The organism is Bacillus sp. D48C (genome assembly GCF_053345735.1).
In genome coordinates, this window is sequence record NZ_JBKFAQ010000005.1 from 115,343 (window position 1) to 346,028 (window position 230,686).

253 protein-coding genes, 2 pseudogenes, 6 riboswitches and 3 other annotated features (2 of these 264 cut by a window edge) are annotated in these 230,686 nt (G+C 35.4%); of the genes and pseudogenes, 194 read left to right on the forward strand and 61 right to left on the reverse strand.

The annotated features are described in order from the left end of the window. From ACLBXA_RS14710 to ACLBXA_RS14725, 4 genes are all read left to right on the forward strand, one after another. A protein-coding gene (locus tag ACLBXA_RS14710; protein ID WP_000856414.1) for an MMPL family transporter crosses the window boundary here: on the forward strand, positions 1–1,385 show its 3' portion. The gene continues 808 nt to the left of window position 1, outside the view; only the last 1,385 of its 2,193 coding nucleotides appear in the window; its start codon lies off the left edge, out of view; it ends in the stop codon at positions 1,383–1,385. Between the two features lie 102 nt (positions 1,386–1,487). Then, entirely contained in the window at positions 1,488–1,904 is a 417-nt protein-coding gene (locus ACLBXA_RS14715) for a hypothetical protein (RefSeq protein ID WP_000490302.1), read from the forward strand. 100 nt (positions 1,905–2,004) lie between these two features. Next, the gene (locus ACLBXA_RS14720) at positions 2,005–2,928 is read left to right on the forward strand and encodes an RluA family pseudouridine synthase (RefSeq protein WP_000448345.1); all 924 of its coding nucleotides are present in this window, start codon (positions 2,005–2,007) and stop codon (positions 2,926–2,928) included. 91 nt (positions 2,929–3,019) lie between these two features. Next, positions 3,020–3,625, forward strand: coding sequence for a DUF1648 domain-containing protein (locus ACLBXA_RS14725; protein ID WP_000599008.1), 606 nt, complete (start codon positions 3,020–3,022; stop codon positions 3,623–3,625). A gap of 40 nt (positions 3,626–3,665) precedes the next feature. Here the strand turns inward: ACLBXA_RS14725 and ACLBXA_RS14730 are convergent, their stop codons facing one another. From ACLBXA_RS14730 to ACLBXA_RS14745, 4 genes are all read right to left on the reverse strand, one after another. Beyond that, on the reverse strand, positions 3,666–4,478 hold the full coding sequence (locus ACLBXA_RS14730; protein ID WP_000747571.1) for a CAP domain-containing protein: 813 nt from the start codon (positions 4,476–4,478) through the stop codon (positions 3,666–3,668). Positions 4,479–4,932: 454 nt separating this feature from the next. After that, a complete protein-coding gene (locus ACLBXA_RS14735; protein ID WP_000209615.1) occupies positions 4,933–6,261 on the reverse strand; it encodes a (Fe-S)-binding protein in 1,329 nt (442 codons plus the stop codon). After that, a complete protein-coding gene (glcD, locus tag ACLBXA_RS14740) occupies positions 6,258–7,670 on the reverse strand; it encodes a glycolate oxidase subunit GlcD (protein ID WP_000890758.1) in 1,413 nt (470 codons plus the stop codon). The genes ACLBXA_RS14735 and glcD overlap by 4 nt, the downstream gene beginning before the upstream one ends. A 117-nt stretch (positions 7,671–7,787) precedes the next feature. Beyond that, positions 7,788–8,912 (reverse strand): CdaR family transcriptional regulator, encoded by a 1,125-nt coding sequence (locus ACLBXA_RS14745; protein ID WP_447617303.1) that lies wholly within the window; start codon positions 8,910–8,912, stop codon positions 7,788–7,790. A 127-nt stretch (positions 8,913–9,039) separates the two neighbouring features. Between ACLBXA_RS14745 and ACLBXA_RS14750 the strand changes: the two genes are divergently transcribed. From ACLBXA_RS14750 to ACLBXA_RS14790, 9 genes are all read left to right on the forward strand, one after another. Then, on the forward strand, positions 9,040–10,014 hold the full coding sequence (locus tag ACLBXA_RS14750; protein ID WP_242297178.1) for a YncE family protein: 975 nt from the start codon (positions 9,040–9,042) through the stop codon (positions 10,012–10,014). Then, on the forward strand, positions 10,007–10,678 hold the full coding sequence (locus ACLBXA_RS14755) for a response regulator transcription factor (RefSeq protein WP_001046396.1): 672 nt from the start codon (positions 10,007–10,009) through the stop codon (positions 10,676–10,678). The genes ACLBXA_RS14750 and ACLBXA_RS14755 overlap by 8 nt, the downstream gene beginning before the upstream one ends. A 3-nt stretch (positions 10,679–10,681) precedes the next feature. Next, the gene (locus ACLBXA_RS14760) at positions 10,682–12,082 is read left to right on the forward strand and encodes a sensor histidine kinase (RefSeq protein WP_000494814.1); all 1,401 of its coding nucleotides are present in this window, start codon (positions 10,682–10,684) and stop codon (positions 12,080–12,082) included. A gap of 333 nt (positions 12,083–12,415) precedes the next feature. After that, the gene (locus tag ACLBXA_RS14765; RefSeq protein WP_254894088.1) at positions 12,416–13,105 is read left to right on the forward strand and encodes a FadR/GntR family transcriptional regulator; all 690 of its coding nucleotides are present in this window, start codon (positions 12,416–12,418) and stop codon (positions 13,103–13,105) included. Between the two features lie 168 nt (positions 13,106–13,273). Then, a complete protein-coding gene (locus ACLBXA_RS14770) occupies positions 13,274–13,993 on the forward strand; it encodes a (Fe-S)-binding protein (RefSeq protein ID WP_000869152.1) in 720 nt (239 codons plus the stop codon). Between the two features lie 16 nt (positions 13,994–14,009). Next, a complete protein-coding gene (locus ACLBXA_RS14775; protein ID WP_242297180.1) occupies positions 14,010–15,431 on the forward strand; it encodes a LutB/LldF family L-lactate oxidation iron-sulfur protein in 1,422 nt (473 codons plus the stop codon). After that, the gene (locus tag ACLBXA_RS14780; RefSeq protein ID WP_000147194.1) at positions 15,431–16,141 is read left to right on the forward strand and encodes a LutC/YkgG family protein; all 711 of its coding nucleotides are present in this window, start codon (positions 15,431–15,433) and stop codon (positions 16,139–16,141) included. The genes ACLBXA_RS14775 and ACLBXA_RS14780 overlap by 1 nt, the downstream gene beginning before the upstream one ends. A gap of 113 nt (positions 16,142–16,254) precedes the next feature. Further along, complete coding sequence (locus ACLBXA_RS14785) at positions 16,255–16,977, forward strand: prepilin peptidase (protein WP_000495721.1); 723 nt, start codon at positions 16,255–16,257, stop codon at positions 16,975–16,977. Positions 16,978–16,991: 14 nt separating this feature from the next. Continuing rightward, positions 16,992–17,303 (forward strand): cyclic-phosphate processing receiver domain-containing protein, encoded by a 312-nt coding sequence (locus ACLBXA_RS14790; RefSeq protein ID WP_001103767.1) that lies wholly within the window; start codon positions 16,992–16,994, stop codon positions 17,301–17,303. Positions 17,304–17,330: 27 nt separating this feature from the next. On the opposite strand, the gene ACLBXA_RS14795 is transcribed toward ACLBXA_RS14790, so the two are convergent. From ACLBXA_RS14795 to phaQ, 7 genes are all read right to left on the reverse strand, one after another. After that, the gene (locus ACLBXA_RS14795; protein ID WP_000893035.1) at positions 17,331–18,182 is read right to left on the reverse strand and encodes a formate/nitrite transporter family protein; all 852 of its coding nucleotides are present in this window, start codon (positions 18,180–18,182) and stop codon (positions 17,331–17,333) included. Positions 18,183–18,384: 202 nt separating this feature from the next. Beyond that, positions 18,385–19,179 carry a TerC family protein gene (locus tag ACLBXA_RS14800; protein WP_000383326.1) on the reverse strand — a complete coding sequence of 265 codons (795 nt, stop codon included), beginning with the start codon at positions 19,177–19,179 and terminating at the stop codon, positions 18,385–18,387. 82 nt (positions 19,180–19,261) lie between these two features. Further along, positions 19,262–19,435: riboswitch (yybP-ykoY riboswitch) on the reverse strand. Positions 19,436–19,473: 38 nt separating this feature from the next. Then, a complete protein-coding gene (locus ACLBXA_RS14805) occupies positions 19,474–20,793 on the reverse strand; it encodes a TrkH family potassium uptake protein (RefSeq protein ID WP_000822358.1) in 1,320 nt (439 codons plus the stop codon). Between the two features lie 114 nt (positions 20,794–20,907). Then, positions 20,908–21,093, reverse strand: a complete 186-nt coding sequence (locus ACLBXA_RS14810) for an alpha/beta-type small acid-soluble spore protein (protein WP_000241212.1) — start codon at positions 21,091–21,093, stop codon at positions 20,908–20,910. A gap of 147 nt (positions 21,094–21,240) precedes the next feature. Continuing rightward, complete coding sequence (locus tag ACLBXA_RS14815; protein ID WP_001067916.1) at positions 21,241–21,684, reverse strand: MaoC family dehydratase; 444 nt, start codon at positions 21,682–21,684, stop codon at positions 21,241–21,243. A 101-nt stretch (positions 21,685–21,785) separates the two neighbouring features. Continuing rightward, entirely contained in the window at positions 21,786–22,310 is a 525-nt protein-coding gene (phaP, locus tag ACLBXA_RS14820; RefSeq protein WP_000448596.1) for a polyhydroxyalkanoic acid inclusion protein PhaP, read from the reverse strand. 42 nt (positions 22,311–22,352) lie between these two features. Then, a complete protein-coding gene (gene phaQ, locus ACLBXA_RS14825; RefSeq protein WP_000939954.1) occupies positions 22,353–22,805 on the reverse strand; it encodes a poly-beta-hydroxybutyrate-responsive repressor in 453 nt (150 codons plus the stop codon). Positions 22,806–23,003: 198 nt separating this feature from the next. Here phaQ and phaR point away from each other — a divergent pair, with 198 nt between their 5' ends. The 5 genes from phaR (at position 23,004) to ACLBXA_RS14850 (ending at position 28,209) form a co-directional block, all read left to right on the forward strand. Further along, the gene (phaR, locus tag ACLBXA_RS14830; protein ID WP_000566941.1) at positions 23,004–23,486 is read left to right on the forward strand and encodes a polyhydroxyalkanoic acid synthase subunit PhaR; all 483 of its coding nucleotides are present in this window, start codon (positions 23,004–23,006) and stop codon (positions 23,484–23,486) included. A gap of 149 nt (positions 23,487–23,635) precedes the next feature. After that, positions 23,636–24,379: an acetoacetyl-CoA reductase gene (locus ACLBXA_RS14835; protein ID WP_000250407.1), complete on the forward strand. Its 744-nt coding sequence runs from the start codon at positions 23,636–23,638 to the stop codon at positions 24,377–24,379. Between the two features lie 82 nt (positions 24,380–24,461). After that, entirely contained in the window at positions 24,462–25,547 is a 1,086-nt protein-coding gene (gene phaC, locus ACLBXA_RS14840; protein ID WP_000206331.1) for a class III poly(R)-hydroxyalkanoic acid synthase subunit PhaC, read from the forward strand. 95 nt (positions 25,548–25,642) lie between these two features. Continuing rightward, positions 25,643–26,836 (forward strand): NAD(P)/FAD-dependent oxidoreductase, encoded by a 1,194-nt coding sequence (locus ACLBXA_RS14845; RefSeq protein WP_000772567.1) that lies wholly within the window; start codon positions 25,643–25,645, stop codon positions 26,834–26,836. 23 nt (positions 26,837–26,859) lie between these two features. Next, the gene (locus ACLBXA_RS14850; RefSeq protein WP_001204689.1) at positions 26,860–28,209 is read left to right on the forward strand and encodes a TrkH family potassium uptake protein; all 1,350 of its coding nucleotides are present in this window, start codon (positions 26,860–26,862) and stop codon (positions 28,207–28,209) included. Between the two features lie 38 nt (positions 28,210–28,247). Here ACLBXA_RS14850 and ACLBXA_RS14855 read toward each other — a convergent pair whose 3' ends face one another. After that, complete coding sequence (locus tag ACLBXA_RS14855) at positions 28,248–28,583, reverse strand: DUF3905 domain-containing protein (protein ID WP_000726020.1); 336 nt, start codon at positions 28,581–28,583, stop codon at positions 28,248–28,250. A gap of 148 nt (positions 28,584–28,731) precedes the next feature. On the opposite strand from ACLBXA_RS14855, the gene ACLBXA_RS14860 reads away from it, so the two are divergent. The 11 genes from ACLBXA_RS14860 to cbpA all read left to right on the forward strand — a co-directional run bounded on the left by ACLBXA_RS14860 (position 28,732) and on the right by cbpA (position 41,405). Beyond that, positions 28,732–28,884, forward strand: coding sequence for a hypothetical protein (locus ACLBXA_RS14860; protein ID WP_000240799.1), 153 nt, complete (start codon positions 28,732–28,734; stop codon positions 28,882–28,884). Between the two features lie 227 nt (positions 28,885–29,111). Beyond that, positions 29,112–30,188, forward strand: coding sequence for a putative 2-aminoethylphosphonate ABC transporter substrate-binding protein (locus ACLBXA_RS14865; RefSeq protein ID WP_000750915.1), 1,077 nt, complete (start codon positions 29,112–29,114; stop codon positions 30,186–30,188). A gap of 19 nt (positions 30,189–30,207) precedes the next feature. Then, on the forward strand, positions 30,208–31,209 hold the full coding sequence (locus ACLBXA_RS14870) for a putative 2-aminoethylphosphonate ABC transporter ATP-binding protein (protein WP_000006195.1): 1,002 nt from the start codon (positions 30,208–30,210) through the stop codon (positions 31,207–31,209). Continuing rightward, on the forward strand, positions 31,210–32,967 hold the full coding sequence (locus ACLBXA_RS14875) for a putative 2-aminoethylphosphonate ABC transporter permease subunit (RefSeq protein ID WP_000425527.1): 1,758 nt from the start codon (positions 31,210–31,212) through the stop codon (positions 32,965–32,967). A gap of 21 nt (positions 32,968–32,988) precedes the next feature. Next, positions 32,989–33,783 carry a phosphonoacetaldehyde hydrolase gene (phnX, locus tag ACLBXA_RS14880; RefSeq protein ID WP_000687386.1) on the forward strand — a complete coding sequence of 265 codons (795 nt, stop codon included), beginning with the start codon at positions 32,989–32,991 and terminating at the stop codon, positions 33,781–33,783. 15 nt (positions 33,784–33,798) lie between these two features. Further along, entirely contained in the window at positions 33,799–34,896 is a 1,098-nt protein-coding gene (phnW, locus tag ACLBXA_RS14885) for a 2-aminoethylphosphonate--pyruvate transaminase (RefSeq protein WP_001004779.1), read from the forward strand. After that, entirely contained in the window at positions 34,893–36,077 is a 1,185-nt protein-coding gene (locus ACLBXA_RS14890) for a saccharopine dehydrogenase family protein (RefSeq protein ID WP_000862157.1), read from the forward strand. The genes phnW and ACLBXA_RS14890 overlap by 4 nt, the downstream gene beginning before the upstream one ends. A 40-nt stretch (positions 36,078–36,117) precedes the next feature. Beyond that, positions 36,118–36,900, forward strand: coding sequence for a DeoR/GlpR family DNA-binding transcription regulator (locus ACLBXA_RS14895; protein WP_000117666.1), 783 nt, complete (start codon positions 36,118–36,120; stop codon positions 36,898–36,900). A gap of 438 nt (positions 36,901–37,338) precedes the next feature. Beyond that, on the forward strand, positions 37,339–39,621 hold the full coding sequence (locus ACLBXA_RS14900) for an NEAT domain-containing leucine-rich repeat protein (RefSeq protein ID WP_000742628.1): 2,283 nt from the start codon (positions 37,339–37,341) through the stop codon (positions 39,619–39,621). A gap of 404 nt (positions 39,622–40,025) precedes the next feature. Then, on the forward strand, positions 40,026–40,655 hold the full coding sequence (locus tag ACLBXA_RS14905) for a class II aldolase/adducin family protein (protein ID WP_000896006.1): 630 nt from the start codon (positions 40,026–40,028) through the stop codon (positions 40,653–40,655). Between the two features lie 126 nt (positions 40,656–40,781). Next, entirely contained in the window at positions 40,782–41,405 is a 624-nt protein-coding gene (gene cbpA, locus ACLBXA_RS14910; protein WP_001264213.1) for a cyclic di-AMP binding protein CbpA, read from the forward strand. Between the two features lie 64 nt (positions 41,406–41,469). On the opposite strand, the gene ACLBXA_RS14915 is transcribed toward cbpA, so the two are convergent. Further along, positions 41,470–42,240 carry a divergent polysaccharide deacetylase family protein gene (locus ACLBXA_RS14915; RefSeq protein WP_218226399.1) on the reverse strand — a complete coding sequence of 257 codons (771 nt, stop codon included), beginning with the start codon at positions 42,238–42,240 and terminating at the stop codon, positions 41,470–41,472. A gap of 480 nt (positions 42,241–42,720) precedes the next feature. On the opposite strand from ACLBXA_RS14915, the gene ACLBXA_RS14920 reads away from it, so the two are divergent. Continuing rightward, positions 42,721–43,002, forward strand: a complete 282-nt coding sequence (locus ACLBXA_RS14920) for an aspartyl-phosphate phosphatase Spo0E family protein (RefSeq protein WP_000495536.1) — start codon at positions 42,721–42,723, stop codon at positions 43,000–43,002. Between the two features lie 29 nt (positions 43,003–43,031). On the opposite strand, the gene ACLBXA_RS14925 is transcribed toward ACLBXA_RS14920, so the two are convergent. Next, the gene (locus tag ACLBXA_RS14925; RefSeq protein ID WP_000865060.1) at positions 43,032–44,528 is read right to left on the reverse strand and encodes a DUF3149 domain-containing protein; all 1,497 of its coding nucleotides are present in this window, start codon (positions 44,526–44,528) and stop codon (positions 43,032–43,034) included. A gap of 195 nt (positions 44,529–44,723) precedes the next feature. On the opposite strand from ACLBXA_RS14925, the gene ACLBXA_RS14930 reads away from it, so the two are divergent. From ACLBXA_RS14930 to ACLBXA_RS14945, 4 genes are all read left to right on the forward strand, one after another. Continuing rightward, a complete protein-coding gene (locus tag ACLBXA_RS14930) occupies positions 44,724–45,170 on the forward strand; it encodes a MarR family winged helix-turn-helix transcriptional regulator (protein WP_000203336.1) in 447 nt (148 codons plus the stop codon). A 159-nt stretch (positions 45,171–45,329) separates the two neighbouring features. Next, entirely contained in the window at positions 45,330–47,024 is a 1,695-nt protein-coding gene (locus ACLBXA_RS14935; protein WP_000008588.1) for a M3 family oligoendopeptidase, read from the forward strand. Between the two features lie 137 nt (positions 47,025–47,161). Further along, the gene (locus ACLBXA_RS14940; protein ID WP_000941975.1) at positions 47,162–47,695 is read left to right on the forward strand and encodes a DinB family protein; all 534 of its coding nucleotides are present in this window, start codon (positions 47,162–47,164) and stop codon (positions 47,693–47,695) included. Between the two features lie 101 nt (positions 47,696–47,796). Continuing rightward, positions 47,797–47,913 carry a DUF6254 family protein gene (locus tag ACLBXA_RS14945; RefSeq protein ID WP_000038355.1) on the forward strand — a complete coding sequence of 39 codons (117 nt, stop codon included), beginning with the start codon at positions 47,797–47,799 and terminating at the stop codon, positions 47,911–47,913. Positions 47,914–47,924: 11 nt separating this feature from the next. Here ACLBXA_RS14945 and kinB read toward each other — a convergent pair whose 3' ends face one another. Further along, complete coding sequence (gene kinB / locus ACLBXA_RS14950) at positions 47,925–49,133, reverse strand: sporulation sensor histidine kinase KinB (RefSeq protein WP_002083096.1); 1,209 nt, start codon at positions 49,131–49,133, stop codon at positions 47,925–47,927. A 206-nt stretch (positions 49,134–49,339) separates the two neighbouring features. After that, a riboswitch (PreQ1 riboswitch) is annotated at positions 49,340–49,383 on the forward strand. A 93-nt stretch (positions 49,384–49,476) separates the two neighbouring features. Here kinB and queC point away from each other — a divergent pair. The 4 genes from queC to queF are packed head-to-tail and all read left to right on the forward strand — an operon-like array spanning position 49,477 to position 51,855. After that, a complete protein-coding gene (gene queC, locus ACLBXA_RS14955) occupies positions 49,477–50,139 on the forward strand; it encodes a 7-cyano-7-deazaguanine synthase QueC (RefSeq protein WP_000711598.1) in 663 nt (220 codons plus the stop codon). Then, the gene (queD, locus tag ACLBXA_RS14960) at positions 50,139–50,630 is read left to right on the forward strand and encodes a 6-carboxytetrahydropterin synthase QueD (RefSeq protein ID WP_000368414.1); all 492 of its coding nucleotides are present in this window, start codon (positions 50,139–50,141) and stop codon (positions 50,628–50,630) included. The genes queC and queD overlap by 1 nt, the downstream gene beginning before the upstream one ends. Beyond that, a complete protein-coding gene (gene queE / locus ACLBXA_RS14965; protein ID WP_000036303.1) occupies positions 50,623–51,339 on the forward strand; it encodes a 7-carboxy-7-deazaguanine synthase QueE in 717 nt (238 codons plus the stop codon). The genes queD and queE overlap by 8 nt, the downstream gene beginning before the upstream one ends. Before the next feature lie 18 nt (positions 51,340–51,357). Then, entirely contained in the window at positions 51,358–51,855 is a 498-nt protein-coding gene (gene queF / locus ACLBXA_RS14970; RefSeq protein ID WP_001986050.1) for a preQ(1) synthase, read from the forward strand. 48 nt (positions 51,856–51,903) lie between these two features. Here queF and ACLBXA_RS14975 read toward each other — a convergent pair whose 3' ends face one another. Beyond that, on the reverse strand, positions 51,904–52,089 hold the full coding sequence (locus tag ACLBXA_RS14975; RefSeq protein ID WP_001165082.1) for a YkvS family protein: 186 nt from the start codon (positions 52,087–52,089) through the stop codon (positions 51,904–51,906). Between the two features lie 259 nt (positions 52,090–52,348). On the opposite strand from ACLBXA_RS14975, the gene ACLBXA_RS14980 reads away from it, so the two are divergent. Further along, positions 52,349–52,504, forward strand: a complete 156-nt coding sequence (locus tag ACLBXA_RS14980; protein WP_002083105.1) for a hypothetical protein — start codon at positions 52,349–52,351, stop codon at positions 52,502–52,504. 88 nt (positions 52,505–52,592) lie between these two features. Further along, entirely contained in the window at positions 52,593–53,195 is a 603-nt protein-coding gene (locus tag ACLBXA_RS14985) for a phosphoglycerate mutase (RefSeq protein WP_000703092.1), read from the forward strand. 35 nt (positions 53,196–53,230) lie between these two features. Here ACLBXA_RS14985 and ACLBXA_RS14990 read toward each other — a convergent pair whose 3' ends face one another. Further along, complete coding sequence (locus ACLBXA_RS14990; RefSeq protein ID WP_098437763.1) at positions 53,231–53,809, reverse strand: GNAT family N-acetyltransferase; 579 nt, start codon at positions 53,807–53,809, stop codon at positions 53,231–53,233. Between the two features lie 333 nt (positions 53,810–54,142). Between ACLBXA_RS14990 and ACLBXA_RS14995 the strand changes: the two genes are divergently transcribed. The 11 genes from ACLBXA_RS14995 (at position 54,143) to ACLBXA_RS15045 (ending at position 63,736) form a co-directional block, all read left to right on the forward strand. Beyond that, positions 54,143–54,337 (forward strand): hypothetical protein, encoded by a 195-nt coding sequence (locus tag ACLBXA_RS14995; RefSeq protein WP_000356686.1) that lies wholly within the window; start codon positions 54,143–54,145, stop codon positions 54,335–54,337. A 99-nt stretch (positions 54,338–54,436) separates the two neighbouring features. Beyond that, on the forward strand, positions 54,437–54,754 hold the full coding sequence (locus ACLBXA_RS15000; RefSeq protein ID WP_000502199.1) for a hypothetical protein: 318 nt from the start codon (positions 54,437–54,439) through the stop codon (positions 54,752–54,754). A gap of 477 nt (positions 54,755–55,231) precedes the next feature. Next, positions 55,232–55,591 carry a class Ib ribonucleoside-diphosphate reductase assembly flavoprotein NrdI gene (nrdI, locus tag ACLBXA_RS15005; RefSeq protein ID WP_000959447.1) on the forward strand — a complete coding sequence of 120 codons (360 nt, stop codon included), beginning with the start codon at positions 55,232–55,234 and terminating at the stop codon, positions 55,589–55,591. Beyond that, entirely contained in the window at positions 55,578–57,662 is a 2,085-nt protein-coding gene (gene nrdE / locus ACLBXA_RS15010; protein ID WP_001215843.1) for a class 1b ribonucleoside-diphosphate reductase subunit alpha, read from the forward strand. The genes nrdI and nrdE overlap by 14 nt, the downstream gene beginning before the upstream one ends. 81 nt (positions 57,663–57,743) lie before the next feature. Continuing rightward, positions 57,744–58,712 (forward strand): class 1b ribonucleoside-diphosphate reductase subunit beta, encoded by a 969-nt coding sequence (nrdF, locus tag ACLBXA_RS15015; protein WP_001203025.1) that lies wholly within the window; start codon positions 57,744–57,746, stop codon positions 58,710–58,712. A gap of 215 nt (positions 58,713–58,927) precedes the next feature. Continuing rightward, positions 58,928–59,308, forward strand: coding sequence for a GntR family transcriptional regulator (locus ACLBXA_RS15020; protein ID WP_000687507.1), 381 nt, complete (start codon positions 58,928–58,930; stop codon positions 59,306–59,308). Then, positions 59,305–60,003 (forward strand): ABC transporter ATP-binding protein, encoded by a 699-nt coding sequence (locus ACLBXA_RS15025; RefSeq protein WP_000137741.1) that lies wholly within the window; start codon positions 59,305–59,307, stop codon positions 60,001–60,003. Before ACLBXA_RS15020 ends, ACLBXA_RS15025 begins: the two co-directional genes overlap by 4 nt. Further along, positions 60,000–60,782, forward strand: a complete 783-nt coding sequence (locus ACLBXA_RS15030; protein WP_000843922.1) for a hypothetical protein — start codon at positions 60,000–60,002, stop codon at positions 60,780–60,782. Before ACLBXA_RS15025 ends, ACLBXA_RS15030 begins: the two co-directional genes overlap by 4 nt. A 14-nt stretch (positions 60,783–60,796) precedes the next feature. Beyond that, on the forward strand, positions 60,797–61,699 hold the full coding sequence (locus ACLBXA_RS15035; RefSeq protein WP_000528821.1) for an ABC transporter ATP-binding protein: 903 nt from the start codon (positions 60,797–60,799) through the stop codon (positions 61,697–61,699). Beyond that, positions 61,699–62,475 carry an ABC transporter permease gene (locus ACLBXA_RS15040; RefSeq protein ID WP_098902202.1) on the forward strand — a complete coding sequence of 259 codons (777 nt, stop codon included), beginning with the start codon at positions 61,699–61,701 and terminating at the stop codon, positions 62,473–62,475. Before ACLBXA_RS15035 ends, ACLBXA_RS15040 begins: the two co-directional genes overlap by 1 nt. Positions 62,476–62,722: 247 nt before the next feature. Further along, positions 62,723–63,736: a CPBP family intramembrane glutamic endopeptidase gene (locus ACLBXA_RS15045; protein ID WP_017762934.1), complete on the forward strand. Its 1,014-nt coding sequence runs from the start codon at positions 62,723–62,725 to the stop codon at positions 63,734–63,736. Positions 63,737–63,765: 29 nt separating this feature from the next. On the opposite strand, the gene ACLBXA_RS15050 is transcribed toward ACLBXA_RS15045, so the two are convergent. Beyond that, positions 63,766–63,948 (reverse strand): DUF3913 family protein, encoded by a 183-nt coding sequence (locus tag ACLBXA_RS15050; protein ID WP_000707106.1) that lies wholly within the window; start codon positions 63,946–63,948, stop codon positions 63,766–63,768. A 100-nt stretch (positions 63,949–64,048) separates the two neighbouring features. Continuing rightward, entirely contained in the window at positions 64,049–64,501 is a 453-nt protein-coding gene (locus ACLBXA_RS15055; protein ID WP_001175498.1) for an Lrp/AsnC family transcriptional regulator, read from the reverse strand. Between the two features lie 126 nt (positions 64,502–64,627). On the opposite strand from ACLBXA_RS15055, the gene ACLBXA_RS15060 reads away from it, so the two are divergent. The 3 genes from ACLBXA_RS15060 to ACLBXA_RS15070 all read left to right on the forward strand — a co-directional run bounded on the left by ACLBXA_RS15060 (position 64,628) and on the right by ACLBXA_RS15070 (position 66,087). Further along, on the forward strand, positions 64,628–65,038 hold the full coding sequence (locus ACLBXA_RS15060; RefSeq protein ID WP_447617304.1) for a carboxymuconolactone decarboxylase family protein: 411 nt from the start codon (positions 64,628–64,630) through the stop codon (positions 65,036–65,038). Positions 65,039–65,048: 10 nt separating this feature from the next. Beyond that, entirely contained in the window at positions 65,049–65,603 is a 555-nt protein-coding gene (locus ACLBXA_RS15065; protein WP_242297183.1) for a cysteine hydrolase family protein, read from the forward strand. An 85-nt stretch (positions 65,604–65,688) separates the two neighbouring features. Next, on the forward strand, positions 65,689–66,087 hold the full coding sequence (locus ACLBXA_RS15070; protein ID WP_000435265.1) for an SseB family protein: 399 nt from the start codon (positions 65,689–65,691) through the stop codon (positions 66,085–66,087). A gap of 27 nt (positions 66,088–66,114) precedes the next feature. Here the strand turns inward: ACLBXA_RS15070 and ACLBXA_RS15075 are convergent, their stop codons facing one another. Further along, complete coding sequence (locus ACLBXA_RS15075) at positions 66,115–67,035, reverse strand: S66 peptidase family protein (RefSeq protein WP_000640066.1); 921 nt, start codon at positions 67,033–67,035, stop codon at positions 66,115–66,117. 115 nt (positions 67,036–67,150) lie between these two features. Between ACLBXA_RS15075 and ACLBXA_RS15080 the strand changes: the two genes are divergently transcribed. Then, the gene (locus ACLBXA_RS15080) at positions 67,151–68,239 is read left to right on the forward strand and encodes an NAD(P)H-dependent flavin oxidoreductase (RefSeq protein ID WP_000495271.1); all 1,089 of its coding nucleotides are present in this window, start codon (positions 67,151–67,153) and stop codon (positions 68,237–68,239) included. A gap of 21 nt (positions 68,240–68,260) precedes the next feature. Here ACLBXA_RS15080 and dltD read toward each other — a convergent pair whose 3' ends face one another. From dltD to ACLBXA_RS15105, 5 genes are all read right to left on the reverse strand, one after another. After that, positions 68,261–69,436 carry a D-alanyl-lipoteichoic acid biosynthesis protein DltD gene (gene dltD, locus ACLBXA_RS15085; RefSeq protein ID WP_001030287.1) on the reverse strand — a complete coding sequence of 392 codons (1,176 nt, stop codon included), beginning with the start codon at positions 69,434–69,436 and terminating at the stop codon, positions 68,261–68,263. Next, positions 69,433–69,672, reverse strand: coding sequence for a D-alanine--poly(phosphoribitol) ligase subunit DltC (dltC, locus tag ACLBXA_RS15090; RefSeq protein WP_000807310.1), 240 nt, complete (start codon positions 69,670–69,672; stop codon positions 69,433–69,435). The genes dltD and dltC overlap by 4 nt, the downstream gene beginning before the upstream one ends. A 68-nt stretch (positions 69,673–69,740) precedes the next feature. Then, on the reverse strand, positions 69,741–70,916 hold the full coding sequence (gene dltB, locus ACLBXA_RS15095) for a D-alanyl-lipoteichoic acid biosynthesis protein DltB (protein WP_000127955.1): 1,176 nt from the start codon (positions 70,914–70,916) through the stop codon (positions 69,741–69,743). Next, on the reverse strand, positions 70,913–72,427 hold the full coding sequence (gene dltA, locus ACLBXA_RS15100; protein ID WP_000770497.1) for a D-alanine--poly(phosphoribitol) ligase subunit DltA: 1,515 nt from the start codon (positions 72,425–72,427) through the stop codon (positions 70,913–70,915). Before dltA ends, dltB begins: the two co-directional genes overlap by 4 nt. Positions 72,428–72,439: 12 nt before the next feature. Further along, positions 72,440–72,586: a teichoic acid D-Ala incorporation-associated protein DltX gene (locus ACLBXA_RS15105; protein ID WP_000440293.1), complete on the reverse strand. Its 147-nt coding sequence runs from the start codon at positions 72,584–72,586 to the stop codon at positions 72,440–72,442. A 337-nt stretch (positions 72,587–72,923) separates the two neighbouring features. On the opposite strand from ACLBXA_RS15105, the gene ACLBXA_RS15110 reads away from it, so the two are divergent. The 5 genes from ACLBXA_RS15110 to ACLBXA_RS15130 all read left to right on the forward strand — a co-directional run bounded on the left by ACLBXA_RS15110 (position 72,924) and on the right by ACLBXA_RS15130 (position 76,144). Continuing rightward, positions 72,924–74,093 carry an amidohydrolase gene (locus ACLBXA_RS15110; protein ID WP_001082809.1) on the forward strand — a complete coding sequence of 390 codons (1,170 nt, stop codon included), beginning with the start codon at positions 72,924–72,926 and terminating at the stop codon, positions 74,091–74,093. 224 nt (positions 74,094–74,317) lie between these two features. Next, entirely contained in the window at positions 74,318–74,494 is a 177-nt protein-coding gene (locus ACLBXA_RS15115) for a hypothetical protein (RefSeq protein WP_000929009.1), read from the forward strand. Further along, positions 74,487–74,933, forward strand: coding sequence for a flavodoxin (locus tag ACLBXA_RS15120; protein ID WP_000041154.1), 447 nt, complete (start codon positions 74,487–74,489; stop codon positions 74,931–74,933). Before ACLBXA_RS15115 ends, ACLBXA_RS15120 begins: the two co-directional genes overlap by 8 nt. A 24-nt stretch (positions 74,934–74,957) precedes the next feature. Continuing rightward, complete coding sequence (locus ACLBXA_RS15125; RefSeq protein WP_000544580.1) at positions 74,958–75,731, forward strand: hypothetical protein; 774 nt, start codon at positions 74,958–74,960, stop codon at positions 75,729–75,731. Between the two features lie 251 nt (positions 75,732–75,982). After that, positions 75,983–76,144, forward strand: coding sequence for a hypothetical protein (locus tag ACLBXA_RS15130; protein ID WP_000651086.1), 162 nt, complete (start codon positions 75,983–75,985; stop codon positions 76,142–76,144). A gap of 2 nt (positions 76,145–76,146) precedes the next feature. On the opposite strand, the gene ACLBXA_RS15135 is transcribed toward ACLBXA_RS15130, so the two are convergent. Further along, positions 76,147–77,049: an aminoglycoside phosphotransferase family protein gene (locus tag ACLBXA_RS15135; RefSeq protein WP_000378990.1), complete on the reverse strand. Its 903-nt coding sequence runs from the start codon at positions 77,047–77,049 to the stop codon at positions 76,147–76,149. 83 nt (positions 77,050–77,132) lie between these two features. Between ACLBXA_RS15135 and ACLBXA_RS15140 the strand changes: the two genes are divergently transcribed. Further along, on the forward strand, positions 77,133–77,651 hold the full coding sequence (locus ACLBXA_RS15140; RefSeq protein ID WP_002083113.1) for a hypothetical protein: 519 nt from the start codon (positions 77,133–77,135) through the stop codon (positions 77,649–77,651). Between the two features lie 81 nt (positions 77,652–77,732). Here the strand turns inward: ACLBXA_RS15140 and ACLBXA_RS15145 are convergent, their stop codons facing one another. The 3 genes from ACLBXA_RS15145 to ACLBXA_RS15155 all read right to left on the reverse strand — a co-directional run bounded on the left by ACLBXA_RS15145 (position 77,733) and on the right by ACLBXA_RS15155 (position 79,508). Next, positions 77,733–77,882, reverse strand: coding sequence for a hypothetical protein (locus ACLBXA_RS15145; protein WP_000744623.1), 150 nt, complete (start codon positions 77,880–77,882; stop codon positions 77,733–77,735). 17 nt (positions 77,883–77,899) lie between these two features. After that, positions 77,900–78,073: a hypothetical protein gene (locus tag ACLBXA_RS15150; protein WP_000341062.1), complete on the reverse strand. Its 174-nt coding sequence runs from the start codon at positions 78,071–78,073 to the stop codon at positions 77,900–77,902. 76 nt (positions 78,074–78,149) lie between these two features. Next, positions 78,150–79,508 (reverse strand): MATE family efflux transporter, encoded by a 1,359-nt coding sequence (locus tag ACLBXA_RS15155; RefSeq protein WP_000665558.1) that lies wholly within the window; start codon positions 79,506–79,508, stop codon positions 78,150–78,152. Positions 79,509–79,694: 186 nt separating this feature from the next. Here ACLBXA_RS15155 and uppP point away from each other — a divergent pair, with 186 nt between their 5' ends. Further along, positions 79,695–80,486, forward strand: a complete 792-nt coding sequence (uppP, locus tag ACLBXA_RS15160) for a bacitracin resistance undecaprenyl-diphosphatase (RefSeq protein ID WP_000796263.1) — start codon at positions 79,695–79,697, stop codon at positions 80,484–80,486. A 30-nt stretch (positions 80,487–80,516) separates the two neighbouring features. On the opposite strand, the gene ACLBXA_RS15165 is transcribed toward uppP, so the two are convergent. Both ACLBXA_RS15165 and ACLBXA_RS15170 read right to left on the reverse strand, forming a co-directional pair. Further along, complete coding sequence (locus ACLBXA_RS15165) at positions 80,517–81,104, reverse strand: thioredoxin family protein (RefSeq protein WP_003260458.1); 588 nt, start codon at positions 81,102–81,104, stop codon at positions 80,517–80,519. A gap of 33 nt (positions 81,105–81,137) precedes the next feature. Then, positions 81,138–81,568: pseudogene (locus tag ACLBXA_RS15170) on the reverse strand (regulatory YrvL family protein). 161 nt (positions 81,569–81,729) lie between these two features. Between ACLBXA_RS15170 and ACLBXA_RS15175 the strand changes: the two are divergent. Further along, the gene (locus ACLBXA_RS15175) at positions 81,730–82,149 is read left to right on the forward strand and encodes a MarR family winged helix-turn-helix transcriptional regulator (RefSeq protein WP_000081433.1); all 420 of its coding nucleotides are present in this window, start codon (positions 81,730–81,732) and stop codon (positions 82,147–82,149) included. Positions 82,150–82,304: 155 nt separating this feature from the next. Further along, on the forward strand, positions 82,305–82,460 hold the full coding sequence (locus tag ACLBXA_RS15180; RefSeq protein ID WP_000184928.1) for a hypothetical protein: 156 nt from the start codon (positions 82,305–82,307) through the stop codon (positions 82,458–82,460). A gap of 22 nt (positions 82,461–82,482) precedes the next feature. Here the strand turns inward: ACLBXA_RS15180 and ACLBXA_RS15185 are convergent, their stop codons facing one another. Next, positions 82,483–83,718: a dicarboxylate/amino acid:cation symporter gene (locus tag ACLBXA_RS15185; RefSeq protein ID WP_000814811.1), complete on the reverse strand. Its 1,236-nt coding sequence runs from the start codon at positions 83,716–83,718 to the stop codon at positions 82,483–82,485. A 1,185-nt stretch (positions 83,719–84,903) separates the two neighbouring features. On the opposite strand from ACLBXA_RS15185, the gene ACLBXA_RS15190 reads away from it, so the two are divergent. Next, positions 84,904–86,247 (forward strand): TrkH family potassium uptake protein, encoded by a 1,344-nt coding sequence (locus ACLBXA_RS15190; protein ID WP_000454114.1) that lies wholly within the window; start codon positions 84,904–84,906, stop codon positions 86,245–86,247. A 35-nt stretch (positions 86,248–86,282) separates the two neighbouring features. Here ACLBXA_RS15190 and ACLBXA_RS15195 read toward each other — a convergent pair whose 3' ends face one another. After that, entirely contained in the window at positions 86,283–86,657 is a 375-nt protein-coding gene (locus ACLBXA_RS15195; RefSeq protein WP_000136546.1) for a hypothetical protein, read from the reverse strand. 188 nt (positions 86,658–86,845) lie between these two features. Here ACLBXA_RS15195 and ytfJ point away from each other — a divergent pair, with 188 nt between their 5' ends. Continuing rightward, positions 86,846–87,313 carry a GerW family sporulation protein gene (gene ytfJ, locus ACLBXA_RS15200; RefSeq protein WP_000204240.1) on the forward strand — a complete coding sequence of 156 codons (468 nt, stop codon included), beginning with the start codon at positions 86,846–86,848 and terminating at the stop codon, positions 87,311–87,313. Between the two features lie 108 nt (positions 87,314–87,421). Continuing rightward, positions 87,422–87,511, forward strand: a complete 90-nt coding sequence (locus tag ACLBXA_RS15205; protein WP_000608225.1) for a hypothetical protein — start codon at positions 87,422–87,424, stop codon at positions 87,509–87,511. A gap of 352 nt (positions 87,512–87,863) precedes the next feature. On the opposite strand, the gene ACLBXA_RS15210 is transcribed toward ACLBXA_RS15205, so the two are convergent. Next, positions 87,864–88,103, reverse strand: coding sequence for a YkuS family protein (locus ACLBXA_RS15210; protein WP_000101016.1), 240 nt, complete (start codon positions 88,101–88,103; stop codon positions 87,864–87,866). 86 nt (positions 88,104–88,189) lie between these two features. Beyond that, a complete protein-coding gene (locus ACLBXA_RS15215; protein ID WP_000752514.1) occupies positions 88,190–88,429 on the reverse strand; it encodes a DUF3911 family protein in 240 nt (79 codons plus the stop codon). 414 nt (positions 88,430–88,843) lie between these two features. Here ACLBXA_RS15215 and ilvE point away from each other — a divergent pair, with 414 nt between their 5' ends. From ilvE to ACLBXA_RS15315, 20 genes are all read left to right on the forward strand, one after another. Further along, positions 88,844–89,740, forward strand: coding sequence for a branched-chain-amino-acid transaminase (gene ilvE / locus ACLBXA_RS15220; RefSeq protein ID WP_447617306.1), 897 nt, complete (start codon positions 88,844–88,846; stop codon positions 89,738–89,740). Between the two features lie 16 nt (positions 89,741–89,756). Further along, positions 89,757–89,984: a binding site (T-box leader), on the forward strand. A 73-nt stretch (positions 89,985–90,057) separates the two neighbouring features. After that, positions 90,058–91,758: an acetolactate synthase large subunit gene (ilvB, locus tag ACLBXA_RS15225; protein WP_218226366.1), complete on the forward strand. Its 1,701-nt coding sequence runs from the start codon at positions 90,058–90,060 to the stop codon at positions 91,756–91,758. Next, positions 91,755–92,264 carry an acetolactate synthase small subunit gene (gene ilvN, locus ACLBXA_RS15230; protein WP_000822952.1) on the forward strand — a complete coding sequence of 170 codons (510 nt, stop codon included), beginning with the start codon at positions 91,755–91,757 and terminating at the stop codon, positions 92,262–92,264. The genes ilvB and ilvN overlap by 4 nt, the downstream gene beginning before the upstream one ends. A gap of 26 nt (positions 92,265–92,290) precedes the next feature. Beyond that, a complete protein-coding gene (gene ilvC, locus ACLBXA_RS15235) occupies positions 92,291–93,301 on the forward strand; it encodes a ketol-acid reductoisomerase (protein ID WP_001151745.1) in 1,011 nt (336 codons plus the stop codon). A 1-nt stretch (position 93,302) separates the two neighbouring features. Then, positions 93,303–94,823 carry a 2-isopropylmalate synthase gene (leuA, locus tag ACLBXA_RS15240; protein ID WP_000809594.1) on the forward strand — a complete coding sequence of 507 codons (1,521 nt, stop codon included), beginning with the start codon at positions 93,303–93,305 and terminating at the stop codon, positions 94,821–94,823. Between the two features lie 77 nt (positions 94,824–94,900). Continuing rightward, complete coding sequence (gene leuB / locus ACLBXA_RS15245) at positions 94,901–95,965, forward strand: 3-isopropylmalate dehydrogenase (RefSeq protein ID WP_000415389.1); 1,065 nt, start codon at positions 94,901–94,903, stop codon at positions 95,963–95,965. Then, positions 95,965–97,359 carry a 3-isopropylmalate dehydratase large subunit gene (gene leuC / locus ACLBXA_RS15250; protein ID WP_097826496.1) on the forward strand — a complete coding sequence of 465 codons (1,395 nt, stop codon included), beginning with the start codon at positions 95,965–95,967 and terminating at the stop codon, positions 97,357–97,359. Before leuB ends, leuC begins: the two co-directional genes overlap by 1 nt. Then, positions 97,337–97,918 (forward strand): 3-isopropylmalate dehydratase small subunit, encoded by a 582-nt coding sequence (gene leuD, locus ACLBXA_RS15255; RefSeq protein ID WP_000433191.1) that lies wholly within the window; start codon positions 97,337–97,339, stop codon positions 97,916–97,918. The genes leuC and leuD overlap by 23 nt, the downstream gene beginning before the upstream one ends. Before the next feature lie 309 nt (positions 97,919–98,227). Next, on the forward strand, positions 98,228–99,490 hold the full coding sequence (locus ACLBXA_RS15260) for an ATP phosphoribosyltransferase regulatory subunit (protein WP_000170302.1): 1,263 nt from the start codon (positions 98,228–98,230) through the stop codon (positions 99,488–99,490). Further along, positions 99,466–100,101, forward strand: a complete 636-nt coding sequence (gene hisG / locus ACLBXA_RS15265; protein ID WP_001244492.1) for an ATP phosphoribosyltransferase — start codon at positions 99,466–99,468, stop codon at positions 100,099–100,101. The genes ACLBXA_RS15260 and hisG overlap by 25 nt, the downstream gene beginning before the upstream one ends. A gap of 11 nt (positions 100,102–100,112) precedes the next feature. Beyond that, positions 100,113–101,402 (forward strand): histidinol dehydrogenase, encoded by a 1,290-nt coding sequence (gene hisD, locus ACLBXA_RS15270; protein ID WP_000402916.1) that lies wholly within the window; start codon positions 100,113–100,115, stop codon positions 101,400–101,402. Next, positions 101,402–101,986 carry an imidazoleglycerol-phosphate dehydratase HisB gene (gene hisB, locus ACLBXA_RS15275; RefSeq protein WP_001249962.1) on the forward strand — a complete coding sequence of 195 codons (585 nt, stop codon included), beginning with the start codon at positions 101,402–101,404 and terminating at the stop codon, positions 101,984–101,986. The genes hisD and hisB overlap by 1 nt, the downstream gene beginning before the upstream one ends. Then, positions 101,987–102,616, forward strand: a complete 630-nt coding sequence (hisH, locus tag ACLBXA_RS15280) for an imidazole glycerol phosphate synthase subunit HisH (RefSeq protein WP_000560346.1) — start codon at positions 101,987–101,989, stop codon at positions 102,614–102,616. Further along, a complete protein-coding gene (hisA, locus tag ACLBXA_RS15285) occupies positions 102,589–103,308 on the forward strand; it encodes a 1-(5-phosphoribosyl)-5-[(5-phosphoribosylamino)methylideneamino]imidazole-4-carboxamide isomerase (protein WP_242297439.1) in 720 nt (239 codons plus the stop codon). The genes hisH and hisA overlap by 28 nt, the downstream gene beginning before the upstream one ends. Continuing rightward, a complete protein-coding gene (gene hisF / locus ACLBXA_RS15290; RefSeq protein ID WP_000880105.1) occupies positions 103,302–104,060 on the forward strand; it encodes an imidazoleglycerol phosphate synthase cyclase subunit in 759 nt (252 codons plus the stop codon). Before hisA ends, hisF begins: the two co-directional genes overlap by 7 nt. After that, complete coding sequence (gene hisI, locus ACLBXA_RS15295) at positions 104,057–104,362, forward strand: phosphoribosyl-AMP cyclohydrolase (RefSeq protein ID WP_000803959.1); 306 nt, start codon at positions 104,057–104,059, stop codon at positions 104,360–104,362. Before hisF ends, hisI begins: the two co-directional genes overlap by 4 nt. Before the next feature lie 11 nt (positions 104,363–104,373). Next, positions 104,374–104,697 (forward strand): phosphoribosyl-ATP diphosphatase, encoded by a 324-nt coding sequence (hisE, locus tag ACLBXA_RS15300; protein WP_000426355.1) that lies wholly within the window; start codon positions 104,374–104,376, stop codon positions 104,695–104,697. Positions 104,698–104,709: 12 nt separating this feature from the next. Then, positions 104,710–105,726 (forward strand): histidinol phosphate phosphatase domain-containing protein, encoded by a 1,017-nt coding sequence (locus ACLBXA_RS15305; protein WP_000861857.1) that lies wholly within the window; start codon positions 104,710–104,712, stop codon positions 105,724–105,726. A gap of 68 nt (positions 105,727–105,794) precedes the next feature. Next, complete coding sequence (locus ACLBXA_RS15310) at positions 105,795–105,962, forward strand: DUF4025 domain-containing protein (RefSeq protein WP_001118893.1); 168 nt, start codon at positions 105,795–105,797, stop codon at positions 105,960–105,962. A 144-nt stretch (positions 105,963–106,106) separates the two neighbouring features. Continuing rightward, a complete protein-coding gene (locus ACLBXA_RS15315) occupies positions 106,107–107,078 on the forward strand; it encodes an NAD(P)-dependent oxidoreductase (protein WP_001062837.1) in 972 nt (323 codons plus the stop codon). Between the two features lie 29 nt (positions 107,079–107,107). Here ACLBXA_RS15315 and pssA read toward each other — a convergent pair whose 3' ends face one another. Both pssA and ACLBXA_RS15325 read right to left on the reverse strand, forming a co-directional pair. Further along, positions 107,108–107,809 (reverse strand): CDP-diacylglycerol--serine O-phosphatidyltransferase, encoded by a 702-nt coding sequence (gene pssA, locus ACLBXA_RS15320; RefSeq protein WP_000285417.1) that lies wholly within the window; start codon positions 107,807–107,809, stop codon positions 107,108–107,110. A 188-nt stretch (positions 107,810–107,997) separates the two neighbouring features. Beyond that, positions 107,998–109,884, reverse strand: coding sequence for an LTA synthase family protein (locus ACLBXA_RS15325; protein WP_000939085.1), 1,887 nt, complete (start codon positions 109,882–109,884; stop codon positions 107,998–108,000). Positions 109,885–110,137: 253 nt separating this feature from the next. Here ACLBXA_RS15325 and ACLBXA_RS15330 point away from each other — a divergent pair, with 253 nt between their 5' ends. The 12 genes from ACLBXA_RS15330 to ACLBXA_RS15385 all read left to right on the forward strand — a co-directional run bounded on the left by ACLBXA_RS15330 (position 110,138) and on the right by ACLBXA_RS15385 (position 121,241). Continuing rightward, the gene (locus tag ACLBXA_RS15330; RefSeq protein ID WP_001228823.1) at positions 110,138–110,533 is read left to right on the forward strand and encodes a DUF3888 domain-containing protein; all 396 of its coding nucleotides are present in this window, start codon (positions 110,138–110,140) and stop codon (positions 110,531–110,533) included. Between the two features lie 89 nt (positions 110,534–110,622). After that, positions 110,623–110,804, forward strand: a riboswitch (Lysine riboswitch). A 180-nt stretch (positions 110,805–110,984) separates the two neighbouring features. Continuing rightward, positions 110,985–112,301, forward strand: a complete 1,317-nt coding sequence (gene lysA / locus ACLBXA_RS15335) for a diaminopimelate decarboxylase (protein WP_000280641.1) — start codon at positions 110,985–110,987, stop codon at positions 112,299–112,301. Positions 112,302–112,415: 114 nt separating this feature from the next. Next, positions 112,416–112,524, forward strand: a riboswitch (SAM riboswitch). A gap of 72 nt (positions 112,525–112,596) precedes the next feature. Next, on the forward strand, positions 112,597–112,740 hold the full coding sequence (locus ACLBXA_RS15340; RefSeq protein WP_000116158.1) for a YezD family protein: 144 nt from the start codon (positions 112,597–112,599) through the stop codon (positions 112,738–112,740). Between the two features lie 87 nt (positions 112,741–112,827). Then, the gene (locus ACLBXA_RS15345) at positions 112,828–113,532 is read left to right on the forward strand and encodes a phosphoadenylyl-sulfate reductase (protein ID WP_000959017.1); all 705 of its coding nucleotides are present in this window, start codon (positions 112,828–112,830) and stop codon (positions 113,530–113,532) included. 38 nt (positions 113,533–113,570) lie between these two features. Continuing rightward, complete coding sequence (gene sat / locus ACLBXA_RS15350) at positions 113,571–114,707, forward strand: sulfate adenylyltransferase (RefSeq protein WP_000108784.1); 1,137 nt, start codon at positions 113,571–113,573, stop codon at positions 114,705–114,707. A 12-nt stretch (positions 114,708–114,719) separates the two neighbouring features. Further along, positions 114,720–115,331, forward strand: coding sequence for an adenylyl-sulfate kinase (gene cysC, locus ACLBXA_RS15355; protein WP_000380490.1), 612 nt, complete (start codon positions 114,720–114,722; stop codon positions 115,329–115,331). A gap of 92 nt (positions 115,332–115,423) precedes the next feature. After that, positions 115,424–117,046, forward strand: a complete 1,623-nt coding sequence (locus ACLBXA_RS15360) for a nitrite/sulfite reductase (RefSeq protein ID WP_000119600.1) — start codon at positions 115,424–115,426, stop codon at positions 117,044–117,046. Positions 117,047–117,056: 10 nt separating this feature from the next. Next, positions 117,057–117,257, forward strand: coding sequence for a DUF3906 family protein (locus ACLBXA_RS15365; RefSeq protein ID WP_000424929.1), 201 nt, complete (start codon positions 117,057–117,059; stop codon positions 117,255–117,257). An 84-nt stretch (positions 117,258–117,341) separates the two neighbouring features. Continuing rightward, on the forward strand, positions 117,342–118,118 hold the full coding sequence (gene cobA, locus ACLBXA_RS15370) for a uroporphyrinogen-III C-methyltransferase (RefSeq protein WP_000521280.1): 777 nt from the start codon (positions 117,342–117,344) through the stop codon (positions 118,116–118,118). Position 118,119: 1 nt separating this feature from the next. Next, positions 118,120–118,872 carry a sirohydrochlorin chelatase gene (locus tag ACLBXA_RS15375; RefSeq protein WP_447617307.1) on the forward strand — a complete coding sequence of 251 codons (753 nt, stop codon included), beginning with the start codon at positions 118,120–118,122 and terminating at the stop codon, positions 118,870–118,872. Continuing rightward, on the forward strand, positions 118,847–119,461 hold the full coding sequence (locus ACLBXA_RS15380; RefSeq protein ID WP_000283361.1) for an NAD(P)-binding protein: 615 nt from the start codon (positions 118,847–118,849) through the stop codon (positions 119,459–119,461). Before ACLBXA_RS15375 ends, ACLBXA_RS15380 begins: the two co-directional genes overlap by 26 nt. A 64-nt stretch (positions 119,462–119,525) precedes the next feature. Further along, positions 119,526–119,774 (forward strand) — a binding site (T-box leader). Positions 119,775–119,885: 111 nt separating this feature from the next. Next, entirely contained in the window at positions 119,886–121,241 is a 1,356-nt protein-coding gene (locus ACLBXA_RS15385) for a sodium-dependent transporter (protein ID WP_000665434.1), read from the forward strand. Positions 121,242–121,266: 25 nt separating this feature from the next. Here ACLBXA_RS15385 and ACLBXA_RS15390 read toward each other — a convergent pair whose 3' ends face one another. After that, the gene (locus ACLBXA_RS15390; protein WP_001096007.1) at positions 121,267–121,425 is read right to left on the reverse strand and encodes a hypothetical protein; all 159 of its coding nucleotides are present in this window, start codon (positions 121,423–121,425) and stop codon (positions 121,267–121,269) included. Between the two features lie 101 nt (positions 121,426–121,526). Continuing rightward, positions 121,527–122,801 carry a murein hydrolase activator EnvC family protein gene (locus ACLBXA_RS15395; protein WP_000726091.1) on the reverse strand — a complete coding sequence of 425 codons (1,275 nt, stop codon included), beginning with the start codon at positions 122,799–122,801 and terminating at the stop codon, positions 121,527–121,529. A gap of 494 nt (positions 122,802–123,295) precedes the next feature. Between ACLBXA_RS15395 and gltP the strand changes: the two genes are divergently transcribed. The 9 genes from gltP to ACLBXA_RS15440 all read left to right on the forward strand — a co-directional run bounded on the left by gltP (position 123,296) and on the right by ACLBXA_RS15440 (position 130,970). Further along, entirely contained in the window at positions 123,296–124,570 is a 1,275-nt protein-coding gene (gene gltP / locus ACLBXA_RS15400) for a glutamate/aspartate:proton symporter GltP (protein ID WP_000821134.1), read from the forward strand. A 68-nt stretch (positions 124,571–124,638) separates the two neighbouring features. Continuing rightward, complete coding sequence (locus ACLBXA_RS15405) at positions 124,639–125,157, forward strand: DUF402 domain-containing protein (RefSeq protein ID WP_000824630.1); 519 nt, start codon at positions 124,639–124,641, stop codon at positions 125,155–125,157. A 120-nt stretch (positions 125,158–125,277) separates the two neighbouring features. Further along, positions 125,278–125,383: riboswitch (SAM riboswitch) on the forward strand. A 94-nt stretch (positions 125,384–125,477) separates the two neighbouring features. Then, entirely contained in the window at positions 125,478–126,794 is a 1,317-nt protein-coding gene (locus tag ACLBXA_RS15410; RefSeq protein WP_000665498.1) for a Na+/H+ antiporter NhaC family protein, read from the forward strand. Between the two features lie 181 nt (positions 126,795–126,975). Further along, positions 126,976–127,332 carry a lmo0954 family membrane protein gene (locus ACLBXA_RS15415; protein ID WP_000808640.1) on the forward strand — a complete coding sequence of 119 codons (357 nt, stop codon included), beginning with the start codon at positions 126,976–126,978 and terminating at the stop codon, positions 127,330–127,332. A gap of 47 nt (positions 127,333–127,379) precedes the next feature. Continuing rightward, on the forward strand, positions 127,380–128,042 hold the full coding sequence (locus tag ACLBXA_RS15420; RefSeq protein WP_000814131.1) for a PspA/IM30 family protein: 663 nt from the start codon (positions 127,380–127,382) through the stop codon (positions 128,040–128,042). A gap of 107 nt (positions 128,043–128,149) precedes the next feature. Continuing rightward, positions 128,150–128,890: a cell wall-active antibiotics response protein LiaF gene (liaF, locus tag ACLBXA_RS15425; RefSeq protein ID WP_000716094.1), complete on the forward strand. Its 741-nt coding sequence runs from the start codon at positions 128,150–128,152 to the stop codon at positions 128,888–128,890. Then, positions 128,890–129,945 carry a sensor histidine kinase gene (locus tag ACLBXA_RS15430; protein ID WP_000744327.1) on the forward strand — a complete coding sequence of 352 codons (1,056 nt, stop codon included), beginning with the start codon at positions 128,890–128,892 and terminating at the stop codon, positions 129,943–129,945. The genes liaF and ACLBXA_RS15430 overlap by 1 nt, the downstream gene beginning before the upstream one ends. Further along, positions 129,942–130,574 carry a response regulator gene (locus tag ACLBXA_RS15435; RefSeq protein ID WP_000598702.1) on the forward strand — a complete coding sequence of 211 codons (633 nt, stop codon included), beginning with the start codon at positions 129,942–129,944 and terminating at the stop codon, positions 130,572–130,574. Before ACLBXA_RS15430 ends, ACLBXA_RS15435 begins: the two co-directional genes overlap by 4 nt. A 57-nt stretch (positions 130,575–130,631) precedes the next feature. Beyond that, positions 130,632–130,970 carry a DUF3922 domain-containing protein gene (locus ACLBXA_RS15440; protein ID WP_118961699.1) on the forward strand — a complete coding sequence of 113 codons (339 nt, stop codon included), beginning with the start codon at positions 130,632–130,634 and terminating at the stop codon, positions 130,968–130,970. Positions 130,971–130,994: 24 nt separating this feature from the next. Here the strand turns inward: ACLBXA_RS15440 and brnQ3 are convergent, their stop codons facing one another. Then, positions 130,995–132,341 (reverse strand): branched-chain amino acid transport system II carrier protein BrnQ3, encoded by a 1,347-nt coding sequence (gene brnQ3 / locus ACLBXA_RS15445; protein ID WP_001099170.1) that lies wholly within the window; start codon positions 132,339–132,341, stop codon positions 130,995–130,997. Between the two features lie 56 nt (positions 132,342–132,397). Further along, positions 132,398–132,656 (reverse strand) — a binding site (T-box leader). A 272-nt stretch (positions 132,657–132,928) separates the two neighbouring features. Here brnQ3 and ACLBXA_RS15450 point away from each other — a divergent pair. After that, positions 132,929–133,138, forward strand: coding sequence for a hypothetical protein (locus ACLBXA_RS15450; protein ID WP_000880630.1), 210 nt, complete (start codon positions 132,929–132,931; stop codon positions 133,136–133,138). A gap of 40 nt (positions 133,139–133,178) precedes the next feature. On the opposite strand, the gene ACLBXA_RS15455 is transcribed toward ACLBXA_RS15450, so the two are convergent. Next, the gene (locus ACLBXA_RS15455; RefSeq protein WP_098832696.1) at positions 133,179–133,955 is read right to left on the reverse strand and encodes a class I SAM-dependent methyltransferase; all 777 of its coding nucleotides are present in this window, start codon (positions 133,953–133,955) and stop codon (positions 133,179–133,181) included. A 108-nt stretch (positions 133,956–134,063) separates the two neighbouring features. Here ACLBXA_RS15455 and ACLBXA_RS15460 point away from each other — a divergent pair, with 108 nt between their 5' ends. Beyond that, positions 134,064–134,915, forward strand: coding sequence for a hypothetical protein (locus ACLBXA_RS15460; RefSeq protein ID WP_000677055.1), 852 nt, complete (start codon positions 134,064–134,066; stop codon positions 134,913–134,915). Positions 134,916–135,113: 198 nt separating this feature from the next. Here the strand turns inward: ACLBXA_RS15460 and ACLBXA_RS15465 are convergent, their stop codons facing one another. Next, positions 135,114–135,311 carry a hypothetical protein gene (locus tag ACLBXA_RS15465; protein ID WP_001053359.1) on the reverse strand — a complete coding sequence of 66 codons (198 nt, stop codon included), beginning with the start codon at positions 135,309–135,311 and terminating at the stop codon, positions 135,114–135,116. A 148-nt stretch (positions 135,312–135,459) separates the two neighbouring features. Between ACLBXA_RS15465 and ACLBXA_RS15470 the strand changes: the two genes are divergently transcribed. From ACLBXA_RS15470 to hmpA, 3 genes are all read left to right on the forward strand, one after another. After that, positions 135,460–136,557 (forward strand): site-2 protease family protein, encoded by a 1,098-nt coding sequence (locus tag ACLBXA_RS15470; protein ID WP_447617308.1) that lies wholly within the window; start codon positions 135,460–135,462, stop codon positions 136,555–136,557. 114 nt (positions 136,558–136,671) lie between these two features. Beyond that, a complete protein-coding gene (locus ACLBXA_RS15475; protein WP_000735433.1) occupies positions 136,672–137,190 on the forward strand; it encodes a hypothetical protein in 519 nt (172 codons plus the stop codon). A gap of 159 nt (positions 137,191–137,349) precedes the next feature. After that, complete coding sequence (hmpA, locus tag ACLBXA_RS15480) at positions 137,350–138,558, forward strand: NO-inducible flavohemoprotein (RefSeq protein ID WP_000947319.1); 1,209 nt, start codon at positions 137,350–137,352, stop codon at positions 138,556–138,558. 32 nt (positions 138,559–138,590) lie between these two features. Here the strand turns inward: hmpA and ACLBXA_RS15485 are convergent, their stop codons facing one another. After that, a complete protein-coding gene (locus tag ACLBXA_RS15485) occupies positions 138,591–139,103 on the reverse strand; it encodes a Crp/Fnr family transcriptional regulator (RefSeq protein WP_000600585.1) in 513 nt (170 codons plus the stop codon). Positions 139,104–139,273: 170 nt separating this feature from the next. On the opposite strand from ACLBXA_RS15485, the gene ACLBXA_RS15490 reads away from it, so the two are divergent. Continuing rightward, positions 139,274–139,501 (forward strand): hypothetical protein, encoded by a 228-nt coding sequence (locus tag ACLBXA_RS15490; protein ID WP_000882911.1) that lies wholly within the window; start codon positions 139,274–139,276, stop codon positions 139,499–139,501. Between the two features lie 293 nt (positions 139,502–139,794). On the opposite strand, the gene ACLBXA_RS15495 is transcribed toward ACLBXA_RS15490, so the two are convergent. The 3 genes from ACLBXA_RS15495 to ACLBXA_RS15505 all read right to left on the reverse strand — a co-directional run bounded on the left by ACLBXA_RS15495 (position 139,795) and on the right by ACLBXA_RS15505 (position 142,343). Further along, positions 139,795–140,595 (reverse strand): sulfite exporter TauE/SafE family protein, encoded by an 801-nt coding sequence (locus ACLBXA_RS15495; RefSeq protein ID WP_000455760.1) that lies wholly within the window; start codon positions 140,593–140,595, stop codon positions 139,795–139,797. A 117-nt stretch (positions 140,596–140,712) separates the two neighbouring features. Beyond that, positions 140,713–141,711, reverse strand: coding sequence for an inorganic phosphate transporter (locus ACLBXA_RS15500; RefSeq protein ID WP_000380276.1), 999 nt, complete (start codon positions 141,709–141,711; stop codon positions 140,713–140,715). A gap of 11 nt (positions 141,712–141,722) precedes the next feature. Next, positions 141,723–142,343 carry a DUF47 domain-containing protein gene (locus ACLBXA_RS15505; RefSeq protein ID WP_000231445.1) on the reverse strand — a complete coding sequence of 207 codons (621 nt, stop codon included), beginning with the start codon at positions 142,341–142,343 and terminating at the stop codon, positions 141,723–141,725. Between the two features lie 311 nt (positions 142,344–142,654). On the opposite strand from ACLBXA_RS15505, the gene ACLBXA_RS15510 reads away from it, so the two are divergent. Next, entirely contained in the window at positions 142,655–144,697 is a 2,043-nt protein-coding gene (locus ACLBXA_RS15510; protein ID WP_079245290.1) for a transglycosylase domain-containing protein, read from the forward strand. Positions 144,698–144,777: 80 nt separating this feature from the next. Here ACLBXA_RS15510 and ACLBXA_RS15515 read toward each other — a convergent pair whose 3' ends face one another. The 3 genes and pseudogenes from ACLBXA_RS15515 to ACLBXA_RS15525 all read right to left on the reverse strand — a co-directional run bounded on the left by ACLBXA_RS15515 (position 144,778) and on the right by ACLBXA_RS15525 (position 147,502). Beyond that, complete coding sequence (locus ACLBXA_RS15515; RefSeq protein ID WP_001265587.1) at positions 144,778–145,206, reverse strand: hypothetical protein; 429 nt, start codon at positions 145,204–145,206, stop codon at positions 144,778–144,780. 217 nt (positions 145,207–145,423) lie between these two features. Next, positions 145,424–146,030, reverse strand: a pseudogene (locus ACLBXA_RS15520) (Gly-Xaa-Xaa repeat protein). Between the two features lie 206 nt (positions 146,031–146,236). Then, a complete protein-coding gene (locus ACLBXA_RS15525; protein ID WP_063675147.1) occupies positions 146,237–147,502 on the reverse strand; it encodes an ATP-binding protein in 1,266 nt (421 codons plus the stop codon). Positions 147,503–147,653: 151 nt separating this feature from the next. Here ACLBXA_RS15525 and ACLBXA_RS15530 point away from each other — a divergent pair, with 151 nt between their 5' ends. Beyond that, complete coding sequence (locus tag ACLBXA_RS15530; protein WP_000897362.1) at positions 147,654–148,499, forward strand: DUF72 domain-containing protein; 846 nt, start codon at positions 147,654–147,656, stop codon at positions 148,497–148,499. 214 nt (positions 148,500–148,713) lie between these two features. Here the strand turns inward: ACLBXA_RS15530 and ACLBXA_RS15535 are convergent, their stop codons facing one another. The 4 genes from ACLBXA_RS15535 to deoD all read right to left on the reverse strand — a co-directional run bounded on the left by ACLBXA_RS15535 (position 148,714) and on the right by deoD (position 152,496). Next, positions 148,714–148,908 carry a DUF3924 domain-containing protein gene (locus ACLBXA_RS15535; protein ID WP_001094856.1) on the reverse strand — a complete coding sequence of 65 codons (195 nt, stop codon included), beginning with the start codon at positions 148,906–148,908 and terminating at the stop codon, positions 148,714–148,716. A gap of 121 nt (positions 148,909–149,029) precedes the next feature. Further along, positions 149,030–149,560, reverse strand: a complete 531-nt coding sequence (locus tag ACLBXA_RS15540) for a tyrosine-type recombinase/integrase (protein ID WP_000806236.1) — start codon at positions 149,558–149,560, stop codon at positions 149,030–149,032. A gap of 107 nt (positions 149,561–149,667) precedes the next feature. Next, positions 149,668–151,482, reverse strand: coding sequence for a sensor histidine kinase (locus ACLBXA_RS15545; RefSeq protein WP_447617309.1), 1,815 nt, complete (start codon positions 151,480–151,482; stop codon positions 149,668–149,670). 306 nt (positions 151,483–151,788) lie between these two features. Beyond that, entirely contained in the window at positions 151,789–152,496 is a 708-nt protein-coding gene (gene deoD / locus ACLBXA_RS15550; RefSeq protein WP_000110707.1) for a purine-nucleoside phosphorylase, read from the reverse strand. A 176-nt stretch (positions 152,497–152,672) separates the two neighbouring features. Between deoD and ACLBXA_RS15555 the strand changes: the two genes are divergently transcribed. Then, entirely contained in the window at positions 152,673–153,461 is a 789-nt protein-coding gene (locus ACLBXA_RS15555; protein ID WP_000232602.1) for a hypothetical protein, read from the forward strand. Positions 153,462–153,465: 4 nt separating this feature from the next. Here ACLBXA_RS15555 and mprF read toward each other — a convergent pair whose 3' ends face one another. After that, positions 153,466–156,045, reverse strand: coding sequence for a bifunctional lysylphosphatidylglycerol flippase/synthetase MprF (gene mprF, locus ACLBXA_RS15560; protein ID WP_000010842.1), 2,580 nt, complete (start codon positions 156,043–156,045; stop codon positions 153,466–153,468). Positions 156,046–156,227: 182 nt separating this feature from the next. Here mprF and ACLBXA_RS15565 point away from each other — a divergent pair, with 182 nt between their 5' ends. The 14 genes from ACLBXA_RS15565 to ACLBXA_RS15630 all read left to right on the forward strand — a co-directional run bounded on the left by ACLBXA_RS15565 (position 156,228) and on the right by ACLBXA_RS15630 (position 169,280). Next, positions 156,228–156,617 carry a hypothetical protein gene (locus ACLBXA_RS15565; RefSeq protein ID WP_000584359.1) on the forward strand — a complete coding sequence of 130 codons (390 nt, stop codon included), beginning with the start codon at positions 156,228–156,230 and terminating at the stop codon, positions 156,615–156,617. Positions 156,618–156,639: 22 nt separating this feature from the next. After that, entirely contained in the window at positions 156,640–157,131 is a 492-nt protein-coding gene (locus ACLBXA_RS15570; protein WP_000067555.1) for a YpuI family protein, read from the forward strand. Positions 157,132–157,236: 105 nt separating this feature from the next. Next, a complete protein-coding gene (locus ACLBXA_RS15575; protein ID WP_001075736.1) occupies positions 157,237–158,151 on the forward strand; it encodes a superoxide dismutase in 915 nt (304 codons plus the stop codon). 112 nt (positions 158,152–158,263) lie between these two features. Then, positions 158,264–159,388: a D-alanyl-D-alanine carboxypeptidase family protein gene (locus tag ACLBXA_RS15580; protein WP_001252627.1), complete on the forward strand. Its 1,125-nt coding sequence runs from the start codon at positions 158,264–158,266 to the stop codon at positions 159,386–159,388. Continuing rightward, on the forward strand, positions 159,381–159,977 hold the full coding sequence (gene spmA / locus ACLBXA_RS15585) for a spore maturation protein SpmA (protein WP_000247810.1): 597 nt from the start codon (positions 159,381–159,383) through the stop codon (positions 159,975–159,977). Before ACLBXA_RS15580 ends, spmA begins: the two co-directional genes overlap by 8 nt. Next, complete coding sequence (gene spmB, locus ACLBXA_RS15590; RefSeq protein WP_000029514.1) at positions 159,974–160,504, forward strand: spore maturation protein SpmB; 531 nt, start codon at positions 159,974–159,976, stop codon at positions 160,502–160,504. Before spmA ends, spmB begins: the two co-directional genes overlap by 4 nt. Positions 160,505–160,793: 289 nt before the next feature. Further along, positions 160,794–161,522 carry a 23S rRNA pseudouridine(2605) synthase RluB gene (gene rluB, locus ACLBXA_RS15595; RefSeq protein ID WP_000440553.1) on the forward strand — a complete coding sequence of 243 codons (729 nt, stop codon included), beginning with the start codon at positions 160,794–160,796 and terminating at the stop codon, positions 161,520–161,522. Between the two features lie 106 nt (positions 161,523–161,628). Beyond that, positions 161,629–162,150, forward strand: coding sequence for a thiol-disulfide oxidoreductase ResA (gene resA, locus ACLBXA_RS15600; protein WP_000742193.1), 522 nt, complete (start codon positions 161,629–161,631; stop codon positions 162,148–162,150). A 121-nt stretch (positions 162,151–162,271) separates the two neighbouring features. After that, positions 162,272–163,897, forward strand: coding sequence for a cytochrome c biogenesis protein ResB (resB, locus tag ACLBXA_RS15605; RefSeq protein WP_000910521.1), 1,626 nt, complete (start codon positions 162,272–162,274; stop codon positions 163,895–163,897). Positions 163,898–163,911: 14 nt separating this feature from the next. Beyond that, complete coding sequence (gene resC / locus ACLBXA_RS15610) at positions 163,912–165,069, forward strand: cytochrome c biogenesis protein ResC (protein WP_000250089.1); 1,158 nt, start codon at positions 163,912–163,914, stop codon at positions 165,067–165,069. A 302-nt stretch (positions 165,070–165,371) separates the two neighbouring features. Further along, positions 165,372–166,088: a DNA-binding response regulator ResD gene (gene resD / locus ACLBXA_RS15615; protein WP_000426861.1), complete on the forward strand. Its 717-nt coding sequence runs from the start codon at positions 165,372–165,374 to the stop codon at positions 166,086–166,088. Further along, complete coding sequence (gene resE, locus ACLBXA_RS15620; protein ID WP_000964692.1) at positions 166,088–167,863, forward strand: sensor histidine kinase ResE; 1,776 nt, start codon at positions 166,088–166,090, stop codon at positions 167,861–167,863. Before resD ends, resE begins: the two co-directional genes overlap by 1 nt. Positions 167,864–167,999: 136 nt before the next feature. Beyond that, positions 168,000–168,581, forward strand: a complete 582-nt coding sequence (locus tag ACLBXA_RS15625) for a cob(I)yrinic acid a,c-diamide adenosyltransferase (protein WP_000781274.1) — start codon at positions 168,000–168,002, stop codon at positions 168,579–168,581. Between the two features lie 84 nt (positions 168,582–168,665). Continuing rightward, complete coding sequence (locus ACLBXA_RS15630; RefSeq protein WP_000866113.1) at positions 168,666–169,280, forward strand: peptidoglycan DD-metalloendopeptidase family protein; 615 nt, start codon at positions 168,666–168,668, stop codon at positions 169,278–169,280. A gap of 153 nt (positions 169,281–169,433) precedes the next feature. Here ACLBXA_RS15630 and ACLBXA_RS15635 read toward each other — a convergent pair whose 3' ends face one another. Beyond that, positions 169,434–170,120 carry a hypothetical protein gene (locus ACLBXA_RS15635; protein WP_000711799.1) on the reverse strand — a complete coding sequence of 229 codons (687 nt, stop codon included), beginning with the start codon at positions 170,118–170,120 and terminating at the stop codon, positions 169,434–169,436. Between the two features lie 248 nt (positions 170,121–170,368). Next, a riboswitch (FMN riboswitch) is annotated at positions 170,369–170,508 on the forward strand. Between the two features lie 162 nt (positions 170,509–170,670). Here ACLBXA_RS15635 and ACLBXA_RS15640 point away from each other — a divergent pair. Then, on the forward strand, positions 170,671–171,249 hold the full coding sequence (locus ACLBXA_RS15640) for an ECF transporter S component (RefSeq protein ID WP_000810856.1): 579 nt from the start codon (positions 170,671–170,673) through the stop codon (positions 171,247–171,249). A gap of 119 nt (positions 171,250–171,368) precedes the next feature. On the opposite strand, the gene ACLBXA_RS15645 is transcribed toward ACLBXA_RS15640, so the two are convergent. Continuing rightward, a complete protein-coding gene (locus tag ACLBXA_RS15645; protein WP_001151993.1) occupies positions 171,369–171,617 on the reverse strand; it encodes a ferredoxin in 249 nt (82 codons plus the stop codon). A 299-nt stretch (positions 171,618–171,916) separates the two neighbouring features. Between ACLBXA_RS15645 and ACLBXA_RS15650 the strand changes: the two genes are divergently transcribed. The 12 genes from ACLBXA_RS15650 to ACLBXA_RS15705 all read left to right on the forward strand — a co-directional run bounded on the left by ACLBXA_RS15650 (position 171,917) and on the right by ACLBXA_RS15705 (position 181,885). Beyond that, on the forward strand, positions 171,917–172,978 hold the full coding sequence (locus tag ACLBXA_RS15650) for a helix-turn-helix domain-containing protein (RefSeq protein ID WP_001167015.1): 1,062 nt from the start codon (positions 171,917–171,919) through the stop codon (positions 172,976–172,978). After that, a complete protein-coding gene (gene recQ, locus ACLBXA_RS15655; RefSeq protein WP_000762978.1) occupies positions 172,968–174,497 on the forward strand; it encodes an ATP-dependent DNA helicase RecQ in 1,530 nt (509 codons plus the stop codon). The genes ACLBXA_RS15650 and recQ overlap by 11 nt, the downstream gene beginning before the upstream one ends. Continuing rightward, positions 174,497–175,060, forward strand: coding sequence for a CPBP family intramembrane glutamic endopeptidase (locus tag ACLBXA_RS15660; RefSeq protein WP_001025781.1), 564 nt, complete (start codon positions 174,497–174,499; stop codon positions 175,058–175,060). Before recQ ends, ACLBXA_RS15660 begins: the two co-directional genes overlap by 1 nt. 22 nt (positions 175,061–175,082) lie before the next feature. Then, positions 175,083–175,562, forward strand: a complete 480-nt coding sequence (locus ACLBXA_RS15665; RefSeq protein WP_001231548.1) for a LysM peptidoglycan-binding domain-containing protein — start codon at positions 175,083–175,085, stop codon at positions 175,560–175,562. A gap of 67 nt (positions 175,563–175,629) precedes the next feature. After that, complete coding sequence (locus tag ACLBXA_RS15670; RefSeq protein ID WP_000637802.1) at positions 175,630–176,406, forward strand: metallophosphoesterase; 777 nt, start codon at positions 175,630–175,632, stop codon at positions 176,404–176,406. After that, positions 176,406–177,281, forward strand: a complete 876-nt coding sequence (locus ACLBXA_RS15675; protein ID WP_141403400.1) for a MerR family transcriptional regulator — start codon at positions 176,406–176,408, stop codon at positions 177,279–177,281. The genes ACLBXA_RS15670 and ACLBXA_RS15675 overlap by 1 nt, the downstream gene beginning before the upstream one ends. 77 nt (positions 177,282–177,358) lie before the next feature. After that, positions 177,359–177,967 (forward strand): genetic competence negative regulator, encoded by a 609-nt coding sequence (locus ACLBXA_RS15680; RefSeq protein WP_001235399.1) that lies wholly within the window; start codon positions 177,359–177,361, stop codon positions 177,965–177,967. Between the two features lie 311 nt (positions 177,968–178,278). After that, the gene (gene gudB / locus ACLBXA_RS15685; RefSeq protein ID WP_000225173.1) at positions 178,279–179,565 is read left to right on the forward strand and encodes an NAD-specific glutamate dehydrogenase; all 1,287 of its coding nucleotides are present in this window, start codon (positions 178,279–178,281) and stop codon (positions 179,563–179,565) included. Positions 179,566–179,645: 80 nt separating this feature from the next. After that, the gene (locus tag ACLBXA_RS15690) at positions 179,646–179,855 is read left to right on the forward strand and encodes a hypothetical protein (protein WP_000426765.1); all 210 of its coding nucleotides are present in this window, start codon (positions 179,646–179,648) and stop codon (positions 179,853–179,855) included. 94 nt (positions 179,856–179,949) lie between these two features. Further along, complete coding sequence (locus ACLBXA_RS15695; protein WP_002083150.1) at positions 179,950–180,186, forward strand: DUF3961 domain-containing protein; 237 nt, start codon at positions 179,950–179,952, stop codon at positions 180,184–180,186. A 79-nt stretch (positions 180,187–180,265) separates the two neighbouring features. Next, complete coding sequence (locus ACLBXA_RS15700; protein ID WP_001240655.1) at positions 180,266–180,796, forward strand: peptidoglycan recognition protein family protein; 531 nt, start codon at positions 180,266–180,268, stop codon at positions 180,794–180,796. Between the two features lie 108 nt (positions 180,797–180,904). Next, positions 180,905–181,885, forward strand: a complete 981-nt coding sequence (locus ACLBXA_RS15705) for a YpdA family putative bacillithiol disulfide reductase (RefSeq protein ID WP_001168517.1) — start codon at positions 180,905–180,907, stop codon at positions 181,883–181,885. Between the two features lie 35 nt (positions 181,886–181,920). On the opposite strand, the gene ansA is transcribed toward ACLBXA_RS15705, so the two are convergent. Then, a complete protein-coding gene (ansA, locus tag ACLBXA_RS15710; protein ID WP_000822011.1) occupies positions 181,921–182,895 on the reverse strand; it encodes an asparaginase in 975 nt (324 codons plus the stop codon). A 179-nt stretch (positions 182,896–183,074) separates the two neighbouring features. On the opposite strand from ansA, the gene ACLBXA_RS15715 reads away from it, so the two are divergent. From ACLBXA_RS15715 to ACLBXA_RS15730, 4 genes are all read left to right on the forward strand, one after another. After that, positions 183,075–183,248, forward strand: a complete 174-nt coding sequence (locus ACLBXA_RS15715; RefSeq protein ID WP_000413849.1) for a YpfB family protein — start codon at positions 183,075–183,077, stop codon at positions 183,246–183,248. A 129-nt stretch (positions 183,249–183,377) separates the two neighbouring features. After that, positions 183,378–184,055, forward strand: a complete 678-nt coding sequence (gene cmk, locus ACLBXA_RS15720; protein ID WP_000361254.1) for a (d)CMP kinase — start codon at positions 183,378–183,380, stop codon at positions 184,053–184,055. Between the two features lie 332 nt (positions 184,056–184,387). Continuing rightward, entirely contained in the window at positions 184,388–185,536 is a 1,149-nt protein-coding gene (gene rpsA / locus ACLBXA_RS15725; protein WP_000229557.1) for a 30S ribosomal protein S1, read from the forward strand. 12 nt (positions 185,537–185,548) lie between these two features. Continuing rightward, on the forward strand, positions 185,549–186,598 hold the full coding sequence (locus ACLBXA_RS15730; RefSeq protein ID WP_000251041.1) for a type 2 isopentenyl-diphosphate Delta-isomerase: 1,050 nt from the start codon (positions 185,549–185,551) through the stop codon (positions 186,596–186,598). 289 nt (positions 186,599–186,887) lie between these two features. On the opposite strand, the gene ACLBXA_RS15735 is transcribed toward ACLBXA_RS15730, so the two are convergent. Continuing rightward, a complete protein-coding gene (locus ACLBXA_RS15735) occupies positions 186,888–187,022 on the reverse strand; it encodes a YpzI family protein (protein WP_000513902.1) in 135 nt (44 codons plus the stop codon). A gap of 117 nt (positions 187,023–187,139) precedes the next feature. Here ACLBXA_RS15735 and ACLBXA_RS15740 point away from each other — a divergent pair, with 117 nt between their 5' ends. From ACLBXA_RS15740 to ACLBXA_RS15880, 29 genes are all read left to right on the forward strand, one after another. Then, a complete protein-coding gene (locus tag ACLBXA_RS15740) occupies positions 187,140–187,751 on the forward strand; it encodes a YphA family membrane protein (RefSeq protein ID WP_000349104.1) in 612 nt (203 codons plus the stop codon). Beyond that, a complete protein-coding gene (locus ACLBXA_RS15745; RefSeq protein WP_000141605.1) occupies positions 187,744–188,637 on the forward strand; it encodes a YIEGIA family protein in 894 nt (297 codons plus the stop codon). The genes ACLBXA_RS15740 and ACLBXA_RS15745 overlap by 8 nt, the downstream gene beginning before the upstream one ends. After that, the gene (locus ACLBXA_RS15750) at positions 188,634–188,819 is read left to right on the forward strand and encodes a capping complex subunit for YIEGIA (RefSeq protein ID WP_000979048.1); all 186 of its coding nucleotides are present in this window, start codon (positions 188,634–188,636) and stop codon (positions 188,817–188,819) included. Before ACLBXA_RS15745 ends, ACLBXA_RS15750 begins: the two co-directional genes overlap by 4 nt. 124 nt (positions 188,820–188,943) lie before the next feature. Next, positions 188,944–190,254 carry a ribosome biogenesis GTPase Der gene (gene der / locus ACLBXA_RS15755; protein WP_001125890.1) on the forward strand — a complete coding sequence of 437 codons (1,311 nt, stop codon included), beginning with the start codon at positions 188,944–188,946 and terminating at the stop codon, positions 190,252–190,254. A gap of 18 nt (positions 190,255–190,272) precedes the next feature. Continuing rightward, on the forward strand, positions 190,273–191,295 hold the full coding sequence (locus ACLBXA_RS15760; protein ID WP_000161783.1) for an NAD(P)H-dependent glycerol-3-phosphate dehydrogenase: 1,023 nt from the start codon (positions 190,273–190,275) through the stop codon (positions 191,293–191,295). Between the two features lie 115 nt (positions 191,296–191,410). Further along, the gene (locus tag ACLBXA_RS15765) at positions 191,411–191,662 is read left to right on the forward strand and encodes a stage VI sporulation protein F (RefSeq protein WP_000369753.1); all 252 of its coding nucleotides are present in this window, start codon (positions 191,411–191,413) and stop codon (positions 191,660–191,662) included. A gap of 267 nt (positions 191,663–191,929) precedes the next feature. After that, positions 191,930–192,133, forward strand: coding sequence for a DUF2768 domain-containing protein (locus tag ACLBXA_RS15770; protein ID WP_001289007.1), 204 nt, complete (start codon positions 191,930–191,932; stop codon positions 192,131–192,133). Between the two features lie 63 nt (positions 192,134–192,196). Further along, complete coding sequence (locus ACLBXA_RS15775; RefSeq protein ID WP_000755479.1) at positions 192,197–192,910, forward strand: hypothetical protein; 714 nt, start codon at positions 192,197–192,199, stop codon at positions 192,908–192,910. A 242-nt stretch (positions 192,911–193,152) separates the two neighbouring features. Beyond that, the gene (spoIVA, locus tag ACLBXA_RS15780; protein WP_000416521.1) at positions 193,153–194,631 is read left to right on the forward strand and encodes a stage IV sporulation protein A; all 1,479 of its coding nucleotides are present in this window, start codon (positions 193,153–193,155) and stop codon (positions 194,629–194,631) included. A gap of 300 nt (positions 194,632–194,931) precedes the next feature. Beyond that, positions 194,932–195,204 (forward strand): HU family DNA-binding protein, encoded by a 273-nt coding sequence (locus ACLBXA_RS15785; protein WP_001043860.1) that lies wholly within the window; start codon positions 194,932–194,934, stop codon positions 195,202–195,204. Positions 195,205–195,324: 120 nt separating this feature from the next. Next, entirely contained in the window at positions 195,325–195,894 is a 570-nt protein-coding gene (gene folE, locus ACLBXA_RS15790) for a GTP cyclohydrolase I FolE (RefSeq protein ID WP_001151482.1), read from the forward strand. A 183-nt stretch (positions 195,895–196,077) separates the two neighbouring features. Further along, positions 196,078–196,812 (forward strand): heptaprenyl diphosphate synthase component 1, encoded by a 735-nt coding sequence (locus ACLBXA_RS15795; RefSeq protein WP_000332841.1) that lies wholly within the window; start codon positions 196,078–196,080, stop codon positions 196,810–196,812. A gap of 38 nt (positions 196,813–196,850) precedes the next feature. Then, positions 196,851–197,564 (forward strand): 2-heptaprenyl-1,4-naphthoquinone methyltransferase, encoded by a 714-nt coding sequence (gene menG, locus ACLBXA_RS15800; RefSeq protein WP_001187674.1) that lies wholly within the window; start codon positions 196,851–196,853, stop codon positions 197,562–197,564. Positions 197,565–197,595: 31 nt separating this feature from the next. After that, positions 197,596–198,558, forward strand: coding sequence for a heptaprenyl diphosphate synthase component II (hepT, locus tag ACLBXA_RS15805; protein WP_000776078.1), 963 nt, complete (start codon positions 197,596–197,598; stop codon positions 198,556–198,558). 124 nt (positions 198,559–198,682) lie between these two features. Continuing rightward, positions 198,683–199,129, forward strand: coding sequence for a nucleoside-diphosphate kinase (ndk, locus tag ACLBXA_RS15810; RefSeq protein WP_000415883.1), 447 nt, complete (start codon positions 198,683–198,685; stop codon positions 199,127–199,129). Between the two features lie 264 nt (positions 199,130–199,393). Then, a complete protein-coding gene (aroC, locus tag ACLBXA_RS15815; protein ID WP_001269378.1) occupies positions 199,394–200,566 on the forward strand; it encodes a chorismate synthase in 1,173 nt (390 codons plus the stop codon). Continuing rightward, complete coding sequence (gene aroB, locus ACLBXA_RS15820) at positions 200,566–201,651, forward strand: 3-dehydroquinate synthase (RefSeq protein WP_000526805.1); 1,086 nt, start codon at positions 200,566–200,568, stop codon at positions 201,649–201,651. Before aroC ends, aroB begins: the two co-directional genes overlap by 1 nt. A gap of 132 nt (positions 201,652–201,783) precedes the next feature. After that, entirely contained in the window at positions 201,784–202,896 is a 1,113-nt protein-coding gene (gene hisC / locus ACLBXA_RS15825; protein WP_447617312.1) for a histidinol-phosphate transaminase, read from the forward strand. Positions 202,897–203,376: 480 nt separating this feature from the next. Further along, the gene (locus tag ACLBXA_RS15830) at positions 203,377–204,639 is read left to right on the forward strand and encodes a tetratricopeptide repeat protein (RefSeq protein ID WP_001168695.1); all 1,263 of its coding nucleotides are present in this window, start codon (positions 203,377–203,379) and stop codon (positions 204,637–204,639) included. Between the two features lie 73 nt (positions 204,640–204,712). Continuing rightward, positions 204,713–205,249, forward strand: a complete 537-nt coding sequence (locus ACLBXA_RS15835; protein ID WP_001095925.1) for a ReoY family proteolytic degradation factor — start codon at positions 204,713–204,715, stop codon at positions 205,247–205,249. Positions 205,250–205,383: 134 nt separating this feature from the next. Next, positions 205,384–205,863 carry a YpiF family protein gene (locus tag ACLBXA_RS15840; RefSeq protein ID WP_003258820.1) on the forward strand — a complete coding sequence of 160 codons (480 nt, stop codon included), beginning with the start codon at positions 205,384–205,386 and terminating at the stop codon, positions 205,861–205,863. A gap of 137 nt (positions 205,864–206,000) precedes the next feature. Then, a complete protein-coding gene (gene qcrA, locus ACLBXA_RS15845) occupies positions 206,001–206,513 on the forward strand; it encodes a menaquinol-cytochrome c reductase iron-sulfur subunit (RefSeq protein ID WP_001290420.1) in 513 nt (170 codons plus the stop codon). After that, the gene (gene qcrB / locus ACLBXA_RS15850) at positions 206,514–207,188 is read left to right on the forward strand and encodes a menaquinol-cytochrome c reductase cytochrome b subunit (RefSeq protein WP_000932700.1); all 675 of its coding nucleotides are present in this window, start codon (positions 206,514–206,516) and stop codon (positions 207,186–207,188) included. A 43-nt stretch (positions 207,189–207,231) separates the two neighbouring features. Continuing rightward, a complete protein-coding gene (qcrC, locus tag ACLBXA_RS15855; protein WP_000554601.1) occupies positions 207,232–207,999 on the forward strand; it encodes a menaquinol-cytochrome c reductase cytochrome b/c subunit in 768 nt (255 codons plus the stop codon). Positions 208,000–208,117: 118 nt separating this feature from the next. Continuing rightward, a complete protein-coding gene (locus tag ACLBXA_RS15860; RefSeq protein WP_000262838.1) occupies positions 208,118–208,708 on the forward strand; it encodes a DUF1405 domain-containing protein in 591 nt (196 codons plus the stop codon). Positions 208,709–208,733: 25 nt separating this feature from the next. Beyond that, complete coding sequence (lit, locus tag ACLBXA_RS15865) at positions 208,734–209,420, forward strand: lipoprotein intramolecular transacylase Lit (RefSeq protein ID WP_000414366.1); 687 nt, start codon at positions 208,734–208,736, stop codon at positions 209,418–209,420. Positions 209,421–209,526: 106 nt separating this feature from the next. After that, positions 209,527–210,315 (forward strand): sporulation protein YpjB, encoded by a 789-nt coding sequence (gene ypjB, locus ACLBXA_RS15870; protein WP_000831587.1) that lies wholly within the window; start codon positions 209,527–209,529, stop codon positions 210,313–210,315. A 101-nt stretch (positions 210,316–210,416) separates the two neighbouring features. Then, positions 210,417–211,100 (forward strand): zinc metallopeptidase, encoded by a 684-nt coding sequence (locus ACLBXA_RS15875; protein WP_003258828.1) that lies wholly within the window; start codon positions 210,417–210,419, stop codon positions 211,098–211,100. A gap of 102 nt (positions 211,101–211,202) precedes the next feature. Further along, positions 211,203–211,844, forward strand: a complete 642-nt coding sequence (locus tag ACLBXA_RS15880; RefSeq protein WP_000876853.1) for a uracil-DNA glycosylase — start codon at positions 211,203–211,205, stop codon at positions 211,842–211,844. A gap of 28 nt (positions 211,845–211,872) precedes the next feature. Here ACLBXA_RS15880 and ACLBXA_RS15885 read toward each other — a convergent pair whose 3' ends face one another. Further along, positions 211,873–212,754 carry a YitT family protein gene (locus tag ACLBXA_RS15885; protein WP_447617313.1) on the reverse strand — a complete coding sequence of 294 codons (882 nt, stop codon included), beginning with the start codon at positions 212,752–212,754 and terminating at the stop codon, positions 211,873–211,875. A gap of 362 nt (positions 212,755–213,116) precedes the next feature. On the opposite strand from ACLBXA_RS15885, the gene ACLBXA_RS15890 reads away from it, so the two are divergent. From ACLBXA_RS15890 to ACLBXA_RS15920, 7 genes are read left to right on the forward strand one after another with little or no spacing between them, the layout of a single operon-like run. Then, entirely contained in the window at positions 213,117–213,458 is a 342-nt protein-coding gene (locus tag ACLBXA_RS15890; protein ID WP_002108639.1) for a nucleotide pyrophosphohydrolase, read from the forward strand. Continuing rightward, complete coding sequence (gene dapB, locus ACLBXA_RS15895; RefSeq protein ID WP_000658810.1) at positions 213,458–214,258, forward strand: dihydrodipicolinate reductase; 801 nt, start codon at positions 213,458–213,460, stop codon at positions 214,256–214,258. Before ACLBXA_RS15890 ends, dapB begins: the two co-directional genes overlap by 1 nt. A gap of 14 nt (positions 214,259–214,272) precedes the next feature. After that, the gene (gene mgsA, locus ACLBXA_RS15900) at positions 214,273–214,668 is read left to right on the forward strand and encodes a methylglyoxal synthase (RefSeq protein WP_000684765.1); all 396 of its coding nucleotides are present in this window, start codon (positions 214,273–214,275) and stop codon (positions 214,666–214,668) included. Positions 214,669–214,679: 11 nt separating this feature from the next. Beyond that, positions 214,680–215,384: a bacillithiol biosynthesis deacetylase BshB1 gene (gene bshB1 / locus ACLBXA_RS15905; RefSeq protein WP_000015660.1), complete on the forward strand. Its 705-nt coding sequence runs from the start codon at positions 214,680–214,682 to the stop codon at positions 215,382–215,384. Next, positions 215,381–216,526 carry an N-acetyl-alpha-D-glucosaminyl L-malate synthase BshA gene (gene bshA, locus ACLBXA_RS15910; protein WP_000768317.1) on the forward strand — a complete coding sequence of 382 codons (1,146 nt, stop codon included), beginning with the start codon at positions 215,381–215,383 and terminating at the stop codon, positions 216,524–216,526. Before bshB1 ends, bshA begins: the two co-directional genes overlap by 4 nt. Further along, the gene (locus ACLBXA_RS15915; RefSeq protein ID WP_447617314.1) at positions 216,513–217,706 is read left to right on the forward strand and encodes a CCA tRNA nucleotidyltransferase; all 1,194 of its coding nucleotides are present in this window, start codon (positions 216,513–216,515) and stop codon (positions 217,704–217,706) included. The genes bshA and ACLBXA_RS15915 overlap by 14 nt, the downstream gene beginning before the upstream one ends. Further along, the gene (locus tag ACLBXA_RS15920; protein WP_001192058.1) at positions 217,691–218,671 is read left to right on the forward strand and encodes a biotin--[acetyl-CoA-carboxylase] ligase; all 981 of its coding nucleotides are present in this window, start codon (positions 217,691–217,693) and stop codon (positions 218,669–218,671) included. Before ACLBXA_RS15915 ends, ACLBXA_RS15920 begins: the two co-directional genes overlap by 16 nt. A gap of 127 nt (positions 218,672–218,798) precedes the next feature. Here ACLBXA_RS15920 and ACLBXA_RS15925 read toward each other — a convergent pair whose 3' ends face one another. Continuing rightward, positions 218,799–219,188, reverse strand: a complete 390-nt coding sequence (locus ACLBXA_RS15925) for a cupredoxin domain-containing protein (RefSeq protein ID WP_000062380.1) — start codon at positions 219,186–219,188, stop codon at positions 218,799–218,801. Between the two features lie 520 nt (positions 219,189–219,708). On the opposite strand from ACLBXA_RS15925, the gene panB reads away from it, so the two are divergent. The 10 genes from panB (at position 219,709) to ACLBXA_RS15975 (ending at position 228,873) form a co-directional block, all read left to right on the forward strand. Further along, positions 219,709–220,545, forward strand: coding sequence for a 3-methyl-2-oxobutanoate hydroxymethyltransferase (gene panB, locus ACLBXA_RS15930; RefSeq protein ID WP_000851105.1), 837 nt, complete (start codon positions 219,709–219,711; stop codon positions 220,543–220,545). Continuing rightward, a complete protein-coding gene (gene panC, locus ACLBXA_RS15935; RefSeq protein ID WP_000707008.1) occupies positions 220,545–221,393 on the forward strand; it encodes a pantoate--beta-alanine ligase in 849 nt (282 codons plus the stop codon). Before panB ends, panC begins: the two co-directional genes overlap by 1 nt. Positions 221,394–221,405: 12 nt before the next feature. Continuing rightward, the gene (gene panD / locus ACLBXA_RS15940) at positions 221,406–221,789 is read left to right on the forward strand and encodes an aspartate 1-decarboxylase (RefSeq protein WP_000490186.1); all 384 of its coding nucleotides are present in this window, start codon (positions 221,406–221,408) and stop codon (positions 221,787–221,789) included. A gap of 131 nt (positions 221,790–221,920) precedes the next feature. Beyond that, positions 221,921–224,722: an ATP-dependent DNA helicase DinG gene (gene dinG / locus ACLBXA_RS15945; RefSeq protein WP_447617315.1), complete on the forward strand. Its 2,802-nt coding sequence runs from the start codon at positions 221,921–221,923 to the stop codon at positions 224,720–224,722. Positions 224,723–224,972: 250 nt separating this feature from the next. Next, positions 224,973–225,143 carry a YpmA family protein gene (locus ACLBXA_RS15950; protein WP_000412179.1) on the forward strand — a complete coding sequence of 57 codons (171 nt, stop codon included), beginning with the start codon at positions 224,973–224,975 and terminating at the stop codon, positions 225,141–225,143. 7 nt (positions 225,144–225,150) lie between these two features. Beyond that, on the forward strand, positions 225,151–225,654 hold the full coding sequence (locus ACLBXA_RS15955; RefSeq protein ID WP_000758741.1) for a cell wall elongation regulator TseB-like domain-containing protein: 504 nt from the start codon (positions 225,151–225,153) through the stop codon (positions 225,652–225,654). Positions 225,655–225,672: 18 nt separating this feature from the next. Next, positions 225,673–226,860 (forward strand): aspartate transaminase AspB, encoded by a 1,188-nt coding sequence (aspB, locus tag ACLBXA_RS15960; RefSeq protein ID WP_000761569.1) that lies wholly within the window; start codon positions 225,673–225,675, stop codon positions 226,858–226,860. Between the two features lie 120 nt (positions 226,861–226,980). Beyond that, positions 226,981–227,688, forward strand: a complete 708-nt coding sequence (gene dnaD, locus ACLBXA_RS15965) for a DNA replication protein DnaD (protein ID WP_000728537.1) — start codon at positions 226,981–226,983, stop codon at positions 227,686–227,688. A 15-nt stretch (positions 227,689–227,703) separates the two neighbouring features. Then, the gene (nth, locus tag ACLBXA_RS15970; RefSeq protein ID WP_097853407.1) at positions 227,704–228,351 is read left to right on the forward strand and encodes an endonuclease III; all 648 of its coding nucleotides are present in this window, start codon (positions 227,704–227,706) and stop codon (positions 228,349–228,351) included. Between the two features lie 3 nt (positions 228,352–228,354). After that, positions 228,355–228,873 (forward strand): YpoC family protein, encoded by a 519-nt coding sequence (locus tag ACLBXA_RS15975; RefSeq protein WP_000442661.1) that lies wholly within the window; start codon positions 228,355–228,357, stop codon positions 228,871–228,873. A 26-nt stretch (positions 228,874–228,899) separates the two neighbouring features. Here the strand turns inward: ACLBXA_RS15975 and ACLBXA_RS15980 are convergent, their stop codons facing one another. Further along, positions 228,900–230,686: the 3' portion of a PBP1A family penicillin-binding protein gene (locus ACLBXA_RS15980; protein WP_001283103.1), read on the reverse strand. The gene runs 916 nt beyond the window's last position; only the last 1,787 of its 2,703 coding nucleotides appear in the window; the start codon falls outside the window, past its right edge — the gene reads right to left on this strand; it ends in the stop codon at positions 228,900–228,902.

Below are 230,686 nucleotides of genomic sequence, written 5' to 3' on the forward strand. Positions count from 1 at the left end.
AAGAAGCGATAGCAATTACATATCAGACGGCAGGACGTGCAATTGTATTTTCAGGATTATGCGTATTTGTTGGGTTGTCAGGTTTGTTTTTCTTTAAGATAGATTATATTCAATCTGTCGCGATTAGCGGAATGATTGTTGTGATTATGAGTATTTTATTCTCACTCACACTTCTTCCAGCGCTATTATCGTTAATAGGTAAAAGAATATTAAAAAAGAATCAAGTAGCACATACGCCGGCAAAAGCATGGCGTAAATTTGCACAATTTGTAATGAAACATCCAATCGCAATGATTATTGTTGTTACAACATTTATTGTTATTTGCTTATTGCCGTTACGTACAGCTAATTTGCAGTTCCCTGGTGTTGAAGCTTTACCTGAAAAGAGTGATACAAGGATTGCATATGAAAAGTATGAAGAAGCATTTAATGAAACTGTCAAAACACACGCTGATGTTATGTTAGTTGTAGAGACGAAAGAAGATATGAAAGAAAAAGAAAGTCTACAAAAGATAGAAGAAGTCGTTCAAAAGTTAAAAGATGATAAGAAAGTACATGAAGTAAGAAGTTTATACGACGGGTTAACTGGAATGAAAGCAGATCAAGTTGTTGGAATATTGCAGTCGCCAGAGTCAGCGAAACTAACTCCTGTATTTGAAGCATACACGAAAGGGAATAAGACGACGATAGAAGTCTTTTTGAAAACAAAACCACGTACAGAGACTGCAAAACAGTGGGTGCGTGACTTTAAAAAGAACTATAAAGAAACGGATGTTACGTATTATCTAGGCGGAATGACGACGTTTCAACAAGAATTAGAAGATGAAATTAAAGATAAAGTTGTAATTGGTATGTCTGTTATATTTGGATCGACCTTTGTTATATTATTATTTGCATTCCGATCTATACTCATTCCAATTAAGGCAATTATTATGAATATACTTAGTTTAAGTGCAACCATTGGAATTGTTGTTTGGTTATTTGAAGGTGGTCATTTCGGTTTAGAAGCGAGTCCGGTTCTGTTTGTCTTACCAATCTTCATTTTTGGCCTCGTATTTGGGCTTAGTATGGATTATGAAGTATTTCTTATTTCACGCATTCATGAGCTCTATGAAGAAACAGGAGATAACGATCAAGCAACGTTAGAAGGGCTCGTTTCAACAAGTAGAATCATTACATCAGCTGCTTTAATAATGATTGTTGTAACGGGTGCATTCGCATTTACTGATATTTTACCAGTAAAGCAGATGGGGCTTGGCGTCGCATTAGCAATATTTCTTGATGCAACAATTATTCGTCTTATGCTCGTACCAAGCTTAATGAAGTTATTTGGAGACTGGAACTGGTGGTTGCCATTTCGAAAAAAACGAGAAAAATCATCATAAAAAAATGCTCATCATATTGATGAGCATTTTTTTATGAATAGCAAGACCTACATTTTGCAAATAGTATGTGATAAGAACATTACATACAAGTAGGTGAAGGCAATGTTTCGTTATTTTAAGTTTAAGTTAAATGATACAGTACAGTTTGCAGAAAACGATGGGCATATGTATCGCATTGTCGGTTATCGGTTAGAAAAGGGATTTTATCCAAAAGATGAATGGACTCATATCATTTATGAACTACTTAGAGAATTTGACGGGTATACGATGGATGCAGAGGAGGAAGAACTTGTAAAGGTCGTTCAAGTAGAGGATGAGTATTACAAAATACAAGAAGTATCAGGTTATCGTTATCCAGTAAAAATGAAACAAAAACAACAAGTGATGAAAATAGAAAGGATGGACGATTTATTAGATGCTTACAATGATTATAAAAGGTTGGCAGATTTCTTTAAAGATTTATCGTATGAACAAAAAGCTGAAGAAGTATTGTTAGAAATGAAAAGGCTTAGAGCTTGAGGGGCAGTCTATTATAAGACTGTCCTCTATTTTTGACGGTGCATCAAAGTGTGTTTTCCGTTACAATGAGAGAATCAATAGAAATAAGGTGATAAATAGTATGGAAACAAAGAAAAAGGGCGAATGGTGTGAAATTACCGTTCCAGCTAAATGGAATGGTATAAGTATTGAATCGGTATTAAAAGTAGAATGGGAAATACCGAAAAAGCTATTACATCAGCTTCGTATGGAAAAAGGTGTTACGGTTAACGGGGAACAAAGAAGATGGAATGAGCTTTTAAAAGAGAACGATAAGTTACAAGTTCATATGTTTGCGGAGGAAGAGTACGGTGTAGATCCAGAATATGGTGAATTACATGTAGTATACGAAGATGATCACGTACTCATCGTAAATAAACTAGAGCAAATGGACACACATCCTGCTGAAAAAGGTGGAAACGGGACGCTTGCAAATCTTGTTGCTTTTCATTTTCAAATGCAAGGTTTAGAGACGAAGGTTCGTCATATTCATCGTTTAGATAAAGATACGACAGGTGGTGTCGTGTTTGCTAAGCATAGAATTGCTGGTGCAATTATGGATCGTTTATTAATGGAACGAAAAATTAAAAGAACGTACGCAGCGCTCGTTGAAGGGAAAGTAAAGAAGAAACAAGGAACGATTGATGCTGCTATCGGAAGGGATCGCCATCATGCTACAAGGCGTCGTATTTCTCCAAAAGGTGACCAAGCTATCACATATTATAAAGTAGAAAAGTATTTTAAGAAGCAAAACACGACTTTCGTAACGTTACAATTAGAAACGGGTAGAACGCATCAAATTCGTGTTCATATGAGTCATAATGGTAATCCACTAGTTGGGGATGTATTATATGGTGGGCAAACAAAATATATGTCCAGTCAAGCATTACATGCGATGAAGATAAATTTCTTGCATCCAATTACGAAAGAAGCGATTGAAGTTGATGTGCCGTTTCCTACAAAATTAAATAATAAAATAAAAGAATTTCAAAAAGAAAATGCGTAAAGTATAAGTTTTAATTTGAAAAAAGTAGATTTTTGCAGGGATTTCTCTAAAAGAAGCGAAGCCGTTAAGAGAAAAGAGAGGTGAGAATTACTTGATCAAATATAAGTATGTACTTGGAATATTTTTCGCTTGTCTTTTAGTTACTCTATGTCTTTACCCCTATTTACCAAATCGTATGGCAGTACATTGGAACGTAAATGGTGAGCCAAACGAGTTTATGAGTAAACAAGTTGTTGTAGCATTTATTCCTTGTTTTATTATTTTTTCATATGGATTTTTGTATATTATTTCACATAATATATTTAAGTTTAATCAAAGAGAGCATTGTATTATAGGTGGATTTATAAAGAAAATTACATTATTTATGTTGTTTATTCATATGCTTATTCTCTTGATTAATTTTGGAGATTTTATATTCTTTCAAACAGGATTAACGATTGGGATTAGTATGTTTCTTTTTATGCTGAGTAAAGAATTTAAGAAAATAAAAGGCAAAGAAAAAGATCCAATTAAATTACAAAAAATTCGTTTAGTAAGTAGACGGATTTTTCAAGTGATGGCATGTGGCATATTGTTTTCATTGTTTTTGAACTTAGAGTGGGGATTTTATATATTGCTTAGTGTAATAAGCTGTGGATCTATGTTGTTTATGTTCTATATTTTCTATTCATACATAATAGAAAGCTATGAAACTTGAAAAAGAGTCTTCTCATTATGAGAAGACTCTTTTAATCTATTTACTTTGTAATAAATTGTTGTGTCCAGTAGTTGCCGCTTTCTACATAACCAACACCGATGTGAGTGAAGCCGTTATTTAAGATGTTTGCACGGTGTCCAGCGCTGTTCATCCAAGCTTGTACTACTTCTTCAGGTGTACGTTGGCCTTGAGCGATGTTTTCACCTGCAGATGTATAAGAAATACCAAATTTCTTCATCATGTCAAACGGAGACCCGTATGTAGGGCTGTTATGATCAAAGTAGTTGTTTTTTTGCATGTCTTCAGACTTAATACGTGCTACTTTGCTTAATTCAGTATCGATTTTTAGTGCTGGTAAGCCTTGCTTTGTACGCTCAGCGTTTGTTAATTCAACAACACGTTGTTCGAACTCGCTTAAAGATTTTGCTTCTTCAGCAGGCTTTTGCTCAGCAGGTTTTTGCTCAGCAGGTTTTTGAGTATTGTTGTTTTCAGCAGGCTTTTGAGCTTCTGGTTTTTGAACTTCTTCAGCAGGCTTTTGCTCGGCAGGCTTTTGAGTTTCTGGCTTAGCTGTTGGTTGCTCAGTTACAACATTTTCAGTAGGTTGTTGACCAGGAATAATGCAATTTGGTTGGAAGTTTCCTTGTTGCCATTGCGCTAATGACTCAACGCCCATAGATTGTAAGAATGCTTGTAATTCTTGTTGGTTCATTTGTTTCATCATTACTTTTGAATGCTGAATATTTTGAACCTTAATGTTAGATGGTTGTACTGTTGCAGCTTGTGCATCTAGAGAAGATACTCCTAAAGTAAGAGCTGTTGCAGCAGCTACAGATAATAAAACACGCTTTTTCATGATGTGTGTCCCCCTATATAAAGTTTTAATTTGTTTTCACACGATTTGTTTTTGACAGCCTGTCTGACTGACAAATTCATCGTAGCATACAATTTGCGAGAAAAAAGATGGAAAAAAATTCATAGACTTTAAAATTACCTAATTTATCCTAAGAGAAGAAGTGAGCAAAAATAAGAGAAATATAGAGTATAAAAGGAATTTATAGTGTTTTTATACTTGATTTTAAGAGGGGTTTTTGGATAAATTTACCTAAAGAGAAAATAAAGAATCCTATTGTATCAATGGTTTGAGCGATTTTTTGAGGAATATAATGGATTGATTTTTACAAAACTGTAATGTTTCTGTTGTTCTTTTTTATAATAAAGTAACATATTTTTAATGTTGTAGCAGACAAAAAAGCGGCTATCTCTTTACATAGACGAAGGAGATAGCCGTTTTCCTATTATTACGTATGTTACGAGTTAGTTTCAATTGCTTCTAATAATAAATCTACAATGTGAATTCCTCTCATTTTATGAGAAAGCCCTTCTCGCTCAATTCCTAATTTCATTTGTAATAAACAACCTGGATTTGCAGTAACAATGGTTGCTGCGTCTGTTTCATGCACACGGTCCATTTTGTAATCTAGAAATTCCATTGATAACTCTGAATGAACAATATTGTAAATACCAGCAGAGCCACAGCAGCGGTCCGCATCTTTCATTTCACGATATGTTGCACCTTGGATAGCCTCTAGTAACATACGAGGTTCAGAAGCTGTGCGCATAACATTGCGTAAATGACAAGAGTCTTGATACGTAATAATTTGCTGCGTGAGTCGTAAATCAGTTCGCTTATGGAAGTCTAGTTCTACTAGTATAGCAGTAATATCTTTAATCTTAGAAACAAACTGCTTAGCACGTTCAGCCCACTCTGGATCATCCTTTAAAAGATAATCATAGTCTACGAGGTAAGCTCCGCAACCACCTGCATTCGTAATAATATAGTCGATGTTTAAATCTTCGAATGCCTTTATATTTCGCTTTGCTAATTCTTTTGCTCCACTCTTTTCACCAGCATGTCCATGCAATGCACCGCAGCAACTTTGTGTTTTCGGAATAACGATATCACAACCAGCTAATTGAAGAAGTTTCATCGTTGCGTTATTTGTTTCTAAAAACATAGTATCCATTAAGCAGCCTGTGAAGAATGCAACTTGTTTTTTCTTTGTACTTTCTGCAGGTAAAAATGAAGGACGATCTTTCATTGCTTTCATTTTTGGCACTTTTGGCAAAATGAGATCCATCGTTGCAAGTGTTTCAGGGAATAACTTCATAATACCTGTTTTATGTGTTAGTGTTTGTAAACCAGAACGTTGATAAAATCCAATTAGTCCTGTTAATGTTCTCATTCGATTTTGATGGGGGAACAATCCTTCAAAAACGACTTTTCGAACAGCTTTCACTGGCATTGAGAATTTTTTATTTTGATTAATAATATCACGAGCTTCTTCTAATAAATGTCCATAATTTACACCAGATGGACAAACAGGCTCACAAGCACGGCAACCAAGACAAACGTTTAATGTATTTTCAACATCTTCATCTGGTTCGATTAAACCATCAACGATAGCTTTCATTAATGCGATACGTCCGCGCGGTGAATGTGACTCTTTATATCCGGATTGAATGTAGGTAGGACAAGTAGGTAAACAAAAACCGCATCGCATACAGTTTAGTAATTCATCTTCACTTAATCGTTCTTTAAATTCTTTTTGAATATTTTCTTTATTTAATGTGGTCATCGCTCAACCACCACTCTTTTTCGAGTGTCTTTCGCGAACATTTTTCCAGGATTCATAATGTTATTTGGATCGAAAGCTTGCTTTATTCCTTGCATAGCTGCAATACCTTCTTTACCTAATTTCATTTCTAAATATGGAGCTTTCATCGCACCAACACCATGTTCACCAGTAATTGTGCCACCAAGTTCAATTGCTTTCGTAAATATTTCAGCAAAAGCTTGTTCAGCTCGGTGCATTTCTTCTGCATTACGAGCGTCTGTCATACAAGTTGGATGTAAGTTACCGTCACCAGCGTGTCCAAACGTACAAATAGGAATATTATATTTTTTTGCAATGGCATTAATAGCTTCAACCATCGGAGCGATTTGTGAACGTGGTACAGTTGCATCTTCTAATATTGTAGTAGGTTTTAATCGTGCGAGCGCTGATAGTGCACTACGGCGAGCGGTACGAAGTGCATCTGCTTCCGTTTCATCTTTTGCAATGCGAACATCAACTGCATTCATAGAGCGGCAAACGTTAGCCATGTTTTCAATATCTCGATTGACTACTTCGGGCGGGCCGTCTTGTTCGATTAATAAAATTGCTTTTACATCTGTAGGTAAACCGATTTGTGCAAACTCTTCTACTACTTCAATTGTCGGTTGGTCTAAAAATTCCAGAGTTGCTGGAATAATTTTATTTGCAATAATAGAAGAAACAGCACGTGCAGCTTCATTAATATCTTCATAGAGTGCAAGCATTGTTTTCTTTGTTTCAGGCATAGGAACAAGTTTTAATATCGCTTCTGTTACCACGCCAAGTGTTCCTTCAGAGCCGATAAATAAACGAGTTAAATCGTAACCAGCTACATCTTTTGCTAATTTGCCGCCAGTACGAATAATATCACCATTTGGTAAGACAAGTTCAAGCCCCATTACATAATCACGTGTTACGCCATATTTCAAGCCGCGTAACCCACCTGAATTTTCATTAATATTGCCGCCGATTGTAGAAATCTTCATCGAACTTGGATCTGGCGGATAAAATAAACCTTTTTCTTCTACTGCTTTAATAATATCAAGTGTAATGACACCAGCTTGTACAGTAATTGTTAAGTTTTCTTCATCAATTTCTAAAATATTGTTCATATGGCGGAAAATAAGGACGATACCGCCTTCAAGTGGACATGTTCCTGCGCAAAGATTTGTTCCAGACCCACGAACATACACAGGAATTTTGTGAGTGTTACATACCTTTAACACTTCAGCTACTTCATTTGTATTACGTGGAGCAATGACTGCATCAGGCATTGCTTGGAAGTTTGGAGTGGCATCATAACTATAAGTTAAACGCCCCATATTGGATGTATCTACATTATCTTCGCCAACAATAGATACGAATGAATGAATAATTTGCTTTTCTAACATTGGAAATCCCCCTCAAACTGTTAACGTGTTTAGTTATAATAAACAACGTGGTAACAGTGCTTTCATTATAATGATAAAAAAGTAAAGGGATTCTTTCTATGTGTAATCATCTAAAGATTAATCTGTTTTATCGTTCTTTTTTGTATGATTATCTAATAGGAGGAGTGCGAAGTATAAAACGTTTAAGTCTTTGAATTGTTTTGGATCAAGTCCTGTATGCTCTTCAATCTTTTTTAGCCTGTAATGTAATGTGTTAATGTGTATATGTAATTGTTTAGCTGTCTGTTTATAAGATTGGTTATAATCGATAAATAAGCGTAAGGTGTGCATAAGCTCAGGAGATGATAGTAAGTTTTCGATGGTACGCTCTAGAAATTGTTCACGCGTTTCGGCAGAAATATCTTGTAAACACATTTCTAAACGTAAATCTTCATTAAATACAATTTGTTTCGTTTCCAATGATACAGAAAGAGCACGTAATGCTTGTTCGTAAGATATGTTCATATTGTTTGGGGTAACTGTTTGTCCAATCCCGATATATAAAGGAATAGAAAATAAAGCTTCGCAGTCTTGTTTTAATCGTTTTAAAAATTGGTATGTTTGCTCGTTGGAGCTCATCGCTGTAAATAAAATAAAACGATCATTTCCCCACCGAACAAATAGATGCTCTTTTGTTAATATATTGCGTATATGTTGCCATATTTTACGCTGGAGCATCGTGTCATTTTTTCCAATAGAAAACAAAATAAGTTGTTTCTTCTTATATAAATCAATGCCAAGTGTTTTGGCGCGATCGAGAAAACTTGGAGACCATGCTGTATTTTGAAGCCAATCAAAGACGAAAGCTTCATAAGAACGGTGCTCAAGTTCTAGTTGCTCTAAAAAGTAGTTTTCATGAATTAATAACTCGGTCATCTTACGCAATATTTCTCCATAGCGTGAAATATTTTCAGGTTCTCCTGTAATTCCAATAACACCAATTACTTCGTCATGAAATAATAAAGGAAGATTCATTCCAGCCTTTACACCTTGCAACTGCCTTTCATCTTCTGTTGTAATGATGACAGTTTTCTTTTGGTTAGCGCAGCGGAGTGCACCTTCATGAAATTGACCAATTCTTTCTGTATCTGTACTTGCAATAATAACGCCTTGTATATTAATAATAATAATATTCTCTGTAATTAGTCTGCGTACTTCTTGTACAATTTTATTCGCTAAATCAGGAAATAGCATAATTGACACACCTCAAATTCTATTTGTTGTACATTATATATGTAAATTGAGTAAGAAAGGAAAATTTCACACTTTCCACACATTTATTTGTTATTTTACAATTATAACGAAATCATCCGAAGATGGAGGGAATCTTTTGAGAAAGTATGTTTTTCTTCTCTGTTTTTTATTTCTATTAGTAGGGTGTCAAGGAAGTTCATATACACCAATTGCTAAAGATAAAAATGTTATTATAACAACGAATATAAAAGAAGGAAGCATTAGTTTTATTGATAAAAAAAATAAAAAGTTAATCACGACATGGGAACTAAATGAGCCAATGGCCGGAATCACACTGCTTCCAAACGGTGAGGAAATCCTTGTATACGGTAAGCAATTAGAATATATGTATGTATATTCATTGGCGGAAGGAAGGCAAGTGGAAAAATATAAAACTGGAAAGGGCATTGTAAATGTGATCGTATCAGAAGATAAAAAGCAATTATTTGCTGCCGATCAAAATGTTCAAAAGGTAAGGTTCTTTACGATAAATGGGAAAGAGACAGGAAATGTTTCAACAGGAAAAGGTCCTATAACGATGGTAGAGTATCATAATCGGTTATCTGTACTAAACTTTTATGATACGAAACTAACGACAATTGATACGAAGAAAAAAGAAGTTGTTCAATCCTTTATGATTCCGCCAGCATCAACCGGAGCAACGATTAGTCCTGATGGGAAAGAAATATGGATTGGCGGACATGGTGATGGAAATCAAGTAAATGAGAAAGTGTTAGTGTATTCTTTACAGGGGGGAGAAATGGTGCGCTCTTTACACGCTCCATTTATGCCTGTGAATATAACGAAGGATAGTAAGTACGTATATGCACTAAGTCATGGTTCGAACACACTTAGAAAGTTTGATATTAGCACATATAAAGAAATAGCTTCTGTAGAAGTAGGATCGAATCCATTTGCATTTTTGGAGAGCGGAGCAGAAGGATATGTAGCAAGTTATGATAGTGATGAAGTGTGCGTTATGGATATGAAGAATTTGAAAATAAAACAAACAATTAAAGTCGGAAAAGGACCGTTTCAACTCATAGAGAGGGAAGGGAAGGATAATGAATAAATATAGAGTGCTAGTTGTAGATGATGAAAGTGATATGAGGCAGCTTGTTGGAATGTATTTGGACAACTTCGGATATGAGTGGGGAGAAGCTGAAAATGGAAAAGAGGCTCTTAAAAAACTAGAAACAGATCATTATGATTTCGTTGTATTAGATATTATGATGCCAGAAATGGATGGACTTTCAGTTTGTAAAGAAATTAGAAAAACGTCAGATGTGCCGATTATATTTTTAACCGCAAAAGGTGAAGAGTGGAATAGGGTGAACGGCTTACGTATGGGAGCGGATGATTATATTGTAAAACCGTTTAGTCCTGGTGAATTGGTTGCCCGTATGGAAGCTGTGTTAAGAAGATATACAAAGCAAGAACAGCAAGAAGAGATTCAATTTGGACCAATTCTTATCAATGAAAAAAGTAGACGAATAGAGGCGGATGGTGAGCCGATTTCTCTTACAGTAAAAGAGTTTGATTTACTATATTTTCTTTGTCAGCATACAGGACAAGTATTTAGCCGGGAACAATTACTTGAAAAGGTATGGGGATATGATTATGCGGGAAGTACAAGAACAGTAGATACGCACGTGAAAACGATGCGCTTGAAGCTTGGAGAAAGTGGAAACTACATTCAAACTGTTTGGGGTGTAGGCTATAAATTCGAGGTGTAACGTATGTTTACGATGGTACAAAAACTTTGGCTTACAGTAGTGTGTGCAGTATGTGTAACAGTGTCCTTTCTTTATTTCGTATCTTTATACTCATATGAAAAACTATACGTTGATAATTTAAAAGGTTCATTAGTAATGGAAGGGAAAAATCTTGCTGCTCAGTATGATAAGCGCGAAGGAATATCAATTTTTGAAGAGAAAGTAAGATCATTTGATCAAATATCTAGTTCAGACGTTCTTTTCGTGTCTAATCCGCGTGATTTAAGTGCATGTTTACCTTTTGATGTGCATCATCATTCTCTTATAAGTGAAGGAGATAGGCAAACGCTATTAGATGGGAAAACTGTGACAAAGATAGGATATGAAGAACATTTTGAACGTAATATTATGGGGGTTGTCATCCCTGTATTGGAAAATAAAAAATTAGTCGGAATTGTATATTCTTATATTCCTTTAAAAAGTATAAAAGACTTAATATATGATATGGGTCTTATTTTAGCACCACTAGCAATTGCGATGATTTTAATTACGATATGGGTTGGAAGAAAAATTATAATTGCAATAACGAAGCCGCTTTCGCAAATGGAGCGGGTTGCAAACCATTTGGCTACGGGAGATTTCTCGGAGCGGATTACCGTTTCTTCAGAGGATGAAATTGGACGACTAGGAAAAGCATTTAATAAAATGGCAAATTCATTGGAAACAGAAGATGTAAAGCGTAAGGAATTTTTAGCAAATGTTTCGCATGAACTTAGAACACCACTTAGTTATATAAAAGGGTATAGCGAGGCTATTTTAGATGGCGTTGCAAAGGGACCACAGCAGGAAAAAGTAACGCAGCTAATTCATAAAGAAGCAGGTCGTATGCAGCGTCTCGTTCATGACTTGTTAGACTTAGCGCAATTAGAAGGTGAGCACTTTCCGTTAAAGAAGCAACCTATCGTTTTTTCACAGCTGATTGAAGACGTATTAGATACGTATGAGATTAAGTTTATAGAAAAGGAAATTCATATTTCAACCAATTTAAATCCAGAGGTCATTGTCATGATTGATGAGGATCGTATGCAACAGGTGCTTCATAATGTGTTAGATAATGCGATACGGTATACAAATCAAAATGGAAATATCGTTATAACTTTAGAGCAAATCGATGATTACTGTGAATTAAAAATAAAAGATACAGGAATTGGCATTGATATAGAGCATTTAGAAAATCTTGGCGAGCGCTTTTACCGAGTTGATAAAGCGAGAAGTCGTCAACATGGTGGAACAGGTTTAGGCCTTGCTATTGTGAGACAAATTGTTCATATACATGGTGGACAGTGGAAAATTAAAAGTGAAAAAGATAAGGGAACAACGGTTATTATTAAACTGAATGTACAGGATGAGGTGGGCATGTTCTAATTTTTAGGACATGTTCTTTATATTGAAGGGAATATTTATCTCGCTATTTGCCGGGCAGTAAGCCCCCCACCTCAAAATTCAGCGGAAGCAAAGAATTTAGGTGGGGGGATGAAAAAAAAAACTACTGATTAAAGTTTCACTTTATACGTAAAAATATAAATTAATATGTAATAAATATCGGAAATTTGACTATTTTATGAACAAAACATTTGTACTTCTTATCAATTCGGTCTAAAATAGTTATGATGCAAAGTTCTTATAAATCGTTTCAATTGTTGTTTGGAAGATACTGAGGTGATTTAACTGGAGTACAAATCTATTAAACCGAAAAAAATTTACGAAGAAGTATCTGAAGCTATTTTAACAATGATTAAAAATGGTACGTTAAAACCTGGTGACAAACTACTCCCTGTGCATCAATTAGCTGAGCAGTTTCAAGTTGGCAGATCTGCTGTTCGTGAAGCGCTAAGTGCGCTAAGAGCGATGGGCTTAATTGAGATGAAACAAGGAGAAGGTACATATGTGAAGAACTTCGATTCTTCTTCATTAACAAAATCATTAAACAATAGATTATTAATGAAGAAAGAAGATATTTTGAATTTATTAGAAGTACGAAAGGTGCTTGAAGTGGGGGCAGTTCGAGTAGCGGCGGCAAAACGTACGGAAGATAATTTACAAAATATGAAACATTGGTTAGATGAAATGGCAAAGAGCATTGGAGATGAAAAGGCTGGCGAAAAAGCTGATTTTCAATTTCATATGGGAATTGCAGAGTCTTCGCATAATAACATTTTGCTTGAACTCATGAATCATGTTTCAGAGATGATTGCTGAAACAATTGGTGAATCAAGACGCATTATTTTATATGGTGAACAAACGACATCAGAACGACTTATAGAAGAGCATCAAGTTATATATGATGCGGTGTTAAAACAAGATGTAGAATTAGCGCAGAAAGCAATGCTAGATCATTTAACAAATGTAGAACATATTGTCACAGGTAAAAACGATATAAATTCGTAATTTAATCTTTTAAAAATTTAATTTTCTGATAAAATAGAGAAAGATTAAGTAAGCGTTTTCTTTAGGAGAGGGAGAGGATAGGCCATGGTTGAGCCTATTTCTTCTCTACTCAGTCATCTGATGACCATATGTTTGTTGGCGAAGTTGTAAAAAGGGGGAGTAATAGTTATGAAAGTTACTTTATTTGTTACTTGTTTAGTCGATATGTTTGAAACAAATGTCGGTAAAGCAACAGTTGAAGTGTTGGAGCGTTTAGGTTGTGAAATTGAATTTCCAGAAGCACAAGTTTGTTGTGGTCAGCCTGCTTATAATAGCGGCCATGTAGAAGCAGCAAAAGAAGCGATGAAACATATGATTGAAACTTTTGAAGATGCAGAATATATTGTTACACCATCTGGCTCGTGTGCGACAATGTTTCATGAGTATCCGCATGTTTTCAAAGATGATCCAAAGTGGGCTAAACGTGCACAAAAAGTTGCTGATAAAACTTATGAATTTACACAGTTTATTGTAGATGTTTTAAAAGTTACAGATGTTGGTGCAAGTTTATCAGGGATAGCTACTATTCATAAATCATGTCATATGACACGTATGCTCGGAGTAAAAGAAGCACCAGGGATTTTATTATCAAATGTAAAAGGATTAACTGTGAGAGATTTGCCAAACGTGCAAAATTGTTGTGGGTTTGGGGGAACGTTTTCAGTTAAGATGACTCCAATCTCTGAGCAAATGGTAGATGAAAAAGTAGATAGTGTAATGGAAACAGGTGCAGATTATTTAATCGGTGCAGATTGTGGGTGTTTGTTAAACATTGGCGGACGTATTGAGCGTTTAGGAAAAGAAGTAAAAGTAATGCATATTGCTGAGGTACTGAATAGTCGCTCATGAAGGGGGAACATAAGCTATGTCTATGAAAATCAGTGAGAAAAAATTTAATGATCGCGTTGGTGATGGAATTCAAGATTCGTTTATGCGCGGAGCAGTATCTTCGGCACAAACGCGCTTATATACGAATCGCTTAAAAGCCGCAGATGAATTAGGAAACTGGGAAGAGTGGCGTGAACTAGGTGAACAAATCCGTCAACATACGTTAGAAAATCTTGATTATTACTTAATGCAGTTAAGTGAAAATGTATCAAAAAGAGGCGGACACGTGTACTTTGCGAAGACGAAAGAGGAAGCAGCAAAGTATATTCAAGACGTCGCCAAAAAGAAACAAGCGAAAAAAGTAGTAAAATCAAAGTCGATGGTAACAGAAGAAATCAGTATGAACCATGCGCTTGAAGAGATTGGCTGTGAAGTGTTAGAGAGTGATTTAGGAGAGTATATCTTGCAAGTAGATAACGATCCACCTTCACATATTATTGCACCTGCACTTCATAAAAATAGAACGCAAATTCGCGATGTATTTAAAGAAAAGCTAGGCTATGAAAATTCTGATGACCCGTATGAAATGACAAAGTTTGTTCGTAAACAACTTCGTGAGAAATTTATGGATGCAGAAATTGGTGTAACTGGTTGTAACTTTGCTGTTGCAAATACGGGCTCCCTTTGTTTAGTAACGAATGAAGGTAATGCAGATCTTGTTATGTCAATTCCGAAAACACAAATTGCAGTAATGGGTATGGAACGTATGGTTCCGACAATGGAAGAATTAGATGTTTTAGTTGGTTTACTATGTCGTAGTGCAGTAGGTCAAAAATTAACAAGTTATGTAACAGTAGCAGGACCAATTCAAGAAGAGGAAGTTGATGGACCTGAAGAATTCCATTTAGTTGTTGTTGATAATGGTCGCTCTCAAATTCTTGGATCTGAATTCCGTTCAGTATTACAATGTATTCGTTGCGCTGCTTGTGTTAACGTATGTCCTGTATATCGTCACGTTGGTGGACATTCATATGGATCGATTTATTCAGGACCAATCGGCGCGGTATTAACACCGCTTCTAGGTGGATATGATGATTATAAAGAGCTTCCTTATGCATCTAGTTTATGCGGAGCATGTACAGAAGCTTGTCCAGTAAAAATTCCATTGCATGATTTATTATTAAAACATCGTCAAGTCATCGTTGAGCAAGAAGGTCGTGCACCACTTGCAGAAAAACTAGCGATGAAAATGTTTAGTATGGGTGCTTCTTCAGCTGCTTTATATAAAATGGGTTCAAAAATGGCACCAGCGGCAATGAGTCCATTTACATCTGGTAATCGTGTATCAAAAGGTATTGGGCCACTTAAAAACTGGACGGATATTCGTGAATTCCCAGCTCCAAGAAAAGAACGATTCCGTGATTGGTATAAAGATCATAAGAAAGGCGGGGATAAATAATGACAGGATTAATTCAAAACCGTGATGCCTTTCTAGATAACATTGCAAAAGAACTTGGGCGCGCGCGTAAAACAGAAGGTGTAGAGCGTCCAGTATGGAAAAGTAATGTGAATATAGAAACGTTAAAAGATTATTCACAAGAAGAATTACTAGAAGTGTTTAAAAATCAATGTACAAACATTCATACAACTGTAGTAGAAACGACAAATGAACGTTTACGTGAAGACCTTCAACAAGTAATCATGGAAAACGGCGGAGGACCTATTTTATTATCAGCGGATGAGCGTTTTGATGCATATGGTTTAACATCTTTATTTAAAGAAGAACTTCCAAAGCGAGACGTTGAAGTAAACGTATGGGATCCAGAGAGAAAAGACGGAAATATGCGTTTAGCTGAAAAAGCGAATATTGGTATTGCATTTAGTGATTATACATTAGCTGAATCTGGTACAATTGTTGTACAAAGTCATAAAGGACAAGGACGTTCTTTACATTTTTTACCAACTGTATATTTAGCTATTATTCCACGTGAAACACTTGTGCCTCGTATTACACAAGCAGTTCAGGATATGAACTCACGTGTAGAAGATGGCGAGACAGCGGCATCTTGTATTAACTTTATTACAGGACCAAGTAACTCGGCTGACATTGAGATGAATCTTGTTGTCGGAGTACATGGACCATTAAAAGCAATATATTTCATCGTATAAAAGAGGGGAAAGCAGGCCAGAAAATGGCCTGCTTTTTTAGTAGAATAATGGATAATATGAAGTAGAAGTTCTCTCCTTTTTTTGCTATGTTTTTTGGGAAAGGAGAGGAAGGGATGTTCACTTATTTATATGCACTGTTAGCAGGGATGGTGTTTGGTTCATTTTTTATGTTAGTTGCGATGAGGGTTCCATTAGGGGAGTCTATCATTACCCCGCGTTCACATTGTCATTATTGTAAATATGTGCTAAGGCCAAAAGAACTAATCCCCATCATTTCATTTTATATACAAAGAGGCTGTTGTACGAATTGTAAGAGGCAAATTCCGATTATGTATGTAGCATTTGAATGTATAACAGGAAGTATATTTCTTCTTACCGTGTATATGATTGGAATAGAACGAGAGCTTATTATCATTTTATCCCTTTTTTCGCTACTTCTTATTATTTCACTTACAGATTACTTATATATGTTAATTCCTGATTGTATTTTAATTTCATTTGCCGTTTTACTCATTCTCGAAAGTGTTTTTGTACAATTAGTTACTTGGACAGATAGTATAGTTGGTAGTGGTGTTATATTCATTTTGTTATATTGCATGCAAAAGATATATCCAGAAGGGCTTGGCGGTGGAGATATAAAACTACTTTCGTTGCTTGGGTTTATAGTAGGAGTGAAGGGAGTTTTTATCATTTTATTTTTAGCATCTTGTTTTAGTCTTTGTTTTTTCGGGATTGGGATCGTATTAAAGCGTATAGAAGTACGAAAGCCCATTCCATTTGGTCCTTTTATTAGCCTTGGGGCAATATGTTATGTATTGGTCGCATATTCAAAGTAGAGAGGGAATAGAAAATGAACGTATATATGGATGATCAAAGAAGTTGTCCGTTCGGGTATGTGCCGGCAACTACAGTAGAATGTACCTTACAAATGGTTCGGGATTATGGTGTGAATATTCTTTCCCTTGATTTTAATATGGGATGGGGAGAAAAAAGTGGACTAGATTTTGTAGAAGCCTTTTGTACAGAAGGGTTATATGTAAATGAAATTCACCTTCATACGAATGATATCATCGGTATGCATAAGATGAAACAAAGATTGGATAAGGGAAAGGAAGAAGGAGAAATTAATCCTTACCTTGTTGTTAAATATGTGGGAAGCTAAAAACTCCAAAGTAAAACTTTGGAGTTTTTAATGTTTCATATGTGCTTGTAAAGGAATAATCTCTTCTTGTTGAGCTGCTGCGATTTCAGTTTCTTCCTGTTGAACGTCAGGTGTTTTCTTAGTTAAGTAGTGGTATACCATACCGACAAATACTGATCCGCCAATAATGTTACCGATTGTAACAGGAATTAAGTTATGAATAGCACCTGAAAAAGAAATTGTCTCAGGATGCGGTGAAACTAAAGATAAAGCAAAGAGTGATAAGTTTGCAATACTATGTTCGTAACCAGATAAGAAGAATGTGAAAACAAGTAGCATCATGACCATTATTTTTGCTGTGTCACCTTTGACCTGAGAAGGTAAGAAGCAAGCAAGACATACGAGCCAGTTACATAAAATGGCTTTAAAGAATAACTGCATTGTAGGTGTGTTCATCTTTCCTTCAACGACTTTACTCATTAAGTGACCGTGATCAATTGCTTCAAAAATTCCAGTTGCGTAAAATAGTAAGGCAAAGAATAACGCGCCACCTAAGTTACCTGCGTAACAAGCAACCCAGTTACGCAGTGTATCAGAAATCGTTGTTTCCTTTCTTAAAGTTGCTACAGTAAAGTACATTGTGTTTCCAGTAAACAATTCAGCACCGCCATATATAATAAGTACGAGAGCAATCCCGAAAAACATAGAAGCAGCTAAATAAGTTGCTGGTGAATCCGCAATGTGAAAAAAATTACCTAATTTAAAACATAGTACAATAATAAAACCGATATAAATACCCGCAAGTGCAGCACGAATGAAATATTGCATTGGGTTTGTATCTAGCATTTTCTTTTTGCTTTTAGCCAGTTTGACAACATAATCTAGTCCTTGTTCTAGCATGAGTAATACGCTCCTTTAGTAAATCTTCTATAAATACTCCTTATATGAATAAAGTACATGGAATTGTTCTCACTTTCAATAAGTTTGTGCAATGTTTCACAAAAAGGACATACATATATTTAGAAAACGTTTACAAAAGATAGTATAATGGAATTTTTTCTGGATATTGAGAGGAAGAAAGCAAAAAGAAAAAGCGCTGTAATTACAGCGCTTTTTCGTCTAAATTCTTTTCTACTTTTACTTCTACTTCTTTTGAGAAGAACCAACCACCAACTGCGATTCCGACTAATACAATCCAGAATGTAAGCTTCCACGGAGTGGATTCTGGGAATGAATGTGGAATTACATTTAATGCAGGGTGTGCTAATGTATAAACTGCTAGCTTTACACCAACCCAACCTACAATTAAGAATGCTGCAGTTTCAAGTCCTGGTTTACGTTTTAAGATTTGTACGAAAGCAGTTGCTGCAAATCGCATAATGATTAATCCGATAAGTCCACCCACAAAGATAACAACGAATTGCCCAGTATCAAGACTACCAATTGTACCTAATCCTGTTTTTGGTAAAGTCATTGCTAGTGCAACAGCAGCTAAAATTGAATCAACTGCGAAGGCGATATCAGCAACCTCAACTTTAAATACAGTCCACCAAAAGTTCTCTTGTTTTTTCTTTGCTTCTTTTTCTTCAGTTTCTTCATCCGTATTCTTTTTAACATACGTTTTAAATAAGTGATTACCAGCGATAAACATAAGGTAGATGGCACCGATTGCTTGCACTTGCCATACATCGACTAAGAACGAAATCATAAATAACGATCCGAATCGGAAAACAAATGCCCCCGCTAATCCATAAAATAGTGCTTTCTTTCGTTTTTCTTCTGGTAAATGTTTTACCATAATTGCAAGAACAAGAGCGTTATCAGCCGCTAAAATTCCTTCAAGTGCAATTAGGATGAGTAATACCCAACCATACTCCAATAATAATGATACATCCATGTACATTCTCCTCTCATTTCTATAAGTTCTAAATAAGTGAAGAATTTCCCCACTATTTAGTTTCCCCATACTCCTGCCTATTAACTTTGGAAGAATCTGGAAATGAATACAAAAAAGACCTCTGCCGTTAATAGGCAAAGGTCTTGCTAGACATATGTAATGAAAATGCCAACAAAGCCGGAAGAACTAAGTTCTACGTAATGACGACTTTGTTTCCAAGAAATTTTCTTGGACGCTACTCCCCTTTGGAGATATGCTATTGTATTCTCATTATATGGATAATTTCTACGGTTGTCAACCTGTTAAAATATCTTCATTCGGATATTTTATTTTCCGGTTCTTTTTACGAGCAAATGAAAAAGCCAATGTTAAAGGACCCATTTTCCCAAAAAACATCATAAAGATAATAATAGCTTTTCCGATTATAGTTAAGTGGGGTGTTAAGTTCATACTGAGGCCAACAGTCCCAAATGCTGAAAATACTTCGAAAGCACTCATCAATAGAGGAACTCGCTCAGTAATACTCAAAATTAAAATAGCAAAAAAGATAAATGAAATGGAAATGATAGTAATAGTTAATGATTTGACAATGAGAGTATCTTTAATGGATTTTTTAAATACGACAATATCCTCTTGTTCTTGTAGAAATTTAAATACGCCAAAAAATATGATTAAAAATGTTGTTAACTTAATCCCACCACCCGTTGAAGCGCTACCAGCACCAATAAACATAAGGAGCATCATTAATAGGAGGGAAGGTTTTGACAATGTAGAAATATCAACTGTATTAAACCCGGCAGTTCGCGTCGAAATTGCTTGAAAATAAGAGGCTATTCCTTCTTCAAATGGGGTAAAACCTCTCATAGAAAGGGAGTTATGGAACTCGAATATAAAAATAAAAAGGGTAGCAATAATGTTGACGATTAGAGTAGAAGAAAGCATAAGTTTTGAATGTAGTGTAAGGTTTTTAAAGTTTTTCTTTCTTTTTATGTCTACGATTACTGTAAAACCTATTCCACCTAAAATGATGAGAGAGGAAATGACGAAATTGACAAGAATGCTATGAGAATGGGACATTAAATTATCGCTCCACACAGAAAAACCAGCATTGTTAAAGGCTGAGATTGAATGGAAAAAACTATAATAGATCCCTTTGGTAACCCCATATTTTGGTACCCACTCAAAAGAAAGAATTAAAGTAGCGATACATTCGACTGTAAAAGAGAATAAAAATAACGATTTGGCAAGACGGATGACGCCGCCGATATTCGTTTGATTTAATGCTTGTTGTAATAAAATACGGTTTTGAAGACCGATTTTTCTTCCGAGCATAATCGCAATTAAGACAGCAAAGCTCATAATGCCAAGCCCGCCAACTTGTATAAGCGCTAAAATGACACATTGTCCAAATAAAGTAAACATTTTTCCGGTATCTACAACACCAAGCCCAGTAACAGTACAAGCGGAAACGGTTGTAAATAAGGCATCGAGCCATGAAATGGACGTTGTCGTAGCAATGGGCAGTTTTAATAAGCATGTGCCGACAACTGATAATAGAAGAAAAGATAAAGTAAGAACGCGTGGAGGGCTCATGCTAATATTAATCCGTTTCATTTCACATATCGCTCCTTTCATTTTGCTTTGATTAGTATGTGAAAAAGCACTATTATGTATGTTGAAAATAGAAAGAGGCAGAGAATATCTGCCTCTAAGCCATATGTTATATTATTATCCACGTAATTGTTGTTGTGCTAAAGCAACAAGACGTTTTGTTACTTCACCGCCAACTGAACCGTTAGAACGAGATGCTGTATTAGACCCTAAGCTTACACCAAATTCTTGTGCAATCTCATATTTAAATTGTTCAAGCGCTTGCTCTGCACCTGGAACTAATAATTTGTTTGTTTTTACCATGTTGATACACATCCTTATGAGTAGTCCAGTTCAGCTAAGTTCTTATCTAAACTGGTAACGTTATTTTATGTGGAAATGACGTAGTCATACGCGGAAGTAATCGGTGCGATTAGAAGTTCTTGGATAGAAAAAAGAGTAGCAAATTTGCTACTCTTTTTTTAGTATTGTCGCCGTTCCTTCCACGACAATATCATCTGATTGATTATATATGTTTGTTTGCAACGTAATGATTTTTTTATCGTCACGCTTCTTAATAACCTCTGCCACAACACGAAGTGTATCACCGATTTTGACAGGGGCACGGAATGAAACATTTTGGGATAAATAAATCGTATTTTTGCCTGGGAGTTTCGTTCCAAGGATGGTAGAAATAAAACTCGAAACGAGCATACCGTGAGCAATACGTTCTTTAAACATTGTTGTTTTTGCAAAAGAATCTAAAATATGAATAGGATTCACATCTCCAGTCAATTTTGCAAAATTGATAACATCTTCATCCGTAATTGTTTTTGTAAGGGATGCTTGATCACCGACTTGAATCTCATCATAACGAAGCTCCGGAACAGTTTGTGCTTCTTGAAATGGATTCATTTTGTCCTCCTTCTTTTCCATATCGAAAAATGCTAGCCATCTTGATGTAGTAGGAGGAAGAAAGAGTTTTGTTTGTGCTGCAGTTAGCTCCCACATTTTTCTTACTTGATGGAAGTAAATAGATTTTTTGAATTTTCCTCGAACTTTTTTGCGAGTTCCAACTGTTTTGACTTGAACTCTTCCAAAAAACCCTCTAACTGTTTTTGAGCCTCTTCACGTTGTAATTGTTGTTGCTCAATAAATTGTTTTGTTGTTTCTTCAAATTGACCGCTTGTTTGTGTAAGGATTGACAAAGATGTTTTTGTAGGAGAAACAGTAAGTTGCTGCATATGAGCAGAAAGTTCCTTCCACTTGTCTTGCCACTCGTTAATTTGATCATTTAAGGAGTTTCCAGTTAATTGTTTCACGTAATCTGTATATTGGTTATTGAACTGAGCAGTGAGTTGTTGTAGTTCTTTTTCTAGTTCATCTACTCCTGATGTTAATTTATGCAAAGCGTCTTGTTGTTGTTTTAATGTTTCTAAAGTAAGTTGCTCTAATTGTTTCCCAGCTGAAGAGAAAAGGGAAAGTGATTGAGACCAGTTTTTCCAAAATGCATCGACTAATTCGTATGGTTTAGTTTCCATTGTTTGACCCCCAAATGTTTTTTTGCATATTGTGAACGCAGATTACTCTGCTGTACCACCAGGTGAAGATGAAGAATCCTTTTCATCCTTTTCTGGAGAAGTAGAAAATGGAAAGAATGCATTGGTGTATAACGTGAAAAACGTTCGCAACATATTTTGATAATGTTCAAAAGAAGTCGCACATGTTGTTAAATATTGCTCTCCATATTCAGTTAAAGAATAAATTCTTTTTGCCGGCCCTCCATCGCTTGTATCCCAAGTAGAAGAAATAAGGTTTTCTTTTTCTAATTTGCGTAGTGTTCTATAAACATTACCTTGGTCAACAGAAGAAAAGCCGATATCCATTAGCATTTGAATAAGTTTGTAACCATGAAGACTCCAGTCTTTTAGACAGAGAAGTAAGAAGGGAACTAAGAAGTTTTTTGGCATGGAGTTTGGTTGTTTCGCTTGGTTGTTCTCCAAACTTTCGCGTTGTTCTGGTTCATTTTGTAGCATGATTGTGCATCACCTCATGAATCAGTTAGATGGAATTTTTTGCTTATAAGTGCAATTTACACCTATCTGTTTTTAAAGTCAACACATTTGTTAGAAAATAGAAAAAAATAAAATATAGACTTGAAGTTTTATTCAGAATATTAGAAAATAGTGAATAGGTTGAATTGTTTCAAAAACGAAAAAGGGAGTGTAGGTAAAGTGATTGATCAAAAATTCGATCCACTACAAGCATGGAAAAATGCTTATGAACAAACCGAAACATTTTGGGGAAAAGCGCTCAATGAAACAATTAAAACAGAAGAATATTCTGCTTGGATGGGCAGCGTTCTAGATTTGAATTTGTTTTATCAAAAAGCATTAAATGATACGACAAAAAACTATTTAGAACAAGTAAATGTGCCGACGAAAGAGGATATCGCAAGAGTGGCTACGCTTGTTATTAACTTAGAAAATAAAGTAGATAACATTGAGGAGTTTCTAGAGGAGAAAGTAGATTCTTTAGGACAAGCTCCTACATTAAAGCGTGATGTGACGAAAGTGAAACAAGATATTCGTACGCTTGAAACAAAAGTAGATCAAATTTTAGAATTGCTAGAAAAGCAAAATGCAGTACTAGCTAAACTACAAGTACCTGTAAAAGAAGAGATAAAGCCTGCGAATAAGCCGGAAAATAAAAAATGATAAAAGCGCTTGTTTATAACAGGTAAAAGAGAGAGGGAGAATCTCTTTCACGTGTAAACGGCGAAACATAATTATATAGGGACTCTACAGTATGAGTACCAAAATGATTCATAACAATCGTTCACAAATTCATTTAAGGGGGAAAAGAAATGGTTCAATTAAATGGCAAAGTAGCAATCGTAACAGGTGGAGCAAAAGGGATTGGAAAAGCAATTACAGTAGCATTAGCACAAGAGGGAGCGAAAGTAGTTATTAACTATAATAGCAGTAAAGAAGCAGCTGAAAATTTAGTAAATGAACTAGGAAAAGATGGACATGACGTTTATGCAGTGCAAGCGGATGTTTCTAAAGTAGAAGATGCAAACCGACTTGTAGAAGAAGCTGTGAATCATTTTGGTAAAGTTGATATTCTTGTTAATAATGCTGGTATTACAAGAGATCGTACATTCAAAAAGTTAAATCGTGAAGATTGGGAGCGCGTAATTGACGTGAATTTAAGTAGCGTATTTAATACGACAAGCGCGGTTCTTCCATATATAACGGAAGCGGAAGAAGGAAGAATTATTAGCATTTCTTCTATTATTGGCCAAGCAGGTGGATTTGGCCAAACAAACTACTCAGCAGCAAAAGCGGGTATGTTAGGATTTACAAAATCATTAGCATTAGAACTTGCAAAAACAAATGTCACTGTAAATGCAATTTGCCCTGGATTTATTGATACTGAAATGGTAGCAGAAGTACCAGAAGAAGTACGTCAAAAAATCGTTGCAAAAATCCCGAAAAAACGTTTTGGTCAAGCTGATGAAATTGCAAAAGGTGTAGTATACCTATGCCGTGACGGTGCGTATATCACAGGTCAGCAATTAAACATTAACGGCGGATTATATATGTAATGAAGTAAGAAAAAAGTGCATATCCATAGCAGGAATGCACTTCTTTTTTTAGAAGGAAATCGACCAAAAAGGAGATAGGAAAATGACTACATTCGCAACAGAATGGGAAAAGCAATTAGAGCTATACCCAGAAGAGTACCGAAAAGCATACCGCCGAGTGAAAAGGGCGAGTGAAATTTTATTACGTGAACCAGAGCCGCAAGTAGGATTAACGCCGAAAGAGGTTATTTGGACGAAGAATAAGACGAAGCTTTATCGCTACATTCCAAAACAAGAAAAAACACAAAGAGTTCCAATTCTGTTAATATATGCTCTTATTAATAAACCATATATTATGGATTTAACTCCTGGAAATAGTTTAGTGGAATATCTAGTGGATCGTGGTTTTGATGTGTATATGCTTGATTGGGGCACATTTGGTTTAGAAGATAGTCATTTGAAATTTGATGATTTCGTGTTTGATTATATTGCAAAAGCAGTAAAAAAAGTAATGCGAACTGCAAAAGCGGACGAGATTTCTTTACTTGGTTATTGCATGGGTGGAACGCTAACTTCCATTTATGCAGCACTTCATCCGCACATGCCAATTCGTAATTTAATTTTCATGACAAGTCCTTTTGATTTCTCTGAAACAGGATTGTATGGTCCTTTATTAGATGAGAAATACTTCAATTTAGATAAAGCGGTTGATACATTTGGAAATATTCCGCCAGAAATGATTGATTTCGGAAACAAAATGTTAAAACCAATTACGAACTTTGTTGGTCCATATGTTGCTTTAGTAGATCGTTCAGAGAATGAGCGCTTCGTCGAAAGCTGGAGATTGGTTCAAAAGTGGGTTGGTGATGGTATTCCGTTCCCAGGTGAATCATACAGACAGTGGATTCGTGATTTTTATCAAAATAATAAACTGGTTAAGGGTGAACTTGTTATTCGCGGACAAAAGGTAGACCTTGCAAATATTAAGGCGAATGTCTTAAATATTTCCGGGAAACGTGATCATATCGCTTTGCCATGTCAAGTAGAAGCGTTACTAGACCATATTTCTAGCACAGATAAACAATATGTATGTTTACCGACAGGGCATATGTCTATTGTTTACGGTGGAACAGCTGTAAAACAAACATATCCGACGATTGGAAATTGGCTTGAAGAGCGTTCTAATTAAAAATAAAAAAATCCAACTAGCCTATGTTAGTTGGATTTTTTTATGGAAAATAACAAAACATAGAAAGGAGAAATTTATATTTTAGGAGTATGATTATGAAACTTATGACCGGTAAGTTGTTTTGGAATACAGGAGTTTCTGTACCTTGTTATCCACCGTTAGAAAGTGATATGATATGTGATGTACTTGTAGTCGGAAGTGGCGAAGCAGGTGCTCATATAGCGCATTCGTTAGCGAAAATTGGTATGAGTGTTACACTTATTGAAAAAAGAGCAATTGCGTGTGGTAGCACAGCTGCTAATACAGGTTTACTACAATTTCTTCATGATAAATCGTTAACTTCTCTTATTCATACATTTGGTAAAGAAAAAGGGGTACGAGCATATAAGCTTTGTTATGAAGCGCTAAGAACAATGGAAGAGGTTATACCGACTCTTGATATTGATCCCCATTTTATTCCGCGAAATAGTTTATATTATGCAAGTAAAAGTGAGGATGTCTCATTTTTACAAGAGGAATATAATACGTTACAGAATTATGGATTTCCAGTTGAATATTTTACAGAAGCTGATATTAAGAAACGTTATTCTTTTGCAAAACAAGCAGCGTTATATATGCAAGGTGATGCTGAGGTGAATCCGTATTTACTAGCGCATAGTTTTTTGCATAAAGCAAACCAAATGGGAGCTAATATATATGAACATACAGAGGCAATACATATAAAAAAACACCAAAATGATTTAATTTGTTACACGAAAACAGGAAATCAAATTGTAGCAAAGAATATTATTATGGCGACAGGTTATGAAGCGCTTTTTGGAAAGAAAGAAAAGAATACAACAGTAGAAACTTCTTATGCAATTGTAACAAATGAAATAAATCAGTTTGAAGGCTGGCATGAGCGATCGTTAATTTGGGAAACGGCACGGCCCTACTTATATTTTCGAACGTATCGAAACCGCATTATTGTAGGCGGATTAGATGAAGCGATACAAATTCAAACAATCGGTGATACGAAATTATTGCATAAGCGTGATATCCTTATTAATATTGTAAAAGAACTGTTCCCGCAGTATAAAAATATACAGGCAGACTACTATTGGGCAGCCGCATTTGGTGGTACTCATGATGGTCTCCCCATTTTAAAAGAAGACGAAAAGATACATAATTTGTTTTACGCATTGCCGTATGGAGGTAATGGAACTGTATATGGAATGGTCTTTGCCAAATTATTTGAGCAGTTATTTACAAATAAAGAAAGTAAAGATTTTTCTTTATTTAATCGATAGAAAAAAGGTAGCGAAGTGATGGAATGAGAGATATAAAAAAGTTTTTACAAAAATTACGTCCTGTACAACTCATCGTTTTGTTTTATTTATTAGCGGTAGTTGTATCGGTAATATTGCTTAGTTTCCCGTTTGTTACGAAGGCTGGTGTGAAATGGACATTTATAGATGCCCTCTTTACATCTGTTAGTGCGGTAAGTGTTACGGGACTGTCTGTTGTTACGATTTCAGATACATTTACTACGGCAGGAATTATTATGTTAGCCCTTATTTTACAATTAGGCGGCTTAGGGATTATGGCACTTGGTACGTTTGTTTGGATTATAACGGGGAAAAAAATCGGTTTGCAGAGAAGAAGACTCATTATGGCAGATCATAATCAAGGGAATTTATCAGGCCTTGTAGAATTGATGCGTTCTATTTTAATTGTAATTATTTCGATAGAACTTATTGGAGCAATACTATTAGGTACAAGATTTCTACTTTATTTTCCAACTTGGCAAGAAGCTTATTTCCACGGTTTCTTTGCCGCTGTTAGTGCAACTACGAACGGAGGATTTGATTTAACTGGACAATCACTAATTCCGTACAAAAAAGATTATATTGTGCAAATGATTCATATGTTGCTTATTATTTTAGGAGCGATTGGCTTCCCGGTGTTAATGGAAGTAAAACAATTCTTTAGTAAAAGGCGACAGCAACTATTCCGCTTTTCGTTATTTACAAAATTGACGACAACGACATTTTTTGCACTCGTTATCGTTGGAACAATTATGATTTTTCTACTAGAACGAAATCAGTTTTTAGCAGGAAAGTCATGGCATGAAACAGTTTTCTATACATTATTCCAATCTGTGACGACGCGAAGTGGTGGACTGGCTACAATGGATATACGTGAATTGTCACAACCGACGCTTTTATTTATGAGTATATTAATGTTTATAGGGGCATCTCCAAGTTCGGTTGGGGGCGGAATACGTACAACAACATTTGCTGTTAGTATATTGTCACTATACACCTTTGCAAGGGGCGGTAGAACAGTTAGAGTCTTCAAACGTCAGTTACATGAAGAGGATGTACTGAAAGCATCTGTCGTTATGACGATGGGGATTTTGTTATGTGCTACTGCGCTATTCGTTTTATCTATTACGGAAAATGTACCGCTTATGAGCTTAATTGTTGAGGTTTGTTCTGCTTTCGGAACGACAGGACTATCAACAGGTGTTACGCCTGATTTAACAACTATTGGGAAGCTTGTACTCATTGTGCTTATGTTTATCGGACGCGTTGGTATTTTAACATTTATTTTAGCTAGTGGTGGAAGGGAACAACCACCTCGCTATAAATACCCGAAAGAACGGATTATTATTGGATAGTATGAAACCATTCTACCTATGTTAGGTAGAATGGTTTTTTAGTCGTTAATGCCAAATTGTGGATGCATAAAAGCTTCATTTTTATTATCTGATTCGTTTTTTAGCAACTCTTGATTTTCTTCTGAAATCCACCCAATATCATTTGTAGGATGGATCCACTCATCACCAGCCATAATGGCAGGATCTACTTCATCACTCCAATTGTTAAGTGGACTGTTCTCGGAATTATATTTACTGTCTCCAATTACAACATCATATGGATTCACAAAAGGTTGTTGCATCGTTTTTCCTGTTCCTTTAAAAGATGGAAAATTCATTTGATGCGGGAGCGTTTCGTCTAAAATTGGTGATTGAATCTTTTCTTTTTTCTTCAAAATCATCGCTCCTTTTTATAATGATTTCTTCATACGTAGTATTTCCATCGAACGCCTCTTATGTACTTGTTAACACTTGCCAGTAATAATTATTTTAAATTGTTTCAAACTAGAGTAGAAAGTGATTTCTTGAGAGCAGGTGAATGTATTGGTAAAAAGAAAAGTAAAACAAAATGCGGCAATCAATAATAATAAAACTCCGAAAGAAAGCTTACCAGATGCAGAATTTGCATTAGAGTATGAAGGAGAAAATAGCGCAAAGTATGCTAATCGTAATTCAAAAAAAGGGAAACAAAAATGAGGCGTTTTTACAAACGCCTCATTTTTTTGTGGGATTATAAAGGTTTTTTTAATTATTTGTAAATTTAGTGTTTTCTATTAGCAGAAAAATGCGAAAAAACATAGAAGTAGCAACGTATTACACAAAAACAAACAACAAACAAAAGATTAATGTTGGTTTAATACTGCTTTTACACTAGTTGTTTATATTTGAGTTGTACATAAGATTTGTAAAAGGAGAGAGAAACAGTGAAAAAAACAATCTTTAAAGCTGTAGCGACTGGAATGGTATTTTCGTTATTAATGGGGTGTGGTGCAAAGAAGGAAGAAAGTGCTGGAGCGAAAGTGAAAGATGAAAAATTATCTGGATCATTAACTGTTTACACAGCAATTGAAGAAGAGCTTGTACCAATTTATCTTGATTCCTTTAAAAAGAAATATCCTGATGTGAAATTAAACATTGTACGTGATTCAACAGGAGTTATTACTGCGAAATTGCTAGCTGAAGGGAAAAATACACAAGCAGATGTTGTATGGGGAACTGCGGCATCAAGTCTATTAGCTTTAGATAAAAAAGATATGTTAAAAGGATACTCTCCAAAAGGAACAGATCGTGTTCTTCCGCAATTTAAAGATGATAAGCAACCTGAAAAATGGGTAGGAAATACTGCATTTATGACGGGGATTGCTGTAAATAAAGAAGAATTAAAGAAGAAAAATTTACCGATGCCAGAATCATATGAAGATTTAACGAAACCAGAGTATAAAGGAACACTTGTTATGCCACATCCAGCATCATCTGGAACAGGGTTTTTAACAGTTTCTGCATGGCTACAAATCATGGGTGAAGATAAAGGCTGGGATTACATGAAGAAACTTCATGATAATATGGCAAGTTATACGCATTCAGGATCAAAACCAGCAAAATTAGCAGGAGCAGGTGAATATCCAGTCGGTGTATCAATGGTTTATAGTGCTTTAAAAGAAAAACAAAAAGGTGCCCCAGTTGAAGTTGTACTGCCGAAAGAAGGATTAGGATGGGAAGTAGAAGCGAACGCACTTATTAAGAAAGATAATGCGAAAAATGATAAATTAGCGCAAGCATTTTTAGATTGGGCAATTACTGATGATGTAATGAAGTTATACTTTGAGAAAAATGGATTTGCGACAATTAAAAATGACTATAAACTTCCAGAGGGATTCCCGAAAGATGTTACTGAAAAATTATATAAAAAGAATGACTTTAAATGGGCAGCAGAAAATCGTGACAAAATTTTAGAAAAATGGGAAAAAGAGTTTGGCCAAAAAGCAGAACCGAAAAAGTAAGTGAGTGGGAGAGAGAAAAATGAGCGAATATTTATCAATTCAACACATTCAAAAACAGTTTGATGCATTTACAGCGTTAAAAGATATTTCTTTTACTGTGAACAAAAATGAGTTTGTTTGTTTATTAGGCCCAAGTGGTTGTGGGAAAACGACGTTGCTTCGCATTTTAGCGGGACTAGAGGAACCAACGACTGGCAGTATAGCTGTGAATGGAAAAGATATTACAGCATTGCCTCCTGGAAAGAGAAACTTCGGAATGGTTTTCCAATCGTATGCTTTATTTCCGAATTTAACAGCACTTGAAAATATTGAATACGGCTTAAAGACAAAAAAATATGGGAAAGCAGAAGTGAAAGAGAAAGCGCTAGATGCGTTAAAACTTGTAGATTTGCTGAATGTAAAAGATAAATATCCTGCTCAAATGTCTGGTGGACAACAGCAGCGAGTAGCACTTGCACGTGCGCTCGCTCTGTCTCCAGATATTTTGTTACTCGATGAGCCGTTATCAGCTTTAGATGCAAAAGTGCGTGAAAAATTACGTAGAGAAATGCGTGATTTGCAAGAGGAAATAGGAATAACGACGATTATGGTAACGCATGATCAAGAAGAGGCATTAACGATGGCTGATAAAATTGTTGTAATGAATCATGCGGAAATTATGCAGATTGGAACACCAGAGGAGATTTATCAAAGACCAGCCAATCCGTTTGTGGCAGATTTTATTGGTTCTATTAATTTCTTTTCGAAAAATAACGAAGAACATGCAATTCGTCCTGAACATGTAACAATTGTACAAAAGGAAGGTATTAAAACAGTTGTGGAAAGTATGGAATTTCGCGGATCCGTATATCGGACGGAAGTGCGAGTCATAGAAGAAAACACACACCTTTATAATGAGAAAATTGTAGTGGATATATTAGCATCAGAAGTAGAAGCAACCGCTATTAGAAAAGGAAAGCCGATTCAAATCTCTTTCTCAGAAAATCATATGTTGTCATATGGAAAGAAGGTCATTGTATAGATGGAGATGTTAGAAAACTATAAGGTAGAAAGTACGAAAAAAAAGATTAAGAGAAGTATTGGGAAAGAGGAATGGATCCAAAGGCTCGTAATTATCGGTATGATCCTTTCCTTCCTTATCATACTTGTATTGCCGCTATTACAAATATTTACACAAGCTTTTTATAATAAAGATGGAGTTTTCATTGGTTTAGCGAATTTCAGTAAATATTTCACAACACCAACTTTAGTTCAGTCTTTACAAAATACAGTATGGATTTCGGGCGCAACAACAATTATTTCAGTTGCAATCGCATTCGTTTACGCATATGCAATTGCCCGTACGAATGTTTTTGGAAAGCGTGTATTTCAGTATGTAGCGTTATTACCATTGTTCGCACCAACGATGATGCACGGTATAGCACTTACATATTTATTTGGTAATCAAGGGCTAGTAACGAAAGGGATGTTTGGGTTATTTGAAGGTATACAAATCCCTTTATATGGACCAGTAGGAATTGTAATAGCTGAAGTTATGTATACATTTCCGCAAGCATTTCTTATATTGCTAATTGCCTTTCAAGGATCTGATTATCGATTATATGAAGCTTCTAATATGTTAGGGGCGAGTAAAACAAAGCAATTTTTCACGGTTACTTTACCTAGTGTAAAGTACGGATTAATTAGTGCAATGTTTGTTGTGTTTACACTTAGTTTTACTGATTTTGGGGCACCAAAAATTGTTGGTGGGCAATATAATGTGCTTGCTACTGACGTATACAAACAAGTAATTGGACAGCAAAATATGCCGATGGGTGCAACTGTCGGAATGATTTTATTAATCCCAGCTATATTCGCATTTGTAGTTGATCGTATTACGCAAAGAAAGCAGGCGAATTTCTTATCTTCAAAAGCAGTACCATACAGAATAATAGCTAATAAGAAAAGAGATGTAATCTCATTCATATATTGTAGTGTAATTACACTTATGATCATTCTATTATTTGTTGCAGTTGGTATTGCTGCAAGTGTGAAAGTATGGCCATATAATATGAGTTTTACATTTGAGCATTTTAATTTTTCAAGTTTAACAGGAGATGGACTTGAAGCATTTAAAAATAGCGTAATTGTTTCAGCAGTTACAGCAGTTATTGGGGCGATTTTAACATTTGTATTCGCATATGCAATTGAGAAAATAGACCAGCTACAATTTTTTAGAAAAACAGGTTACTTTTTCTCTATAGTGCCGTTAGCGATACCAGGTTTAGTACTCGGATTAGGATATGTCTTTTTCTTTAGTCAACCAACGATTCAAATTCTGGGACTATCAGTAACGAATCCGTTTCATTCTTTATACGGAACAATCGCTGTGTTAGTACTAGTAAATATCATTCATTTTTATTCTGTAACATTTGTCACGGCAACGACTGCCTTAAAGAAATTAGACCGAGAGTTTGAGCTTGTTTCGCAGTCAATGGGTATTCCGTTTTATAAAACATTCTTTAGAGTAACAGTACCAATGTGTTTACCAGCAATTTTAGAAATGGTGATGTACTACTTCGTAAATTCGATGGTAACTGTGTCAGCAGTTGTATTCTTATATGCAGCTGATTTTAAACTAGCTGCCGTATCAATCGTAAATATGGATGATGCAGGAAATGTAGCGCCAGCAGCTGCAATGAGTGTACTTATTGTTATTACAAATATTGTAGTGAGAGTTGTATATGAATGGGGAACGAAAGCACTTCGTAACCGAACTTCGCAATGGCAAAAAAGATAAATAAGAAGGGTGATGGACAGAATGAAAATTGAAGCAGTTATTTTTGATTGGGCAGGTACGACAGTTGATTACGGATGTTTTGCACCACTAGAAGTATTCATGAAGATTTTTCATAAACGCGGCGTTGAAATTACAGTAGAAGAAGCACGTAAGCCAATGGGATTATTAAAAATAGATCATGTAAGGGCACTAACAGAAATGCCTCGTATTGCGGATGAGTGGAAGCGTGTCTTCGGTCAATTACCAACAGAAGTAGACATTCATGAGATGTATGAAGAGTTTGAAGAAATTCTCTTTTCTATTTTGCCAAGTTATGCTACGCCGATTGAGGGGGTAAAAGAAGTAATCGCTTCTTTACGTGAGAGAGGCATTAAAATCGGTTCAACAACTGGTTATACGAGAGAAATGATGGATATTGTTGCAAAGGAAGCAGCGTTACAAGGATATAAACCTGATTTTCTTGTTACGCCAGATGATGTTCCAGCAGGCCGTCCATATCCATGGATGTGCTATAAAAATGCAATGGAACTTGATGTGTATCCGATGAATCATATGATAAAAGTAGGGGACACAGTATCAGATATGAAAGAAGGTAGAAATGCTGGAATGTGGACAGTTGGCGTAATTCTTGGAAGTAGTGAGCTCGGTTTAACGGAAGAGGAAGTGGAGAGTATGGATTCGGTAGAGCTTCGTGAAAAAATAGAAGTAGTTCGTAATCGGTTTGTTGAAAATGGGGCTCATTTTACGATTGAAACGATGCAGGAGCTCGAAAATATAATAGAACATATCGAGAAACAAGAACTAATTATTTCATAAAAGGGGCACTGGATCATGAATGAAAATCACTATTTATTATTAACACCAGGACCATTAACGACAACAAAATCAGTAAAAGAAGTTATGCTATACGATTGGTGTACGTGGGATGTTGAATATAATACGATGGTGCAAGAAGTAAGAGCTAAACTTGTATCATTAGCGACGAAGGAAGAAGAGAAATATACAACAGTGTTAATGCAAGGAAGCGGTACGTTTTCAGTTGAAGCAGTAATTGGTTCTGTTATTCCGGCAAATGGGAAGCTTCTCGTTTGTACAAATGGTGCGTACGGTAAGCGCATCGTGCAAATGGCAGAGATGTTACAGATTGATGTAGTGGTCAGTCAAACAGAAGAGTGGGAACCTACTAATATTGTAGAAGTAGAAAAGTTATTGCAAGAAGATAAAGAGATTACGCATATTGCAGTTGTTCATTGTGAAACAACGACAGGTATTATAAATCCAATTGTAGATGTATGTAAATTAGGAAAGCAGTATGGAAAGGTTACAATTGTTGATGCGATGAGTAGTTTCGGCGGGATTGAAATAGACATTGCTGATTTACAAATTGATTTTTTAATTAGTAGTGCAAATAAGTGTATTCAAGGGGTTCCTGGATTCGGATTTGTAATCGCAAAACGTGATGAATTATTGAAGTGTAAAGGAAAAGGACGTTCTTTATCTCTTGATTTATATGATCAATGGGAAACGATGGAAAAACAAAATGGGAAATGGCGTTTTACTTCACCTACACATGTTGTACATGCTTTTTATCAAGCACTACTTGAACTAGAAAAAGAGGGGGGAGTGAGAGCGCGTTACAATCGATATTACAACAATCAAAAACTACTAGTGAATAGAATGGGAGAAATCGGATTTAAGCCACTAGTAGATGAGAAATATCAATCTCCTATTATTACATCTTTCATTTATCCAAAAGAGGGGTTCGAGTTTCAACAGTTATATAACGAATTAAAGCGTTATGGATTTGTTATTTACCCTGGAAAAATTTCGAAAGTAGATACGTTTCGCATTGGAAATATCGGTGATGTACATGAAGAAGATATTAATCGCTTAGTTGATAGTATTGCTAAAGGAGCTGTTATTGGATGAAAGTATTTTGCTTAGGTGGAGCAGGTAAAATTTGTCGTGAAGCTATTTTGGATTTAGTTCAATTTTCATCTTTTGAGACGATTACAGTAGCTGATTTTAACGAGGAAGAGGGCCGTAAAGTAGTAGAATGGCTCAACGATCCTCGTGTTGATTTTGTAAAAGTAGATGTAACGAATCACGAGGATACGGTTGCAAAAATGATTGGTTATGACATTGTAATGGACGGTACGACGATAAAGCTAAACGGATTGTCGACCCGCTGTATTGCAGAAGCAGGGTGTCACGGTGTGAACTTAAATGGATTTGGCGAAGAAAATGAATCGCATGCTATATTTGTTCAAAACGAAAAAACATGTTTACCTGGATTTGGCATGACGCCAGGTGTAACGCAAATGATGGCAATGCATGCAGCAAATCAACTGGATACTGTAGATACGATCCGCGTAAGTCACGGTTCGTATCGTCCGATTGCTTTTTCTGCATCAATTACAGAGACAACGACATATGAATATGATCCACATTTACCATCGCGTACAGTGTATGAAGATGGTGAATTTAAGCAAGTACTTCCGTTTGCGCGTCCAAGAGAAATAGAATTGCCAGCGCCTTATGGTAAGACAACGCAGTATATAATCCCGCATTCTGAAACAATTACGTTAGCAAAGGCACTAGAAAATAAAGGTATCAAACTGATAGAGACGAGAGGAACTTGGCCAAAGCAAAATATGCAACTTGTACATGCTTTATATGATTACGGCATATTGCGTAATGATCAGATTGAAATAAATGGGAAAGAAATTGGTATTATGGATTGTATTTCGCAGTATTTATTACAATCGAAAGAAGGACAAGAAACAGAGGTTTATGGTTATGCACTTCATGTAGAAGTAATAGGTATGAAAAATAATGAGAAGCAAAGACATGTATTATATCATACACATCCGTTATCTGATGGCTCTGTTGTAGGATGGGAAAAATTAAGAGCTTATACGAGAAACGTAGGTATTCCATTTGGGATTGCTGCAGAGTTAATTGCAAATGGAAATGTAAATAGGGTGGGTGTTGTTACGCCTGAAGAAGCTTTTGAAAATCCACAATTGATTTTTGATGAGCTAGCAAAGCGCGGTATTCATATTCATGAAAAAGTTTCTGCTTATAAAGAAAATTACAACCTTGTATAAATAAGGAAGTTTATGAGGGAGATATAAATGAGGTGAAGCTATGTCTGTAGTAGGAGAAGAAAGAAAGCGAACCATTCTTGAAAAGGTAGAATTTAAAGGGAAAGTAAAGGTTTCAGAATTAGCTAGAGAATTTGCTGTATCAACAGAAACGATTCGTCGATATTTAGAAGAATTAGATCGTGAAAAGAAGTTGAAAAAAGTGTATGGTGGAGCTGTTCAACTTCCAGGCGCTGGGGTAGAGGCACCAATGTTAGAAAGAGAAATGCTACATATAGAAGAGAAGAAAAGAATTGGTTATAAAGCAGCGACATTTGTAGAAGATGGTGATGTCATTGCAATTGATGATGGAAGTACACCGCTTCAAATGGTTCCATACCTTGTTCATCGTAAAAACTTAACGATTGTAACAAGTTCATTTCCAGTCGCAACACAATTAATTTCTTCTATTAATAAAAAGATGTTTCACGGTGAAGTTTTATTTATAGGTGGAAAAGTATCTCCAAAGCATTCGCGTGTATCAGGGTCTATTTCTCAGCAAGTAATACAGCAATTCCATTTTCATAAAGCGTTCGTTTCGATTGATGGGCTATTACCTAGTTTTGGAGTTTCCAGCTTTGAATTAGAGAAAGCGAAATTGTCAGAGGCGATGATGAAATTAGCTGAGAAAACATATATTTTATGTGATCATACGAAGGTAGGCGTGAAAGGGAATTATCGTATAGCAGCATTTTCACGTATTCAACATGTAATTTGTGATAAAAAAATGCCATATAGTTTTGAAGAAGAACTTATGAAGCATAATATTCAGTGGACAGTTTGTTAAATACAGTGAAAGTACCTAAACTCCCGCCTAATTTTTAGGAGGGAGTTTTATTGTCTGTAAATCGTAAAATAAAAGATTTGCATTTATGCAAAAAGTGGACACATTTTCTCATCTCTTTCATATAATTTACCAATACAAAAAAAGTTGGTTGAAGGAAAGAAGGGAGAACATGTCAGAACGAATATATAATAAACTTGTATTGTACGCGAATATTTTGCGAAAAATCGGTGTCATCAATGAGAAGGAAAAAAGTGAAATTCTTCATACGATAGGTAAAAAAGCCCTTTGAATAAAGGGCTTTTTATTATTTATCTTTAAAAATATAAATTTAATGTAATATTCTCATTGACAATGATAATGAGATTCATTATCATTTATTTGTGGATAATTGATAAGTATTATCAATTATAAAAATTATATATGATAGGGGATATTATTTTGAAAAAAAATTATATGAAGGCGCTAGTAGTAGCGACAACATTAGCAATTCCATTTGCTACGTACTCTACTCCAGCATTAGCAGCACTAAAAGTTGAAGCAAATCAATCGGTAGCAGCAGCGAGTGATCGCACGTATGATACTGAGATTAAAATATATAAGGATCAAAAAGACGAGCCATCTATGGTTTCTCAATATATAAAAGATCCTAAAGTAACAATTGCAGCTGGCAAAAAAATTGTCACTGTAACAATGCAAGATAGCGATTATTTTCAATATCTTAGAATAGAAGATAGAAACCAGCCTGGTGTATTTCATGATGTGAAAGTTTTGTCAGAAGATAAGAGGAAGAATGGAACGAAAGTAGTTCAATTTGAAATTGGCGAGTTTGAGAAGAAGCACAATATGCAAATGCATATACTTATTCCAGCTATTGGATATGATCACAAATATCAAGTTCAATTTGAAATTAAAGATCCAACTGTAGGTAACAAAGAAACAGAGAAACCAGATGATAACTCTAATTCAGGCAATACGGAAACGGATAATCCAGTTGATAATCAAAACATGATAACAGATAACAAATTAAGAGAACTTGTTAATAAAAAAGTATTTAATAGAAAAGATTTAAATACACCAATTACGAAAGAAGAGTTATTACAAGTAAAGGATTTGTTTTTAAATACAAACGAGATACTTGATTATAGTGCATTAAAATATATGCCAAATTTAAAATCTTTAACAGTTGCGAATGCAAAGATAAAAGATCCGTCGTTCTTTGCGAACCTAAAGCAATTAAATCATTTAGCTTTGCGTGGTAATGAGTTTTCAGATGTAACGCCACTTGTTAAGATGAATAATTTAGAGTCTCTTGATTTAAGTAATAATAAAATTACAAATGTTGCACCACTAACTGAAATGAAAAATGTAAAAACTTTATATCTATCAGGCAACCAAATAGAAGATGTAACAGCATTAGCGAAAATGGAACAACTAGATTACTTGAATTTAGCAAATAATAAAATTAAGAACGTTGCTCCATTAAGTGCTTTAAAAAATGTAACATACTTAACTTTAGCAGGTAATCAAATTGAAGATATTAAACCGTTATATTCATTACCTTTAAAAGATTTAGTATTAACGCGTAATAATGTTAAAGATTTATCGGGTATTGATCAAATGAATCAATTAAATAAATTATTTGTCGGGAAAAATCAAATTAAAGATGTGACACCACTTGCTAAAATGACTCAGCTTACAGAATTAGATTTACCCAATAATGAATTAAAAGATATTACTCCATTATCAAGTCTAGTAAACTTACAAAAGCTTGATTTAGAAGCGAATTATATTACAGACTTATCACCAGTGAGCAATTTGAAAAAATTAGTATTTCTAAGTTTTGTTGCAAATGAAATCCGTGATGTCCGACCAGTTATAGAACTAAGTAAGACGGCTTATATCAATGTCCAAAACCAAAAAGTATTTTTAGAGGAAACAGAAGTAAATAAAGAAGTAAAAGTACCTATATATGAAAAAGATGGTGAGATTTCTACGAAAATTCGTCTGAAGAGCGATAACGGTACGTATAGTAATGGTGTAGTGAAATGGAGTACACCAGGTGAGAAAGTATATGAATTTGGTGTGAAAGATCCATTTGCGGATACAGGAATCTTCTTTACAGGGTCTGTTATTCAAAATGTAGTAGAAAGTAAAGACGGTAATACATCTAAAGAAGATGAGAAAACAGAAGTGGTAGAATTTAAAGATGTACCAAAGGGACATTGGTCAGAAGAAGCAATTAATTACTTAGCGAAAGAAAAGTTATTTATAGGCTATGGAAATGGTGAATTTGGATTTGGTGATAACATTACTCGTGGACAAGTAGCTCTTCTAATACAAAGGTATTTAAAATTAGAAAATAATCTAGAACCAAAAACGGCATTTACAGATACGAAAGGAAATATGTATGAAACGGCTATTGATGCAGTGGTTCAAGCTGGTATTATGACAGGGTATGGAAATGATATATTCCGTCCAGATGGAGTATTAACTCGATATGAAATGTCAGTAGTACTACAAAGAGTATTTCAGTTAAAAGAAAATGAAAATAGTGCAGAGAATTTCAAAGATATACCAAATGGCCATTGGGCGAAAGGATATGTGAAAGCTCTAGTAGATAATAAAATATCAAAAGGTGACGGGGAAGGGAATTTTTTAGGAGATAATTTCGTAACACGTGAACAATATGCACAGTTTTTGTATAATGCAATAAAGAAATAAAGTGAAACTTTAATCAGTGGGGGTTTTGTTTATCCCCCACTGATTATTAGCCCTCACCAATCGGGCTTTTACGGGCAGAGCCCGATCCCCGCCTAACTTCTTTGCTTTCGCTGCATTTTGAGGTGGGGGTCTTACTGCCTAGCAAATAGCGGGATAAAAAGTGAGGAAAATGCACTATTCTTTAATTAAAGAATAGTGCATTTTTTTATGTACAAAATGAAATAGGCAATAGATAGGAGTATAGACATATGAATAGCCTATTTTAAAGAAGAACCGCGAAACTATATTGACAAAAAAGCATTCTCATGTGATAATTCAATTAAATTTTTAGAATAATCAAAAAATATTCCTTTTACATAGAAAGGATTCGAACCTTATATGAATATTATGCCGGGGGTGACGAAATGTTATTTTTTCTGAAGAAATGGAATGAATTAAAAGATGTGAAATCTGAATTGGCACTTCGTGATTGGTTTTATGGTACCAAAATTAGTTTGTCGCTATGTACGTCAAAAGAGCCGTTAACATTTTTAGTAAATGTTGAGGGAAGAGATAAAGGGCTATTTTCGGAAGAAGATTTTATTGTCGTAAATTGCATGTGCGAGTCAGTATTTGAAAATGAAGAAAAACCAGCTGCAGAGTCATTTATGCATGCGGATATTTATAAAAAAAGTAGTGCAGGATGTATTTTACAAGTGCAGACTGTAGATAGTCATTTAATATCAGAGTTATATGGAGAAGAAGGAGAAGTAACGTTCGATAAACGCAGTGTGGAACGTGTTTTCGGAAAAGAAGGTATAACAGAAATGACCATTCCAATTGTAGAAGATGAAAAAAAATTCGCTGATTTATTAGAAAGCAATGTTCCGAATTTCATTGAAGGTGGAGGAGTAGTTCTTGTTCATAATTACGGCATGATTGTGTGGGGAAAAACGCCAGAAGAAGCGAAAAAATGGCTAGAGGGTATAGAATATTTAATGAACTATCATGTGAAATTATTAATGATTAAGGGCGCAAGAAGCTCTGTTATATAAAAATGAATGTGATATGGCCACAAGTTAATAAATAAATGAAAGCGTTTTAAAAATAATTTCACTCATAAAATATAGGTCTCCTTATTATATATAGATTACATGTTGACATGTAAGGAGGAACATATTTTGCGAGTTAAATATCATTTTCTGCCAAAGCAGCAAGTAACATTTTGCAAAATAAATGATTCTGGTGAAGAGGCACTGCAAACGATGAACAAAACGGGATTTCGAGCCATCCCGGTATTAGCAGAAGATGAGAAGAAATTCACGGGGATTATTTATAAAGTAGATTTATTAGAAAAAAAATGCAATAGCGGATTAGAGCATGTAAGTGCAGGAGATATACTTGACAATTCCAATGCATTTATTTTTGAAAAGGATTCCTTCTTCAGAGCCTTTTATGTGATTCGTCGGCTTCCGTTTTTAGCCGTGCTAAATGATTATAATGAATTTGTCGGTATGTTAACGCATTCGAATATATTTGATGTTATTGAAGATTCATTTGGTATGCGGACAGGTGGTTATATATTAACAATTGCAACACAAGATTGTAAAGGAACGATTAAAGAGCTTGGGACATTGTTAAAAGCATATAATATCGGTGGGTTGTTTACACTCGATAACGGTGATCAATATATCCGCCGCGTTATTGTAAATATATCAGATGAGTTAGATGAAACAAGATTAAAGCAATTAATCGGAAAAATAGAGAAAAAAGGATTCAGAGTGAGTCATGTAGATTATATTTAAGTTAAAAAGAAAAGTACCTATCTGTTATATATAGATAGGTACTTTTCTTTGTGAGTAATAAACTTTATTTTGAAACAGGAGGCGGGGATAATGCTAGATCAGATAAAAAAATAAAGTCTGCATGCTCACGAATTTTAGGGATAGAAGTTTCAATAACGCGTGATGTAATTTCACCTGGGGGGCCCACATGCCCGATAGCTACCATAATAGGTTTTTCTTGAATTTTTTTGATGAGTAATTGGGCTTGTTTTGAAATATGTCCTGCTGTATACACATCATCAAAAAATAGTTGGTTTTCAATAATAGGAACTCCTAATTCTTTTCCGATTTTTGGGACGACACTATTAGGATTAGTTTTACTATCTAAGTAAAATAAACCGTGTTTTTTACAAGCAGCAAGTATAAGGCGAACAATTCTTTCATCCGCTGTTACTTTTGACCCCATATGATTGTTCATTCCAATTGCATGCGGAACTTCTTGAATCGCTTGTTCAAGTCGGTTGTTTATTTCTTCATCGCTTAAATCGGTTGTAATTGCTTTCGGTCCAAGCCATTCTTTTTTACCTTTAATAGGTTCCATTGGCATATGTATAATAACTTCATGGCCTTTTTTATGGGCGGCTACTGCATCTTCTTTTGTGGAAGGAAGAAAAGGCATAACAGCAACAGTGAGCGGAATGGGAAGTGATAACATTTGATTAGTCCCCTTCATATTATTGCCGAAATCATCAATGACAATAGCAACTTTATTCGTATGAGCATTTGCTTGAATAGGAAATAAGAAGGACGGTAAAAACAAAACAATGATGAACAATGTAATCGTATATTTTCGCATATAAATATTTCCTTTCTATTGTTATCCCGCTATTTGTGGGTAGTAAGACTCCCACCTCAACATTGGGCTGGATAGGTGGGAGATTCACTGCCTATAAACGCACGATTGGTGAATGCTAATAATCAGTGGGGCTGAACAAAAAACACTGATTAAAGTTTCACTTTATCAATCATCATTATGTTTTGCTTTTTTATATAAATTAAACAAAAAATGTCGAAGAAAAGTAGGTGGAAAATTAAGAATCCCCGGTTTACGTAGAATTTGTAAAAAAAGAAGATGAAAAAAATGTCTATTATTGCGAATGTATTTACAAAGATAGAATAATTTGTAATAATTCTCAAAGTGAGGGTAAAGATTTGTAAATTACAGGGAGAAAATGTTAAAATTTCTGATTCTTCAAATTTGTATATGATTAAGTAGTTAAAAAGGTCAATGGAGAAGTGAAGTTGAGAGCATGGAAGTATAATAAGGGGGATATGGATGTTTACTGTAAAAAGGAAGTACACATTAGAAAAGCTTTCACGTGATATTCATATGAAACGTGAAGAAATGATTCAACTAGGATTAACAAGTGGGCTAAATAGTAGGGAGACAATTCAAGTTAGTCAAGAATTGGACAAGCTTATTTTACAATATCAGTGTTATAAAGAAAAACAAACACCGAAATGGTTTTCAATTATAAAAATACCAATTTTCCAAATCGGGTATGAAGGAAAATCAAATAATTTTTGGCGAATGCTTGTCGCTGGTTTTATGAAATAAGTATAATTACCCTTATAGGATAAGGATAATTATACTATGTGTAACGGAATTTCGATATGAACTGTCGTTCCTTCGTTTTCTGTACTGTCAATAAAAATATGCCCATTATACATCTCTACAATTCGTTTACATATGACAAGTCCAAGACCTGTTCCAGTATCTTTATTAGTAAAGAACGGATGAAAGAGGTGTTTTTGAATATGTTGCGGAATCCCTTTTCCAGTATCTGTAATCTGTAATTGTGCGTGTGTTTCATTGTTTTTTACTACAATGGTTAGTGTATCACTAGAAGTCATGGCCTCAATTGCATTTTTTGTAATGTTTAAAACCACTTGTTTCATATGGTCTTTCGAACAACGGATATGAACAGGATGGTCTGGCAAATGTAAATGGAATACAATGTTATGTAAATTCGCCTCAGATTGAATAATTAATGCTACCTCATTTAGAATTGTTCTTACGTCATATGTTTGTTCGATGATGGCGGTTGGCTTGCCGAGAATAAGAAATTCACTTACAATTTCATTGATTCGCTCTATTTCTTGTTCAATTACGGAAAAGTAGAACTGATCTTGTTCATCTTTATATTTCTCTTTTAATAGAGCGACGAGTCCTTTAATTCCAGTAAGAGGATTACGGATTTCGTGTGCTGTACTTGCTGCAAAAGTTCCAACTAATTCAATTTTCTGTAGTTCATTTTGTTGTCTTTCAAGTTTTGTTTGACGTTTTAACAACATATATTGAGCAAGTAAAAATAAAATAGACATTAAAAATAAAGTAGCGATACACTCTATTGCAACCCACTGGTATAAGTTTTTTTGATGAATAGGTAATGGTGAAACAGAGACCTTCCAATTTAATCTTTGGAGTGGAGTAGTAAGCATATTAGAATGCGTATCACTTGTGTCATTATTATCATCGGTTAGAAAAACTACATCATGTTTATCAGTTACCTCAAAATGGTATTGTGGTTTAATGGCATTTAAAGAAGATGAAATGTAATCAAAGCGTAAACTAGCTAATAATAATCCTGAGAGCTCCTTCTGTTTATTGAATATGGGGGCAGCAATCATAATAGCTTTATGTCCAAGAACGCGATCAGTAATGACTGATGATACAGTGGTTTTTTTAGTTTGTAGCACGTCTTGAATATATTTACGGTCTGAAACATCTACGGGCTTTGATTCATCTTCAGATGCGATTGTAATGACCCCTTTTGGTGTAGCGTAATATAGACCAGAAAAGCGTGCATCGTTTCCATCTGTATCATGTACAATTTGTTTAATGCCATTTATATTACCAGTCTCGGTGCCTACAACTTTTGCAAGCATGTCTAAAGCAGAAATTGCTTCACCAAGATGATGATCTAAATAATCTCTATATAAAAAGAGAACTGTATGAGCGGATAATTTGTTTTCCTGTTTCATTTTATATGTATGATACGAATAAAATGTAGCACCAATCCCTATTGTCGGTAGGATAACAAGCAATATATATATAATTATGCTTTGGAATTTGACTTTCAAATGTGGTACTCCTTCTTTTTTTATTATCATTATATATAAACTATGTTAAAATTGTCATGTTTTTATTCAAGAATGATTCTTAATATATTAGGGGAGAGGAAATGGATGAGTGAATGCTCATTCGGAATTCACATGAAGTATGAAGTGGCATTTTCTTTTTATTGCTGAGAATTTAAGTGAAGGGTTGAAAGTTGTATGACATCAAATAATGAACGAGAAGATATTTCTCAATCTTTAAAAGTATTTATTGCATTATCTCGTGTACATCGTTCTGTTATGGATACTACAAATAAATCTATACAAAGTAACGGGTTAAATCCAACGGAATTTGCTGTATTAGAACTGCTATATCATAAAGGCGGTCAACCACTCCAGCAAATTGGTGAGCGCATTTTAATAGCCAGTGGCAGCATTACATATGTTGTAGATAAGCTGGAGAAAAAGGGATTAGTAAAGAGAATCCCATGCCCGAATGACAGACGTGTTATTTACGCGCAATTAACTGAGTCTGGCGAGAACTTTATTGCTTCTATTTTTCCGGGGCATGAGAAAGTTATACATCAGTCTTTTGAAATGTTAACGAAAGATGAAAAAGATGAATTACTTGATCTATTAAAAAAAATTGGGAAGTATGAAAAATAATAATATGTTCCAAAGGAGCTTTGGATAAATAAATCCAAGGCTTTTTTATTTGCAATGAACTCAGGGTAGTAACTGCCGAATTTTGTTGAAAATTAAGAGGGAATTCGGGAATACGTATTGAATTATAGTAAAGGTATGTAATGGAGAGGAGGCTCGTTCATGTCATTTAAAGACTATGAATATAAACGCCCAAATATTGAAGAGTTAAAAGAGAAATTTACTGTTGCTTTAGAGAAGTTTGATAACGCAAAAACTGTAGAAGAACAAAAACAAGTCATTAATTCAATTAATGAAATTCGCAACGATTTTGGTACAATGGGAAACCTTTGTTACATTCGCCATTCTGTTGATACGACGGATACTTTTTATAAGGAGGAGCAGGATTTCTTTGATGAATTCTCTCCAGTTGTACAAGGATATGGTACAAAATATTATAAGGCACTCATTAATTCTCCATTTCGTGAAGAATTAGAGGCGTATTATGAAAAACAATTATTTGCTCTAGCAGAATGTGATTTAAAAACATATTCAGATGAAGTCGTGAAAGATTTACAATTAGAAAATAAATTATCGTCGCAATATACACAGTTATTAGCATCTGCAAAAATTGACTTTGCTGGAGAAGAAAGAACGTTATCGCAACTGATTCCGTTTATGCAAGGAAAAGAAAGAAGCGAACGTAAAGCAGCAAGTGAAGCATACTACGGATTTTTAGCTGGAAATGAGGAAGAACTAGATCGTATTTATGATGAGCTTGTTAAAGTGAGAACGAAAATCGCAAAATCTTTAGGTTTCAAAAACTTTGTTGAACTTGGATATGCAAGAATGTACCGTACAGATTATAATGCGGAGATGGTGGCTAATTACCGTCAGCAAGTGCTGGATTATATCGTTCCCGTTACAACGGAATTAAGAAAGCGACAACAAGCACGTATTGGTGTAGAGAAGTTAGCTTATTACGACGAAAACTTTGAGTTTGCTACAGGGAACCCAACTCCAAAAGGAGATGCGGATTGGATTGTTGATCATGGAAAGACGATGTATAAAGAGTTATCGGCTGAGACAGATGAATTTTTCAATTTCATGCTAGATAATGATTTATTAGATTTAGTTGCGAAAAAAGGAAAAGCTGGTGGCGGATATTGTACATATATTGAGAATTATAAAGCGCCATTTATTTTCTCAAACTTCAATGGAACATCTGGTGACATTGATGTATTAACACATGAAGCAGGTCATGCTTTCCAAGTATATGAAAGTCGTAAATTTGAAATTCCAGAATATAATTGGCCAACATATGAAGCGTGTGAAATCCACTCTATGAGTATGGAATTTTTTACATGGCCATGGATGAAGCTATTCTTTGAAGAAGATGCAGATAAATATTACTTCTCTCACTTAAGTTCAGCACTTCTGTTTTTACCTTATGGCGTATCAGTTGATGAATATCAACATTATGTATATGAAAATCCTGAAGCATCACCTGAAGAGCGTAAGACAGCATGGCGTAACATAGAGAAGAAATACTTACCGCATCGTGATTATGAGGATAATGATTATTTAGAGCGCGGTGGTTTTTGGCAACGTCAAGGGCATATTTATAGTTCACCTTTCTATTATATTGATTACACGCTTGCTCAAATTTGTGCGCTACAATTTTGGAAACGTGCAAGAGATAATAGACAAGAGGCGTGGGAAGATTATGTGAATCTGTGCCAACAAGGTGGAAGTAAATCGTTCTTAGAATTAGTAGAAGTTGCAAATTTAACATCACCATTTGCTGAAGGCTGTGTGAAAAGTGTTATTACAGAAATTGAAGCATGGTTACATGCGATTGACGACACAAAATTGTAAAAAACATGCGCTTTTTTTCACATGTTTAACATCGACATAATGGGAAAATGATGAGATAATAAAAGAAAATTCAGAATACTAAAGAGGTGTTTCTAATAAGGAGCACCTCTTTTCACCAACAAAAGGGGGGAACAAGTATGCTTCAATCTAATATGGATGTGAGTTTAGAAAGTTTAGTAAACTCATTACAGTCTACCCGAAGCACGCTATTATCAGAAATTGAAATGTTAAATGATACAGAAGTGAATGTAAAGCCACGCCGTGATAAATGGAGTATTACTCAAATTTTACACCACTTGCATTTAGTTGAACAATCTGTCACGTCTGCCCTTGTATATGCTTTACAAAAAAACGAAAGAAACATGACTCCATTTAAAGACCTCCAACTTACGCTTGATCGCACACATAAACGAGAAGCTCCTCAGCAAATGCAACCAACAGAAACTTTAATGAAAAAACAGCAAGGAATTCAATTACTAGAACATTCACGACAAGAACTATTACACGCGCTTCATAGTGTTATAGATGAAAAAGATCTATTTGAAAATGGATTAAAGCATCCTGTTTTTAATGATCTGAATTTGTATCAATGGGTTCAATTTCTTGATTTGCATGAACAAAGACATCTTACGCAGTTAAAAGAGGCGAAACATGCAATTTTGCAACGCTAAAGTGGAAGAAGTGGGAAACCACTTCTTTTTTGATATGTGCATAGTTTTCTTTCTTATTTTGGAATACTACATGGAGAAAGAAAAGAAGGAGTTGAAAAAATATGTCTAAGAAGAAGCGAGAAGAGGAGCGCGCCTGGAAAGCGCGTAAAGAAAATCAACAACCGCACGGAAAAGTGAAAGCTTTTGCTGAATTAGTTGAAGGAACAGAAAAAACGTGATGATTATTTCATCACGTTTTTTGTATGAGTGGAAAAGTTAATAAAAAGGTTGTACCGATTCCTTTTTCACTTATAATATCAATTTTTCCGTTCATAGCTTGAACAACACTGAATACGACCATCATTCCAAGTCCAGTGCCTTTTTCTTTCGTTGAATAGAAAGGCGAACCAAGACGTTTTACTTGTTCTGAATCCATACCGATTCCTGTATCTTTTATATATAACTGAATATGCTTATGATCAGGAACTAATGTGAAATAAAGATCACCGCCTTTTGGCATAGCCTCAATGCAATTTTTTAAAATATTTAATAAACATTGATTTAGTTTTTGTTTTTCTCCAGCGATAAAAAAAGAAGTGCTTTGCTTTATATAATGAGTACGTACATTTGTTAAATTAGCAAGCGGTGTAATTAACGACAATGCATGTAGTAATTCTTCTTCTAACTGTAATGTTTGTTCTTTTTCAATGCTTGGTTTGGCAAAAGTTAAATAATCTGTAAGAACATGATTTGCTTGTTCGATGCCGTTAATGGCAATGTCGATATATAATTTTCGTTCCTGCTCAGTGCATGTATCTGATTGTAACAGTTGTAAAAACCCTTTCGTTGAAGTTAATGGATTGCGAATTTCATGAGAGATAGACGCTGCCATTTCACCAATTAAATGAAACTTTTCAGCATTTATAAGTTCGTTTTGGAGACGAACTTGAGTTTGTAATATGTGTAGTAAATATAAAATTAGGATCGTACCAAGCATTGAACATAACTCATATACAATAATATGCGGTATATAATCAGTCTTATTTGTAACCTTTGAAAGAAAGAAAGGTATCCAACTAAATCCGTATGTGAGACTGTAGATAATAGCAAGTGTTATTTTTATACGATTAGAAGTTCGATTGAAAAATTTATATGTTAATAGTAGAACAATAAATAGAAGAACAGAACCGATAAGAGATGGGAAAACACCTACCCCACCTAATAGTAAGCGATATATGTTTAATACAACTAAGATAGAACCACCAGCAATAGGCCCTCCCGTTAATGTACCGACAATTAATACAATATGGCGCATATCAAATTGAAAACCATTATTTGTTTTTGCTGCAAATGTAATACAGAGTACGGTAGCGAGGCAACACAATACAATAAATATAGCTGAATTTAATTTAGGAGAGCGTTTCCCTTTTTGATTCCAAAATAAATGATATACGAGCATTGTAATAAGGATGAATAATATATTTAAAAAGAGATAAATAATAAAGGATTTCAGTGGGATGCCTCCTCTCTTCTTATATTAAATTAATCATACTATAAAATGAAAGAAATGAAATAATAAATAGCGGAAAAATCAGAAATTTTTACGCTAGTATACAATATGTTACAATAAGCTGTGTCAATGAAAGAAGAAATTCCGTGCACCGCGCGGGAGAGGTTCGCGAACTCCCTCTATAAAAAACTATGGAAACAACAATATCCTTAGGTATTGTTTTGTTTTTTTATTGTGACAGTTCAAGAACGTTCTTTCTTCTTATTTATAGTAGAGAAGGAGAATGAGTGAAATGAAAAAAGAAAAAGCAGTTGTTGTTTTTAGTGGAGGACAAGATAGTACAACATGTTTATTTTGGGCAATAGAGCAGTTTGCAGAGGTAGAAGCTGTAACTTTTAATTACAATCAACGTCATAAGCTAGAAATTGATTGTGCAGCGAAAATTGCAAAAGAGCTAGGAATAAAGCATACGGTACTAGATATGAGTCTATTAAATCAACTTGCTCCAAATGCGTTAACGAGAACGGATATGGAGATTACACATGAAGAAGGTGAATTGCCATCGACATTTGTAGATGGACGAAATTTACTCTTCTTATCATTTGCTGCTGTATTAGCAAAACAAGTTGGAGCACGTCATATTGTAACGGGTGTATGTGAAACTGATTTCAGTGGTTATCCAGATTGCCGTGATGTGTTTGTGAAATCGTTAAACGTTACTTTAAATTTATCCATGGATTACCCGTTTGTCATTCACACGCCACTTATGTGGATTGATAAAGCTGAAACATGGAAATTATCAGATGAACTTGGAGCATTTGAGTTTGTTCGAGAAAAAACATTAACATGTTATAACGGAATCATTGGTGATGGTTGCGGTGAATGTCCAGCGTGCCAACTTCGTAAAGCAGGATTAGATACGTACCTACAAGAACGCGAAGGAGCGAACAACTAATGGATAATTTCTTTGGATTTCGCATCGTAGAAAATTTGCAAAAAATGGACAAGGATATTCAGCGTAAACAGCTCAAATACCATAATAAAAGAGTAATGGTCAGCAAGGAATTTACATTTGATGCAGCACACCATTTACACTGTTATGAAGGGAAATGTAAAAACTTACATGGTCACACATATAAAGTTGTATTTGGAATTAGTGGATATGTAAATGAAATAGGACTTGCAATTGACTTTGGTGATATAAAAGAGATTTGGAAGAATGAAATCGAAATTTATTTAGATCATCGTTATTTAAACGAAACGTTACCTGCAATGAATACGACTGCTGAAAATATGGTCGTTTGGATTTATGAAAAGATGGCAGAGGCACTAACTAAAGAGAATCGAGTGAACGAATATAAAGGAGCTCGCGTAGAATTTGTTCGTCTATTTGAGACGCCGACTAGTTATGCGGAAGTAAGACGGGAGTGGATGCTCGATGAGTAAAATCCCTGTCTTAGAAATATTTGGTCCGACTATTCAAGGTGAAGGAATGGTTGTAGGGCAAAAGACAATGTTTATCCGTACGGCTGGTTGTGATTATAGCTGCGCTTGGTGTGATTCTGCTTTTACATGGGATGGATCAGCTAAAAATCAAATTAGACAGATGACAGCAGAAGATATTTGGGATGAGCTTGTTGCAATTGGAGGAGAAAAATTTTCTCATGTTACGATTTCAGGCGGGAATCCGGCATTGCTGAAAAATATTGAGTTTCTTCTTTCTATATTAAAAGAAAATGGAATGCGGACGGCAATTGAAACTCAAGGGAGTAAATGGCAAGATTGGTTACTTCAAATTGATGAAGTAACAATTTCTCCAAAACCACCAAGTTCGACGATGAAAACAGATTTTCAGAAGTTAGATGCTATTATTCAGAAACTAGCAGGAAAAGATATTAGTTTAAAAGTAGTAGTATTCGATGATCATGATTTTGAATATGCAGTTAAGATGCACGAACGTTATCCAGATGTACCATTTTTCTTGCAAGTAGGAAACGATGATACAAAAACAGTGGATGATGCGATGCTTATTAAAAAATTATTAGATAAGTATGAGTGGCTGATTGATAAAGCTGTAAATTGTAAAGAGATGAATGATGCAAAAGTATTGCCCCAGCTTCATGCGTTAGTATGGGGAAATAAACGCGGCGTATAATGAGAAGGGATGTTTAAAATGACAGGAAGATTAGATGAAGATTTAAAAGATGTAACATTACTAGGAAATCAAAATACAAAATATTTATTTGAATATAGCCCAGAAATATTAGAGGTATTTGATAATAATCATCCAAACCGTGATTATTTTGTAAAATTCAATTGTCCTGAATTTACAAGTTTATGTCCGAAAACAGGACAACCAGATTTTGCAACAATTTATATTAGCTATATTCCAGAGCAAAAAATGGTAGAGAGTAAATCTTTAAAGTTGTATTTATTTAGTTTCCGCAATCATGGTGATTTCCACGAAGATTGCATGAACGTTATTATGAACGATTTAATTAAATTAATGGATCCACGTTACATTGAGGTATGGGGGAAATTCACACCACGTGGTGGCATTTCAATTGATCCATACTGCAACTACGGTCGCCCGGGGACGAAGTATGAACAAATGGCTGACTACCGCATGATGAACCACGATCTATATCCGGAAACAATTGATAATCGTTAATAGAAAGAAAGGGCCTGTATACTATACAGGCCCTTTCTTTCTATTATATTATGCATTTTGATTAATGACAGTATAGTTTTTATGACTTACAACTGTAAGAGGTTCCATATCTAGTTCTCTAAAATTCTTCATAATTGTTATATCAACAATAACAGAGTTTTGATTTACTTTTTGAACACGGCCTTGCATTCCACCTTTAAATTCGATGATATCTCCAGTTTCTGCGATCTGCATAAGCAACTCTCCTTGTTACAGTTTTCCCAAAAAAAGAATAAATTTGGGTTTTTTTATTTCCTCCTATTTTGAACCATATTTCCTACTTTGTAAATGTTTCCAAAGTAAAAATTCGAAAAAAATTCACTTTTTGTAAGAAAATATGTAGAAAATCCATGTTATTTGAAAAAATAGCAAAAATGCGAAAATCTTTATATCGAGGTATAATGAAAAAGTAGAATAACCTGCTGAAGTGGGAGAAATTAGAGGCGGTAAAATGATGTTTGAATTTGTGGGGAGTGTTATAGCTTTAATTTTATTTTTATTTTCTTATATGCATTTAAAAAAGATTCGTCAATATGATACGAATACATATTTTGATGGGATGGATGGTACCCATGCTTCGATAACACATGATAGTGGTGGGGAGATGTAAAGGTATATAACTTTCTTTTCTTGCGTGGTATGATATTTAGAACTAGTGCATAATAGAGTTCGTAAGTGATGAATGGAGAGTGAAAAGAATGAAGATTTCTTTTATTCGTCATGGTTGTTTAGGTCGTATAAGAGAACCGATGACAATTAATTCATTTCACGAATGGATGAAACAGTATGATTCCGAATCAATGATACAAAAAGCTAAAATGCCGATAGAAACAATAGAGGCAATTGAAGCAGCGAAATTTGTCTTAACAAGTGATCAAAGGCGTGCTGTACAATCAGCAGCTGAATTGACAGATTCTTTATCTTTTATGCAAAATTCTCTTTTTAGAGAAGCTGAAGTTCCTTCATGCTTTTTTGCTCCGAAGTGGTTGAAATGCACAATTAAGGTATGGATGTTCATTGGACGAACATTATGGATACTTGGCTACCATAAAGATGTTGAGTCTTATAAGGAAGTAAGAGAGAGGGCAAGGCAAGCGGCTTACCTGTTACATCGTTATGCTCTCGTACATGGAAGTATTGCTCTTGTAGGTCATAAGTATTTTAATTCGATGATTGGAACGGAGCTGAGGGCAATGGGATGGTCTGGTTCTCCTATTTTGCATAGAAAGCCATGGGGATGTACAACATATACGTTTCACGAGGCGATGGATGGAAATATATTAAATACGAATTTAACATAAAAGCACACGATTTATATAAATCGTGTGCTTTCTTTTTAAGGTATAGAAATTTTGACGTTTAATGTTTTTACGAGATGAGCATAAGGTTCGCCTACTAGCATAACAATTTCATCTTTTTTATAACCTAACTTTTCGTATAGTGAATAGGCGCGTGTGTTTTCTAAATTAACAAGTAAAGCGATTTTTTCATGCCCTTTTTCAGTTGCATAGATTTCGGCAGCTTCAATTAATTTAGAACCTATACCTTTTCCGCCGTGTGCACTTGAAACTGATAATGTATCAATGTAATACTCATCAAGCTCAGCTTCTTTTTCTAACGTAATTGATTCATCTTTATGTAATTCTCTTAAGTGATGTACAATTGGTGCGTCAAGCTGTGTTGCTTCACTACCGTGATAAGCGACAATAATTCCAACTGCACTCTCGTCTTGTTCATAGACAAAACAGTTTTCGTAGCTCAGACGGTTATTTTCTTTTGAGAACCATGTCTCAAGTCCTAGTAATACTTCTGCTTTAACTGTGCTACCTGTGATTTTTTCAGCAATTTCATGCAGAGCATTATACAATAAAGGAGCTATTGCCAGTGCATCTGTCTTTTTTGCTTTCCGAATCATAGTATCCCTCCTAGTTCTATTTATATATTGTAGCATAGTGGTATGGAACTTTGCATAATTGAATGCCGAAATGTTTGATATAGAGAAGTAGCTATGTTAGTATATGATATTTAGTGGACATATAGTAAAACGATATTGTTTGCGAAATAACGAAAATAAAATCATGGCATAACAACGAGATAAAATGAAACGTTAATCAGTAAGACTTTTGTTCATTCCACGACTGATTAGTAGCCAACACCAATCGGACCGCCTGCAAATAGCGGGATAATTTTACAGTTGTTGACCTATAGAATATACGATAAAATAAAATATTGCAGAGAGGTGAAATACATGGATAAAGAATTAGCAAATACAATTTTAGATCAGCTGAAAAATGGTGAAATAACGGAGTATGTTGTTACGAAAGATGTATTTTATACGTTCAGAGAAGTTGTTGTAAATAGAGAAGACTTTAAGCATTTCATTGGTAACGCACAACGAGGCGGGCAAGTGATTTATACATATTCAGAAACGCCACGTTCATAAAGGGGAATTTTAATCAGCAGGGCATCCCTCACTGATTAGTAGCCGACACCAATCGAACGTTTAATGCGGGATAAATAAAAGATAAAGGAGAGGGGAATTATGGGCGATTTTAAACAAGGCATTTTACCACATTGGGATTATATGTGGAAAGATAGAGCCGGCAATAGATTTATGGGAATGGTTATGTATCCAGAGAAACGAAAATGTTCAGCAAAAATGCTTCAGAAAATAAAAAGAGCATATGAAGAAGCGATAGAAATTAAAGTAACTGTACAAGTTCAACATACATATCAGTACGTAGAAGGAATGATTGTATACTTTGATGAAGAGGCTCCTGTATGTACAATGCTTGATAAAGATGAAAATCCACATCACATATTTGTAAAAGATATTTTGCGTATTGAGCACTCTGAATAAACTTTTCATAAATAAATTGAAGTTCCATAATAATAATCTTTTTCTATAATAGTTATCTTTTAGTATGTAACGAAAAACGAAAGTATATGTATAATATATTTAATAAGGTAAATTTGATAAATGTAATCGTTTTTTAGAGCAGATTATAGTTTCATATCTGTTCTTTTTTGCGTGATGCTGGAGAAATATATTTCTTCAGCATCTACCGTTTTATGACAAAATATATTGTTAACTTTTTTTAAAATAAGATTAAATTCGTTGACAACTTTTTTGAAAAGCACTTTATTGACATGAGTTTTAGAATGTTGTTTCATAGTCATTGTATTGAAAAAAAACGGCTATCATGTCGAAAAGTAAAAGTTAAAAAAAGAAAGAATTTATACATATATCTTGTGTCTTATTTTGAAACGTAATACAATATATAGAGAAATCAAGAACAACATATAGAGAATATAGATTTGAGAGGGAGGGTCGGAAATGTTAGTTGCATATGATTCTATGACAGGAAACGTGAAGCGTTTCATTCACAAATTAAATATGCCGGCCGTTCAAATTGATGAAGATCTAGTAATAGATGAAGACTTTATTCTTATTACGTATACAACAGGTTTTGGCAATGTACCAGAACGTGTTTTAGACTTTTTAGAGCGCAATAATGAAAAATTAAAAGGCGTATCTGCAAGCGGCAATCGTAACTGGGGAGACATGTTCGGTGCAAGTGCTGACAAGATTTCTACTAAATATGAAGTGCCTATTGTATCAAAATTTGAGTTATCTGGAACAAATAACGATGTAGAATATTTTAAGGAAAGGGTGCGGGAGATTGCGACACATTGAACTGAATAATGAAATCACGCAAATGCAGGACGGTTTTTATCAGCTTCATAAAGATAAAGAGGCATTAGAAGTCTTTATGGAAGAAGCTAGAGAGAATACCGTTCCTTTTAATAGCGTGGCAGAGCGAATGGAGTATATGAAAGAACATGATTACTATTACAACGTTCTGGACGAGTATAGCTTGGAGGAAGTAGAGGGAGTATATAACATCGCTTATGGTGAAAACTTCGAGTTCCAATCTTATATGGCAGCATCTAAGTTCTACAAAGATTATGCGTTAAAAACGAATGATCAAAAACAATACTTAGAAAGCTATGAAGATCGTGTAGCAATTGTGTCATTATACTTAGGACGCGGTGATGTTTCGAAGGCAAAACAATTCGCAAGCATGATTGTAAAACAAAACTACCAACCAGCGACACCAACCTTTTTAAATGCGGGAAGAAGCAGAAGAGGAGAAATGGTGTCTTGTTTCTTGTTAGAGATGGACGATAGCTTAAATTCAATTGGCTTTAACATTAATACTGCGATGCAATTATCGAAAATCGGCGGGGGAGTAGCCTTAAACTTATCTAAGCTACGCGCACGTGGTGAGCAAATTAAAGGTATCGACAACGCTGCAAGTGGTGTAGTGCCTGTTATGAAATTGCTTGAAGATTCGTTTTCATATGCGAATCAGCTTGGCCAACGAAAAGGTGCCGGCGCAGTATATTTAAACATTTTCCATTGGGATATTATTGAATTCCTTGATACAAAAAAAATAAATGCCGATGAGAAGAGCCGTATTCAGTCTCTATCAATCGGAATTATCGTTCCAAGTAAGTTCTTTGAGCTTGCTGAGAAAAACGAACCTTTCCATGTTTTCGCGCCTTATACGGTTTATAAAGAATATGGCAAGCATTTAGATGATATTGACATTGATGAAATGTACGATGAATTAATGAGCAATCCGAAAGTGAAGAAGAAGCCACTAGATATTAGTGCACGTGATATGCTTATTAAAATCGCTATGATTCAGCTTGAGTCTGGTTACCCATACTTAATGTTTAAATCAAATGCAAATAATCAACATCCATTGAAGGATATTGGAACTGTGAAGATGTCGAACTTATGTACAGAAATCTTCCAGCTTCAAGAAACTTCAGAAATAAATGATTACGGTACAGATGACATTATCCGTCGTGATATTAACTGTAACTTAGGATCGTTAAATATCGTAAACGTAATGGAAAATAAAGAAATTCGTGAAGCAGTTCATGCGGGAATGGAAGCTTTAACAGCTGTTTCTGATATGACGATTATTCCGAATGCACCAACTGTGAAAAAAGCAAATGACGAGCTTCATTCAGTTGGACTTGGAGCAATGAACTTACACGGATATTTAGCAAAAAATAAAATCGCTTATGAAAGTGCAGAAGCGAAAGAATTCGCTCGTACATTCTTTATGATGTTAAATTACTATTCTATTGAGAAAAGTATGGAAATCGCTACAGAAAAAGGCGAGACATTTAAAGACTTCGATAAATCTGATTATGCGAATGGCACATACTTCGAAAAGTATGAAACGACAGATTACAGCCCAGTAACTGAAAAAGTTCAGCAACTATTTGAAGGAATTCATATTCCGACAAAAGAAGATTGGACAAGTTTAAAAGAGCAAGTGCAAAAGAATGGTTTATACAACTCATATCGTCTTGCCATTGCTCCAACACAATCAATCAGTTACGTTCAAAATGCAACTTCAAGCGTAATGCCGATCGTAAGTCAAATCGAATCAAGAACATATGCGAACGCGACAACATATTATCCAATGCCGTATTTATCAAAAGATACGTTCTGGTACTATAAATCTTCTTACGATATGAATCAGTTTAAATTAATTGATTTAATCGCAGAAATTCAAGAACATATTGATCAAGGAATTAGTACAATTCTTTACGTTAATAGTGATATTTCAACACGTGAATTAGCACGTTACTACATCTATGCACATAAAAAAGGCTTAAAGAGTCTGTATTATACGAGAACACGTAAATTAAGCGTGGAAGAGTGTGTGGCTTGTACCGTTTAATATAAAAAGTGAGACATGATGAGCAGGGTTTTCTGAACCCTGCTCATGCTTAGTTATCATATTTAGAGAAGGGGCGATTTAATGCGTGCGGTAAACTGGAACAAAAAAGAAGATGATTTTAGTTTAATGTTTTGGAAGCAAAACATCGCTCAGTTTTGGACAGAAGAAGAAATTGCGGTTTCGTCTGACAAAAATACTTGGGTGCAATTATCGAAAGAAGAGCAAATTGCTTATAAGCGTGTATTAGGTGGTTTAACACTTTTAGATACGAAACAAGGTGGCGAAGGAATGCCACTTGTACTTGTTCATCTTGAAAATTTACAAGCTAAAAGTGTATTAGCTTTCATGGGAGCTATGGAAGAAGTACATGCGAAGAGTTACAGTCATATCTTTACAACGTTAGCTACTGAAGAAGAAATTGATGATATTTTTGACTGGGTAGACAATCATCCATTACTTGAGAAAAAGGCCGGTATTATTACTGGTTACTATCGTCGTTTGTTAAAGCCTGAGGTAACGAAAAAAGAGCTATATATGGCAATGGTAGCAAGTGTGTTCTTAGAAAGTTATTTATTCTATAGTGGATTCTTCTATCCGCTTTACTTAGCTGGTCAAGGAAAACTAACAGCAAGTGGTGAGATTATTAACTTGATAATTCGTGATGAGTCAATTCACGGCGTATTCGTCGGTATTTTAGCACAACAAATCTTCGCAGAACTTTCTGCAGAAGAGCAACAAGAAGTGCAAAAAGAAACACAAGAGTTATTAATGGAACTATATGAAATTGAAATGGCTTATACAGAAGAAATTTACACTTCTATCGGTCTTGTAGAAGATGTAAATCGTTTCGTTCGTTACAATGCGAATAAAGGGCTTATGAACTTAGGACTTGAGCCGAAGTTTGAAGAAGAAGAAATTAACCCAATCGTTTTAAATGGTTTACGTACAGATACGAAAAACCATGATTTCTTCTCTGTAAAAGGAAATGGTTACGTAAAAGCAACGAACGTTGAAAAGTTAGCTGACGATGACTTCGTGTTTAACTTTTAATATAGGATTATAAAGAAAAGCTGTCTTATTCATTGATAAGACAGCTTTTCTTTATAATTTTGTTTACATAACACTATTATTTCTATATAGCGATTTATGTTTGGGAAGTTCTATTCGGTTAACGGATAGAACTTTTTGTAATTAAATGGGTATTTACAAACTTTTTGTATCAGTGTATTATTTAACTAGTACACCGATACAAAAGGAGGGAAGAAATGAAAATAGAGTTTTCTCCAAATATACCAATTTACATTCAGGTAATGGAATACATAAAAAAAGAGATCGTAACAGGACAGTTATTGCCTGGTGATAAAATTCCCTCTGTCCGTGAATTAGCGAGTGAATTACAAGTGAATCCAAATACGATTCAGCGTACATTTCAAGAGCTAGAACGGGATGGAGTTGTTGTAACACGTAGAGGAATGGGACGGTATGTAACGAATGAAGGGGAGAAAATAATGGAGCTGCGAAAAGAGATGGCGAAAGAATTACTTCATTCTTTTATAGATGGAATGGAAAATTTAGGTTTTTCAGAAGAAGAAATTCTTACAATTCTTCGTTCTTCATTGCATGATAAGAGGGAGGAGAGCCAATGACAGAGCTATTAAAAATAGAAAACTTATGGAAGAGATACGGATTAAAAGCAGTGATCCGTGAATTAAACATAGAGATTACGGAAGGGAAAATCGTTGGGCTTGTTGGAGATAACGGGAGCGGGAAAACGACGTTATTGAAAATGATTGCAGGCTTGCAACACCCTTCTGAAGGCAGTATCACAATAGACGGTAAAAAGGTAGGATTACAGACGAAAGAAATCGTTTCATTTATGTCCGATAAGCCAATCTTTGATGATTGGATGACTGTAAAAGACGCTTTATTTTTCTACCGGGATTTTTATAAAGACTTCGATATTCAAAAAGCGGTAGATACGATTGCAGAATTTAAAATACCGCTAGAAGAAAAAATTACAGCATTGTCAAAAGGTATGGTTGAGAAGCTGCAGATTATTTTAACGTTTTCTCGAAAAGCGAAGCTATATGTACTAGATGAGCCATTGGGCGGGATAGATCCTCTTTCTAGAGAACATGTATTGGATCTAATTCTACAGTTCTATAGGGAAGATTGTACGATATTAATTTCCACTCACTTAATAAATGAAATTGAAAATATTTTTGATGAAGTGATCTTTTTAAAAGATGGAGAAATGGTTCTATATGAAAATGTAGAAGAAATTCGTTTTCAGAGAGGAAAAGCAGTTCATGAATTGTTTAAGGAGGTGTTTAGTAAGTGAAGTCAGTACTTTCCTATTTATGGAATGTAAATAAGAAAAGATATATTGTTACTTTTTTATTCTTTGTGCTAATTGAAGCTGTGTTATTTTCACAAATGATTGTAAGAAAAAGTGATGCGGCTATCAGTAGACAAGAGGGTATATTTGGAATCATTATGATTATATTTTTCTTTTATATTGTTTATATGTTTATACAAACAATGAAATCATATTCACGCTTACTAACTAATCCAATGTTACGACTTACAGCAATATCTGGGAAACAATATGTAATTTCTATGCTTATTTTCTCATTTATCGCAATGGCTATATGGTATGGGATATGTGGAATTCTTTTCTACGTAAGTTATGTATTAGCTTTTCCTACGACTTCTGTATATGTAGAAGCAAAAGAGATTATGCAAGTAGGCATAATTAATAATTTAATATATACGATAAGCGATTTATTTGAGTTTTTGTTTAGTGTTTTACAAATCATATTGGTAATTACTCTAGTAAAGTTACTTACGAAAAAGAAAAAGGCGCAAAATATACTAATCGTTATTATTTTCCTAGTAATAAATATAGCGATTACTTTAGCGACAACCTTGCTAGGAAAATTAGCTCCAGCTTTCCAAGTATTACGAAGAGTAGAATATCATAGTGAAAGCAAGAGTCTGTTTATTAATATGTTTCAAGAAAATGGATTTAACATTTTTAATATAAGTTTCATGGTAATGGTTAGTGCTCTAATAATATATGTAATTGCTTACATAGTCGATAAAAAACTAGAAGTCTAAAGGAGGAATCAGCATTGGGAAACGTAGTAGTAAAGTTAGAGAATGTTCGAAAAAGGATTGGTGGAACGGAAATTATTCGTGGTTTATCATTTGAGGTTCGTGAAGGAGAAGTATACGGATTCCTTGGGCCGAACGGTAGCGGTAAGACGACGACGATCCGTATGATGACAGGTCTTATTTCAATGACAGAGGGCGATATTACAATTTGTGGACATAGTATTCGCTCGGAGCGTGAAAAGGCACTAGAGCAAATTGGAGCGATTGTAGAAAATCCTGAACTATATGATTATATGACAGGAATGCAAAACTTAAAGCATTTTGCGAACATGGCCATCACTCCAATTAGTAAAGAGCGCATTGCTGAGATTGTAAAGCTTGTTGAATTAGAGCATGCGATTCATAAAAAGGTGAAAACATATTCACTTGGTATGAAACAACGTTTAGGAATTGCACAAGCATTACTTCATCAGCCGAAAATCTTAATTTTAGATGAGCCGACAAATGGATTAGATCCAGCTGGTATTCGCCAAATTCGTGATTATTTACAACGTTTAGCGAAAGAAGAGAATATTGCTGTAATCGTATCAAGTCACTTATTGAGTGAAATTGAATTAATGTGTGATCGCGTTGTTATTATTAAACAAGGTGAGTTTGTACAAGAGTACAACTTACATGAAAAAGTGAAGCATGATGAGGCAGTCGTTGTAGCGTTTGAAGTAGATGAAGTTCAGAAAGCGAATGAAATTATTAAAGGTAAAGCAAAAGGGAATGTGATTGTAGCATCTGTAACAAAAGAAAACATTCCGCAACTTGTCAAAAAACTTGTTCATGCTGATGTGCTTGTATACGGAGTTACTGTTCAAAATAAAACGTTAGAGGATGAGTTCTTAGCGATTACTGGGGGAGTGAAAGCGTAATGTTTAAATTAATTCAAAATGAATTTTTAAAATTACATGCGAAAAAAGGTATGTATATTTTAATTGGTGTCATTGCTTTATTGGAGATTTTAGGAGCTGTAGTACTGGCGAAATGGGGTGAAGCTGGTAGTTTAAGTGGATCTTACTTAGATTTTGTAAGTTCAGATATCGGCTTAATTATGATATTCACAACGATTTTTGGAATTACAACAGCTTCTCGTACAATTACAGATGAATTCCAAAAAGGAACGATTAAACAATTATTAATTCGTCCAAGAAAACGAATGACAGTTTTATTTTCTAAATATATTACAGTGTTATTAACGATGTTATTTATTGTATTTGCTAGTACGTTAATTGCCATGATTATTGGATTAATTGTAATGGACGGTAGTAAAACTGAATTAACATTAGGAATTGTTTTGAAAACAATATTATATCAGTTGCTATCGCCATTTTTCTTTGCAACACTTGCATTTTTCTTAGCAAACGTATTTAGAAAGTCTGTATTATCATTAATTATTACGATGTTCCTATTATTCTTACAAGGAGCAATTAATATGGCACTAATGATGTTTGCAAAAGGTGTAGCGAAGTTTGTAGTATTCTTCCATTTGGATTTAAGAGCTTACGACAGTAATAAATTAATTAGTGGTGGAGTAGAACCAACATTTACAGAATTTACGTTTACAACTTCATTATTACTTGTAGCTGCATACTTTGTTGTGTTACTTGTAGCATCAAGTGCATTATTCCAAAAACGTGACGTATTATAATAAAAGAAATCCCCGCTTGTAAAAACGGGGATTTTTATTACATAAATTTCACTTGGATTGCAACTTGAAGAACAGCGATATGGTATTTTAAGAGCCATGCTGTTTGAAATGATTTGAGAAAAATAGGAAGGATTTCAACTAGATTCATATTGTAATTTAGTTATCCAATTATTTATAAGGAAAGGACGCCTATAAAATATTGATTCAAGTTTTACTTTATTTTTTACTATCTTTGGGGGTGTTTCATGTGCACTATGCATTTTCACGTATAAGGCTACGTAGCTTTTTTGGATGGATGATTATAGGGGTGTTCCTTATAATGATACCATTAGGTCTAGCAAATGTTTCTGAGAATACGATGGAGGTTATTTCACAAATAACTGTATTTTTTGTATTTCCGTTACTTTGGCTATACGTAAAAACAAATAAAAATAATGTTGTATTTAACAGTTTTTTTGATAAGCCAGGACGTTTATCTTGGGGATTAATTGTATTAGCAACGATAATGGGGATGATTTTTTCAGTTGGCATATCTCAGATTCAATTTTACATATTAGCACATACGTTACCGAATTTCTTAGTTACTATGCTAGAAGACGGAAATGTTATTAATACGAGTAACGTATATATGACGATATTTACTTTCATTTCAGCATGTGTGTTAGCACCTATTATGGAAGAGGTTATTTTTAGGGGATTTTTCTTACAGCGAATGGCTCATAAATGGGGAATTAAAAAAGCTGTAATTATATCTTCAATTATTTTTGGCCTAGGACATTTTGATGTTATTGGTGCGTTCATGTTTGGTGTCGTTATGTGCCTTTTATACATAAAGACAAAAAATATATGGACGAATATAGCTGTGCACGCTCTAAATAATTTGATTGCAACAAGTATGCAATTTTTCGGTGGAGAAGAAAGTGGTACAATCTCAATTACTGAATTACAAGCGCAAAGTAATTTATGGATTGGTATCGGTCTTACAGTTGTTGGATTACTATGGTTAATTCCGTATGTTTGGAAACAATGGCGTACAGTAAAAGAAGTTGGCGTGCCACCAGTACGTTTTATAAATGAGCAAAAAGTAGTGAATTCATCACAAGAAAATGAAGTGTATAGTCAAGTGATCGTAACCGATAGATTGATGGCCATAGAGTTACCAGATGAGGTTGTAAATAAGCTTCGGTTAGAAGAAAGTGATTATGTAACAGTATCAGTAGAAGAAGATAAAATCGTTATAAAGAAAGCACATAATAGATAATTAAAAAGTAGCTCCTTAGGAGCTACTTTTTAATTTGTAATAATTTCTATACGAAAATTATTACCGTTCTTTACATATTTAATATCTGTAACAGTACGGACTGTCTTTAAAATCTCCACTTTTTCACCAATTCGCGGGATGGTCGGAACATTGTCCCAAATACCAAGCAAGTCATCTAATTGTGCCGTTTTTTCATAAAACCAGATTTTCAATGTAAAGCCCCTTTCTCGAACTTTATGTATTTTAATACATAATATATTATTTTTATTCTTATTGTAAGGGGTTTTTTTATATTTTATGAATAAAAATAAATTAATCTTCTGGGAAGATATGTTCAATATCAGGAGTAAGAGATACTTCTGATAATACGATATGAGAAACTGTCGTTGCATATGAAGAAACATCATTGATAAATTCTTCAAGTTCAACGAGTGAAGGAACAGAAATTTTTACAATGTAGCATAAGCTTCCTGTTACTCGGTAACAAAAACTTGCAGATGGATAAGACTGAATAAACTGTTGCATACGTGTTGTATCACCATTTTTTAAAGTGATTTCTAAAATACAATCTAAAACTAGTCCTGCTTTTTTATAGTCGATATCGATTGTATATTTTTGAATAACGCCTTCACTTTCAAGTTTACGAACACGTTCTGCAGTAGACGGAGCAGATAAGTTTACTCGTTTCGCCAATTCACGCATAGAAAGGCGACTATCATTATATAATTCATTTAAAATTTTTCGATCAACACGGTCTAGTTGCATTTGTAAATATACCTCCAGTAAAATAATGATTTTTGTAAAGGGAAAATATAAATTAAGATTCATATGAAATGTAAAGTGAACGTTATTTATTTTACAATAAAACAGAAGGAAATAGGAGGGGAAATGATGGAGAGAATTTCATTATCAAATGTAGGAGATACAAAGTTTCAAAAGTTATTAGGGCATAATTCGGATATATTACATTCGTGGAGTACGTTAGAGGATACACTGTACAATAAAGGAATTCTTTCAGCAGAGTTGAAGGAGCAAGTGAGAAGAACATTAGCGTATGGGAATGAATGTCCGTACTGTATGGCAAAGGGAAGACCTGATGATGTGCAAAAGGCAGAGGAGATTGGTGTAGCCGTTACTTTTGCGCATACATTTGTTCATGACCGAAAAGCGATAGATGATACTATGTTTCACGCATTAAAACAATATTGGACAAAAAAAGAAATTGTAGAGCTTTGCGCCTATGTTTGCTTTATTACTGCGTCACAACAACTTGGTTTTCTATTTCAATTACAGCCAAATTAAGGAGGAAATGATGACAAATCAAATAGCACTTATCATAATCGATGTACAAAAGGCATTTCAATTACAAGATTGGGGCGAGAGAAATAATATTTTTGCTGAAGAAAACATGAGAATTTTGTTAGCAGAATGGAGGAAAAGGAAACGACCAGTTTTTCATATTCAACATGTAAATAAAGAAGATGCTCGGTCAATGTTTTATGAGAGAGGGGAAACGGTAAACTTTAAAGAAGAAGTGCAACCACTACCTGGTGAAGTGGTTATTCAAAAATTCGTTAACAGCGCGTTCATTGGGACGAATTTAGAAGAGCAATTAAGAGAGGACAAATGTAATGCAGTAGTAGTTGTAGGATTAACGACAAATCATTGCGTGGAAACTACGATACGAATGGCAGGGAATTTAGGATTTACAACGTATTTAGTGAGTGATGCAACGGCTACTTTTAACCGTAAAGGTTTAGATGGTAAAGAGTATAGTGCAGAAGATATTCACAATATGACACTTGTAAATTTACATGAAGAGTTTGCTACGATTGTGACGACAAAAGAAGCATTAAAATTATTTTGAAAAAATAATTGCGAATTATGTAGAAAAAAATAAGAATATTTCGTATAATCTAAGTACAATCATTTTGAAATAGGGGTGGCATCATATGGAGCAAATTTCAGTAAAGAAATTAGAAGAGGTACTTGTTGTAGCAGGGGATGATAAACAGAAGCAAAAGGAATTTTATGAATTGCTCTTATCTACTGAGTTTTATGTTGCTGGTTCACTAGAAGCAGAGGACGGGGCAACAGAAGGAATACTTCGTTTGCGTCATTTCCAAGGAGAAGGTAGATGGATCGTTCCGTTCTTTACACAAATGGAATTTGTAAAAGATGTGTTGCCAGAAGGAACGCCCCTTATTACGATACGTGGGAAAGAGTTATTTGGTAGCATTGAGAAAGATGCTACAGCTGTATTAAATGTTGGCACTGATATAAGTAAAACATTTATTCCAGAAGAAATTGCAGATATCGCATCTGGACGAATTTTTAATTATTATAAGTAAAAGGAAAAGCGTAATCGCTTTTCCTTTTTAATTTGAACATGGAGTGGCTATACCAGAAGAAATAGAGACTGTTTTATTATTTGTGTTTATTGTCGCTGTAGCTCCAAGTGGAATACCGATGTTTGGACTTATATGTCCAATTGGTAAACCGAATAGGACAGGTATATGATATGGCGCGAAATATTCATATAATATTGTTTGCAATGATTGAGATGGCTTTGAAGGAGTGCAGTCGTGACAACTTGTGAAAATAACGCCCCTGCATTCATTAAACTTTCCAGATAAAAGTAGCTGATTTAACATACGGTCAATGCGGTACGGTTCTTCACCAATGTCTTCAAGTAATAAAAGTGTATTGTCCGTATTTATCTCGTAGGGCGAGCCAATTATACTTGTTAACACAGCTAAATTTCCTCCAACTAACGTACTTGTAACTGTACTGTGAGAGCTAGGTACGATACATTCTGATGCAGATAAAATGGTTGAATACGGATGGAATAGCTGATTAAAAGAGGATAAAGATAGGGAATCAATACCTTTTCCTAGTTCTTCAATCATCGGGCCATGAAATGTTATAAGCTTTGCATAACGTGAAACAGCAGTATGTAAAGCTGTAATATCGCTATATCCCCAAAAGATTTTTGGATTCTGCCTAATAACTTCATATTGAATGTGAGGAAGAAGACGAGCACTTCCATAACCACCTCGTGCACAAAAAATTGCCTTCACTTCATTATTTGTAAATGCTTCATGTATATCGTCAAGCCGAACTTGATCACTTCCGGCTAAAAATCCATATTTCTCGTAAACACTCTTCCCGATTATTACGGATAACCCCATCTCTTGTAATACATTCACACCTTTTAATACATTTTCGATTGTAGGTGGACCAGATGGTGCAATAATCATTACTGTATCACCTTGTTTTAATGCATTTGGATAAATCATTAAGCTCAGCCTCCTTATCTTTCAATATATTCGCTTCATATGAAGTTCAACCCTTGCAAAAGCAGGGGAAAGCTTATCAAATAAAGAAGATATAAGGGAAATAGGAGGGAAAATGATGTTTACAAGTCGAGTAACAGACATATTAAAAATTGAGTATCCCGTTGTTCAAGCCGGTATGGCAGGCGCGATTACGACGCCAGAACTCGTTGCAGCAGTAAGTAATAGCGGAGGATTAGGGACGCTTGGAGCGGGCTATATGAGCCCAGAACAAATTTGTGAAGCGATTTATAGAATAAGAGAACTAACAGATAAGCCTTTCGGTGTTAATTTACTTGTAACGAAAGAGATACAAATAGAAGAAGAGAAGGTAAATGAGGCGAAAGTATTACTAAGCGGAGTGAATAGAGAATTAGGTATAGAAGTAGAAGGAACGTTAAAGCTTCCAAAAAGCTATAAGGAACAATTACAAGTGCTATTAGATGAAAAAGTACCGGTCGTTAGTTTTGCATTTCAAACGTTAGAAAAAGAAGAAATAAATGATTTAAAAAGAAGTGGAATAAAAGTTATCGGAACAGCTACCCATGTGAAGGAAGCGAAAGTACTTGCCGAGCTAGGAGTAGATATTATTATCGGACAAGGTAGCGAAGCAGGAGGGCATAGAGGAACGTTTATTGGGAAAGAACGAGATGCTATGATTGGTACTTTTGCGTTAGTACCTCAGTTAGTAGAAGCTGTTCCGCATATCCCAATTGTTGCAGCAGGTGGTGTAATGAACGGACAAGGGCTTGTTGCGGCATTGGCACTAGGAGCAGAAGGTGTTCAAATGGGATCGGCCTTTTTAACAAGTGAAGAGAGTATTACGCACGATGTGTATAAAGAAGCGGTTTTACATAGTACAGATACGAGCACAACGGTAACTCGTGCGTTTTCCGGGAAATATGCACGGGGTATCCGGAATGAATTTATAGAGAGACATGAAGGAAAAGAAGAAGGGCTTCCGATGTATCCAGTGCAAAACGTATTAACTTCTAAAATACGCCAAGAGGCAGCGAAGCAAAATAAGGAAGAATATATGTCACTTTGGGCAGGACAGGCAGCATCGTTGGCACGAATCGAATCAGCTCAGCATGTAGTGGAGCGAGTTATGAAAGAAGCGGAGAATGCAATCGAGCAATTACAAAATATATACAAAAAGACCACTTGAGTAATTCAAGCGGTCTTTTCATTAGTTTGCTTTATAAAATTGTTGGATGGCTTCGTCGATGTAAACCCAGCCTTTCCAACCTAAGTGCATATGATCTTTTAAGAAGTATTTATCGTATTCATGATTTGAGAAGTCGGCAATTGGATAACCAGCTTTTTCGATTTGCTCATGAACTTTCTTATAGTATGCTTCACGGCGTTCTTTCGGGAAGCCAGCGTAGTCGTACCAAGGACCTTTGACAGGAACAGAAATGAAGAGCGGTTTTGCACCAGATTGTTTTAATAAATCAAGTACAATTTGTAAATCTTCATATTCTGGCGATTGGTCATAAGCATCATTTTTTAAGTAACCTTCACGTTGTTTTAATTTTTTCTTAATTTTGCTATTGAAATAATCATCTTCAATACCGTATTCATTAGATCCAGATTCTACTGCACCTGTTTGATCCGCATGTTTACGAGCCTCTTCCCAGTTCATTTGTTTTAATGAAGGATCAAGCTTTTCTTTGTGCGGTTTAATATTAAACATAGCTGTAAATAAATCTTTACGATCTAAAATGTTACGATAAATATAAGCGAAAGGTTTAGCAGCAAGTGCTTTTACTTTATACTTCGTATCATCATAAGCAATGCCTTCAAGCGAAATTTTTAATAAAGTTTCTTTTTTTACAATCTCAAAGTTTAATAAACGCTTTGCAATTTGTTTTTTCATTTCAGGTTTTAAATCATTGTTGAAAATGAAATGGTAACCTTGTTGCTTTGAAAAGTTAGGTGCAAAGTGCGTTTCATCAATACCTTGTGGTACAAACCATTGCGGAGAAAGAACGAATACCATTTTCTTATCTTTCAATTGATCCATTGTAGATGCGAAGTTTAACACATGTACAAGGTCTTGTGTTCCGCCGCGTCCAAGAAGGAATGGTGTGAACCCTTCAGGCTTTACTTTAAAATAATTAGATGGATGGAAAGCATCCATACGTGCGAATTCCGATGAACCGTACATCGGAAGATATTTTGGATTTGCTAACATCTTTTGCTGTAAAATCATACTTTGAATTTTTTCTTCTTTTAAAGAAGTAGCAGCTTGTTCTACTTTTTCATCACTTAAAAGTGGAAGTAGGAAGCGCGTTGGAATAAGTAAGAATACAGCAAAAAGGGCCAATGCTAAAAGCATCGGACCAAATTTTGCTTTGTTCATCGGATTTCTTCCAATTTTTTAATAACCATGTTTGGTGTAGCCCACTCGTCACGGTCAAAATCAGAAATAGAAACTTCAATATCTAAACGCTCTTGGAATTCAACTAATAAAGATACTACAGCGAAAGAATCAAGGATACCTTCTTCAAATAATTGAACATCTAAGTTTTCTTTCACAATATCGTTTTCACATACTTCTTCTAAAATATCTAATACTTGCTCTTTGAATTCTGCCATTTTTAAAATCTCCTTTATATCCGAAATATATTATATGTGCAACTTCTTAATGGAATAAGAAGGGTGCATTAAAAGTATCTGTTAAGGTGTCCAGAGAAGATTAGGAAACCGAAACATACAACGTGGAACGTAATTACAATCGCAAGGATGCGTGTAAATTTAGTGTTTGGCCAAAACTTATGCTTCTTGTTTTTTCGTTCGAAAATATCGAATAAAATAAACAGTGCGGCATGATATAGACCATAAATAATATACTGCGCAACAGCGCTTCCTTGGATATGCCAAATTCCCATAATGAAAAAGTTTAAAAATGCACCGATATATGAAATTGTGTAACGGTTCTTAATTAACTTTTTCTTCGTTGCAAAAAAGACGAAACGCATGTAAATAAAATCACGGAACCAGAATGATAAACTCATGTGCCAGCGGTTCCAGAAGTCTTTAATATTACGACTAAGGAATGGCTTATTAAAGTTTTCTGGCGTTTTAATTCCCATCATATAACTTACACCAATTACAAAAGAGCTATAACCAGCAAAATCAAAGAATAGATATAAGCTATAGCTATACATGTAAATCATATTTGAAAAGATTGTATCGTGTTGAGCGAATGCTGGATCCATACAATATTGCTTTATTAAGTAAGCAATAATAAATTTATACAAGAAACCTTGGAAAATACGATTTAGTCCTGTATATAGTAAATTTTGATATTCTTCAGCGCTAGGTGGCTTTTGAATATCTTTTTGGAATCTTCTGTAACGATCGATAGGTCCTGTTGAAATTGCAGGGAAGAATAAAACGAATTCCCAGAAGTTAAAGAAAGAAAGCTCTTTAATTAAACCATCACGAACTTCAAATACCATTTGAACTGCTCTGAATGTTACGTAAGATATACCTAGAAAAACAACAAGTTTTAACTCAGGTAATAACGATGCAAATGGTGCGATTTTTGCCAAAATAAGAGGCAAAATCGATAAAATAACAGCTATGCAAAATGTGAATGTACTATTATTTTGTTTTCTTAAAATTAAATAGCCTTTAATAAGGGCATATTGCCAAATAATAAATGCAGCTAACATCATTGCTTGCTTTGGTTTATCTGAGAAGATAATAGCAAGCATGACTAATGTTAAAACGGCATTATATTTACGCAACATTTTACCTTTTAATCCAGCTATGATAGTAGGTATTAATAAAATGCCCACTATAGCGAAAAAATAAAATGATCCATATGCGGTCATGCTGTAACCTCACTCAATAATTTTTTGCGATCTACCTTTCCATTTGGTGTCATTGGAATAGAAGATTGATACATGAATTTACGTGGAATCATGTAGTTTGGTAATCGCTCATTGAGTTCTTTTTTGATTGCAGATGTTAATTTGAATTCTTTTTCAAACGAATGCTCTCCAGGAACAACAACCGCTAATAAATAATCGTATTTCTCACCTTTTTTAATTGGAACGATAACTGCTCCCTCAACGTAAGAACACGCACGAAGGTGATGCTCAATTTCTTCTAATTCCATTCGATAACCATGCAGCTTAATTTGGAAATCAAGACGACCATTATAGAATAGAAGACCATTTTCTACATAGCCAGCATCGCCTGTTTTATAGGCACGCTCACCGTCAATCATAGTAAATGCTTTTTCTGTTAATTCAGGGCTTCCTAAGTATCCAACGCTTACGCTTGGACCGACAATTACGATTTCACCTTTTTCACCATCAGGTGCAATCGTGCCATCTTCTTTCATAATAAGAAGGCGACAGTCTGATTTACAATAGCCAACTGGAAGTGATTTGTATTGATCAAGTACTTCTTCTGTAACGTGAATACCTGTTACAGCGACAGTAGCTTCTGTTGGACCGTACGTATTCATAATTGTTGCATTTGGGAAACGCTCAATTAATTTTCTAGCTACTTCATTTGGTAATACTTCACCACAGAATAAGAATGTTTTCATGTTCGGTAGCATACTCTCAGAGAAGGATGCTTCCATTAAACACATTTCAGCGAAAGAAGGTGTGGAAGTCCATACTTGTATATCCGATTGCTCTAAAGAAGCAAACAAGTCTTTTGGACGCGCAATCATATCTTTATCGATTGCCCAAAGTGTACCACCTGTTACTAATGATGGGTAAATATCCATGACAGATAAATCGAATGAGAAAGGTGCTTGGTTTAAGAATACTTGCCCTGTTTGTAAGTTAAAATCTTCTACAGCCCATTTTGTAAAGCTAACAAGGCAGTTATAAGTAATCTGAACCCCTTTCGGATTACCTGTGCTTCCTGATGTGTAAATAATGTAGAAGTTCTCATCACCTTTTACCGCATGTTCAGGATTTGGAGTGTTCCCTTTATGAGTAAAGAAAATATCTTTTAAGTTGTCTTCACTTACGATGCGAACTGGTAAATCAGTTACAGTTACTGCTGCTGCCGATAAAAGTAATTTCGCACCAGAATTTTCAGCGATACGTTGTACACGATCAGCTGGGATAGATAAATCTACAGGAATATAAGCATGTCCAGCTTTTACACATCCTAAAAAGTTAATAATCATTTCAGGTTGCATATGGCCATACACCATAATTGGTGAACGATCATCTGGATACGCAGAAGAAATCCAATGTGCTAACGCATCAGAATCTTCCTTTAATTGTTTGTACGTAATTTTCGCATCTCGCCAAACAAAAGCAGTTTGATCAGGCGTTTCAATAGCCCACTTTTCAATTAGTTCTAATAACTTCATAACGTTCCCACCCTAGAATTCATTGTAAATAAATGTACTTGTGTTTGTATCATGGAATCCATACAACCAAAGTAATGCAAATAAAATTGCAAGATAATAAACCGTCTTTGCAACCCATTGTGTGAGTGGTCGAGACCATATCTCTTTTAATCTTTCCATGTCTTTCCCTCTCTTAATGAAATAATAGCTCTTTGTAGGTATCATGTCCTACATTATTGTGAAAAAAACAAAATCCCACATTTTAGGTAAAAATAAGTCAAAAGGCTCTTTTCTGATATTAGCACTAAATACTAAAAAAGAAAATCCCTAACTTAGCAATTATATTACATTCAGCATGAATTTGTAATGGGTTTGATATGTAAATAGAAAGTGGATTGTGTGAATACATAAAAGTGGACTATAAGAATACGTAAAAATGCAGTATTTGCTTTTATTAATCATTTAAGACGGAGTAAAATTTAAAATTTCTAGTTCTTTTGAAAAGGAGGAAATTATCATGAATAGAGTGTGGAAGAGTCTAATTTCGGAAGAAAATATCGTGAAATGGAGAAGGCATTTTCATAAGTATCCGGAATTATCATTTCATGAAAAAGAAACTTCGCAATTTATATATGATACATTATGCTCGTTTTCTTCTTTTGAAGTAACGAGACCGACGAAGTATAGTGTACTAGCAATTAAAAGAGGCGTGAAGCAAGGGAAAGTGATTGCGATTCGAGCTGATATAGATGCTTTACCAATCCAAGAGGAGACAAGGAAATCTTATACGTCTGTAAATAAAGGAGTGATGCATGCATGTGGGCACGATGCTCATGCAGCTATTTTATTAAGTACAGCAGAGATGTTATCAAATATGAAGGAAGAGTTTGTAGGGGAAGTTCGTCTATTCTTTCAGCATGCAGAAGAAGCATACCCTGGTGGTGGACAAGAAATGGTCGAGGCGGGCGTTATGGACGGTGTTGATTATGTAATAGGTTTACATGTTATGTCTGGATTGGAGAGCGGAAAGATAGGTATTGCGTATGGGCCAATGATGGCAGCTCCAGACGTATTTACAGTTGAGATTCAAGGCAAAGGAGGACATGCAGCACGTCCAGAAGAAACGATTGACCCTATTGCTATCGGAGCACAGATTATTACAAATTTACAACATATCGTATCAAGAAATACAAGTGCTTTCATGCAAAGAGTCGTTTCAGTTACGCAGTTCCATGGGGGAATGGCTGATAATATTATTCCAAGTACAGCAACTTTAATGGGAACTGTACGTTCTTTTAATCAAACATTAAGAATAGAAGCAGAAGGGAAAATCGAAAAAATTGTGAAAGGAATTACAGAAGCACATGGAGGATCGTATACATATACGTATCGATATGGATATGATCCGGTTATTAATGATGAATATATTACGAAAATAGTAGAAGAAAGTGCACTACATTTGTTTGGGAATGAGCGTGTTGTTAAGCTTGAACCTTCTATGGGTGGGGAAGATTTTTCAGCATATTTAAGAAAAGCACCCGGTTGTTTCATTAAATTAGGAACAGGTAATGAAAATATATATACTTGTTATCCACATCATCATCCGAAATTTGACGTGGATGAATCAGCATTAATTTGTGGAGTGGAGCTATTCTTAGAGACTACTATAAGATTACTAAAATCATAGAAAAACAAAAAAAGGCAACTGCGCTCTATCGCAGTTGCTTTTATTTCTTTCCGTCAGAGAGGGCTGAGAAAGAACTATGCTCATTTATAGTATATGAATAGCTAACGGACAAGCTTGTACATTTTAATCATTTTTTTAAAAATAGTTGTTGACATTGATAATCAATGTCAATTAATCTAAATATAGTTGAAATTGATAATTATTATCAATAGGATGGATGCGACATGTTAATGAGAAAAAAATTTCACCTTCTACGGAGGGGATTAAAAGATAAAAATAAAGATGTTGATCAGCATATGGAATGGCAACGAAATGTAATTCGGTCTGAATATGTAGATGAGAAGAAGAGCATTCAAACAGAAAAAGAGATACAAAGTAAAGGGAGAGGTTCAGTTGAGTAAGTTAGTAATGATTTTTGCAAGTATGAGTGGAAATACAGAGGAAATGGCTGACCATATTGCCGGCGTAATTCGTGAAACAGAAAATGAAATTGAAGTTATTGATATTATGGATTCACCAGAAGCTTCTATATTGGAACAGTATGATGGAATTATTTTAGGTGCATACACATGGGGAGATGGTGATCTTCCTGATGATTTCTTAGATTTTTATGATGCAATGGATTCTATTGATTTAACTGGGAAAAAAGCGGCCGTATTCGGATCATGTGATTCGGCTTATCCGAAATACGGAGTGGCGGTTGACATTTTAATAGAAAAGCTACAAGAGCGCGGAGCAGCAGTTGTGTTAGAAGGACTAAAAGTAGAATTAACGCCAGAAGATGAAGATGTAGAAAAATGTTTACAGTTTGGAGCTAAATTTGTAAAACACCTTTCTTAATGGCAGAAGGGAGCTGAAGAGCAAGTGCATGAGAAAATCTCAATCAAAACGATGACAGATTATCATTTGTATGATTTTATGCGGTGTCCGCATAAATTTTATTTTCGTCATATAAAAAGAAGAGAACCTTCTTCATTTGAATGGCAACAAATAGCGCAAATGATTGTGAATCAAATTATTAACGAGTATTACACGCTACCTGCGGGTCAACAAACGAAAATTGTACTTTTAATATTAATAGAAAAGTATTGGAAAAAAGTAAGGATTAATATGTTTGCTTCGAAGACGGAGTACTATATTGTATTAGCGAAGCTAACGGATCACTTATTACAGTTTGTTGAAAGGGATGATAGTCAGACACCACCATTGTTTTTATACGAGAAGTTTCAAACATATATGGAAGAGTTAGGTGTCCACATGTCATTGACATTTGAAGTTGGTGAGTGGAATGCTGAGTCGTTTGTAATTAAAAAGTATGTTGTCGATGCGGATGAGGAAATGCTTGCTCTTTGTCAGAAGCTAATGACAGTATTCAGTTATAAAGCTTTCGGCGTTCTTCCAGGAAAAATTGAAGTTATTAATTTAATAGAAGGAACTAAGTATGAGTACATTCCGAAACAAGAAGATATTATAACTGGAATGGCTGATTTATCTAGAATGAAAGAAATGTTACAGCAACCTGAGCATTATACTGAGCGTCATTTTCGTTCTGAGTGTATAAGTTGTGCGTTTCGTAGTGAATGCCAAAGGGAAGAAGTAAAGAAAGAAGCGAAACAGAAGAAAAATATAGTTCATTAAAGGATGCAACTTTGCATCCTTTTTTGTTATTGACATGAAAAGCTTTTCATCATTTACGGTATATTTGTAGCAGATTTTAATAAAGTGAAATTTTAATTAGTGGGGTTTTGTTCATCACCCACTGATTATTAGCCTTAACCAATCGGGCTTTAACGGGCAGCCCGACCCCCACCTAACTTCTTTGCTTCCGCTGAATTTTGAGGTGGGGGTCTTACTGCCCGCAAATAGCGGGATAAAGGGAGGAATAATCAATGAAAGATGAAACGAAAGTATTTCAATGGTTAAAAGAACAAAATGCTCCTTTTGAAATTCAACTGCAAATCTTACAGGCATTTCAATTGTATAAAGTTATTGTTGAAATGGATAAAAAGTTAATGATGTATGAGGAAAGAGTATACAGGGAGAGAATGTAATCTCATCCCTGTAATATCGTTTTTAGCTGTTCTGTACTTGTAATGAATTCGAGTTCATTCTCTGACTCAAAGTTATAAATAATATTATGTAGTAAAGGACTGTATTGATAAAAGGTAGTAATGCGGTGAATGAGTAATGGATCATGATGAGAAATAAGTGTACTGTACTGTTCATATACAGATGTAGTAAACTCATGTCCGAAATCATAATATAGTCCTGCAAAATCAAAAGCAGGATCGCCAATTTGCGCATCACCAAAATCGATAACACCTGAAATGCTTTTGTTCTGCTTGTTAAATAAAATGTGATGATGTGTAAAATCAGCGTGAATGATTGTGTTTTGAAAAGTGGATGTAGCTAAACATGCAAAGAAATTTTCAAATAAGCGATTTAAGGCTAGTTTCTGTAATGAAGTAAGGTTAGTAGTGAGATATTGGTTTAATTTTGTTTGTAGCTCTTTCCAGTAGGTACATGTTTTTCTAATAGGGAAACATAGCGTTGTAACTTGGTTTAAAGGAATACTATGTAGTACCGCAAGGAAAGTAGCTAATTTTGTAATAATTGCTTTCAGCTCTGTATCCTCCAGCGTGGCAATTGTTTCTGTTTTTAATGGTTCACCATGAATGAGAGTATAGTAACTACAAAGAGGAACCTCATCAGATTCATTTTTATAAATTAGGTGATATTGTGGAACTTTGATTTCTTGTAGTGATTGAGTGAGAATTGTGCATAGTTCTTTTTCTAACGGAATTCGCATTGCATATTCCTGTTTTCGCGGGAAACGAAACAGTAGCTCATCATTTACTATAACTGCTACATTATCCCATCCTCCTTTATTTTGTTTATATGAACGTATAGAAAGATTAGGCAAAGCTTCTTTTATATAATGTTTGTAAGAGTCCATAATTGTTCCTCGTTTCTGAGTTAAGTTATTCTACTTTATGATATCAGAATTTTCTTTCTATATGTTAAAATATAGCTATCATTATGAAGAAGGGCGGGAGTATTACGAAAAAAAGATTGTTAATCATTTCTCTATGTATCGCTTTTGTATTGTTTTGGTCATATAAAGAGAAGGTTTTTGCTACCTTTAAACCGATTGATCAGTACGAGTTAAATAAGGAATTAAAGAACAAAAGTATAGAAAATTTAACTCATAATGAAATGAAAAAGGTAGGAGAGCATTTTGTGACCGAGCAACTATCAGTGTTTGAGTTTACTAATAAAGAAGATGTGAAACGAAAAGGTGAAGAACTATTTTTAAATAGAGGGTATGAACAATTAATGGGAAATTATTATCCAAATCGTTTTCAAGATTTAGAGTATAAATTTACAAACGAGGAGATACGTGAAGAGACCGATGAGAGTTTTCTTTATCAAGCTGTAGCGTACGTTGCGGGTACTGAAAATGGTAAGAGAAGCAAAATGAAATTGAATTATGAAGTGAAAATTGTAAAGGTTAATAATATATTTATGGTGCTAGAACAAAAGCAGCGCGTACAATAAAGGAAATTCATTGCTCAATAGAACATTTGGGGGTGTACTACTTAATGCGGAATAAAAAGGCCCTCAAGGAATCAAGGGCCTTTAAAGATTTTCATTTTGTTGACCAAGTTCTTTTTGAGCAATATATAAATTTCCTTGCTCGACTTGTTTAAGTGTATGAACAGAATCTCCTGCATATCCTTTTTGTGTTTTAACAGTTCTTTTTGAACGATTGGAATTTTGTTTCTTCATATAATAGGCACCTTTCATCAAAAATAAACGAAAATGATAAGTATGAGTAATACAGCAGCGAAAATGGTAATGCCCATTAAAAACGAAGTGTTTTTATATTTAGGTGGCTTATGTACATCTTGCCGATATCCAGGTGAAATTTCAGGGGCAAATTCTTCATCGAATGATTGCTTTTTTTCTTTGTCGTCCATATGTACCCACCTTTCTTTTTCATTATATTACACGTTACAAGAAAAAATATGCATAAAGAAAACAGCCGCTTTATTATTAGCGGCTGTTTTGTGTTGCATATTTTCGTTGTACTTGAAAGAGACGGATAAGTAGGAAGGCAGCGCCAAATGCTAGACCGATAATAAGACCGATCCAATAGCCTTTTGCGGCCCATTCTGTATACGTTGCTAGTATGTAACCTAGTGGTAGACCTATTATCCAATAAGCAATTAAAGTCATAATTAGAGCAACATTTACATCTTTATAACCACGCAGAGCTCCTTGTACAGGGGTTGCAATTGCATCTGAAATTTGAAATAAAATCGCAAAGATAAGAAATTCTTTTGCTAAATGATGAACTTTTGCATCTGTCGTATAAATAGAAGCAATTTGATTATCAAAGAAGTAGAGAAGAATCGAATATAATAAAGCAAAGGCAAGGGCTAATCCAATTCCAATCAGTCCGTATTGTTTTGCATTATCGTAACGTTTTGCTCCGACTTCGAATCCGACTGCAATAGTCATTGCCATTGCTAAACTTAGCGGAGTCATATATAACAAGGAAGCAAAGTTCATAGCTGCTTGGTGAGCTGCAATAGTTGTCGTACTAAAATTACTCATCATAAGCGTTACCGCAGCGAAAATACTTGTTTCAAAAAAGATAGCAAATCCGATAGGGACGCCAAGCTTTAAGAATGCTGTCCAACTCGAAAGAGAAGGACGATATAATTGTTTGAAAATGTTAAAAGAGGCAAAAGGCTCTTTCGTCTGAATAATAATGACTGTAATAATTAAAATGCACCAATATGTTGCAGTGGAAGCAATTGCTGCTCCGACACCACCAAGCTTTGGGAAACCGAAGTTACCAAAAATTAATAGGTAATTTAATATTACGTTAATTGGTAATGATAGTAATGTAATAATCATCGTTGTTCGAGTTTTTCCTAATGCATCAATAAATCCACGTAAAACAGTGTACGTGAATAAAGGTATAATTCCTATTGCGATAATACTTAAAAATTGAGCTGCAATTCGTTCCACAGGTTCTTCTAAGCGCATGCCGTTTAAAATAGGTGAAACGACGAAGAAACCGATGAGGATAACAACGAAGCTAGCACAAATTGCTAAATAAACTGCTTGTATGACAACGTGGGGAACGTCCTCTTTTTTCTTGGATCCAACGAGCTGTGCAACAATGGGAGTAGTAGCCATTAAAATTCCTGTTAATCCCGTACTAACTGGAAGCCATATACTTGTTCCAATTGCAACACCTGCTAAATCAGTTGGACTTGCATGTCCTGACATTGTTGTATCAAAAAAACTCATCGCAAATAATGACATTTGCGTTACGAAAATCGGAAAAAATAGTAATACAAATTGCTTTAACTTTTGTGAGAATGAAGTAGTTTCTTTCATAAAATCCCCTTTCCGTATAAAAAAACAAACTCTTACTATCATACAATTTAATCAAAGATTAGAAAAGAAATACGCGCCTACAACATATGAAACCAATAAAAAAAGGATGCACTTTGAAAAGGGATAAGGTATTATGATAAGGTGTGAAAAAATTACATATTATTTGTTATTAAGGAGGCACTACTTGTGGCTGATTGGTTAATTGGTTTAATCATGGGTGCTGTTGAAGGGTTAACAGAGTTTCTACCAGTATCATCAACAGGACATATGATTTTAACAGGACATTTAATTGGATTTGAAGATGAGAGAGCGAAAGTTTTCGAAGTTGTTATCCAATTGGGATCGATTTTAGCAGTTGTTGTTATATTCTGGAAGCGTCTATGGTCGTTAGTTGGAATAGGAAAAGTAACAGACGGACCATCGTTAAATTTATTACATATTATTATCGGGATGATTCCTGCCGGGGTACTTGGCGTATTATTCCATAGCACTATTAAAGAGGTTTTATTTGGTCCAGGACCAGTTGTTATTAGCTTAGTAGCCGGTGGTATTTTAATGATTGTTGCTGAGAAGTTTTCAAAACCAAGTACAGCAAGAACGTTAGATGAAATCACATATAAACAGGCATTTACAATTGGAATGTTCCAATGTTTAGCTCTTTGGCCAGGGTTTTCTCGTTCTGGTTCTACAATCAGTGGTGGTTTATTAGCTCGCGTGTCGCATACAGCGGCAGCTGAATATACGTTCATTTTAGCGGTACCGATGATGGTAGCTGCAAGTGGGTTAGATTTAATTAAAAGCTGGGATGTATTAAGCTCAGCAGATATAACGCTATTTGTAACAGGATTTGTAACTGCATTCGTTGTTGCGATGCTTGCAATTGTTTCATTCTTGAAATTATTATCTCGTGTAAAACTAACACCGTTCGCTTACTATCGTTTCATTTTAGCTGCGGTATTCTATTTCTTCATTATGTAATAAAAAAAACTGCCGAGCTCGGCAGTTTTTTTATTTTACTATTTTTTCCACCATATTTTCCATTACATGCTCCCAAAGAGAAGTATCATCAGCTAATGTAGCACGGAAATTAGCATACATTTCTTTTTGTTTTTCTTCGAATGTTGGATCTTCTTTTTCAGGTAATGTAGCGCGCATTGAAGTTACTAATTCTTGTACTTTTGGAGCGCGTGGTCCAAAGACGGCTTGTTCATTTCCATCTTTATCAATGAAAATAAAGATTGGAATCGCACGTGCTGTTCCATTTGTTAAATATTGATCCATTAATTCTAAGTTTTCATCGCGAATTAATAAACTCATATCAATATTTGCAACTTCAGAAATTCGTTTCATAACAGGTACGCATAAAAGAGCATCGCCACACCAATCAGCAGTTAATACGATAACACGCCAGCCGTCATTTTGACGTTCTTCTAATACAGGAAGTAATTCATTTGGAATTAAAAAGTTATTGTAAATGTGTAGTAGCTCGTATTGGTTTACTTGCATTTCATTCACATATGTATCAAAGGACATACCTTTATCAGCCCATTGTTGTAAGTTCATAATTAACACCTCTTTAGTAAGATTTGCTTTCATTGTACCAATTTTTATATAGAAAAGCTTGTATTCTTACTCTTTCTCGTCACTTAATAATTTATTTAAGAGGAAAAAGAATAGTACGACACATAATTCAGCTGTGTTGGACATTTGTACGCTTTCTATCCAATTATCAGCAGTATGAATGACGAACCAATCTAGTGTAATTTCAATGAACGAGAAAAGAGTAATAGAAATCCAATTTGGCATGTTTTGTGTCAGTGGATATAGCAGCGCTTTGAAGAAACTGAAGATGAAAAATGTAATACTGTCTAAGAAAGTGATTAATAAAAAAAGAGAAGTAACGCAGTACGTGAACTATACTCTATACCTGTAATTTGAAAGATTCCTACATATACAAAAAATATAAATGCAAAAACGATAATGAGAAAAAGAGCAATAATACTAGTGATAATCGTTTTATCTTTTAGGCTGAGATTTGAGAATTTCTCCTCCTCATGCATTAAAATACCCCCTTTTTCTGGAAGTTAACTTCATTTTATCATGAAATACCTATTAAAAAACTACGAATTATGGGAAAATAAGGTGACAAAAAGTAAGATTTCATGTAAAATTATTAATAAGGTTTTTATTTAACTAAATGAAATAAAAGGAGCTGTCAAAGTTGTCTCAAAATCGAGAGCAATTAATGGAAGAACTATCGACAAATGTGTTTGCTATGTTTCGCACATTGCGTAATGATATCGGAAAAATATTCGGTGGTTACATACCGTGGAATGAATTCATCGTCCTGAGAATATTAAATCGTACGAATAAAGAAATGGTATCGCGTGTAGCAAATGAATTAAATGTGTCGAATAGTCATATTACAGCTGTTACAGAAAAATTAATTAATAAAGGTTTTGTAACTCGTTCACGTTCTACATCGGATCGCCGAGTTGTGTATTTAGAGATTACAGAACAAGGGAAAGATTTAGTTGCGAAAATGGAAGATGCGAAAAAACAATATTTACAAGAAAGATTCTCTGCACTTTCAGAAGATGAAATGAGTGTAATGATTTCGATTTCCAAAAAACTTATTTAAGTGATTATAAACAAGAAAACGCTTACGTGATGAAAAAGAAGATCTTCCTTATATATGGAAGGTCTTCTTTCGTGTGTAGTAGATGTTAAAAAATAAAATGTGTATGAAAAAAGATAGAGCGCCATACTACTAATACAAGGAAGGGAGGGAGAAATATGACGAATCGTAACGGTAGTAAAGGGAGCGGTAATCAAGGATCACCAAAGTCCGGCCAGTTTAATCAGGAATTTAGCACTGAATTTGAAACTGGTAATGATAATAAAGGGAAAGAATATCGTTCGAAAAAAGGAAGTAAATCAAAAAAGGAGTGAATATATTCACTCCTTTTTTGATTTAAGATGCTGCCGATTGATCAGTATTATATTTTTCTTCTGATTTTGCGACAATCATTGCACAAATTGCATCACCAGAAATGTTTACAGCTGTTCTTGACATATCTAGAATACGGTCAATACCAATAATTAAAGCGATACCTTCTACTGGTAGATTTACTTGATTTAAAACCATTGTAAGCATTACAAGTCCAACACCTGGTACACCAGCAGTACCAATACTAGCTAGTACAGCAGTTAATACGACCATAGCTAATTGCGGTAATGTAAGTTCAACTCCGTATACTTGAGCGATAAATACAGTTGCTACCCCTTGCATAATAGCGGTACCATCCATATTAATCGTTGCACCGAGTGGTTGTACAAATGAGCTGATTGCTTTTGGAACTCCAAGCTTCTCTTGTGCGGTTTTCATTGCAAATGGAAGAGATGCATTAGAGCTAGATGTGCTAAATCCAATTGCCATTACCGGTCCGAAATGCTTAAAGAACCGGACGATACTTTCTTTTGCTAAAACCTTTAATAGGCCGCCATATACAAAGACCCCGTGAATAATGAGTACTAACATAACGACAATCATATACTTGAACATCGCAGCGACGCCTGCAAGACCCATTTTACCAACGGATGAAGCGAGCAAACCGAATGTTCCAATTGGGGCTAATTTCATAACGAGATTAACAAGATACATCATTAATTCGTTGCCCTGTTCAAGTAATGAATGGATACCTTGAACTCGTTTTCCTAAAATAGCTATACCGAGTCCAATCAATACGGCAAAGGCAATGATTTGTAACATGTTTCCGTCAGCCATTGCTTTTGCTGGGTTATCTGGTACGATATTTAGCAATGTTTCGACGAAAGATGTTTCAGTTTTTGCACCTTCATACTTAAGACCTTCTGTTTTAAAATTACCGCCAGCTCCTGGTTTTATAATAAGTGCAAATGTAACCGCTATAGAGATGGCAACCGCAGTTGTTACGAGAAAGAATGAAATTGATTTTAAACCGATTCTTCCAAGTTGTTTCGGATCTCCAAGGCCGGCAGCACCAAGTACGATAGAAATGAATACAACAGGAACAACTAGCATTTTAATAAGGCGAATAAACAATTGACCAATTGGGTTGAACACATATTGATTTAGTGGCTCAAAGATAGATGGAGCGGCTAAATTTAGAGTGAGTCCAACAACTAGACCTAGAAATAATGCGATTAAGATTGCTTTTGTTTGTTTCAATAAAATCCCCCCTTTTGTTTGTGCGAAAGTTCTTTCTAAAGTAATTATACCGAAAAAATACCTAATTTAACAATATTTTCTGAATTTTTTGTTTTTATTTAAGTGTAGATAGACTGATTTTGTGTTTGGAAAATAAAATAGACCATCACATAGGATGGTCTAGGGAAGGGGACAATTTATGTCAATTTAATTAGGGATGGAAGCTGCTTTAAGACACTGGGGAATGTCTTAAAAATTAGGGAGGAACAACTTCGATACATATACTATAAAAGGTAGGTGTGACTCTCATGTGAACATAGGGTGAAAGAGAGAGGGAGTTTTAAAGAAAAGATAGAAAGACAAAAAAATAAGACCATCATTTATAAGATGGTCAAGGAAGGGGACAATTTATGTCAATTTAATTAGGGATGGAAGTTGTTCAAAGACACTGGGGAATGTCTTAAAAATTAGGGAGGAACAACTTCGATATATATACTATAAAAGGTAGGTGTGACTCTCATGTGAACATAGGGTGAAAGAGAGAGGGAGTTTTAAAGAAAAGATAGAAAGACAAAAAAATAAGACCATCATTTATAAGATGGTCAAGGAAGGGGACAATTTATGTCAATTTAATTAGGGATGGAAGCTATTCAAAGACACTGGGGAATGTCTTAAAAATTAGGGAGGAACAGCTTCGATACATATACTATAAAAGGTGGATGTGACCTCTGTGTGAACATAGAGTGAAAGAGAGAGGGAGTTTTAAAGAAAAGATAGAAAGACAAAAAAATAAGACCATCATTTATAAGATGGTCAAGGAAGGGGACAATTTATGTCAATTTAATTAGGGATGGAAGCTATTCAAAGACACTGGGGAATGTCTTAAAAATTAGGGAGGAACAGCTTCGATACATATACTATAAAAGGTGGATGTGACCTCTATGTGAACATAGAGTGAAAGATATGGGGATTTGAAAAATAGTACATATGAAATTGTTATTGCTAGCAATATTGAGCTAGGATATATAGTTTTCCAGCATAAAACAAAAAGGAATCTGAATATAAATAAAAGTTGTAATCTATGAAAAAAAGGATTATGCTCAACTATATTATAAGAATATAAGGTTTGTCCCAATTGTTTAAGGGCTTTTTAAAAGCTTTTTATTTATGAGGGGAAAGCTTCACTTTAATAAGGGAGTTAGTGATATGGAAGTAACAAAAAAACAAGGGCTGTATAATCGTCTTATACGATTAAACCCACCACAAATATTAGCATTAGGTTTTTTCTGCTTAATTGTGGTTGGCGGTTTGTTATTAAAGTTACCATTCGCAACGAAAGCACATATTAGTTGGGTAGATGCTTTCTTTACAGCAACGTCAGCAGCGACCGTAACTGGTTTGGGAGTAGTGGATACAGCAAGTACATTTACGATGTTTGGCGAAATTGTTATTATGTTTTTAATTCAAACAGGTGGTCTAGGTCTTATGACAATTGCCATTTTAATTGTTTGGGTATTAGGCAAAAAAATCGGATTACGCCATCGTTTATTAATTGGAGAAGCATTTAATCAAACAAATATAGGTGGTCTTGTAAAATTAGTAAAGCGTGTCTTTATATTTTCGATTTGTATTGAGCTTATTGGGGTCATCTTTTTATCGTTTCGCTTTATTCCAGAGTTTGGTTTTGGAAAAGGTTTATACTATAGTATTTTTCATGTAATTGCATCTTATAATAATGCAGGATTTGCTTTATGGCCAGATAATTTAACAAGATATGTAGGGGATCCCATTATTAATATTGGGATTTGCTCTTTAATTGTAATAGGTGGACTCGGTTTTACCGTATTAATTGATATATGGTATAGTCGCAGTTTTCGAAAATTATCACTTCACTCAAAAATAATGATTATTGGAACAGTAGTGTTAAATGTTATAGCAATGATTGTAATTTTTGTATTGGAATATAATAATGTGAAGACGTTAGGGAATTTATCTTTAAATGAAAAACTATGGGCTTCCTTCTTTCAAGGTATTACCCCGCGGACAGCTGGATTTAATACGATTGACTATGGAGGTATGGAAGAATCATCTATATTATTTACGATGATTTTAATGTTTATTGGTGCAGGAAGTGTATCAACAGGTGGAGGAATTAAATTAACAACGTTTGTTATCTTAATTACATCTGTCCTTTCTTTCTTTAGAAAAAAGGAAGAAATTGTTTTATTTCAGCGTACAATTAAAATGTCGACAGTAACGAGGGCCTTAGCGATTGCTGTTGCTAGTCAAATACTTATTTTTACAGCGGTATTTATATTAATGCTTACAGAAAACTTCAGCTTTATTCAATTATTATTTGAGACAATATCAGCGTTTGGCACAGTCGGATTAACGATGGGAATTACTGCAAAGCTATCGGCATTCGGAAAATGTATTATTATGTTTGTTATGTTTTGCGGATTAATTGGACCGTTAACACTTGTGTTTTCTTTAGCGCGACCAGCAAAACAAAAAATAAAATATCCATCGGAAGATGTGTTTACAGGATAAGGTATCCCGCGTTAAGCGAGATACCTTTTTCTTTTTTAGAACAGGGAGAACAATAAACCAATAAGTGCTACTCGGAATAAAATTGCGATAAGTGCAGCAATCCCACCGACAACTGCAGCGATACCGCCAGTTACAGTAGCTCCGCGATTATAAGCGTAAATACCGAGTAAAACAGAAACAAGACCAAATAGTGTTGGGAATGTAAATAGCGATAAGATAGATAGCGCAAGAGCGATAAAACCAGCAGTTGATCCAGCGGCGGATGATTTTACAACATCTTTATCGTCTTTATCATCGTAATCATAATCAATGCGTTGTGGTGCAACCTCAGCGGCGTACTCTTCTTTATAGTCACTATAATCACTATCTATTCTATCTCTTCTTTTATAATCATCAAATTTCTCAGTCAAAGTCATGACTCCTTTCATAACAAGGTTCAATAGTAGTATGTATCTCTTTTTCTTTTTTATCCTGCTATTTGTGGGAGTCGAGCTACGTACACATCCTACTGATTAAAGTTTCACTATACCGGAGCATGTACAGGGAGTAGTATCTTTTAAAAGGAGGAAAATGTTTTCTTGAAATAGGAAAAGTTAGTATGACTTCCTCTATTTTGGAAAGTATAAAAAGGAATAAAGAGGAAAGGGTGCAATACATAATGGAACATCCAATTGAAAATTTAATGAAAACGGCAATGACAAATTTAAAAGAGATGGTAGATGTAAATACAATTGTTGGGAGCCCGGTCTCAACAGCTGACGGAAATGTAGTATTAACAGTATCTCAGGTGGCTTTTGGTTTTGGAGCTGGTGGAAGTGATTTTAAAGGGGATTTCATTACTGAAAAACATAACGGTGGGCAAAATCAGCATAAAGAGAAAAAGCAAGGGCATCCATTTGGAGGAGGAAGCGGGGCTGGGGTTTCTATTAGCCCAGTTGCTTTTTTAGTAGTCGGTTCTAACGGTGTGCAAGTATTACACCTCAATAGTAGTACACATTTAATTGAAAAGGCTTTAAATACGGTACCAAGCACTGTAGATAAATTTGTAAATGGTCGCCAAAAGTGAACTTGCATTTTTTAGGAATTATGATATATTAGAAAAAGTGCGCTTTAGGATGATCGGAATAATTGAACTGTAAATATATATGATGTGTGGAATAAGGGAGAGGAATTTATGATTAATATCAAAAACTTAGTAGTTGGTTTATGTATGTTAGTAAGCGGTTTTGTTGTATATGTAATAAAAGAAAAAGCTCCATTCTAAAACAGACAAACCGTTACTGTCTGTTTTTAATTTACAAAAAATGTTGACAAGTTATTTTATTGATGTTAAAATTTTAATTCGTGTCTCGGTTACAGCTAGTATAAAGTAAATAAATCTTATAAATGTAATACGAAAAGTTTGCGAAAGATCGGGTAGTCTTACCAACAACTTTTGTGAACAAACCCTATAAATTATAAGTGTAAGCTTTATAGGTATACTAGTGAATCAAGGAGCGGTCAGTGGAACCGTAATGATGAGAGAGAGGTAGGGCTTTCATCCAGTATATGTTACTTTCCCGTTAGGTGAATATAAAAAAGAGGACTCCTTTTCAAAAGGAGTCCTCTTTCTTTTTTTAAGTGCGAATTTCAACTTGTTGACAAATTTCATCCGTTGTTAAACCGTGAGCTGTAATGACTGATCCTTTAATTGATGCATCTGCAATGCCCATCACATTAGAATCTTGCCCAGTTACAATGCAACAATCACACCCTTGTGCATCCTGTTCTGAGTTAAGTGTAACAACTTCATGACCTTGTTGCTGAAGAGCTTGTTGAACGTCTGTTAATGAGTTTTCAACGCCAATTCTAGCCATAATTCTCACCTCCTACCATCTAATTGCTAGTATGCTCAAGTTCACTGCATATATTTATGAAAAGACGGTAGGAAGTAAATCTTTGTTTAGTCGTTATATACGCCAGTAAGCATTTGACTAACGAATTGATCGTTTAATGTATCTTGTGCAGAAGAAGTATTTGAATGGATGTCGATTGAAGCAATAAAATGATTATGTTCTTGCGTGTTTGGTTCTACCTCTACGTAATTATCGAATTTACAAAAACCTTTCGTGTCCATTAGATCAAATAATTGCAACATTTCTACTACCTCTTGTCTCGTTCCTTTAATTTGTACACATGCCATATTTATTTCCTCCTTCATTTTGACAAATTGTTTTTTAAAAATAGGATTATGATTACGAAATGAAAAATATGAATGTTATTTTTAGACAGCGCTATTTTTGTTATTTTCCCCCTTTTTCAGCAAAAGTCGTTATATATTCCCGGATTTATAAAATCGGACGTCCGTTTATTGAATACAATAGATTCGTATTAATTGATGAAAATCCTTCTTTTAAACAAATATTTTTTTAGTGAAAATTGGCGAAAAAAATTTTCGGACTTTTTGTAAACGTTAACAATGTTGTTAAATCAATATAATTGAAGATGTACGTACGATTAAAAATTATAAATTTTCTAAAAATTTACTTGATTTATTTAAAAAGGAGAGTAAACTAGGAAACAATAAAAAATTCATAGAACATAGGAGGCACTTCCAGTGAATGAGCAATGGATTTTCTTAAATGGAGAATTTGTTCCGAAAGATGAAGCAAAAGTTTCGGTATATGATCATGGCTATTTATATGGCGATGGAGTATTTGAAGGAATTAGAGTTTATAGCGGTAATGTTTTCCGTTTGAGAGAGCATCTTGTCCGGTTGTATGAATCAGCAAAATCAATCCTTTTAGAAATTCCATATTCATTAGATGAAGTAACGAATATTGTTGTTGAGACGATTCGACAAAATAAATTATCTAATGGATACATTCGCCTTGTTGTATCAAGAGGAGCAGGAAATCTTGGATTGGATCCCGATTCATGTAAGAAGCCGAATGTAGTAGTAATTGCAGAACAATTATCTTTATTCTCACAAGAATATTATGAGAAAGGGATTCCAGTTGTAACAGTTGCAACGCGCCGAAATCGTCCCGATGTTTTATCCCCTCAAGTAAAATCTTTAAATTACTTAAACAATATTTTAGTTCGTATTGAAGCGAAATTAGCTGGAGTACAAGAAGCACTTATGTTAAATGATCAAGGATATGTAGCTGAAGGATCAGGAGATAACGTGTTTATTGTTAAAGGAAATAAATTAATTACACCACCAAGTTCTGCTGGAGCGTTAGAAGGTATTACACGAAACGCCATTTTAGAAATCGGCGAAAAACTTGGATATGACGTAAGAGAAGAGTTATTTACAAGACATGATGTATATGTAGCTGATGAAGTGTTTTTAACAGGAACAGCTGCTGAAGTTATTGCTGTTACGACAGTAGATGGTAGAACGATTGGTTTAGGGCAAACGGGTCCACATACGAATCGTTTATTGGAAGAATTCCGAAAGTTAGTTATAGAAGATGGAGAGAAAATTTACGAAGAAAATAAAGTTGGATAACAACTTTTTATAACATAAGAAAGCGTTGAGAGGGAGGAGTAGTTGATTGTGAAGCCTCACAGAGAGTCGGTGGTTGCTGAAAACCGATGGTTCACGTCGACGAACATCGCCCTTGAGTGCTAAGCTGAAGCATTTGTCTAGGCTTAGACGGTAGCTCCGTTATTAGCTAGATCCATTTATGGGTCACTGAGGCAAGAGTATTCTTGCAAAGAAGGGTGGTACCGCGAAATCTTTCGTCCCTTCAGCACATAGCTGGAGTGTGGACGTAGGATTTTTTTTATTGATAAAGGTTTTCAAAAAGGGGGCTTATAAGAACAATGTCTTCAAAAACGGAAGAGAAACTGGCAACTGGTGCACAGCTATTGTTAGAAGCGCTAGAAAAGGAAGGAGTAGAAGTGATTTTCGGTTATCCTGGTGGTGCTGTTTTACCTCTCTATGATGCACTGTATGATTGTGAAATTCCTCATATTTTAACAAGGCATGAGCAAGGAGCAATTCACGCTGCTGAAGGGTATGCCAGAATTACTGGTAATCCAGGGGTTGTCATTGCAACGAGTGGTCCAGGTGCTACAAATGTGATTACTGGTCTAGCAGATGCGATGATTGATTCATTACCACTTGTTGTATTTACAGGGCAAGTAGCAACAACGTTAATTGGAAGTGATGCTTTCCAAGAAGCGGATATTATGGGGCTTACAATGCCGGTGACAAAACATAACTATCAAGTGCGAAAGGCTTCAGATTTACCTCGAATTATTAAAGAAGCATTTCATATTGCTAAAACAGGAAGACCAGGCCCAGTCGTGATCGATCTTCCGAAAGATATGGTAGTAGAGCAAGGAGAACGATGTAATAATGTGCAAATGGATTTACCAGGATACAACCCAAATTATGAACCGAATTTACTCCAAATAAACAAATTATTACAAGCAATTAGTGCTGCAAACAAGCCGTTAATTTTAGCTGGAGCAGGTGTATTGCATGCGAAAGCATCAAAAGAGTTAACAAGTTTTGCGCGTAAATATGAAATTCCTGTTGTGCATACATTACTTGGTCTTGGTGGCTTTCCGCCAGATGATGAACTTTTTCTAGGGATGGGGGGAATGCATGGTTCTTACACAGCCAATATGGCGTTATATGAATGCGACTTACTCATTAATGTAGGCGCGAGATTTGATGATCGGCTTACTGGAAATTTAGCTTATTTTGCTAAAGGAGCGACTGTCGCGCATATCGATATCGATCCAGCAGAAATCGGAAAAAATGTGCCGACTGAAATTCCTATTGTTGCAAGTGCTAAGCGGGCATTGGAAGTATTACTTCAACCAGAAGGAAGGAAAGGAAATCATCATGAATGGATCTCTTTATTAAAGAGTAGAAAAGAACAGTATCCATTCTCTTATAAACGAAACTCTGAAAGTATTAAACCTCAATACGCAATTGATATGCTATATGAAATCACGAAAGGAGAAGCGATTGTAACAACAGACGTTGGGCAACATCAAATGTGGGCAGCGCAATATTATCCGCTGAAAAATCCAGATAAATGGGTAACTTCTGGCGGATTGGGAACGATGGGATTCGGATTTCCAGCAGCAATTGGTGCGCAAATCGCAAAGCCTGAAGAACTAGTCATTGCAATTGTTGGTGACGCTGGGTTTCAAATGACTCTACAAGAATTAAGTGTATTAAAAGAACATTCTTTACCTGTTAAAGTATTTATTTTAAATAATGAAGCTTTAGGAATGGTAAGGCAATGGCAAGACGAATTTTATAATCAAAGATATTCACATTCCTTATTGTCGTGTCAACCAGATTTCGTCGCTCTTGCGAATGCGTATGGTATAAAAGCTGTTCGTATTGATGATCCACTTCTTGCAAAGAAGCAGTTGAAGCATGCGATTGAATTAAAAGAACCAGTCTTAATTGATTGCCGTGTACTTCAATCTGAGAAAGTTATGCCGATGGTTGCGCCCGGGAAAGGCGTTCACCAAATGGAAGGAGTGGAAAAAAGGTGAAGAGAATTGTTACAGCGACAGTTCGAAATCAAAGTGGTGTGTTAAACCGAATTACAGGGGTTATGACACGAAGACATTTTAATATTGAAAGTATTTCAGTAGGTCATACGGAATCATCAGATATATCGCGAATGACGATAGTTGTGCATGTGGAAAGTGAACAGCAAGTTGAGCAGTTAATTAAACAACTTCATAAGCAAATCGATGTTCTGAAAGTATCAGATATTACAGAAGAAGCGATGATTGCTAGAGAGCTTGCTCTTATTAAAGTAGCAACTTCTGTAGCAAGGGCGGAATTATATAGTTTAATTGAACCGTTTCGAGCCGCTGTAATAGATGTTGGGAAGGATTCCATAGTTGTGCAAGTAACAGGTACGCAAGATAAAGTGGAAGCGTTAATTGAATTACTTAGACCATACGGTTTGAAAGAAATTGCGAGAACAGGTGTAACAGCATTTACACGTAGTATGAAAAAACAAGATAAGCAAGTTATGTTAATTCAATAATCATTTAAATATAGGGGGAAATGAAAATGGCAAAAGTTTATTATGAGAAAGATGTAACAGTAAATGTATTAAAGGAAAAGAAAGTAGCAATCATCGGATATGGCTCGCAAGGTCATGCGCATGCGCAAAATTTACGTGATAACGGATTTGATGTAGTAGTAGGTTTAAGAAAAGGTAAGTCTTGGGATAAAGCGAATGAAGATGGATTTTCTGTATATACAGTAGCAGAAGCAGCGGAAAAAGCTGATGTAGTAATGATTCTACTGCCTGATGAATTACAACCAGAAGTATATAAAGCTGAAATTGAACCAAATTTACAAGCCGGAAATTCTCTCGTGTTCGCACATGGATTTAATGTTCACTTTGATCAAGTAAAACCACCAGCTAATGTAGATGTATTTCTAGTAGCGCCAAAAGGACCGGGGCATCTCGTACGCCGTACGTTCGCCGAGGGCGGGGCTGTTCCTGCACTATTTGCCGTATATCAAGATGCAACAGGAGTTGCGACTGAAAAAGCACTTTCTTATGCTGACGGAATTGGAGCAACGAGAGCTGGTGTATTAGAAACGACGTTTAAAGAAGAAACAGAAACAGATTTATTTGGAGAGCAAGCTGTACTCTGCGGCGGAGTGACTGCACTTGTAAAAGCAGGGTTTGAAACGTTAGTTGATGCGGGATACCAGCCTGAACTTGCATATTTTGAATGTTTACATGAACTGAAGCTAATCGTTGACCTTATGTATGAAGGTGGACTTGAAAATATGAGATATTCAGTTTCAGATACAGCGCAGTGGGGAGACTTCGTATCAGGACCACGCGTTGTTACTGAAGATACGAAGAAAGCGATGGGGGCAGTATTAGCAGAAATTCAAGATGGTACATTTGCAAGAGGCTGGATTGCAGAGCATAAAGCAGGAAGACCAAATTTCCACGCGACAAATGAGAAAGAGAATGAACATGAAATTGAAGTAGTTGGACGTAAATTACGTGAAATGATGCCTTTCGTACAGCCGCGAGTAAAGGTAGGGATTAAATAATATGAAGCAGATTTTGTTCATGGATACAACGCTTCGTGATGGCGAACAATCACCAGGAGTAAATTTAAATGAACAAGAGAAATTACAAATTGCTAGGCAATTAGAGAGGCTTGGTATTCATGTAATGGAAGCTGGATTCGCGGCAGCTTCCGAAGGTGACTTCCAATCAGTAAAACGCATCGCGAATACAATTCAAAATGCTACGGTTATGAGTTTAGCTAGAGCGAAAGAAAGTGACATTCGAAGAGCATATGAAGCAGTGAAAGGTGCTGTATCTCCTCGTCTACACGTATTTCTAGCTACGAGTGATATTCATATGAAATATAAACTTTGTATGTCAAAAGAAGACGTGTTAAATAGTATTCATCGTTCGGTTACGCTTGGAAAATCATTATTTCCGACAGTACAATTTTCTGCAGAAGATGCGACAAGAACATCGAGAGCATTTTTAGCTGAAGCAGTAGAAACTGCGATTCGCGCAGGAGCGAATGTAATTAATATTCCGGATACAGTTGGATATACGAATCCAGAAGAATATTATTCTCTTTTCAAATACTTACAAGAATCCGTTCCATCATATGAAAAAGCGATTTTTTCTTGTCACTGTCACGATGATCTTGGTATGGCAGTAGCAAATTCGTTAGCTGCGGTTGAAGGCGGAGCATTGCAAGTAGAAGGAACGATTAATGGCATTGGAGAAAGAGCAGGGAATGCAGCGTTAGAAGAAGTTGCGGTTGCTCTTCATATTAGAAAAGATTTTTATAAAGCAGAACCTTCTATGACTTTAAAAGAGATTAAGGCGACGAGTACATTAGTAAGCAGGTTAACGGGTATGGTTGTACCGAAAAATAAAGCAATCGTTGGAGCGAATGCATTTGCTCATGAATCAGGCATCCACCAAGATGGGGTTCTAAAAGAAGTAACAACTTATGAAATTATCGAACCAGCGCTTATAGGAGAATCTCAAAATCTCTTTGTACTTGGGAAACATTCTGGCCGTCATGCGTTTACGGAAAAAATGAAAGAGCTTGGTTATGAATTTACAAATGAAGAGCGAGATGCGGTATTCGAAGCGTTTAAAAAATTGGCTGATCGTAAAAAGGAAATTACTGAGGAAGATTTACGCGCACTTATGCTTGGTGAAGCAGCATTTGCAGCCCAGCAATATAACATTACGCAATTACAAGTGCATTTCGTATCAAATAGTACACAATGCGCAACAGTTGTGCTGAAGGATGAGGAAGGAAATGTATATGAAGATGCAGCCACTGGTTCTGGTAGTATTGAAGCGATATACAATGCGATTCAAAGAATTTTAGGACTAGAATGTGAATTGGCAGATTATCGCATACAATCTATTACACAAGGTCAAGATGCACTTGCTCACGTTCATGTTGAATTAAAAGAAGGTAGTCACCAAATATCAGGTTTCGGAGTTGCGCAAGACGTATTGGAAGCGTCGGCGAGAGCTTATGTCCATGCAGCAGGGAAATTAAAATCTCTTATAGCGCTTGTGAAATAAATATTTGATAGGTGAGAGAAGTTTTCCTCACCTATCAAATTAAAGTTCTGAAAATTCAGTTAAAAGGAGTGTTAAAAATGGAAAAACGTATCGTTTGTTTAGCTGGTGATGGTGTCGGTCCAGAAGTTATGGAAAGTGCGAAGGAAGTATTGCATATGGTAGAAAGGCTATATGGACATCATTTTCATTTGCAAGATGAGTACTTTGGTGGTGTTGCTATCGATTTAACTGGGCAACCATTACCACAGCGAACACTTGCCGCCTGTTTAGCGAGTGATGCGGTTTTACTTGGAGCAGTAGGTGGACCAAGGTGGGATAGTGCGAAAGAAAGGCCTGAGAAAGGATTATTAGCATTAAGAAAAGGACTCGGTGTATTTGCGAATGTTCGCCCTGTAACGGTAGAAAGTGCAACTGCACATTTATCACCATTAAAAAATGTGGATGAAATTGATTTCGTTGTCGTTCGTGAATTAACAGGCGGAATTTATTTTTCTTATCCGAAAGAGCGAACGGAAGAAGTGGCGACAGATACACTTACGTATCATCGCCATGAAATTGAACGTATCGTTTCGTATGCTTTTCAATTAGCGAATAAGCGGAAGAAAAAAGTAACATCTATTGATAAAGCGAATGTTTTAGAGTCTAGTAAACTATGGAGAACTGTGACAGAAGAAGTAGCACTTCGCTACCCAAATGTGGAAGTAGAACACATTTTAGTAGATGCAGCGGCTATGGAATTAATTCGAAATCCAGGAAGATTTGACGTTATTGTAACGGAAAATTTATTTGGTGATATTTTAAGTGATGAGGCTTCAGTATTAGCTGGATCATTAGGAATGCTTCCATCAGCAAGTCACGCTGAAAAGGGGCCTTCATTATACGAGCCTATTCACGGATCAGCGCCGGATATTGCGGGGAAAAATAAGGCGAATCCAATTGCGATGATGCGTTCTGTTGCAATGATGCTTGGGCAATCGTTCGGATTAACGAGGGAAGGATATGCAATTGAAGAAGCAGTTTCTGCAGTCCTTAAATCAGGAAAATGTACAGCAGATATCGGGGGGACTGAAACGACAATTTCATTTACAAAGGCAGTTATTCAAGAAATGGAAGAGCAAGCGTTAGTAGGGAGAGGAAAATAATGGGGAAAAGGTTACTAGATAAGCTTTGGGAAAGACATGTAGTTGCGACTAATGAAAATGGATTGGATTTATTATATATCGATCTACATCTTGTTCATGAAGTAACGTCACCGCAAGCCTTTGAAGGCTTGCGGCTTACAAATCGAAGAGTCCGCAGACCAGATTTAACATTTGCAACGATGGATCATAATATTCCAACGAAAGATGTTTGGAATATTACCGATCGTATTGCGAAGCAGCAACTAGATACACTTCGGGAAAATTGTAAACAATTTCAGGTGCCATTAGCGGATATCGGAGATGAAGAGCAAGGGATCGTTCATGTTATAGGACCAGAACTTGGACTCACACAGCCAGGAAAAACGATTGTTTGTGGTGATAGTCATACAGCAACACACGGTGCTTTTGGTGCACTAGCGTTTGGTATTGGTACGAGTGAAGTGGAACATGTATTGGCAACGCAAACGTTATGGCAACGAAAGCCGAAAGCGATGGGCATTGAGTTAAAAGGAAAGTTACCGCAAGGTGTTTATGCGAAAGATATTATTTTACATCTCCTTTCAAAGTACGGAGTAGCAGTTGGAACAGGTTACGTAATGGAGTTTTACGGAGAGACCATTCATGCTATGGATATGGAAGAGAGGATGACGCTTTGCAATATGGCAATTGAAGGGGGAGCAAAGGCTGGTATTATTGCACCAGATGAAAAAACGGTTGCTTACGTAAAAGGGCGTAAATATGCGCCGAAAGACTATGAATCTATTAAGAAAAAATGGTCAGAACTTTATACAGATTTAGATGCAGTTTATGATTTACATATTTCAGTAGATGTTACGGATTTAGCGCCGTACGTTACGTGGGGAACAAATCCTAGTATGGGTGTTCGGATTGATGAGAAATTGCCAGAAAAGTATGATGTAAATGACGAAAGAGCGTTTTCTTATATGGGATTGAGTCCCGGACAAAGTACGTATGACATTCCAGTTCAACATGTTTTCATTGGATCTTGTACAAATTCTAGGCTTTCTGACTTAGAAATTGCTGCATCTGTCGTGAAAGGTAAGAAAGTAAAAGAAGGTGTGCGAGCACTTGTTGTACCCGGATCTCAAAGGGTAAGAGAAGCAGCGATGCATAAAGGATTACATCGCATATTTGAAGAAGCTGGATTTGAATGGAGAGAGCCCGGATGCTCAATGTGTCTAGGTATGAATCCAGATCAAGTGCCTGAAGGAGAACATTGTGCCTCTACGTCAAATCGCAATTTTGAAGGAAGACAAGGAAAGGGAGCACGAACGCATTTAGTTAGCCCGGCAATGGCGGCTGCGGCTGCGTTATATGGTCATTTTGTTGATATTAGAAAGGAGAGTTATGATGGAGCCATTTCGTATTCATAAAGGTACTGCCGCAGTACTGATGAATGATAACATTGATACAGATCAAATTATTCCGAAGCAATATTTAAAGAGAATTGAAAGAACTGGGTTTGGGAAGTTTTTATTTGATGAGTGGCGATATGATAATAATCGCCAAGAAAACCCTAATTTTCCTCTTAATGCACAAGAAAGAAAAGGAGCCAGCATATTAATTACAGGTGATAATTTTGGATGTGGCTCGTCAAGAGAACATGCTCCATGGGCGCTTGCTGATTATGGTTTCCGCGTTATTATCGCTGGAGGATTTGCCGATATCTTTTATATGAATTGTATGAAGAATGGCATGTTACCGATTGTAATGGATAAAGATATGCGTGAACAACTTGCTAAAACAGATGCGAGGGAACAAATCACAGTTGATTTAGAAAATGAAGTAATTACAACGAATACGCATAGATTCCATTTTACAATCGAGAAAATGTGGAAAGAGAAGTTATTAAATGGTTTAGATGAAATTAGTATTACAATGCAATATGAACAAGAAATAAAAGAGTATGAAAGAAAAGTGGCTTTATATTAAAAAAGTGACGGAATATTAAAAATGTATTTACATTCAAAATTAACTGTTATATACTATGTGAAAATCAGAGGAGAAAGGGAGTAAGTATTATGAATATCGTGCGATCTATTACAATGCTTACACAACTACATCATCATACATGAAACCCTTGAACCTAGCGTGAAAACGTGTAGGTACAAGGGGTATTCCCGTTGTACCTACACTCTATTGAAGAGCCTTGTAGGTATTTTGTCTACAAGGCTCTTTTTATTTTCGGCTTAGGTGAATGAAATCGGCATACATTAGAAGGGGAAAGGTGTGAAAATTTAGATGACAAAATGGAAGCGGGCAAACCCGAATGGAACGAGAGATTATTTATTCGAAGAATGTACATTAATTGAAGAAGTGGAGCAAAAATTAAGGCTTACTTTTTTAGAGAGAGGTTATGAGGAAATAAGAACACCTACAATTGAATTTTATGATGTTTTTGCATTTCAAAATAGACCGATAGATGAAGAGAAGATGTATAAATTTTTTGATGAAAAGGGAAGGATTATCGTTTTACGTCCAGATATGACAATTCCTTTAGCGAGAGTTATTGGAACACAGAGATGGGATACGCCACTTAAAGTGACGTATAGCGGGAATGTATTTCGAGCAAATGAATCCCATTCTGGAAAATATAATGAAATCGTACAAAGTGGTATTGAAGTTATCGGGATTGATAATGTAAGAGCTGAAATTGAATGCGTAATAAGTGTCATTCAAGCACTTCAAAAGTTGAATGTGCAATCTTTTACAATTGAGATTGGGCAAGTACAGTTATATAAATGTATTGTAAAAAAGCTCTCCATCCATGATGAAGAAGAAAGGGTACTTAGAACGTATATAGAAAGTAAAAATTATGCTGCCCTCTCAAATTTCATCGGAGAAAAGAAATTAGATCGATGCGATGAGACAGTAAGATTACTTGAGAAATTACCGAGGCTATTTGGAAATTTAGAAGTTATTGAGGAAGCAGAAAAGCTTGCTTCAAGTAATGAAATGAAAATGGCAATTGCAAGAGTAAAAGAAATGTATGAAACAATGGAAACGTTAGGATATGGTTCTTACATATCAATTGATTTAGGCATGATTCAACACTTAGATTACTATACGGGTGTTATTTTCAAAGGATATATATATGAAATTGGAGAAGAAATCGTTAGTGGCGGAAGATATGATGAGCTAATTGGGAATTTTGGAGAAACGCTGCCGGCTGTTGGACTCGCGGTGCAAGTAAATCAAATTGTGAAGGCGCTACAAGAGCAGCAAGAACCATATGAACGAAATCAAATTGATATTGTGATTCATTATGAGTTAAATAGATTAGCAGAAGCAGAAAGGTTACGAAATTTACTTCGAAAGGACGGGAAAAATGCCTGGTTATCTCTATTCTCTAATTTAAGCGATACCTTTCAATTTGCAAGAAAAAATAAAATAGGAACGGTCGTTGAGGCAAAGAATGAATACTTAGTGGAATATGTGTGGAATGAGAAATGGGTAGTCCAGAAAGAAGGAGAGACTTCATGCGTAACATTCAAATTGCGTTAACGAAAGGAAGATTAGAAAAACATGTAATTCCACTCTTTGAGCAGATTGGAATTGATTGTTCGGAACTCAAAAATAAAGGTCGGAAGCTTGTATTTCAAAGTAAAAATACAAATGTTTCATTTATTTTAGTAAAAGCGGTTGATGTTGCTACTTATGTAGAACATGGGGTAGCTGATATTGGGATCGTTGGAAAAGATATTTTAATGGAAAACGAGAAAGATATTTATGAAATGCTGGATTTAGGAGTAGGGATTTGTAAGTTTTGTGTTGCTTCTATTCCTACGTATAATCCGAAAAGTTACCGGAAGAAAAGAATTGCTACGAAATACCCACATATTACTTCTACTTATTTTCATGATAAGGGAGAGGACGTAGAAATTATTAAAATAGAAGGTTCTGTAGAAATCGCTCCTCTTCTTGGATTGGCAGATGCAATTGTAGATATTGTTGAAACAGGAAAAACATTACAAGAGAATGGACTTATTGTATTTGAGGAAATGCACTCTATATCGGCTCGGATGATTGTAAATAAGGCGGCCTTAAAAACTAAAAAAGACGAAATATTCAGTATTGTAAATATGATGGAGCAAGAAATCTTATCAGGGAAATAGGAGGACTTAAAATGGAAATCATTTATGAAGACTTTAAGGAGGCATTATCTAAAATAAAAGTGCTAAGAGAAAACGCTAATATAATAGAAGAAACTGTTCAAAGAAGTGTAAGAGAAATCATTAGAAATGTAAGGGAAGGGAAAGATGAGGCTTTATCTTTCTATACAAAAAAGTTTGATGGTGTAGAGATGAAAGATTTTTGTGTAAGTGAAGAAGAAATACAGCAAGCGAGTATGCTTGTAGAGAATTCATTTTTAGAAGCTTTAAAAGAGGCGAAGAAAAACATTGTTTCGTATCACGAAAAGCAAAAGAAGTACTCAATATTCGATTGTGAAAGTAAAGGCATAATTAGAGGACAGCTCATTCGGCCATTAGAAAATATAGGTGTATATGTACCGGGTGGGACAGCCTCATATCCTTCTTCAGTATTAATGAATGTATTGCCGGCGAAACTCGCAGGTGTGAAAAAGATTGTAATGGTAACACCGCCGAGGAAAGAAGGAATTGATCCTCATATATTAGCTGCTGCAAATCTTGCGGGGGTAGATGAAATTTATACGATAGGTGGCGCGCAAGCAATTGCGGCTTTAGCATACGGGACGGAATCGATTCCGAAAGTGGATAAAATAGTTGGACCGGGAAATTTGTACGTCGCTCTAGCGAAACGAGAAGTATACGGAATAGTAAATATCGATATGATTGCTGGTCCATCAGAAATTGTAGTTGTCGCGGATGAAACAGGTAATGCAAAATATATCGCAGCGGATTTATTATCGCAAGCAGAGCATGATGAGAGAGCAACGGCAATTTGTATTACAACGAATATGGAACTAGCTAAAGAAGTAGAAAAAGAGGTAGAAAGACAGTTAGAAATGTTACCAAGAAGTGAAATTGCACGTGAATCAATAAATAGAAATGGAGCCATCTTTATCGTTCCTTCTTTAGAGGAGGCACTAAAGTTATCAAATGAAATTGCTCCAGAACATTTAGAGTTACATATAAAAGAACCGATGAATGCTCTAGATTATGTGAAACATGCAGGCTCTATTTTCCTTGGGCCATATGCACCTGAACCGCTCGGGGATTATTTGGCGGGACCGAATCATGTATTACCAACGAGCGGAACGGCAAGATTTTTTTCTCCGTTATCAGTCGATGATTTCGTGAAAAAATCAAGTTTTATTTCTTATACGGAGGAAGCATTAAAAAATGTACAGCATCATATTGTAGAGCTTGCAAATAAAGAAGGGTTACATGCACATGCGAGAGCAATCCAAATAAGGTTAGAGGAGGAAAAATAATGCGTCAGTCCAGTCAAGTACGTCAGACGACAGAAACAAAAATTAAATTAAGTTTGCAGCTTGATGAAAGTACGAATGTATCTATTCAAACGGGGATTGGTTTTTTCGATCATATGCTGACTTTATTTGCTAGACATGGAAGATTTGGATTGCAAGTTGAGGCAGAAGGTGATGTATTTGTCGATGCACATCACACCGTTGAAGATGTTGGAATTGTACTCGGAAATTGCTTGAAAGAAGCATTGCAAAATAAAGAGAGAATTAATCGTTACGGTTCAGCGTATGTACCGATGGATGAATCTTTAGGATTTGTCGCAATTGATATAAGTGGACGCTCATATTGTGTATTTCAAGGGGAATTAACAAATCCGAAGCTCGGGGATTTTGATACAGAATTGACGGAAGAATTTTTTAGAGCAGTTGCACATGCTGCCAATATTACATTACATGCGCGCGTTCTATATGGAAGTAATACACATCACAAAATTGAAGCATTATTTAAAGCTTTTGGTAGAGCGCTTAGAGAAGCGGTCGAAAAAAATGCCAACATTACTGGTGTAAATTCAACGAAAGGGATGTTGTAATTGATTGCCATTATAGATTATGGAATGGGGAATATTCGTAGTGTAGAGCAAGCATTAAAATATATTGGGGCAGAGCACATTGTAACGAGTGATAAAGAAGAGATATTGAGAAGCGATGGCGTGATTTTACCGGGAGTAGGTGCATTTCCGAAAGCGATGGAAGTATTAGAAGAAAGAGATTTAGTGTGTGTACTAAAAGAAGTTTGTGATATAGGAAAACCACTCCTCGGTATATGTTTGGGCATGCAGCTTTTATTTGAACGAAGTGAGGAACTAAAAGGTTGTAGTGGGTTAGGTTTACTACCAGGGGAAATTCGTAAGTTAAAAGTTTCGTATAAAATTCCTCATATGGGATGGAATGAATTAAGGAAGGAAAGAGAATTTCCGCTTTGGAATGGATTAGTAGATGGTTCTTTCGTGTATTATGTTCATTCATATTACGCGGATTGTCCAGATGAAATTGTATGCGGAGTAAGTGATTATGGAATGCAAGTACCAGGGTTTGTAGCGAAAGGAAATGTATTTGGTGCACAGTTTCATCCAGAAAAAAGTGGTGAAATTGGCATGCAAATATTAAAAAATTTTCAAGGGGTGGTAGAAGCATGGAAATCTTCCCGGCTATCGATTTAAAGGAAGGGCGATGCGTTAGACTTTATCAAGGAGAGTTTAGTAAAGAAACGGTGATGAATGAAGATCCGGTAGCGCAGGCGATCATATTTGAAAAGCTTGGAGCGGAAATACTACACATTGTTGATTTAGACGGTGCAATTGCTGGCGAGTCGCTAAATTTTCTCGTCATTGAAAAAATCTGCAAGGCGGTACGTATTCCTGTGCAAGTGGGAGGAGGAATTCGTTCACTTAAAGCGGTGGAGAAGTTATTGTCAGTAGGTGTAGAAAAAGTGATTTTAGGAACAGCGGCTCTTTATGATAAGTCATTTTTAGAGGGAGCAGTTCATCTATATAAAGAGAAAATCATTGTTGGAATTGATGCGAAAAATGGTTTCGTAGCAACGAGAGGTTGGCTTGATTTGTCTGAAATTTCTTATATTAGTTTAGCGAAACAAATGGAAAGTTTAGGTGTTCAAACGATTGTGTTTACAGACATTTCGAAAGACGGGACGCTTGCAGGGCCAAATTTTGAACAATTGACGTTACTTCAAAAAAGTGTGGGCATTCGTCTCATTGCCTCTGGAGGAGTGGCATCTATTCAAGATGTGAAAAAGTTAAATGATATGAATATATATGGTGTCATAATTGGAAAGGCGCTTTACGAGAAAAAGATTGATTTAGAAGAAGTATTACAGGTAACAAAGTTATGTTAGCGAAACGAATTATTCCATGTCTAGATGTGAAAGAAGGGCGAGTCGTAAAGGGTGTAAATTTTATAGGATTACAAGATGTCGGTGATCCGGTTGAAATAGCTGAAGCATATAACGAGGCAGGGGCAGATGAAATCGTATTTTTAGATATTACGGCGACCCATGAAGGAAGAAAAACGATTATAGATGTTGTAGAAAAAACAGCAGCAAAAGTATTTATTCCTCTTACGGTTGGCGGGGGGATTTCAAGTGTGAAAGATATGTACAATTTACTAAGAGCTGGAGCAGACAAAGTTTCAATAAACTCAGCGGCAGTGCGAAACCCGAAGCTAATCGAAGAAGGGGCAGAACACTTTGGATCACAATGTATTGTCGTCGCAATTGACGCTAGAAAAGTAGCGGAAGATAAATGGAACGTATACGTCAACGGTGGAAGAGTTGACACAGAAATGGATGCTATAGAATGGGCGAAGCGTGTTGTTAAGCTCGGGGCGGGTGAAATTTTGTTAACGAGTATGGATGCAGATGGAACGAAAAGTGGATATGATCTTCGTTTAACAGAAGAGATTTCAAAAAGTGTTTCCATTCCAGTCATCGCATCAGGGGGCTGTGGTCATACGGATCACATTATAGAAGTTTTTCAAAAGACAACGGTTGATGCAGCGTTAGCGGCATCCATATTTCATTATGGTGAGGCGACAGTGCAGAGTGTAAAGCGAAAATTAAGAGATGCAAATGTTGAGGTGCGGTTATGAAACCTAATTTTTCAAAAGGATTAATACCAGCAATTGTCATCGAAGAAGGTACGAAAGAAGTTTTAATGCTAGCTTATATGAATGAAGACGCATATGAAAAAACGTTAGAGACGAAAAGAACATGGTTTTATTCTCGTTCGAGGCAGTCGTTATGGAATAAGGGAGAAACATCAGGGAATGTTCAATATGTGCAATCTCTATACTTAGATTGTGATCAAGATTCAATTGTTGTGAATGTGAAACAAGTAGGGCCTGCTTGTCATACGGGGGAGAAGACATGCTTTCACTATCAAATTATATAGGGGGGATACATATGGAAAATGCCTTTAAGTTGCTGTATAAAACAATTGAAGAACGAAAGGAAAGCCCACTTCCTGAATCGTATACAAATTATTTATTTTCAAAAGGAGAAGATAAAATTTTAAAGAAAATTGGTGAAGAGTGCGCTGAAGTAATTATCGCATGTAAAAATAATGATAAAGAAGAAGTAGTGAAAGAAATGGTTGATGTATTTTATCACTGTTTCGTTTTATTGGCTGAAAAAAATATTGCATTGGAAGATGTCATGCGAGAGGTGAAAGAACGAAATGGAAAGCTTTCGAGAGTTGGGGATAGAAGGGAAATAGATACATTATAAGGGGGAATGTATATGAAAGTAGATTATCATCTTCACTTAGAAGAAGGACCGTATTCAATAAGATGGCTTGCTAAAATAAATGAAGCGTTGGAATGTTATGAACCGCTTCAAGAAAGGCATTCTATTGATTGGCTTATGAAAACACAAGAGCGTTTGCAAAAGCGTGTGAAGGAAGGGCCATTTACAAAAGAATGGATGGATCTCTATTTAGAAGAAGCTGTGCGAAAAGGAATAAAAGAAGTGGGAATTGTTGATCATCTATATCGTTTTCATGAAGCGAAAGGATATTATGAAAAATATGTAGATATTAGTGATTCTAAGCTTGGTCGTATACAGAAGGAATGGTTAGATCAAGTAAGGGTAGTTTCACTGTATGATTTTACAAAGGCAATTGAAGAAGCGAAAGAACGATGGAGTAAAAGAGGTGTCACACTTAAACTTGGAATTGAAGCGGATTATTTTCTTGATTGTGAAGGAGAGTTAAAAGAATTATTAGCGCTAGGAGACTTTGATTATGTAATTGGTTCCGTTCATTTTCTAAATGGCTGGGGATTTGATAATCCGGATACGAAAGAATATTTTGAGGTGCATGACCTACGCACATTATACGATACGTTTTTTAAAACAGTTGAGAGTGCGATTCATACAGAGTTATTTGATATTATCGCTCATCTTGATAATATAAAAGTATTTAATTATCGATTGGATGAGAATGAACAGCTTTCTTATTATAAGGAAATTGCCTGTGCGTTAGTAGAAACGAATACGGCAACAGAAATAAATGCAGGACTGTACTATCGTTACCCTGTTCGTGAGATGTGCCCAAGTCCACTATATTTACAAGTATTAGCTAAGTATGGTGTTCCAATTACGATTTCTTCGGATGCCCATTATCCAAATGATTTAGGGAATTATGTACAAGAAAATGTACAAACATTACGAGCTCACGGTGTTACTCAGGTCGCAACATTTACGAAGCGAGCAAGAGTAATGAGGTTGCTTGAAGAAGAAGTAACAAATTTAAAATGAAACGCGATTTTTTGATGAAAACCGTCCTTTTTGTTCAAAATAAGAAAGAATGAAAAGGAGGGTAAGAAATGGCGAAACAACAAAATAAACAAAATGTACAAGTTGCACAGCAACAAGCTTATACGTCTGAAACGAATGCTGCATCTCAATCGGTTATTGAGGAGCAAATTAGCGATACGGTTGCAGAAGGAACTATTGATGTGAAGCTCGGAAAAGAATCGCAGGAAAAAGCGTAAGAAGAGGGGAGAGTTGTATCTCCTCTTTTTTTATGGAAAAGTGTCGATTTTCAAAACTATAATCAAATTCCTTGGTTTTTATATATGGATTTCTTACAATGAAATATAAGAGATATCTTATTTTCTATAGAAGAGGTGTTAGTAGTGGCAAAAATATTAGTAGCGGGAAAAATTCCAGAAATTGGATTAGAACTATTAAAAGATCATGATGTAGAAATGTACGATAAAGAGGAGTTAATTTCTATAGATGAATTAACAGAGCGTGTAAAAGATAAAGATGCATTGTTAAGTTTACTTTCAACAAAGGTGCCAAAAGAAGTTATTGATGCAGCGCCTCATTTAAAGATTGTTGCAAACTATGGTGCTGGTTACGACAATATTGATTACACGTATGCTGGGGAAAAAGGAATTGCAGTAACGAATACACCGAAAGTATCAACGGAAGCGACTGCAGAATTAACATTTGCACTTCTTTTAGCAGCGGCGCGTAGAATTCCTGAAGGGGATACGTTATGTCGTACGACTGGATTTAACGGATGGGCACCGTTATTTTTCTTAGGACGAGAAGTCCACGGTAAGACAATTGGAATTATTGGTCTTGGAGAAATCGGGAAGGCTGTTGCAAAACGTGCGAGAGCATTTGGAATGGGTGTTTTATATACAGGGCCAAATCGTAAGCTTGAAGCTGAAAGTGAACTGGGAGCAACGTATGTGACGTTGGAAGAATTATTACAAACAGCAGATTTTATTACAATTAACTGTGCTTATAATCCAAAATTACATCATATGATTGATGAAGAGCAGTTTAAAATGATGAAGAAAACAGCGTATATTGTAAATGCTTCACGTGGACCAATTATGAATGAAGCGGCACTTGCTCATGCATTAAAAACGAATGAAATTGAAGGGGCAGCTCTTGATGTGTTTGAATTTGAACCGAAAATTACAGAAGAGCTAAAAGAATTAAAGAATGTAGTGCTTGCTCCACACGTAGGGAATGCAACGTTTGAAACTCGTGATGCGATGGCTGAAATGGCTGTCAGAAATATTTTAGCTGTATTAAACGGCGAAGAGCCAGTAACACCTGTAAATCAAAAGGTATTAGTCACAAAATAAAAAGAAACCTTCCGGACTCGGAAGGTTTCTTATTTTTCTTTATTCGCTTTTTTAGACGGTCTTTGTCTAATGAATTGAGATAACATGTACAAAATATATAGTGGAATGGCAATGAATAAGAAAACAGAAAAATTGCCAAATCCTGTTTGATACATTGTAATAATGATTCCAACTAAAAATAGTGTAATAATGATGCTATATCGTGGAATTGGTACATCTTTTAAACTTGGGATACGAATGCGGCTCACCATTAAAAATGCGAACGTTACAAATACGGTAATAAGAACGATTTTTGGAATGGTATGTGAAAATAATGTTAAGAAAGCAACAAGCCCTCCCGCTGCTGTAATCGGTACTCCAGTGAAATATTTCATTGAAGTAGAAGATGGTGTTACATTAAATCGTGCTAAACGATATGCCCCGAAAAGAGGGAATAATCCCGCTATGTATAATCCGATGATTCCGTAGTTTGAGAAAGATGTGTAATACATTAAAACAGCAGGTGCTGCACCAAATGTTACGACATCTGCAAGCGAGTCGAGCTCTTTTCCCATTTGTGAATCAACACGTAATAAACGAGCAACACGACCATCAAGACTATCTAACATCATCCCGATAAGTACTAAAATAGCAGCTGATTTATAATATCCTAAAGATGCATAGCCGATTGATAAAAATCCGCTATATAAATTTCCGAGCGTAAATAAGTTTGGAATAGCTGCTCTATACAAAATCTGATCCCTTGCTTTCTGTAATAAATTCTTAATTAGTGTATGAAAGTTTACTTATTTTATCATACCATAAATTTATTCCTCATACGAAAGAAATTACCAATTTGTGAAAGATTTCATAGAAGGATGAGGAATAAATTAAGTGAAAATAAAAAGAGGAAGCAACTTGTATAAAGTTGCTTCCTTTACTATTCAAATTTCGTTGTCATCGTTCCGGTTTTATATCGATTATTAGGATCGAAACGTAATAAATCTCCATAAATTAATTTATCGGAGAGTTTTAATTCTGTTTTTGCTTTTTCAACATACGGCTGACATAGCGTCATGTCAGCTTCTTCACCCGTACTTCTTTTGTAGCACATATTTTTTGTATAAACATACTCTTCAGAAACAAAGCTACCATCACGCATTACCATAAGCGGGTCTTTTTCTTTAATAAATAAGTCAGTTCCAAATTCAACGGATTTATTTGTTTTAATACCAAGTAAATGAAGGAGCGTTGGTTTAATATCAATTTGACCAGATACTTTAGAAACAACTTTTCCTTCTTGACCAGGCACATGAATAATAAGAGGAACGCGTTGTAATTGCATAGAATCGAATGGTGTAATAGTATCTTTTCCTAGGAACTGTGCCATAGCTGCGTTATGGTTTTCGGAAATACCATAATGATCACCATAAATGACAATAACGGAATTATCATACAGTCCTTCTTCTTTTAATTGTTTAATAAATAATTTAAGAGCTTCATCTGTGTAACGAACAGTTGGGAAGTAGCGGTTTACAACACCACTTTCTGAGTTGAATTCATCAACATATTGGTCTTCCGGATTTAGAAGAAACGGAAAATGATTTGTTAATGTAATAAATTTTGTATAGAACGGTTGCGGTAAAGATTTTAACTTTGGAATAGATTGTTCAAAGAACTCTTTATCTTTTAATCCCCAACCGACAGACATTTGTTCCGTTCCTACGTAATCATTTAAATTAAAGTAACGATCATATCCAAGTGTAGGATACATTACATCCCGATTCCAAAACGTTTTATCGTTTGAATGGAAGACGGCAGAAGAATATCCGTATTTCTTTAATTGTTCTGGTGTAGCTGTGTATTCATTTGTTGCATGAGTAAAGAATACAGAACCACGATCTAGTGGGTAAAGTGAGTTTTCAACGATAAATTCAGCATCAGAAGTTTTACCTTGTCCAGTTTGATGATAGAAGTTATCGAAATAGAAGCTATCCTTAATAAATTCATTTAAAAATGGTGTAATTTCTTTTCCATTTATTTTTTTATTAATAACAAAGCTTTGTGTAGATTCCATTGAAATTAAAATTACATTTTTACCTTTTGCAGCTCCAAATAAGTTTTTATCAACTTGCTTGTCTTTTGAGTCTGTATAGTTCTTAATTTCAGAAAATCCATCGCCACTTGCAAATACACGCTCAGCTGAAGACTTGGATTGAAGTGTAATATCAAATAGATGATATGTGTATAAACCTAAATTTTTCACAACAGTTTGACGGTCAAATGAGCGTGAGAACATTTGTGGTTTATAAATAACTGATACAACAATTTGTAGTGCTAATAAAGCTGTTACACCGCTAAAGAAAGTTCGCTTCTCTGAGCGGGAAAGTGGTGTTTTGTCGCCAAATGATGGGAATTTACGCGAAATAAACATTAAAATAATTGCATCTGCAAATAAAAGTAATGTTTTGTACGTAAAGAGTTCTTTTATACTTGTCCCTAAATCAGCCATATTGTTTGTTTGGAATAAAACCGGGAAAGTAACGAAATCGTTATAGAACCCATAAAACATTGCGTTTCCAAATAAAATAAATGACAGTATAAAACTGATTCCAATTATAATTCGGTTTCGGTGCTTAGATGCAAGTAAAGCTAAGCCGAAAAATAAAAGTAACGCAGCTAGTGGATTAATAAAAAGCATGAATTCTTCAAAGAAATTATCAATTTTAATATCAAATGCTAGCTTGTACACAATATATGTTTTAATCCATAGTAAAACGACTGCAACGAGTGCAAATCGCAGTTTTGGAAACAGATGTTGTAGCATAATATACTCCTCTCCTAAAAAGCATGACAGTTCTTGTGAGTCAGTTTGCTTAACGACTCCTTTTATATATACGAACAGTCCTTTGTTATTATGATTATTATACTATGAGTATCATTATACGAAAATAAAAGGGGGTTGTGGGCTTTTTTATAATAATCGAGTAGAAAAAGATTGGTGGGAGACAATAAAACAGAATTTCTATGTATGATAATTATCGTACGTAGAAAGAATCGCGTGATATACGGAGGTTATAATGCGAAAATTATTATATTTTATAGCATGCAGTAGTGTTATACTTTTTACTTCACCGAGTGTGTCGGTAGCTCAATATGATGCACCTCTTATGGAAGATGCACTTTATTCTGTTTTATTTCCAAAAATAAATAAAGCAATTGAAAAACAATATGGAAGTTTGAAACCTTATCAATGTCCTAAAATTATTAGTTTAAAAAAAGTGTATAGCGGTACATATTTATTTCAAGCAAGTATTGAAGTGACAAAGTATGAACGTGTTGCTGGGAAAATTGCTCCACCATTTGAGAAGGTAACGATTACATTTAATAACGAAGAAGGCGAATGGGAAGTGACAAAGATTTCAGTAAAGCGCTTACCAAACGATACAAAATTAAACTGTAAAAAAACAATATAAAAAATTGTTTGACAAATAAAATGGTCCTTTGGTATTGTTAATAGCAACAATTAGATGTTTGAAAATTAAATAGACTTACCTCATCTACTCTCAAAGGTAGAGGCCGCGATAGGAAAGAGTAAGCTATGGGAGATTTAATGGAATCTGTGATCATAGGTTGAAAGGGACTATTGCCGAAATATAAGAATAACCATCTTATTCATATATTGGGACTACATTGAATAAATGTAGTACTGTCATAAGATTTATTTTATGGAGAGCTATTTGGAGATGTTGATGCGGTTTCTTATTTTGAGGAGATAACAACTCGTTTATTTTTTCAATATATATTTTTCCTAATAAGAAACGCGTGTGAACATTGTTCCGCGCGTTTTTTGTCTATCTAAAAGCGTGCTGCAATGAATAGAAGATTGGGGTTATGAGTTTTAGAGGAAATAAGGGAGGAATTTAAATGTATTTACACGGCACAAGCCGAATTAATGGGCAAGGACACTTAGAAATTGGAGGGTGCGATACGACGCAGCTAGCAAAGCAATACGGAACACCACTTTATGTATACGATGAAGAGTCTATTCGAGGAAAATGCCGAGCGTTTCATCGTGCTTTTAAAGAAAGTGGTTTCTCTTATCAAGTAGCATATGCAAGCAAGGCGTTCTTGTGCATGGAGATGTGCCGAGTAGCTCGTGAAGAGAATATGTCATTAGACGTTGTTTCTGGGGGAGAATTATATACTGCGCTCCAAGCTGGATTTCCAGCATCACGTATTCATTTTCATGGAAATAATAAAACAGAAGAAGAGATAGTGATGGCTCTTCAGGCGAATATTGGTTGTTTTGTCGTAGATAATTTCTTTGAATTAGAAATTTTACACGATTTAGCGATGCAACATGGAAAATTTGTGAACATATTAATTCGTGTAACACCTGGAGTAGAGGCGCACACACATGAATATATTACAACAGGCCAAGATGATTCGAAATTTGGATTTGGCGTTTCAAACGGTCAAGCGATGCAGGCAATTGGATTTGCTTTACAAAAATCAAATTATAATGTGCTAGGGATTCATTCACATATCGGATCGCAAATATTTGAAACAGCTGGTTTTGTTCGAGCAATTGAAGTTCTTCGCCAATTTTTAGAAGAAGTGAGAGAGCAAACAAACTATGTAGTAAAAGTGTTAAATGTAGGCGGGGGATTTGGAATACGCTACACAGAGTCGGATACACCATTAACTCTTGAGACATATGTGCGAGCTGTAACAAGTGCAGTGAGAGAACAATTTACTGTATGTGAATATCCATTGCCAGAAATATGGATTGAACCAGGCCGTAGCATTGTAGGTGATGCTGGGACAACAATTTATACAGTTGGATCTGTGAAAGATATTCCTGGTATTCGGAAATATGTATCAGTCGATGGTGGAATGACAGATAATTTAAGACCTGCTTTATATAGTGCGCGTTATGAAGCAATGTTAGCGAATCGAGGGAATGATGAGAATGAGGAACTCGTTTCGATTGCTGGGAAATGCTGTGAGAGTGGAGATATGTTGATTTGGGATATTCATTTACCAAAAGTCGCTTCTGCTGATTTACTAGCAGTTTCCTGTACAGGAGCCTACGGGTATTCGATGGCGAATAATTACAATCGGATTCGAAGACCAGCCGTGGTCTTTGCAAAAGGCGGAACATCGCAAGTAGTTGTGGAACGCGAAACATATGAAAATATTATTGGGAACGATCGCATACGTATTAAAGAGCTTGTCTAAATAGAAAAGGAGTTGTTCGGATGGGCAATTCCTTTTTTGTAAAATAAAATAATTAAAATATATCGGAAAACTAGGATTGAAAAAAATCAGAATTGTGATAAAATACAAATACAAAGCTTATCAAGAGAAGCGGAGGGAACTGGCCCGAAGAAGCTCGGCAACCTGCTTATAGAAAGCAAGGTGCTAAATCCAGCAAAATGGAATCCATTTTGAAAGATAAGGTAAAATATATTACCGAACAGTCTTTTCGAAATGGGAAAGATTTTTTTTATGAATAAAAAGGGGGGCTGTTCGCGTGAGTGTACGGGAACATTTTGATGAAGTATCCGAGAAGATTGAAGCGATGCTTGCTGATATGAAATATGGTTCAATTACAATTGTTGTGCAAGATGGAAAAGTAATTCAGTTAGAGAAAAGTGAAAAAGTACGTTTAAAGTGAAAAGCGCTGACTAGAAAAACTAGAGGCGGTTTTAACCTATTTTCATTAGGTTAAAACCGTCTTTTTGCTTTTACAGGGGGAAAAAACATGTTGACGTATGAAACGTGGGAAGAAAATGTTGTTTCATTTTCGGAAGAAGATGAAACAAAAGGCGCGTTATCAGTATTAAATTGGGCTTATGAAGAGTATAAAGATGAAATCGTCTATGCATGTAGCTTTGGGGTGGAAGGTATGGTATTGCTGCACCTTATAAACCAAGTAAATCCATCTGCTAAAGTTGTATTTTTAGATACAAATGTTCATTTTCAAGAAACGTATGAATTAATTCAAAGAGTGAGGGAACGATTTCCTTCATTGAATATTATAGAAAAACAGCCAGAACTTACACTTGATGAACAGGCGAAGTTGCATGGTGAAAAACTGTGGGAGAGCAATCCGAATCTTTGTTGTAAGATTAGAAAAATTTTACCTTTAGAAAAATCATTAGTCGTGGAAAAAGCATGGATATCGGGCTTAAGAAGGGAACAATCAGAAACACGTAAGCATACAAAGTTTATAAATCAAGATCATCGTTTTCAATCTATTAAAGTTTGTCCACTCATTCATTGGACGTGGAAAGAAGTTTGGCGATATGTATACAAACATAGCTTGCCGTATAACCCGTTGCATGATGTTGGCTATCCAAGTATTGGGTGTGAGAAATGTACTTTACCTGTAGGGGATGGTGGCGATTCAAGAGATGGTAGATGGGCTGGGAAAATGAAAACCGAATGTGGTCTTCATTATCAATAAGATGAATCTTGAAATAAAGCTAAGAGGGGATATAGAAAATGAGCACAGTAAACGAATTAGTAAACCGTATAGATGAGACATATGAGGTATCACAAATTGAAAAAGAAATTAAATTAGACAATATTGCTTTAAGTGATTTAGAACTATTGGCGACAGGTGGATATAGCCCGCTTACTGGTTTTTTAGGGAAGGAAGATTATGATTCAGTCGTAGAAACGCTTCGTTTAGCAAATGGTAGTGTGTGGAGTATACCGATTACATTACCGGTAACAGAAGAAGTCGCAGAAAGCCTGAAGACTGGAGAGGAAGTAAAGCTTGTCAACAATGGAAATATATATGGTGTTATTCAAATAGAAGATATTTTCGTACCAGATAAAGAAAAAGAAGCGTTACTTGTATATAAAACAACGGATGAGGTTCATCCAGGAGTGAAAAAGTTATATGAACGGCCAAACGTTTACGTTGGAGGAACTATTATTCTAACAAAACGCTTTGAAAATAATCAATTTCCTTCTTATCGTTTAGACCCAATTGAAACGAGAGAAGAATTTAAAAAACGTGGGTGGAAAACAGTAGTCGGATTTCAAACGAGAAACCCGGTACATCGTGCCCATGAGTATATTCAAAAATCTGCTCTTGAAATTGTAGATGGTCTCTTTTTAAATCCACTCGTTGGAGAAACGAAATCGGATGATATTCCTGCTGATGTAAGAATGGAAAGCTATGAAGTACTCCTTCAAAACTATTATCCGAAAAATCGTGTCTTTTTAAGTGTATTTCCTGCTGCAATGCGTTACGCAGGACCAAGGGAAGCTATATTTCATGCGTTAGTAAGAAAGAATTTTGGATGTACACACTTTATTGTAGGGCGTGATCATGCCGGAGTAGGAGATTATTACGGAACATACGAAGCGCAAGAAATCTTCACGAATTTTACGATAGAAGAGTTAGGCATTACACCACTATTCTTTGAACATAGTTTTTACTGCACGAAATGTGAAGCGATGGCTTCAACGAAAACATGTCCGCACGGAAAAGAAGATCATGTTATTTTATCGGGTACGAAAGTAAGAGAATTATTAAGAAACGGTGAGATTCCGCCAAGTACATTTAGTCGTAAAGAAGTAGTAGAAGTGCTAATTAAAGGTTTAAAAAAAGAAGTAGTAACAGAATAGGGAGAGAACGAGATGGATACGAATATTACTTGGCATATAGCTTCGGTTTCAAAAGATGATAGAAGAGTGAAGAATGGACATCACAGTTTTGTAATTTGGTTTACTGGTTTATCAGCTTCGGGTAAATCTACAGTAGCGAATGCGGTCGCTCGTAAACTGTTTGAAAAGAATATTGGAAATTATGTGCTGGATGGGGATAACATTCGCCACGGTTTAAATAAAGACTTAGGATTTTCTGAAAGTGATCGCATGGAAAATATAAGACGTATTGGCGAAGTGGCAAAGTTATTTGTAGATCAAGGAACAGTTGTCCTTACAGCATTTATTTCACCATTTCGAGTAGATCGCAAACAAGTTAGGGATCTATTAGCGGCAGATGAGTTTATAGAAGTGTTTGTAAAATGTCCAATTGAAGAGTGTGAAAAACGTGATCCAAAAGGGTTATACAAAAAAGCGAGACAAGGTGATATTAAAGATTTTACAGGTATTGATTCACCGTATGAGGAACCAGATCGAGCGGAATTAATTGTAGAAACGCACAAGTATTCTATTGAAGAATGTGCAGAACAAATCGTGAAGTACTTACAAGAGCGTAGTTTTGTCCCGTTGTTTGCTGGGAAGTAAAACGCCCACCTCAAAATTCGGCTGGAGCAGGCTGTAAATGCCCGATTGGTGAGGGTTGATTAAAGTTTCACTTTATATAGGGGGATTTAAAAATGAGTTATGAAAAAGTATGGGCTAATAATGAAAAATTAAATCAGACTGAGAAAAATAAATTAGCAAAAGATGGTTTGGAAATTTTTAATGATATTCCTTACTATGCGGAAAATGGATTCGAATCTATTCCGAAAGAAGAGTGGGACGCATTTAAATGGGCAGGATTGTATTTGCAAAGACCGAAAGAAGCTGGCTATTTTATGATGCGTGTAAATATTCCTTCAGGGATTATTACAAATGCGCAGGCGGAAGTGCTTGCTTCTATCGCTGAGGATTATGGACGTGATGTAATAGATATTACGACAAGACAGGCGATTCAGTTTCACTGGTTAGAAATTCAGCAAATGCCAGATATTTTTAAAAGATTAGCAAGAGTTGGGTTATCTTCAGCAGGGGCGTGTGGTGATATAACACGTAATATTACAGGTAATCCACTTGCAGGAATTGATGCGAATGAACTGTTTGATACAACGCATATTGTGAAGGAGGTATATGACTATTTCCAACATAATGAAGAGTTTTCTAACTTACCACGTAAATTTAAAATGTCTATTAGTTCTAACGTTTATAACTCGGCAAACGCAGAGATTAACTGTGTTGCATTTACACCTGCTACGAAAGAAATAGATGGTGAGAAAAAAGTTGGTTTTCATATAAAAGTAGGCGGTGGATTATCAGCCCGTCCATATTTAGCTGATGAATTAGATGTGTTCGTTTTACCAGAAGAAGTGAAGGCGGTAGCAATTGGGATTGCTACTATATTCCGTGATTTTGGATATCGCGAGAAACGTCATTTAGCTCGTTTGAAATTTCTTGTTGCAGACTGGGGAGCAGAGAAATTTAAAGAGAAACTAATAGAGTATACAGGACCATTGCAAAGTAAAGGAGAAAGTGCACTTAAAGGATGGAATGCAGGCTATTTTTATGGTGTTCAAGATCAAAAACAAGATGGATTAAAATATGTCGGTTTTAATGTGCCGGTAGGTCGTTTACATGCAAAAGAAATGTTTGAGATTGCAAGAATTGCAAAGCAGTATGGAAATGGACAAATTCGTACGTGTAACTCACAAAACTTCATCATTCCGAATGTTCCACCAGAAAATGTAACGGGTTTATTAAGTGAACCGTTGTTTGAAGCGATATCTGCAAGTCCGAAATCATTTATTGGTCATGCGGTTTCATGTACTGGTATTGAATATTGCAATCTTGCTCTAGTAGAAACGAAAGAAAGATTACGGAAAATTGCAGAATACTTAGATACAGAAATTGCACTTGATGTTCCAGTTCGAATTCATATGGTAGGATGCCCAAATTCATGTGGTCAACGTCAAATTGCTGACATCGGATTACAAGGGGTAAAAATGAAAACGAAGGAAAAAGGGATTGTTGAAGCATTTGAAATATATGTAGGTGGAACGTTGTTAGATGGCGGTGCCTATAATCAAAAGTTAAAAGGGAAAATAGATGGCGAGGATTTACCGGATGTACTCGCATCATTTATAAGTTATTTTAAAGAGAATAAGTTACCTGCCGAAACATTTTATGATTTTGTCGGACGTATCGGTGTAGATACATTGCAAATAGCTTTAAATAACGTGTTAGAAGAAGTAATAGCGTCTTAGGAGGGGCAATATGGAATTATATCGATTTGAAGCTGTATTAGCGAATAATATCGTTCCGATTGTTGTTGTTGCTCAAAGTGAAGAGCAGGCATTTAAGCTTGCGGAGATTGAGCTTGAAAAGCATTTTTTACCGTTGCCAGAAGTAAAGGAAATCTCCTTATTTGAAAAAAAGAAGATTCGAAAAGGTGCGGCATTTGTTATTCATGAGTAGAGATCAGTAATACGAAAAAATAAAAACTTCCATTCTTATATACGAATGGAAGTTTCATTTTAATAGAAGAAATGAGGAGAGATGATGGGGAAGGTGTATATAGTTGGAGCGGGTCCTGGCGATCCGGATTTAATTACTGTTAAAGGATTGAAATGTATTGAGAAGGCAGATGTTATTTTATATGACCGTCTCGTGAATAAAGAATTGCTTTCATATGCAAAGCCTGAAGCGGATTTAATTTATTGCGGGAAACTCCCGAATTATCACACGATGAAGCAAGAGACAATTAACACATTTCTTATTAAATATGCGAAAAAAGGAAAAGTTGTAACGAGGCTTAAGGGCGGTGATCCATTTGTATTTGGTAGAGGAGGAGAAGAAGCGGAAGCATTAGCAAAGCAAGGTGTACCATTTGAAATCGTCCCAGGCATTTCGTCTGGAATAGCTGTACCTGCTTATGCTGGTATTCCAGTGACGCACCGTGATGCAAGTGCAAGTTTTGCTATTGTGACTGGGCATAGGAAAGAAGGTGCTAAAGAAGAAGTGAAATGGGAAAATTTAGCGAAAGGTGTAGAGACGTTAGCTGTATATATGGGGGTTAGTAATTTACCCTACATATGCGAACAACTGATGAAGCATGGAAAAGATAAAAGTACGCCAGTTGCTATTATTGAGCAGGGGACGACGTCTATGCAGCGCACAGTTGTTGGAACGTTAGGGACAATTGTAGATGTTGCGAAAAAAGAGCAAATTCAAAATCCGAGCATGATTGTAATTGGAGAAGTTGTCCGTTTTAGAGAAAAAATCCATTGGTTTGAGAAGCAAACGGAAAATGCTTATCAAGTAAGTGGAGTGTTGTAAAATGAAAGCCGTCTTATATATATGTCATGGAAGTCGTTTGAGGGCAGCGAAAGAAGAGGCAATTCAATTTATTACGACATGTATGAGCCGTATAGAAGCGGCTATTCAAGAAGTTTGTTTTTTAGAGCTGGCGAATCCTTCTATTGAAGAAGGATTTCGTACATGTGCGAAGCGTGGTGCGACAGAGATTATTGCTATTCCTGTTTTCTTATTAGCAGCAGGCCATGTGAAGAATGATATTCCTTTTGAATTAGAAAAGTTAAATAATCAATACCCTAATATTAAGGTGACGTATGGTAATCCGTTTGGTGTATCAGAGACGCTTATAAAGTCGGTATATAACGGAAGTGGTATTAAAGAATATAAAGATGAAGTAACACTTTTACTCGTTGCAAGGGGTAGTAGCGATCCTGAAACTTTACAAGATATAAATCGGATCGCTACTTTATTTCAAGCAGAAGAAAAAATTGCTAAAGTAGAAGTTTGTTTTTTAGCAGCTGCGGAGCCGAAATTTGAGAAGAAATTAAAGGAAGTTGTAGAACGAAAAGAAAAGAACATCGTTGTACTGCCCTACTTGTTATTTACAGGTTTACTTATGAAACATATTGAGAAAGAAGTGCGCCAATATGAATTGGAAGAGATAAAAATCAGTCCATATTTAGGGAAGAATGAAGCGTTTCAAGATATGTTAATTCAGAAAACGACGGAGTTATTGAAGGGAGATCAGTATGTATCCACTTACAGTGCGAGTTAATGAGAAACGTGTTGTTGTTATTGGTGGGGGAAAAGTTGCAGGATTTAAAATTATTCCTTTACTCAAACAAGGTGCAGATATAGTTGTAATCAGTCCAGAATTAGATGCGAATTTAGTAAAACTTGTGGAAGAAAAGAAAATTCGTTGGTATCAAAGAGAATATGAAAAAAGTGATATTAAAAGTGCTTTTTTAGTTGTTGCAGCGAGTAGTGATTCAATATTAAATGAACAAGTTGCTGAAGATGCCGCGGAGAATCAATTAGTAAATGTTATTACAAATCCGGAAAGTGGTAATGTTCATTTTCCGGCAGCGATTCATCGTGGTTTGCTTAATATAGCAGTTTCTACTGGGGGAGCGAGCCCGAAGCTCGCAAAAAAAATTCGAGATGAGATTGCAAATAAATATGATGAGACATATGAATCGTATTTAGATTTTTTATATGAAGTAAGGGTGAAGTTAAAAGATTTACAGTTAGAAAAGAGGGAACGAAATATATTGCTCCAGGAAGTGTTGAAATCAGTATATATGCAAAACGAGGGGAAAAGAGAAAGTTTTTTGCGAGAATTAGAGGAAAAGGTTTTAAAATAATAAAAGATAAAGTGCGCTTTACAAATATAAAAATATAATTTATAATCACAAGTAACTTCAATAGATGAAATCGATGAGCAAGAAGAGTACGTATATTTGATGCGTTCAGAGAGCTGGGGTTAGGTGGGAGCCCGGTACGATAAATTATACAGAATGGGCTTGCGAGAGGTATGTTGAACATTGTAGTAGGCAACCCGGGTTCCGCCGTTAAAAGGATAGAGTATCGGAATTATTCCTGTACTTGAACAAGTGGGATTTATCAATCCAATTGAGGTGGTACCACGGTATTTACATTACATATATCGTCCTCTACATGCATATTTGCGTGTAGAGGACTTTTTTATTTTCTAAAGGAGGTGTGCGAGTATGAAATGAAAGTGTATAATTAACAAAAGTTTAAATATTCAGAAAAGGAGAATTTATGATGAAAGAAACACAGCAATGGACGTCGAAAATAGGCTTTGTACTCGCAGCAGCCGGAGCCGCAGTAGGTCTTGGTGCGATATGGAAATTTCCATATGTTGCAGGTAATGGCGGGGGAGGAGCATTCTTCCTTGTATTTTTACTATTAACTTTATTTATAGGTATGCCTCTTCTAATAGCGGAGTTTGTTATTGGACGTAGCACGCAAAAAGAGGCGGTTACAGCTTATAAAGTATTAGTGCCAAATAGCAAATTATATCCTTGGATTGGTCGTATGGGAGTTGTTACTTGTTTTAGTGTACTATCTTTTTATAGTGTTGTAGGTGGATGGATTTTACTTTATTTATATTATAGTGTGACAGGCAGTTTCTGGAATGGAGTAGCTGATTATGGACAATTGTTTGGTGAAACGATTTCAAATCCGTTAAGTGCGATTGGAGCACAATTTATCTTTATGCTTTGTACAATTTTTGTCGTAAGTAAAGGTGTAGAGAAAGGTATAGAAAAGGCAAGTAAGTACATGATGCCGCTATTATTTATTTTATTTATAGCGATTATTGTTCGTGCGTTAACACTCGATGGTGCTTTTGCTGGAGTAGAGTTCTTCTTAAAGCCAGATTTTTCAAAGCTTACAGCAGATACGATTTTATATGCGATGGGACAATCTTTCTTCTCGCTAACTGTAGGTGCCTCGGTAATGGTAACGTATAGTTCGTATTTAAAGAAAGAAGAACATTTAGCGAAATCAGCAACATCTATTGTAAGTTTAACTGTTTTTGTTACAGTACTTGCAGGATTAGCAATTTTCCCAGCGATTTTCGCATTAGGAGTTAAACCGACTGAAGGACCGGGATTACTGTTTATCGTCCTTCCAGCAGTATTTGCAAAAATACCATTTGGTCAATTTTTCTTTATTATGTTTTTAATTTTATTCTTCTTTGCGACTTTAACATCAGCAATTTCAATGCTTGAAATTGTAGTAGCATCTGTTGCGAAAGGTAATGAGAAGAAGCGTCCGTCAGCATCATTATTAATTGGTATTCTTATTTTTGCAGTCGGTATTCCATCAGCGTTATCATTTGGAATAATGAGTGACGTGAAAATATTCGGGAAAACATTTTTTGATTTAGTCGACTTTTCAGTAAGTAACGTATTGCTGCCGTTAGGAGTACTAGCTATTTCATTATTTGTACCAAATAAAATGAGTAAAGAATTGTTGATGAAAGAATTAGAAGTGACGGAAACGAAAGGGAAAACGTTATTTAACATTTGGTTCTTCTTACTTCGTTATGTCATTCCGGTAACTGTAATAATTGTATTTTTAAATGCGATAGGTATATTTAAAATGTTTGCATAAAAAAGACGGGGATCTACCGTCTTTTTTATGTTGATGAATGTAATAGCCGATTATACGCTTTATAGGCTGTGGTGACTGCGAGGAATGAACCGATTAAAAATAAAACTGAGCCGCCAAATGTAAATATCCGGCCGATATATGTCGTTCTAGCTTCTTCTATTTTTTGTTGTAATTGCGTATTCATATGGATCACCTCGTAAACTATAGGCATTTAGTTATAGTTTATGTAGAATGCCTATATTGTGTGAAGTGTAAATAAAAAACCTCGGTAGGCACCGAGGTTTTTTATAATCCGATATAAGGAGATGGGTCAACTGCGTTTGTCTTGCCGACATTCCATTCTCCAAGATGAAGTTCGAAGTGTAAATGTTGTCCGTATGATTGGCCCGTATTCCCCATAAATCCAAGCTGATCGCCTTGTTTTACAGTTTGTCCATTCGATACGGAACGGCTATTCATATGAGCATATACTGTCGTATATGTTTTTCCGTTTATACGGTGAGATAAGTACACTACGTTTCCGTAACTAGATGATAATTCTGAGCGAATAACAACGCCATCTGCAGCAGCGATAATTGGAACCGTTCCCGAAGCAGCGATGTCAATTCCTTTATGGTTATCTAAAGAACGTACACCGAATCCGGATGTTTTTGATCCAGCTGCTGGTTTGATAAAGCCACCGATATTTGTATCATGTGGTGTTGGAGCTGCTTGAGTTGCTTGAGCAGATTTAGTAGCTTGTTGTTTGCGAGCCTCTTCTGCCTGGCGAGCTTCTTCCGCTTTACGAGCTTCTTCGGCACGTTTTTCTTCTTCAATTGCTTTTTGAACAGCTTGACGTTGATTTTCTAAAATACCTTTGGATTCTTCTAATCCTTCAATCTCTGAATCTACTTTTGCTACTTTCGTATGTAGATCGTTAATAAGAGTTTGTTGCTGTTGTTGGTTATTTTGTAATTCTTGCTGTTTTTGTTCTAGTTTTTGCTCAGATTCTTTCAGTTGTTGTTCTTTTTTCTCAACAGCTTCTTTTTCTGTAGTTACAGCATTTTGATCAGATGTTTGTTTTTTTACAATATCTGTATCGTTGTTTAATATTAAACTTACGGAGTACATATTATCAACAAGATCAGCAATGTTTGTAGAGTTTGTTAATACTTCTGTAATGATATTTGTACGCGGTTTTTCTTGCATAGATTGTAATCGTTGTTTAATAACTTCCTGACGTGTATCTATGTTTGTTTGTAATTGTTCTATATGTTTCTTTTTGTCAGTAATTACTTGTTGTGTTTTGCTAATTTCTTTTTTTGTATCGTTTAATTCAGCCTCGTTTTTATTAATAGAAGTAGTTAATTCATCGATTTTCTTCTGTAATTCTTGAATTTCTTTTTCTATTTGTTCTTTCTCGACTGATTTATTTTGTAAGTCACTTTGTTTGCCTTCTAATTCAGATTGAATGTTAGTTAATTTATCTTGATTCGTTTCAGCGTATACGGGTGAAAGTAACGGGGAAGCAAAAATCGTTCCTGCTGCTAAAACACTAAACGCTGCAAATTTCTTTTTCATTGTTGTCTGACTCCTTTCCCTATGAATGTTATATATCATAAGAAGAAGGGTGTCTATCGTTGTAATCATAATGTAAAGAAAACTTTATAAAATTGCTAAGTTTTGTCGGAATTTATCATTTTTCAACTTTAATTGTCATAGTACTTACATTTTATTTATATGTGTAACAAAGGTAAATTTTTGATTTATTTGTAAAATGCAGGAGGGAAGTAAGAGTTTTTATGGGGTGAAATATTACTTAGAAAGCCAATGAAATACTAGTAAGGAATCGTTCTCATGTGAGGTTTTCTGACATGAGTTTATTTTTTGTCAAGAAAATTATTTGTGTTCGAGCAAAGTTATTTTGTTGTCAGATTTTAAATTTTGATTTATGATTTTTAACAGGGACAAAATGTAGTGAATTGTCGAATAATATGTAATACTCTTAATTTCTTAGTTTTATAGAGATAGAATGAGAGATAGAGTGACACATCGAAGAGGGGGTTACAACAAATATGAAAAGAATAGGACTTGCATGGCAAATATTAATAGGACTTGCACTTGGTATTGCAGTTGGGGCGATTTTCTTTGGCAATCCGGCTGTAGTGAGTTATTTACAACCAATTGGTGATATTTTCATCCGATTAATTAAAATGATCGTTGTACCGATTGTTGTAGCAAGTATTGTTGTTGGGGTTGCTGGTGTTGGCGATGTTAAAAAACTAGGTCGACTAGGCGGAAAAACAATTATTTACTTTGAAATTATTACAACAATTGCAATTATTGTTGGTCTATTAATAGCGAATATTTTCCAACCAGGAAAAGGCGTGAATATGGAGCAGTTAACAAAGACAGATATTTCAAAATATACACATACAACAGAGCAAGTACAAAGTCATTCATTTGCAGATACATTTGTAAATATTGTTCCAACGAACATTATGAAGTCATTAGCTGACGGAGATATGCTTGCTATTATATTCTTCTCTGTACTATTTGGTTTAGGTGTAGCAGCAATTGGTGAAAGAGGAAGACCAGTTCTTCAATTTTTCCAAGGTGTAGCTGACGCAATGTTTTATGTAACAAACCAAGTTATGAAATTTGCACCATTTGGTGTGTTTGCACTAATTGGTGTTACAGTTTCTACATTTGGTCTTGCTTCATTAATTCCATTAGGGAAATTACTAATTGTCGTATATGGAGCAATGATCTTCTTCGTCGTAGTTGTCTTAGGACTTACAGCGAAAATATTTGGAATTAACATTTTCCAATTCTTTAAGATTTTAAAAGACGAGCTGATCTTAGCGTATTCTACAGCAAGCTCAGAAACAGTTTTACCGAAAATCATGGAGAAAATGGAGAAATTCGGTTGTCCGAAAGCAATTACATCTTTCGTTATTCCGACAGGTTATTCATTTAACTTAGATGGATCAACTTTATATCAAGCAATTGCGGCGATTTTCTTGGCGCAAATGTACGGTATTGATTTATCTATTACACAACAAATTACATTATTACTTGTATTAATGGTTACCTCAAAAGGTATCGCAGGTGTACCGGGCGTATCATTCGTTGTATTATTAGCGACACTTGGTACAGTAGGTATTCCACCTGAAGGTTTAGCGTTCATTGCTGGTATTGACCGTATTTTAGATATGGCTCGTACAGCAGTTAACGTTGTAGGAAACTCTTTAGCAGCTGTAGTTATGTCTAAGTGGGAAGGTCAATATGACGCTGAAAAAGGACAAGCTTATTTAAAAGAGATTTCTGAAAAGGGTCAAGCTGCTTAATTATAATATGAACAAGCTCTCACATAATATGTGGGAGCTTTTCTGTATATAGAAGAGGAGCAGACATAATGAAACGTAAATATGGTGACGGTGCTTCGTGGAAGAGACTAATAGAAAAGAGTTATACGGTTAAGCAAGTGGAAGAGGGAATGCTCGGAATACTGGATATAAAAAAAGTGAGAGAGCCTAGTTGTAAAGAATATGATGGTAAAGAAATTTGTATTGCAAGTGATGGGTATACGTGGGTTCAATATTTCATTAATGGAAAGAACTTTGCGATTACAGCTATGTTAGATGATAGGCACAATTTAGTGCAATATTATATTGATGTGACGAAAGAATATGAAATAGACGATCGTGGTTTACCGTATTTTGATGATTTATATTTAGATGTAGTATTATTACCCAGCGGTAAGGTGTATATATTAGATGAAGAAGAGCTAGAGGATGCTTATAAAAGTGGCGATGTCACGAAGGAAGAGTATGAGTTAGCTTGGTACACTACGAAATGGATATTAGCAGCAATAAAAAATAGTGAATTTTATTGGATTTCAATATTGGAAGAAGAAATCGAAAAGTTAAAATGATTGTTGTATTCAAATTTTTGTATAATTACCAAAAAAATCTATACAAAAAATAATTGACTTTTGTTTTGTAAGCGAGTAAAGTTAGGGAAGAAATTATTATTAAAAAATAAATATGAAACCTTCTTATAAAGAGAGGCGGAGGGACTGGCCCTACGATGCCTCGGCAGCGGACTCGATTTCAGAGTGCTGTGCCAAATCCAGCAAGCGTGTGCTTGAAAGATGAGAAGAGTGTTTCTTATAGATGTATAAGACCTCTTCTCATCGGAAGAGGTCTTTTGTTATTCATTAGAAAAAGGTTGAAACTAGGGAGAGATGGTACTTTGAAAGAAACGAGAGGAAATGGTTTAGCTTTATTACCACTTGGGATATTTTTGGCGCTATTTATTGGTTCTGGAATTATTACAGGTGATTTCTATAAATTGCCGATACTTGTAGCGATTTCAATTGCTGTAGGAGTTGCTTTAGTGATGAATCGTAAAGAAAGTTTTAATGTGAAAGTAGAGCGGTTCGCTAAAGGTGCAGGAAATCCAGATATTATGATTATGGTATTAATTTTTGTGCTTGCTGGTGCATTTTCTGAAACTGCTAAAGGAATGGGCGGGGTAGATTCAACTGTTAATTTAGCGTTAACTATTTTACCGCCAGGATTTATCGTAGCTGGAATCTTTGTTATTGGTGCATTTATTTCATTAGCTATGGGGACTTCAATGGGAACAATTGCAGCGTTAGCACCAATTGCTGTAGGTATTAGTGGTCAAACTGATATCTCAATTGCGCTTACGATGGCTACTGTTGTTGGCGGAGCGATGTTTGGTGATAATTTATCATTTATTTCAGATACAACAATCGCAGCTGTTCGTTCACAAGGAACAGAAATGAAAGATAAGTTTAAAACGAACTTTTTAATTGTATTACCAGCGGCTATTATTACAATTGTACTATTAGTAATAGTTACTTCAGGAAGTGATACGCAGGTTAAAGCGCATAGCTTTGATTGGATAAAGATTTTACCGTACGCAGGAGTACTTATTACAGCTCTACTTGGCTGGAATGTACTTATCGTATTAACTGGTGGAACTGTACTATCTGGTGTTATCGGTCTTATAGATGGAAGTTACACGTTAGAAAGTTTCTTTAAAAGTGTAACGACTGGAATGGGCGGTATGATGGAGTTAGTATTACTTGCTATATTAATTGGCGGTATGGTTGAATTAATCCAATATAATGGTGGTATTCAATATTTAATGAATGTATTAACACGTAATATTCGTTCGAAAAAAGGAGCGGAATTTGGTATTGCTGGTTTAGTGAGTATGACGAATATGTGTACAGCAAATAATACGATTTCGATTATTTTTACAGGCCCGCTTGCAAAAAATATTGCGGATCAATATGAAATAGATCCTCGTAAATCAGCGAGTGTATTAGATCTTTTCTCATGTTGTGTGCAAGGGTTGATCCCGTACGGTGCCCAAATGTTAACGGCAGCAGGATTTGCAGCGTTATCTCCGGTTGAATTGTTACCATATGCATTTTATCCAATTTTAGTTGGAGTATGTGGGATTGTTTCTATTTTAATTGGGTTTCCAAGGTTTTCGAAAGTAGCTGAGAAAAAAAAGTATCATAAAACAGCTTAATCTAATATGAACGTTAGTAATTAAAAAACGTGCAGAGAATAGACTCTGCACGTTTTTTTGCGTAAAGGGCTGAATATGACTCGGTCTTAAGTCTGAGTTAAAAACGGTTCTTAAGCTCGTTATGGAAAGATGAAAAAATAGTTAAGATAAGAGTATCAAATCGAAGGGAGGCAAGCACAAGATGAAACAATTTCTAGCGTTTATCGCAGCCGGTATTTTGGCTTTAATTGCTCTTGGTAGTCTTGCTGGTATTGTAGGATTCGCAATCGGAGCAGGAGTTGTATATTGGAGCTATAAATCATTTGTGCGAGCTAAATCATTTTTTGGAAAGTTAGCTTGGGGTATTGTTGGTTTAATCGGTTTATCCATTGCACTTTCTCATTCACCAGCATTAATCGGTATCGCTGCTTTAGTGGTTTTATACTACGGATACCGTGAGTGGAAAAAAGAAAAAGATGTAGTTGTTGAATCTGCTCCAGAAAGTTCTAAACCATATAGCAACTTTGAAGATGAGTGGAACAAATTAATGAAAAACTAAAACAATAAATCAAATTATAATTAAAGTAGAAGAGAGGAAGATTTATAATGAAACAATCTTTATTCGGACGTGTACGCGATGCAATTTTAGCTGATTTTCATAACGTGTTAGATGAGAAGGAAAGAAAAAATCCAATTGCGATGTTAAACCAATATTTACGTGATAGTGAGCGTGAAATAACAAAAATTGAGAAGTTAATTGAGCGTCATAAAACATTAAAATCTAACTTCGCTCGTGAGCTTGAGCAAGCACGTTATTTCGTTAATAAAAGATCAAAGCAAGCTATCGTTGCTCAAGAAGCAGGCGAATTACAATTGCACGAACGTGCGTTAGAAGAGGTAGCTTATTATGAAGGGCAAGTAACTCGATTAGAAGAAATGTATGCAGGTGTTGTAGAGCAAATTGATGAGTTAGAGCGTCGTCTTTCTGAAATGAAAAATAAATTAAAAGAAATGCACGCAAAGCGTATGGAACTAATGGCACGTGAAAATATGGCACATGCAAATCGTCGGATGAATACTGCGATGCATAAAATGGATGAAAATAATCCGTTCTTACGATTTGAAGAAATTGAAGATCACATTCGTGACTTAGAAACTCGTATGAATGAAGGGCATGAGCGTGACACATTTGATATGAAAATTGCAAAACTTGAGCGTGAAATGAAAGAAAAGAATGATGTATCGTTAACGAAAGAGTTAACAAAATAATAGTAGTATATTATAAAACAGGCTTATGATATAGTGATAGGAGAAAAGGTGTTGGAAAGCAATGCCTTTTCTTCTATGTATATGTGACAAGAAGGGGGGGAGCTGAAGTGAAGAAACATTTTTCAAAGACACAATTAATGGGGATGCTCCTCATCATATTTGGGTTCGGTCTTTTTCTTGATATGATACTTGGACATTTTGAACCAGGTGGTCTCATTTTTGCATTTATTATGCTTATGTTTGGAAGGCATTATCGTAAAAAGAATCGTTATGTACGGGGGAATGTATTTTTATTTGTTGGTGGTATCGTATTTTTATTTTTCTTATTTTCATCAGCAGCATTTGTTCTTGTCGTATTTGCTTGTTTAGCTTTAATTGGTTATCAATTGATTCAACAAGGACATCAGCAAAAAGCAATGAAGGTTGAAATTAAAGAAAAAGGGATTATAGACGAAGAGAAGCAAATATATCGTACAGAACCATATTTGAAAAATATGTTTGTAGGCAATGTACGAATGATGGATCATATTTATGAACTTGAGGATATTAATGTTCAATATGGTGCTTGTGATGTGGAAATAGATTTAACAACTGCTATGATTCCAGAAGGAGAAACAGTAATTGTTATTCGAGGTGTCGTTGGTAATATTCGTTTATATGTGCCATATGATATTGAACTTTCTTTAAATCACTCTGTTATTGTCGGCCGTGTGCTCTTGCCAGGTCATGAAGAGACAGGGTTTAACCGCAATGTTACATTTAGAACAGAGCAGTATAAAGAGGCTCCTCGTCGTATTAAAATTATTTCTTCGCTTGTCGTAGGCGACACGGAAGTGAGGAAAGTATAATGAAGAAACAAAAAAATATTTCGTGGATGTATATTCGTTATTCTATGTTGTCCTCTGTTAGTATCGCACTCATTTGTACAATTGTATATGTTTGGAAAAGCGAGCAACAAGTGTATGATTTATTATGGAAGGAATCCATCGCTTCTGTTCCAATTGGCTTGTTTATTATGACTACAAGTTTACTTATCGGGGGAATTGTAGGATATGCAATCGGTTACTATATAGAGCAGCGTATACAAGGATTAAATACTTTTCTATTTGAAGTAGAGCGAGGGAATTTTCCGAGTGATGTTTCGTTTACTGCGGATGATGAATTTCATGAAGTGGAGCGAAAAGTAATCGTTCTGGCTCGTCGATTAGAGGAGCAAGCTGGACTCTTTCAAAAAGTAACGAATGAACGAGCTCATTGGAATGAAGAGATGAGACAAGAAGCGATTTCTCAAGAAAGGCATCGCTTAGCAAGGGAGTTGCATGATTCAGTAAGTCAGCAGCTTTTCGCAATGTCGATGATGATGTCAGCGATTAATGAACAAATAACTGAATTTCCAGATGTGACAAAAAAACAATTACAACTTGTTGAAAATATGGTTGTAAATGCTCAATCAGAAATGAGAGCATTGCTCCTTCATTTACGTCCTGTACAATTGGAAGGTAAGAAACTGACAGAAGGTATAGAGGAATTATTAACGGAATTATCGCGAAAACAACATATGAAAATTGAATGGCTTATTGAGCCAATAGAATTAAAAAAAGGTGTAGAAGATCATTTATTCCGTATTGTGCAAGAAGCGCTATCAAATACGTTGCGACACGCGAAGGCAAAGAAAACAGAAGTGCGCCTTCGAAAAATTGATCAATATGCGATTTTAAAAATCATTGATGACGGTGTTGGGTTTGAAGTAGGCGTTAATAAAGCCGGTTCCTATGGCTTAAGATCGATGCAAGAGCGTGTTCATGAAATTGGTGGGACACTCAAGGTACTGAGTTTCCCGGCCAAAGGTACACAAATAGAAGTGAAAGTACCGATTATGCTTGAGAGAGGGGGAGAAGTATGATAAAAGTATTGCTTGTCGATGATCATGAAATGGTTCGTATGGGTGTATCGGCATATTTATCTACACAACCAGATATTGAAGTGGTCGGGGAAGCTGAAAATGGAAAAAAAGGATCAGAATTAGCACTGCAATTAAGACCGGATATTATTTTAATGGACCTTGTTATGGATGAGATGGATGGTGTCGAAGCAACACGTGCTATTATTCAAGAATGGCCAGAAGCAAAAATTGTAGTTGTAACAAGCTTTTTAGATGACGAAAAATTGTATCCTGTTATTGAGGCTGGGGCGACTAGTTATTTATTAAAAACATCAAGAGCAAGTGATATAGCGGACGCTGTACGAGCTACTTATGATGGAGAAACGGTATTAGAGCCGAAAGTTACCGGGAAAATGATGTCCCGTATGCGTCAAAAGAAAGAGCAACCTTTGCATGAGGAGTTAACAGAAAGAGAGTCTGAAATTTTGTTATTAATTGCAGAGGGGAAAAGTAATCAAGAGATTGCAGATGAATTGTTTATTGCCCTCAAAACAGTAAAGACACATGTGAGTAATATATTAAATAAACTAAATGTAAGTGACCGGACACAGGCGGTTATTTATGCATTTAGACATCAATTAACGAAATGATAAAGTGCAACTTTAATCAGTGGGGGACTATCCCCATTGATTATTAGTTTGCATCAAATCTTTTTATTGACGCTAATAAATGTAAGCGTTATCATTAAGTTGTTAACAGTACATACAAAGGGGAGAATGTATATGTTAGTTCAAACTATATTCGGAATGGATAAGTCTAAAAAATTAGGGGATTATGTGAACGCATTACAAGCGCTTTGTGAACAATATAATGTTGAAACAGATAAAATTGCGATTATTGAGGCAACAGAGGAATACTATTTATTTTTAGTAAAGCAAGAAGACTGCTATGATGTTGTTAAGGTAGAAACAGTTGATACGAATATTGAATATTATACGAAAGCGTATAAAATAAGTAGTTTTAATCATACTGCTTATCAAATGTAAAAAAACTCCCTTTCGGGAGTTTTTTTAGGATGCTTTTGCGTCGGTTATTAAGGGAACTTTTTTAGCACCGTTTAGTTTAGCGATAGTAAATCCGATAAGTGCTCCGGCTAATGCTGGTAATAGCCAGCCTATTCCTTCATTATATAAAGGAATAAATTCAAAGTTGGACGTGATAAACGAGACTGGAATACCGCCTTGTTTTAATCCATCAAATACGCTCACAACTGCTGCTCCGATTAAAGCACCTACATAAACAGAGCGATATCCACCGAAGTATTTATGAAGTAACGATAGTAGTACGAGTACAATCGCAATTGGATATACAACAAGTAGAATTGGAACAGAGATTGCGATAATTTTTGTTAAACCTAAGTTGGCAACTAATAATCCTAATGCGCAAATGATACTCGCGAACGTTTTGTATGAAAATGTAGTCAATAATGTTGAAAAATATTGGCTGCACGCAGATACGAGTCCAACGCATGTCGTTAAACAAGCGAGTGTAACGATAAGAGATAATAGGAGTAAACCGTATGGGCCGAATAATTGTTGTACGATAACAGTAAGTAGCTGTCCACCATTTTTTGCATATCCGAGAGAGACACTAGTTGTCCCAAGCCAGCCGAGTGCACCATATACAAGTACGAGTCCTGTAGCGGCAATAAGCCCTGCTTTTGCTGTGGCGATGGCAATGGACTTACGATCATTCACACCTTTAGAGCGAATTGCATTTACAACGATAATTCCAAATGCAAGTGCTGAAATGGTGTCCATTGTTAAGTACCCTTCCATAAAGCCTTTGAAGATTGGAGAAGTTTGATACTCTTGCATAGCTGGTCCTGATTGTCCAAGTGGTGTAAAGACACTTTTAACAAACAATAAGAAAATTGAGAGTAATAAAATAGGTGTTAATATATTTCCAATACGATCGACAAGTTTAGATGGATTTAAACTCAGCCAAAATACGATAGTAAAGAATATGATTGTATATACAAATAGCACTAGGCTGCTAGAGCGGATTGTTTCTGGTAAGAAAGAACTAACACCCATTTCATAAGCAACATTTGCAACACGTGGGATGCCCATGGATGGACCGATGGCAATGTATACAACTACCGTAAAGAAAATTCCGAATAATGGATGAACATGACTTGCAAGTTGCTGCATTCCATTTCCTGATAGAGAAATTGCGATAACAGTAAGTAGTGGTAAGCCAACTCCTGTTAGTAAAAATCCAATCATTGCGGGCCAAAAGTTTTCACCTGCGTTTTGGCCAAGCATGGGAGGGAAAATTAAATTACCTGCCCCAAAAAATAAAGAAAATAGCATAAGACCCGTGAAAAAAATATGTTTTTTTGATACAGTGTTCATTGTTTTTCCTCCTTTTTTAAATTCATTTGTAAGAACACAAAAAACTCGTCCCTAAAGAAAGGGACGAGTTATATTTACCCGCGATACCACCCTAATTTACACATGTAGAAATAAATCTATATGTATACGGCTTTGCAACGTACAACATGATACGTGTTCCTTGTAACGGGGGACGGCCGGTAAGAACTTACTGTAACATTCGGTTCTACTTCTCGGAGATGATTTTCGGTTACGCACTGAACGTTGGCTTTCAGCAAATCGCCAACTCTCTGGGGAACAGTTCTATAACGTACTCGTTCTCGTCAATGAATTTTTATTCAAGTATTCTGACAGTATTGTTGCATGTTTTTTTTAGAAAGTCAATATGTTTTTTGAAAGATATATTTATATACGGAAATATCGAAAGTAATATTCGTTGTTGCAAAAGGAATAATGAATTGTAAAATGGGAGTAAAAATTTGTGGAGAATTGTAAAATTTATAGAGAAAGTTGATATTTATAGGAGTAAAGAAGGGATTATTTGAATTTACAGAGAATATTACAACAATCCACTTGCTGGAAAGAACAAACCAAAAGAGGTGACTGAAATGCTTGCGATGGGAGTATTATTTGGCATTATTGCTATAATTGGTTTTATGTGGTTATATTATTCGCGTTCGTTTAAACAAGCAGAAGTTTTACTCTTTCAAAAAGGTAGTTTGTTGACAAATCAGTCTAGATATTTAGTATGTCCGAAGTGTGGAAGTGCACAGGCCAGAAGTGGAGGATATCAAGAGTGTTGCAAAATTAGATTATGAAAGAAAGGAAGCCTCACATTATTTTGTGAGGCTTCCTTCCTTACAACTTCATGGCGCTCCAAATTGTCCATCGATCTCTTTCAATAATAGGAGAGACGTTTTGTAATGTGGTCTGTATATGTTGTAGAAGTTGAGAAAGTTCATCATCTGTTAACTCATATAGAATGGATCGACCTGTTCGAGGAGATAAATCTTGTAGCAATGCTTCTACAGAATCATGTATTTTTCGTACTTCCCATTGTGTTTGTGTGGGAAGCACGTGAAGAGAATGTTTTTGTAATTCTTTCTGTATCGTGTTGGTTTTTGGACGTCTTTTTGACTCTATTTCAATGAGTTTTGGAAATATAGAGAAAAAATATCCACGAATGTGTTCGGGACTTCCTGGAACTGTACAATCTTCAATCGTTCGATCTTGTAAAATAAGTACACCGTTTTTATTTAATATACGAGAAGCTTCACATAAAAATGTAGGAATGTCTTGTAAATGATGAATAACTGCGCGCGAAATAACTATGTCGAATGTTTCGTTAGGGTATGGGATATTATGTGCATCACCGTGGATGAAAGAAATATTTGGGGAATTGTTGCAATTTTCTTTTGCAGCTTGTAATATTTCTTTTGAAAAATCAAGTCCCACAACATTTTTGGCTCCCATAAGAGCGAGTTCTTTCGTATAAATCCCGCCACCGCAGCCAATATCAATTATTTGCTTGTTTTGTATGTCTGTAATGTTTTTTACCATTTCAGCCCAAGAAATATGAGCGTTTCTTGTTGCGTATGTGTATTTATTATTTGCATCATGAAAATTAATGGACATGATAAAGACCTCCTTTCAATGATTAGTATAACTTATTTAATAGGATGTCACGTTTTTGTTTTATGTATGAAGATTATAAGAATTTCTTATCGTAAAAGGAGGATTAATTTGAAAGGGAAATATGTATTGTTGTTATTTGTTATGTTACTAGCAGCTTGTGGTCAAGCTGAGCAAAAACAAGAAACAAAAAAAGTAGAAGAGACGGTGAATGAAGTGAAAGAAACAATAGGGGTAACCGTTATACAAAAAAAACATAAAGAGAAAAAGTTGCAGGAATCAGAAGCGAAGTTAGTAATAGACATTTTGGATAAAGCTGAGAAACAAGAAATAACCGGAAGCTTCGGTGAACCTGAATATGAAATACAAATTAGTAGAGAGGGGAAAAAAGAAACTTATTATGCATGGTTAAGGGGAGAAGATAGACGAGGATGGGTGCAATATAAGAAAGTTATGTATATGTTGAATGAAAAAGATACGGAAAAGCTTTTGGCTATATTTCCAAATGTTTCAGAACAAAAAGAAGAAGAGATGCAGGTAGGTCCTTTAACGGAGGTAACAAAAAAAGATTTGCAGATTACCGCGTTTCATATTAAAGCAGGCGATCAAAACGTGAATTATATGGTACGGTATACGATTTCACAATCACTATACAACAAGTTAGTGAAGGAACAAGAATATTATTTGCAACTCACTTTCCCAGAAAAAGTTCAAAAATTAATTGGAGCAAAAGAGAGTGAAATGATTTTAGGTGAAAAAGTAAAGGAAGGGTATAAGCAATATGAATTGCATGCTACTGTGCAGGTAAAAGGCGCTTCAGAATCACAATTAAAATCATTAGAAACATATTACGAAAAGTATGATTTAAAAATATTAAACAGTGAAAAAGAAAAAATAGGTGTGTTTCAAAATATAATTCAAATCGTTAAAGAGTATGGTGAAAAAATGAATTTCCAAAGATAAAGTGAGAATTTAATCGGCGGAGGCTGCTCATTTCTCATTGATTAATAGTCTTTGCCAATTCGGCGTTGACTCTCACTTAACTTCTTTGTTTCAACTGAATTTTGGGGTAAGGCCCTTATTGGCTGTAACTGAATTGTAAATTCTATATAGCCTTTCCTAGGAAATGATAATAGAGAGGGGAGAAGAACACCCTCTCTATTATTTTGCTTTTGCAGATGGCTCATTCATTGATTTTCGTGTAATAAGAAATGAAATCATAAGAGCGGAAAGAATGATAAGAGTGATAAGTAAGTGATTTGGCAACCAATCTAATAATAATACATAGCTCACTGTATAAAAAATAAGAGTTGAAGCTAAAAATGATAAAACACTTATTATGAGAGATTGTAAATTCATTCGTATATACCTCCTTTATTTATATTTTTGGCTAAAAATGGATTAAATAAACATTATTTCTAACAATAGAAAAAAATATGTCATAATAAAGAGGAGAATAATTTTTGATGAGCTTGTATGACTCGTTACAGGGGGTTAAAGGAGAGAGATGAAAAATAATAAAAAAGGATTATGGGGAATTATTGTTGCCATAGGATTATTTTTACTGTCTAAGTTAAAGTGGATATTTGCAATTTTTAAATTAGCAAAGTTTTCAATGGTATTTAGTATGTTTCTATCGCTTGGCGCATACGCAGTTCTATATGGTTGGAAATTTGGGGTGGCGCTCATTTATTTGTTGTTTGTTCATGAAATGGGCCATTTATGGGCTGCGAAAAGAAAAGGAATTCCAACATCGCCAGCAATCTTTATCCCATTTATGGGGGCTCTTATTGGAATGAAAGAGATGCCGAAAAATGCAAAAGATGAAGCTTACATTGCCTATATGGGTCCGCTTTTCGGGCTTCTGTCATATTTACCCGCGATACCGCTTTACATAATGACGAAAGAACCATTTTGGGCGCTTGTTATTTTGCTTGGAAGTATGATTAATTTCTTTAATTTAATTCCCGTTTCGCCGCTAGATGGTGGGCGAATTATTTCAGTTGTCAGCACTAAAATTTGGGGAGCAGGCCTTATTTTATTACTTGGCTATTCAATTTACCTTAAAAGTATTTTGGGAGGATTTATTGTTATTATCGGTTGTATGGAATTATATAGAGTGATAAAGAGAGATGAGCCGATTAAGGAATTAGGGCATAAAATTGATGGGATGAAAGAATATGTTGCTAGGATTGAAGAGGAATTAAAAGAAACGGGTGCTGTACATCGGACTATATACATGATGCATCATGAGATGAATGCATTAAGACAAAGAGAACGGGAAAAAGAGTTACAAATAGGTGAACTTCAAAAAATGGAAGTGTTAGAGTATCTTTTACCGAAGTTCGAACCGTTAGATTATGTTCCATATGAAGATGAAAAAGATGAGTATACAATTCACATAAGGGAAGCATTTGAAGCGTCAGAAAGAAAATTAAATAAATGGAAAATAGAAAAAGAACAACAAGAAAACTATTATAAAGTGGATGCGAAAACGAAATGGACAGTATTTGCTTGTTATATCGGATTAATGGCTATACTCGGTTACACAGCTTATGAAGGATATATTGTTTTACAAGAACATTTGCCAACGAGAAATGTATAGAAAAATATTGTCGAAATGATAGGAAGAATTTATACAGGAAGTATATTTCTACGAGAGAATGTTACAAGTATAGCCATACATTATAATATCTTTAGTAGAGAAGGAGTTCTGTATATGAAGAAATTGCTACGTGTATTCGGGATTATTATCGTAATGATCATCGCGAGTTATAGTCTTATGAAAGTGCTGTTACATTATGCGAATAAGCCTGCTGAGGTAAATACAATAGCTCAAGTAGAAGATGTGCAAGAAGAGACAAAAGTGCTAGATTTTATTCGAATGACACATGAAAGCTATAATAATTTCTTAAATTACGGTAAAGCAGAGAATTATACAGACGGGGATTGGAATCAATTTAAGCAATGGTTTCAACAACAAGAACCATCTTTAAAAAATATACATACGGAAATAAAGAATGAAAAAATAAAACGCGATGTAAATAGAAGCTATGAAATTGTAAAAAAAGGTGTGGAACTTCAAAATATTGAGTATGTAGTGTATGCCCACCGTGTATATCATGACTTGGATATTATCGTAAATAAATATAGGGGGGAAACGAATATCTGGGGGTATACAGAGTTTGGCGAGGGGAAAGATATAAAAGTAATTGAACAAGCTATACAAACAAAATAATAAGCTAGCTAGAATTCTAGTTAGCTTATTTTCTTTTGTAAGTACAATGTTCATATATTATTCACAAAAACAACGTGTTAATAGTGATTAAAATCACAATCTGCATTATAAGATTCAGTTAAACTAAAAACAGTTAAGGAAATAGAGGAGTGGGATACAATGTTAAGTGCAAAAACAATTGAAATCGTAAAGTCAACAGTACCATTATTACAAGAAAAAGGCGTTGAAATTACAACGAGATTTTATGAAATTTTATTTTCAGAACATCCGGAGTTATTGAATATTTTCAACCATACGAATCAGAAAAAGGGAAGACAACAACAAGCGTTAGCGAATGCTGTTTATGCAGCTGCAACGTACATTGATAATTTAGAAGCAATTATTCCAGTTGTAAAACAAATTGGTCATAAGCATAGAAGTTTAGGTATTAAAGCTGAGCATTATCCGATTGTAGGTACATGTTTACTACGTGCCATTAAAGAGGTCGCAGGTGCACCTGATGAAGTTTTAAATGCATGGGGAGAAGCATATGGTGTCATTGCTGATGCATTTATTAGCATTGAAGCAGAGATGTATGAAGAAGCTGCACATAAAGAAGGTGGATGGAAAGACTTCCGTAACTTTGTGATTGTTAAAAAAGTGAAGGAAAGCGATGTTATTACGTCATTTTATTTGAAACCTGAAGATGGAGGGAAAGTTTCTTCATTCATCCCAGGTCAATATGTAACGGTTCAAATCAATATTGAAGGTGAGACATATACACATAATCGTCAATACAGTTTATCCGATGCACCTGGGAAAGAATATTATCGTATTAGTGTAAAGAAAGAAAAAGGTGTAGATACACCAGACGGTAAAGTGTCTAATTACTTACATGAACATGTAAAAGAAGGAGATGTTTTACCAGTAAGTGCACCAGCGGGAGATTTCGTGTTAAATATGGATTCAACATTACCAGTTGTACTAATTAGTGGTGGAGTAGGGATTACACCGATGATGAGTATGTTAAATACGTTAATTGAACAAGATTCAAAACGTAATGTATATTTTATTCATGCAGCAATAAATAGTAATACACATGCAATGAAAGAACACGTTAAGGCAGTAGAAAATGAATATGAACAAGTTAAAGCATATACTTGTTATTCTGCACCGACTGAAAAAGATTTAGAAATGAAGAACTTTGATAAAGAAGGTTTCGTTGAAAGCGAATGGTTAAAAACTATTATTCAGACAACTGAAGCAGAATTTTATTTCTGTGGTCCAGTAGCATTTATGAAGCATATAAATGCTGCACTAACTGATTTAGGTGTGAAACAAGAGCATATTCATTATGAATTTTTCGGCCCAGCAACAAGCTTACAATAAGACAGATGAGAATAAACAAAAAAACGAGGTATTTATTTTACCTCGTTTTTTATTTGTTCTCGTAATAAACGGTTAACTGTTTCACGGCGTATGCCTATCAGTTGACCAATTTCAGTTTGTGTTAATATTTCATATATAGGAATGTCACCTAAATATAATGTGAACCATTCTTGTAAACGATGAAGACGTTCTTTCGGAGAGACAGTTGTCAATTGATCAATTCGTTGTTGCATCATTCTTAATTTAGATTGCAATTGCATAGCGATGTTGGCATATGATTCGGGATTTGCTTGAAGTCTCTCGTACCATTCACTACTAGTGATCGGTTCCACTTCTGTCTTTATTAAAGCGATAGCTGTACCGTGATATTCTTTCGGTGAAATTAAAGAATGATGAGGTATCGTTTCACCTGGAACGATAATGTTGAATAAAAATGGTGTTCCGTCTTCTTCTAGCCGAACTACTTTTAATAAGCCTGTTTTTATAAAGTATAAAGGACCGTCCTCGCCTTGACGGAATAGTACATCTCCTTTGTGTAGAATCAATGTTAGCCCCCCATTAATATGTTTCTATTTCTTCTATTTTAGCGTATATGTATATAGACAATATGCTATTTCAACAGCAATTTCATTGACGAAATGTATGCTATTACAGTAGTATACTATTTAGTGTGTAATAGTACTAGCAATGAATACGCTGTAGGGGGTTTAGTATATTGTTAGATGCGATAAGAATGACGGATATGAGAATTCCGGCGAATGCTATCATTCATGTAGAAGAGATGAAAGGTGGAGTCGTTTTATCCGTTGAAGTAGACGGCCAAATTATTTATACGATGGCTTATGATGAAGAAACAGATAGTTATGCTGAATTATATGATCGAAACGATAAGAGGGCGTGCCAAGTACATGAAGACTTTATGGGATGGTCACTTCTTCACTAAAAAAGATGTCAATATGACATCTTTTTTTATTAAATCGATAGAATATACAAAGAAATGAAATATAAGGATAAAATTTGTAATAATTGATTTTGCATTGTTAGCACTCTGTAACTGCAAGTGAACTATTTTTTCGCTATCATAAAGATAACAGTCGCAGTTATAGGAGTGGTCAACTTGAAGAAAGTACATATTTCAAATTATATGTTATTAAGTGCTTGTTTAATTTTATTTGTTCTCCTCGGAGGATTTTTATATTCATGTGTATAAGAAAAACGCATTCTAAAAAGAATACGTTATAAAAGGGAAATAATGATTAATCTAGTTCCAAGAATAATTAACGTAATACGTAATAAATTAATTACGGCGTTACCACTCAGTTTTGTATTAATGTAAGCCCCGATTTTTCCGCCGATCCATGCACCAGGAATAAGGATTAATGCATAAATCCAGCTGACATTTCCAAGTGAGATGTGAGTTGCAGAACTTACAATTGCTGATAGAAATACGATGAACATTGAAGTTGCTACTGCAATATGTGCTGGGAATGCAAAAAGAAGCATCATTGCTGGAACAAGTAAGGCACCGCCACCAATTCCAAATAACCCAGATATAAACCCAACTATAAAGGCGATAAAGATAGCAAGAAACGGTGGGAATTGGTAGTGTACAGCATTTCCATCATTATCTGTAAAAGAACGCTTAATTACAGACGTATTTGAGAGGGAAAGAGGTTTTAATTTGTCTCGAAGCATAAGTAGAATTGAGACGAATATAAGGAAAATCCCAAAGTATAAAGAAAATGTGTCTTGGTTTAAAAATTTATTTGCCCATGATCCGATAATACCACCAGGACCGCTTCCGATAAATAAAATAAGTCCACTTTTATAATCCACTCGCTTATGCTTCATGTAAGTAAGGGTAGAAGATAGTCCTGTGAAAACGACTGTTACCATAGAAGTCCCTACTGCAAGTTGTGGTGATAAACTGTGTAATCCAATTAATAACGGAACAATAATAATTCCGCCTCCAAGCCCAACTAGGCTGCCGACTGTCCCGGCGATTAGTCCGATGAAAAGTAACATGATGTATTCCAAAATTGCCAACTCCTCTAAATAACTTATCCACCAATTATTATACACGCTTTTTAATGAGAAATAGGCTTGTTCACAAAAAAGTCGTCTTCCTAGAAAAATAAGGAAGACGACTTTTGATTAGAAAACAAAATGTAATAGGTAGTAAAACAGAGCAGCTAAAGAAGCTGAAATAGGAAGTGTAATAACCCATGTAATTAACATACGTTTTGCAGTTCCCCATTTTACCCCCTTCACACGGTGAGAAGCACCAACCCCTAAAATAGAAGAAGAGATAACGTGCGTCGTACTAACCGGTAAGTGAATGAATGTTGCACCGAAAATAACAAGTGATGATGATAAATCGGCAGCTACACCATTTACAGGACGAATTTTCATAATTTGTCCACCGACAGTTTTAATAATTTTCCATCCACCGACAGAAGTACCAAGTCCCATTGCGATAGCACAAGATAATTGTACCCAGAACGGGATATCGCTAGAAGTATGATAGTTATTAGCCATAAGAGCCATCGTAATGATTCCCATTGCTTTTTGTGCATCATTCGTACCGTGTGTATAGGCTTGTAATGCTGCAGTGAAAATCTGGAATATACGGAAGTTTTTATTCGTTTTCGTTAAGTTAAAGTTTTTAAAGACCACTTTAAAAATACTGTAAACGATATAACCAATAACGAAAGCGATAATTGGTGAAATGATTAAAGCTTCAAGAATTTTAATGAATCCTTTAAGGTTTAATGAGCTAATACCAGCAGCAGCAATGGCTGCACCTGCGATGGAGCCAATAATTGCATGCGAAGAACTACTTGGGATACCGTAGTACCAAGTAATTAAGTTCCATGCTATCGCCGCAAGCAAAGCAGCTAAAATTACAAGAGAACCATTTTGTAAAGCAAATGGGTCAACGATATCTTTTGTAATCGTTTTTGCTACACCTGTAAATGTCATTGCACCTAAAAAGTTCATAATAGCTGCCATAATAATTGCATGTCTAGGCTTTAGAGCTTTCGTTGAAACAGCCGTTGCAATAGCGTTTGCTGTATCGTGAAATCCATTGATAAAGTCAAAAGCTAAAGCGCAAATGACTACTAAAACGGTCAGTATCAAGAGTGTATCCATGATCAAACTCCTTACGCGTTCTTCATAATAATTGTTTCTAATACGTTTGCAACGCTTTGACAGCTATCAGCTACTTCTTCAAGCTCTTCGTAAATCTCTTTAAATTGAATAATCTTAATCGGATCTTTTTCACGAGAGAATAAGTGCTTAATCGCATGACGACGAATATCATCGCATTGTGATTCGTAATCCTTAATCTTAATCGCGTTCGTACGAATGTCGACTAACTTCTTTTTAGACAGTAGTTCAACAGAGTTTGCAATCTCAATCGCACATTGATTAATTGCTTCCACGAATTTAATCATGTATTCATCAGCTTCTGTAATAGAATACATTTCGAACAGACCAGCACTGTGATCTAATCCGTCTAATACATCATCCATACTCATTGCAAGTTGTAGGATGTCCTCACGTTCAATTGGAGTAATAAACGCTTTGTTTAGCTCCATAATGATTTCGTGAATAAATGAGTCACCTTTTGACTCATACTCTTTCATGCGCATAGAAAACTCTTTTAAATCGCTAGCATTTTTAATTTTATACTCCACGAAAAACTGCGCGCCTTCTTTTAAATTTTCGGAAACATTCATTAACATTTCAGAAAATTTATCTTTTTTTGATTTAAAGACCATTATTGTTACCCCCACAAAAGTAATATATGTAAAATATATTGGCTAATCAATTCTAACAAAAAACTGTCGTTTTTTAAAACATTTTATCGAAAAGTTTACAAAAACTTAACATAACTCTCGTTGTTCTATTAATAATATTAATATCCAATAGTGAATATCTTACTTGTAGAATGTCCTTTTCTTGCAAAAAGTATGAATGTAAAAGAAAAGCTTTACACTATAGGAATGACTACGTTATTATAGTAAATTTAAAAGGCGGTATATTCTTCCTTTTAAAAAGAAGAGTGTAAATAAATGAAGGAAGTGAACGAATGAAATTGAAGAACACTCATTTTAAAAAAATGCTTGAGTGGTTCAATAAGAGGAAGAAACTTCGTAATTCATTAATTGTATTGGGAAGTGTACTCATTACTCTATTTATTGCTATAAATATAATAATATCCATTCAAGACATATCTGAATTAAAACAAGCTGTTCCACAACCGACTTTAATTTATGATGCAAATAATGAGGTCGCAACTAAATTAGCTTCTTCGAAAACAGAAGGTGTTAAAAGAAAAGATATTCCTGATATTATGGTTCAGGCAATTGTTGCAGTAGAAGATAAGGGTTTTTTTAACCATCATGGTATTTATTATAGTGGAATTATAAGTGCAGTTTTTAAAAATATTACAGCAGGAGAAGTTGTAGCAGGGGGAAGTACAATTACACAACAGCTTGCAAAGAATGTATTTTTGACACAAGATCGTACATTTTCTCGTAAAATAAAGGAATACTTTTTAACCAAAAAAATAGAACGTACTTATACAAAAGATGAAATTATTGAAATGTATATGAATCAAATTTATTTTGGGGAAGGTGCTTGGGGAATAAAGAGGGCAGCTAAATCTTATTTTGATAAAGAGGTAAAAGATTTATCAATTTCAGAAGCTGCAACGATTGCAGGTTTAATTAAAGCGCCGTCTGCGTATTCTCCTTATAAAAACTTTAATAAATCAATTGAACGACGTAATGTCGTATTAAGTTTAATGAAGGAACAAGGATATATTTCTGAAGAGCAATACAATAAAGAAAAAGAGTCAGGCCTTGTATTAAAACGTGGGGTTGATGATAAATACAAAGGTAAATACTCCCAATATGTAGACTATATAGTTAGAGAAGCGATGGATAAGTATGAATTAACACAAAATGAAATTTTAGCAGGTGGTTATCGTATTTATACAGAGCTTGATCCGAAAAAACAACAAGCTGTAGAAGATGTTGTGAATAATGATAGTTATTTCAAAGATAGTGGCTCAGATCAACTTATGCAAACGGGTGTAGTCCTTATAAATCCAAAAACAGGCGGTGTTCCAGCTTTAGTTGGAGGTAGAGGACCATATCAGTTTTTACAATTTAATCATGCTACGCAATTAAAAAGACAGCCAGGTTCAACATTAAAGCCTCTAGCTGTATATGTACCCGCTTTAGAACAAGGGTATGAAGTATACGATATATTAAAAGATGAACCATTTCATATTAAAGAATATGAACCGAAAAATAGTGATCAGGCCTTTCATGGTAATGTGACAATGTATGAAGCGGTAGCAAAGTCGTATAATGTTTCCGCTGTGTGGCTATTAGAACAAATAGGATTAGATAAAGGATTGAAATCTTTAGAGCGATTTGGTATTCCGTTAGTACCAGAAGACCGTACGTATCCAATTGCTTTAGGTGGGATGCATGTAGGGACATCACCATTTGTAATGGCCCAAGCATATAGTACATTTGCTAATGATGGGGTTCAAGTAGAGGCTCATGCAATTAGAGAAGTTCAAAATGCTGAAGGGGAAATAATAGGGAAATGGTATAAGAAAGAGACACGAGTGACGAGTGAGAAAATTGCTCAAAAGATGACGTATTTATTAAAAGGTGTTGTAGAAAAGGGAACAGGTGGAAAAGCGAAAGTTACTAATGTTGATACAGCAGGGAAGACAGGGACTACTCAACTTGTAAATGGCCCGAGCGTAGGGGCAAAGGACTCGTGGTTTGTAGGATACACACCAGATTTAGTAGGTGCAGTTTGGGTAGGATATGACAAAACAGATAGCGAGCATTATGTTCCAGGTGGTAGTCAAATTACAACGACGATGTTCCGGGATATCATGAAAAAAGCAAATGCAAACCCAGCCCAAAAAGCGTTCCAATTGTCGTTAATATCTGAGGCGGACTATAAAAAACAATTGCAAACAATTGAAGAAGAAAAGCGAAGAAAAGAAGAAGAAAAGAAAAGGCAAGAAGAAGAAGAAAAAAGGAAAAAAGAACAGCAAGAGTGGTTTAATAAAGTGAAAGAGTGGATTCCATCGTTATGGTAAAAGAAAGAGGCGAATTTCGTTATTCGCCTCTTTCTCATGTAAAAAATGAAGTGAGCTCATAATTAGTGGGGTAAATGCTACTATTCATTAAGAGTAATGTTGGTACTGCCAAAGGATTGAGAATCGTATGTGATGATTATTGTTCCTTTACTAATCGGTTCGTATGGTAATTCTTCTTCATAACTACCATTATTTTCATTATGGATAGTCAGCGTGATTTCATCAATTCCTTTATTTGTATACTGATCTTTAATCGTTTCAGTAATTTGAAGTAGAGTTTCGTAACTAGAAGCTTTCGTAATAAGCATTCCTTTTATAACTTTTTTTTCATTATTTGTGGAATTGGAATAAAGGATGTTGTTTTGTTTCGTATACAAAAGTGTGTATGGAACTGTTTTTCTCTCTGCTTTTGAAATAGTAGAATATTTTAGAGTTAAAAAAAACCCTACACATAAAATAATGCATATCATAAGAGCAATCCAAATGCGTATCGGTGACATAACTCTCATTTTTCATCCCTCTTTCATATCTTTGACTTCATTATTTATCATACAAAATGAGGATTAAGATAGAGTAAATTTGAGGTAAAGAAACGTAAAGAAGGAGCACTTATCCTCCCAAATAAGTGCTCCTTTTTATTAAAAGAGAGATTTAATAGACAATCAAAAACACACCTATTACTTATAAATGTGTTTAGTCCTCCCAAAATATTATCGGAAATTGTGGTTAGTAAATTCGGAGTACAGATAGTGTCGCAGTTGTATCGCCCGTGTTAGGAATAGAAATAGTATTTGCTGTAGGTTGTACAGAAATCGTTGTACCAGCTTGTAAAGTAACAATTGTAGAGAAAGAAACAGCACTACCGATAACATTAGTTGAAAAATTACGAGTAGGTGGTTGGCCATTGAATGAAATACCGAATCCAAACGGTGAAGAGCCTGGGAAAGTTGTAGATGCCGAGAAACTAATATCATATACGCCTGTAAAGTATGTGTAGTGTCATTAAAGTTAATATTATTTATTTCAAAAACTTGATTTAATTGAATATTAATTCCAGTTGATATTGTTTGAGCATTGGAGTTTCCTATTGCAGCTATAGTTACCCGAATCGGAGTACCCGCTGGTCCAGTAGCGCCTCCACCTAGGAACCAGATCCATATTGAAATAAGACAGCTTGAATAGCTTGGCCGAGAGCTTGAAGAAGTCTAACAAATTATTTAAGTTCGGACTTAGAGATGTTGATATAACTACAAGCTCTTACTTCGCAACAATCATTACCATAAAATACTTTCCCTTTATTTTTGTTGTTTATCTTTGCATTCCTTTCTTTCATAGAATAATAGTCGTTACTATGTATTATAATGAAATTTAAATTAAATTCGTGATGGACAAACTACTATTTCTCAAAAAATAAGAAGTTTACCTACCTAACACGAACAATAAAGAAGTAGAGAAAAATCTATATGTTTTAAAAAACTCCCTTTAATTGTTAGAGTGTGCTTAACAATTAAAGGGAGTTAATAGAACAGCATTCTCATTTTATAAGTTAATTGCTTCACGATTTACTTTAGGTAAAATCGGAATAGAAACAGTGAAGGTTGTACCGTCTGGATCACTAGTCATTTTGAGCGTACCGTTATGATTTTGGATGATTTTTTTTGTTACTGATAAGCCTAGTCCTGTCCCCGAATCCTTCGTTGAGAAGAATGGATCAAAGATATATTCTTGAATAGCTAGAGGAATACCAATTCCATTGTCTGTGAAAGTAATCCGAACGAAGTTATCTAGGCGATAACTAGTGATTTGAATAGAAAGAGGCTTTTCGCCTTGAGCATCGACGGCATTTTGAAATAGGTTTAAAAATACTTGAACAAGTTCATGTCGATCAATATTGACTAAAATATCATCTAATTCATTAGAAAAGTTATAATCAATTGAAATGTTATGCAAGAAGACTTCACTAGCTAGTAACTGTTGAATATAGTCGCATAAAAATGTATTAATAGGAAACGGTTCTCTTGTAAATTCACGTGTTTTTGAAATGGCTAAAAATTTTGTAATAATACTATTTGCACGATCTAATTCAGGGATAAGTAAGCTTTTAAATAACTCTTTATTTGATGGAGAAACACTTTCTTGTAAAAATTGTAAGTATCCTCGTACTGTCGTAAGAGGGTTTCGTACCTCGTGTGCAATTCCGGCTGCGATTCGTCCTGCTAACGAAAACTTCTCTGCATCACGCTCTGTGTTTAAATAATGAAAGACACTAATAACCCTAAAAATCTCCCCGTTATAATCGCGAATAATTCGGTTGTTTATAATGCCATAGTTTTTGTCTAAAACTTCTTCATTATATATTTCTGTTCCCGTTCTTAATGTTTCAATCGCTTTAATTTTTTCTTCCGGCAAGTTTAGTAATTGTTGAATCGGTTTTCCGATAATATCATTTCGTATTACACCGAAATCATCTGCGGCAACTTGATTACATAAAGTAATATTCCCTTTACTATCGACAAAGGTTACATGATGTGAAAAGGCATCAAAAATATGTACAAAGTGTTTTTCAAGTTGTTCAAATAAGAATAATGAATCACAAGTAAGTTGAAAATGAGCCTCTTTATTCTCTTTTGGTATTTCTTGAATGGAATGAGTTGCTCTAGTTTTCTTTATTTGTAAACCAATATGTGGATTTTTGTATGTGAAATGATGTGGTAATTGATTTACAAGTTCTTCATAAAAACGCACTTTATTTTCTAGTTCTTCAATTCGTTTTTCATGAGATACAGTAGCATCGTTTGGAAGCATAAATAAATAACCCCTCATTTTAAAAATTCTTCCATATAGTATATCATATTTTAATAAGGATACTCTTAAAGAAAGGGCCACTTAATGAAATTGATTAGCAAAAGTGTTTGGGGAGTGAATAGAAGATAAAGTTAAAAAGGGAGGAATATATGTGCTGTTCATTGGAGTGACAGGATGGGGAGATCATGATTCTTTATACGTAGATTCCTATGAAAATAGAAATAAATTACGAACATATAGTGAGTATTTTCCTATTGTGGAAGTGGATAGTTCATTTTACGCGATGCAACCTGCACGAAATTATATAAAATGGGCAATGGAAACGCCGAAAGATTTTTCTTTTGTCGTAAAAGCGTATCAAGGAATGACAGGACATATGAAAGGGGAATTTCCTTTTTCTACGTTTGATGAGATGTTTGATGTGTATAAGCAGTCCATTCTTCCTTTAATAGAAGCTAATAAATTAAAAACAATTTTATTTCAATATCCACCATGGTTTGATTGCAAAAAGAAAAATGTAGATTTTCTTCGATATACGAAAGAAAAAATGGAAGGTTTACCATGTGCAATAGAATTTCGAAATCAAACATGGTTTTATCCAGAAATGAGAGATAAGACGTTACAGTTTCTAGAACAGGAGAAATGGGTTCATACAATTTGTGATGAACCACAGGCTGGGATAGGTTCTGTGCCACTCGTATTAGAGGTTACGAATTCAAACATGGCATTAATACGTTTTCACGGTCGAAATGTTCATGGTTGGCTTGATAAAGGGGAAAATTGGAGAGCGGTTCGTTGTTTATATCGCTACAACAATAAAGAACTGGAAGAATGGGTGGAACGACTAGAGCAATTAAAAAAGAAAACAAAGGATATATACGTACTGTTTAACAACAATTCAGGTGGGGATGCAGCAGATAATGCGAAACAGCTTATGAAAATGATGAACATTACATATGGTGAGCCGAAGCCGGAGCAATTAAATTTTTTTGAATGATAATAAACAAGAAAGGCACTGTACAAACAGGGGGAATGTACAGTGCCTTTCTATATGAAAAAGAGGGGTAACAATGTTACTGAGCGTTTGGTTGATTCATCAATTGTTGGCTTCATAATAAATGATAATGGTTATCATTATCATTGTCAATGGTTTTTCTAAAAATATATAAAAAACTTTGTATATTTTAAATAGAGATAAAAAAAGAACAGCATTAATGCTGTTCTTTTCCGTTGATGAATTGTTGTAAATCAAAAGGAGTTATCGCCTGGATAAATTCTTTTGAGATAAGTGTTTGCACGAGAGTGCTCTCAGAGATAGAAGCACCTGTTTTCTTTTCGTAAGCTTGTTTTAATAAATCAAGTTTTTCAGCCGTTTCTTTTGGTAATTCAATTGTAAGTGTGTTCATAATTTCTCCCCCTTATTATTAGAGTACCACTACAGTATAGGAGAGACAAGAAAAGAGAATATGAAATATAAAAAAGGTTACCAAATTTTCAAATGGTAACCTTTTTTATGTATAAGAGTTATTAAGCAATACCGATATACTTTAAAGTTTTTGATGGAGTACTGTGATCAAAGAAGTGTTGTAAAAATGCAATATCAACACCTGATTTGTATGCACAATAACCCCAAGTTTTTCGAAGTGTATGTGAGCTAATCCCTTCTAATCCAACTTCTTTTGCAGCTTTGTTTAAAATGTACCATGCATGTTGTCTCGTAATAGATTTTGTTCCTTTTTGAGATTTTAACAATGGTTCATTACGTTTCCAAGTTTTACGTTCTTTCATGTAGTCTTCGATTGCGTGCTGTAAGTCTTCATTTACAGCAAACCATTTATGTTTCTTCACTTTTTCATTGTAAAATAAAATGGAATGGCGAACATTTTCATTTTCATCGATTACATCACTAACTTTTAATTGTAAGATTTCACTTACTTTTAAGCCAGAATTTACAGCTAATACGAATAATAAGCCATCACGTTTCGAAGATTGTAAAAGTATATTTTTGATAGTTTCTAATTGTTTTTCATTTTGAATAGGTTGTCCTGCTTGTTTCATTTCACGCACTCTCCTCTTTTATATGTGTAAAGGAAAGGATTAACTTGTTTCTTACTATAAAGGGAGAGTGTGAATTTCATGTGAACTCCTAGTGAAATTAAGACAAATTATTTGACTTCTTTTACTTTTTGTAAATTGAAATAGAATACAACACTGTTAGTCGTATTATACACACCGTACTCGGCATGATGGAGGTCTAAAATGTTTTTTACAATAGATAATCCGAGACCGGTACCTCCGGTGTGACGGCTACGTGATGCATCTAGGCGATAGAAGCGATCCCAAATTTTTTCAAGACTTTCTTCAGGGATAGGGTTTCCTGTATTTTCGATTTCGATTTTTACGGTATCTTCTGCTTCTATAATGGAGACTTGTATTTTTTCTCCATCCGGCGTATAGCGGATTGCATTACTTAGTAAGTTCACAACTACTTGCTCAATACGGCTACGATTTGCTTTAACAAGTATAGAAGGGTCTGCATCGACGTTCACTTGTAGATGCTTTTCTTCCATGCTAAATAATAATTTTGTATAGACTTGTTGCGTTAATTCACCAATTGAGAACGTCGTCATATCTAGTTTGTAAGTACCAGATTCTAACTTTGCTAATTCTAACATTTCAACAATCAGCCTGTTCATATTTTCTGTTTCTTCTAAAATAACATCAGTATAATACGAAGTATCCTTACTAACACCATCTTTAATACCTTCTGCAAAACTTCTAATTACACTCAGTGGTGTTTTTAATTCGTGTGATACGCCAGAAATGAATTCTTTTCTTGTTTTCTCTAATTGACGTTCACGTTCAATGTCTTGTTGTAACTTTGTATTGGCAACATTTAATCGATCGATTCGATCTTTTAAATTTACAGATAATGTATTGATACTGCCGGAAAGCCCACCAATTTCATCGTCGGCTGTAACAGGTAATTTCTCGCTGAAATCAAAATTAGCCATTTTTTTTGTAACACGATTCATTTTAATTAATGGCTTAACAATGATTTTTGAGTAGTAGAAGGATAACAAAATAATAACGAGAAACACGATGATTAAGGCATAAACATAATAGTCTTTTAAAACTAGCATCGCTTCATTAACGGGTTGTAAAGACGCTATCGCAAAAGCATATTCTGTAATCTTTCCGTTTTCTATAATCGGCTTTACAAAGATACTATTTTTTATATTTTCGCCGCCATCTAATATGAAAGTGTTTAATTGGTTCGAGTTAGAAGTGCCATCTCTAATAATATCTGCAAAATATTGAACGGCTTGTAATGTTTCAATATCATTTGCAAGACGAACCTCAGCTTTTGATGGGAGCTGTAACTTAGTTATAACACCTGTAAAGCCGATACGAGTTGTAGATTTGTATCGGCTTGCAAGTCTATTCTTAGAAGGATTACCATTAATTGACTGAAAATCCGAATAGAAATGTTCGTTTTGCCATTGATTATAATTCGTTCCTAATTTTTGTGGTGTAATAATATTATTCTCTTGTACGACTCCATCAACATTAATTATTACATCTTTTTTTAAACCTAAATTTTCGAATTTATTATATTCTTCTGGTGTTAAAAGGTTATTGAGTGGAATGGAATACTGTTTATTATTGTTGGGATTAAATACATCGATATAGTAATTGTTATCACTTTTAATAATACCGTTAGAATCCAAAAACTGCATATCGGCATTTGTTTTATCATGAAATTCTTGTTTTAGTTTTCTAACTTTCTCATAACTTTTATCACTTTTGTCATAATTATCTACGAATTTTTCAAAAGCAGTTTGAACTGTTTTTACTTTTTTATTAATATAAAATTTCTCTAAAAATAGAGATTGTCCTAGGAAAAAAAGTAGGAATATTATTGTAAATAAAGTTGATGTTAATAAAAATAGTTTAAAGACGATACTTCTGTTTTTCACTGCGTCACCTCTTATGAGAAATACTGTAAATGATTTCTTTATCCCGCTCGGGCAATAAGACTTCCACTTCAAAATTCGGCGAATACAAGGGAGTTAGTAGGTGGGAGATCAACTGTCCGTAAAAGCCTGATTGGTTCAACTAATAATCAGTGGGGGATGGAAAAAAACCACTGATTAAAGTTTCACTTTATTATAACAAACGTTACAATAAAGTAGAGGGGAGAAATCTGTCTCTTTATAAAATAGTTATTTATAAAAAGTCACATAAAAAGAACTCGCCAGACGTATGACAAGTTCTTTAGTGTATTATTGTTGAATTGCTGCATCTAAAGCGATTTCAATCATTTCGTTAAATGTAGTTTGACGCTCTTCAGATGTTGTTTCTTCGCCAGTGAAGATGTGATCGCTAACTGTTAATACAGATAATGCATTTACGCCGTATTTCGCTGCTAATGTATAAAGAGCAGTTGTTTCCATTTCTACTGCTAATACACCGTAATCTCCAAGTTTTTTAACCATGTCCATGCTTTCGCGATAAAACACATCTGCTGTTAAGACGTTACCGACACGAACGTGTAATCCTTTTTCAGTTCCAGCATCGTAAGCTTTCTTTAAAAGATCAAAGTTTGCAGCTGGTGCGAAATCAAATCCTGGGAATGTTAAACGGTTCATATTAGAATCAGTACAAGCCGTCATTGCGATAATAACATCACGAACTTTTACATCTTTTTGAATTGCACCGCAAGTGCCAACGCGAATTAAATTTTTAACTCCGTAGCTTTGGATTAATTCGTTTACATAAATAGAAATAGAAGGAACACCCATACCTGTACCTTGAACAGATACACGTTTTCCTTTATAAGTTCCAGTAAAACCTAACATACCACGTACGTTATTATAGCAAGTAACATCCTCTAGAAATGTTTCAGCGATATATTTTGCACGTAATGGATCACCTGGTAATAGAATAGATTCAGCGATTTCGCCTTGTTTTGCTTCGATATGTACACTCATGAAAAGTCCTCCTTATAATGTATTGATAGAAATCAATATCATTTGCATTATACACTACGAATCCTTTCAATTAAAATCTTTTTATTATTTGTAATATGTGCAAAATAGGAGGATTTCATAAATCATAATCTAGAATATATAGCTTAAGAAGTTTTATGTGAACAGAGACAATAAAAATGGTAGGTGATGTTTTGAAAAATCTTGTCATTGGGCTTATTGCGTTAGTACTTATTGTGGCAGGAGGATTTTACATAAAAAAATATCAAGAAAACGAAGAGACTGTAGGAGATGTTCAGGAAGTAAAGTGGGATGTGTCAAATGGAAAGGGAAATGAGAAAGTAGATATTGTATTTCAGTTGTTAAACAAAAAGAATAATGAAATTCGTGGTGTAAATGATCAAATACGGGCAGTGATTGTAGATGGACAGTTAAAACACATACAACAAATTAAACCTACATTTGCAGGGAACGGGTCATATAAGTTATCTTCCAAAATAGCGAAAGATGAAGAATATACGATATTTTTATACGAAGATAAAAATAAGTCCGTAGAGTCATTCGCTAGGAAAGATTTTGGTAGAACGAAAGAGGAGAACAATAAGAAAAAAGTGAAATTTCCAATCGACAGTGTACTTACAAAAAAAATAGGGGAGTATGAAGTTTCTCTTTTATTTGGCGCATTACATCCGAATGAACCAGTTACGTTAACATTTCAGTTTCAAGCGAAAAAGGGTGAAAAATTGAAATTACATTCAGAGAGAGGAGAAGTAGAGTCACTCTATATCGTGGATGAAACGAAGGAGAACTTTTTATACGCTATGCCTGTGGATACGGATGAACAATTACAATACCGTATTACATTTCCTGCCGAGGGTACGTATAAAATGTGGGGGAATTTCTATATAAATGGTAAGAAATATGAAAAAGAATTTATTGTACAAGTTCAAAAAAGAAAAAACAGCTAAGAATTTAGCTGTTTTTTCTTTTTCCTATTAATTTTGTTACAGAGAGCATTGTAATTGGTAAAGAATGATTCTTCCTAAATGCTAAATATTTACCGCTCCATGCTGGTTTATATTTTTCTTTAAAATGTCGTAATCCGCTGAAACTATACGTATAACGAACGTTATTAAAGATTGCAGCAGCCACTCGTTCAGACCAGAAAGACTGTGTGGATAAACCAACATTTGAAAGTGGTGCCATACCAATATTAAAGGAGTGGTATTCATTTTCTTTTGCCCATTGGAATAAGTGGATGAAAATTGCGTCCATAATGCCGCTAGGCGCATCTGGATAATATCGCATTAAATCGACAGATAATGATCCGTTTTGATATACGGGCATGAATGTTGTGAATGCAATAATTTTTCCATCCGCATCAGATAATGTTGCAATGGGAGCGCGACTAATATATTCACGATCGAAGTATCCGAGTGAAAAACCTTTCTCTTTTTTTCCACCAAGCCATGCATCTGAAACTTTTCTTAACTCTTCATATAATTCGTCTGAGAAAGGTGGCTCATGAATAGAGAATGTATAGCCTTCTCTTTCAAAACGGTTGAAAGTAGCTCGCATGCCAGCGCGTTTCTTTCCTGTTATTGTAAATGTATTTAAATCAACAACAGCTTCTTCACCGAGCTTAAAGAAGTTATAACCAAAATCGTGATATAAACTCATCCATTTACTTTCAATTTGGTAGAATACACAAATGTATCCAAATCGATCAGCCTCAGCTAAAAACTCTTGCAATACAGTACGATAGGAGGAAGGGTCCCCGATTGGATCACCTAGTACAATAAGTCGTTTTCCAGTTATTGAGAAGAGAATGAGTGCTTTTCCATCACTACTGAAAAAGAACTGTTTATCTCCTAAAAAACCTAAATGACTAAGTACATTTCCACCATGTTCATCTAAGAAGTTTTGTAATCTTTTATCATTAGCTGGTTGCCCGGGAAATTCATTTCGATAACGATTTGCAATGAGTGAACCAATTAGTAAAAAAGTAGGAACAAAAAAGGCAGCTGCTAATGCACTTCGTTTCACTTGTGTAATATTACGAACGACAAAATCAGGTTGGAAAGCTTCTTTTGCACTTGCAAATAAAATACCTAAGTTTTTATATAAATATAACGTTACAAGTAGGAATATAAAAACTTTTACGATATCGGAAAGTGAGACTTCCATTTTCTCACGTACAAACCTTTTACGAAGCATATACAATACAGCGAGTACGATTAATAAAATAAAAGTTTCTTCAACATCAATTCCTTTTAGTGTATTAAAAATAGCCGCTCCAATTAAAGAAACAATCGTCATATAATAAGAACGTTTTGTTCCGTAATATATCCCTCGTGAAAGAATGAGGAGGAGAATACCGAATGTTAGCGATAAGCTAAAAGAAAATTGAATAAGATGTTTTGGAGCTAGAATATGTAAGGCGTGTGCCCGATTTATACTTGTCGGTAGAATAGTTGATAAAATAACCATTAAGCCAGCAAATACTGTTAAAGCAGCAGATGCCCAAGAACCTAACTTTCCTAGAAAGTCACGCTGCAAAGTCCATATAACACCAGTTGTCTCTAATGCAGGCGCAATAAAGGGTTTATCTTCAAACTTTTTAATGGCTACTCCTGTCATTTCAAAAGCTGCAAAAATGAGACCAAGGCAGAATGGTAAGATGTAATAGACGAGACGATATAATAACATAGCAGGAAGCAAAACACCTGTATCGATGCCGTATTGCCCAAGCCCAGTTAAGAAGACAAGATCAAATGATCCAAGACCACCAGGAACAAGACTAACGACACCAGCTAAAGCAGCAATGACATATACGCCTAAAAACTTTTGGAATTCGATTTCAATGCCAAATAATAGTAATATGACGTACATAACAATACCAGCAGATACCCATTCGACTAATGAAACTAATGAGTATAAAACAGTTGGGTTTTTCTCCTCTTCTTCTTGTCCCTCTGTTTGCATCGCTTTTCTATTTTTTAATTTAGAAAATCCGATATATATAGGGACGAAAAGAGCAAAGAAGATAAGAACAGGCCATAGCCATGGTTTTTCATGCAAAATAAATCTCGTGTCTAATATTCCGATAAGACCAAGAAATGAAAGAATGGCTAATCCATTAATAAAGGCAGTTGTCATCCAAGCGATACTTTTAATAAGTTTTCCATTTTCTTTTATGTATGGACGATAAAGCATTGTGCGTACGCCAGCTCCAACTAGACCACCAAACCCGATAAATCCATTTAAAGTATTAGCAATCCACGAGATACGGAAAATCTTTTGGACAGGGATATCAGCTTTTAAGTAACGAAGCATAACATAGTCATAAAAGAACATTGTTGATACAGCGAATGCACCAAGTGTAATTGCTAAAAAGACTCCTCCAGTTGGAATGTTTTTAATTGTATCAATCGCTTCTAAAAAAGAAATGCCCGCTAATTCTTTTTTTGCTTGAAAGAATACAATTGTTAATACAACAAATGGGAAGATAATTTTCCCGATTTGTAAGAAACGTTTCCATGAAAACGACATAAATACAACTCTCCTTGTATAAGAAAACTGAGACAATAATATTATTATGACAAACTTCAAGAAAAATAAAAAGGTAAATTCCTGTATAGGGGAGCTATTTTTTATATAGGTATATTTAAAAGAATATTTTGTTTATCAGAAAATTAAGTTAGAATAAGATGAAAGAAGGTGGAGGGGAGTATATGATTATAAAAGGTTATGTAGGATATGAGTTAGAAAAGGCGAAACCTAATACATCAGAAGATTTTTTTAACAGATCTGAAGTGACATATATATTAAATGATAAAGAGAAAACTTTTTCGGTTTTATACGTTCGATATTTTGAAGAAGTTTTACAAGAAATTACTCCTTTTGAAGGAAATCCAGTGTATAAAGTAGAAGAACAAAACATATATTTGCGCGATATTGTAGCGATATGTTGTTTAGTGAAGGATAGGGAACTTCGTGCGCAAAAACGTTTGTATTTAAATAACCTGGAAGAATTTCAACAATATTTTGATGAGGGAACGGTGTCGAAAGTACAAGAAATATTGGCTGAATTACATAAAAATAAAAGAGTAGAAATAGCGTGAAATGGCAAAGGAGAGAGAAAAAATGTCTAATTTGATGGTTGAAAATCAAACAGAACAAGTTTCTATATTTTTAGAAGATGCTATTAATTTGATAACCAATTATGTAAATTATCATACGTTGCCTTCTTTATTAGAGGAAACACCAGCAGGGAATGAGCAATATTATAAAGGGTTATTAGCATCAATGAGACGACTTCTCGTTTTTTGCGAAGAAGGACATGATGCATGTTTTGTTTTGTTGAATAGTCAGCCATTTCGAAAAACAGCAGCTGAAAAAATTTTATATAAGATTTACCATCAAGTAATTGCAGAGTTTTTTTCACCAAAGAGTGATTATTGGTATGAAAATAGTCGGTCTGCATATACAGGAAAAAATTCTATCGTTTTTCAACAAACACCACCTGCATCTTTGGGGCAAGTGATGAAGAGTTTAGAAGGTAAATTTCAATTGATGCGTGAAGAACTAGAATATTATGAGACGGATTATCAGACAAAGATGTTACACAAATATTGATTGCGGAAAAGAAGCTAAGGTGACTTAGCTTCTTTTCCTTTTGTACAGTTATATAAGGGATTTTCATTGAATATAGTTAAGTGGATAGCATTAGGGAGGTGCAACATGAATCAGCAAGGTGTATTTACAGATTACTTTCATGAAGTAGAAAATTGGTGTGAAAGTGTTCTTCACGTATTAGATAGCCGCGCAATGGAAGTGTATGATGTCCATATGCTTGCTTATAAAATTCAGGCGTTGTTAGAGCGTATGAAAGAGCATGAGTATGAAACAGATGCAGAGTTTATGTATGAAATAAGTGATGATGTAGAACATATTCAGCATCACTTGCAGGAAGTATTTATGCAAGAAGAAGAGGAATATGAATTATATGAAAGAGGGGATAGCGAACGAGCTGTTCCAATTGGAGGACATACACTCCCGCCATTACCTTATCCGTATAATGCGTTAGAACCTTATATTTCTAAAGAAATTATGATGTTACACCATGATAAACATCATCGGAGTTACGTGGAAGGATTAAATAAAGCAGAGAAGATGATGGAAGAAGCGAGAAAAACAAATCAATTTGATTTAATTAAGCATTGGGAAAGAGAAGCGGCTTTTCATGGGTCAGGTCATTACTTACACACGATATTTTGGAATAACATGAAAAAAGACGGTGGTGGGAGTCCAAGAGGTGCTTTTTCACAACAAATCGAACAAGATTTTGGGAGCTTTTTACGTTTCCAAAAACATTTTACAGAAGCGGCCTCTAAAGTAGAAGGTTCAGGCTGGGCAATTCTCGTTTGGGTGCCCCGGTCTGGAAGGTTAGAAATTTTGCAAAGTACACTTCATCAATTATTTACACAATGGGATACGATACCACTCCTTGTACTAGATGTCTGGGAACATGCGTATTATTTACAATACCAAAATCGAAAAGATGAATATATTAAAAACTGGTGGAATGTTGTAAATTGGCCTGATGTAGAAAAAAGGTTTGAAACTGCGAAACAAATTGAATGGACACCATATTAGACGCAAATTCTCTGCGTCTTTTTTAATGGAAGCAGAAGGAAGATTTCGTTCATATTTTAAAAGGCCAAGCATACACTTGTACAAAAAGTGCCAAAAGGACGTGGGGGGAAATATGAGACGAATTTGTGTAATCATTACGCTTCTTATTATGTACGCAAGCGTTATGCCGATTCCTACATATGCAAAGATGAACAGCAATGTCAGTGCTCGAAATGCTGTATTAATGGAGCAACAGTCTGGTCGTGTATTATACGGAAAAGCAGAACATGAACCTCAAAAAATTGCTAGTATAACAAAAATTATGACTGCCTTGTTAGCTGCTGAATCAGGGAAGATGAAAGAAATGGTGTCAGTTAGCAATGAAGCGGTGAGGGTGGAAGGATCAGCAATCTATTTAAAGCCTGGACAAAAAGTGAAGTTAGAAGATTTAGTATACGGACTCATGCTTAGATCTGGTAATGACGCAGCGCAAGTAATTGCTGAAAGTGTGGGTGGGAGTATAGATGGATTCGTATATTTAATGAATGAAAAGGCGAAAGAAATTGGAATGAAAGATACTCACTTCTCAAACCCTCATGGTTTAGATGGAGATGGATCACATTATTCGTCGGCTTACGATATGGCGTTATTAACGAAGTATGCAATGGGAAACGAGTCATTTAAAAAAATCTTTGGAACAAAAACGTATAAATCCGATTCTTGGGATTACCCGTGGAAAAATAAACATAAGTTGGTAACGTCTTATTATGAATTTGCAACAGGAGGAAAAACAGGCTTTACGAAGAAAGCAGGAAGAACGCTTGTTACAACGGCATCAAAAGATGGACTAGATTTAATTGTCGTAACTTTGAGTGCTTCTAGTGATTGGGATGATCATATGAATCTATTTGATAAAGGATTTGAACGTTTCAAGCAAACGAAAGTTTTAGGACAAGGAGCAATTGCTGAAATAAATGAAAAGAAGTATGCCAACCATGTTTATACGAAAAATAGTTTTTCCGTGCCGTTAACTGAAGAGGAAAGAAAGAACGTATTATTAAAAGTTGAACTGGATAAAAGTATAACGCTTGAGGATGGAGTAAAGGTTGGAAAGACAGATGTTTATGTTGGCAATGAGAAAGTTGGAGAACGGAATTTATTTTATAGTAAACGGAAGTTAGTAGCTACAACGGGACTTTACTGGAATAATGTGAAAGAAATTTTTTCTTACATGATAGGTGTTGGGAACAATGGTTAATCTCGTATGGGTAGCGATGGCTGTCATTGGGATTGTATACGCCATGATAAATGGAACGATGGAAGAAGTGAATAAGGCTGTATTTGACGGAGCAAAAGATGCAGTAACGATTTGTATAGGACTTATTAGTGTTTTAGTATTTTGGCTTGGTTTAATGAAAATTGCAGAGGAAGCCGGATTGTTAAAAAAATTAGTTTCACTTTTTATGCCGATAGTAAAAAGGTTGTTTCCAGAAATACCAAAGGATCATCCGTCCATGGGATTTATTCTATCAAATATGATGGCAAACTTTTTTGGTCTAGGTAATGCAGCAACCCCTCTTGGTATTAAAGCGATGGAACAACTAAAAGAGTTAAATGGAGGAAAGGATTCGGCGAGCCGTTCTATGGTGACGTTTCTAGCATTAAATACATCAGCTATTACATTAATTCCTACGACAGTCATTTCAATTCGAATGACATATGAATCAGCCAATCCTACTGAAATTGTTGGGGTAACATTTATTGCACAAGTACTTTCTATGATTGGAGCAATTTGGATTGACCGCTATTTTTACCGAAGAAGGAGTAGAAAGGGGCGGAAAAAATGAGTATTGTAAATACAATTTCCTTATGGGTAATCCCTTGTGTAATTGGTTTTATCCTTTTATATGGCACGATAAAGAAAGTGCCGACGTATGAATCGTTCGTTGAGGGAGGAAAAGAAGGGATTCAAATTGCAATTTCCATTTTACCGTTTATGGTTGGAATGCTTGTGTCTATTTCTATATTCCGATCGTCAGGTGCGCTAGATGCAATGATATCAGTAATGAAGCCAATGCTAGATTTAATTCACGTTCCAGCAGAAATCGTTCCATTAGCACTAATACGTCCTATTTCAGGTTCTGCTGGTCTAAGTATTACGACTGATTTAATTGCTACATATGGGCCAGACTCATTCATTGGGAGATTAGCTTCTACGATGCAAGGGAGTACAGATACGACTTTTTATATTTTAACAGTATACTTCGGAGCTGTTGGTATTAGAAAAATGGGAGATGCATTAAAAGTAGGTCTTTTTGCAGATTTAATCGGAATTATTTGCTCGATTGTCTTTGTTTCCCTATTGTTTCAGTAAAGCTATTCATTTTTTATGCTATTTCGCGTATAATACGTATACGACCACTATTAAGGTGTAGCTTAATAGTGGTTTTTTTATGCAGTATTTTTGACAAAATGATGAACTTTTATTGTGAGAAATATGAAAAATATGGACAATAATAAAGGATAAAAACATGATTTGACCTTTATATGTTTAATATCATCGCTATGTTGTTTAAGGGAGATGGAGCGAATAACCGTAAAGCGTATGCGGTTGCCAAGTCTTTCTAATGTAAGGTAAGATAAATTCGAGGTGAAAAAAAGAAATGGAACGATTACAAAAAGTGATTGCGCAAGCAGGTATTGCATCGAGAAGAAAGGCTGAGGAATTAATTCAGCAAGGAAAAGTGAAAGTTAACGGAAAAATAGTGAAAGAGTTAGGAACAAAAGTAACTCCTCAAGATAAAGTAGAAGTAAATAACATCCCTCTTGAAAAAGAAGAACCTGTTTATTTTTTACTATATAAACCAACTGGTGTAATTTCAAGTGTATCAGATGATAAAGGTAGAAGTGTTGTAACAGACTTTTTCCCTGAAATTACACAACGTTTATTCCCAATCGGACGTCTAGATTATGATACGTCAGGAGTATTATTAATGACAAACGACGGGGACTTCGCAAATATATTAATGCATCCTAAATATAAAGTTGAAAAAACGTATGTTGCAAAAATAAAAGGCCCATTAACAGGTGAGAAAATTCGCATGTTAGAACGCGGTGTTGCATTAGAAGATGGTAAAACAGCACCAGCACATGTGAAAATTATTTCTTGGGACAAGCGTAAAGAGATGGCTATTGTACAATTAACAATTCATGAAGGACGTAATCGTCAAGTACGTCGTATGTTTGAAGCGTTAGACTGTAAAGTAGTGAAATTAAAACGTGAACGTTATGCTTTCTTAGAAGTAGGAAGCCTGCGACCTGGTGATGCGAGAGAATTGACACCACATGAGGTGAAACAATTACGCGCGCTTGCTTCTACAAAGCCAAGATAAGCTATAGAGTTAAAAATTCACCAGTGGAGTGCTCTGCTGGTGATTTATTCAATACAACATTTACAGAAGATAATACATAACATTTACCGAGGAGAGGAGAGGTAATATGAAGAAAAATCGCTTATTATTTCGCGTTATTATTCTACTCATTTTATGTGGTGCTGTAGGATTTACCCTTTATCAAGGATTCTTTGCTAATAAAGAGAAAATGCAAATCGGAAAAGAAGCACCTAACTTTGTTGTGACAGATTTAGAAGGGAAGAAAATTGAACTAAAAGATTTAAAGGGAAAAGGTGTATTTTTAAACTTTTGGGGTACGTGGTGTAAACCTTGTGAAAAAGAAATGCCTTATATGAATGAATTATATCCAAAGTATAAAGAAAAAGGCGTTGAAATCATAGCGTTAGATGCAGATGAAACGGATATTGCAGTAAAGAACTTTGTGAACCAATATGGTTTGAAATTCCCAGTTGCTATTGATAAAGGACAAAAGATTATAGGAACATATGGAGTAGGTCCATTACCGACAAGCTTTTTGATTGATAAAGATGGAAAAGTAGTGGAGCAAATTATAGGTGAACAAACGAAAGAACAGTTAGAAGAGTATTTAAAGAAAATTACTCCGTAATAAAGAAAGCCTTTACATAAGAGGTGCGTGTCTATAGTGCCTCTGATTTAAAAATTCTGAGTATTGCGGTAACTCGAGGTTAGAATATACAATAGTACATATAGATACAGGGGCGGTGAGAGTGTTGAAAGAAATTAAATGTGAATGTGGACATGTTAATCCGATAGGAACCGTTTTTTGTGAAGCTTGCGGGAAACCATTTGAAAGCAATGAAAATGCAAAACTATTGGATATGCGCTATGAGGGGAGTGCACGGAGATCTCTCACGCAAACAAAAACGATAGTCGATAAAATTTGGAGCTTTTTCTCTTCTGTAAAAGTCGGTGTATGGCTAATCGTAATAACTTTAGCTGCATCAGCGATAGGAACTATTTTTCCGCAAGAAATGTACATAACTCCAGGGATTGCACCAGCTGAATATTATAAGCAAGAATACGGATTTTTAGGGCAATTATACTATCAATTAGGATTTAATAATTTATACGGTTCATGGTGGTATATGATTTTGATTGCTTCTATCGGTATTTCACTTGTGATATGTAGTTTAGACCGCGTTATTCCACTTTATAAAGCTTTAAAAAAGCAAGGCGTAAAAAGACATCCTAGTTTTTTAAAGAGACAGAGATTATATGGGACTGGTACACCGCAAGATGGTGACCTGGAAAGAGTGCAAAAGAATTTAAAGAAAAGAAACTATAACGTGAAAGTGGAAGACGGAAACGTTTTAGCAGAAAAGGGACGCTTCTCGCGTTGGGGTCCATATGTAAATCATATCGGTCTTATTATCTTTTTATTCGGTGCGATGCTTCGTTTTTTACCGAGTATGTACGTAGACGAAGCACTTTGGTTACGTGATGGTGAAACGAAAGAAATACCAGGGACGGATGGACAATACTACTTAAAAAACGAGAAATTTATAAAAGAAGTTTATGATAAAAGTAAGGACAAGGAAGTTTTTGAGGAAGCGATTGATCGTGTAGGCGATAAAATGATTGCGAAAAACTTCCAAACGAATGCTGTATTATATAAAGCTGTGGGCGAAAATATAGCAGGGCAAAAACCAAAGTTGGAAAAAGTAAAAGAAGCGGAAATTCGAGTAAATGAACCACTGAAATTTGATCAATTTGCAGTGTATCAAGTGGATTATAAAGAAAGTGAATTTAAAAGTATGTCCTTCAACTTGCAAAATAAAGAAAATAATCAAAAATGGGGACCGATTAAAGTAGATTTAACGAATCCTAAGGAAAAATATGATTTAGGAAATGGTTATTCTCTAGAACTATTAAGCTATTTTCCTGATTTTTATTTTGATGAGAATGGAAAACCGAATACAAAAACGAAATTACCGAACAATCCTGCATTTGTATTTAAAATGTTTACACCTGAAACACCAGATGGTGAAGTGAGTTTTGTTGGTATTCAGCAAAATATAGAACCTGATGGAAACAACAAATATAAAATGTCGTTTGCGGGTGTTGAAATGCAAAATGCAACAGCACTTACTGTAAGAAAAGATTTAACGCTTTGGATTCTCGGTATTGGAGGATTTATATTTATGGTTGGTGTCATTCAAGGTATGTATTGGAATCATCGCCGTATTTGGATACAACGTGTTAATGATGAATGGTGGATTGCAGGGCATACGAATAAAAATTGGTTCGGTTTAAAGAAAGATATTGAAAGAGTAATAGAAGGTACAGCAATTCCACAGCCAAATGATAAAGTAATCGATAAAAAAATTAGTTAAGGTGGGGAAACGATATGGTGCAAATAAGTAGTAACTTTCTCTTTACCGCATTTATTTTATATTTAATTGCGACTCTATTTTTTGGTGGAGCCATTAAAGAAAAGGGTCATAAATGGGCAAATGTAGGAATAACAATTACAATTTTAGGGTTTATAGCACAAACAGTATATTTTGTTACAAGGTGGATTGCATCAGGGCATGCGCCAGTTAGTAACTTTTTTGAATTCGGTACATTTTTCGGCATGATGCTTGTAGGAGCATTTATTGTAATGTATTTTATGTACCGCGTAAGTATAATTGGACTATTTGCATTACCAGTTGCGCTTTTATTAATTGCCTATGCAAGTATGTTTCCGAGGGAAATATCTCCGCTTATTCCATCTTTAAAAAGTAATTGGTTACATATTCACGTGACGACTGCAGCAGCAGGACAAGCAATTTTAGCGATTAGTTTTATTACGGGCGTCATGTATTTATTAAAAAATGTAGATCAATCAACGAGAAGTAAACGGACATTTTGGCTAGAGACGGTAGTGTTTACGCTTGTTTGTACAGTTGGATTTATTGGAGTAACAACGGTATTTTCTAGTATGAAATATGAAGCGAAGTTTCAATGGGTTGATAAAAATGAACAACAACTGGAAATGAAGTACAATCTTCCAGCTTTAGTAGGACCGCATGAAGGGAAGTTACAGACAGAAAATAAATTAGAACCGGTAGTTGAAGTTCCAGCGATTGTAAATGCGAAAAAATTAAATACTGTTATTTGGTCAGTGTTAGTTGGAACATTACTTTATATTGTATTAAGGCTTGTTTTACGGAAGCGAGTATCGGCGGCACTTCAGCCGTTAGTAAAGAATACGAATAGTGATTTACTAGATGAAATCGGATATCGATCTATTGCAATTGGATTCCCAGTTTTCACATTAGGAGCGTTAATTTTTGCAATGATTTGGGCTCAAATAGCGTGGACGCGTTTTTGGGGCTGGGATCCGAAAGAGGTTTGGGCACTTATAACGTGGCTCTTTTATGCTGCAGTACTACATTTACGATTATCTAAAGGGTGGCATGGAGAGAAATCAGCTTGGCTTGCAGTAATTGGTTTTGCAATTATTATGTTTAACTTTATTGTAGTAAACTTAATTATTGCCGGTTTACATTCATATGCATAGAGAAATAAAATAGGAGAGTGCATGTCACTTTCCTATTTTATTTTTGTCAACTTTTCTTCTTTTTTGAGAAAAACATGACAAAGTAGCGGTTGATTTTGTAAAATGATGTCGAGGACATTATATACTGTTCAAAAAAAATACATAGTTTTGGAAAAAAATTGAACAAAATTTATTATTCTTGTGAAGCATAATATGGGAAGTGAAACATTTAGAAGATTGCTTAAATAAACGAGAATAGCGCAACATAATAGTAAAGAAGGGTAGGTGTGAACCGCTGAGGTGAGAGTACGCAGCGGGTAGAGATGGAAAATGAATCAAGAATTTTAATTGTAGATGATGAGGATCGTATTCGTCGTTTATTGAAAATGTACTTAGAAAGAGAACAATACACAATTGAAGAAGCAGATAATGGTGATACAGCTTTAGAAATGGCGTTGCAAAATGATTACGATTTAATCTTATTAGATCTTATGATGCCTGGTAAAGATGGCATTGAAGTATGTAAAGGGGTTCGTGAGAAGAAAGCGACACCAATTATTATGCTGACAGCAAAAGGTGAAGAAGTAAATAGAGTACAAGGATTTGAAGTTGGAACAGATGATTATATTGTAAAGCCATTTAGTCCACGTGAGGTCGTGCTACGTGTGAAAGCGGTATTACGTCGTGCTGTACCAACAACATTCTTTACACAAGATACAACGACAAAAGATGTTACTGTATTCCCGCACTTAACAATTGATAACGATGCACACCGTGTTACTGCAGATGGTAATGAAGTAAACTTAACGCCGAAAGAATATGAGTTACTATTATTTTTAGCGAAAGCTCCTGATAAAGTATTCGATCGTGAGCAATTGTTAAAAGAAGTATGGCAATATGAATTCTTCGGAGATTTACGTACAGTTGATACGCATGTAAAGCGTTTACGTGAGAAGTTAAGTAAAAAATCACCAGATGCTGCGAAGATGATTGTTACCGTTTGGGGCGTAGGTTATAAATTTGAGGTTGTGAACGACTGATGCTTTGGAGAAGTGTAGTAGGGAAGTTATGGATGACTATATTACTTCTCGTTTCGTTTGTGCTTGGATTTGTTGCGATTTTACTTTCACAGTTTTTTAGAACATATTATGTTGATATGAGTGAAGATAGGCTTCAAAAAGTTGCAACAAGTGTTTCAGAGTTAATTGAAGAAGGTGCCGATGTAAAAACGATTGAGAATATCGCGTACAAATTCTCTGATTCACTTTCAAGGATCATTATTGTAGAAGATGGTAAAGAAATATCATCTTCGCCGAAACAAGAAGGGTTAGTCACTCTTACAATGGATGATTTGAAAGAAGATAAAGAATTAGCGGCTGTTTTCACAGACAAAAAAGAAATTAAGAATAACATTAGAAAAGCCTCTAATAGTAGAAAGAATAAAAACACTGAAAATGATATTATGATTGTCGGAAAACCAGTGCAGTCAAAAAATCAAAGTGCAGTGTTCGTATACGAATCTTTACAAGTACCGATACAAGGCATGGAGAGAACGACTGATTTTATATTCTTATCAGCAGGGATTGCGATTATATTAACAACGTTCTTTGCATTCTTCTTGTCTACTCGAATTACAGCACCACTCCGTAAAATGCGTGAAGTTGCTTTTGAGGTGGCGCGTGGGAAGTTTGATGCGAAAGCTCCTATGGTGTCTCAGGACGAGATTGGTGAGCTTGCAACGGCCTTAAATCAAATGGGGAAACAGTTGAAGTTTAATATGAATGCACTGCAGCAAGAAAAAGAACAGTTAGCTAGTATTTTAAGTAGTATGGCAGATGGGGTTATTACGTTAAATCAAGAAGGTGAAGTCGTTGTAATTAATCCGCCGGCCGAACATTTCTTACAAGTTTGGCAAGAAGAAAAAGAGATAGAGCTAAGTAAAAAACTACCTTCTGAACTTGTGGAACTATTCCATCTTGTTGTAGAAAGTGAACAACAACAAGTTGTTGAAATTAATTTACAAAAAGGGAACTATGTAGTTCTTATGACGCCGCTTTACAATCAAACGAAAATTCGTGGAGCTGTAGCGGTACTGCGAGATATGACGGAAGAACGCCGTCTTGAAAAGATGCGTCAAGACTTTATTGCGAATGTATCGCATGAACTTCGTACACCAATGGTAATGCTGCAAGGGTATAGTGAAGCGATTTTAGATGATATTGTGCAAACGAAAGAAGAAATTGATGATTTTGTTCAAATCATTTATGATGAATCCGTTCGTTTAGGTAAACTTGTAAATGAATTATTAGATTTAGCACGCATGGAAAGTGGTAATGTAGAGTTACATATAGGTGAAGTTGATATTCATCCTTTCGTTGAAAAAATAGGTCGTAAATTCCAAGGGATTGCAAAGGATAAAGAGGTCGCGTTAACGGTTGATTTCAAAGATTCAATTGAACAATACCCGTTTGATGCAGATCGTATGGAGCAAGTATTGACGAATTTAATTGATAACGCAATACGTCATACAAACGCAGGCGGACATGTAACGCTTGTAATTGATTCGAAAAATAATGGCCTCATTTTTGAAGTACAAGATTCGGGTGCAGGCATTCCAGAAGAGGATATTCCATTTTTATTTGATCGTTTCTATAAAGCTGATAAAGCAAGAACACGTGGGAAAAAGGGTGGAACAGGACTCGGGCTTGCGATTGCGAAAAATATTGTTCAAGGTCATGATGGTAAAATTTCTGTTTCAAGTGTTGTTGGAGAAGGAACTACATTCTCTGTATATTTACCGAATCGTATAATTTAGATATGTGTTTTTAAAGTTGATAATGAATAAAGTTCTGCTGTTTTTTATTTTTTTGTAAACTCAATTAAATAAAGAATGGTAGAACTTTTTTCTATGTTGCTCGAATAAAGAATAACAAGAGAGGTGCTGTGAAGAAATGAAATTATATACAAAAACAGGAGATAAAGGAACGACAAGTGTAATAGGCGGTAGGGTTGATAAAGATGATATCCGTGTGGAAGCGTATGGAACAATAGACGAGGCGAATTCTCATATCGGATATGCAATGACTAAGCTTCAAGGCGGGACTTATAGAGATATTTACAATGAGCTCGAAAATATTCAACATGAGCTATTTGATTGCGGAGGAGACTTGGCAATAGTGGAACAAAAAATTCCTTATAAGGTGACAATTGAGATGGTTGAAAGCTTAGAAAGAAAGATTGATTTGTATATAGAAGAAGCACCGCCGCTAGAGCGCTTTATTTTACCAGGTGGAAGCGAGTCGGCAGCTGCTATTCATATTGCACGTACAGTTGTAAGGAGAGCAGAACGATGTATCGTGTCCTTACAAAAAGAAGGAGAAATAAATGAAGTTGTTCTAAAGTATGTAAATAGATTATCTGACTATTTATTTGCAGTAGCTAGAGTAATAAATGCCCGATTACAAGTGAAAGATGTGGAGTATAACCGTAGTGCATTAGTTTTTCGTGATAAGAAAGAGAAGGAAGTGGAGTAATTCACTTTCTTTTTTTGTATACTTTTTTCTGTAATATACCAAAATAGAGAAGGTATGGTGGTAATTAGAAAACGGAGGATGTATATGAAAGTTTTAAAATGCGGAGTCATGTTATTGAGTATACTGTTTGTATCTCAATTACATGTTTATGCAGAAGAAAATCGATGGACATGGCCTGTTGAAGGTCAGATAAGTGATTATTTTGGGACAAGGCATGGAAAACACTATGGTATTGATGTAGCTGCACCGATTGGAACGCCTGTGGCAGCTATCCAAGATGGTAAGGTAACGAAGTCTTATTATTCAAGTAGTTATGGAAATGTTGTATTTATTAAACACGGAGAATATGAGGCTGTATATGCACATTTAAATAAGAGATATGTGGGTCAAGGAGATTATATTTCAAAAGGTGAAAAAATTGGAGAAGTAGGGAACACGGGAGAATCGCGAGGTGCACACTTACATCTAGAACTTCATCAAGGAAGATGGACGATGGCGAAAAAGAATGCGATGAACCCATTGCTTGTTTTAAGTGAACAAAGAAATGAAGTTGTTTCTTCATCATTATATGTCGTACAAAAAGGGGATACTTTAGTTAGTATTGCACGGAAATTTAGTATGACACTTAAGGAAATTAAAGAAAAAAATGGATTGCAGCAAGAGCTAATTTATCCTAATCAACAATTATATGTTAAGTAAAGGTAACGTCTCAAAAATTAAACTTTGAATATTCTTAAATAAGGTTCAATGTAAATGAAATTATATGGGCGCTTCTGCTAGAAGTATTGAGTGAATTAGAGTATTTATATCTAAAAGAAAACCGTCCCAAAATTTATTTTGGGACGGCTTCTTTTACCAAAAAATAAAGACACATATAAATCCAGAAATAGCTAAATAGCTATATAAGTAAAAAACTTTTGTTCTTGTTTTCTCTTTTGTTCGAAACAGTACGATAGTCGGTTCAATTAAACCGATTGTCAAACAAAGTAGGCCAAGAAGCATACAACCAATCGAAATAGAATACAGGGCGATTTGTGGTGCTTGAAATGGAATCATCCATTTTAATAAAAATGCAATAAGTGCAGTGTAACAAATGCTACCGATGTATTTATTCAGTGGTGTATTAGAACGAAAACCAGGAAGTTTTTTTAAGAAAGAGCGGGAAACAACTTCTGTTTGTAAAGATGTATGCTCTTCAATAATTCTTTGAGCTTCTTTTCCTTTTTGAAAAAGGGATAAGATCCAATTTCGCTCACCCTGAAAAATAAATTGAGAAGTTGTCAAATAGTGATCAATCTTCACTTTACTCCAACTTTTCCACGGATGACGCTCACACAATTTTAATTTACTTTCTGTTTTTTTATCATACTGATAAATACTGATGCCATCTTCATCGAAAGTAGCATAGTATGTCTCGTTTGAGAATGTGCCTAAATCAATTGGGCAGTAGAAAAGTAATTCTTTTTTTAAGTAAAAGTATTCTTTTCTTAAGTTTTTTTTCATTGCTTCTCGAATAGAATGTCTCTTTTCTTTTTTCATGACATTTCCTCCATAACTCAGAAAATGTTCTTATCTTAACAATTCAATATCTTATCACTTTTAATTATATATGACTAGGTAATTCAAAAGAGAAATGCCGAATAATAAAAAATATGGATTGTATTGTAAAATATCTCGCAATTTATTTATTGTTACGAAAAATAAATAACTAATTTTAAATAAGTTACAATTTTTTTGTTCACAATGTTATGAGGTTGTTGTATAATGAAGGGGAAAATAGAATATCGGTCTATCTTCGGGGCAGGGTGAAAATCCCGACCGGCGGTGATGAACTATTTATGATTTTGTTCTAAGCCCGCGAGCCGTTAAGGCAGGATTTGGTGTGATTCCAAAGCCGACAGTACAGTCTGGATGGGAGAAGATGGAGGTTCAAGCGTTCAAAAAAGATATGGATTTGAACGTCTGTTTGATGTGCCTTAAATTCTCCCTTTGTGTAAAACACAAAGGGTTTTTTCGTTCTATGAAAAAATAGGCATAGCAGAACCTTTCCACTTTCCATGAGAAGATCGATGGAAAAGGAGAGAGAAAGATGAAACAAAAAAACAGTGTGGTGCAGATGGTGAGTGTAGCGATGCTAAGTAGTATTGCATATTTACTAATGATGTTAGATTTCCCGTTCCCAGGGCTTCCGCCATTTTTGAAAATTGATTTTAGTGATGTACCAGCTCTAATTGCAGCAATTATCTTTGGACCAGTAGCTGGAGTGATTGTAGAGGCAATAAAGAACATTTTACATTACGGGATTCAAGGAAGTTTAACGGGAGTACCAGTTGGAGAAATTGCAAACTTTATTGCAGGATGTTTATTTATTGGACCAGCAGCTTTCTTATTTAGAAAGTATCGTACTGTGAAGAGTTTAACGACAGGGTTAATGCTAGGGACAATTACAATGGCACTTATTATGAGTGTATTAAACTACATCATCATATTCCCGGCGTACACTTGGTTTTTAAATTCACCAGCTATGTCTAGCGAAGCTATAAGAACAACGGTTGTAACGGCAATCTTACCATTTAATTTAATTAAAGGAATTGTTGTAACAATTGTATTTGTGGCATTATTCTCACGCCTGAAAGTATGGGTGTTTGCAAAAATGAAAAATGCATAATATATATAAACCATTAGTAGTGTGGAACTACTAATGGTTTTTTATTAAGGAAAATAAAATTTAGATACAAAAAATGCCCCTCATCAATATGAGGGGCATTTTTTGAAGTTAATAAAAGACTATTCAAATTTTAAAGCGTCTCCGTCGAATGATTCGTCAGCAACTTTAATTGAGTCAGTTGGACAGCCTTCGAATGCATCCATCATATCTTCAATTAATACATCTGGAATTTCAACGATACCTTGGTTATCGTCTAATGTTACAAATGCAATACCTTCATCATCATAGTCATAAATGTCTGGTGCAGCAGCGCCACAAGCACCACATGCAATACAAGTATCTTTATCAACGATTGTATATTTTGCCATCTTTTTTCCCTCCTGATAATATGTATGTGAAAAGCTTGCCATAAAAATTATAACCTTATTGTAAAACGGTTTGTAAAACTTTTCAACATAAAATTATAATGATAATGCTTATCAATTAGAGTGTCAACTTATTTTTGAATTATGTCATAAGATTTTCAAAATACGTAAATATGATTTCGTTTGATACAATAGAATATATACAAGTATATAGTTCTTATTATGATAAGTTTAATGAGCGACAGTAGATAGTGTAATTGTACTGAAAAGAATGAAGTTAAGATTGGAAGGTGGAAGCGGTCATGCAAATACAATATACTTTGTTGCATTGTTTAAAACAATTGAATGGTGAAAGAACCGTTTCATCTATTTATTATTTACTAAAGGGCAAACGTTCTTCGCAAACTTTACAAGATGGAAATATGTTTAGAATTTCTTTTTTGTTCGGAATATATAAATCATTAAATAGAAATGACTATGATGGTGAAGTTGTAAAGTTGTTGCAAGCAGATTTTATTCAAGAAATACATGAAAATACATATGTGTTAACACCTAAGGGTAAAACGCAGTTACATAAATGGGAGGAAGTTTATGCTTTTCCAGCGCATTTGCATGGTTTACATTATGGAGAATTAGGTGAAACATTTTGGAAAAGATTGTCATTGATTATTCAAACTATATCAAATTTACAACAGAATAATACTAAGTTTATCCCGATTCAACAAGATACAGAAATAATGATGTGGGTGAAACGTTTTCTAACAGGAAGGCCATATAAGAGAAGTGAATTGGCGAGAAAACTGTGGACGGAAGTACATAATCTTTTAGAAAAAAGTAATGCGATAGAAGCGACGATTGTAACATATCGACTAACGGGTTATGAACGGATTGGTTGTACATTGCAACAATTAGCAGAAATTACGAAACAAGATATGTTCAGGGTGTATTTTTTATTTTGGGGTACAATGCATTTCTTTATACAAGAAGTTCGTGATAAAGAAAATGAATTTCCGCTATTAGCTGAAATTATATCTTATCCAAATGAGAGAGCTGAACTATTTAGTTTATCCACGAAAAAAACATATAATTTTTGGAGACAAGGGCGTTCTTTAGAAGAAATAGCAACGATTCGGAATTTGAAGGTTGCAACGATAGAAGATCATTTTGTTGAAATTGCTTTGCGAGAAAAAGATTTTTCTATTGAAATGTTTATGGAAAAAGAAAAGATAGACAAAGTAATAAAAGTAATTGAAGCATTGCAAACGCGGAAGTTACGTGTTTTGAAACAAGCGATTGGAGAAGATATCTCTTATTTTGAAGTTCGTCTTGTATTAGCGCGGATGGAGGGTGTAAATGAAACTTGAAGAATATTTATATAAGTGGTTTGGATATTCTGAATTTCGTCCAGGTCAAAAAGGAGTTATTACAGATTTATTAGAAGGAAAAGATGTGATAGCAATGCTTCCGACTGGAAGAGGAAAGTCTATGTGCTATCAGTTTCCGGGGCTTATGCGAGAAGGAACAGTGCTTGTTGTATCGCCGTTATTATCTTTAATGGAAGATCAAGTGACACAATTAAAGTATGTTGTGAAAAACCGAGTGATAGCATTTAATAGTTTTCGGACATTAAATGAAAAAAGAGAAGCGATGAAAAAATTATCTTCATATAAATTTATTTTTGTTTCACCAGAGATGTTACAGTCGGAGTTATTAATTAGGGAATTGAAGAAAATTCATATTTCATTATTTGTTGTTGATGAGGCTCATTGTATTTCTCAATGGGGTTATGATTTTAGACCGGACTATAAGAAACTAAATGTAGTTATTGAAAATATTGGTTCTCCTACAGTGTTAGCATTGACAGCCACAGCGACAAAAGGGGTACTGCAAGATATCGCAGACAGTTTAAATTTAAAGGGTGCCGCGGAACATGTATACTCTATTGACCGTCCTAATATTGCAATGGAGGTGCAATTTGTAGAGACGATAGAAGAAAAGAAAGAGGCGCTTTTGGAGCAGGTGATGTATTTACAAGGGCCGGGGATTGTATATTGTTCAAGTAGAGCGTGGACAGAAAGGTTAACGGAATACTTGAGAGGGAAAGGTGTTACTGGTGTAGCTTTTTATCATGGTGGTATGGAACATGAAGAGCGTATGTTAATTCAACAGCAGTTTATGAACGATCAATTGCAGCTTGTAATATGTACAAGTGCATTTGGTATGGGGGTAAATAAGGCGAATACGCAATATATTATTCATTTTCATTATCCAACTAATATAGCTTCTTACTTACAAGAAATCGGAAGAGCTGGAAGAGATGGCAAACCGAGTATAGCTATTTTATTGTGTAGTCCGTTGGATCATGATTTACCACTTTCAATCATTGAGGATGAATTGCCAAGTAAGTCGCAAATACAATTTTTATTTTCTTTACTACAAGAAAGAATGTTTCAAACGAAAGAATTACCAATAGAAGATGTAGAAGAAATTTGTTATAATGCAGCAAGATTTAATGAGCAATATTGGCGTTTCGTTCGTTATCATCTCGAACAGGTTGGAATTATACAACAACGAAGATTATTATTAGAGGGTTTGTCAGATGAAATTATGAACCGATTAATAGCTGAAGTAGAAATAAGGTTGCGTAATAAATATAGTGAATTAGAAAATATGAAGTCATGGATACGAGTTAAAGGATGTAGACGTGAATATGTGCTGCAACAGTTCGGTTATAGGAAAGAGAAAGAGTTAAATAATTGCTGCGATTATTGCGGTATTACAAAAGAAGATTATAAAAAAAGACGAGCGCAACAATCGGATTTCGACTATAATTGGGAAACAGAGTTACAAAAGCTTTTCGGCCTAGAAAAGATGGAGGAATGATGAACATTCAAAGGCATAATGTTGAAGATATGAGTCCGCAGGAAATAAGGCTGAATCTATATATAACACAGTTAATTATTATCGGTATTGGCTGTTTACTAGCATATATATTATTTCAAGATGTAAAAGAAGTGTTTAATTTATGGAAATGGGAACCAGTATCTATACTTATTATAGGTGGTTTGTTAGCGATTGGTATTGTGTTATTAGATTATGTTGCAATGCGAGTGTTTCCAGAGTCTTGGTTTGATGATGGTGGTATTAACGATAAGATGTTTCGAGGAATGTCGGTTCTACATTTACTCGTTATTACGTTCGTAATCGGTTTTGCAGAAGAATTTTTATTTAGAGGTGTAGTGCAGACTCATTTTGGAATTGTAATTGCGAGTTTAGTATTTGCAGTGTTACATATTCGTTATATAACAAAGCCATTTTTGTTTTGTTTCGTCTGTTTCATTAGTTTTGTCTTTGGTTATGTATTTGAATGGACAGGGAATTTGTTTATAACAATCTTTGCACACTTTCTTGTTGATTTTATAATGGGACTCCAATTAAGAAAATAAATGGAAGGTGGTGGTGAACAACATGAGGAAACGAATTCCTGATTTTGAAGAGGAATTAGAAGTTGAGCGAGTGGAAGAAAAAGAAAGTTTACCGCCGCGTAGTGAAATTCATAGAAATAAAGAGAAAAAACAAAAGTTTAAAATAAATCACATTTTCGTCCGGGTTTTAACATTTCTATTCATTCTGCTGCCAATTAGTATTTTGTGGTATACGGATAAATATATTCAGGTGAAGGGCGATAGTAATAATGCCGGGAAAAGTGCGTTTGAAGTAATCTTCTTTGATTCAGCTAAATCTGATTCACAGAAACAGTCTGAAAAAGCGATAACGCATACTGTGAAAGAGGGAGAAACTTTAGAAAGTATAGCGAAGCAATATTTTTCGGATGAAAATGGGATTGAAGTCATTAAAAAGTATAATAACTTGCAAGAAGATGAAGTGAGTGCAGGGCAAGAATTAAAAATTCCGATAAAAGATAAATCCACAAAGCAAGAGAGCTAGTGAATTAGGCGATCACAATTTGTTATAAAAGCCTAGGATTATCTTTATGAGGAGGGGAGTAAAAAATATGATATGGATTATATTATTCAGTACTCTCATAGGCATGGGGATTTTATTACTTCTTGTGATGTATAAAGAAGCAACGCGTAATACGGTGTTGGAACATACTTTAGTATTTAAAGAATTTCCGAAAAGTTTTCAAAAAGTAAATGTGTTTTTTATTTCTGATATTCATAGAAGAGTTATTTCGAATTTGTTAATTGAACAAGTAAAAGGAAAAGTAGATCTAGTAATTATCGGAGGAGATTTAGCAGAGAAAGGTGTCTCTTTATCAAAAATCTCTGCGAATATCCAAAAGTTAAGAGAGATAGCTCCTGTATATTTTGTGTGGGGAAACAATGATTATGAGATAGAATATCATGAATTAGATGCGTTATTATTAGAAAATAACGTAAAAGTTTTAGATAATACAAGAGTGGTATTTGAGTCTGAATTAGGAGAGAGAATTTGTTTGCTCGGTATAGATGATGTTGGATTGCACCGTGATCGTCTAGATTTGGCATTGGCGGATTGTAAAGAAGAAGGTTTTCGTATCTTAGTTAGTCACAACCCTGATATAATAAAAAAGATGTCTGGAAATGAGCAGATTTCACTTGTATTAAGTGGACATACGCATGGGGGACAAATCCGATTATTCCCATCTAAAAAATATTTAAAAGGTGGCGTATATAACCATTTGAATACGATTCTCTTTGTTAGTAATGGGTACGGAACAACATTGATACCACTTCGTTTCCGAGCACCTGCTCAAACACATATCATTACATTGTGCGGAGGGAAATGATGCCAACTCTTAGTGGGAAATATAATATAAAAGCTGTTTCGAATATAATTGGAGTTCAGCCGAGTACGCTTCGTGCATGGGAAAGACGATATCAAATTATTGCCCCAAAGCGGAATCAAGCTGGGCATCGTTTATATACAGAAGAACATATTCAAATTTTAAAATGGTTAATGGAAAAAGTTTCTTCCGGTATGATGATTGGACAAGCAGTTCAGTTATTAGAAGAGAATCGTTTGCAGAGTACAGTTCAAAAAGAGATACCTTTCGATAAAGAAGTTGTTTTAGTGGACGATTTGCTACAAGCTTTGTTAAAATTTGATGAAATTACAATTACTGCATTATTAAACGAAGCTTTTAGTATATATTCAACAGAGAAGGTTGTTGCCAGTATCGTTCTTCGAGTGACAGACAATTTATTAATGTCAAAAAATAATAATGAGATTTCAATGGCGCAATTCCAATATGCACTATCATTTTTACAAACGCGTCTAGGAATGGTGTATCACAATGCCTCAATGTTTTCCTCTTTACACAAAGTTATTGTGTTAGAAAAGAATGCATTGCAAGGATTTATTTTTTCAACGTATTTACGCTTAAAAGGATATGAGGCGATATATATTAGGACAAGCTTAGCTGAAGATGGTATGTTGTCAGCGGTAGAAGAAATACAGCCGAAATATGTATTTGTATCTTGTGCTGACGAACAAGAAATGAAAAAGACGATGAACTTTATAAATTTATTACAAGAAAAAAGGGAATCTCTTTCTGTTGGCTTTATCGGAAAGCTAGGCGTTCTAAACCAGTTGGACATTGAAACAACCTTAATTGGTGAGACAAAAGAAGAATGGGATGAATGGTTAAAAATGTCGGAATAGTTGTTCGAAAAGAACCATCTATTTTCTATTTCATATAATAAAAATTAGATGCATTGGTTACGTAGGGAGGGTATGAGATGAGGCTGGAACGATTAAATTACAATAAGATAAAAATTTTTCTAACATTTGATGATTTATCTGAACGAGGATTAACGAAAGAAGATTTATGGAGAAATGCGCCGAAAGTACAGCAATTATTTCGTGATATGATGCAAGAAGCAAATAAGGAATTAGGATTTGAAGCAGATGGTCCGATTGCAGTTGAAGTATTTTCTCTACAAGCACAAGGGATGGTTGTAATTGTAACGAAAGAAAATCAAGAAATGGATACAGATGATGAGTTTCGTGACGAGTTTATTGAAATGCAAGTGACTCTAGATGAAAGTGAGCATATATTATATGAGTTTGCTACGCTAGATGACATAATTAACCTGTCGAATCGCTTATATAACCTTGGTGTAACTGGCGGAAAGCTATATACGTGGGATAAGCGCTTCTATCTTTGGATGGAAGAAGAGGAACAAATTCAATTGTTAAAGGCGGATTTTATAGCTATTTTAGCGGAATACGGTAATCCGTCTACCGCAACTATTTATCGCATCATGGAGTACGGTAAAGAATTAATGGATTTTAATGCGATAGAACAAATACACAATTACTTTGTGAAAAAACAAAACCTCAGCTAATACAACATAGCTGAGGTTTTGTTTTTATTTGGATAAGGGAAGGGATGATTGTAAATACTCCAACATACTTTTTTAAAATAAAATATGCAGTTTTATGGGAGTATGTTTGAGTAAAATAAAAAATATTTAAATATTTAAGTATTTTACTTTTCTAAAAGTAATAAAAGGACTATAATAATAGTGAAAACGCTTGCAACAGAAAATAGTTTGTATATATTTGTTAGCGTTTTCTATTGCATTCCAAATTTAAGGGTGTATACTAGGCAATGAAGGTTTACTAAACAAGTGAAATTACAGGGGGTTTACTTACTATGGTAGCCGAAAAGGGAACTCAAACAAAAACACAACAACAAAGGGAACAACATTTTGAACTATTGAATTCAACACAAATTGTTATTAGTGAAGCGTTAGAAAAATTGGGTTATCCAAACGAAGTATATGAATTATTAAAAGAACCAATTCGTATGATGACAGTGAAAATACCAGTTCGTATGGATGACGGGACTGTTAAAATATTTACAGGGTATCGTGCACAACATAATGATGCTGTTGGTCCAACGAAAGGTGGAATTCGCTTCCATCCGAATGTAACAGAAAATGAAGTGAAAGCACTTTCAATCTGGATGAGTTTAAAATGTGGTATTGTTGATTTACCATATGGTGGAGGTAAGGGTGGAATTATCTGTGATCCACGTGAAATGTCATTCCGTGAGTTAGAAAGATTAAGCCGCGGTTATGTACGAGCAATTAGCCAAATCGTAGGTCCGACGAAAGATATTCCAGCTCCAGATGTATTCACAAACTCTCAAATTATGGCATGGATGATGGATGAGTATAGCCGTATTGATGAATTTAATTCACCAGGATTTATTACAGGTAAACCGCTTGTATTAGGTGGATCACATGGCCGTGAAACAGCAACAGCGAAAGGTGTAACAATTTGTATTCGTGAAGCTGCGAAAAAACGTGGCATTGATATTAAGGGTGCACGCGTTGTTGTCCAAGGGTTCGGTAATGCTGGTAGCTTCTTAGCTAAATTTATGCATGATGCAGGTGCGAAAGTTATTGCAATCTCAGATGCTTACGGTGCGTTACATGATCCAAACGGATTAGATATTGATTATTTATTAGACCGTCGTGATAGCTTCGGTACAGTAACAAAGCTATTTAACAATACAATTTCAAATAAAGAATTGTTAGAACTTGATTGCGATATTTTAGTTCCAGCTGCAATTGAGAACCAAATTACAGAAGAAAATGCTAATGATATTAAAGCGAAAATCGTTGTTGAAGCTGCAAATGGTCCAACAACATTAGAAGCGACTAAAATTTTAACAGATCGCGGAATTTTACTTGTTCCAGACGTGTTAGCAAGTGCTGGTGGTGTAACAGTATCTTACTTTGAGTGGGTACAAAATAACCAAGGATACTACTGGACTGAAGAAGAAGTAGAACAACGTTTAGAAAAAGTAATGGTAAGATCATTTGATTCTATTTATGAAACAGCACAAGTTCGTAAAGTGAACATGCGCTTAGCGGCGTACATGGTTGGTGTTCGTAAAATGGCTGAAGCAAGCCGCTTCAGAGGTTGGGTATAAAATATTATATCTTGAGAAAACGTGATTTCCTTTCGAGGGAATCACGTTTTTTTGTTGAAGTATTAAATGAGGTGTTATATATGGAAAATGAAATGCTGGAACGAGTAGAACAATTAGAAGAAAAGGTTAAGAGGTTAGAGGGAGAACTTGCAAGAACGATGAAAGCTCGAAAAGTAAGTACCGTTAGAATGTTCGGGGAAGGGCTACTGTTTTTGATATTTGGTGTGGTTGTAGTAGGGCCGATTATTGCCGTTGTAATCTCAATTTTTACTTGGCTTGCTGAAAAATAAAATAAAAATAAAAAAAGAACACTTGTTCTATACGAACAAACGTGCTATACTCTCCTTAGATAAACAAAACGGAAATGATTTTAAGGAGAGATAAATGATGAAAATGACAGTAGACCAAAGATTTATGATGCCAGCAGATGTTGTAGAGCGAGTGGAAGTATTACGAAACAAACAAAGCAAGCGTGGCACATTATTACAATCGGTAAATAAATTTTTCGGTTTAGATACGAAAGAAGATTGTGTTTGGTTTTACGGTTTTTATGGAGTGGCTGTAAGTATCTTGTTGTTTATGGTGTTCACTTCAAATATTTTCGATTTTCTCTTCGTGTAAGAAATATGCGATAAGGACGTTGCTACCGAATACATATATAAGGAAGTAAGGTAATCTTCTAGAGCGGGAGTTGGTAGCAATGGCGATGTTTCCTATAGAACGCAACTATATTGGATATGGAAGTTCACGGCCGGGGATTCCTCTGACTAAAGTGAGATTTATTGTAAGCCATGATACGGGGAATCCAGGAAGCAATGCGATAGGAAATCGAGATTACTTTAATGAATTACAACCGAAAGCTTCGGCGCATACATTTATAGATGATAAAACAATATTGGAGATTATTCCTATAAATGAAGTTGCGTATCATGTTCGATATGGTGTGCCGACGGATAATGACTTATACGGCTATGACGCGAATAAGGCGGCCATTGGAGTGGAACTTTGTTATGGCGGTGATGTTAACTTTTGGGAAGCATATAATCGTTTTACATGGTATCATGCGTATTTATGCCAAAACTTTGGCTTAAATCCGAAAAAAGATATCGTGTCACATAAAACGCTTGATCCAGCTAGAAAGATTGATCCTGAGAATGTATTAGGGAAACAAGGTATTAAATTTCAGCAGTTTTTAGCAGATGTCTATCGGATGTACGTTTCGTTTAGATGACAAATATATGAAAAATGAATACAATAAAGATAGGTACCTACTGCTGTAAGTAGGTTTTTTCTTGTTTTTATAAATAGTGTATTGGTAGAAGACTAGGAGTGGACGAGTATGCAGAAAGAAACAGTTATTATAATCGGAGGCGGTCCGTGCGGATTAGCGGCAGCGATTTCGTTGCAAAAGGTAGGGATAAATCCGTTAGTAATTGAAAAAGGAAACATTGTAAATGCCATTTATAATTATCCAACTCATCAAACATTTTTCTCTTCTAGTGAAAAATTAGAAATTGGTGATGTAGCTTTTATTACAGAAAATCGTAAGCCAGTTCGAAATCAAGCGCTCGCGTATTATCGTGAAGTAGTAAAACGTAAATCTGTACGTGTAAATGCTTTTGAGCGAGTGGAGAAAGTTCAAAAAGATGGAGGAGTTTTTCAAGTTGAGACGACAAAGTGTGACGGAAGTAAAGAAACATATATAGCGAAATATATTGTTGTAGCAACTGGATATTATGATAATCCAAATTATATGAATGTTCCAGGTGAGGGATTGAAGAAAGTAGCTCACTATTTTAAAGAGGGGCATCCTTATTTTGATCGAGACGTAGTAGTTATAGGTGGGAAAAATTCGAGTGTAGATGCCGCATTAGAACTTGTTAAAGCTGGTGCGCGTGTAACGGTACTGTATCGTGGAATTGAGTATTCGCCAAGCATAAAGCCTTGGATTTTGCCGGAATTTGAGGCGTTAGTACGAAACGGTACAATTCAAATGCATTTCGGGGCTCATGTGAAAGAAATTACTGAGCATACATTAACGTTTACAGTTGATGGTGAAGTTTATACAATCCAAAACGATTTTGTATTTGCGATGACTGGTTATCATCCTGATCATAGCTTCTTAACGAAGATGGGTGTTCAGATTGATGAAGAAACAGGACGTCCAATTTATACAGAGGATAGAATGGAAACGAATGCTGAAAATATTTTCATTGCAGGTGTCATTGCTGCTGGAAATAATGCAAATGAAATATTTATCGAGAACGGTAGATTTCATGGAGATGCGATTGCGCAAACCATTGCATCAAGAGAAAAATAAAAAGGAGTTGTCGAGAAAATCTCGACAACTCCTTTTTATTCGTGCATAAACATATTTTGAATGGATTCATGAGAATTTGTATTCTCTAATGCGACAAGTAATTTAATACGTGCTTTTTGTGCATTTAAGCCGTATGTGAATACAACGCCCATATCTTTTAAGTGTTTACCGCCACCTTCATACGAATATACGTCTTGAACGATACCGTTGAAACAGCGAGAAACTAATACGACAGGAATACCTTTATTTAATAATCGTTCTAGACTAGGAAGTGTTCTTGGAGGTAGATTACCTTGTCCGAGCGCTTCGATAACAATACCGTCTACAGGAAGATTTTCGATTGCTGCTAATAATGTATCATCCATGCCAGCATATGCTTTTAGAACAACTACATTTTTAGACACTGTGTTTATCGTATATGTTTCATGATGTACTAAAGCGTGATGGAAGACAACGCCGCGTTTTGTTACCATTCCAATTGGTCCGTATTGTGGGCTTTGGAATGTTGCGACATTACTTGTATGTGTTTTCGTTACATTTGTAGCGCAATGAATTTCGTCATTTAATACGACTAAAACACCTTTTTCTGCAGCTTCATCACAACTAGCAACCTTTACAGCTGATAAGAAGTTATATAGGCCGTCAGCACCTAATTCATTGCTAGAGCGCATTGCACCTGTCACAACGATCGGAATAGTTGCTTGTACTGTTAAATCTAAGAAATAGGCTGTTTCTTCTAATGTATCAGTACCATGCGTAATGACTACGCCATGAATGTTGTCTTGTTTTACTCTTTCATCAATGATGACTTGTAATTGTAACATTTCGCTCGGTGTCATATGGGGAGATGGTAAATGGAACACATCTTCAACGATTAAATCAACATCGCCTTCTAAATCAGGAATGAATTTTAAAAGAGGATTTTTTTCACCTGGTTGTACGACTCCAGTTTCTTTATCCTCCTCCATTGCAATTGTTCCACCTGTGTGTAAAACTAGGATTCTTTTCAATTCTTATACCCCTTTCAAGTAAAAAATACATTTAGAACATAACATGTTTTTAGTAAATTCGACAATGGAAATGTATAAAAGTATGCCTCGCAAATGACAATAAAATTAACTGCTATATGTACGATGTATAAAATTACGAAACGAGATGTGTAAATATAGTATAGGAGGGAGCAATTACGGTGGAAAAGATGGAGAGAATTTTTATTCGTATATTAATAATACAATTTATTTGTCTTTCTGTTGTGCAATTGTTATTTATACATAAGTCATCAGTGAAATATTTATCTAAAATTGTTTATTATGAAGGTGTCATGGTAAAAGACAAAGCGGAAATCTTACAGGTGAATAGGTAGTTTTCATTTTCTTCTATGAAGGATTATGCTACAATAATTGAGGAATTAATGACGTGAAGCAAATGAGAAGAAGCAGGGTGAACACCTGCTTTTCGTTTTGTTTTATAAGTGAAAAAATGAGGTGTTACAATGGATAAACGAATTTCAATTGCTATAGATGGTCCAGCAGCTGCTGGTAAAAGTACAGTGGCAAAAGTTGTTGCGAAGGAACTTTCTTACGTTTATATTGATACAGGCGCAATGTACCGTACGCTTACATATGCAGCCCTTGAACAAAAAGTAGATATTGAAAATGAAGAGCAGTTAATGGAAGTTGTAAGGAATGTAAATATTGAATTTCAGCAAGGAGAAAATACACAGCTTGTATTTTTAAATGGACAAGATGTTTCTGAAGTAATTCGTACACCTGATGTGACGAATCGAGTATCTATTGTAGCAAAGCATCGCCTTGTTCGTGAAGAAATGGTACGCCGTCAGCAAGATTTAGCGAAAAAAGGCGGCGTTGTAATGGACGGCCGTGATATTGGTACACATGTATTACCGGATGCTGAAGTGAAAATCTTTATGCTTGCTTCTGTTGAAGAAAGAGCGGAAAGAAGACATTTAGAAAATTTAAATAAAGGTTTCGATTCTAATTTAGAGCAGCTAAAAGAAGAAATTGCTCAGCGTGATAAATTAGATTCAGAACGCGAAGTTTCTCCACTAAAAAAGGCTGATGATGCATTGGAATTAGATACGACTTCTTTATCAATTGAAGAAGTTGTCCAAAAAATTATGAGTATTGTTTCAGGAGTGTTTGCGAAATAAAGAAAGGGGATGATCCCCTTTCTTTTTTGTTTAAATAGAAATGTAAAGGATACGTGAATTGTGAGTCTCTTTCCTTGACAAATGAGCTGATTTGTAAGAAGTTAGTTAAAGAGGAATAAAACTGTCAGAATATATTCGCTATTATATTTCAAAACATACTTTTTTCAAGCTGGTTTTGCTGTATACTATTTATATAGGTTTAATATATTTTCTTATGAATGGTATTGAAAAAAGTATGTGATGAGAAATTCTTAAACATGCAAATGAAAACTTTGTTTTCATTTCGTATATACATAAAAAATGCTTTGTCAATTCTGTAGGGAGGTATTTCCATGGTAGAGAAAATGAATGAAGAAGTTATGGATTCAAAAGAATTACAAGTTGGTGACGTTGTTACAGGTTCTGTAACGAAAGTTGAAGAGAAACAAGTGCTTGTAAATGTTGGATACAAAACAGATGGCGTAATTCCAATTAGTGAATTAGCTAACGTTCATATTGAAAAAGCAAGCGATGTTGTAGAATTAGATCAAACACTAGAGTTGAAAATTATTAAATTAGAAGAAGATGATCTTGTCTTGTCTAAACGTGCTGTTGATGCAGAAAAAGCATGGGTAGAATTACAAGAGAAATTTACTTCTGGTCATGTGTTTGATGTTACTGTAAAAGATATTGTGAATGGCGGATTAGTTGTGGATCTTGGGGTTCGCGGTTTTATCCCAGCTTCACTTGTAGAAGTACATTATGTAGAAGACTTTACTGACTATAAAGGTAAAACGTTAGCGGTGAAAATTGTTGAATTAGACCGTGAAAAAAATCGTGTAATCCTTTCGCATAAAGCGGTAGTAGAATTAGAACTAGATTCTAAGAAAAAAGAAGCAATTTCTTCATTAAAAGAAGGGGACGTTGTTGAAGGAACAGTGCAACGATTAACTGACTTTGGTGCTTTCGTTAACGTTGGTGGCGTGGACGGTTTAGTTCACATTTCACAAATTTCACACGAACGTGTAGAGCAACCTTCTGAAGTTTTAGAGCAAGGTCAAAAGGTTAAGGTAAAGGTGTTATCTGTTGATGCTGATACACAACGTATTTCTTTATCGATTAAAGCAGCTCAACCAGGACCTTGGGAAAACGTTGCTGGCGAAATAAAAGCTGGAGATATTCGTGAGGGCGTAGTAAAACGCCTTGTTACATTTGGTGCATTCGTTGAGATTTTACCTGGCGTTGAAGGACTTGTACACGTATCTCAAATTGCAAATCGTCACGTGAAAAATCCGAATGAAGTATTGGAAATGGGACAAGAAGTAAAAGTGAAAGTACTTGAAGTTCACGCAGCAGAGAAACGTATTTCTTTAAGTATAAAAGAAGCGCTTGAGGAAAATAATGTAATTGAAGATTATAGTCAGTATGAGCCAAATGCTGATTCTGCTACTTTCCAATTAAGTGATATTATTGGTGAACAACTGAAAAAATTAAAGAAATAATGAGGGGTACAAGTGGTAAGGGCAAAACGTAAATTAGATCATATTGAATACGCTCTTTCTACTGGTCAGTCTCGTACGCATGGCTTTCATGATATTGATTTTGTGCATCAAAGCTTGCCAAATTCAAATTATGACACAATAACATGTGAAACAAAAATCGGCGAACTTTCACTAAGTTCGCCGATTTTTATCAATGCGATGACTGGTGGTGGAGGAGAGAAAACGTTACATATCAATGAGCAATTAGCATATGTAGCGAAACAACATAACCTTGCTATGGCTGTAGGTTCGCAAATGGCGGCGTTAAAAGATGAAAGTGAGGCTGCTTCTTATAAGGTGATCAGAAAGGTAAACCCAAATGGTATTTTCTTTGCTAATTTAGGTAGTGAGGCAACTATCGAGCAGGCAGAGCGTGCCGTTGATATGATTGAAGCGAATGCATTGCAAATTCATTTAAATGTCATACAAGAGTTAACGATGCCAGAAGGAGACCGTGATTTTACTGGCGTACTTCAGCGTATTGAGAAAATTGTTTTAAATAGTAAAGTTCCTGTCATTGTAAAAGAAGTTGGATTTGGGATGAGTAAGGAAACAATGCAACAGTTAGCGAACGTAGGTGTAACGGCAATTGATATTGGTGGGCAAGGTGGTACGAATTTTGCTGCTGTTGAAAATGAAAGAAGACAGCGAATGCTTTCTTATTTTAATAACTGGGGCATACAAACAGCAACCTCGATTATTGAAGCAACCTCTACAAATAATAACCTCTCTTTTATTGCATCAGGGGGTATACAGACAGCGCTTGACGTAGCGAAAGCAATCGCATTAGGGGCGAATACAACTGCGTTTGCTGGTTACTTTTTACGTATTTTAATGCAAGATGGTATCGAGAAATTAGTGGATGAAATTGAGCTTCTACATACAGATTTGAAATTTATTATGACAGCTCTTGGTGCGAAGACGATAGAAGAGTTGCAATCTGTACCTCTTGTTGTAAAAGGTGAAACATATCATTGGTTAATGCAGCGTGGTATTGATACTGCGCATTATAGTAGGAGATAAAAAATCAACCGTTCGGTTGATTTTTTGTTTTCTTTTCTTTCTCGTAATATAAAGTGGAGAATGGAATTGGTATTTTATAAAAATTGTAATTGAAAAAAGGTTAAAAAATGAAGATGATTAGTTACTGGATTTTTGAGAGGACTTGCTTTTATAAGGGAAATAGGTGGGGGTAAAAGAAGTGATAGGAGGATATAGTACACAAAATATTATTTCAATATAAATAAAAATCATTAAAATGATTATGCAAAAGACGGTTTCGTACAACATCGAAACCGTCTTTTTGTATTAATTAGTGCTGGTTTTGTTTTCGAGCCTGCTCTGGTGTATCAAGTCCAGTTGCACCTGGATATTGTAGTGATTGATTACGATCAGATTCAACGCGGCGTGATTCTCGTAGTTTTCGTTCTTGGCGATCTTTACCCATAATAAATAACACCTCCTTGTTAAAAGTGTTGCTGTTATAAGAAAAAACTATGCGTAAATAAAGTGGATTAACTTTCATAAAAAGTTCCCATAATGGAAAACATAGGAGGTGAAGTTGATGGATGGAAGTACTTTTTATTTTGTAGCTTGGATAGGGTGGATCATCGTAACCTTTTTTATGAAAAAGGACCCTATTCGGTGGAAGTTAGGCGCTTGTATAATGATTTTTATAATTTGCTCTCCGTTACATGTAACGATTGCCTCATTCGTGGTATCAGTAAATGCTCTTCTACTTTGTATTATTTCTTTTATAGGAATTACGCTATATTCTGTTTGGAAAAAATTATATAGCTTACTTTCGGCACTTATTATTGCAATGTTATATACAAGTTTTCATTTGTTAGAAATATATGATCCGATTTGGATTGTGGTGGATAGAGTGTTTCTGCTAAGTAGTGCTCTTGTGTATGCATCGGTGTTATTGCATGGGGATCGCATATTACGATTATGTTCCCTATATGTAGGGATGTTACAAGGAGAGTTGCTAGTGACATTTATTTTTCGGAAATTGAATTTTCCATATGATTACGGTAGTTTAGCATTTTTTGATATCGTCGCCGTTTCTACATTATTCATGGCAGTATTGTTTTGGATTGCAAAAGCATCAGTATACATGGAACAGTTTAAGAGAAAAACACGTAAAAGAAAGGCGAGGGTAATGCATGACTGAATATACATCAGCCATTTTATGCGGCGTAATAGCGGGGACAGTTACAAGAGTGTTAATGCTTCGGACGGATACGCGGCAATATCCGACGAGGCTGCATGGGAAAATTATTCATATTGCAATGGGGTTAATTGCAGCTGCTTTAGGAGCGATTGCAATCCCGTCTATTTTGAAAAAAGATTTTTCTGCCATTACATTTCTTACGTTAGCGGCAACACAATTTCGTGATGTACGTAATATGGAAAGAAACACGCTTCAACAATTAGATGGATATGAGCTCGTACCGCGTGGAAATACATATATTGAAGGAATTGCATTGGTTTTTGAAAGTCGCAACTATTTGGCGATGTTAACGTCGTTTGCAACGACATTTGCGTATATAGGGTTCCGTTCATGGATTGCGGGAGTAATTATGGCTATAATCGCATTTTTTATTGCGAAAAAATTAATGTCTGGAAAAAGGCTACATGATCTTGTTGAAATTGAGCACGTGCCCCTTCGTTTTGAAGGGGCAGGACTGTATATTGATAATATTTATATTATGAATATTGGATTGCCGGCGAGGCAAGAAGAGATTATGAAATATGGCATGGGGTTTATTTTAAAACCGAAATCAATTGATGCGATGGTGACAATCTCAAATTTAGGGCAACGGCAAGCTGTTTTACACGATGTTTCGGTGGCGCTAGGGATTTATAGAGATTCTGGTACACCAGCGCTTGTACCGTTAGCAAAGCGTGATTTAGAGGATGGTAGGGTTGGAATTTTTGTCTTACCGCAAGATCAAGATGCAGAGAAAGCGATAAGTGTTATAGGAAATGTACCAACGTTAGAAAGTGCCGTCCATATGTCATCGGAAGCCCCGAAAGGAAGGGGAGATAAGAGATGATGTTAGAAAGCGTTATCCTGGCAGTTATTACAACAGCGCCAGAAAAATTTGCAGGTGGTGCTCCTTTATTTGTTTGTGAGTCGATGGAGGAACTAGAATTTGTTGCAAATAATTTAGAGGCAATTTTAGATGGTATTGCGCATCGCTTACAAGAGAATGTATATATTATTGTGAAACATTAGGAACGTGTGTTATAATGTGAGGTGTTTTGATACGTTGAGAAATATTCTGGAATGCAAATCCCTTCTTGCACAAAGAAGGGTTTTTTACATAATAAACAGAAGCAAGTTGAAAGGATGAAAGTATATGCCGAAACCAGTAATAGCAATAGTAGGCCGCCCGAACGTAGGAAAATCTACTATTTTCAATAGAATAGTTGGAGAAAGAGTTTCAATCGTAGAAGATATCCCAGGTATAACTCGAGACCGTATTTATAGTGCGGGAGAATGGTTAAATCATGAGTTTAACATTATTGATACAGGTGGAATTGATATTGGAGACGAGCCGTTCTTGACACAAATTCGTCAACAGGCGGAAGTTGCGATTGATGAAGCAGATGTTATCATTTTTATGACGAATGGTCGCGATGGTGTAACTGCAGCGGATGAAGAAGTTGCTAAAATTTTGTATCGTTCTAAAAAACCAATTGTACTTGCCGTAAATAAGGTTGATAATCCAGAAATGCGTAGTGATATTTATGATTTTTATTCATTAGGATTTGGCGAGCCATTCCCGATTTCAGGTACACACGGTTTAGGACTTGGTGATTTGTTAGATGAAGCTGCAAATCATTTTCCAAAGATTGAAGAAGAGGCGTATGACGATGAAACAATCCGTTTCTCTTTAATTGGACGTCCAAATGTAGGGAAATCATCGCTTGTAAATGCACTTCTTGGTCAAGAACGTGTAATTGTAAGTAATATCGCAGGAACGACGCGTGATGCTGTCGATACACCATATAGTAAAGATGATCAAGATTATGTAATCATTGATACAGCTGGTATGCGTAAAAAAGGAAAAGTATATGAAAGTACAGAAAAGTATAGTGTACTTCGTGCACTTAGAGCGATTGAACGTTCTGACGTTGTTTTAGTTGTTTTAGACGGAGAAGAAGGAATTATTGAGCAAGATAAAAAAATCGCTGGATATGCTCATGATTCAGGACGAGCTGTTATTATCGTTGTAAACAAATGGGATGCAGTGAAAAAAGATGAAAAAACAATGAAAGCATTTGAAGAAAATATTCGTGCTCATTTCCAATTCTTGGATTACGCACCGATTGTATTCTTATCTGCAAAAACGAAAAAACGTACACAAACGTTATTACCGGTTATCAATGAGGTAAATGAAAGCCATAGTATCCGTGTACAAACAAACGTATTAAACGATGTAATTATGGATGCGGTAGCGATGAATCCAACACCGACTCATAATGGTAGCCGTCTGAAAATCTTCTATGCGACACAGGTTGCGGTAAAACCACCGACATTTGTTGTGTTTGTAAACGATACAGAATTAATGCACTTTTCATATGAGCGCTTCTTAAAGAATCGTTTACGTGAAGCGTTCGGTTTTGTAGGAACGCCGATTCACATTATTGCTCGAGCAAGAGACTAATGGAGAGGATGTGATTTTATGACAAAAATCACAGTAGTAGGAGCAGGTAGCTGGGGAACAGCGTTAGCGATGGTATTAGCTGACAATGGACATGATGTACGTATTTGGGGAAATCGCTCAGAACTTATGGATGAAATGAATACGAAACATGAGAATAGTCGATATCTCCCAGGCATTACATTGCCAAGCACAATCGTAGCCTACTCTTCTTTAGAAGAAGCATTAGTAGATGTAAATACAGTACTGCTAGTAGTACCGACGAAAGCGTACAGAGATGTATTACAAGAGATGAAAGAAATTGTTACAGAACCGATTACTTGGATTCATGCGAGTAAAGGGATTGAACCTGGTACGTCAAAACGTATTTCGGAAGTGATCGAGGAAGAAATTCCAGAGAACTTAATTAAAGATGTTGTTGTATTGTCTGGACCGAGTCATGCTGAAGAAGTTGGTTTACGACAAGCGACAACAGTTACGTCTGCAGCAAAGCGTATGGAAGCGGCTGAGGAAGTACAAGATTTATTTATGAATAGTTATTTCCGTGTATACACAAATCCAGATATCGTTGGAGTTGAACTTGGTGGTGCGTTAAAAAATATTATCGCATTAGCTGCTGGTATAACTGATGGTCTTGGATTAGGTGATAATGCAAAAGCGGCATTGATGACACGTGGTTTAACAGAGATTGCTCGTTTAGGAAGAAAAATGGGCGGGAATCCGTTAACGTTTGCTGGTCTAACCGGTATGGGAGACTTAATTGTAACTTGTACAAGTGTTCATAGCCGAAATTGGCGCGCTGGAAATATGCTTGGAAAAGGACATTCTTTAGAAGAAGTGTTAGAAAGCATGGGTATGGTTGTGGAAGGTGTAAGAACAACGAAAGCTGCTCATGAATTGGCAGAGAAAATGGAAGTTGAAATGCCGATTACAGCTGCTTTATATGACGTGCTGTTCAATGGGAATAACGTAAAAGATGCGGTAGGCTCATTGATGGGACGTGTTCGAAAACATGAAGTGGAAGCTATACCTGACTTACTGTAAAGAAAAGCGACAGAAGTACATTTGTACTTCTGTCGCTTTTTTATTTTATGGGTCTTTTCACCATTTTTTTATTTTTGCATAGGATGAAGAGTAACTTGAGGAGAGGGTGAAAAGAATGGATAATAACATTTTTAATAATATTGAGAAGGAAGCGAAAGTAAATAAAGAGGATATTTTTAAATTAGCGTCATCCGTGCAAAATGCGAATTTACGTGATGAAACTGTACTTCGTCAATTAATTCATCAAGTGGCTCTTATGGCGGGACGTGAAGTGCCGAAAGAGCAAGAGGATCAAATTGTAAAAGCGATTATTAATAATAATATGCCAGCAGATTTTGGCTCGTTAAGCAAAATGTTTAAAAAATAAATTATGAGAAACAAAGAGTTTGTAGATTGCATATGATAGCCATGAAAGAATGGGAATAGAGCTGTTTTTGGGCATATTTGGTCAACCGAAGCGAGAGATACAATCGCTTCGGTTTTATTTTTATCTAGATTAGTGGAAAATGCTGAAAAACCTATTGATTAAAGTTACATATTCGTAATTTGTAGTAAAATGTTCTTTTTGTATTTGTTTAAAGATTTTAATTTGTTAAAATAGTATAAAAATAGATTAATAAAAAGGGGTGTGTATATGTCAGAAGGGCTTATGAAAATGTGGTTGGCTTTAGGGGCAATTGGATTTATGTTTTTTGCAGTAAGTTTTATTTTATTAAGTAGACATAAAATACAGAATAAATTATTGAAAGGGATTACAGCGTTAGTAGCGTACACCCTTATGGTTGTGTCAGGAATTGTTATTTTTCTTGTTGTATTTAGTGGACCTGTACAGCAGTAAATGGAATGGTCTCGAAAATACTACATACGGAGCAAGTTATATTAGTATGAAAAGGTGATGCTAGTGAAAAAAGTCCATATTATTTTAATATTTTGTTGTATGAGCCTTTTAACGGGGTGTCTGTATCCGAAAGAAAATATGAAGCAAAATGCGGTTCCTTATGAAGATCAGCTACAGGTTGTTCAAAAAGCTGTTGTGACATTTAAGGAGCAAAATGATGGGATATTGCCAATTAAGACGAGGGATATGAGTACACCTATTTATCAAAAGTATCCAATCGACTTTCAACAGATTGCCCCGCGTTACATACAAGAAGCACCAGGGAATGCATATGAAAGTGGAGGAGTATATCAATACGTATTAATAGACGTTGAAACAAATCCAACAGTAAAGTTAATTGATGTTAGGATGGCTGAACAAATTCAGGAACTATCTTTAAAGCTTAGGATGTATCGTGATGAACATCAATATCCACCTTTTAAAAAAGTAATTTCAGATGGTGTATATGAATTGGATTTTAAAAAACTAGGATATAAAGATGTGCCACAAGTGACAAGTCCATATTCTGGTAAAGGACTTCCTTTTGTAATTAATGAAAAAGGAGAAGTTTTTGTTGATTATAGAATCGACTTATATGACGCTTTGAAAAAAAATGAAGGGCAGTTTACGGAGGGAGAAGATATTCGAAATATACTTTCGAAAGGTTCCCCGTTTGTACCAGCTTATTCTTTACCGTACACAGTAAAGGACGGAGAACCAATTTTTTTAAAATCATAAGTCATGAACCTTTCTTTTAGTGAATAAGTTCTAGAAGAAAGGTTTTTTATGTTATACAACTTACGATGCAAACAAAAGATATTTTTTAATAGTCATATGAAATTGGACAAAATTATATGATATATTGTCCGAACTTCTAGAATACCATTATATTATATCAGATATTATAGGCAACGTTAGAGAAGGTATTAGTTGACTATAAAAGCGGAATTATTCCCAAAAATTTTGAGGGAGGGAATCACTTGGAAAAGGTAGATATTTTTAAAGATATTGCAGAACGAACAGGCGGTGATATTTATTTTGGAGTTGTAGGAGCTGTTCGAACAGGGAAATCAACATTCATTAAAAAATTTATGGAACTTGTAGTTATTCCAAATATTGAGAATGAGTCTGACCGTCAAAGAGCGCAGGATGAATTGCCTCAAAGTGCTGCTGGTCGTACAATTATGACGACGGAACCGAAGTTTGTTCCAAACCAAGCGGTTTCTATCGAAGTAGATGAAGGACTTGAAGTGAATATTCGATTAGTAGATTGTGTTGGATATACGGTTCCAGGAGCGAAGGGCTATGAGGATGAGAATGGCCCGCGCATGATTAATACCCCTTGGTATGAAGAACCTATTCCATTCCATGAAGCTGCAGAAATCGGCACGCGTAAAGTAATTCAAGAACATTCAACAATTGGTGTTGTAATTACAACAGATGGAACAATTGGTGAAATTCCAAGAAGAGATTATATAGAGGCAGAAGAACGCGTTGTAAATGAATTGAAAGAAGTAGGAAAACCTTTCATTATGATAATTAATACGGTACAGCCGTATCATCCAGATACAGAGCAATTACGCCAAAGTTTATCAGAAGAATATGATATCCCGGTTATTGCAATGAGTGTGGAGAGTTTAAGAGAAACAGATGTATATAATGTACTTCGTGAAGCGCTATTTGAATTCCCTGTATTAGAAGTGAATGTGAACCTTCCGAGCTGGGTAATGGTGCTAAATGAAGGGCATTGGTTGCGTCAAAGTTATCAAGAAGCAGTTCAAGAAACTGTGAAGGATATAAAACGTCTTCGTGATGTGGATCGGGTTGTTTGGCAGTTTAGTCAATATGAATTTATTGATCGAGCGAGCTTAGCTGGCATTGATATGGGGCAAGGTGTGGCGGAGATTGATTTATATGCGCCAGATGAATTATATGATCAGATTTTAAAAGAAGTAGTAGGGGTAGAAATTCGGGGGAAAGATCATTTATTGAAGCTTATGCTCGATTTATCTCATGCGAAAACAGAATACGACCAAGTCGCAGACGCACTGCGTATGGTTAAGCAAACAGGATATGGTGTAGCAGCGCCTGCGCTAGCAGATATGAGCTTAGATGAGCCAGAAATTATTCGTCACGGTTCAAGGTTTGGTGTGAAGTTAAAAGCGGTAGCGCCATCCATTCATATGATTAAAGTAGATGTAGAGTCAACGTTTGAACCGATCATTGGTACTGAAAAGCAAAGTGAAGAATTAGTTCGTTATTTAATGCAAGATTTTGAAGATGACCCGTTATCAATTTGGAATTCTGATATATTTGGACGTTCGCTTAGCTCAATTGTTCGAGAAGGAATTCAAGCGAAATTATCCTTAATGCCAGAAAACGCTAGATATAAATTAAAAGAAACGCTAGAAAGAATTATTAATGAAGGATCTGGCGGATTAATTGCGATTATACTATAAGAAAAATCCCTCTCATTGTAGAGGGATTTTTTGTTTTTTTTTTGATTATAAAATAGAAAAATAAACAGTCATTATCTAATACATTGTTGTAAATTGTCAAGTTTCATCAGATTTTCACATTTTCACAGTAACAATTTCCTTAAAAATATTGAATTATAAAGGAGAATCGTATAATATAGGCGTTGATAATGATTTATCTACATCTTTGTAGTATAGAATTTGTAAAAATTGCCTACAAATGAAAGTAAGACTCATTTTATGATCATTATACAGTCTTATCTTTGGGAGGAGGTGAATGGCATGAACAAGACAGATTTAATCAATGCTGTTGCAGAAGCAAGTTCCCTTTCTAAAAAGGACGCAACAAAAGCAGTAGACGCTGTTTTTGATTCTATCTTAGAAGCTTTAAAACAAGGTGATAAAGTACAACTGATCGGATTCGGTAACTTCGAAGTTCGTGAGCGTGCGGCTCGTAAAGGTCGTAACCCACAAACAGGTGAGGAGATTGAAATCGCTGCAAGTAAAGTACCTGCATTCAAACCTGGTAAAGCGTTAAAAGATGCGGTTAAATAATCCTTACATATTAACAGGGAAGAAGAGTTTCCTTTTTGGGAACTCTTCTTTTTGCTTTTAAAAACATAAATATGCTAGAATGTGTTCGTATCACTTTTAGGTTTTCGGGAGGGCTAGCGGATGGCAAAAGTTAATTTAGAACAAATTGAACATGCAGTACGCCTTATTTTAGAGGCGATTGGGGATGATCCAAATCGTGAGGGAGTACTTGATACACCAAAACGTGTTGCAAAAATGTACGCAGAAGTGTTCTCAGGTATGCATGAAGATCCGAAAGAGCATTTGCATAAAGTATTCGGAGAAGATCACGAAGAGCTTGTACTAGTAAAAGATATACCATTTTATTCGATGTGTGAGCATCATTTAGTTCCATTCTATGGAGTTGCTCACGTTGCATATATTCCGCAAGGTGGAAAGGTGACAGGGTTAAGTAAATTAGCTCGTACTGTAGATACAATTGCACGTCGTCCACAACTGCAAGAACGTATTACATCAACAGTAGCGAACTCTATTATGGAAGTATTAGAGCCTCATGGTGTAATGGTAGTAGTAGAAGCAGAACATATGTGTATGACGATGCGTGGTGTGAAAAAACCAGGTGCGAAAACAGTAACGACAGCAGTGCGTGGTGTGCTTGAAAATGATGCTGCAGCGCGCAGTGAAATTTTATCGTTTATTAAAACGAAGTAAAGAAAAGCGGGAAACTGCTTTTCTTTTTTTTTTTAGTAAATAAATGATATAGTTTTAGCTAGACAGAGTGAGATTAGAAAAATTGCTTACATGAATGGTAGGTGTAGCCAAGTTTTGGTTATAGAAAATAGAGTGTATGTGTTATAATAAGTTTTATGAATTAGAAAACAAGGGTGATTTTTTGTGTGTGACATCTACGGAGGGTATGCGGGTATAAAAGAGAAATTGATGGAGAAATTACGCCATCCTTATTTTATAAACTATATTGAAGAACCATTTATTGATGAAGAAAAGATAGCATTGTTATATGGTGCTTTAAAGAGTGCAAACTTACATATAGAACAAATTGAGCATTACGTAGTAACGATTATGCTTGTGCAAATTGCGCTTGATACGCATGAAAAGGTATCAAATAAAGCAGGCGAGGAAGCGATTGAATCGCATAAATGTCGTCAATTAACAGTACTTGCAGGCGATTACTATAGTGGACTATATTATTATTTATTGTCTATGAATCGTGATATTGTTTTAATTCGTGCACTTGCTGAAGGAATTAAAGAGATAAATGAACACAAAATTATGTTATACCAAAAAGCGCATGAAACGACGGATGACATAATGAAAAGCGTAGTAACGATTGAGTCTGCGCTCCTTCAAAAAACATGTGATCATTTTCAATTATCACATTGGAAGCCATTTATCACATACGTATTAGGTGGAAATCGTCTTCAAAAAGAAATTCAATTGTATGCTGATAAACAACATTCACCTGTTTTTCAAGCGATGCAAGATGCTTTAGGGGATAAAGCAGAAGTAGTGATTAATAGTTGGATGATGGAATTGAGAAAGAAAGAAAAACAATTTTTAGAAAATCACATAGACATTAATGAAATAAATTCTGTGTTAAGGGATAAATAGAAGACATAAGCAATTTTACATTGGAAGAAGGTACGAGCATGCAACAATCAAAAGAAGAAAGAGTACATGACGTATTTGAAAAGATTTCTGATAAATACGATGTGATGAATTCTGTAATTAGTTTTCAAAGACATAAAGCGTGGCGTAAAGAAACGATGCGAATTATGGATGTACAACCAGGTAGTCAAGCGCTTGATGTATGCTGTGGAACCGCAGATTGGACAATTGCGCTAGCTGGAGCGGTAGGTGAACAAGGAAAGGTTGTTGGCTTAGACTTCAGTGAAAATATGTTATCTGTCGGTAAGCAAAAGGTAGAGGCGTTACAATTAAAACAAGTAGAACTTCTACATGGGAATGCAATGGAACTTCCATTTGAAGATAATACGTTTGATTATGTGACGATTGGGTTTGGTTTACGTAACGTACCGGATTATATGCACGTATTAAAAGAAATGACACGTGTAGTAAAACCAGGTGGAAAAGTAATCTGTTTAGAAACATCTCAACCAACAATGATTGGTTTTCGACAAGGGTATATTTTATACTTTAAATATATCATGCCGTTATTTGGAAAGATGTTTGCGAAAAGTTATAAAGAATATTCATGGCTTCAAGAATCTGCTAGTACGTTCCCAGGGATGAAAGAACTGGCTCAAATGTTTGAGCAAGCTGGACTTGAACGTGTGCAAGTAAAACCATTTACTTTTGGGGTAGCAGCGATGCATTTAGGTATTAAACCAGAATCAAAATAGAAAAAAGAAGTTTTAGGTTAAGGTGAACAATATGAAGTTACAACTTATGTACTCTTTTTTACGATCGGATATTAATGTGATAGAAAAAGAATTAAAAAAGACAGTCGCTTCTGAACAGCCATTAGTAGAAGAGGCAGCATTACAGCTTATTGAAGCTGGTGGGAAGCGAATTCGTCCTGTATTTGTGTTGCTTGCAGGGAAATTTGGAGATTATAAGTTAGATGCAATTAAGCATGTTGCTGTTGCGTTAGAACTTATTCATATGGCTTCTCTTGTTCACGATGATGTTATTGATGCTGCATTTTTACGACGCGGCAGTGCGACTGTGAATGCAAAATGGGGAGATCGTATTGCGATGTATACAGGGGACTATCTGTTCGCTAAGTCTCTTGAATGTATAACAAATATCGAAATTCCAGAGGCACATCAAGCGTTATCGCATACTATTTTAGAAGTCTGTAAAGGTGAAATTGAACAAATTAAAGATAAATACAATTATGACCAAAATTTAAGAACGTATTTAAGAAGAATAAAGCGAAAAACAGCATTATTAATTGCCGCGAGTTGTCAATTGGGAGCGATTGCTGCTGGTGCTAATCGTGATACGGTAAATCGTCTATTTTGGTATGGGTATTTTGTAGGAATGTCTTATCAAATTATTGATGACATTTTAGACTTCGTTTCTACAGAAGAGAAACTTGGAAAACCTGCTGGTGGAGATTTACTACAAGGGAATATTACACTTCCTGCTTTATATGCGATGGAAGATCCCGTACTTCGTCAGAAAATCACATCTGTACATGAAAATTCAACAGCAAGTGAAATGCAAGAAATTATTGATGCTGTAAAAAATAGTACAGCAATTGATCAAGCATTTGCGTTTAGTGAACGTTATTTACATAAAGCTTTAGAAATAATAAAACCACTCCCACGTGGACAAGCAAAGTACGCATTACAAAATGTTGCAAAGTATATTGGAAAACGAAAATTTTAATGTTTATTCTAAAAAATAAAATAATCTCTCTATTTCAAAACTATTGCACAATTGTGATAAGGGTGATAATATGTGTGTGGGGATATACAATTACATACATAATTCAGAAGTGGAGAGATTTTTTATGGAAAAAACATTTCTAATGGTAAAACCAGACGGTGTACAACGTGCCTTCATTGGGGAAATTGTAGCTCGTTTTGAGAAAAAAGGCTTTCAATTAGTTGGTGCAAAATTAATGCAAGTCACTCCGGAAATTGCTGGACAACACTACGCTGAGCATAAGGAAAAACCTTTCTTTGGTGAGTTAGTAGACTTTATTACATCTGGACCTGTGTTCGCAATGGTATGGCAAGGTGAAGGTGTAGTAGATACAGCGCGTAACATGATGGGGAAAACAAGACCACATGAAGCAGCTCCTGGAACAATTCGTGGAGATTTCGGTGTAACTGTTGCGAAAAACATTATCCATGGTTCTGATTCTTTAGAAAGCGCAGAGCGCGAGATTGCTATTTTCTTTAAAGAAGAAGAATTAGTTGACTACTCAAAATTAATGAATGAATGGATTTACTAATTATTTTGAAATAATTTGTAAACGCTTTAATCACTGTGATAATAGTAAAAAGTGCAAGAAGAATAGGGGTATTCTTCTTGCACTTTTTTTATTTTCAATTAGTTACGAAGTTTGAGCTGTTATGATATATTGATATTTAAATTAGGCCTATCGGAAATATAGAATAAGAAAATGGTCGATATATGATATAATTTCTTTAATATTTTTAGAATGATAAAAGTTAATATAGTGAGATAAATACATATACGAAAAGAGGAATAACGTATGCGATATATTACAGCTGGTGAATCTCATGGTCCGCAACTTACAACAATTATAGAGGGTGTTCCAGCAGGATTGTCTTTAGTAGCGGATGATATAAACGAAGAGTTAGCTAGAAGGCAAAAGGGGTATGGGCGTGGTAGACGCATGCAAATTGAAACGGATCAAGTGCAAATTTTAAGTGGTGTTAGACATGGAGAAACATTAGGTTCCCCTATTGCACTCGTTGTTGAAAATCGTGATTTTGCCCATTGGATAAAAGTTATGGGTGCAGAACCTTTAACGAAACAAGAAGAAAAAGAGATGAAAAGGAAAGTGACAAAACCAAGGCCTGGGCATGCTGATTTAAATGGTGCAATTAAATATGGTCATAGAGATATGAGGAATGTACTGGAACGTTCGTCAGCGCGCGAAACGACGGTGCGTGTTGCTGCTGGTGCGGTTGCTAAAAAGGTGTTAGCAGAACTTGGTATTAAAGTGGCGGGCCATGTAATTGAAATTGGCGGTGTACAAGCTAAGGAGGTTACGTATAGTTCAATTGAAGAATTAAAGAGTATTACAGAAGCATCTCCTGTACGTTGCTTAGATGACGAAGCTGGTAACCAAATGATGAAAGCGATTGATGATGCGAAAGCAAATGGTGATTCAATTGGTGGAATCGTTGAAGTAATTGTGGAAGGAATGCCAATTGGAGTAGGTAGCTACGTGCATTATGATCGAAAACTGGATGCGAAATTAGCAGCTGCAATTATGAGTATTAATGCTTTTAAAGGTGTCGAGATTGGAATTGGTTTTGAAGCAGCGCATAGACCGGGAAGTGAAGTTCATGATGAAATTCTATGGAATGAGGAGCATGGATATACAAAAAGAACAAATAATGCAGGTGGATTGGAAGGTGGTATGACGACTGGAATGCCAATTGTTGTGCGCGGTGTGATGAAACCGATACCTACACTTTATAAACCTCTTCAAAGTGTAGATATTGATACGAAAGAGCCTTTTACAGCGAGCATTGAACGTTCAGATAGTTGTGCAGTACCAGCAGCTAGTGTCGTTGCAGAAGCGGTTGTGGCTTGGGAATTAGCAACAGCTTTAATAGAACAATTCGGATTAGATCGTATGGAACTGATTCGTGAAAATATTGAGAAACATAATGAATATGCGAGGGGATTTTAATGGGAAACATACATATTCAAACGAAATCAAAAGAATATGATGTACATGTTGGTAAAGAAGCGTTGTCACACTTAACAATGATCGTTCAAAATATGCAGCCAGCTGTATCTAACGTAATGATCATTTCAGATGAAGCTGTTGCATCACTACATTTACAGACAGTTATCGATGCATTACAAGTGGAGCAGGACGTGTTTTCGTTTGTTGTACCAAGTGGCGAAAAAGAGAAGTCTTTCGAAAATTTCTATGCGGCTCATACGTCAGCTCTTGAAAATAAATTAGATAGAAATTCTTTAATTCTTGCACTGGGAGGCGGAATGATTGGAGATTTAGCTGGTTTTGTTGCTGCATCGTTTATGCGTGGTATTCGCTTTGTGCAGGTTCCGACGACTTTATTAGCGCACGATAGCGCAGTAGGTGGGAAAGTAGCGATTAATCATCCGTTAGGTAAAAATATGATTGGTGCATTCCATCAGCCAGAAGCAGTTGTATATCATACACCGTTTTTACAGTCTCTTCCTAAAAAAGAGTGGCGTTCAGGTTATGCAGAGGTGATAAAGCATGCTCTTATTGGTGATGTGGAGCTATATCATTGGTTAAAAGAAGAAGTGCAAACATTAGCGGATCTTCGTGATGAGAAGTTAATCCATATATTAACGAAGGCGATTCCTGTAAAGGCAAATGTTGTATCACAAGATGAAACAGAGAAGGGTGTACGTGCCCATTTGAACTTTGGACATACGTTAGGACATGCTCTTGAAAAAGAGCTAGGGTATGGAAATATTACTCACGGTGACGGCGTAGCGGTTGGAATGTTATTCGCCATATTTTTAAGTGAGCAAGTGTACAAGGTTAATCTTGCTTATGAAGATATGAAGCAGTGGTTCTTGAAATACGGCTATCCAAAAATGCCAAGAGATTTGAATGTAGAGCGCCTCGTTCAATTGATGAAACAAGATAAGAAAGCAAATGCAGGAGCAATTCATATGGTGCTTATGCAGGAATATGGGGTAGTGAATGTCGTATCTATTTCAGATGAGACTGTTCATATTGCGTTAGAGGCATTTCAAAAAGATATGGTTTAAAATGATAGCGAAGTGTTGTGAAGTGCTCATTTAGAGGTATTCTCGTAATAGTGACGGTTATGATAAAAGATTACAGTAAGGGGCTATAACTGTATTGTAATCAAATTGAATGAAATGACTGGGGGAAGAAAAATGAGAGTGAAAGAGCAATTGTTAACTTTGAGAGCGTATGTACCTGGGAAAAACATTGAAGAAGTAAAAAGGGAATATGGATTATCGAAAATTGTGAAATTAGCATCGAACGAAAATCCATTCGGTTGCTCAGCGCGTGTGACAGAAGCATTAACTTCTTTAGCGAGCCAATATGCCCTTTATCCAGATGGATATGCCTTTGAACTTCGGACAAAAGTAGCGGAACATTTAGGTGTAAAAGCAGAACAACTACTATTTGGTAGTGGATTAGATGAAGTCATTCAAATGATTAGCCGAGCGTTACTACATGAAGGAACAAACGTTGTAATGGCGAATCCTACGTTTTCACAATATCATCACCATGCTGTTATTGAAGGAGCAGAAGTTCGTGAAGTATCACTTAAAGATGGTATTCACGATTTAGATGCAATGCTAGAGCAAGTAGATGATAAAACGAAAATTGTATGGATTTGTAATCCGAATAATCCGACAGGTACATATGTTGAGAAACAAAAATTACTTTCATTTTTAGAATCGGTTCCTAAGTCGGCTCTCGTTATTATGGACGAAGCATATTATGAATACGCGGAAGCAGAAGACTATCCGCAAACATTACCACTTCTTGAAAAGTATGAAAATCTTATGGTTTTACGCACGTTTTCAAAAGCATATGGTTTAGCTGCTTTTCGTATTGGATATGCGATTGGGGATGCGAAGTTAATCGGACAGCTAGAAGTAGCAAGGTTACCATTCAATACATCAACTGTAGCGCAATCTGTAGCACTCGCTGCATTAGAAGATCAAGCCTTTTTACAAAATTGTGTGAAAAAGAATGCTGAAGGTCTAAATCAGTATTATGCATTTTGTAAAGAATATAACGTATTCTATTATCCATCTCAAACAAATTTCATTTTCTTAAAAATTGGTATACCGGGTAATGAAGCTTTCGAACGATTAATGAAAAAAGGATATATCGTTCGTTCTGGTGCTGCATTTGGTATCGATGATGGTATTCGTATTACTGTCGGTTTGAAAGAAGAAAATGATGAAATTATAGAGTTGCTGAAAGAGCTTGTAAATGAGCAAGTACAGAAAGAAGAAACATATTCTTAAGAGATTGTGAAGGCTCCTATTATAGGAGCCTTTTTTATCGTATTAAAAATAAAGGTTGAAGACTGGTAATTAAGTTGTTCTGTAAATCACGGTTTGTATGGCTTGATAATTAGTGAGAGAAGTTATTTGCACGGTCATAAAAGAAAGCGGTACAATAGAAGATGATGATAAGGTATCGGTGTCATATCCGAACCTTTTGAACAATTACCTACTCTGTAAGAAGAAGTATAAGAAGAAGCATGCTCATTCTAAAGGTTGCGTTCTAACAGTGAGTTGCTTATGATAAAGTGAAACTTTAATCAGTGGGGGGATGTTTATCCCCCGCTGATTATTAGTTGAACCAATCGGGCTTTTACGGGCAGTTGATCCCCAAACTAACTTCTTTGCCTTAGCTGAATTTTGAGGTGGGGGTCTTACTGCCCGTTAATAGCGGGGTAAATGAACAGAAGAGAATATTTTTTAGAATTAAAGGAGACGTTTATGCAAAAGTTTGAACAAGTTGTTTCATATATTGAAAATGGTGAAGCGGAAAAAGGATTACAATTATTAAAAGAACAATTAAAAATTGCAAATGATGAAGAGAAGTATGATATCGCTCGTTACTATCATACACTTGGATTTACAGATGAGGCATTAGCGATTACTGAAGACTTACGTTTACTGTATCCGGAAGAAAGTGAATTCACTGTATTTTTAGCAGAATTATATATTGATCTAGATAAAGAAGATGAAGCGATTGAAGTACTTCATGATATTCCAGAAAATGACGATTTATATGTTCAATCTTTATTACTTGTTGCAGATTTATTCCAAATGCAAGGTTTTGATGATGTAGCAGAGCAAAAACTATTAAAGGCGAAAGAAATGATGCCTGATGAACCTGTTATTACGTTTGGGTTAGCAGAATTATATAGTAGTAAAGGTGAAGAACAAAAGGCAATTACTTATTATGAATCGCTATTAGCGGAACATAAAGTAATGGGTGGTGTTGTAATCGCACTTCGTCTTGCAGAAACGTTAAGTGCGATTGGAAACTGGGAAGAGGCGATTTCTTATTATGAAGCAGGCCTAGAGGAACAAAAAGATATTCACTCATTATTTGGATATGCCTTCACATTATACCAAGGTGAAGAATATCAGAGAGCAATCGGTGCTTGGCAAGAACTAAAAGAATTAGACCCTGAGTACGCATCACTGTACATGTATTTAGCGAAAAGCTATGAAAAAGAAGGAATGCTTCAAGAAAGCTATGAAACGCTTCATGAAGGAATTAAAGTAGATGAGCTTTCAGTTCCGTTTTATGTAGAGTTAGCGAACATTGCGGCGAAATTAGGAAAAATAGTAGAAGCAGAGGAAGTTCTTCAAAAAGCACTTGAGTTAGATCCAGGGCATTTAGGCGCAACATTAAAATATGCGTATATCTTAAAAGAACAAGAAAAGTACGAAGATTTAATTGCAATTGTAGAGCGTGCTATTGATAGTGGAGAACCAGATACACAACTACTTTGGGACCTTGCGTATGCAAAAAAACAATTAGAAATGTATTCGGATGCATTAAAACACTATGAAAGTGCATATACTTCTTTTAAGAATCATCCAGACTTCTTAGAAGAATACGGTTATTTCTTATTGGAAGAAGGAAAGCGAAAAGAGGCGAAAGAAGTATTTACCCAGTTATTACAACTAGACCCGACACAAATTCATATTGAAGAGTTGTTATATAATTTAGAGGATTTTTCATAAGTTGGAAGGAAACTGAATGCCGCTTCTTGAATCTAAAAAGAAAAGAGAAAGACAGAGGAGGGACTTAATTGCTATGAATACCCCTGTTTCTGTAAACGAGAAGAAGGATTTTGTAAAATGGTTTTTGAATAATTACCAACTGAAACAGCGTGAATGTGTATGGATTCTGAATTATTTAATGAGTCACGACCAATTGATGCATAAAGTCCACTTCGTAGAGCATGCAAAATATTGTCCGCGTGGCTTAGTGATGTCAGCGAATTGTGTGAAAGACACACCGTTTCACTTTTTTAAACAAAATGTTATGACAACAGATGCTGAAAAATCGTTTCATGATATTCGTTTAAATCGAGATGAGGATATTTATATTCAACTCAACTTTAAATCATCGTTTCAAAATGCGAATTATGTAGCTGTATTAGAAGAAAACCCATATCTACCAAAGCATATTGAAGTAAATGAAAAAGATCGTTTACTTGCAGAAAGGTTTTTGGAAGAAAGTGTATTTTCGTTTAGAAGAGAACGCCTTTTGAAACAAATTGATGAAGCGTTAGATAAGCAAGATAAGGAAGCGTTTCATAGATTAACGGCAGAGTTAAAAACTTTATAGAATGTATTTGGATTAATATTTTTACAAATTTCAGACTTTTATCAAGAAAAACTACCTATATTGGGTAGTTTTTCTTTTTTTACCTCTTTTAGTATGGTTTAATATATATAAAGTGAAAGTTCTGTTATTTGTAAATGAAGGGGGGAAGAAATTTGAAATGGATTGTAAAAGATGTGGAACAGTTTGAGCAAGCAAGAGAGTATGTTGATACAGGAGTAATACCGCTTTTATCAATTTCGGCAGCGAAAGAAATAAAAATGGTTGTAGAACAAGGTGAATTTATCGAATTGTTGAGTATGGAATTGGAAAGAGAGTATAAAGGAAGAGTGCTTTTACTGCCTGCTTTTACGTATTTAGTAGAAAGTCAAAAGAATGAAAAAGGTCGTTTGCAAGAATGGACAAATCATTTACGAAGAGAAGGTTTTAAGCATATTGCTTATGTTACAAGTGATTTTTCATGGAAAGAGGATATACAAGAGTTACAGGGAGATTTATTTTGGTTTCCTTCATTAGCATTAGAACAATTTAGTGATCAAGCAAAGAGAGAAGTTATTCATGCACATATAAAAAATATAATGGTGATGTTGGAAGAGAAGTGGGGAAACTCGCAATAAACAGAAAGTTCTTATTATTATGAGTAGTATGATATTGACCTGTGCATGAGCGTATTATATCATGATAGTGTCCTAGTTTTTATTTTTTATATAATTTATCACGAGGGGACAATTTCTGATAGAGGGGGGAAATTTTCGTGAGCGAGAAAGAACATCGCGTGTCAAGAAGACAATTTTTAAATTACACACTCACAGGGGTAGGAGGCTTTATGGCTGCCGGTATTTTAATGCCGATGACGCGATTTGCGCTTGATCCGGTGTTAAGAAAAGAAGCCGGAACAGATATGGTTGCTGTTGCGCAAGTAAAGGATATTACAACAGAGCCGAAGCGTTTCGATTTTAAAGTGAAGCAGGTTGATGGTTGGTACAAGTCTGAAGAACCAAAATCGGCTTGGGTTCATAAAGATGAAAGCGGAGACATTGTTGCGTTCTCTCCAGTATGTAAACATTTAGGATGTACAGTTAACTGGAATTCGGACAAAGCACATCCGAATCAATTCTTTTGCCCATGTCACGGGGGGCGTTATACAAAAGATGGGATGAACATTAAGGGTACGCCACCCCTTGCTCCGCTTGATGTGTACGAGTCTAAAGTGAAAGATGGAACGCTGTATCTAGGAAAAGCAAAGCCAAGAGGGGGTGCAAAGTAGATGTTAAATAAAATTTATGATTGGGTAGATGAAAGATTAGATATTACACCAATATGGCGTGATATCGCTGATCATGAAGTACCTGAACATGTAAACCCGGCACATCACTTTTCTGCATTCGTCTATTGCTTTGGAGGACTTACCTTTTTCGTTACTGTAATTCAAATTTTATCTGGAATGTTTTTGACGATGTATTATGTGCCTGATATTAAAAATGCTTGGGAATCCGTTTACTATTTACAAAATGAAGTTGCTTATGGGCAAATTGTTCGTGGTATGCACCACTGGGGTGCTAGTCTCGTAATTGTAATGATGTTTTTACATACACTCAGAGTTTTCTTCCAAGGTGCGTATAAAAAGCCCCGTGAGTTAAATTGGATTGTTGGTGTTCTTATTTTCTTTGTTATGTTAGGTCTTGGTTTTACTGGATATTTATTACCGTGGGATATGAAAGCTTTATTTGCTACAAAAGTAGGGATTCAAATTGCAGAGCAAACACCGCTCATTGGTCCTTATATTAAAACATTACTCGCTGGTCATTCCGAAATTGTTGGCGCTCAAACATTAACTCGCTTCTTTGCTATTCACGTCTTCTTCTTACCAGCAGCACTTCTAGGTTTAATGGCCTTCCACTTCATCATGATTCGCAAACAAGGTATTTCCGGTCCACTATAAGAGATTGCTAAATTAAAGGGGAAAGAACTAAAGGAGGGAGATTATGCATCGCGGCAAAGGGATGAAGTTTGTAGGAGATTCTCGGGTACCAGTAGCTCGGAAACCAAATATTCCAAAAGACTATTCTGAATACCCAGGGAAAACAGAAGCATTTTGGCCGAACTTCTTGTTAAAAGAATGGATGGTTGGTGCAGTTTTTTTAATCGGTTATTTATGTTTAACAGTGGCGCATCCGTCGCCACTTGAGAGAATGGCGGATCCAACAGATGCTGGATATATACCACTTCCAGATTGGTATTTCTTATTCTTGTATCAGTTATTAAAGTATTCTTATGCTTCCGGTTCATTTACTGTAATTGGAGCGTTTATTATGCCAGGGATTGCGTTTGGTGCATTACTGTTAGCTCCATTTCTTGATCGAGGTCCAGAAAGACGTCCATTGAAGCGTCCTGTAGCAACTGGATTTATGCTTTTAGCAATTGCATCGATTATCTTTTTAACTTGGGAATCTGTAGCACACCACGACTGGGAAGCTGCAAAGAAACAAGGAGCAATTGTAAAAACAGCGCCAGTTGATAAAAATGATGATGGCTATAAATTAATGCAAAAAAATACTTGTTTAACATGTCATGGTGACAACTTACAGGGCGGGGCGGCAGCACCAGCACTGCAAAACTTAACTTTAAAGCCAGAAGAAATTGCTAAAATTGCGAAAGATGGAAAAGGTTCCATGCCTAAAGGAGTATTTAAAGGTACAGATGAGGAACTGAAGAAGCTTTCGGAATTCGTTGCAAAGTATAATAAAAAATAATAAAAAGCTGACTACAAAATTTGTAGTCAGCTTTTCTATTTAGTTGGATGAAGTTTGTTATAATAGAGTAGGATTTAGTGAATGAATTACTTTGCTTGAAAGGTGTTGGACATACAGATTGGTGTACTTGTATGCAATGTTAAGACAACGCTCGGTATTATTATTTTTATTGGTTGTTAACATATTAGGTACAATTTACGGGTTTATATGGTACGGAAATCAATTGAAAGAAACGTCACCTATATTTTGGCCGTTTGTACCAGATAGTCCTATGGCGAGTCTCTTTTTTGTCTTTGTTTTAATTGCTTTTTTGACAAAGAGAAACTGGGGATTAATAGAAGCGCTAGCGATTGTTACTTTAATAAAATATGGTATTTGGGCTGTTGTTGTAAATGCGATTATGATTTACGTAAAAGGTCCTATTGGCCTTATGGGCTACATGTTAATGCTTTCGCACTTTGCGATGGCGGTGCAAGGTGTTTTATATGCTCCATTTTACCGTATAAAAAAATGGCATTTTATAGTAGCGGGTGTGTGGACGTTGCATAACGATGCAATTGATTATTTATTTTGGCAAATGCCGCGATATGGAATTATGCATTTGTTTGTAGAGGAAATTGGTTATTTTACGTTTTGGTTAAGCGTTGCTGTACTATGTATTACATATTATTGTTGCTTACGTGAGCACAGGAAACAATTTTCTTTATGATGGTTAGAACATTTAGGGGGAGAACATGGAGAAAAATAAGAGTGGTACAAAAATATTGGATCGATTGATTACTTTAATTGTTTCATATAGCATAGCATTTTCTATTTTTGCACTTGCAACAACGGCAGTTGTGTATGGAAAATGGCTGTATTATTTTGAAATTGATTTTTTAAATATTCCTGATTTAGCGGATATGACGAAGGATGAAATTAAAAGAAATTACGATGTGCTTATTACATATTTATCCCCGTTTTATGACGGAGCATTACATTTGCCAACATTAGATATGTCTACAAATGGCCGTATTCATTTTGTAGATGTTAAAAATATTTTAGTAAAGATTCAATATGTGATGTATGCGACAATTATGATTGCAGTGATAGGCGGAATTTATTTATTAAAAAAGAAAAATGAAAAGTTTTTACTGCACGGATCGATTTTAACAATCATTTTTCCGATAGCGCTTATGTTACCAATCGCTATTAATTTTGAAAAGAGCTTTGTATTATTCCATAAGCTTTTATTCAGTAATGATTATTGGATGTTTGATATTGAAACGGATCCAGTTATATTAATGCTACCAGAGGAGTTCTTTATGCATGCTGCGTGTGCTATTTTATTATTCATTTTAGGTGGTAGTATACTTTGTTATAGTTTATATAGATATTTCGTAAAAAAGAAAAGGATGTCAAAGAAAAAATTCTCTGCTTAAAGAGAATTTTTTCTTTGTAAAACGATAATATATTTTTCGGTTCAGTTCTGTTCTATTCTTGTCCCAATTAACATATTTTGTACTAGTAGTTATAGGGGGGACCGGGATGAAGAGAACATTAATTGGATTGATAGCATTTCTAATTATAATGTTTCCATTACGTATATATGCTGAAGAGTGGAATGAGCTAACAGGGTTGTTAGATGACTCGTTACAGTTAGTGAAGCGTAATGAAGATGAAAAAGCAGTACAAGTATTACAACTTTTCTCAGAGCAATTTTTAATCAAGGGGAATGAAAAGAAGCAGGAAGTAACACCAGATCAAGTTAGAGTTATTTCTTTAGCTTACGACAAGGCGCAACAATCGCTCTTTGAAGAAGGTTTAGGTAAGCAAGCTAAAATGGATAATGTGCTGGCATTACAACTTGCTGTTGATGCGCAAGTATCGAAATATCAACCGCTTTGGATGGAAAGAGAAAGAAAAGTAATGGATGCCTTTTCTCAAATGGAAAAAGCGATGGAAAAAGAAGATGTTGGGCAGTTTCAACAAACGTTAAATACATTTTTAAATGAATTCAATATTATTTATCCAAGCTTAATGATTGCTTTGCCAGAAAACGAGGTACAGCGTGTAAATGCTCATTTATCTTATTTGGATGAATTTCGTAACGTTATGTTAAAAACGAAAGGCGGCCAAATGCAATTAGGGATTATTAAAGGGGATTTGCAAAAGATATTTCACACAGTAAAAAAGGATGAAATTGCACCCTCTCTCATTTGGTTTATGACAATTACTGGGGGACTTATTTTATTCACATTAACTTATGTTGGATGGAGAAAGTATAAAGGAGAGAGAGAGAAAAGAAAAAGTAATGTACATTCTAAAAATAGATAATGTAATAAGTAAAGATATGGATTGTAAGGTTTATTTATTGACAATAGTGGCAGAAGAAAATAGAATGAGAAGTACTATAATTAAAACTTCAATGGAGGTTCATGATGTTTTATTTAATTTACTTCGCGATCATAATGATCATACCGTTGTATGCACAGTCAAGAGTACGTAGTGCCTATAGCAAGTATTCACAAGTTTATTCAACATCAGGTATGACAGGAGCGGAAGTGGCTCGAAAAATTTTAGATGAAAATGGATTATACAACGTAGCTGTAGAAGAAACACCAGGTCATTTATCAGACCATTATGATCCAACCGCTAAGACGGTTCGATTATCAACAGATAACTATTATGGACATTCAGTTGCTGGTACGGCAGTTGCAGCACATGAAGTAGGACACGCAATTCAAGATGCAAAAGATTACAAATTTATGCGCGTTCGTCATTCGTTAGTGCCAGTTGCAAACTTTGGTTCGAATATGTCTTGGGTTTTCGTCCTAATCGGTATATTTGCACAAATGTCTGGTTTGTTGTTATTAGGTATCATTCTAATGGCAGCAGGTGTTGTGTTCCAGCTCGTTACATTACCAGTTGAGTTTGATGCGTCAAAGCGTGCGATGCAACAAATTGAAGCGTTAGGTATTGTATCAACAGATGAATATGGCCAAGCTCGTAAAGTATTAAATGCGGCAGCATTAACATATGTAGCAGCTGCAGCTGTAGCGGTATTTGAATTATTACGTCTCGTATTAATGTATACTGGTATGCAGCGTAGCGACGACTAAAGACTATCAATTTTGATAGTCTTTTTTTGTTGTGTGGCTTGAATTATATAATGTATTGCAAATAGAAATAATAGAAGTAATGCGGAAAGGCGGTGGGGGGAAATGAAATATCCAGACCATTTAGTAAAACAAGTGAAAGAGCGTAGTGCTCCTTATCAACTAGAAGGTTTTTTAAGTGGACAAGGCCCTGAAAATCCCAAATTTATGTTGTTAGGAGAAGCGCCTGGTGAAACAGAAATTCATAATGGGATTCCGTTTAGCGGGAGGGCGGGAAAACAATTAATGGGTTTTTTAGAGCGTATTCACGTTACAAGGGAAGAAGTATATATTACGAGCGCTGTTCGGAGTAGACCTTATAAATGGCGAGAGAAAAAAGAACGAAATGGTGAAATCATACAAAAAAAGTATAATAGAACGCCAAATCAAGGAGAAATAGTTGCCCATGCGCCTTTATTAGATTATGAATTAGAGAAAATAAATCCGAAGCTTATCGTCACGCTTGGAAATATCGGTCTTCAACGTTTAACAGGAAAAAATAAAAAAATCACAGATGTACATGGGCAATTATTAAAACAGCCCATTCAAAAATTAAAGGATATGCAAAGTGCAGAGTTTATATGGTCAGAGAATGAATATCATGTTTTTCCAACTTTTCATCCAGCTTCTATTTTTTATAATCGGAGTTTATTGGAGCTTATTTATGAGGATTTGGAGAAGCTTAAAAGACTTGTAATAAAAAACTAGAAAAGCTAAGGTGCTTTTCTAGTTACATTTAATTATGTAAAGGGTTTTTATTTTCATCTAACGTAAATCCTTCACCAACTACATCATGTACATCACTTACAGCGACAAAAGCATGAGGATCTACAGACGTAATAATATTTTTTAATTTCACGATTTCATTTTTAGCAACAACGCAATACAGTACGTTACGTTCCATTTTTGTATACGATCCAACAGCCTTTAAAAAGGTTGCTCCGCGCTCCATTTCAGATAAAATTTTGGCAGCAATTTCATCGTTTTTCTCTGAGATAATAGTCGCTCCTTTGGCGGCATAGGCTCCTTCTTGCATAAAATCAATGACTTTAGCCCCGATAAAAACAGCAACTAACGTATACATACCCTCGCGGTATGATAAATAGGTAAGAATAGAGACTACGATAACGACAGCATCAAACATAAACATTGTTTTTCCCATACTCCAGCCAACATATTTGTGAGCTAGTCGTGCGATAATATCTACACCGCCAGTAGTCCCGCCATATTTAAATATTATTCCAAGGCCGATACCTATAAATGCCCCAGCGAATAAAGCTGCGAGTGTCATATCATTTTGCAAGTTTAAATGTAAGTTTAGCACTTCGTAACGCTGGAAAATCCATAGAAATAAAGATACGTTAAAGGTGCCGATTAATGTATATAAAAATGTCGTTCTGCCAAGTAACCTCCAACCAATAAAAAATATAGGGATATTTAAAATTAAGTTTGAGTAGGAAGGATCAAACTTAAATAAAAAATACAATAATAGTGTAATACCAGTAAACCCACCCTCTGCAAGGTGGTTTTCAATATTGATATTGACAATACCGAAAGAAAATATAGCGGAACCGATTAAAATAAAAATAATATTTCGCATCTTCAATTTTGATGTCATATAGAAATCCCCCTAATTATGTAATGATTGCATTGCTCCGCTGAAACAGTAAAACATAATAATAAGTAATTTCTAGTTGCAACCCGATTGGTGTGCGCTGATTTTTTGCGAAAAGCACATAAAAGAAGTTTCACTTTACCCCGTACCAACGGCTTGTAGGAGATAAAGTTCTGAAGAAAGGCGAACCAGCCGTAGGAACCCGATTAGTTCGGGCTGATCTTTTGCAAAAATCGCAAAAGAAGTTTCACTTTATTATAGTCTATCCAAAAAAGGGTCGCAAATAGGTGTTTGGCGGGGAATAATATTTGTCAAATCGCGATGAATTGGCTAACATGAAAGAGGAAGGATTAGAGGTGAATAGTATGGAAGCAAAAACGATGAAAGATATGCAGAAAGAAGTAGATGCATATATTGGTCAGTTTAAAGAAGGTTATTTCAGTCCGCTTGCAATGATGGCTCGTTTAACGGAAGAAATGGGAGAGCTTGCGAGAGAGGTAAATCATTATTATGGTGAGAAACCGAAGAAAACAACTGAAAAAGAAAGAAGTATTGAAGAAGAGCTTGGAGATGTATTATTTGTTATGATTTGTATGGCAAATAGTTTAAATATTGATTTAGAGACAGCACATAACATTGTAATGAATAAATTTAATACACGTGATAAAGATCGCTGGACACGTATTGATGAGGGAGAGAAAGAATAATGAAAGAAATTAAAGTAATTATCGCCGGACCAAGAGGACGTATGGGACATGAAGCAGTCCTTCTTATGGAAAGAACGGAACATTTTAATTTAGTAGCAGCAGTGGATTATAAGCATGGTGGTGAGAAGATTTCTGATTTACCTGGCATGCCAGCATTACATGCACCGATTTACGCTGATTTACATACTTGTTTAGATGAAGTAGAAGCAGATGTGTTGTTAGATTTAACAACACCAGAAGTTGGGAAACAACACGTTACACTTGCAGTTGAGCGTGGACTTCGTTCTGTTATTGGTACAACTGGATTTACAGAAGAAGAATTGGCACGTTTAACAGAGAATGCAAAAGAAAAAGCAGTAGGAACAATTATTGCTCCAAACTTTGCAATTGGTGCAGTTCTTATGATGAAATTCTCACAAATGGCAGCGAAATATTTCCAAGATGTTGAGGTAATTGAATTACATCATGATCAAAAATTAGACGCACCATCTGGTACAGCTGTAAAAACGGTAGAATTAATTCGTCAAAATCGTGAATCAAAGCAGCAAGGTCATCCAAATGAAGTAGAGCAACTAGCAGGTGCACGTGGTGCAAATGTAGACGGTATTCACATTCATAGTGTACGTTTGCCAGGGCTTATTGCACACCAAGAAGTAATGTTTGGTGGAGATGGACAAATGTTAACAGTTCGTCATGATTCATTCAATCGTGCATCATTTATGTCAGGTGTAAAACTATCAATTGAGACAGTAATGAACCTTGATCATCTTGTGTACGGTTTAGAAAATATTATCGACTAAAGGGGAGACAACGGATGAAAATTGCCTTAATCGCACATGACAAAAAGAAAAATGATATGGTTTCGTTTGCATACGCATATAAACCAATTTTTGAGCAACATGAATTATTTGCAACAGGAACGACAGGGCTTCGTATTATGGAAGCGACTGGATTAGTTGTAACAAGATATCAATCTGGCCCTCTTGGTGGAGATCAAGAAATTGGTGCAATGATTGCAAAAAACGATTTAGATATGGTGATTTTCTTCCGCGATCCATTAACAGCACAGCCGCATGAACCGGATGTGAATGCATTGCTTCGTTTATGTGATGTATATGCGATTCCACTTGCAACGAATATGGCAAGTGCTGAAATGTTGATGCACGCATTAGAGCGAGGAGATTTAGATTATCGTAAGTTAAGAAAATGAGGGGAACAATTATGAGTGGATTACATATATTAGCGTTTGGTGCTCATGCCGATGATGTTGAAATCGGCATGGCTGGTACCATCGCTAAATATACAAAGCAAGGGTATGAAGTAGGTATTTGTGATTTAACAGAAGCTGATCTTTCTTCCAATGGAACGATAGAGTTGAGAAAAGAAGAAGCAGAGGTCGCAGCTCGTATAATGGGAGTAAAAACGAGGCTGAATTTAGCGATGCCAGACCGTGGTTTGTATATGAAAGAAGAGTATATACGTGAAATTGTCAAGGTGATCCGTACATATAAACCAAAACTAGTTTTTGCGCCATACTATGAAGATCGTCATCCAGATCATGCAAATTGTGCAAAGCTTGTGGAAGAGGCTATTTTTTCAGCAGGAATCCGTAAATATATGCCGGAACTTTCACCACATCGTGTGGAGTCTTTTTATAATTATATGATTAATGGTTTTCATAAACCGAATTTTTGTATAGATATAAGTGAGTACCTCTCTATAAAGGTGGAAGCATTAGAAGCATATGAAAGTCAATTTTCAACAGGAAGTGATGGTGTTAAGACACCGTTAACAGAAGGATACGTTGAAACTGTGATTGCTCGTGAGAAGATGTTTGGAAAAGAAGTTGGAGTCTTGTATGCCGAGGGATTTATGAGTAAGAAACCGGTTTTATTACATGCTGATTTATTAGGGGGATGTAAATGAAATTAAAAATAGGTATTACATGTTATCCTTCTGTAGGTGGTTCTGGAGTTGTTGGAACAGAATTAGGAAAGCAATTGGCGGAACGCGGGCATGAAATTCACTTTATTACATCGGGTTTACCATTCCGGTTAAATAAAGTATATCCAAACATATATTTTCATGAAGTGACGGTAAGCCAGTACTCTGTATTTCAATATCCACCATACGATTTAGCGTTAGCAAGTAAAATGGCAGAGGTTGCACAAAGAGAAAACTTAGACATTTTACATGTGCATTACGCAATACCACATGCAATTTGTGCATATTTAGCAAAACAAATGATCGGAGAGCGTATTAAAATTGTTACAACCTTGCATGGAACAGATATTACTGTGTTAGGTTCCGACCCTTCGTTAAATAATTTAATTCGTTTTGGTATTGAGCAATCGGATGTTGTTACTGCTGTCTCGCATTCATTAATTAACGAAACGCATGAGCTTGTAAAACCAAGTAAAGAAATTCAAACGGTATATAACTTTATAGACGAACGTGTATATTTCAAACGTAATATGTCTCAATTAAAGAAAGAATACGGTATAAGTGAGAGTGAAAAAGTACTTATTCATATTTCGAATTTCCGTAAAGTGAAACGTGTGCAGGATGTTGTTGAGGCATTTGCTAAAATTGTTAAAGAAGTAGATGCGAAGTTGCTTCTTGTTGGAGACGGACCAGAATTCTGTACGATTTTACAGATAGTGAAGAATTTACATATTGAAGATCGTGTTTTATTCCTAGGGAAGCAAGATAATGTTGCAGAACTACTTGCGATGAGTGATTTAATGTTGCTTCTATCAGAGAAGGAAAGTTTTGGTCTTGTTTTATTAGAAGCAATGGCGTGTGGTGTACCTTGTATCGGAACACGGGTTGGAGGTATTCCAGAGGTTATTCAACACGGGGAAACAGGATATTTATGTGAAGTTGGCGATACAACAGGAGTGGCAAATCAAGCTACTCAGCTATTAAAGGACGAGGAACTTCACCGTAATATGGGAGAACGAGCAAGAGAAAGTGTTTATGAGCAATTTCGCTCAGAAAAAATTGTTTCACAATATGAAACGATTTACTATGACGTACTAAGGGATGACAAAAATGGAAAGATTTAAAAAAGCTAGTTCTATTATTGAGACATTAAAACAACAAGGACATGAGGCTTACTTTGTTGGTGGGAGCGTACGAGATCTTATTATCGATAGGCCGATTGGAGATATTGATATTGCGACATCTGCTTTACCAGAAGAAGTGATGGCTATATTCCCAAGAAATGTTCCTGTTGGTCTTGAGCATGGAACTGTAATTGTTTTAGAAAATGGTGAGCCTTATGAGGTAACTACTTTTCGAACAGAAAGCGAATATGAAGATTTTCGAAGACCTAGTAGTGTTCAATTTGTTCGTTCATTAGAAGAGGATTTAAAACGTCGTGATTTCACGATGAATGCAATTGCTATGACAGAAGAAGGCGAAATGGTTGATTTATTTGCTGGACAGGAAGCCATTCAACAGAGAGAAATTGTGACAGTTGGAAATGCTGCGGATCGTTTTCAAGAAGATGCCCTGCGAATGATGCGTGGTATTCGGTTTGTAAGCACGTTAGGTTTTTCATTAGAAACGAAAACGAAGCAAGCGATTGAAACGTATGGACATTTGCTAGAACGTATAGCAATTGAGCGCATTACAGTAGAGTTTGAGAAATTGTTAACTGGTACATATTGTGTGAAAGGTCTCAAAGAATTAGTAGAGACGAAGCTATTTTCTCATTTGCCATATTTACAAATGTCAGAAGAGAGACTGTTAAAAGCTACGCAGTATAAATGGGATTCTTTCGAAACGGATATTGAGGCGTGGGCATTTTTCTTATATTGTATCGGAGAAGAACATCCATCTGTCTTTTTACGTCAATGGAAGTTTTCGAATAAAAAAATAAAAGATATTGTTGCAGTTTTATTGGCAATCCGTACTAGAAAGGAGAAGGATTGGGATACAGTCCTTCTTTATAAAACGGGAATTTATATCGCTGAAATGGCAGAGAGAGTATATGAAGCGATGATTGAAAGCTATAATCCTACATCTGTTAAACGAGTACAATCAATGTTTCATGCATTGCCAATCCAGGGTCGTCAAGAAATGAATGTGACTGGTAATGATTTATTAAACTGGGCAAACAAAAAGCCTGGTCCGTGGGTTGCTGACATGCTTCAGAAAATCGAGGAAGCAATTGTAAAAGGAAACGTAGTTAATGAGAAAGAGCGTATAAGGGAGTGGCTGCAAGGATGCAATCTACTATAAGAAAGCAGTTATTACAAGTTTTTTCTGAAGCGGATGGCGAGTTTGTATCCGGCCAAACGATTAGTGATAAACTTGGTTGTTCAAGAACTGCTGTGTGGAAACATATGGAAGATCTCCGGAGTGAGGGATATGAACTTGAAGCTGTGCGCCGATTAGGTTACCGAATTGCAAGTAAGCCAGACAAAGTGACTGCTAATGAAATTCAGTTAGGGCTACAAACGAAGCGAATTGGTAGAACAGTGTATTTTGAAGAAACTGTTGAATCAACGCAGCACATTGCAGCAAAACTTGCTTATGAAGGTGCAGAAGAAGGAACTATCGTTGTAGCAGAAGAACAAACAGCGGGAAGAGGTCGTTTAAGCAGAAAATGGCATTCACCAAAAGGAACAGGAATTTGGATGAGTATTATTTTACGCCCATCGATTCCAGTTCATCATGCACCGCAACTTACTTTGTTAGCGGCTGTTAGTGTTGCACAGGCAATTGAAAAATGTACAGGTGTAGGCGTGGGAATAAAATGGCCAAATGATATTTTAATTCAAGGTAAAAAGGCTGTAGGTATATTAACAGAAATGCAAGCGGATCCTGATAAAATTAATGCTGTCATTATGGGCATCGGTATTAATGCGAATCAAAAGCAAGAACATTTTGATGAAGAAATTCAGCACATTGCTACTTCATTAGCGATTGAATCAGGTAAGCCGATTGTTCGTGCAGAACTTATGCAACAAATCTATTTACAACTAGAAAAATTATATGAAGAGTATTTACAAAATGGTTTCTCTGTCATTAAAATTCTTTGGGAAAGTTACGCTGTGAGCATCGGGAAAGAAATTACTGCTCGAACGATGAGAGAGACGATTACGGGGTTAGCGAAAGGAATCACAGAGGATGGTGTATTACTTCTGGAGGATCATGAGGGGAAAGTACATCATATTCATTCTGCAGATATCGAAATTAAGTAAAAGAAGTTCCTCTTTTGGAACTTCTTTTTATTTCAATATTTTTGAGTTGAATTTGTAACATGATAATAAATTCTTTTCATATTTAAAGTTCACTTCAAAATATCTTCCGTCTAGTTGGCCTGGCATGTTATTTGACGATTACTTTGCCTTCCATTCCTTTAAGAAGATGGTATCGACATATTAATTCATATGTACCAGTATTTTTAGGTTTCACGGTAATATTCTTTTCTTTTCCTGACTCGACTACGACGTCAATGCCGAGTTTTTTCACTGTAAAGGTGTGCTCGTTTTTACCTTTATTTTTCAATAGTAATGTTGTAGATCCTTCAAGCGGAATCGTGATGACATTTGGATTAAAGTAATCATCATTTAGTTCAACCTCAATCACGTTCGTTAAATCGGTGGGTTGTGTTACGACATTAACTGAGGCAAATACATGAAAGGATCCTAAAGACATCCACCATACAATCATTACAAGCAAACTGCTGAATCGAAATAACCACCTGTTCATAGACATCTGCAATTCTCCTTTGTTAAGTACTTTTCCTCAATTAACCTGCATCATTAGTTTAAGAGTTATACTATACAGTTCAATTGATTATAGAAGAAATTAACTTAGATTTTTTTAACATGCGTTGAAAAAACATGTATCTTTTCAAGATTGAATTATCTATAAAAACTTTATCCCGCTATTTGTCGGGCTGATTAAATTTTCACTTTATAGCATATATACTCTCTTGTTAAATTTCATATACCGTAATAAGAATAAAAAATTATTTTTTCAAAAAAATGTAGTAATTCCTTTTTGTAGTTTGCTATAATTAGTTCGAATGTGGGCAGTATCAGAGTGAACTGCACCATGATTCGAAGTAATATGAAAAATAATAACTTGGATTCTGCCTTGATCCAATAACGGACTGGGACAGAGGGATGAATAATGCCGACTAACACACAACCCTTCTGCCCTTTTATGGCCAGAGGGGTTTTTTATATGATTTCGGCCATCTCCTCTCTCCTGCATAAAGGAGGAGTAGTTTTTGAAAACAAAAACAGATTTTTTGAAGATGAAAGAGCAAGGTGAGCCGATTACAATGCTAACGGCGTATGATTATCCATCTGCTAAATTAGCAGAAGAAGCTGAAGTTGATATGATTTTAGTTGGAGATTCTCTTGGAATGGTTGTACTCGGATACGATTCAACAGTACCTGTAACAGTAGAGGATATGATTCATCATACGAAAGCTGTACGCCGCGGAGCGAAAGAGACGTTTATTGTAACTGATATGCCATTTATGTCGTATCACGTATCATTACAAGAAACGATGATGAATGCACGCCGCATCGTTCAAGAGAGCGGGGCGCACGCATTGAAGGTAGAAGGTGCTGGAGAAGTTATATCAACGATTCAATATTTGACGAACGCAGGAATTCCTGTTGTAGCGCATTTAGGTTTAACACCTCAATCTGTAGGAGTGTTGGGTGGATATAAAGTGCAAGGAAAAGATGCGGAGAGTGCAAAAAAATTAATAGAAGATGCAAAGAAATGTGAAGAAGCTGGTGCAATAGCGCTTGTGTTAGAATGTGTACCAATGCAGTTAGCAGAACTTATTTCAGAACAACTAACAATACCAACAATCGGGATTGGTGCAGGACAAAAAGTAGATGGGCAAGTGCTTGTTTATCATGATCTTATCTCATATGGCGTAAATCGTGTTCCAAAATTTGTGAAGCAATATACTTCTGTTCAAGAGGAGATTGTGCGCGGGATTTCACAATACGTTACTGAAGTAAAGACAAGGCAATTTCCTGAAGAAAAACATTCGTTCACAATGAAAGAAGAAGACCGCTTAGCGTTATACGGGGGAAAACAATAATGAAAATCGTAACTACAGTGCAAGAGATGCAGCAAATTACAAACGAACTGCATGCAAGTGGAAAAAGTATTGGTTTTGTTCCAACGATGGGTTATTTACATGAAGGGCATGCTACCTTATTACGTAAGGCAAGAGAAGAAAATGAAATTGTAGTTTTAAGTGTATTTGTAAACCCGCTGCAATTTGGCCCAAATGAAGATTTAGATCGATATCCTCGTGATATTGATAGAGATGAAAATGTAGCAAAAGAAAACGGTGTAGATTATTTATTTTATCCGAGTGTAGAAGAAATGTATCCATCAGAACAAACAACAACAGTAGAAGTTGTGAAACGCACGGACGTATTATGCGGTAAACAAAGACCTGGTCATTTTGCTGGTGTTGCAACTGTACTAATGAAACTATTTAATATTACGCTGCCAACGCGTGCTTATTTCGGTATGAAAGATGCTCAACAAGTTGCAGTAATTGAAGGATTTGTAACTGATTTCAATATTCCAGTTACAATCGTACCAGTTGATATTGTAAGGGAAGAAGATGGATTAGCGAAAAGTTCTCGTAACGTGTACCTATCACAAGATGAACGTGAAGAGGCTCTTCATTTATACCGCAGTCTATGTATAGCGAAAGAAAGAATTGAGGCAGGTGAACGTAATCCGGAAATCATTACAAATCTTGTGAAAGAGTATATTGAGACGCATACGAAAGGCACTGTAGATTATGCGGATTTATATGCATATCCGTCATTAACAATGGTAGAGAAAGTCGAAGGACGAATCATTTTAGCTATTGCAGTTAAATTTGAAAATGTAAGATTAATTGACAATATAACATTAACGGTTAAATAAGGGGGAGCATCTATGTTTCGCACAATGATGAGAGCAAAGTTACATCGTGCAACTGTAACGGAGGCAAATTTAAATTATGTAGGTAGTATTACAATTGATGAAGATTTAATGGATGCAGTAAATATTGTAGAAAATGAAAAAGTCCAAATTGTAAATAATAATAATGGTGCTCGCTTAGAGACATACGTTATTAAAGGGGAACGCGGTAGTGGTGTTGTTTGTTTAAACGGTGCTGCGGCAAGGCTTGTACAACCAGGGGACAAAGTAATTATTATTTGTTATGGGCTAGTTACGGAAGAAGAGGTTCATAAACAAGAACCAAAAATTGCAGTACTAGACGACAATAATCAAATTATTGAAATGTTAGGTGCTGAAAAAGCGGGTACGATATTATAAGTAGAAAAGCTATCTCCATTGCGGAGATAGCTTTTTTGTGCATCTTTTCATTAAGATGAGATAAAACGTGGTATAGTAACATTATATAAATTATTGTTGTTTGAACGGTAAGAAATTGAGGTGTTACATATATGAGTAAGCGTTATGTCGTTGTTGATTTAGAGACGACAGGGAACTCCTGGAAAGATGGGAAGGATAAAATTACCCAAATTGCAGCTGTTGTAGTAGAAGATGGAGAGATATTGGAGATTTTTTCGTCTTTTGTTAACCCAAAGAGAGAGATCCCACCATTTATTACAGAATTAACAGGGATTGATGAAAGTCTTGTAAAACAAGCCCCGTTATTTCAAGATGTAGCCCCGATGATTGTTGAGCTATTACAAGGTGCGGCTTTCGTTGCGCATAATGTTCACTTTGATTGGAATTTTTTAAATGAAGAATTAAGGCAGGCTGGATATACAGAAATACATTGTCCTAAAATCGACACGGTTGAATTGGCTCAAATTCTTTTACCGACAGCTGATAGTTATAAATTACGTGATTTAGCTAAGAAGCACGAACTAGAACATGATCAACCACATCGTGCGGATAGTGATGCTCTTGCAACAGCGGAATTATTTTTACAATTTTTAAATGAAATTGAAAAGTTACCACTTGTCACGTTGCAATCGCTTTATGAATTAAGCGACGTGTTTCAAAGTGATATAGCTGATGTGCTTTCTGAAAATATTTTAAAGAAAGTAATGCATGGTAAAGAAGATATAGCGGAGTATGAAATACATCGAAATATTGCGCTGAAAAAGCGGAACTATTCCTTAAACCTTGGAACGTGTTCATCAAAGTTTGATGCTTTCTTGAATAAAACGATGGATAAATTGGAATCACATATGCCAAAGTTTGAAAGAAGAGAAAGTCAACAACTGATGATGAAAGAGATATATACGGCGTTAAGAGATTCTCGTTTTTCACTAATTGAAGCCGGTACAGGAACAGGAAAGACTCTTGCGTATTTGCTTCCTAGTCTTTATTTTGCAAAGAGAAAAGAAGAACCTGTCATTATAAGTACACAAACGGTACAACTCCAACAACAAATATTAGAAAAAGAAATTCCGTTATTACAAAAAATAATGCCATTTTCATTTGATGCAGCTCTTCTAAAAGGAAGAAAGCATTATCTTTGCTTACACAAATTTGAGTATGCTTTACAAGAGGAAGAAAAAAATTATGATATGGCACTTACGAAAGCCAAGATTTTAGTTTGGCTATTGCAAACTGAAACGGGTGATCGAGACGAATTAAATATTCCTGAGGGCGGAAAGTTACTTTGGAATCGTATTTGTAGTGATGCGTATAGTCCAGGCGGTATGCAAAGTAATTGGTTTAGTCGTTGTTTTTACCAGCGAGCGAAGAATAAAGCTTTATTTGCAGATATCGTTATTACAAATCATGCGTTATTATTTCAAGATTTTTCAAGTGAAGAACCGCTGTTTGCTTCATGCGAACATATTATTTTTGATGAAGCTCACCATATTGAAGAAGCTGCGAGTAGAACATTGGGTGAACAGTTCTCTTGTATGTATTTTCAATTGGTTATATCTCGTCTTGGGACGCTAGAAACAGAAGATGTACTCTCCAAAGTATATAAAATGATGAAAAAATCAGAGCAAGCATCTCGTTCAACTTTCCGTATGATAAGTTATAGTTTGAAGGAACTTAAGTTTGATGCGGATGAACTCTTCCAAATGTTACGTAATTTTATATTTAAACAAACAAAGCAAGAACAAGGAACAAATAATATGCCGCTCATCTATAGGTATAACGCAGAACTAGAAAAAGGTAAGTTGTGGGATAGTATCGTCGAATTAACAAATCGTTTTATATATGAATTAAGAAGGGTAGTAACTGCTCTTGAGAAGCAAGTGGATATATTGCAAAGTAAGTTAGAATGGGAGATGCATGTTGTAACAGGTGAATTTATGCATTTAATTGAGTTGCTGAGAAAGATGGCAGAATCATTACAGTTACTCGTATTAGAAAAGAATTCGTATGTAACTTGGATGGAGACTGAAACGAAAGGGACGATTCATTCAACAGTTCTATATGCACAGCCTGTTCATATTGGTGAAAGATTTGCTGATAAATTTTTAACAGAAAAAAAGAGTGTTATTTTTACATCCGCAACACTAACAGTTAACGATACGTTTGATTATATAAAAGAGGAACTTGGTTTACATGATTTCGCTCCAAATACTTTAAAGGTTCCGTCGCCATTTCGTTATGATGAACAAATGAAATTAATGGTTTCAACGGATGTACCTTTTATTAAGCAAGTAAGTAATGAGCGATATATTGAATCTGTATCGGAACATATTGCAAAGATAGCGAAAGCCACAAAAGGCAGAATGCTTGTTTTATTCACTTCGTATGAAATGTTAAAAGAAGCGTATGCGAATTTAAAAAATAATGATGAATTAGAGGGTTATTTATTACTCACACAAAGTGTGAATAATAGAAGTCGAAGCCGCTTAATTCGAAAGTTTCAAGAGTTCGACAAATCAATTTTATTAGGGACGAGTAGTTTCTGGGAAGGGATAGATATTCCAGGAGATGCCTTAAGTTGTCTTGTTATTGTCCGTCTACCATTTACGCCTCCTCATCAACCTATGATGGAAGCGAAAGGTGAGTGGCTAAAAAATCAAGGTGAGGATGTATTCGCTAAATTAGCGTTGCCACAAGCAATATTACGTTTCAAACAAGGATTCGGCCGCTTAATTCGAACGAATACAGATACAGGAACGGTAGTAGTGTTAGATCGTCGTTTGACGAGTTCTTCCTATGGAAAACGATTTCTACAATCGATCCCTAACGTACCTCTTTATGAAGGGCCATTAGAAGAATTATTAGTACAATTAGAAGAACCATTAAATGAATAAAAATGGAAGAAAAATACGCCTGAAGTACTTATAAACTTCAGGCGTAAAAAATGTGGGTAGGAGGAATTTTATTTTTCTTACTTCTTGTATACAAAATGTGTTGGTTTTCGACTTGAAACCTTTTTTTGCTGTACATGTCCTGCTATAATAGATGGGTGATGAAGCAGGGGTTGTAAAGAATGTACTCTTATTGTAACCGCATTGCGTTCTTCTATAATTAGAAATTTTTGTGTAACGGAGGAGTTTTTTCATGGAGAAGAAAATCGAAGTACTATCAACGACGCGTATTAAATATTCGTCTGATTTGTATAAAATTGTTGATAGTTTGAATCGTACGTTAAAAGAGCAGGACCTCATGTTCGGACTAGCATTAGACGAAAAAGATAAAGAAACAGCTGTATTTACGATTTACAGAACGTAGCGATACAATGAAAAAGTGGATCTTTGCAATCATTATTGTTATCGTTGCTAGCGGAATATATGGGGCGTATGTTTATAATAAAGCGATGGGAAAGAAAATTCCAAAAGAGTCGAAATTTGTAGAAATTGCTAAAGAAAAAGCAAAGCTTACAAAGGTGAAATCTGTTGATTATTACAACGGAAAATCTGCATATATAGTCGTGCAAGGTACAGATGAAAAGGGAGAACAACTTATCGTTTGGGTGCCTGAGAAAAAAGGGGATACTGTAGTAAGGAAAAAGAGCGAAGGTATTTCTGAAAAAGAGGCTATACAAAGAACAGTAGAACAAGTCGGCAATGAAAGTAAGGAATCAAAAAGTAAGCCGAAAGAGATTATGAAAGTGAAATTAGGCTTTGAAAATGATGTACCACTATGGGAAGTTACATATATTGATGATGACAATCGTTATAGTTATTACTATCTTGAATTTAAAGATGGAAAATTTTTAAGACGATATAGCATTGAAAAATAGATGTAGGGGGAACTACAAATGAAATTAGCAAAGCGAGTAGCTGCTTTAACACCGTCTTCAACTTTAGAGATTACAGCAAAGGCACAAGCATTAAAAGCAGAGGGTCATGATGTAATTGGATTAGGGGCAGGGGAACCTGACTTTAATACACCAGAGCATATTATGGATGCTGCACATAAAGCGATGTTAGAAGGGCATACGAAGTATACACCAACAGGTGGATTACAATCGTTAAAACAAGAAATTGTGAAGAAATTTACTCGCGATCAAGGTATTGCGTATGATCCATCTGAAATTATTGTATGTAATGGCGCAAAGCATGCATTATATACATTATTCCAAGTATTACTTGATGAGGGAGATGAAGTTATCATCCCAACTCCTTACTGGGTAAGCTATCCAGAGCAAGTAAAGCTTGCTGGCGGTAAGCCGGTTTATGTAGAAGGTTTAGAAGACAATGAGTACAAAATTACAGCAAAGCAGCTGCGTGAGGCAATTACAGAGAAAACGAAAGCAGTTATTATTAATTCACCGAGCAATCCAACAGGAATGATTTATAGCAAAGAAGAATTACAACAGCTTGGAGAAGTATGTTTAGAACATGATATTTTAATTGTTTCTGATGAAATTTATGAAAAATTAATTTATGGTGGCGTAGAATATATTTCAATTGCCCAGCTTTCTAATGCATTAAAAGAACAAACACTTATTATTAATGGTGTATCTAAATCTCATTCTATGACAGGATGGCGTATTGGATATGCTGCAGGAAATAAGCAGCTTATTAAAGCGATGACGAACTTAGCGAGTCATAGTACGTCAAACCCTACTTCAATCGCTCAATACGGCGCAATTGCGGCATATGCAGGCTCACAAGAACCTGTGGAAACAATGCGTCAAGCCTTTGAAGAGAGATTAAACATCATTTATGATAAATTAATTCAAATCCCTGGCTTTACTTGTATTAAACCGCAAGGTGCATTTTACTTATTCCCTAACGTAAAAGAAGCTGTAGCTTTATCAGGATATGCAACAGTTGATGATTGGGCAAAAGCTCTATTAGAAGAGGAAAAAGTGGCTCTTGTACCAGGTACAGGATTTGGTGCTCCAAATAATGTTCGTTTATCATATGCGACATCTCTTGAACAAGTAGAGAAAGCATTGGAACGCATCCATACATTTATGAAAAGTAAAGTGCAAGCTTAATTGTATATTTCATTTATGTAATATACAAAACCTCCCTATTAATGGGGAGGTTTTTTTGACGAATTGTGGCAAAAAGAAATAGCTAAAGGTGTGTTATACTAGAGAGCGAGGTGTTTGGTGATGAAAAAGAAAATGATGTTACAGTGGTTTGAGCAGGGAAGCATTGCAATTCCAAAATTGCTTATGATGCATTATAAAAAATTAGGTTTAAATGAGACGGAATTTATGGTTGTACTTCATATACATACATTTTTAGAATCAGGTAATTCGTTTCCGACTCCTTCAGAGATTTCTGAACGGATGACGATAACAGAAATGAAATGTATGGAAATAATTCAGGCGTTGATTCAAAAAGGTTTTTTATCACTAGAAGGTGGACAAAGATCAGAAGCGATGATGTGCGAAAGTTATTCTTTACAACCGTTATGGGAAAAAATATTACATTTCTTAATGGATGAATCAATAGAGGAAGAGCAAAAAGAAAAAAAACAGCTGCAAGTAAATTTATATACAGTATTCGAAAAAGAATTTGGAAGACCACTTTCGCCGTTCGAATGTGAAACGTTAGGAATGTGGGAGGACCAAGATCAACATCATCCAAATTTAATTCAAGCGGCTCTTAGAGAAGCTGTAATGAGTGGAAAACTAAATTTCCGATATATTGATCGTATTTTATTTGAGTGGAAAAAGAATGGAATTAAAACGGTAGATCAGGCTCAAAATCAAGGTCAAAAATTTAGAGCGAATCAACAAAGAGCACAACAAATGACAAAACAAGAGACGAAATTTACTGGAAAAGTGCCTTTTTATAATTGGTTGGAGCAGTAATATAGGAGGGGAAATATGCTTAACAAAACGCAAATCCGTTATTGTTTAGACACAATGGCGGATATGTATCCAGAAGCACATTGTGAATTGGTTCATGACAATCCATTTGAACTTGTAATCGCGGTGGCGTTATCTGCACAATGTACAGATGTACTTGTAAATAAAGTGACAAGAAATTTATTTCAAAAATATAAAACACCAGAAGATTATTTAAGTGTTTCTCTAGAAGAATTACAACAAGATATACGCTCTATCGGATTGTATAGAAATAAAGCAAAAAACATTCAAAAATTATGCCGAATGTTATTAGATGACTATAATGGGGAGGTACCGAGCAATCGAGATGAACTTACGAAATTACCAGGTGTAGGAAGGAAAACAGCGAATGTTGTAGTTTCCGTAGCGTTTGGGATTCCGGCAATTGCTGTTGATACACATGTGGAGCGAGTGAGTAAACGATTAGCGATTTGTAGATGGAAAGACTCTGTGTTAGAAGTAGAAAAAACGTTAATGAAGAAAGTACCGATGGATGAGTGGGGGGTTACGCATCATCGTATGATTTTCTTTGGACGTTATCACTGTAAAGCACAACGACCGCAATGTGAGGAGTGCAGGCTGTTAGAAGTATGTCGTGAAGGAAAGAAGCGAATGAAGGTGAAATAAAGGATGGAGCGAGTTATAGAAATACCGAAAGAATTTCATTGCTTACCATTTTTTAAAGAAAGCGTAAATTCAATTGAGTATCATACAGACGAGTCTTTTGAAGAAATAATACAAAATACTTACTTTATATTTGATATTGAAAGACAGTATGAGCCATGGAAGGAAATTGAAAACAGTATTCCAGCAGTGTTGAATGTATGGAAAAATAAGCATGAAGACATTGCTATACTGTTTCGAAATAGAGATAAGCAAGAGGCTGAGGGGCCAATGATTCTTTTTGCAGCTCACTTGTTATCGGTTGTCTATTGGTTAAATGAGCAACCTGTTCATAGTTTGAATGAAATGCAAATAAATACGAATAAATTAAAAGTGCAACCTGTTAATTTTATGGAAAGGTATTCATTCATTATAAAGAAACCGAGTAATTATCATTCTTATATTCAATTAGCGCAGTTATATATCGAAATAGAAAAGCTGTTTGTAAAGAAAATGATAACAAAAAAGAAGTCTGCTTCTCGTTAAGAGAAACGGACTTCTTTTTTTGTTTATTAGGACTCTGTTGTAACAACAGCACCGTCTGCCTGAGGTGTATCTCCTCCGGTATTTTGGTGTTGCTGTTCTTGTTGTTTCTTAGCTTCGTCTTCAGCTTTTTTCTTGGCCTCTTCTTCAGCTTTCTTCTTAGCTTCGTCTTCAGCTTTTTTCTTAGCTTCGTCTTCAGCTTTTCTTCTAGCTTCCTCATCAGCTTTCTTTTGAGCTTCTTCTTGCTGTTTACGTTGTTGTTCTTGTTGTTGCTGCTGTTCTTGTTGTTTCTTAGCCTCTTCATCAGCTTTTTTCTTAGCTTCGTCTTGTTTTACTTTATCTTCATTAGCTTTTTTCTGGGCTTCCTCATCAGCTTTTTTCTTAGCTTCTTCATCGGCCTTTTTCTTAGCCTCTTCATCAGCTTTTTTCGCATCTGGAGTTCCGCCAGGCGCAGTGAAGGATGCACCAATTGCTGGGCTTGTTCCAGTACCTTTTTTCGCTACTACAGAGAAGCTGTAAGTAACACCTGGTTTAATACCACCAAGAGTAGCTGTCGTACCACTTATTGATAGGCTACCACTTGAACCGTCAGTTGCTTTATAGCTGGCTGCATATGCGTCAACTTCTGCTGGTCCAGACCAGTTTAGTGTAACTGTGCTAGCGCCATCAAAAGTGACATTCAGACCACTAGGGGCATCTACTTTAATTTGTTTAATTGCATCTTTTTTCGCACCTTTAACGTATAACTCTCCGTTTATTTCTTGTACAGAAGAAGGACGTTCAAAGCGTGATTTATCTGTAGCGAATTTGCTCATCATTATTTGGAACATTTGCTGTGCAATTCTAGTGGAGCGATCACTAACATAATTTTTTGGACCATCTTTTTCGTAACCAGTCCAAACAGCCATTGTGTATTGTGGTGTATATCCAGCAAACCAGCTATCTCTGTTTGCATCAGCTGGGATATCATATTTTTGAAGAACTGATGCATCAAAGTTTTGTGTTCCTGTTTTACCTGCTACGTCAACACCTGAAACGTATGCTGTTGGACCTGTACCACCAGAACCAGGTTTTACTACGTCACGAAGAACGTCAGTAACCATGTAAGCTGTATAGTCTTGCATTGCGCGTTGTTCCTTAGGTTTAAAGCTTTTCTTTTTCCCGTCCGGGAAGGTTACTTCTTTTACGAAGTGTGGTTTATTATAGTTACCACTATTACCGAAGGTTGCATATGCACCTGCTACTTCCAATGGAGACCCCTCGTTACTACCGATTGCTGTTGATTCGTAGACTTTTCCTTCTTTAAAGGTCATGCCTAAACCTTCAGCGAATTCTTTTGACTTATTAAGACCAACTGTTTGTGCTGTCTTTAAAGCTGGAATGTTTAATGACTTTTTCAAAGCTTCACGTAGTGAAACGTCACCTTTGTAGCTCTTTGTTGCATTTTGTATTTTTTTACCATTGGAATACGTATACTCTGAATCGTTTAATTGATGGTATGTAGACCATTGTAAATTTTCAATTGCCGGACCGTAGTCGAAAATTGGTTTCATTGTTGAACCAACTTGGCGTTTTAAATCAGTTGCCATATTATGACCTTTGAAAGTAGACTTACTTTCTTTACGTCCAGCACCAATTGCTCGAACTTCTCCAGACTGTGTATCCATAAATACGAATGACCCTTGGAATTGATCGTCTGGATACTTAATAAGATTGCCATCCATAATTTTGTCAGCGTAATCTTGAGCATCTTGATCAAGTGTTGTATGAATCGTTAAACCATCTGAACCGATATTTACATCAGGATATTCTTTTT

Coding starts and splice junctions, on each gene's coding strand:
- ACLBXA_RS14715 (WP_000490302.1), top strand. CDS start 1,488: ATGTTTCGTTATTTTAAGTTTAAGTTAAATGATACAGTACAGTTTGCA.
- ACLBXA_RS14720 (WP_000448345.1), top strand. CDS start 2,005: ATGGAAACAAAGAAAAAGGGCGAATGGTGTGAAATTACCGTTCCAGCT.
- ACLBXA_RS14730 (WP_000747571.1), bottom strand. CDS start 4,478: ATGAAAAAGCGTGTTTTATTATCTGTAGCTGCTGCAACAGCTCTTACT.
- ACLBXA_RS14735 (WP_000209615.1), bottom strand. CDS start 6,261: ATGACCACATTAAATAAAGAAAATATTCAAAAAGAATTTAAAGAACGA.
- glcD (WP_000890758.1), bottom strand. CDS start 7,670: ATGTTAGAAAAGCAAATTATTCATTCATTCGTATCTATTGTTGGCGAA.
- ACLBXA_RS14755 (WP_001046396.1), top strand. CDS start 10,007: ATGAATAAATATAGAGTGCTAGTTGTAGATGATGAAAGTGATATGAGG.
- ACLBXA_RS14760 (WP_000494814.1), top strand. CDS start 10,682: ATGTTTACGATGGTACAAAAACTTTGGCTTACAGTAGTGTGTGCAGTA.
- ACLBXA_RS14770 (WP_000869152.1), top strand. CDS start 13,274: ATGAAAGTTACTTTATTTGTTACTTGTTTAGTCGATATGTTTGAAACA.
- ACLBXA_RS14775 (WP_242297180.1), top strand. CDS start 14,010: ATGTCTATGAAAATCAGTGAGAAAAAATTTAATGATCGCGTTGGTGAT.
- ACLBXA_RS14780 (WP_000147194.1), top strand. CDS start 15,431: ATGACAGGATTAATTCAAAACCGTGATGCCTTTCTAGATAACATTGCA.
- ACLBXA_RS14785 (WP_000495721.1), top strand. CDS start 16,255: ATGTTCACTTATTTATATGCACTGTTAGCAGGGATGGTGTTTGGTTCA.
- ACLBXA_RS14790 (WP_001103767.1), top strand. CDS start 16,992: ATGAACGTATATATGGATGATCAAAGAAGTTGTCCGTTCGGGTATGTG.
- ACLBXA_RS14795 (WP_000893035.1), bottom strand. CDS start 18,182: ATGCTAGAACAAGGACTAGATTATGTTGTCAAACTGGCTAAAAGCAAA.
- ACLBXA_RS14800 (WP_000383326.1), bottom strand. CDS start 19,179: ATGGATGTATCATTATTATTGGAGTATGGTTGGGTATTACTCATCCTA.
- ACLBXA_RS14805 (WP_000822358.1), bottom strand. CDS start 20,793: ATGAAACGGATTAATATTAGCATGAGCCCTCCACGCGTTCTTACTTTA.
- ACLBXA_RS14810 (WP_000241212.1), bottom strand. CDS start 21,093: ATGGTAAAAACAAACAAATTATTAGTTCCAGGTGCAGAGCAAGCGCTT.
- ACLBXA_RS14815 (WP_001067916.1), bottom strand. CDS start 21,684: ATGAATCCATTTCAAGAAGCACAAACTGTTCCGGAGCTTCGTTATGAT.
- phaP (WP_000448596.1), bottom strand. CDS start 22,310: ATGGAAACTAAACCATACGAATTAGTCGATGCATTTTGGAAAAACTGG.
- phaQ (WP_000939954.1), bottom strand. CDS start 22,805: ATGCTACAAAATGAACCAGAACAACGCGAAAGTTTGGAGAACAACCAA.
- ACLBXA_RS14835 (WP_000250407.1), top strand. CDS start 23,636: ATGGTTCAATTAAATGGCAAAGTAGCAATCGTAACAGGTGGAGCAAAA.
- phaC (WP_000206331.1), top strand. CDS start 24,462: ATGACTACATTCGCAACAGAATGGGAAAAGCAATTAGAGCTATACCCA.
- ACLBXA_RS14845 (WP_000772567.1), top strand. CDS start 25,643: ATGAAACTTATGACCGGTAAGTTGTTTTGGAATACAGGAGTTTCTGTA.
- ACLBXA_RS14850 (WP_001204689.1), top strand. CDS start 26,860: ATGAGAGATATAAAAAAGTTTTTACAAAAATTACGTCCTGTACAACTC.
- ACLBXA_RS14870 (WP_000006195.1), top strand. CDS start 30,208: ATGAGCGAATATTTATCAATTCAACACATTCAAAAACAGTTTGATGCA.
- ACLBXA_RS14875 (WP_000425527.1), top strand. CDS start 31,210: ATGGAGATGTTAGAAAACTATAAGGTAGAAAGTACGAAAAAAAAGATT.
- phnX (WP_000687386.1), top strand. CDS start 32,989: ATGAAAATTGAAGCAGTTATTTTTGATTGGGCAGGTACGACAGTTGAT.
- phnW (WP_001004779.1), top strand. CDS start 33,799: ATGAATGAAAATCACTATTTATTATTAACACCAGGACCATTAACGACA.
- ACLBXA_RS14890 (WP_000862157.1), top strand. CDS start 34,893: ATGAAAGTATTTTGCTTAGGTGGAGCAGGTAAAATTTGTCGTGAAGCT.
- ACLBXA_RS14895 (WP_000117666.1), top strand. CDS start 36,118: ATGTCTGTAGTAGGAGAAGAAAGAAAGCGAACCATTCTTGAAAAGGTA.
- ACLBXA_RS14905 (WP_000896006.1), top strand. CDS start 40,026: ATGTTATTTTTTCTGAAGAAATGGAATGAATTAAAAGATGTGAAATCT.
- ACLBXA_RS14915 (WP_218226399.1), bottom strand. CDS start 42,240: ATGCGAAAATATACGATTACATTGTTCATCATTGTTTTGTTTTTACCG.
- ACLBXA_RS14920 (WP_000495536.1), top strand. CDS start 42,721: ATGTTTACTGTAAAAAGGAAGTACACATTAGAAAAGCTTTCACGTGAT.
- ACLBXA_RS14930 (WP_000203336.1), top strand. CDS start 44,724: ATGACATCAAATAATGAACGAGAAGATATTTCTCAATCTTTAAAAGTA.
- ACLBXA_RS14935 (WP_000008588.1), top strand. CDS start 45,330: ATGTCATTTAAAGACTATGAATATAAACGCCCAAATATTGAAGAGTTA.
- ACLBXA_RS14940 (WP_000941975.1), top strand. CDS start 47,162: ATGCTTCAATCTAATATGGATGTGAGTTTAGAAAGTTTAGTAAACTCA.
- ACLBXA_RS14945 (WP_000038355.1), top strand. CDS start 47,797: ATGTCTAAGAAGAAGCGAGAAGAGGAGCGCGCCTGGAAAGCGCGTAAA.
- kinB (WP_002083096.1), bottom strand. CDS start 49,133: ATGCTCGTATATCATTTATTTTGGAATCAAAAAGGGAAACGCTCTCCT.
- queC (WP_000711598.1), top strand. CDS start 49,477: ATGAAAAAAGAAAAAGCAGTTGTTGTTTTTAGTGGAGGACAAGATAGT.
- queD (WP_000368414.1), top strand. CDS start 50,139: ATGGATAATTTCTTTGGATTTCGCATCGTAGAAAATTTGCAAAAAATG.
- queE (WP_000036303.1), top strand. CDS start 50,623: ATGAGTAAAATCCCTGTCTTAGAAATATTTGGTCCGACTATTCAAGGT.
- queF (WP_001986050.1), top strand. CDS start 51,358: ATGACAGGAAGATTAGATGAAGATTTAAAAGATGTAACATTACTAGGA.
- ACLBXA_RS14975 (WP_001165082.1), bottom strand. CDS start 52,089: ATGCAGATCGCAGAAACTGGAGATATCATCGAATTTAAAGGTGGAATG.
- ACLBXA_RS14980 (WP_002083105.1), top strand. CDS start 52,349: ATGTTTGAATTTGTGGGGAGTGTTATAGCTTTAATTTTATTTTTATTT.
- ACLBXA_RS14985 (WP_000703092.1), top strand. CDS start 52,593: ATGAAGATTTCTTTTATTCGTCATGGTTGTTTAGGTCGTATAAGAGAA.
- ACLBXA_RS14990 (WP_098437763.1), bottom strand. CDS start 53,809: ATGATTCGGAAAGCAAAAAAGACAGATGCACTGGCAATAGCTCCTTTA.
- ACLBXA_RS14995 (WP_000356686.1), top strand. CDS start 54,143: ATGGATAAAGAATTAGCAAATACAATTTTAGATCAGCTGAAAAATGGT.
- ACLBXA_RS15000 (WP_000502199.1), top strand. CDS start 54,437: ATGGGCGATTTTAAACAAGGCATTTTACCACATTGGGATTATATGTGG.
- nrdI (WP_000959447.1), top strand. CDS start 55,232: ATGTTAGTTGCATATGATTCTATGACAGGAAACGTGAAGCGTTTCATT.
- nrdF (WP_001203025.1), top strand. CDS start 57,744: ATGCGTGCGGTAAACTGGAACAAAAAAGAAGATGATTTTAGTTTAATG.
- ACLBXA_RS15020 (WP_000687507.1), top strand. CDS start 58,928: ATGAAAATAGAGTTTTCTCCAAATATACCAATTTACATTCAGGTAATG.
- ACLBXA_RS15025 (WP_000137741.1), top strand. CDS start 59,305: ATGACAGAGCTATTAAAAATAGAAAACTTATGGAAGAGATACGGATTA.
- ACLBXA_RS15040 (WP_098902202.1), top strand. CDS start 61,699: ATGTTTAAATTAATTCAAAATGAATTTTTAAAATTACATGCGAAAAAA.
- ACLBXA_RS15055 (WP_001175498.1), bottom strand. CDS start 64,501: ATGCAACTAGACCGTGTTGATCGAAAAATTTTAAATGAATTATATAAT.
- ACLBXA_RS15060 (WP_447617304.1), top strand. CDS start 64,628: ATGGAGAGAATTTCATTATCAAATGTAGGAGATACAAAGTTTCAAAAG.
- ACLBXA_RS15065 (WP_242297183.1), top strand. CDS start 65,049: ATGACAAATCAAATAGCACTTATCATAATCGATGTACAAAAGGCATTT.
- ACLBXA_RS15070 (WP_000435265.1), top strand. CDS start 65,689: ATGGAGCAAATTTCAGTAAAGAAATTAGAAGAGGTACTTGTTGTAGCA.
- ACLBXA_RS15075 (WP_000640066.1), bottom strand. CDS start 67,035: ATGATTTATCCAAATGCATTAAAACAAGGTGATACAGTAATGATTATT.
- ACLBXA_RS15080 (WP_000495271.1), top strand. CDS start 67,151: ATGTTTACAAGTCGAGTAACAGACATATTAAAAATTGAGTATCCCGTT.
- dltD (WP_001030287.1), bottom strand. CDS start 69,436: ATGAACAAAGCAAAATTTGGTCCGATGCTTTTAGCATTGGCCCTTTTT.
- dltC (WP_000807310.1), bottom strand. CDS start 69,672: ATGGCAGAATTCAAAGAGCAAGTATTAGATATTTTAGAAGAAGTATGT.
- dltB (WP_000127955.1), bottom strand. CDS start 70,916: ATGACCGCATATGGATCATTTTATTTTTTCGCTATAGTGGGCATTTTA.
- dltA (WP_000770497.1), bottom strand. CDS start 72,427: ATGAAGTTATTAGAACTAATTGAAAAGTGGGCTATTGAAACGCCTGAT.
- ACLBXA_RS15105 (WP_000440293.1), bottom strand. CDS start 72,586: ATGGAAAGATTAAAAGAGATATGGTCTCGACCACTCACACAATGGGTT.
- ACLBXA_RS15110 (WP_001082809.1), top strand. CDS start 72,924: ATGAATAGAGTGTGGAAGAGTCTAATTTCGGAAGAAAATATCGTGAAA.
- ACLBXA_RS15115 (WP_000929009.1), top strand. CDS start 74,318: ATGTTAATGAGAAAAAAATTTCACCTTCTACGGAGGGGATTAAAAGAT.
- ACLBXA_RS15130 (WP_000651086.1), top strand. CDS start 75,983: ATGAAAGATGAAACGAAAGTATTTCAATGGTTAAAAGAACAAAATGCT.
- ACLBXA_RS15135 (WP_000378990.1), bottom strand. CDS start 77,049: ATGGACTCTTACAAACATTATATAAAAGAAGCTTTGCCTAATCTTTCT.
- ACLBXA_RS15140 (WP_002083113.1), top strand. CDS start 77,133: ATGAAGAAGGGCGGGAGTATTACGAAAAAAAGATTGTTAATCATTTCT.
- ACLBXA_RS15145 (WP_000744623.1), bottom strand. CDS start 77,882: ATGAAGAAACAAAATTCCAATCGTTCAAAAAGAACTGTTAAAACACAA.
- ACLBXA_RS15150 (WP_000341062.1), bottom strand. CDS start 78,073: ATGGACGACAAAGAAAAAAAGCAATCATTCGATGAAGAATTTGCCCCT.
- ACLBXA_RS15155 (WP_000665558.1), bottom strand. CDS start 79,508: ATGAAAGAAACTACTTCATTCTCACAAAAGTTAAAGCAATTTGTATTA.
- ACLBXA_RS15165 (WP_003260458.1), bottom strand. CDS start 81,104: ATGAAAGCAAATCTTACTAAAGAGGTGTTAATTATGAACTTACAACAA.
- ACLBXA_RS15180 (WP_000184928.1), top strand. CDS start 82,305: ATGACGAATCGTAACGGTAGTAAAGGGAGCGGTAATCAAGGATCACCA.
- ACLBXA_RS15190 (WP_000454114.1), top strand. CDS start 84,904: ATGGAAGTAACAAAAAAACAAGGGCTGTATAATCGTCTTATACGATTA.
- ytfJ (WP_000204240.1), top strand. CDS start 86,846: ATGACTTCCTCTATTTTGGAAAGTATAAAAAGGAATAAAGAGGAAAGG.
- ACLBXA_RS15205 (WP_000608225.1), top strand. CDS start 87,422: ATGATTAATATCAAAAACTTAGTAGTTGGTTTATGTATGTTAGTAAGC.
- ACLBXA_RS15210 (WP_000101016.1), bottom strand. CDS start 88,103: ATGGCTAGAATTGGCGTTGAAAACTCATTAACAGACGTTCAACAAGCT.
- ACLBXA_RS15215 (WP_000752514.1), bottom strand. CDS start 88,429: ATGGCATGTGTACAAATTAAAGGAACGAGACAAGAGGTAGTAGAAATG.
- ilvB (WP_218226366.1), top strand. CDS start 90,058: ATGTCTTCAAAAACGGAAGAGAAACTGGCAACTGGTGCACAGCTATTG.
- ilvC (WP_001151745.1), top strand. CDS start 92,291: ATGGCAAAAGTTTATTATGAGAAAGATGTAACAGTAAATGTATTAAAG.
- leuA (WP_000809594.1), top strand. CDS start 93,303: ATGAAGCAGATTTTGTTCATGGATACAACGCTTCGTGATGGCGAACAA.
- leuB (WP_000415389.1), top strand. CDS start 94,901: ATGGAAAAACGTATCGTTTGTTTAGCTGGTGATGGTGTCGGTCCAGAA.
- leuC (WP_097826496.1), top strand. CDS start 95,965: ATGGGGAAAAGGTTACTAGATAAGCTTTGGGAAAGACATGTAGTTGCG.
- leuD (WP_000433191.1), top strand. CDS start 97,337: ATGGAGCCATTTCGTATTCATAAAGGTACTGCCGCAGTACTGATGAAT.
- ACLBXA_RS15260 (WP_000170302.1), top strand. CDS start 98,228: ATGACAAAATGGAAGCGGGCAAACCCGAATGGAACGAGAGATTATTTA.
- hisG (WP_001244492.1), top strand. CDS start 99,466: ATGCGTAACATTCAAATTGCGTTAACGAAAGGAAGATTAGAAAAACAT.
- hisD (WP_000402916.1), top strand. CDS start 100,113: ATGGAAATCATTTATGAAGACTTTAAGGAGGCATTATCTAAAATAAAA.
- hisB (WP_001249962.1), top strand. CDS start 101,402: ATGCGTCAGTCCAGTCAAGTACGTCAGACGACAGAAACAAAAATTAAA.
- hisA (WP_242297439.1), top strand. CDS start 102,589: ATGGAAATCTTCCCGGCTATCGATTTAAAGGAAGGGCGATGCGTTAGA.
- hisF (WP_000880105.1), top strand. CDS start 103,302: ATGTTAGCGAAACGAATTATTCCATGTCTAGATGTGAAAGAAGGGCGA.
- hisI (WP_000803959.1), top strand. CDS start 104,057: ATGAAACCTAATTTTTCAAAAGGATTAATACCAGCAATTGTCATCGAA.
- hisE (WP_000426355.1), top strand. CDS start 104,374: ATGGAAAATGCCTTTAAGTTGCTGTATAAAACAATTGAAGAACGAAAG.
- ACLBXA_RS15305 (WP_000861857.1), top strand. CDS start 104,710: ATGAAAGTAGATTATCATCTTCACTTAGAAGAAGGACCGTATTCAATA.
- ACLBXA_RS15310 (WP_001118893.1), top strand. CDS start 105,795: ATGGCGAAACAACAAAATAAACAAAATGTACAAGTTGCACAGCAACAA.
- ACLBXA_RS15325 (WP_000939085.1), bottom strand. CDS start 109,884: ATGCTACAACATCTGTTTCCAAAACTGCGATTTGCACTCGTTGCAGTC.
- ACLBXA_RS15330 (WP_001228823.1), top strand. CDS start 110,138: ATGCGAAAATTATTATATTTTATAGCATGCAGTAGTGTTATACTTTTT.
- lysA (WP_000280641.1), top strand. CDS start 110,985: ATGTATTTACACGGCACAAGCCGAATTAATGGGCAAGGACACTTAGAA.
- ACLBXA_RS15345 (WP_000959017.1), top strand. CDS start 112,828: ATGTTGACGTATGAAACGTGGGAAGAAAATGTTGTTTCATTTTCGGAA.
- sat (WP_000108784.1), top strand. CDS start 113,571: ATGAGCACAGTAAACGAATTAGTAAACCGTATAGATGAGACATATGAG.
- cysC (WP_000380490.1), top strand. CDS start 114,720: ATGGATACGAATATTACTTGGCATATAGCTTCGGTTTCAAAAGATGAT.
- ACLBXA_RS15360 (WP_000119600.1), top strand. CDS start 115,424: ATGAGTTATGAAAAAGTATGGGCTAATAATGAAAAATTAAATCAGACT.
- ACLBXA_RS15365 (WP_000424929.1), top strand. CDS start 117,057: ATGGAATTATATCGATTTGAAGCTGTATTAGCGAATAATATCGTTCCG.
- cobA (WP_000521280.1), top strand. CDS start 117,342: ATGGGGAAGGTGTATATAGTTGGAGCGGGTCCTGGCGATCCGGATTTA.
- ACLBXA_RS15375 (WP_447617307.1), top strand. CDS start 118,120: ATGAAAGCCGTCTTATATATATGTCATGGAAGTCGTTTGAGGGCAGCG.
- ACLBXA_RS15380 (WP_000283361.1), top strand. CDS start 118,847: ATGTATCCACTTACAGTGCGAGTTAATGAGAAACGTGTTGTTGTTATT.
- ACLBXA_RS15385 (WP_000665434.1), top strand. CDS start 119,886: ATGAAAGAAACACAGCAATGGACGTCGAAAATAGGCTTTGTACTCGCA.
- ACLBXA_RS15390 (WP_001096007.1), bottom strand. CDS start 121,425: ATGAATACGCAATTACAACAAAAAATAGAAGAAGCTAGAACGACATAT.
- ACLBXA_RS15395 (WP_000726091.1), bottom strand. CDS start 122,801: ATGAAAAAGAAATTTGCAGCGTTTAGTGTTTTAGCAGCAGGAACGATT.
- gltP (WP_000821134.1), top strand. CDS start 123,296: ATGAAAAGAATAGGACTTGCATGGCAAATATTAATAGGACTTGCACTT.
- ACLBXA_RS15405 (WP_000824630.1), top strand. CDS start 124,639: ATGAAACGTAAATATGGTGACGGTGCTTCGTGGAAGAGACTAATAGAA.
- ACLBXA_RS15415 (WP_000808640.1), top strand. CDS start 126,976: ATGAAACAATTTCTAGCGTTTATCGCAGCCGGTATTTTGGCTTTAATT.
- ACLBXA_RS15420 (WP_000814131.1), top strand. CDS start 127,380: ATGAAACAATCTTTATTCGGACGTGTACGCGATGCAATTTTAGCTGAT.
- ACLBXA_RS15430 (WP_000744327.1), top strand. CDS start 128,890: ATGAAGAAACAAAAAAATATTTCGTGGATGTATATTCGTTATTCTATG.
- ACLBXA_RS15435 (WP_000598702.1), top strand. CDS start 129,942: ATGATAAAAGTATTGCTTGTCGATGATCATGAAATGGTTCGTATGGGT.
- brnQ3 (WP_001099170.1), bottom strand. CDS start 132,341: ATGAACACTGTATCAAAAAAACATATTTTTTTCACGGGTCTTATGCTA.
- ACLBXA_RS15450 (WP_000880630.1), top strand. CDS start 132,929: ATGCTTGCGATGGGAGTATTATTTGGCATTATTGCTATAATTGGTTTT.
- ACLBXA_RS15455 (WP_098832696.1), bottom strand. CDS start 133,955: ATGTCCATTAATTTTCATGATGCAAATAATAAATACACATACGCAACA.
- ACLBXA_RS15465 (WP_001053359.1), bottom strand. CDS start 135,311: ATGAATTTACAATCTCTCATAATAAGTGTTTTATCATTTTTAGCTTCA.
- ACLBXA_RS15470 (WP_447617308.1), top strand. CDS start 135,460: ATGAAAAATAATAAAAAAGGATTATGGGGAATTATTGTTGCCATAGGA.
- ACLBXA_RS15475 (WP_000735433.1), top strand. CDS start 136,672: ATGAAGAAATTGCTACGTGTATTCGGGATTATTATCGTAATGATCATC.
- hmpA (WP_000947319.1), top strand. CDS start 137,350: ATGTTAAGTGCAAAAACAATTGAAATCGTAAAGTCAACAGTACCATTA.
- ACLBXA_RS15500 (WP_000380276.1), bottom strand. CDS start 141,711: ATGGATACACTCTTGATACTGACCGTTTTAGTAGTCATTTGCGCTTTA.
- ACLBXA_RS15505 (WP_000231445.1), bottom strand. CDS start 142,343: ATGGTCTTTAAATCAAAAAAAGATAAATTTTCTGAAATGTTAATGAAT.
- ACLBXA_RS15510 (WP_079245290.1), top strand. CDS start 142,655: ATGAAATTGAAGAACACTCATTTTAAAAAAATGCTTGAGTGGTTCAAT.
- ACLBXA_RS15515 (WP_001265587.1), bottom strand. CDS start 145,206: ATGAGAGTTATGTCACCGATACGCATTTGGATTGCTCTTATGATATGC.
- ACLBXA_RS15525 (WP_063675147.1), bottom strand. CDS start 147,502: ATGCTTCCAAACGATGCTACTGTATCTCATGAAAAACGAATTGAAGAA.
- ACLBXA_RS15535 (WP_001094856.1), bottom strand. CDS start 148,908: ATGAACACACTTACAATTGAATTACCAAAAGAAACGGCTGAAAAACTT.
- ACLBXA_RS15540 (WP_000806236.1), bottom strand. CDS start 149,560: ATGAAACAAGCAGGACAACCTATTCAAAATGAAAAACAATTAGAAACT.
- deoD (WP_000110707.1), bottom strand. CDS start 152,496: ATGAGTGTACATATCGAAGCAAAACAAGGCGAAATCGCTGAATCTATT.
- ACLBXA_RS15555 (WP_000232602.1), top strand. CDS start 152,673: ATGGTAGGTGATGTTTTGAAAAATCTTGTCATTGGGCTTATTGCGTTA.
- mprF (WP_000010842.1), bottom strand. CDS start 156,045: ATGTCGTTTTCATGGAAACGTTTCTTACAAATCGGGAAAATTATCTTC.
- ACLBXA_RS15565 (WP_000584359.1), top strand. CDS start 156,228: ATGATTATAAAAGGTTATGTAGGATATGAGTTAGAAAAGGCGAAACCT.
- ACLBXA_RS15570 (WP_000067555.1), top strand. CDS start 156,640: ATGTCTAATTTGATGGTTGAAAATCAAACAGAACAAGTTTCTATATTT.
- ACLBXA_RS15575 (WP_001075736.1), top strand. CDS start 157,237: ATGAATCAGCAAGGTGTATTTACAGATTACTTTCATGAAGTAGAAAAT.
- ACLBXA_RS15580 (WP_001252627.1), top strand. CDS start 158,264: ATGAGACGAATTTGTGTAATCATTACGCTTCTTATTATGTACGCAAGC.
- spmA (WP_000247810.1), top strand. CDS start 159,381: ATGGTTAATCTCGTATGGGTAGCGATGGCTGTCATTGGGATTGTATAC.
- spmB (WP_000029514.1), top strand. CDS start 159,974: ATGAGTATTGTAAATACAATTTCCTTATGGGTAATCCCTTGTGTAATT.
- rluB (WP_000440553.1), top strand. CDS start 160,794: ATGGAACGATTACAAAAAGTGATTGCGCAAGCAGGTATTGCATCGAGA.
- resA (WP_000742193.1), top strand. CDS start 161,629: ATGAAGAAAAATCGCTTATTATTTCGCGTTATTATTCTACTCATTTTA.
- resC (WP_000250089.1), top strand. CDS start 163,912: ATGGTGCAAATAAGTAGTAACTTTCTCTTTACCGCATTTATTTTATAT.
- resD (WP_000426861.1), top strand. CDS start 165,372: ATGGAAAATGAATCAAGAATTTTAATTGTAGATGATGAGGATCGTATT.
- resE (WP_000964692.1), top strand. CDS start 166,088: ATGCTTTGGAGAAGTGTAGTAGGGAAGTTATGGATGACTATATTACTT.
- ACLBXA_RS15625 (WP_000781274.1), top strand. CDS start 168,000: ATGAAATTATATACAAAAACAGGAGATAAAGGAACGACAAGTGTAATA.
- ACLBXA_RS15630 (WP_000866113.1), top strand. CDS start 168,666: ATGAAAGTTTTAAAATGCGGAGTCATGTTATTGAGTATACTGTTTGTA.
- ACLBXA_RS15635 (WP_000711799.1), bottom strand. CDS start 170,120: ATGAAAAAAGAAAAGAGACATTCTATTCGAGAAGCAATGAAAAAAAAC.
- ACLBXA_RS15640 (WP_000810856.1), top strand. CDS start 170,671: ATGAAACAAAAAAACAGTGTGGTGCAGATGGTGAGTGTAGCGATGCTA.
- ACLBXA_RS15645 (WP_001151993.1), bottom strand. CDS start 171,617: ATGGCAAAATATACAATCGTTGATAAAGATACTTGTATTGCATGTGGT.
- ACLBXA_RS15650 (WP_001167015.1), top strand. CDS start 171,917: ATGCAAATACAATATACTTTGTTGCATTGTTTAAAACAATTGAATGGT.
- recQ (WP_000762978.1), top strand. CDS start 172,968: ATGAAACTTGAAGAATATTTATATAAGTGGTTTGGATATTCTGAATTT.
- ACLBXA_RS15660 (WP_001025781.1), top strand. CDS start 174,497: ATGAACATTCAAAGGCATAATGTTGAAGATATGAGTCCGCAGGAAATA.
- ACLBXA_RS15665 (WP_001231548.1), top strand. CDS start 175,083: ATGAGGAAACGAATTCCTGATTTTGAAGAGGAATTAGAAGTTGAGCGA.
- ACLBXA_RS15670 (WP_000637802.1), top strand. CDS start 175,630: ATGATATGGATTATATTATTCAGTACTCTCATAGGCATGGGGATTTTA.
- ACLBXA_RS15675 (WP_141403400.1), top strand. CDS start 176,406: ATGCCAACTCTTAGTGGGAAATATAATATAAAAGCTGTTTCGAATATA.
- ACLBXA_RS15680 (WP_001235399.1), top strand. CDS start 177,359: ATGAGGCTGGAACGATTAAATTACAATAAGATAAAAATTTTTCTAACA.
- gudB (WP_000225173.1), top strand. CDS start 178,279: ATGGTAGCCGAAAAGGGAACTCAAACAAAAACACAACAACAAAGGGAA.
- ACLBXA_RS15690 (WP_000426765.1), top strand. CDS start 179,646: ATGGAAAATGAAATGCTGGAACGAGTAGAACAATTAGAAGAAAAGGTT.
- ACLBXA_RS15695 (WP_002083150.1), top strand. CDS start 179,950: ATGATGAAAATGACAGTAGACCAAAGATTTATGATGCCAGCAGATGTT.
- ACLBXA_RS15700 (WP_001240655.1), top strand. CDS start 180,266: ATGGCGATGTTTCCTATAGAACGCAACTATATTGGATATGGAAGTTCA.
- ACLBXA_RS15705 (WP_001168517.1), top strand. CDS start 180,905: ATGCAGAAAGAAACAGTTATTATAATCGGAGGCGGTCCGTGCGGATTA.
- cmk (WP_000361254.1), top strand. CDS start 183,378: ATGGATAAACGAATTTCAATTGCTATAGATGGTCCAGCAGCTGCTGGT.
- rpsA (WP_000229557.1), top strand. CDS start 184,388: ATGGTAGAGAAAATGAATGAAGAAGTTATGGATTCAAAAGAATTACAA.
- ACLBXA_RS15735 (WP_000513902.1), bottom strand. CDS start 187,022: ATGGGTAAAGATCGCCAAGAACGAAAACTACGAGAATCACGCCGCGTT.
- ACLBXA_RS15740 (WP_000349104.1), top strand. CDS start 187,140: ATGGATGGAAGTACTTTTTATTTTGTAGCTTGGATAGGGTGGATCATC.
- ACLBXA_RS15745 (WP_000141605.1), top strand. CDS start 187,744: ATGACTGAATATACATCAGCCATTTTATGCGGCGTAATAGCGGGGACA.
- ACLBXA_RS15750 (WP_000979048.1), top strand. CDS start 188,634: ATGATGTTAGAAAGCGTTATCCTGGCAGTTATTACAACAGCGCCAGAA.
- der (WP_001125890.1), top strand. CDS start 188,944: ATGCCGAAACCAGTAATAGCAATAGTAGGCCGCCCGAACGTAGGAAAA.
- ACLBXA_RS15760 (WP_000161783.1), top strand. CDS start 190,273: ATGACAAAAATCACAGTAGTAGGAGCAGGTAGCTGGGGAACAGCGTTA.
- ACLBXA_RS15765 (WP_000369753.1), top strand. CDS start 191,411: ATGGATAATAACATTTTTAATAATATTGAGAAGGAAGCGAAAGTAAAT.
- ACLBXA_RS15770 (WP_001289007.1), top strand. CDS start 191,930: ATGTCAGAAGGGCTTATGAAAATGTGGTTGGCTTTAGGGGCAATTGGA.
- ACLBXA_RS15785 (WP_001043860.1), top strand. CDS start 194,932: ATGAACAAGACAGATTTAATCAATGCTGTTGCAGAAGCAAGTTCCCTT.
- folE (WP_001151482.1), top strand. CDS start 195,325: ATGGCAAAAGTTAATTTAGAACAAATTGAACATGCAGTACGCCTTATT.
- menG (WP_001187674.1), top strand. CDS start 196,851: ATGCAACAATCAAAAGAAGAAAGAGTACATGACGTATTTGAAAAGATT.
- hepT (WP_000776078.1), top strand. CDS start 197,596: ATGAAGTTACAACTTATGTACTCTTTTTTACGATCGGATATTAATGTG.
- ndk (WP_000415883.1), top strand. CDS start 198,683: ATGGAAAAAACATTTCTAATGGTAAAACCAGACGGTGTACAACGTGCC.
- aroC (WP_001269378.1), top strand. CDS start 199,394: ATGCGATATATTACAGCTGGTGAATCTCATGGTCCGCAACTTACAACA.
- aroB (WP_000526805.1), top strand. CDS start 200,566: ATGGGAAACATACATATTCAAACGAAATCAAAAGAATATGATGTACAT.
- hisC (WP_447617312.1), top strand. CDS start 201,784: ATGAGAGTGAAAGAGCAATTGTTAACTTTGAGAGCGTATGTACCTGGG.
- ACLBXA_RS15830 (WP_001168695.1), top strand. CDS start 203,377: ATGCAAAAGTTTGAACAAGTTGTTTCATATATTGAAAATGGTGAAGCG.
- ACLBXA_RS15835 (WP_001095925.1), top strand. CDS start 204,713: ATGAATACCCCTGTTTCTGTAAACGAGAAGAAGGATTTTGTAAAATGG.
- ACLBXA_RS15840 (WP_003258820.1), top strand. CDS start 205,384: ATGAAGGGGGGAAGAAATTTGAAATGGATTGTAAAAGATGTGGAACAG.
- qcrB (WP_000932700.1), top strand. CDS start 206,514: ATGTTAAATAAAATTTATGATTGGGTAGATGAAAGATTAGATATTACA.
- qcrC (WP_000554601.1), top strand. CDS start 207,232: ATGCATCGCGGCAAAGGGATGAAGTTTGTAGGAGATTCTCGGGTACCA.
- lit (WP_000414366.1), top strand. CDS start 208,734: ATGGAGAAAAATAAGAGTGGTACAAAAATATTGGATCGATTGATTACT.
- ypjB (WP_000831587.1), top strand. CDS start 209,527: ATGAAGAGAACATTAATTGGATTGATAGCATTTCTAATTATAATGTTT.
- ACLBXA_RS15875 (WP_003258828.1), top strand. CDS start 210,417: ATGATGTTTTATTTAATTTACTTCGCGATCATAATGATCATACCGTTG.
- ACLBXA_RS15880 (WP_000876853.1), top strand. CDS start 211,203: ATGAAATATCCAGACCATTTAGTAAAACAAGTGAAAGAGCGTAGTGCT.
- ACLBXA_RS15885 (WP_447617313.1), bottom strand. CDS start 212,754: ATGACATCAAAATTGAAGATGCGAAATATTATTTTTATTTTAATCGGT.
- ACLBXA_RS15890 (WP_002108639.1), top strand. CDS start 213,117: ATGGAAGCAAAAACGATGAAAGATATGCAGAAAGAAGTAGATGCATAT.
- dapB (WP_000658810.1), top strand. CDS start 213,458: ATGAAAGAAATTAAAGTAATTATCGCCGGACCAAGAGGACGTATGGGA.
- mgsA (WP_000684765.1), top strand. CDS start 214,273: ATGAAAATTGCCTTAATCGCACATGACAAAAAGAAAAATGATATGGTT.
- bshB1 (WP_000015660.1), top strand. CDS start 214,680: ATGAGTGGATTACATATATTAGCGTTTGGTGCTCATGCCGATGATGTT.
- bshA (WP_000768317.1), top strand. CDS start 215,381: ATGAAATTAAAAATAGGTATTACATGTTATCCTTCTGTAGGTGGTTCT.
- ACLBXA_RS15915 (WP_447617314.1), top strand. CDS start 216,513: ATGGAAAGATTTAAAAAAGCTAGTTCTATTATTGAGACATTAAAACAA.
- ACLBXA_RS15920 (WP_001192058.1), top strand. CDS start 217,691: ATGCAATCTACTATAAGAAAGCAGTTATTACAAGTTTTTTCTGAAGCG.
- ACLBXA_RS15925 (WP_000062380.1), bottom strand. CDS start 219,188: ATGTCTATGAACAGGTGGTTATTTCGATTCAGCAGTTTGCTTGTAATG.
- panC (WP_000707008.1), top strand. CDS start 220,545: ATGAAAATCGTAACTACAGTGCAAGAGATGCAGCAAATTACAAACGAA.
- panD (WP_000490186.1), top strand. CDS start 221,406: ATGTTTCGCACAATGATGAGAGCAAAGTTACATCGTGCAACTGTAACG.
- dinG (WP_447617315.1), top strand. CDS start 221,921: ATGAGTAAGCGTTATGTCGTTGTTGATTTAGAGACGACAGGGAACTCC.
- ACLBXA_RS15950 (WP_000412179.1), top strand. CDS start 224,973: ATGGAGAAGAAAATCGAAGTACTATCAACGACGCGTATTAAATATTCG.
- ACLBXA_RS15955 (WP_000758741.1), top strand. CDS start 225,151: ATGAAAAAGTGGATCTTTGCAATCATTATTGTTATCGTTGCTAGCGGA.
- aspB (WP_000761569.1), top strand. CDS start 225,673: ATGAAATTAGCAAAGCGAGTAGCTGCTTTAACACCGTCTTCAACTTTA.
- dnaD (WP_000728537.1), top strand. CDS start 226,981: ATGAAAAAGAAAATGATGTTACAGTGGTTTGAGCAGGGAAGCATTGCA.
- nth (WP_097853407.1), top strand. CDS start 227,704: ATGCTTAACAAAACGCAAATCCGTTATTGTTTAGACACAATGGCGGAT.
- ACLBXA_RS15975 (WP_000442661.1), top strand. CDS start 228,355: ATGGAGCGAGTTATAGAAATACCGAAAGAATTTCATTGCTTACCATTT.